At 67.2% G+C, this 224,091-nt stretch carries 214 protein-coding genes, 1 tRNA gene and 2 pseudogenes (2 of these 217 cut by a window edge); 106 read left to right on the top strand and 111 right to left on the bottom strand.

Features of this window, described 5'->3' with window-relative positions:
- Window positions 1-866 carry the 3' portion of a mannose-1-phosphate guanylyltransferase/mannose-6-phosphate isomerase gene (locus AC3WLC_RS04785; RefSeq protein WP_493683127.1) on the top strand. It extends 586 nt beyond the left edge of the window, so 866 of the gene's 1,452 nt are visible here — the last part of the coding sequence; its start codon lies beyond the left edge, outside the window; the stop codon is at window positions 864-866.
- Window positions 867-878: 12 nt separating this feature from the next.
- Here the strand turns inward: AC3WLC_RS04785 and AC3WLC_RS04780 are convergent, their stop codons facing one another.
- Window positions 879-2,069 carry a glycosyltransferase gene (locus AC3WLC_RS04780; protein WP_493682789.1) on the bottom strand — a complete coding sequence of 397 codons (1,191 nt, stop codon included), beginning with the start codon at window positions 2,067-2,069 and terminating at the stop codon, window positions 879-881.
- A gap of 134 nt (window positions 2,070-2,203) precedes the next feature.
- Here AC3WLC_RS04780 and AC3WLC_RS04775 point away from each other — a divergent pair, with 134 nt between their 5' ends.
- Both AC3WLC_RS04775 and AC3WLC_RS04770 read left to right on the top strand, forming a co-directional pair.
- Window positions 2,204-3,244 (top strand): glycosyltransferase family 2 protein, encoded by a 1,041-nt coding sequence (locus AC3WLC_RS04775; RefSeq protein WP_493682788.1) that lies wholly within the window; start codon window positions 2,204-2,206, stop codon window positions 3,242-3,244.
- Window positions 3,245-3,510: 266 nt separating this feature from the next.
- Window positions 3,511-4,091 (top strand): annotated as a pseudogene (locus AC3WLC_RS04770) (transposase); the annotation flags it as partial.
- 99 nt (window positions 4,092-4,190) lie between these two features.
- Here the strand turns inward: AC3WLC_RS04770 and AC3WLC_RS04765 are convergent.
- The 3 genes from AC3WLC_RS04765 to AC3WLC_RS04755 form a co-directional block, all read right to left on the bottom strand.
- Complete coding sequence (locus AC3WLC_RS04765) at window positions 4,191-4,457, bottom strand: hypothetical protein (protein WP_493682787.1); 267 nt, start codon at window positions 4,455-4,457, stop codon at window positions 4,191-4,193.
- 20 nt (window positions 4,458-4,477) lie between these two features.
- Entirely contained in the window at window positions 4,478-4,603 is a 126-nt protein-coding gene (locus AC3WLC_RS04760; protein WP_493682786.1) for a hypothetical protein, read from the bottom strand.
- 189 nt (window positions 4,604-4,792) lie between these two features.
- Window positions 4,793-5,017: a hypothetical protein gene (locus tag AC3WLC_RS04755; protein ID WP_493682785.1), complete on the bottom strand. Its 225-nt coding sequence runs from the start codon at window positions 5,015-5,017 to the stop codon at window positions 4,793-4,795.
- Window positions 5,018-5,862: 845 nt separating this feature from the next.
- Between AC3WLC_RS04755 and AC3WLC_RS04750 the strand changes: the two genes are divergently transcribed.
- From AC3WLC_RS04750 to AC3WLC_RS04725, 6 genes are all read left to right on the top strand, one after another.
- Complete coding sequence (locus tag AC3WLC_RS04750; protein ID WP_493682784.1) at window positions 5,863-6,819, top strand: class I mannose-6-phosphate isomerase; 957 nt, start codon at window positions 5,863-5,865, stop codon at window positions 6,817-6,819.
- The gene (locus tag AC3WLC_RS04745) at window positions 6,816-9,098 is read left to right on the top strand and encodes a glycosyltransferase family 4 protein (protein ID WP_493682783.1); all 2,283 of its coding nucleotides are present in this window, start codon (window positions 6,816-6,818) and stop codon (window positions 9,096-9,098) included. The genes AC3WLC_RS04750 and AC3WLC_RS04745 overlap by 4 nt, the downstream gene beginning before the upstream one ends.
- Window positions 9,099-9,135: 37 nt before the next feature.
- The gene (locus AC3WLC_RS04740; RefSeq protein WP_493682782.1) at window positions 9,136-10,506 is read left to right on the top strand and encodes a glycoside hydrolase family 130 protein; all 1,371 of its coding nucleotides are present in this window, start codon (window positions 9,136-9,138) and stop codon (window positions 10,504-10,506) included.
- Complete coding sequence (locus AC3WLC_RS04735) at window positions 10,493-10,732, top strand: hypothetical protein (protein WP_454025219.1); 240 nt, start codon at window positions 10,493-10,495, stop codon at window positions 10,730-10,732. Before AC3WLC_RS04740 ends, AC3WLC_RS04735 begins: the two co-directional genes overlap by 14 nt.
- Before the next feature lie 55 nt (window positions 10,733-10,787).
- The gene (locus AC3WLC_RS04730; RefSeq protein ID WP_493682781.1) at window positions 10,788-11,003 is read left to right on the top strand and encodes a hypothetical protein; all 216 of its coding nucleotides are present in this window, start codon (window positions 10,788-10,790) and stop codon (window positions 11,001-11,003) included.
- Window positions 11,004-11,110: 107 nt separating this feature from the next.
- On the top strand, window positions 11,111-11,371 hold the full coding sequence (locus AC3WLC_RS04725; protein WP_493682780.1) for a hypothetical protein: 261 nt from the start codon (window positions 11,111-11,113) through the stop codon (window positions 11,369-11,371).
- A 31-nt stretch (window positions 11,372-11,402) separates the two neighbouring features.
- Here the strand turns inward: AC3WLC_RS04725 and AC3WLC_RS04720 are convergent, their stop codons facing one another.
- The gene (locus AC3WLC_RS04720) at window positions 11,403-11,702 is read right to left on the bottom strand and encodes a hypothetical protein (RefSeq protein ID WP_493682779.1); all 300 of its coding nucleotides are present in this window, start codon (window positions 11,700-11,702) and stop codon (window positions 11,403-11,405) included.
- Between the two features lie 95 nt (window positions 11,703-11,797).
- On the opposite strand from AC3WLC_RS04720, the gene AC3WLC_RS04715 reads away from it, so the two are divergent.
- Together AC3WLC_RS04715 and AC3WLC_RS04710 are read left to right on the top strand one after the other, a co-directional pair.
- Window positions 11,798-13,405, top strand: coding sequence for an alpha-amylase family glycosyl hydrolase (locus AC3WLC_RS04715; protein WP_493682778.1), 1,608 nt, complete (start codon window positions 11,798-11,800; stop codon window positions 13,403-13,405).
- Window positions 13,406-13,425: 20 nt separating this feature from the next.
- Window positions 13,426-14,433: a glycosyltransferase family 4 protein gene (locus AC3WLC_RS04710; protein WP_493682777.1), complete on the top strand. Its 1,008-nt coding sequence runs from the start codon at window positions 13,426-13,428 to the stop codon at window positions 14,431-14,433.
- A gap of 697 nt (window positions 14,434-15,130) precedes the next feature.
- Here AC3WLC_RS04710 and AC3WLC_RS04705 read toward each other — a convergent pair.
- Both AC3WLC_RS04705 and AC3WLC_RS04700 read right to left on the bottom strand, forming a co-directional pair.
- Complete coding sequence (locus tag AC3WLC_RS04705; protein WP_493682776.1) at window positions 15,131-15,394, bottom strand: DUF1488 family protein; 264 nt, start codon at window positions 15,392-15,394, stop codon at window positions 15,131-15,133.
- Between the two features lie 132 nt (window positions 15,395-15,526).
- A complete protein-coding gene (locus tag AC3WLC_RS04700) occupies window positions 15,527-15,880 on the bottom strand; it encodes a hypothetical protein (RefSeq protein WP_493682775.1) in 354 nt (117 codons plus the stop codon).
- Window positions 15,881-16,125: 245 nt separating this feature from the next.
- Between AC3WLC_RS04700 and trhA the strand changes: the two genes are divergently transcribed.
- The 6 genes from trhA (at window position 16,126) to AC3WLC_RS04670 (ending at window position 20,411) form a co-directional block, all read left to right on the top strand.
- Window positions 16,126-16,851, top strand: coding sequence for a PAQR family membrane homeostasis protein TrhA (trhA, locus tag AC3WLC_RS04695; protein ID WP_493682774.1), 726 nt, complete (start codon window positions 16,126-16,128; stop codon window positions 16,849-16,851).
- Between the two features lie 226 nt (window positions 16,852-17,077).
- Entirely contained in the window at window positions 17,078-17,359 is a 282-nt protein-coding gene (locus tag AC3WLC_RS04690; RefSeq protein WP_493682773.1) for a hypothetical protein, read from the top strand.
- 106 nt (window positions 17,360-17,465) lie between these two features.
- A complete protein-coding gene (locus tag AC3WLC_RS04685) occupies window positions 17,466-18,137 on the top strand; it encodes a response regulator transcription factor (RefSeq protein ID WP_493682772.1) in 672 nt (223 codons plus the stop codon).
- Between the two features lie 142 nt (window positions 18,138-18,279).
- A complete protein-coding gene (locus tag AC3WLC_RS04680) occupies window positions 18,280-19,401 on the top strand; it encodes an extracellular catalytic domain type 1 short-chain-length polyhydroxyalkanoate depolymerase (protein WP_493682771.1) in 1,122 nt (373 codons plus the stop codon).
- Window positions 19,402-19,515: 114 nt separating this feature from the next.
- Window positions 19,516-19,809 (top strand): PepSY domain-containing protein, encoded by a 294-nt coding sequence (locus AC3WLC_RS04675; RefSeq protein WP_493682770.1) that lies wholly within the window; start codon window positions 19,516-19,518, stop codon window positions 19,807-19,809.
- Between the two features lie 35 nt (window positions 19,810-19,844).
- Window positions 19,845-20,411: a general stress protein gene (locus AC3WLC_RS04670; RefSeq protein ID WP_493682769.1), complete on the top strand. Its 567-nt coding sequence runs from the start codon at window positions 19,845-19,847 to the stop codon at window positions 20,409-20,411.
- A 354-nt stretch (window positions 20,412-20,765) separates the two neighbouring features.
- On the opposite strand, the pseudogene AC3WLC_RS04665 reads toward AC3WLC_RS04670, so the two are convergent.
- From AC3WLC_RS04665 to AC3WLC_RS04655, 3 genes and pseudogenes are all read right to left on the bottom strand, one after another.
- A pseudogene (locus tag AC3WLC_RS04665) lies at window positions 20,766-21,146 on the bottom strand (allantoinase PuuE); the annotation flags it as partial.
- A 24-nt stretch (window positions 21,147-21,170) separates the two neighbouring features.
- Complete coding sequence (gene uraH / locus AC3WLC_RS04660) at window positions 21,171-21,527, bottom strand: hydroxyisourate hydrolase (RefSeq protein WP_493682768.1); 357 nt, start codon at window positions 21,525-21,527, stop codon at window positions 21,171-21,173.
- Between the two features lie 527 nt (window positions 21,528-22,054).
- Window positions 22,055-22,999, bottom strand: a complete 945-nt coding sequence (locus AC3WLC_RS04655; RefSeq protein ID WP_493682767.1) for a LysR family transcriptional regulator — start codon at window positions 22,997-22,999, stop codon at window positions 22,055-22,057.
- 102 nt (window positions 23,000-23,101) lie between these two features.
- Here AC3WLC_RS04655 and AC3WLC_RS04650 point away from each other — a divergent pair, with 102 nt between their 5' ends.
- Window positions 23,102-24,331 (top strand): urate hydroxylase PuuD, encoded by a 1,230-nt coding sequence (locus tag AC3WLC_RS04650; RefSeq protein WP_493683126.1) that lies wholly within the window; start codon window positions 23,102-23,104, stop codon window positions 24,329-24,331.
- A gap of 337 nt (window positions 24,332-24,668) precedes the next feature.
- Entirely contained in the window at window positions 24,669-25,973 is a 1,305-nt protein-coding gene (locus tag AC3WLC_RS04645) for an NCS2 family permease (protein ID WP_493682766.1), read from the top strand.
- A gap of 172 nt (window positions 25,974-26,145) precedes the next feature.
- Here the strand turns inward: AC3WLC_RS04645 and AC3WLC_RS04640 are convergent, their stop codons facing one another.
- Entirely contained in the window at window positions 26,146-27,039 is an 894-nt protein-coding gene (locus AC3WLC_RS04640; RefSeq protein ID WP_493682765.1) for a LysR family transcriptional regulator, read from the bottom strand.
- 104 nt (window positions 27,040-27,143) lie between these two features.
- Here AC3WLC_RS04640 and xdhA point away from each other — a divergent pair, with 104 nt between their 5' ends.
- The 4 genes from xdhA to guaD are packed head-to-tail and all read left to right on the top strand — an operon-like array spanning window position 27,144 to window position 33,040.
- Complete coding sequence (gene xdhA, locus AC3WLC_RS04635; protein WP_493682764.1) at window positions 27,144-28,595, top strand: xanthine dehydrogenase small subunit; 1,452 nt, start codon at window positions 27,144-27,146, stop codon at window positions 28,593-28,595.
- Window positions 28,596-28,611: 16 nt separating this feature from the next.
- Window positions 28,612-30,942, top strand: coding sequence for a xanthine dehydrogenase molybdopterin binding subunit (xdhB, locus tag AC3WLC_RS04630; protein WP_493682763.1), 2,331 nt, complete (start codon window positions 28,612-28,614; stop codon window positions 30,940-30,942).
- The gene (gene xdhC, locus AC3WLC_RS04625; protein WP_493682762.1) at window positions 30,939-31,718 is read left to right on the top strand and encodes a xanthine dehydrogenase accessory protein XdhC; all 780 of its coding nucleotides are present in this window, start codon (window positions 30,939-30,941) and stop codon (window positions 31,716-31,718) included. Before xdhB ends, xdhC begins: the two co-directional genes overlap by 4 nt.
- Window positions 31,719-31,732: 14 nt before the next feature.
- Window positions 31,733-33,040: a guanine deaminase gene (guaD, locus tag AC3WLC_RS04620; RefSeq protein WP_493682761.1), complete on the top strand. Its 1,308-nt coding sequence runs from the start codon at window positions 31,733-31,735 to the stop codon at window positions 33,038-33,040.
- A gap of 549 nt (window positions 33,041-33,589) precedes the next feature.
- Here guaD and AC3WLC_RS04615 read toward each other — a convergent pair.
- The 4 genes from AC3WLC_RS04615 to AC3WLC_RS04600 all read right to left on the bottom strand — a co-directional run bounded on the left by AC3WLC_RS04615 (window position 33,590) and on the right by AC3WLC_RS04600 (window position 37,042).
- Window positions 33,590-34,282 carry a GntR family transcriptional regulator gene (locus tag AC3WLC_RS04615; protein ID WP_493682760.1) on the bottom strand — a complete coding sequence of 231 codons (693 nt, stop codon included), beginning with the start codon at window positions 34,280-34,282 and terminating at the stop codon, window positions 33,590-33,592.
- A 33-nt stretch (window positions 34,283-34,315) separates the two neighbouring features.
- The gene (locus AC3WLC_RS04610) at window positions 34,316-35,146 is read right to left on the bottom strand and encodes an ABC transporter permease (protein ID WP_493682759.1); all 831 of its coding nucleotides are present in this window, start codon (window positions 35,144-35,146) and stop codon (window positions 34,316-34,318) included.
- A gap of 8 nt (window positions 35,147-35,154) precedes the next feature.
- On the bottom strand, window positions 35,155-35,982 hold the full coding sequence (locus AC3WLC_RS04605) for an ABC transporter ATP-binding protein (RefSeq protein ID WP_493682758.1): 828 nt from the start codon (window positions 35,980-35,982) through the stop codon (window positions 35,155-35,157).
- A gap of 61 nt (window positions 35,983-36,043) precedes the next feature.
- Window positions 36,044-37,042, bottom strand: a complete 999-nt coding sequence (locus AC3WLC_RS04600; protein ID WP_493682757.1) for an ABC transporter substrate-binding protein — start codon at window positions 37,040-37,042, stop codon at window positions 36,044-36,046.
- 332 nt (window positions 37,043-37,374) lie between these two features.
- On the opposite strand from AC3WLC_RS04600, the gene AC3WLC_RS04595 reads away from it, so the two are divergent.
- From AC3WLC_RS04595 to AC3WLC_RS04565, 7 genes are all read left to right on the top strand, one after another.
- Entirely contained in the window at window positions 37,375-38,508 is a 1,134-nt protein-coding gene (locus AC3WLC_RS04595) for a pyridoxal phosphate-dependent aminotransferase (RefSeq protein ID WP_493682756.1), read from the top strand.
- A gap of 44 nt (window positions 38,509-38,552) precedes the next feature.
- A complete protein-coding gene (locus tag AC3WLC_RS04590) occupies window positions 38,553-39,335 on the top strand; it encodes an SDR family oxidoreductase (protein WP_493682755.1) in 783 nt (260 codons plus the stop codon).
- Between the two features lie 11 nt (window positions 39,336-39,346).
- The gene (locus AC3WLC_RS04585; RefSeq protein ID WP_493682754.1) at window positions 39,347-40,228 is read left to right on the top strand and encodes an alpha/beta fold hydrolase; all 882 of its coding nucleotides are present in this window, start codon (window positions 39,347-39,349) and stop codon (window positions 40,226-40,228) included.
- 2 nt (window positions 40,229-40,230) lie between these two features.
- Window positions 40,231-41,481, top strand: coding sequence for a M20 family metallo-hydrolase (locus AC3WLC_RS04580; protein WP_493682753.1), 1,251 nt, complete (start codon window positions 40,231-40,233; stop codon window positions 41,479-41,481).
- A gap of 639 nt (window positions 41,482-42,120) precedes the next feature.
- Complete coding sequence (locus tag AC3WLC_RS04575; protein WP_493682752.1) at window positions 42,121-42,315, top strand: hypothetical protein; 195 nt, start codon at window positions 42,121-42,123, stop codon at window positions 42,313-42,315.
- A gap of 42 nt (window positions 42,316-42,357) precedes the next feature.
- The gene (locus tag AC3WLC_RS04570) at window positions 42,358-42,708 is read left to right on the top strand and encodes a hypothetical protein (RefSeq protein ID WP_493682751.1); all 351 of its coding nucleotides are present in this window, start codon (window positions 42,358-42,360) and stop codon (window positions 42,706-42,708) included.
- Window positions 42,709-42,726: 18 nt separating this feature from the next.
- Entirely contained in the window at window positions 42,727-42,852 is a 126-nt protein-coding gene (locus AC3WLC_RS04565) for a hypothetical protein (RefSeq protein ID WP_493682750.1), read from the top strand.
- Window positions 42,853-42,905: 53 nt separating this feature from the next.
- Here AC3WLC_RS04565 and AC3WLC_RS04560 read toward each other — a convergent pair whose 3' ends face one another.
- Both AC3WLC_RS04560 and AC3WLC_RS04555 read right to left on the bottom strand, forming a co-directional pair.
- Window positions 42,906-43,250, bottom strand: coding sequence for a hypothetical protein (locus AC3WLC_RS04560; protein ID WP_493682749.1), 345 nt, complete (start codon window positions 43,248-43,250; stop codon window positions 42,906-42,908).
- 442 nt (window positions 43,251-43,692) lie between these two features.
- Window positions 43,693-44,604: a LysR family transcriptional regulator gene (locus AC3WLC_RS04555; RefSeq protein ID WP_493682748.1), complete on the bottom strand. Its 912-nt coding sequence runs from the start codon at window positions 44,602-44,604 to the stop codon at window positions 43,693-43,695.
- Between the two features lie 140 nt (window positions 44,605-44,744).
- Here AC3WLC_RS04555 and AC3WLC_RS04550 point away from each other — a divergent pair, with 140 nt between their 5' ends.
- The 3 genes from AC3WLC_RS04550 to AC3WLC_RS04540 all read left to right on the top strand — a co-directional run bounded on the left by AC3WLC_RS04550 (window position 44,745) and on the right by AC3WLC_RS04540 (window position 46,905).
- On the top strand, window positions 44,745-45,347 hold the full coding sequence (locus AC3WLC_RS04550) for an NADPH-dependent FMN reductase (protein ID WP_493682747.1): 603 nt from the start codon (window positions 44,745-44,747) through the stop codon (window positions 45,345-45,347).
- 85 nt (window positions 45,348-45,432) lie between these two features.
- Window positions 45,433-46,329, top strand: coding sequence for an NmrA/HSCARG family protein (locus AC3WLC_RS04545; RefSeq protein WP_493682746.1), 897 nt, complete (start codon window positions 45,433-45,435; stop codon window positions 46,327-46,329).
- 57 nt (window positions 46,330-46,386) lie between these two features.
- Window positions 46,387-46,905 carry a carboxymuconolactone decarboxylase family protein gene (locus AC3WLC_RS04540; protein WP_493682745.1) on the top strand — a complete coding sequence of 173 codons (519 nt, stop codon included), beginning with the start codon at window positions 46,387-46,389 and terminating at the stop codon, window positions 46,903-46,905.
- Window positions 46,906-47,028: 123 nt separating this feature from the next.
- Here AC3WLC_RS04540 and AC3WLC_RS04535 read toward each other — a convergent pair whose 3' ends face one another.
- Window positions 47,029-48,003 (bottom strand): LysR substrate-binding domain-containing protein, encoded by a 975-nt coding sequence (locus tag AC3WLC_RS04535; protein ID WP_493682744.1) that lies wholly within the window; start codon window positions 48,001-48,003, stop codon window positions 47,029-47,031.
- Between the two features lie 139 nt (window positions 48,004-48,142).
- Here AC3WLC_RS04535 and AC3WLC_RS04530 point away from each other — a divergent pair, with 139 nt between their 5' ends.
- The 8 genes from AC3WLC_RS04530 to AC3WLC_RS04495 are packed head-to-tail and all read left to right on the top strand — an operon-like array spanning window position 48,143 to window position 55,825.
- Window positions 48,143-49,645, top strand: coding sequence for a sugar ABC transporter ATP-binding protein (locus tag AC3WLC_RS04530; protein ID WP_493682743.1), 1,503 nt, complete (start codon window positions 48,143-48,145; stop codon window positions 49,643-49,645).
- Window positions 49,642-50,643 carry an ABC transporter permease gene (locus AC3WLC_RS04525; RefSeq protein ID WP_493682742.1) on the top strand — a complete coding sequence of 334 codons (1,002 nt, stop codon included), beginning with the start codon at window positions 49,642-49,644 and terminating at the stop codon, window positions 50,641-50,643. Before AC3WLC_RS04530 ends, AC3WLC_RS04525 begins: the two co-directional genes overlap by 4 nt.
- Window positions 50,640-51,605: an ABC transporter permease gene (locus AC3WLC_RS04520; RefSeq protein WP_493682741.1), complete on the top strand. Its 966-nt coding sequence runs from the start codon at window positions 50,640-50,642 to the stop codon at window positions 51,603-51,605. The genes AC3WLC_RS04525 and AC3WLC_RS04520 overlap by 4 nt, the downstream gene beginning before the upstream one ends.
- Entirely contained in the window at window positions 51,602-52,558 is a 957-nt protein-coding gene (locus tag AC3WLC_RS04515; RefSeq protein ID WP_493682740.1) for a substrate-binding domain-containing protein, read from the top strand. Before AC3WLC_RS04520 ends, AC3WLC_RS04515 begins: the two co-directional genes overlap by 4 nt.
- A 12-nt stretch (window positions 52,559-52,570) precedes the next feature.
- On the top strand, window positions 52,571-53,458 hold the full coding sequence (locus AC3WLC_RS04510; RefSeq protein WP_493682739.1) for a polysaccharide deacetylase family protein: 888 nt from the start codon (window positions 52,571-52,573) through the stop codon (window positions 53,456-53,458).
- 16 nt (window positions 53,459-53,474) lie between these two features.
- The gene (locus AC3WLC_RS04505; protein WP_493682738.1) at window positions 53,475-54,308 is read left to right on the top strand and encodes an aspartate dehydrogenase; all 834 of its coding nucleotides are present in this window, start codon (window positions 53,475-53,477) and stop codon (window positions 54,306-54,308) included.
- Window positions 54,309-54,332: 24 nt separating this feature from the next.
- A complete protein-coding gene (locus AC3WLC_RS04500) occupies window positions 54,333-55,118 on the top strand; it encodes an SDR family oxidoreductase (protein ID WP_493682737.1) in 786 nt (261 codons plus the stop codon).
- 14 nt (window positions 55,119-55,132) lie between these two features.
- Window positions 55,133-55,825 carry an RraA family protein gene (locus AC3WLC_RS04495; RefSeq protein WP_493682736.1) on the top strand — a complete coding sequence of 231 codons (693 nt, stop codon included), beginning with the start codon at window positions 55,133-55,135 and terminating at the stop codon, window positions 55,823-55,825.
- A 97-nt stretch (window positions 55,826-55,922) separates the two neighbouring features.
- Here AC3WLC_RS04495 and AC3WLC_RS04490 read toward each other — a convergent pair whose 3' ends face one another.
- From AC3WLC_RS04490 to AC3WLC_RS04465, 6 genes are all read right to left on the bottom strand, one after another.
- Window positions 55,923-56,942: a tagatose 1,6-diphosphate aldolase gene (locus tag AC3WLC_RS04490; protein ID WP_493682735.1), complete on the bottom strand. Its 1,020-nt coding sequence runs from the start codon at window positions 56,940-56,942 to the stop codon at window positions 55,923-55,925.
- Between the two features lie 151 nt (window positions 56,943-57,093).
- A complete protein-coding gene (locus tag AC3WLC_RS04485; RefSeq protein WP_493682734.1) occupies window positions 57,094-58,065 on the bottom strand; it encodes an alcohol dehydrogenase catalytic domain-containing protein in 972 nt (323 codons plus the stop codon).
- Window positions 58,062-58,877: a carbohydrate ABC transporter permease gene (locus AC3WLC_RS04480; protein WP_493682733.1), complete on the bottom strand. Its 816-nt coding sequence runs from the start codon at window positions 58,875-58,877 to the stop codon at window positions 58,062-58,064. The genes AC3WLC_RS04485 and AC3WLC_RS04480 overlap by 4 nt, the downstream gene beginning before the upstream one ends.
- Entirely contained in the window at window positions 58,871-59,737 is an 867-nt protein-coding gene (locus AC3WLC_RS04475) for a carbohydrate ABC transporter permease (protein WP_493682732.1), read from the bottom strand. The genes AC3WLC_RS04480 and AC3WLC_RS04475 overlap by 7 nt, the downstream gene beginning before the upstream one ends.
- Window positions 59,738-59,760: 23 nt before the next feature.
- Window positions 59,761-61,059: an ABC transporter substrate-binding protein gene (locus AC3WLC_RS04470; RefSeq protein WP_493682731.1), complete on the bottom strand. Its 1,299-nt coding sequence runs from the start codon at window positions 61,057-61,059 to the stop codon at window positions 59,761-59,763.
- An 88-nt stretch (window positions 61,060-61,147) separates the two neighbouring features.
- The gene (locus AC3WLC_RS04465; RefSeq protein ID WP_493682730.1) at window positions 61,148-61,861 is read right to left on the bottom strand and encodes an SDR family NAD(P)-dependent oxidoreductase; all 714 of its coding nucleotides are present in this window, start codon (window positions 61,859-61,861) and stop codon (window positions 61,148-61,150) included.
- A gap of 232 nt (window positions 61,862-62,093) precedes the next feature.
- On the opposite strand from AC3WLC_RS04465, the gene AC3WLC_RS04460 reads away from it, so the two are divergent.
- Window positions 62,094-62,861, top strand: a complete 768-nt coding sequence (locus tag AC3WLC_RS04460) for a DeoR/GlpR family DNA-binding transcription regulator (RefSeq protein ID WP_493682729.1) — start codon at window positions 62,094-62,096, stop codon at window positions 62,859-62,861.
- 236 nt (window positions 62,862-63,097) lie between these two features.
- Here AC3WLC_RS04460 and AC3WLC_RS04455 read toward each other — a convergent pair whose 3' ends face one another.
- The 12 genes from AC3WLC_RS04455 to AC3WLC_RS04400 all read right to left on the bottom strand — a co-directional run bounded on the left by AC3WLC_RS04455 (window position 63,098) and on the right by AC3WLC_RS04400 (window position 76,302).
- Entirely contained in the window at window positions 63,098-63,934 is an 837-nt protein-coding gene (locus AC3WLC_RS04455) for an MBL fold metallo-hydrolase (RefSeq protein ID WP_493682728.1), read from the bottom strand.
- A 120-nt stretch (window positions 63,935-64,054) separates the two neighbouring features.
- Entirely contained in the window at window positions 64,055-65,779 is a 1,725-nt protein-coding gene (locus AC3WLC_RS04450; RefSeq protein WP_493682727.1) for an ABC transporter permease, read from the bottom strand.
- A complete protein-coding gene (locus tag AC3WLC_RS04445) occupies window positions 65,776-66,900 on the bottom strand; it encodes an ABC transporter ATP-binding protein (protein ID WP_493682726.1) in 1,125 nt (374 codons plus the stop codon). The genes AC3WLC_RS04450 and AC3WLC_RS04445 overlap by 4 nt, the downstream gene beginning before the upstream one ends.
- 74 nt (window positions 66,901-66,974) lie before the next feature.
- A complete protein-coding gene (locus tag AC3WLC_RS04440) occupies window positions 66,975-68,039 on the bottom strand; it encodes an ABC transporter substrate-binding protein (protein ID WP_493682725.1) in 1,065 nt (354 codons plus the stop codon).
- Window positions 68,040-68,181: 142 nt separating this feature from the next.
- Entirely contained in the window at window positions 68,182-69,363 is a 1,182-nt protein-coding gene (locus tag AC3WLC_RS04435; protein WP_493682724.1) for an acetyl-CoA C-acyltransferase, read from the bottom strand.
- Window positions 69,363-70,196, bottom strand: a complete 834-nt coding sequence (locus tag AC3WLC_RS04430) for a CoA-transferase (protein ID WP_493682723.1) — start codon at window positions 70,194-70,196, stop codon at window positions 69,363-69,365. The genes AC3WLC_RS04435 and AC3WLC_RS04430 overlap by 1 nt, the downstream gene beginning before the upstream one ends.
- A 2-nt stretch (window positions 70,197-70,198) precedes the next feature.
- Window positions 70,199-70,996, bottom strand: a complete 798-nt coding sequence (locus tag AC3WLC_RS04425) for a CoA transferase subunit A (protein ID WP_493682722.1) — start codon at window positions 70,994-70,996, stop codon at window positions 70,199-70,201.
- Window positions 70,997-70,998: 2 nt separating this feature from the next.
- Window positions 70,999-72,465 (bottom strand): phenylacetate--CoA ligase family protein, encoded by a 1,467-nt coding sequence (locus AC3WLC_RS04420; protein WP_493682721.1) that lies wholly within the window; start codon window positions 72,463-72,465, stop codon window positions 70,999-71,001.
- Window positions 72,465-73,565, bottom strand: a complete 1,101-nt coding sequence (locus AC3WLC_RS04415; RefSeq protein WP_493682720.1) for an acyl-CoA dehydrogenase family protein — start codon at window positions 73,563-73,565, stop codon at window positions 72,465-72,467. Before AC3WLC_RS04415 ends, AC3WLC_RS04420 begins: the two co-directional genes overlap by 1 nt.
- On the bottom strand, window positions 73,562-74,782 hold the full coding sequence (locus AC3WLC_RS04410) for an acyl-CoA dehydrogenase family protein (protein ID WP_493682719.1): 1,221 nt from the start codon (window positions 74,780-74,782) through the stop codon (window positions 73,562-73,564). Before AC3WLC_RS04410 ends, AC3WLC_RS04415 begins: the two co-directional genes overlap by 4 nt.
- An 8-nt stretch (window positions 74,783-74,790) precedes the next feature.
- A complete protein-coding gene (locus AC3WLC_RS04405; protein WP_493682718.1) occupies window positions 74,791-75,582 on the bottom strand; it encodes an enoyl-CoA hydratase in 792 nt (263 codons plus the stop codon).
- A gap of 96 nt (window positions 75,583-75,678) precedes the next feature.
- A complete protein-coding gene (locus AC3WLC_RS04400) occupies window positions 75,679-76,302 on the bottom strand; it encodes a flavin reductase family protein (RefSeq protein ID WP_493682717.1) in 624 nt (207 codons plus the stop codon).
- Between the two features lie 117 nt (window positions 76,303-76,419).
- Between AC3WLC_RS04400 and AC3WLC_RS04395 the strand changes: the two genes are divergently transcribed.
- Window positions 76,420-78,132 carry an acetolactate synthase catalytic subunit gene (locus tag AC3WLC_RS04395; protein ID WP_493682716.1) on the top strand — a complete coding sequence of 571 codons (1,713 nt, stop codon included), beginning with the start codon at window positions 76,420-76,422 and terminating at the stop codon, window positions 78,130-78,132.
- A gap of 187 nt (window positions 78,133-78,319) precedes the next feature.
- The gene (locus tag AC3WLC_RS04390) at window positions 78,320-79,111 is read left to right on the top strand and encodes an IclR family transcriptional regulator (protein ID WP_493682715.1); all 792 of its coding nucleotides are present in this window, start codon (window positions 78,320-78,322) and stop codon (window positions 79,109-79,111) included.
- Window positions 79,112-79,269: 158 nt separating this feature from the next.
- Here the strand turns inward: AC3WLC_RS04390 and AC3WLC_RS04385 are convergent, their stop codons facing one another.
- From AC3WLC_RS04385 to AC3WLC_RS04360, 6 genes are all read right to left on the bottom strand, one after another.
- Window positions 79,270-80,061, bottom strand: coding sequence for an ABC transporter permease (locus AC3WLC_RS04385; RefSeq protein WP_493682714.1), 792 nt, complete (start codon window positions 80,059-80,061; stop codon window positions 79,270-79,272).
- On the bottom strand, window positions 80,058-80,912 hold the full coding sequence (locus AC3WLC_RS04380) for an ABC transporter permease (protein ID WP_493682713.1): 855 nt from the start codon (window positions 80,910-80,912) through the stop codon (window positions 80,058-80,060). The genes AC3WLC_RS04385 and AC3WLC_RS04380 overlap by 4 nt, the downstream gene beginning before the upstream one ends.
- Window positions 80,913-80,920: 8 nt before the next feature.
- Window positions 80,921-82,018 carry an ABC transporter ATP-binding protein gene (locus tag AC3WLC_RS04375; protein ID WP_493682712.1) on the bottom strand — a complete coding sequence of 366 codons (1,098 nt, stop codon included), beginning with the start codon at window positions 82,016-82,018 and terminating at the stop codon, window positions 80,921-80,923.
- A 122-nt stretch (window positions 82,019-82,140) separates the two neighbouring features.
- On the bottom strand, window positions 82,141-83,166 hold the full coding sequence (locus tag AC3WLC_RS04370) for an extracellular solute-binding protein (protein WP_493682711.1): 1,026 nt from the start codon (window positions 83,164-83,166) through the stop codon (window positions 82,141-82,143).
- Between the two features lie 124 nt (window positions 83,167-83,290).
- Window positions 83,291-84,982: a thiamine pyrophosphate-binding protein gene (locus AC3WLC_RS04365; protein ID WP_493682710.1), complete on the bottom strand. Its 1,692-nt coding sequence runs from the start codon at window positions 84,980-84,982 to the stop codon at window positions 83,291-83,293.
- Between the two features lie 52 nt (window positions 84,983-85,034).
- Window positions 85,035-86,531 carry an aldehyde dehydrogenase gene (locus tag AC3WLC_RS04360; RefSeq protein ID WP_493682709.1) on the bottom strand — a complete coding sequence of 499 codons (1,497 nt, stop codon included), beginning with the start codon at window positions 86,529-86,531 and terminating at the stop codon, window positions 85,035-85,037.
- A 238-nt stretch (window positions 86,532-86,769) separates the two neighbouring features.
- Between AC3WLC_RS04360 and hutC the strand changes: the two genes are divergently transcribed.
- Window positions 86,770-87,552, top strand: coding sequence for a histidine utilization transcriptional repressor HutC (gene hutC / locus AC3WLC_RS04355; RefSeq protein ID WP_493682708.1), 783 nt, complete (start codon window positions 86,770-86,772; stop codon window positions 87,550-87,552).
- A gap of 27 nt (window positions 87,553-87,579) precedes the next feature.
- On the opposite strand, the gene AC3WLC_RS04350 is transcribed toward hutC, so the two are convergent.
- The gene (locus tag AC3WLC_RS04350) at window positions 87,580-88,362 is read right to left on the bottom strand and encodes an IclR family transcriptional regulator (RefSeq protein ID WP_493682707.1); all 783 of its coding nucleotides are present in this window, start codon (window positions 88,360-88,362) and stop codon (window positions 87,580-87,582) included.
- Between the two features lie 247 nt (window positions 88,363-88,609).
- Here AC3WLC_RS04350 and AC3WLC_RS04345 point away from each other — a divergent pair, with 247 nt between their 5' ends.
- The 10 genes from AC3WLC_RS04345 to AC3WLC_RS04300 are packed head-to-tail and all read left to right on the top strand — an operon-like array spanning window position 88,610 to window position 97,261.
- Entirely contained in the window at window positions 88,610-89,611 is a 1,002-nt protein-coding gene (locus tag AC3WLC_RS04345; protein ID WP_493682706.1) for an ABC transporter substrate-binding protein, read from the top strand.
- Window positions 89,612-89,661: 50 nt separating this feature from the next.
- Window positions 89,662-90,420, top strand: a complete 759-nt coding sequence (locus AC3WLC_RS04340) for an ABC transporter ATP-binding protein (RefSeq protein WP_493682705.1) — start codon at window positions 89,662-89,664, stop codon at window positions 90,418-90,420.
- A gap of 2 nt (window positions 90,421-90,422) precedes the next feature.
- On the top strand, window positions 90,423-91,190 hold the full coding sequence (locus tag AC3WLC_RS04335; protein ID WP_493682704.1) for an ABC transporter permease: 768 nt from the start codon (window positions 90,423-90,425) through the stop codon (window positions 91,188-91,190).
- Between the two features lie 38 nt (window positions 91,191-91,228).
- Complete coding sequence (locus tag AC3WLC_RS04330; protein WP_152015762.1) at window positions 91,229-92,551, top strand: UbiD family decarboxylase; 1,323 nt, start codon at window positions 91,229-91,231, stop codon at window positions 92,549-92,551.
- A gap of 16 nt (window positions 92,552-92,567) precedes the next feature.
- The gene (locus AC3WLC_RS04325) at window positions 92,568-93,176 is read left to right on the top strand and encodes a UbiX family flavin prenyltransferase (protein ID WP_493682703.1); all 609 of its coding nucleotides are present in this window, start codon (window positions 92,568-92,570) and stop codon (window positions 93,174-93,176) included.
- 16 nt (window positions 93,177-93,192) lie between these two features.
- Window positions 93,193-93,936, top strand: coding sequence for an aspartate/glutamate racemase family protein (locus tag AC3WLC_RS04320; protein ID WP_493682702.1), 744 nt, complete (start codon window positions 93,193-93,195; stop codon window positions 93,934-93,936).
- Window positions 93,933-95,036 carry an NAD(P)/FAD-dependent oxidoreductase gene (locus tag AC3WLC_RS04315; protein WP_493682701.1) on the top strand — a complete coding sequence of 368 codons (1,104 nt, stop codon included), beginning with the start codon at window positions 93,933-93,935 and terminating at the stop codon, window positions 95,034-95,036. Before AC3WLC_RS04320 ends, AC3WLC_RS04315 begins: the two co-directional genes overlap by 4 nt.
- The gene (locus tag AC3WLC_RS04310) at window positions 95,020-95,316 is read left to right on the top strand and encodes a (2Fe-2S)-binding protein (RefSeq protein WP_493682700.1); all 297 of its coding nucleotides are present in this window, start codon (window positions 95,020-95,022) and stop codon (window positions 95,314-95,316) included. The genes AC3WLC_RS04315 and AC3WLC_RS04310 overlap by 17 nt, the downstream gene beginning before the upstream one ends.
- Window positions 95,313-96,719 carry an FAD/NAD(P)-dependent oxidoreductase gene (locus AC3WLC_RS04305; protein ID WP_493682699.1) on the top strand — a complete coding sequence of 469 codons (1,407 nt, stop codon included), beginning with the start codon at window positions 95,313-95,315 and terminating at the stop codon, window positions 96,717-96,719. Before AC3WLC_RS04310 ends, AC3WLC_RS04305 begins: the two co-directional genes overlap by 4 nt.
- On the top strand, window positions 96,716-97,261 hold the full coding sequence (locus tag AC3WLC_RS04300; RefSeq protein ID WP_493682698.1) for a TIGR02444 family protein: 546 nt from the start codon (window positions 96,716-96,718) through the stop codon (window positions 97,259-97,261). Before AC3WLC_RS04305 ends, AC3WLC_RS04300 begins: the two co-directional genes overlap by 4 nt.
- Window positions 97,262-97,290: 29 nt before the next feature.
- Here the strand turns inward: AC3WLC_RS04300 and AC3WLC_RS04295 are convergent, their stop codons facing one another.
- Entirely contained in the window at window positions 97,291-98,358 is a 1,068-nt protein-coding gene (locus AC3WLC_RS04295; protein WP_493682697.1) for a Gfo/Idh/MocA family protein, read from the bottom strand.
- Between the two features lie 156 nt (window positions 98,359-98,514).
- Here AC3WLC_RS04295 and AC3WLC_RS04290 point away from each other — a divergent pair, with 156 nt between their 5' ends.
- A complete protein-coding gene (locus AC3WLC_RS04290; RefSeq protein ID WP_493682696.1) occupies window positions 98,515-99,207 on the top strand; it encodes a TetR/AcrR family transcriptional regulator in 693 nt (230 codons plus the stop codon).
- Here the strand turns inward: AC3WLC_RS04290 and AC3WLC_RS04285 are convergent, their stop codons facing one another.
- The 9 genes from AC3WLC_RS04285 to AC3WLC_RS04245 all read right to left on the bottom strand — a co-directional run bounded on the left by AC3WLC_RS04285 (window position 99,208) and on the right by AC3WLC_RS04245 (window position 109,903).
- On the bottom strand, window positions 99,208-100,116 hold the full coding sequence (locus AC3WLC_RS04285; RefSeq protein WP_493682695.1) for a polyphosphate kinase 2 family protein: 909 nt from the start codon (window positions 100,114-100,116) through the stop codon (window positions 99,208-99,210).
- Between the two features lie 76 nt (window positions 100,117-100,192).
- Window positions 100,193-101,185, bottom strand: a complete 993-nt coding sequence (locus AC3WLC_RS04280) for a hypothetical protein (protein ID WP_493682694.1) — start codon at window positions 101,183-101,185, stop codon at window positions 100,193-100,195.
- Between the two features lie 5 nt (window positions 101,186-101,190).
- The gene (locus AC3WLC_RS04275; RefSeq protein ID WP_493682693.1) at window positions 101,191-102,306 is read right to left on the bottom strand and encodes a GNAT family N-acetyltransferase; all 1,116 of its coding nucleotides are present in this window, start codon (window positions 102,304-102,306) and stop codon (window positions 101,191-101,193) included.
- Complete coding sequence (locus AC3WLC_RS04270) at window positions 102,303-103,523, bottom strand: hypothetical protein (RefSeq protein WP_493682692.1); 1,221 nt, start codon at window positions 103,521-103,523, stop codon at window positions 102,303-102,305. The genes AC3WLC_RS04275 and AC3WLC_RS04270 overlap by 4 nt, the downstream gene beginning before the upstream one ends.
- A complete protein-coding gene (locus AC3WLC_RS04265) occupies window positions 103,520-104,401 on the bottom strand; it encodes a ThiF family adenylyltransferase (protein ID WP_493682691.1) in 882 nt (293 codons plus the stop codon). Before AC3WLC_RS04265 ends, AC3WLC_RS04270 begins: the two co-directional genes overlap by 4 nt.
- Window positions 104,398-105,360: a hypothetical protein gene (locus AC3WLC_RS04260; RefSeq protein ID WP_493682690.1), complete on the bottom strand. Its 963-nt coding sequence runs from the start codon at window positions 105,358-105,360 to the stop codon at window positions 104,398-104,400. Before AC3WLC_RS04260 ends, AC3WLC_RS04265 begins: the two co-directional genes overlap by 4 nt.
- 5 nt (window positions 105,361-105,365) lie before the next feature.
- Window positions 105,366-108,776, bottom strand: a complete 3,411-nt coding sequence (locus AC3WLC_RS04255; RefSeq protein ID WP_493682689.1) for an acyl-[ACP]--phospholipid O-acyltransferase — start codon at window positions 108,774-108,776, stop codon at window positions 105,366-105,368.
- 116 nt (window positions 108,777-108,892) lie between these two features.
- Window positions 108,893-109,171 (bottom strand): YiaA/YiaB family inner membrane protein, encoded by a 279-nt coding sequence (locus AC3WLC_RS04250; protein ID WP_152015746.1) that lies wholly within the window; start codon window positions 109,169-109,171, stop codon window positions 108,893-108,895.
- 39 nt (window positions 109,172-109,210) lie between these two features.
- A complete protein-coding gene (locus tag AC3WLC_RS04245) occupies window positions 109,211-109,903 on the bottom strand; it encodes a PspA/IM30 family protein (RefSeq protein ID WP_493682688.1) in 693 nt (230 codons plus the stop codon).
- Window positions 109,904-110,011: 108 nt separating this feature from the next.
- On the opposite strand from AC3WLC_RS04245, the gene AC3WLC_RS04240 reads away from it, so the two are divergent.
- Window positions 110,012-110,629 (top strand): TetR/AcrR family transcriptional regulator, encoded by a 618-nt coding sequence (locus tag AC3WLC_RS04240; RefSeq protein WP_493682687.1) that lies wholly within the window; start codon window positions 110,012-110,014, stop codon window positions 110,627-110,629.
- 59 nt (window positions 110,630-110,688) lie between these two features.
- Window positions 110,689-111,207 (top strand): ECF-type sigma factor, encoded by a 519-nt coding sequence (locus AC3WLC_RS04235; protein ID WP_493682686.1) that lies wholly within the window; start codon window positions 110,689-110,691, stop codon window positions 111,205-111,207.
- Here the strand turns inward: AC3WLC_RS04235 and AC3WLC_RS04230 are convergent.
- Genes AC3WLC_RS04230 through AC3WLC_RS04215 form a run of 4 tightly spaced genes read right to left on the bottom strand, consistent with a single transcriptional unit; the run spans window position 111,198 to window position 115,927 of the window.
- Entirely contained in the window at window positions 111,198-113,666 is a 2,469-nt protein-coding gene (locus AC3WLC_RS04230; RefSeq protein WP_493682685.1) for a serine/threonine-protein kinase, read from the bottom strand. The genes AC3WLC_RS04235 and AC3WLC_RS04230 overlap by 10 nt on opposite strands.
- Before the next feature lie 12 nt (window positions 113,667-113,678).
- Window positions 113,679-114,017 (bottom strand): hypothetical protein, encoded by a 339-nt coding sequence (locus tag AC3WLC_RS04225; protein ID WP_493682684.1) that lies wholly within the window; start codon window positions 114,015-114,017, stop codon window positions 113,679-113,681.
- A 9-nt stretch (window positions 114,018-114,026) separates the two neighbouring features.
- Window positions 114,027-114,596, bottom strand: a complete 570-nt coding sequence (locus AC3WLC_RS04220) for a LemA family protein (RefSeq protein WP_493682683.1) — start codon at window positions 114,594-114,596, stop codon at window positions 114,027-114,029.
- 14 nt (window positions 114,597-114,610) lie between these two features.
- Window positions 114,611-115,927 carry a DUF3137 domain-containing protein gene (locus AC3WLC_RS04215; RefSeq protein ID WP_493682682.1) on the bottom strand — a complete coding sequence of 439 codons (1,317 nt, stop codon included), beginning with the start codon at window positions 115,925-115,927 and terminating at the stop codon, window positions 114,611-114,613.
- 432 nt (window positions 115,928-116,359) lie between these two features.
- Here AC3WLC_RS04215 and AC3WLC_RS04210 point away from each other — a divergent pair, with 432 nt between their 5' ends.
- A complete protein-coding gene (locus AC3WLC_RS04210) occupies window positions 116,360-116,968 on the top strand; it encodes a helix-turn-helix transcriptional regulator (protein ID WP_493682681.1) in 609 nt (202 codons plus the stop codon).
- Between the two features lie 10 nt (window positions 116,969-116,978).
- Here the strand turns inward: AC3WLC_RS04210 and AC3WLC_RS04205 are convergent, their stop codons facing one another.
- The 3 genes from AC3WLC_RS04205 to AC3WLC_RS04195 are packed head-to-tail and all read right to left on the bottom strand — an operon-like array spanning window position 116,979 to window position 120,205.
- On the bottom strand, window positions 116,979-118,247 hold the full coding sequence (locus tag AC3WLC_RS04205; RefSeq protein ID WP_493682680.1) for an acetoin dehydrogenase dihydrolipoyllysine-residue acetyltransferase subunit: 1,269 nt from the start codon (window positions 118,245-118,247) through the stop codon (window positions 116,979-116,981).
- Window positions 118,248-118,259: 12 nt separating this feature from the next.
- Window positions 118,260-119,234, bottom strand: a complete 975-nt coding sequence (locus tag AC3WLC_RS04200) for an alpha-ketoacid dehydrogenase subunit beta (protein WP_493682679.1) — start codon at window positions 119,232-119,234, stop codon at window positions 118,260-118,262.
- Window positions 119,235-119,236: 2 nt separating this feature from the next.
- A complete protein-coding gene (locus tag AC3WLC_RS04195; protein ID WP_493682678.1) occupies window positions 119,237-120,205 on the bottom strand; it encodes a thiamine pyrophosphate-dependent dehydrogenase E1 component subunit alpha in 969 nt (322 codons plus the stop codon).
- A 268-nt stretch (window positions 120,206-120,473) separates the two neighbouring features.
- Here AC3WLC_RS04195 and AC3WLC_RS04190 point away from each other — a divergent pair, with 268 nt between their 5' ends.
- From AC3WLC_RS04190 to AC3WLC_RS04170, 5 genes are read left to right on the top strand one after another with little or no spacing between them, the layout of a single operon-like run.
- Window positions 120,474-120,797, top strand: a complete 324-nt coding sequence (locus AC3WLC_RS04190; protein WP_346358822.1) for an NIPSNAP family protein — start codon at window positions 120,474-120,476, stop codon at window positions 120,795-120,797.
- A 47-nt stretch (window positions 120,798-120,844) separates the two neighbouring features.
- Window positions 120,845-121,726: a hypothetical protein gene (locus AC3WLC_RS04185; RefSeq protein ID WP_493682677.1), complete on the top strand. Its 882-nt coding sequence runs from the start codon at window positions 120,845-120,847 to the stop codon at window positions 121,724-121,726.
- Window positions 121,723-122,553, top strand: coding sequence for an alpha/beta fold hydrolase (locus AC3WLC_RS04180; protein ID WP_493682676.1), 831 nt, complete (start codon window positions 121,723-121,725; stop codon window positions 122,551-122,553). The genes AC3WLC_RS04185 and AC3WLC_RS04180 overlap by 4 nt, the downstream gene beginning before the upstream one ends.
- Complete coding sequence (locus AC3WLC_RS04175) at window positions 122,550-123,491, top strand: 3-hydroxyacyl-CoA dehydrogenase family protein (protein ID WP_493682675.1); 942 nt, start codon at window positions 122,550-122,552, stop codon at window positions 123,489-123,491. Before AC3WLC_RS04180 ends, AC3WLC_RS04175 begins: the two co-directional genes overlap by 4 nt.
- Before the next feature lie 22 nt (window positions 123,492-123,513).
- Window positions 123,514-124,266 (top strand): SDR family oxidoreductase, encoded by a 753-nt coding sequence (locus tag AC3WLC_RS04170; protein WP_493682674.1) that lies wholly within the window; start codon window positions 123,514-123,516, stop codon window positions 124,264-124,266.
- A 5-nt stretch (window positions 124,267-124,271) separates the two neighbouring features.
- Here the strand turns inward: AC3WLC_RS04170 and AC3WLC_RS04165 are convergent, their stop codons facing one another.
- On the bottom strand, window positions 124,272-125,051 hold the full coding sequence (locus AC3WLC_RS04165) for a pyrroline-5-carboxylate reductase family protein (protein ID WP_493682673.1): 780 nt from the start codon (window positions 125,049-125,051) through the stop codon (window positions 124,272-124,274).
- A 132-nt stretch (window positions 125,052-125,183) separates the two neighbouring features.
- On the opposite strand from AC3WLC_RS04165, the gene AC3WLC_RS04160 reads away from it, so the two are divergent.
- From AC3WLC_RS04160 to AC3WLC_RS04110, 11 genes are all read left to right on the top strand, one after another.
- Window positions 125,184-125,948: a GntR family transcriptional regulator gene (locus tag AC3WLC_RS04160; protein ID WP_493682672.1), complete on the top strand. Its 765-nt coding sequence runs from the start codon at window positions 125,184-125,186 to the stop codon at window positions 125,946-125,948.
- A gap of 252 nt (window positions 125,949-126,200) precedes the next feature.
- A complete protein-coding gene (locus AC3WLC_RS04155; protein ID WP_493682671.1) occupies window positions 126,201-127,040 on the top strand; it encodes a VOC family protein in 840 nt (279 codons plus the stop codon).
- 49 nt (window positions 127,041-127,089) lie between these two features.
- A complete protein-coding gene (locus AC3WLC_RS04150; RefSeq protein ID WP_493682670.1) occupies window positions 127,090-128,694 on the top strand; it encodes an ABC transporter substrate-binding protein in 1,605 nt (534 codons plus the stop codon).
- 126 nt (window positions 128,695-128,820) lie between these two features.
- Window positions 128,821-129,798, top strand: a complete 978-nt coding sequence (locus AC3WLC_RS04145) for an ABC transporter permease (protein WP_493682669.1) — start codon at window positions 128,821-128,823, stop codon at window positions 129,796-129,798.
- Window positions 129,799-129,801: 3 nt separating this feature from the next.
- Window positions 129,802-130,632: an ABC transporter permease gene (locus AC3WLC_RS04140; protein ID WP_493682668.1), complete on the top strand. Its 831-nt coding sequence runs from the start codon at window positions 129,802-129,804 to the stop codon at window positions 130,630-130,632.
- Window positions 130,629-132,242 (top strand): ABC transporter ATP-binding protein, encoded by a 1,614-nt coding sequence (locus AC3WLC_RS04135; RefSeq protein ID WP_493682667.1) that lies wholly within the window; start codon window positions 130,629-130,631, stop codon window positions 132,240-132,242. The genes AC3WLC_RS04140 and AC3WLC_RS04135 overlap by 4 nt, the downstream gene beginning before the upstream one ends.
- A gap of 13 nt (window positions 132,243-132,255) precedes the next feature.
- Window positions 132,256-132,768, top strand: a complete 513-nt coding sequence (locus tag AC3WLC_RS04130; RefSeq protein WP_493682666.1) for a cupin domain-containing protein — start codon at window positions 132,256-132,258, stop codon at window positions 132,766-132,768.
- A 12-nt stretch (window positions 132,769-132,780) separates the two neighbouring features.
- On the top strand, window positions 132,781-133,575 hold the full coding sequence (locus AC3WLC_RS04125) for an aspartate dehydrogenase (protein WP_493682665.1): 795 nt from the start codon (window positions 132,781-132,783) through the stop codon (window positions 133,573-133,575).
- 12 nt (window positions 133,576-133,587) lie between these two features.
- Entirely contained in the window at window positions 133,588-135,378 is a 1,791-nt protein-coding gene (locus AC3WLC_RS04120) for a cobalamin-dependent protein (protein ID WP_493682664.1), read from the top strand.
- Between the two features lie 81 nt (window positions 135,379-135,459).
- Complete coding sequence (gene copM, locus AC3WLC_RS04115) at window positions 135,460-135,861, top strand: CopM family metallochaperone (protein ID WP_493682663.1); 402 nt, start codon at window positions 135,460-135,462, stop codon at window positions 135,859-135,861.
- A gap of 176 nt (window positions 135,862-136,037) precedes the next feature.
- Complete coding sequence (locus AC3WLC_RS04110; protein WP_493682662.1) at window positions 136,038-137,132, top strand: lysylphosphatidylglycerol synthase transmembrane domain-containing protein; 1,095 nt, start codon at window positions 136,038-136,040, stop codon at window positions 137,130-137,132.
- A 189-nt stretch (window positions 137,133-137,321) separates the two neighbouring features.
- On the opposite strand, the gene AC3WLC_RS04105 is transcribed toward AC3WLC_RS04110, so the two are convergent.
- Window positions 137,322-138,209 carry a DMT family transporter gene (locus AC3WLC_RS04105; protein WP_493682661.1) on the bottom strand — a complete coding sequence of 296 codons (888 nt, stop codon included), beginning with the start codon at window positions 138,207-138,209 and terminating at the stop codon, window positions 137,322-137,324.
- 140 nt (window positions 138,210-138,349) lie between these two features.
- Between AC3WLC_RS04105 and AC3WLC_RS04100 the strand changes: the two genes are divergently transcribed.
- Window positions 138,350-138,904: a helix-turn-helix domain-containing protein gene (locus tag AC3WLC_RS04100; RefSeq protein ID WP_493682660.1), complete on the top strand. Its 555-nt coding sequence runs from the start codon at window positions 138,350-138,352 to the stop codon at window positions 138,902-138,904.
- A 150-nt stretch (window positions 138,905-139,054) separates the two neighbouring features.
- Here the strand turns inward: AC3WLC_RS04100 and flhA are convergent, their stop codons facing one another.
- Window positions 139,055-141,178, bottom strand: a complete 2,124-nt coding sequence (gene flhA / locus AC3WLC_RS04095; protein WP_493682659.1) for a flagellar biosynthesis protein FlhA — start codon at window positions 141,176-141,178, stop codon at window positions 139,055-139,057.
- A gap of 245 nt (window positions 141,179-141,423) precedes the next feature.
- On the opposite strand from flhA, the gene AC3WLC_RS04090 reads away from it, so the two are divergent.
- From AC3WLC_RS04090 to AC3WLC_RS04080, 3 genes are all read left to right on the top strand, one after another.
- Complete coding sequence (locus AC3WLC_RS04090; RefSeq protein ID WP_493682658.1) at window positions 141,424-141,723, top strand: hypothetical protein; 300 nt, start codon at window positions 141,424-141,426, stop codon at window positions 141,721-141,723.
- An 83-nt stretch (window positions 141,724-141,806) separates the two neighbouring features.
- Entirely contained in the window at window positions 141,807-143,237 is a 1,431-nt protein-coding gene (locus tag AC3WLC_RS04085) for an MFS transporter (RefSeq protein ID WP_493682657.1), read from the top strand.
- A 183-nt stretch (window positions 143,238-143,420) separates the two neighbouring features.
- On the top strand, window positions 143,421-143,705 hold the full coding sequence (locus AC3WLC_RS04080; RefSeq protein ID WP_493682656.1) for a hypothetical protein: 285 nt from the start codon (window positions 143,421-143,423) through the stop codon (window positions 143,703-143,705).
- A gap of 65 nt (window positions 143,706-143,770) precedes the next feature.
- Here AC3WLC_RS04080 and flbD read toward each other — a convergent pair whose 3' ends face one another.
- The 8 genes from flbD to AC3WLC_RS04040 all read right to left on the bottom strand — a co-directional run bounded on the left by flbD (window position 143,771) and on the right by AC3WLC_RS04040 (window position 152,056).
- Window positions 143,771-145,135: a sigma-54-dependent transcriptional regulator FlbD gene (flbD, locus tag AC3WLC_RS04075; RefSeq protein WP_493682655.1), complete on the bottom strand. Its 1,365-nt coding sequence runs from the start codon at window positions 145,133-145,135 to the stop codon at window positions 143,771-143,773.
- Window positions 145,136-145,179: 44 nt separating this feature from the next.
- Window positions 145,180-145,536 carry a flagellar motor switch protein FliN gene (gene fliN / locus AC3WLC_RS04070; protein WP_493682654.1) on the bottom strand — a complete coding sequence of 119 codons (357 nt, stop codon included), beginning with the start codon at window positions 145,534-145,536 and terminating at the stop codon, window positions 145,180-145,182.
- A gap of 81 nt (window positions 145,537-145,617) precedes the next feature.
- Window positions 145,618-146,208: a FliH/SctL family protein gene (locus tag AC3WLC_RS04065; RefSeq protein WP_493682653.1), complete on the bottom strand. Its 591-nt coding sequence runs from the start codon at window positions 146,206-146,208 to the stop codon at window positions 145,618-145,620.
- A 22-nt stretch (window positions 146,209-146,230) separates the two neighbouring features.
- Window positions 146,231-147,307, bottom strand: coding sequence for a flagellar motor switch protein FliG (gene fliG / locus AC3WLC_RS04060; RefSeq protein ID WP_493682652.1), 1,077 nt, complete (start codon window positions 147,305-147,307; stop codon window positions 146,231-146,233).
- A gap of 14 nt (window positions 147,308-147,321) precedes the next feature.
- Complete coding sequence (fliF, locus tag AC3WLC_RS04055) at window positions 147,322-149,010, bottom strand: flagellar basal-body MS-ring/collar protein FliF (protein WP_493682651.1); 1,689 nt, start codon at window positions 149,008-149,010, stop codon at window positions 147,322-147,324.
- Between the two features lie 199 nt (window positions 149,011-149,209).
- Window positions 149,210-149,485 carry a CtrA inhibitor SciP gene (gene sciP, locus AC3WLC_RS04050; protein WP_057191455.1) on the bottom strand — a complete coding sequence of 92 codons (276 nt, stop codon included), beginning with the start codon at window positions 149,483-149,485 and terminating at the stop codon, window positions 149,210-149,212.
- Window positions 149,486-149,708: 223 nt separating this feature from the next.
- Window positions 149,709-150,386: a flagellar hook assembly protein FlgD gene (locus tag AC3WLC_RS04045; RefSeq protein WP_493682650.1), complete on the bottom strand. Its 678-nt coding sequence runs from the start codon at window positions 150,384-150,386 to the stop codon at window positions 149,709-149,711.
- A gap of 14 nt (window positions 150,387-150,400) precedes the next feature.
- The gene (locus AC3WLC_RS04040; RefSeq protein ID WP_493682649.1) at window positions 150,401-152,056 is read right to left on the bottom strand and encodes a flagellar hook-length control protein FliK; all 1,656 of its coding nucleotides are present in this window, start codon (window positions 152,054-152,056) and stop codon (window positions 150,401-150,403) included.
- Between the two features lie 249 nt (window positions 152,057-152,305).
- Here AC3WLC_RS04040 and mnmA point away from each other — a divergent pair, with 249 nt between their 5' ends.
- The 3 genes from mnmA to AC3WLC_RS04025 all read left to right on the top strand — a co-directional run bounded on the left by mnmA (window position 152,306) and on the right by AC3WLC_RS04025 (window position 154,283).
- A complete protein-coding gene (gene mnmA, locus AC3WLC_RS04035; RefSeq protein ID WP_493682648.1) occupies window positions 152,306-153,490 on the top strand; it encodes a tRNA 2-thiouridine(34) synthase MnmA in 1,185 nt (394 codons plus the stop codon).
- On the top strand, window positions 153,487-154,116 hold the full coding sequence (locus tag AC3WLC_RS04030) for a class I SAM-dependent methyltransferase (RefSeq protein ID WP_493682647.1): 630 nt from the start codon (window positions 153,487-153,489) through the stop codon (window positions 154,114-154,116). Before mnmA ends, AC3WLC_RS04030 begins: the two co-directional genes overlap by 4 nt.
- Window positions 154,117-154,206: 90 nt before the next feature.
- A tRNA-Met gene (locus tag AC3WLC_RS04025) sits at window positions 154,207-154,283 on the top strand.
- 97 nt (window positions 154,284-154,380) lie between these two features.
- Here the strand turns inward: AC3WLC_RS04025 and AC3WLC_RS04020 are convergent.
- Entirely contained in the window at window positions 154,381-154,617 is a 237-nt protein-coding gene (locus tag AC3WLC_RS04020; protein WP_493682646.1) for a hypothetical protein, read from the bottom strand.
- Window positions 154,618-154,826: 209 nt separating this feature from the next.
- Here AC3WLC_RS04020 and AC3WLC_RS04015 point away from each other — a divergent pair, with 209 nt between their 5' ends.
- On the top strand, window positions 154,827-155,714 hold the full coding sequence (locus AC3WLC_RS04015) for an SDR family oxidoreductase (protein ID WP_493682645.1): 888 nt from the start codon (window positions 154,827-154,829) through the stop codon (window positions 155,712-155,714).
- 7 nt (window positions 155,715-155,721) lie between these two features.
- Here AC3WLC_RS04015 and AC3WLC_RS04010 read toward each other — a convergent pair whose 3' ends face one another.
- From AC3WLC_RS04010 to AC3WLC_RS03980, 7 genes are all read right to left on the bottom strand, one after another.
- Window positions 155,722-156,708: a glucokinase gene (locus AC3WLC_RS04010; RefSeq protein WP_493682644.1), complete on the bottom strand. Its 987-nt coding sequence runs from the start codon at window positions 156,706-156,708 to the stop codon at window positions 155,722-155,724.
- Between the two features lie 63 nt (window positions 156,709-156,771).
- Entirely contained in the window at window positions 156,772-157,803 is a 1,032-nt protein-coding gene (locus AC3WLC_RS04005) for a Gfo/Idh/MocA family protein (RefSeq protein ID WP_493682643.1), read from the bottom strand.
- Window positions 157,800-158,864, bottom strand: coding sequence for a Gfo/Idh/MocA family protein (locus AC3WLC_RS04000; RefSeq protein WP_493682642.1), 1,065 nt, complete (start codon window positions 158,862-158,864; stop codon window positions 157,800-157,802). The genes AC3WLC_RS04005 and AC3WLC_RS04000 overlap by 4 nt, the downstream gene beginning before the upstream one ends.
- A 76-nt stretch (window positions 158,865-158,940) precedes the next feature.
- Window positions 158,941-159,990 (bottom strand): ABC transporter substrate-binding protein, encoded by a 1,050-nt coding sequence (locus tag AC3WLC_RS03995; RefSeq protein ID WP_493682641.1) that lies wholly within the window; start codon window positions 159,988-159,990, stop codon window positions 158,941-158,943.
- Between the two features lie 33 nt (window positions 159,991-160,023).
- Complete coding sequence (locus AC3WLC_RS03990) at window positions 160,024-160,797, bottom strand: ABC transporter permease (protein WP_493682640.1); 774 nt, start codon at window positions 160,795-160,797, stop codon at window positions 160,024-160,026.
- Entirely contained in the window at window positions 160,794-161,585 is a 792-nt protein-coding gene (locus AC3WLC_RS03985) for an ABC transporter permease (protein WP_493682639.1), read from the bottom strand. Before AC3WLC_RS03985 ends, AC3WLC_RS03990 begins: the two co-directional genes overlap by 4 nt.
- The gene (locus AC3WLC_RS03980; protein ID WP_493682638.1) at window positions 161,582-162,397 is read right to left on the bottom strand and encodes an ABC transporter ATP-binding protein; all 816 of its coding nucleotides are present in this window, start codon (window positions 162,395-162,397) and stop codon (window positions 161,582-161,584) included. Before AC3WLC_RS03980 ends, AC3WLC_RS03985 begins: the two co-directional genes overlap by 4 nt.
- 204 nt (window positions 162,398-162,601) lie before the next feature.
- On the opposite strand from AC3WLC_RS03980, the gene AC3WLC_RS03975 reads away from it, so the two are divergent.
- From AC3WLC_RS03975 to AC3WLC_RS03945, 7 genes are all read left to right on the top strand, one after another.
- Window positions 162,602-163,705 carry a GntR family transcriptional regulator gene (locus AC3WLC_RS03975; protein ID WP_493682637.1) on the top strand — a complete coding sequence of 368 codons (1,104 nt, stop codon included), beginning with the start codon at window positions 162,602-162,604 and terminating at the stop codon, window positions 163,703-163,705.
- An 86-nt stretch (window positions 163,706-163,791) separates the two neighbouring features.
- Entirely contained in the window at window positions 163,792-165,342 is a 1,551-nt protein-coding gene (locus AC3WLC_RS03970) for a CehA/McbA family metallohydrolase domain-containing protein (RefSeq protein WP_493682636.1), read from the top strand.
- A 72-nt stretch (window positions 165,343-165,414) separates the two neighbouring features.
- Window positions 165,415-166,773 (top strand): extracellular solute-binding protein, encoded by a 1,359-nt coding sequence (locus AC3WLC_RS03965; protein WP_493682635.1) that lies wholly within the window; start codon window positions 165,415-165,417, stop codon window positions 166,771-166,773.
- Between the two features lie 26 nt (window positions 166,774-166,799).
- A complete protein-coding gene (locus tag AC3WLC_RS03960; RefSeq protein WP_493682634.1) occupies window positions 166,800-167,729 on the top strand; it encodes a carbohydrate ABC transporter permease in 930 nt (309 codons plus the stop codon).
- Complete coding sequence (locus tag AC3WLC_RS03955; protein ID WP_493682633.1) at window positions 167,726-168,559, top strand: carbohydrate ABC transporter permease; 834 nt, start codon at window positions 167,726-167,728, stop codon at window positions 168,557-168,559. The genes AC3WLC_RS03960 and AC3WLC_RS03955 overlap by 4 nt, the downstream gene beginning before the upstream one ends.
- A gap of 33 nt (window positions 168,560-168,592) precedes the next feature.
- Window positions 168,593-170,119 carry a sulfatase gene (locus AC3WLC_RS03950; RefSeq protein WP_493682632.1) on the top strand — a complete coding sequence of 509 codons (1,527 nt, stop codon included), beginning with the start codon at window positions 168,593-168,595 and terminating at the stop codon, window positions 170,117-170,119.
- A gap of 2 nt (window positions 170,120-170,121) precedes the next feature.
- A complete protein-coding gene (locus tag AC3WLC_RS03945) occupies window positions 170,122-171,048 on the top strand; it encodes a DUF4432 family protein (RefSeq protein WP_493682631.1) in 927 nt (308 codons plus the stop codon).
- A 16-nt stretch (window positions 171,049-171,064) separates the two neighbouring features.
- Here the strand turns inward: AC3WLC_RS03945 and AC3WLC_RS03940 are convergent, their stop codons facing one another.
- The 3 genes from AC3WLC_RS03940 to AC3WLC_RS03930 all read right to left on the bottom strand — a co-directional run bounded on the left by AC3WLC_RS03940 (window position 171,065) and on the right by AC3WLC_RS03930 (window position 175,166).
- A complete protein-coding gene (locus tag AC3WLC_RS03940) occupies window positions 171,065-172,537 on the bottom strand; it encodes a protein adenylyltransferase SelO (protein WP_493682630.1) in 1,473 nt (490 codons plus the stop codon).
- 69 nt (window positions 172,538-172,606) lie between these two features.
- Window positions 172,607-174,163, bottom strand: coding sequence for a sulfatase-like hydrolase/transferase (locus AC3WLC_RS03935; RefSeq protein ID WP_493682629.1), 1,557 nt, complete (start codon window positions 174,161-174,163; stop codon window positions 172,607-172,609).
- A 10-nt stretch (window positions 174,164-174,173) separates the two neighbouring features.
- Window positions 174,174-175,166 carry a Bug family tripartite tricarboxylate transporter substrate binding protein gene (locus AC3WLC_RS03930; RefSeq protein ID WP_493682628.1) on the bottom strand — a complete coding sequence of 331 codons (993 nt, stop codon included), beginning with the start codon at window positions 175,164-175,166 and terminating at the stop codon, window positions 174,174-174,176.
- A 116-nt stretch (window positions 175,167-175,282) separates the two neighbouring features.
- Between AC3WLC_RS03930 and AC3WLC_RS03925 the strand changes: the two genes are divergently transcribed.
- Window positions 175,283-176,200 carry a LysR family transcriptional regulator gene (locus AC3WLC_RS03925; protein ID WP_493682627.1) on the top strand — a complete coding sequence of 306 codons (918 nt, stop codon included), beginning with the start codon at window positions 175,283-175,285 and terminating at the stop codon, window positions 176,198-176,200.
- Here the strand turns inward: AC3WLC_RS03925 and AC3WLC_RS03920 are convergent.
- From AC3WLC_RS03920 to AC3WLC_RS03880, 9 genes are all read right to left on the bottom strand, one after another.
- The gene (locus AC3WLC_RS03920) at window positions 176,197-177,933 is read right to left on the bottom strand and encodes a sigma-54 interaction domain-containing protein (protein WP_493682626.1); all 1,737 of its coding nucleotides are present in this window, start codon (window positions 177,931-177,933) and stop codon (window positions 176,197-176,199) included. The genes AC3WLC_RS03925 and AC3WLC_RS03920 overlap by 4 nt on opposite strands.
- Window positions 177,934-178,115: 182 nt before the next feature.
- Window positions 178,116-179,699 carry an ATP-binding cassette domain-containing protein gene (locus AC3WLC_RS03915; protein WP_493682625.1) on the bottom strand — a complete coding sequence of 528 codons (1,584 nt, stop codon included), beginning with the start codon at window positions 179,697-179,699 and terminating at the stop codon, window positions 178,116-178,118.
- A complete protein-coding gene (livM, locus tag AC3WLC_RS03910; protein ID WP_493682624.1) occupies window positions 179,696-180,976 on the bottom strand; it encodes a high-affinity branched-chain amino acid ABC transporter permease LivM in 1,281 nt (426 codons plus the stop codon). The genes AC3WLC_RS03915 and livM overlap by 4 nt, the downstream gene beginning before the upstream one ends.
- A 3-nt stretch (window positions 180,977-180,979) precedes the next feature.
- Entirely contained in the window at window positions 180,980-181,894 is a 915-nt protein-coding gene (locus AC3WLC_RS03905) for an ABC transporter permease subunit (RefSeq protein WP_493682623.1), read from the bottom strand.
- A gap of 80 nt (window positions 181,895-181,974) precedes the next feature.
- Entirely contained in the window at window positions 181,975-183,075 is a 1,101-nt protein-coding gene (locus AC3WLC_RS03900) for a branched-chain amino acid ABC transporter substrate-binding protein (RefSeq protein ID WP_493682622.1), read from the bottom strand.
- An 83-nt stretch (window positions 183,076-183,158) separates the two neighbouring features.
- Window positions 183,159-183,926 carry an enoyl-CoA hydratase/isomerase family protein gene (locus tag AC3WLC_RS03895; RefSeq protein ID WP_493682621.1) on the bottom strand — a complete coding sequence of 256 codons (768 nt, stop codon included), beginning with the start codon at window positions 183,924-183,926 and terminating at the stop codon, window positions 183,159-183,161.
- Window positions 183,927-183,929: 3 nt separating this feature from the next.
- Complete coding sequence (locus AC3WLC_RS03890; RefSeq protein WP_493682620.1) at window positions 183,930-185,240, bottom strand: phenylacetate--CoA ligase family protein; 1,311 nt, start codon at window positions 185,238-185,240, stop codon at window positions 183,930-183,932.
- Window positions 185,241-185,253: 13 nt separating this feature from the next.
- The gene (locus tag AC3WLC_RS03885; RefSeq protein WP_493682619.1) at window positions 185,254-185,688 is read right to left on the bottom strand and encodes a thioesterase family protein; all 435 of its coding nucleotides are present in this window, start codon (window positions 185,686-185,688) and stop codon (window positions 185,254-185,256) included.
- Window positions 185,689-185,894: 206 nt separating this feature from the next.
- Entirely contained in the window at window positions 185,895-186,866 is a 972-nt protein-coding gene (locus AC3WLC_RS03880; RefSeq protein WP_493682618.1) for a hydrogen peroxide-inducible genes activator, read from the bottom strand.
- 99 nt (window positions 186,867-186,965) lie between these two features.
- On the opposite strand from AC3WLC_RS03880, the gene katG reads away from it, so the two are divergent.
- The gene (gene katG, locus AC3WLC_RS03875; protein WP_493682617.1) at window positions 186,966-189,143 is read left to right on the top strand and encodes a catalase/peroxidase HPI; all 2,178 of its coding nucleotides are present in this window, start codon (window positions 186,966-186,968) and stop codon (window positions 189,141-189,143) included.
- Window positions 189,144-189,198: 55 nt separating this feature from the next.
- Here the strand turns inward: katG and AC3WLC_RS03870 are convergent, their stop codons facing one another.
- Both AC3WLC_RS03870 and AC3WLC_RS03865 read right to left on the bottom strand, forming a co-directional pair.
- Window positions 189,199-190,524 (bottom strand): sensor histidine kinase N-terminal domain-containing protein, encoded by a 1,326-nt coding sequence (locus AC3WLC_RS03870; RefSeq protein ID WP_493682616.1) that lies wholly within the window; start codon window positions 190,522-190,524, stop codon window positions 189,199-189,201.
- Window positions 190,521-191,183, bottom strand: a complete 663-nt coding sequence (locus AC3WLC_RS03865) for a response regulator (protein WP_493682615.1) — start codon at window positions 191,181-191,183, stop codon at window positions 190,521-190,523. The genes AC3WLC_RS03870 and AC3WLC_RS03865 overlap by 4 nt, the downstream gene beginning before the upstream one ends.
- Before the next feature lie 176 nt (window positions 191,184-191,359).
- Between AC3WLC_RS03865 and AC3WLC_RS03860 the strand changes: the two genes are divergently transcribed.
- The 3 genes from AC3WLC_RS03860 to AC3WLC_RS03850 all read left to right on the top strand — a co-directional run bounded on the left by AC3WLC_RS03860 (window position 191,360) and on the right by AC3WLC_RS03850 (window position 193,146).
- Window positions 191,360-191,980, top strand: coding sequence for a DsbA family protein (locus AC3WLC_RS03860; RefSeq protein ID WP_493682614.1), 621 nt, complete (start codon window positions 191,360-191,362; stop codon window positions 191,978-191,980).
- Between the two features lie 17 nt (window positions 191,981-191,997).
- Window positions 191,998-192,669 carry a L,D-transpeptidase gene (locus AC3WLC_RS03855; RefSeq protein ID WP_493682613.1) on the top strand — a complete coding sequence of 224 codons (672 nt, stop codon included), beginning with the start codon at window positions 191,998-192,000 and terminating at the stop codon, window positions 192,667-192,669.
- 231 nt (window positions 192,670-192,900) lie between these two features.
- Complete coding sequence (locus AC3WLC_RS03850) at window positions 192,901-193,146, top strand: hypothetical protein (protein WP_493682612.1); 246 nt, start codon at window positions 192,901-192,903, stop codon at window positions 193,144-193,146.
- Window positions 193,147-193,268: 122 nt separating this feature from the next.
- Here AC3WLC_RS03850 and ccoS read toward each other — a convergent pair whose 3' ends face one another.
- The 9 genes from ccoS to AC3WLC_RS03805 form a co-directional block, all read right to left on the bottom strand.
- The gene (gene ccoS, locus AC3WLC_RS03845) at window positions 193,269-193,448 is read right to left on the bottom strand and encodes a cbb3-type cytochrome oxidase assembly protein CcoS (protein ID WP_493682611.1); all 180 of its coding nucleotides are present in this window, start codon (window positions 193,446-193,448) and stop codon (window positions 193,269-193,271) included.
- Entirely contained in the window at window positions 193,445-195,634 is a 2,190-nt protein-coding gene (locus tag AC3WLC_RS03840; protein WP_493682610.1) for a heavy metal translocating P-type ATPase, read from the bottom strand. Before AC3WLC_RS03840 ends, ccoS begins: the two co-directional genes overlap by 4 nt.
- A 1-nt stretch (window position 195,635) precedes the next feature.
- On the bottom strand, window positions 195,636-196,181 hold the full coding sequence (locus AC3WLC_RS03835) for a FixH family protein (RefSeq protein WP_493682609.1): 546 nt from the start codon (window positions 196,179-196,181) through the stop codon (window positions 195,636-195,638).
- Window positions 196,178-197,632, bottom strand: coding sequence for a cytochrome c oxidase accessory protein CcoG (gene ccoG, locus AC3WLC_RS03830; protein ID WP_493682608.1), 1,455 nt, complete (start codon window positions 197,630-197,632; stop codon window positions 196,178-196,180). The genes AC3WLC_RS03835 and ccoG overlap by 4 nt, the downstream gene beginning before the upstream one ends.
- 1 nt (window position 197,633) lies before the next feature.
- The gene (ccoP, locus tag AC3WLC_RS03825) at window positions 197,634-198,518 is read right to left on the bottom strand and encodes a cytochrome-c oxidase, cbb3-type subunit III (protein WP_493682607.1); all 885 of its coding nucleotides are present in this window, start codon (window positions 198,516-198,518) and stop codon (window positions 197,634-197,636) included.
- 3 nt (window positions 198,519-198,521) lie between these two features.
- The gene (locus tag AC3WLC_RS03820) at window positions 198,522-198,677 is read right to left on the bottom strand and encodes a cbb3-type cytochrome c oxidase subunit 3 (RefSeq protein WP_091837401.1); all 156 of its coding nucleotides are present in this window, start codon (window positions 198,675-198,677) and stop codon (window positions 198,522-198,524) included.
- Between the two features lie 8 nt (window positions 198,678-198,685).
- Window positions 198,686-199,450 (bottom strand): cytochrome-c oxidase, cbb3-type subunit II, encoded by a 765-nt coding sequence (gene ccoO, locus AC3WLC_RS03815; RefSeq protein ID WP_493682605.1) that lies wholly within the window; start codon window positions 199,448-199,450, stop codon window positions 198,686-198,688.
- Between the two features lie 8 nt (window positions 199,451-199,458).
- The gene (gene ccoN, locus AC3WLC_RS03810) at window positions 199,459-201,072 is read right to left on the bottom strand and encodes a cytochrome-c oxidase, cbb3-type subunit I (RefSeq protein WP_493683125.1); all 1,614 of its coding nucleotides are present in this window, start codon (window positions 201,070-201,072) and stop codon (window positions 199,459-199,461) included.
- Window positions 201,073-201,263: 191 nt separating this feature from the next.
- The gene (locus AC3WLC_RS03805) at window positions 201,264-201,920 is read right to left on the bottom strand and encodes a helix-turn-helix domain-containing protein (protein WP_493682604.1); all 657 of its coding nucleotides are present in this window, start codon (window positions 201,918-201,920) and stop codon (window positions 201,264-201,266) included.
- Between the two features lie 220 nt (window positions 201,921-202,140).
- Here AC3WLC_RS03805 and AC3WLC_RS03800 point away from each other — a divergent pair, with 220 nt between their 5' ends.
- Window positions 202,141-202,605, top strand: a complete 465-nt coding sequence (locus tag AC3WLC_RS03800; protein WP_493682603.1) for a hypothetical protein — start codon at window positions 202,141-202,143, stop codon at window positions 202,603-202,605.
- Window positions 202,606-202,701: 96 nt separating this feature from the next.
- On the opposite strand, the gene AC3WLC_RS03795 is transcribed toward AC3WLC_RS03800, so the two are convergent.
- Entirely contained in the window at window positions 202,702-202,899 is a 198-nt protein-coding gene (locus AC3WLC_RS03795; RefSeq protein ID WP_493682602.1) for a hypothetical protein, read from the bottom strand.
- Window positions 202,900-203,262: 363 nt separating this feature from the next.
- Between AC3WLC_RS03795 and AC3WLC_RS03790 the strand changes: the two genes are divergently transcribed.
- Window positions 203,263-204,297: an LLM class flavin-dependent oxidoreductase gene (locus AC3WLC_RS03790; protein ID WP_493682601.1), complete on the top strand. Its 1,035-nt coding sequence runs from the start codon at window positions 203,263-203,265 to the stop codon at window positions 204,295-204,297.
- 18 nt (window positions 204,298-204,315) lie between these two features.
- Here the strand turns inward: AC3WLC_RS03790 and AC3WLC_RS03785 are convergent, their stop codons facing one another.
- Window positions 204,316-205,032 carry a ribonuclease activity regulator RraA gene (locus AC3WLC_RS03785; RefSeq protein WP_493682600.1) on the bottom strand — a complete coding sequence of 239 codons (717 nt, stop codon included), beginning with the start codon at window positions 205,030-205,032 and terminating at the stop codon, window positions 204,316-204,318.
- 144 nt (window positions 205,033-205,176) lie between these two features.
- Window positions 205,177-206,151, bottom strand: coding sequence for a Bug family tripartite tricarboxylate transporter substrate binding protein (locus AC3WLC_RS03780; protein WP_493682599.1), 975 nt, complete (start codon window positions 206,149-206,151; stop codon window positions 205,177-205,179).
- A 206-nt stretch (window positions 206,152-206,357) separates the two neighbouring features.
- On the opposite strand from AC3WLC_RS03780, the gene AC3WLC_RS03775 reads away from it, so the two are divergent.
- The 9 genes from AC3WLC_RS03775 (at window position 206,358) to AC3WLC_RS03735 (ending at window position 216,801) form a co-directional block, all read left to right on the top strand.
- On the top strand, window positions 206,358-207,062 hold the full coding sequence (locus AC3WLC_RS03775) for a GntR family transcriptional regulator (RefSeq protein ID WP_493682598.1): 705 nt from the start codon (window positions 206,358-206,360) through the stop codon (window positions 207,060-207,062).
- Window positions 207,055-207,969: a dihydrodipicolinate synthase family protein gene (locus AC3WLC_RS03770; protein ID WP_493682597.1), complete on the top strand. Its 915-nt coding sequence runs from the start codon at window positions 207,055-207,057 to the stop codon at window positions 207,967-207,969. The genes AC3WLC_RS03775 and AC3WLC_RS03770 overlap by 8 nt, the downstream gene beginning before the upstream one ends.
- Window positions 207,970-208,140: 171 nt before the next feature.
- On the top strand, window positions 208,141-209,871 hold the full coding sequence (araD, locus tag AC3WLC_RS03765) for an L-arabinonate dehydratase (protein WP_493682596.1): 1,731 nt from the start codon (window positions 208,141-208,143) through the stop codon (window positions 209,869-209,871).
- A 285-nt stretch (window positions 209,872-210,156) separates the two neighbouring features.
- Window positions 210,157-211,497: a nucleotide sugar dehydrogenase gene (locus AC3WLC_RS03760; protein WP_493682595.1), complete on the top strand. Its 1,341-nt coding sequence runs from the start codon at window positions 210,157-210,159 to the stop codon at window positions 211,495-211,497.
- Between the two features lie 60 nt (window positions 211,498-211,557).
- On the top strand, window positions 211,558-212,496 hold the full coding sequence (locus AC3WLC_RS03755) for a Gfo/Idh/MocA family oxidoreductase (protein ID WP_493682594.1): 939 nt from the start codon (window positions 211,558-211,560) through the stop codon (window positions 212,494-212,496).
- A gap of 6 nt (window positions 212,497-212,502) precedes the next feature.
- On the top strand, window positions 212,503-213,102 hold the full coding sequence (locus AC3WLC_RS03750; RefSeq protein ID WP_493682593.1) for an acyltransferase: 600 nt from the start codon (window positions 212,503-212,505) through the stop codon (window positions 213,100-213,102).
- A complete protein-coding gene (locus AC3WLC_RS03745; protein ID WP_493682592.1) occupies window positions 213,102-214,259 on the top strand; it encodes a DegT/DnrJ/EryC1/StrS family aminotransferase in 1,158 nt (385 codons plus the stop codon). Before AC3WLC_RS03750 ends, AC3WLC_RS03745 begins: the two co-directional genes overlap by 1 nt.
- Window positions 214,256-215,371 (top strand): glycosyltransferase, encoded by a 1,116-nt coding sequence (locus AC3WLC_RS03740; protein ID WP_493682591.1) that lies wholly within the window; start codon window positions 214,256-214,258, stop codon window positions 215,369-215,371. Before AC3WLC_RS03745 ends, AC3WLC_RS03740 begins: the two co-directional genes overlap by 4 nt.
- Window positions 215,372-215,517: 146 nt before the next feature.
- Window positions 215,518-216,801, top strand: a complete 1,284-nt coding sequence (locus tag AC3WLC_RS03735) for a glycosyltransferase (RefSeq protein ID WP_493682590.1) — start codon at window positions 215,518-215,520, stop codon at window positions 216,799-216,801.
- Here AC3WLC_RS03735 and asnB read toward each other — a convergent pair.
- The 6 genes from asnB to AC3WLC_RS03705 all read right to left on the bottom strand — a co-directional run.
- Window positions 216,788-218,686: an asparagine synthase (glutamine-hydrolyzing) gene (asnB, locus tag AC3WLC_RS03730; protein WP_493682589.1), complete on the bottom strand. Its 1,899-nt coding sequence runs from the start codon at window positions 218,684-218,686 to the stop codon at window positions 216,788-216,790. The genes AC3WLC_RS03735 and asnB overlap by 14 nt on opposite strands.
- Before the next feature lie 36 nt (window positions 218,687-218,722).
- On the bottom strand, window positions 218,723-219,772 hold the full coding sequence (gene wecB / locus AC3WLC_RS03725; protein ID WP_493682588.1) for a non-hydrolyzing UDP-N-acetylglucosamine 2-epimerase: 1,050 nt from the start codon (window positions 219,770-219,772) through the stop codon (window positions 218,723-218,725).
- Window positions 219,769-220,962, bottom strand: a complete 1,194-nt coding sequence (locus AC3WLC_RS03720; RefSeq protein ID WP_493682587.1) for a glycosyltransferase — start codon at window positions 220,960-220,962, stop codon at window positions 219,769-219,771. Before AC3WLC_RS03720 ends, wecB begins: the two co-directional genes overlap by 4 nt.
- Window positions 220,949-221,836, bottom strand: coding sequence for an NAD-dependent epimerase/dehydratase family protein (locus AC3WLC_RS03715; RefSeq protein WP_493682586.1), 888 nt, complete (start codon window positions 221,834-221,836; stop codon window positions 220,949-220,951). The genes AC3WLC_RS03720 and AC3WLC_RS03715 overlap by 14 nt, the downstream gene beginning before the upstream one ends.
- 13 nt (window positions 221,837-221,849) lie before the next feature.
- Window positions 221,850-222,974, bottom strand: coding sequence for a class I SAM-dependent methyltransferase (locus AC3WLC_RS03710; protein WP_493682585.1), 1,125 nt, complete (start codon window positions 222,972-222,974; stop codon window positions 221,850-221,852).
- 153 nt (window positions 222,975-223,127) lie between these two features.
- On the bottom strand, window positions 223,128-224,091 hold the 3' portion of the coding sequence (locus tag AC3WLC_RS03705; protein WP_493682584.1) for a glycosyltransferase family protein. 629 nt of this gene lie beyond the right edge of the window; 964 of the gene's 1,593 nt are visible here — the last part of the coding sequence; its start codon lies off the right edge, out of view — the gene reads right to left on this strand; the stop codon is at window positions 223,128-223,130.

The raw sequence follows: 224,091 nt of genomic DNA, 5'->3' as shown, positions 1-224,091 counted from the left end.
CGGCGCGCTATCTCGACGAGGGCTATCTCTGGAACAGCGGCATGTTCCTGTTCCGCGCCGACAGCTTCATGGCCGAACTCGCCAGGCACGAGCCGGCGATTGCGAATGCGGCGACGGCCGCCGTAGCGCACGCCAGGGAGGATATCGGCTTCCATCGCCTCGACGCCGAGCATTTCGCTGCCGCGCCGCGCAAATCGATCGACTATGCCGTGATGGAGCGCACAGAGCTCGCCAGCGTCGTTCCCTCCTCCTTCGGCTGGTCCGATGTCGGCAGCTGGTCCAGCGTGTGGGAGGCCTCGCCGCGGGACGAGGCCGGCAATGCCGGCGGAGCGAATGTCGAATTCGTCGACAGCAGCAACTGCTATGTCCAGAGCAGCGGCCCCCTCACCGTGCTGGTCGGCATGGAGGATGCCGTGGTCGTGGTCGAGAACGATGCGGTGATGGTGACCAGGCGCGATTGCGCCGAGCAGGTCAAAGGCGCCTTCGAGCGGCTCAAGGCTGGCGGACATCCGGCCGTGGTCAGTTCGCGCCGGGTCGACCGACCCTGGGGCTATTACCAGACGCTCGACCTCGCCGCGCGTTTCCAGGTCAAGCGCATCGTCGTCGATCCCGGCCAGAAGCTGTCCCTGCAGAGCCATTATCATCGTGCCGAGCACTGGGTCGTGGTCCGCGGCACCGCCGAGGTGACGCGCGACGCCGAGACCATCCTCGTGCACGAGAACGAGTCGATCTATCTGCCGATCGGCTGCGTCCATCGCATGGCAAATCCGGGCAAGATCCTGCTCGAGATCATCGAGGTCCAGTCTGGCTCCTATCTCGGCGAGGACGACATCGTCCGCTACGAGGACGTCTACCGCCGGGTGTGAGCGGCGGCGGGCTCAGGATGCTCCGGCTGGCGCGGCTCTGAGGCTGTCTCCTGCAAGATGCGGCCGTGCCTCGGCACGTCCGTCCGCGGCAAGCAGGGCCCGTGCATGGGCATGCACGACCTTGTCGAGGCTGAAACGATCGATGTAGTCGACGCGGTACTGCGCATGGCGGCGCTCCGACACGACATGGTCGTGATAATGCACCATCGCCGTGACGAAACCGGCCATGTCGCCCAGCGGAACGAGCCGGCCGAGCCGATCATCGGCAATGATGTCGCTCGGTCCGAATTCGCAATCGAAGGCGACCACCGGCAGGCCGAAGCGCAGCGCCTCGCAGATGGCAAGAGACCAGCCTTCCCAGCGTGCGCCCGACAGATAGACGTCGCTGTTCGACAGCGGAATGGCCGGGCTGTCAGGGTAGTTCTCGATCGTGACCCGGTCGGCAAGGCCGAGTTCGTTGATCAGGGTGCGGATCGCCGGCTCCTCCTCGCCGTAGCCGACGAGCGCAAGCTCGGCATCCTCGCGCTTCTCGCAGAAGGCGGCGAAGGCGCGCAGAAGGATGTCGTAGCCCTTCTGATAGGCGAAGCGACCGACCGTCACGAAGCGGATCGGACGGCCGATCGCGGGGGCCGGCAGAGGAACCGGAGTATCGAAGGAGCGTACGGGATTGGGCACCCAGACATGTTCGATCCTGCTCGGATAATCGCTTCGGAAGGCGTCGAGCTGGCGCGGCGACGTTCCGAAGACGCGCGCCAGCCGCGGCAGGACCAGAAACCGCATCGCCTCGAACAGCAGACTCGCCTTGAAGGAGCGCCGCTCGAGCCTGGGATTACCGTGAAGGTAGAGGATGAAGCGGCGCCGGATGCCGAGGCAGCAAAGCCAGAACACGGCAGTCGGCTCGACCTGCGGCGCCACGACGAGATCGAACCTCCCGCCGGCGATCGTCTTCCGGACCCGCCGCAGCAGGTCCAGCCGCCCGCCGGAGAAGCTGAGAATGACCTCGTACGGCCGAAGCTGGCCGACGATCTGCTCGAAGGGCGAGGTGTAGAGGACTGAAATGTCGAGATCGCCCTCGTACTCGGTCGCCAGCGCCGAGCAGATCGAGTCGGTGACGCGCTCGATGCCGGCGAACGACCGCGTCGGCGGCACGATGTAAAGGACCTTGGTCTTCTCGCCCGACATCGCGCGTTCGCTCGCCGTCATGACGGGCTGCCGGCTGGCGCCCTGCGGTATGGCTCTTGCAATGTCCGCGCCAAAAGGGCCGTTTCGTCGCCCGTGGCGAAGACCAGTCGCCATGGCGAGCGGCTCCCCGGCTTCAGGCTTCAGCGGAGCGGCGCATGACCGGCTCGACCACCAGGCTCGCGGTGATCATCAACTGCTACAACTATGCGGAATATGTCGAGCGTGCGATCCGCAGCGTGCTCACGCAAGGCCGCGACGACTGCGAGCTGATCGTCGTCGACGACGGCTCGACCGACGCCTCCTGGGACGTCATCAGCAGGACGGGCGTGACGGCCTACCGGATCGAGAACGGTGGCCAGCGCCGCGCCTGCGTCTTCGGGTTCGACCGGACGACGGCGCCCTTCGTGCTGTTCCTCGATGCCGACGACGAGCTTGCTCAGGGCGCGCTCGATGCGATCATCCCCCGTCTCGAGCCATCGATCGCCAAGCTGCAATTCTGCCTCAGCCGCGTCGACGGCGACGGCAACAAGCTGGGTTCGGCCGTTCCCGAGCCCGATCTGATCCGCGCGACGGGCGACCTCCGCGAACGTGTCCGCCGGACCGGCGTCTATGTCAGCCCGCCGACCTCCGGAAACGTGTTCAGGCGCGACCTCTGCGAGTTGCTGCGCGATGCCGACTATGACGACGCAGTCGATGGGATCATCCTCCTCGCCGCCCCCTTCTTCGGCGAGATCGTCTCCCTGCCGGAGGAGCTTGGGCTCTATCGCGTCCATGATCGCAACATCTCCGGTGTCGGGCGGGCAATCGATACCGGCAGGATCGAGCAGCACATGCTGCGCTTCCGAAACCTCATAGGCCATCTCAATCGGGTCATGCCGGCGGGTTGGACGCCGCCGCCGATCGACGCCGAACGAACCTTCTTCTACCTCGAGAAGAAGTCGGTCTTGTCATCGATTGACCGTCGGATGGATCGGTTTTGGCAGCTTCCCATGCTCATCAAGGCCATCAGTGGCGACTATTTCTCTGCAAGGCGGAAGCTCGCCCTGTCGCTGTTCCATATCCTGATCGCATTCCTGCCGATCGGGATGTCACGTCGACTCATCGAGGTCCGTTACCGTCCGGAGCAGCGGACGGTAGCAGCGCTGGCCAAGGCGGTGACCGGTGGCAGGGCCAGCGTCCGACCTCGATCGTTGTGATCTGCTCTCGATCAACACGCGTCGAGGAGAAGGTATTGGGGGTGCAACTCAGCAAAGCCCGTAACCAGCCTTTGATCAACCTTCCAGAAACCGGACATTTGTCGCATCCGTTGTGGGCCAGATCGGGTCGTTTGGACGTGCCACGATCAGGATGCCCGGAAGCGGACATCTTTCGCGTCGGCTCGTGACCTGAGCCCTTAAAACTGGATCGCTTTGAGCTAGAGTTTTCCGCGTCGTTTCCCTTGGGTTGGGAGGAGCGGAAGGCGATGAAAGATTCGAAGTTCTCGGACGCCCAGAAGGCGTTCGTCCTGAAGCAGGGCGCGGACGGGTTTCCGGTGGCGGAGATCTGCCGGCGGGTCGGAATCAGCCAGGCGACCTACTTCAACTGGAAGAAGAAGTACGAGGGGCTGCTGCCGGCCGAGATGCGCCGGTTGAAGCAACTCGAGGACGAGAATGCGAAGCTGCGCAAGCTCGTCGCCGATCTCGCGCTGGACCGTGAGATGCTGCAGGACGTCATCCGCCGAAAGCTCTGAGGCCTGGTCGCAAGCGCGAGCTCGTCGGCGTGATGTGTGGCGAATGGCAGGTGTCGATCCGGCGGGCCTGTGCGGCCCTGGAGTTCGACACGTCGAGCTACCACTACAAATCGTGCCGGCCCGACCAGGCCCCCTTGGCAGCCCGGATCAAGACAATCTGCGAGACCCGCGTTCGCTACGGCTATCGCCGTGTCGACGTGCTGCTGCGGCGCGAGGGCTGGCATGTCAACCAGAAGCGGATTCGAAGGATCTACAATGAGTTAGGCTTGCAACTGAGGAACAAGACGCCCAAGCGACGGGTCAAGCCGACACTGGCTTGAGGCCAGGAAGCGGACATTCGTCGTCAGGTCGCTCGCTGAACAGACAATCGTGCTGGCATGAGACGCAGTCGACCGCTTGCGGCCAGTTGCATCTCACATCGGCACCGTCGGCCCTCCCAACTCCGGCGAATGAGCGTGCAGGTGACGACGCTTCCGCCTTCGTCTCAGCCACAGACCGAATGCGAATGGCAGCAAGGCGCTGACGGCAAGCGGCGCTGCATGCGGAAGAAGGTCGATGCTGTAGAATTTCCCGATACCCCACACGGCCACTCCGAAAAGGCAGACGCTGATCAGGCCATAAGTCAGCGCCGAGCCGACGGGTTCGGGAGCATAGCCGGAGGCCGCGATTTCGGCCTCCATGCTTTGGTGATCAATGGGCTTCAATGCGATACGACGGCAAAAGCGAGCGACATGGCGGCGATGAGCCCGCCATAGGCCAGCCAGACCGGATATCGGCTCAAAAGCCAAGCCCAGTACAAATTCCAATGCGACATGACGTTGGTCATTGTGGGCTCCGAAATTCTGCTCTGGGAAATATGCACGGCCCTCATATTAGCGGCGGGGTTTCGAACTGGGCTCGCAAATCATGCCTGCCAAGCTCGCACGACAGCGCATTGCCTGGCTCCGTTCGCTAAGCCATTCCCGCAGTACGATCGTCAGCGGGCTGAGACACCGGCTATCGCCGAAGCCTGACCTCAGACGCGTTCAATCACACGCCCGGCAAATGTCAGATGGTCCGCGCCGATCGACGTGATCCTGATATGGCACCGTCCACCGTCGTCGGTCTCGAGCATCAGGTCGCCTTGAAGGTCGACGAGAGCCAATATGCTCGGGTCGCAGATGAGCTTGCCCGATCTCTCAGTCGACATGTCGCAGACCAATTCGGCACGCTGTCCGGTCTTCGTGATCAAACGAGCCATGGGTCGAATCCTTCTGCGCGAGGGCGGGCACACCGCACACGCTCGAAATGACAGTCTGCCAACTCCATCATGTCCGCATCTTCGAGCGTCGCGTGCCATTGATATGGGAAATCACTTCCGAAACCGGTAGAGGTAAAAAATAATAAACAGCCGCAGATCACATCTTTTAGATATTACTCCGCGAGATCAATGTTTTAAAGGAAACTACCGTCAATAAAATATCCAATTAGAAATACGTTTTACGATCGGTCTGAGAGAGAATTATTTTTGAGCCTTGTATCAGACGAAATTTATCCCATTTTCGAGCGTGACCGGTCGGTATTAAAATTACTGACCGTGAGCGATCGGGCTGCCGCCTAGCGCGCCTTCCCCGTTCGTCGGAAACCTCAGGATCATGTTGTTTTGGAAGGGGCCGCAGCGACCAATCGCACCGAGCAGGTCGCCGTCCACCTTTCGCGCCCATTTTGTTGCCCGGCCTCGAGACGCCGTTTCCGGCCAGGGAATACCCGATCGACTACGACGAGGGATCAATCGAGAGCATGTGCGGGCTGGCTTGGCGACGAGTTGGGGGGCTTCATCCATTTGCCGGCAATCTGAATGCCCGATTCCACACATCCGATGGTTCCGATTGAGTCGACCTACATCGCTACGGCCCTTTGAAAACGACCGGCAGCTGCCTTGATCACCAGGAGCTGAGAGCTCCGCGCCGGAGTTCAGGCGCCCACATAAAGACAAGGCCCGCAAAGAGCGGCCCCCTCGCCGACATCCATGCCTTGCCGGCCCCGCCGCAGCATCGTTCGGCAATCCCGTCGAACCATCGAAGCCCGGCGATTTTGGAGTTCGCCATGGCCCTCGAATTGGCTCGCTTGCAGGCCGTACCGAAACCCTGGGGATCACACGACCTCCTGCCGTGGAGCGGTATCGATCATCACGACGTCGCCATCGGCGAAATCTGGTTGCAGCGCCACGATTCGGCTCTTGAGCCCGCTTTGCTCCTCAAGCTGCTGTTCACGCGCGAAGCCCTGTCGATCCAGGTTCATCCGGATGACGACGCAGCCCACGCGATGGGGCTTGCCCGCGGCAAGACCGAAGCCTGGTATGTGCTCGCTGCCGAGCCCGGCGCCACGGTGGCGCTCGGCCTGCAGTCGTCGCTCTCGCAGTCGCAACTGCGAATTGCGATCGAGGACGGCTCGATCGCCGAGCGCATGTCCTGGCGAACCGCCGCGGCGGGAGATGTGATCTTCGTGCCGGCGGGGACGATACATGCGATCGGTCCAGGCCTCGTGCTTGCCGAGATCCAGCAGCGCAGCGATACGACGTTCCGCCTGTTCGATCACGGTCGCCAGCGCGAGCTCCATATCGAGCTCGGTGTTGCCGCCGCCTATGCAGCACCGGCCGCAAAGCAGGTGCCGGCGCGACGGCTGAGCGATGCCAGGACACTGCTTCTGGCGACCTCGTTCTTCACCCTCGAGCGCTTCGAGCTTGCGCCGGAAACCCTATGGGAATTGCGCGCGCAGGCCGAGACTTGGCTGCTGGTGATCGCCGGAGAGGGCCGGATCGGGCCGTGGCGGGCACAAATAGGCGAAGGCTGCTTCCTGCAGGCGCAGACCACGCATCTCGCCGCGGGGCGAACCGGCCTGACCTGTCTGGTCGCTTATGATGCCGCCTCGCCCAGCCATGACCTTCTTCGGCCGATCGCAGTCCGAAATGCGACCGCCCCGGCCCACAGCACGATTCACCGGCCTCTGCTGCTCGCCGCGAGGGCGAATGCGCAGAGTCCAACCACAGAGGCACGAGCATGACCGCACTCCACCGGATCGCCTTTATCGGCAACTCGCTGCCACGCCGCTGCGGCATCGCGACCTTCACCACGGATCTGCAGCAGGCGGTCGCCGCGTCGGACCTCGATCTGGCGACCTCGATCGTGGCGATGAACGATAGCGATGGTTACGACTATCCGGGCTCTGTCGGGTTCCAGATCAACGATGACCGAATAGAGGATTATGCGCGCGCTGCCGACTTCCTGAACGAGGGTCGGTTCGACGTTGTCTCGCTGCAGCACGAATTCGGCATCTTCGGCGGCGAAGCGGGGGCGCATGTCGCCGGATTGCTGCCACGGCTGACGATGCCGGTCGTCACCACGCTTCATACCGTCCTGTCGAAACCGAGTCCCGCGCAGCGCGGCGTCATGGAGCGGATCGTCGACGCCTCGTCCCGTGTCGTCGTCATGGCGGAGAAGGGGCGCGACATGCTGCGCACCATCTATCGGCTTCCCGCCGACAAGATCGAGGTGATCGCGCACGGCATCCCCGATTTCGCTTTCGTCGAGCCTGACGAGGCCAAGGCCAGGCTCGGCTTCGCCGGCCGCTCGGTGATCCTGACCTTCGGCCTGCTCTCGCCCAACAAGGGCATCGAGGTGATGATCGATGCGATGCCGTCGATCCTGAGACGCCGGCCCGATGCCGTCTATGTCGTCCTGGGAGCCACCCACCCCCATCTCGTCCGGGAGCAGGGCGAAACCTATCGTATCGGCTTGCAGAATCGCGTCCATGAACTCGGCATCGAGGATCACGTCGTCTTCCTCGATCAGTTCGTCGACCGCGAGACCCTGCTCGGCTTCATCGCGATGTGCGACGTCTACGTGACGCCCTATCTCAACGAGGCGCAGATGACCTCGGGCACTCTGGCCTACAGCTTCGGGCTTGGAAAAGCGGTTGTCTCGACGCCCTATTGGCATGCCCAGGAACTGCTCGCCGATGGCCGTGGCGTGCTGGTGCCGTTCAGCGACGTCGTCGCGACCGGCAACGAAATCGCAGGATTGCTGACCGACGCGGGCAGGCGACAGGCCATGCGCCGACGTGCCTATGCCAGCAGCCGCTCCATGACCTGGGAGCAGACCGCAAAGCGCTATCTCACCACATTCGAGACGGCGCGGCGTAGCCGTTTGCTGAACGTGATTGCCGGTACGGCGCAGGCAAGACGATCCCTTCAGCCCTCCGCGCCACCGGAGCTGCGGACGGACCATCTCCATTGTATGTGCGACGACACCGGCCTGTTCCAGCACGCCGTCCATTCCGTGCCGGACCGTGCGCATGGCTATTGCGTCGACGACAACGCCCGGGCGCTGCTGCTGTCCTGCCTTCTTGGCAGCGCCGGCGAGCAGCACCTGCCAGAGCCTCTGACGGCGCGGTTCGCTTCCTTCGTCCAGCATGCCTGGAATCCGCAGGCGCGGCGCTTCCGCAACTTCATGAGCTTCGATCGACGCTGGCTCGAGGAGGTCGGCTCGGAGGACAGCCACGGCCGGACGCTCTGGGCCCTGGGCGAATGCGCGCGCAGCGACACCAGCCCGTCACGGCGGCGCTGGGCCGCGGCGCTGTTCGCCGAAGCGCTGCCCGTGGTCGAGAGCTTCAGTTCGCCTCGGGCCTGGGGTTTCGCCCTGCTCGGCCTCGACGCCTACTGCGCCGTGGTCGCGGCGCCATCCTCCACCATCCAGCTGCGCTCCCTGCTGGCGGACCGTCTGCTCGCCCTGCTGTCGACGGTCGAGACGCCGGACTGGGTTTGGTTCGAGGAAGGTCTCTCCTATGACAATGCCCGGTTGCCACAGGCTTTGATCGCCACCGGGCTTTCGATGCAGGTTCCCGCCTATATCGAAGCCGGCCTGCGCTCGCTGCGCTGGCTGGTCGGGGTGCAGAGCACACCTGCCGGCCTGTTCCGGCCGGTGGGTTCGGAGAGCTTCGGCGACAGGCTCAGCCCACCGAAGGCGTTCGACCAGCAGCCCCTTGAGGCCACGGCGACCATATCGGCCTGCCTTGCCGCCTGGCGTGCCGATGGTGACGCGCAATGGCGGGCGGAAGCAGTACGCGCCTTCGCCTGGTTCATGGGCGAGAACGATCTGTCGACACCGCTGGTCGATCTCGAAACCGGCGCCTGCCGCGATGGTCTCCACCGCGATCGGCCGAATGAGAATCGCGGCGGTGAATCCGTGGTATCCTACCTTCTCAGCCTCGCCGAGATTCGCCAGCTCTCCCGCATGAGTGGGGACCGCCCGAAACTGGCGCCGCTTCGGGTCTTGCACGCCTGAGCCTCCGGCGATCCGCACAAACCGATTTGAGGGCGACGTGCCGCAAGCCACCTTCCTGAACCGGCAGGCCTTGCACCTGTACCCCGATCCCGCTCGGGTCGTGGTGCGTCGTTTCGGGCCCTCGCCCGATCCGCGCGACATGAACCCGACCGACAAGCTGCGGGCGAACCACATCGTCGCGCGCGTGATGGGGCTGAGCCAAGATGCGGCGGCAAGCCAGCTTGCTGAGGTGCTGGAGAACTTCAATGGCCGGCACCGGAACTTGCTGGAGCGCTTCGAGGCGCGCGCCGACGAGATGGAGGAGGTGTTCACCACGCATTGCGAGTTCAGCAGGACGCAACGCCAGTTGGTCGGATCCTATTTCCTGCACGAGTACTCGTTCGAGGCGGCAGCCCTCTTCAACCCGAGCATCGTCTCGCACCCCGACCAATCCGGCGCTCCGCCGGGCGGGCGCCGCTTCATCCTCAGCCTGCGCGCTGTCGGCGAGGGGCATATCTCGTCCCTGACCTTCCGCTCCGGCACGATCGCCGCCGACGGCAGCCTGAGCGTCGATCCGACCTCGCGCCTCGCGACGATCGCCACTTTCCGCAACCGGATGGTGCGCCTCGATGGCGACGACGTCGAGGTGGCGTTCTCTCCGGACAGCGACATCAGCGAGCGGGTGATCTTTCCGATCACGGCCTCGCAGTCGAACGGGATCGAGGATGCGCGCTTCGTCGCGTTCGACGAGGGTGGGCGCAGCGTGTTTCGCGCGACCTACACGGCTTATAACGGCAGGGGGATACGCTCCGAGCTGATCGAGACCACCGACTTCCTGTCGTTCCGGATGTCGCCCCTGCGAGGCAGCGCCGCCGTGAACAAGGGCATGGCGCTGTTCCCACGCAAGATCGACGGCCGCTACGCCATGATCGCGCGGCAGGACAACGAGAATCTCTATCTCGTCTATTCGGACGACCTGATGAACTGGGACGGCGGCGTCGCGATCCTGAAGCCGCAATACCCCTGGGAGTTCATCCAGATCGGCACCTGCGGCTCGCCGATCGAGCTCGACGAAGGCTGGCTCTTGTTCACCCATGGCGTCGGACCGGTGCGGCGCTATGCGATCGGCGCCGTCCTGCTCGACAAACAGGATCCGTCGAAGGTGCTGGCGCGTTCACGCGAGCCCCTGGTCCGGCCGGAGCCGTCCGAGCGAGAGGGCTATGTTCCCAACGTCGTCTACACCTGCGGTGCGATGCGCCACCGGGACCAGATCGTCCTGCCCTATGCGGTCTCCGATACCTACTGCAATTTCGCGACGATCAGGATCGAGGCGCTGCTGCAGGCCCTGAGCCCGGTCACCGCCGACGAAACGCTTGATCTGCGGCAGGGCGCTTTCCCTGAGAAAGAGCACGAACATGACCCAAGATAAGCCCACGACCCATCGCTCGATCGCGCCGGGAGACGTGGTCCGGCTGTCCTTCGGCTTCGCCGATCAGTCCGGTGCCGGTGACTACGAGATCGTGCGGATCATGCCGACGCGGGCGAGCGGCGAGCGCGAATACCGCGTTCGCGGCGCTGACGGCCATGAGCGGGCGATCGGCCATGACCAGATTGTTTCGGACGGCCCCCGATCGGCGCGCAGCCCCGTCGGGTGACGCTCGCTGCGAGGCCGGCCTCCCGCCCCAAACCCATCCACTTCGGAGAAGACACTTGGCTGAGAACTCGAAATCCCGCGTGACCGCAGATGCCGCATTCCTGAGAACGCAAACCCAATCAATGTCGCGCAATCGCGTGCTGTCCGAAACCGAGACCATCAATCAGGCGCGCGACGCCAACACGGCGCGCTTGAGAGAATTGCGGCTGCAGAAGGAGGCGGCTGACCGCGCCGCTGCAGCATCGGCGCCCAAGCGCAAACGGCCTGTCTGACGGACTTGATGAAGGTTTCCGGAGGCCTACCACTCCACCACTGTCCGGATTGGTTGCAGCCCGCCCCTCTAGCCCGCCGGATGCGGGTTCCGACGAACGGAGATCGCTTGGACATCGACGTGACGCGAAAGCCCGACGGAACGGCCTGGCTGCTGACTGACCTGCTCGGTCGAGCGATGGGATATGTCGAGGACCGCGCGGAGGGCGAATTCATGATCTACCCTGCCGGCCAGGCGCTCGAGACGATGCAGGCCATGCGGCGAGGCCCATTCGGGTCGCTCGATGCCGCGCTGGCCGAAATCGAGCGCTTTACCCGGGGAACCTGCCGGCGCGTCTCGGAAGACACGCGTCCCGGCGTCGATGACTGAGCAAAGGCGCCCGGCAATGCGAAGACGCGAGCTAGGCCGGGCCGGGCTTGGATCGCTTCGCGAGCCTCTTGATCGGGGTGTCGTCCGGCAACTCGATCAGCTTCGCCTTGCGCGACGCCTTGGCCTGATCGGAGATCGGCAGTTCCGACAACGCCTCATCGATATGCCGACCTGCCAACGAACGCGCTGCCCGCTGCTGCCGCTTCCTGACGACATTGCGCGGGGCATCCACCGGCAGCGACAGCTCCATGTCGTGGTCGCCGACCGGCGGGCTTCCTGTCTGGGGGGCCGGATCGGGACGGATCGATGGAGCCTTGCGGAGATTGGTCATGAAGAGCGAACTGTCGCCGCAAGGCTTTTGTTCCGGTTTGCCGCGACCTTACTCGGAAATGAGGCCGTCATGTCCCGGCCAAGCGCGGTGAGGCGATGATGCCCGCACCGTGGTGGCAGAGCGGCGTGATCTACCAGATCTATCCGCGCTCGTTCCAGGACAGCAACGGCGATGGGATCGGCGACCTCAAGGGTATCACGCGGCGGCTGGGCTATCTCGCCGAACTCGGCGTCGATGCGATCTGGATTTCGCCGATCTATCCCTCGCCGATGGCCGATTTCGGCTACGACGTCTCCGATTACTGCGACGTCGATCCTCGCTTCGGCACGCTCGCCGATTTCGACGACCTGCTCGCGCAGGCCCATGCGCATGGGCTCAAGCTCCTGCTCGATTTCGTGCCGAACCATACCTCCGACCAGCATCCCTGGTTCGCCGAAAGCCGCTCCTCGCGCGGCAGTCCGAAACGGGACTGGTATCTCTGGCGCGACCCTGCCCCAGGAGGCGGACCACCCAACAACTGGATCAGCGATTTCGGCGGATCGGCCTGGGAATGGGAAGAGGCCAGCGGCCAGTACTACTATCATGCCTTCCTGAAGCAGCAGCCGGACCTCAACTGGCGCAATCCGGCCGTGCAGGCGGCGATGCACGGCGTGCTGCGCTTCTGGCTCGACCGCGGCGTCGACGGCTTCCGCATCGACGTGCTCTGGCACCTGATCAAGGCGGCCGACTTCCCGGACAACCCGCCGAACCCGGCCTATCGGCTTGCGCTGGACGAGAAGGACCGATTGATCCAGCTGCATTCGACCGACCAGCCCGAGATCCATGGCATCGCGGCCGATATGCGTGCCCTTGCGGATGAATATGAGGCCGCAGGGAGAGGCGAGCGCCTGCTGGTCGGCGAGATCTATCTGCCGGTTGAGCGGCTGATGCGCTATTACGGCGAAGATCGGCCCGGCGTGCACCTGCCCTTCAACTTCCAGCTCATCGAGGCGCCCTGGCAGGCACGCTCGCTTGCCGCGCTCATCGCCGCTTACGAGGCGGCGCTACCGCCCGGTGCGTGGCCGAACTGGGTGCTCGGCAATCACGACCGCCCGCGCGTTGCGACCAGATTGGGGGAAAGCCAGGCTCGGGTCGCGGCGATGCTGCTGCTGACCCTGCGGGGCACGCCCACCCTCTACTATGGCGACGAGCTCGGCCTGAGCGATGTGCCGATCCCGGCCGATCAGGTCCAGGATCCGCGCGAGCTGCGCCAGCCCGGCAAGGGCCTGGGGCGCGATCCGGTCCGCACGCCGATGCCCTGGGACGGCAGTGCGCATGCCGGCTTCAGCACCGCTGCGCCATGGCTGCCGCTCAACGCCGACTGGCCGGCCCGGAACGTGGCGCGGCAACTGGCCGAGCCCGCCTCGATGCTGGCGCTGCATCGCGAGCTGCTCGCGGCCCGACGCGCCCATTCTGCATTGGCTATCGGCGATTTCGCGCTGCTGGATGCCGAGGGCGATATACTCGCCTATGAACGCCGACACGGTGTGGAGCGCCTGATCGTGGCGCTCAATCTCGGGGCGAGGCCGCAACGGCTGGCCTTGCCGAACTGGGCGCATGGTTGCCGCCCCCTCCTGTCCACGCTTGCGAATCTGACGCCCGTGCAGGACGGCGCTTTGCTCCTGCGGCCGAACGAGGGCGTGATCCTGACGCTCGCCGACTGACCAGAGGGAGGAGCGAACGGATGCGCATCGCCATGCTGGCGCCGATCTCCTGGCGCACACCGCCGCGCCACTACGGCCCCTGGGAGCTGGTGACGAGCCTGCTGACCGAAGCGCTGGTGGCGCGCGACGTCGACGTCACCCTGTTCGCCACGCGGGACAGTCACACGGCCGGCACCTTGGCCGGCATCTGCCCGGCGCCCTACTCCGAAGACCCGACGATCGACGCCAAGGTCTGGGAGCTGCTGCACGTCGCCCATGTCTTCGAGCGCGCCGGCGAATTCGATCTGATCCACAACCAGGCCGATTTCGTGCCACTCGCCTTCTCGCGCCTGGTCGACACGCCCGTGGTGACGACGATCCACGGCTTCTCTTCGGAGCGCATCCTGCCAGCCTTCAAGGCCTATGAGGACCGGGTCCACTATGTCGCGATCAGCACCGCCGACCGGCATCGCGATTTGCGCTACGCCGCGACGATCCATCACGGCATCCCGATCGAGGAATTCCCGTTCGATCCGGTCGGGAGCGAGGACCTGCTCTTCTTCGGCCGCATCCACCCCGACAAGGGCGCGGCCGAGGCGATCGCCGCCGCGCGCGCAGCCAGGCGCCGGCTGGTCATGGCCGGCATCATCCAGGACCGCGGCTACCACGACGCGCAGGTCGCGCCCGCGCTCGAAAGCGAGAGCGTGGTCTATCTCGGACCAGTCGGCGGCAGCGCCCGCACGCATGCGCTCGGCTCGGCCGAGGCGTTGCTGCACCTGATCAACTTCGAGGAGCCGTTCGGCTTGTCGGTCATCGAGGCGCTTGCCTGCGGCACACCCGTCATCGCCTCCCGCCGCGGCTCGATGCCGGAACTGATCGAGCACGGCGTGACCGGGTTCCTGGTCGATAGCATTGACGAGGCCGTGGCTGCGATCGCACGCCTATCCGAGATCGACCGCGCTGCCTGCCGGGCAGCCGTCGCGGCGCGCTTCACCGTCGAGCGAATGGCCGATCGCTATCTCAAGCTGTATCGGTCCATCCTCGGATGAACCACATGCGCTCCCGGCGGACGGAGGCGCGCGGGTCCCAAGGGATCGCCACGAAGAAACAACGTGCGCTTTCCTCAGCCCTGGCCTAGGCTGCAACCCTGCTTCGACAGGACTCGCCTGGGTTCGCCCCCAGGTAGCCGCGGCAGCTGCTAGCCGGCCGCACTGCACCGAGCCCTTGCTCGCCCCTCCTGAGTGACATCCGCGCCTGCAATTTCGCATGCGCATTTCAATGGGCGGCTGCCTGCGAGGCGCCCAGCTCCGGCCGGTACGCCCCGAGAGATCGCGCCCCGTGATCTCCGAACGAGGACGAGAACGGCATGTCTAAAGGCGAACGACGCGGGAACCGAGAGGCCAAGAAGCCGAAGCAGGACAAGCCAAAGCTTGCAGCTCCCGCCCCCAACAGTCTTGCCGCTGTGGTCGGGAAGGCCGCAGCGCCAAAGCGGAAACAGCGTTCAGCGCTGTTGGGCGACGGTCCCCTGGGACCGAGTTCATGCGAGCGTCAGCCAACCACAGGATAGTAATGATCCGTTTCAGGACGATCGAGCCGAAGCCGGCTGCGAACACCAACAAGCCGACAAACATCCTGACGGCACCGCTGGCCGAACCCGCGCCGGCTGCCGGAAAGATCACGCCGCGGCAGCCAGAAGCCCCCCGGAAGCCCCGGGAACGAGCCGTCGGCCGAGAAGCTCGAGCGGGATTAGAAGTCGTCGGCGGTCAAGCGATGATAGCTCTGGCGCTTGCGGGAATAGGCTGCCCCGGCAGCCTTCCGGATGGCAGCGAGATGCGCATCATACGCTCGCAGCATCGATGCTTCGCCCGAGCCCGCCGAAGCGTCGATGCTGCGCAACGCTGCGAGCTCGACCTCGAATGCGATCTCCAGGGCGGAATCGGAGCCCCAGAAGCACACGCAGCCCCGTGCGGTGTCATACCGTCGGATCGGATTGGGGAAGTGGAGGCTCATCGGATCATCCTCCCGGGTTGATCAGGTTCAGGCGTATCGTCGACACGCTCGGATATTTGTCGCGCGACGCTGAGAACACGTCGCGCGGCAAGGCGGAGACTGGGCGTAGTATCGCGCGAAGGGCGAGACATCTCAGGTTTTCGGAACACCCAGGGCTGCCGCACAGGCCTTGGCCACGTCTGAATCTGGCGAGGAACTGCCTGGCATTGTCGCCCACCCGCCTTTTGCGATGAAATCACCCTGTTGCCACGAGCTGATCTTCTTGAATTCGGCGAGCTGCTCGGTCGCATTGGCCTGCTGCTGGAACTTCGCCACGCAGATCGGCGAGAGAGCCGCCACAAGGGCCGTGCTCGAACGCGTCCTGGCTTCTCGTTCCGCCGTGCTCTGCGTCACCCAGCCGCCCCAGGTGAAACCGATGATCGCGAGAGCAATAGCTCCGCCGACGGCGCCCCAGGCGGCCGGCTTCAGTTCTGCTGGAATTTTCATGATGTCGGACTTTCCGAACCGGAAGAAAATCTTCCGTCAAACATCATATCACGTTTTGGGTGTGGCTGATTGTCTTTTAATATGAGCTTTTTTATTTCTCCGTCGACATCCGCAATTAAGAACGGGCGAGCCGTATTTCGGTTTATGCTTTGGCGCCAGATGCTCCCGAGAACTCACGAAAGGCCCGCCGGATATCGCTTGGCGGGCCCCTTCTTTGGCTATTGTCACATCCGTGGCAGGTGCGCTTGCTATTCACGCCGTTCCGTGACGGCTACAAGCGACATGGCGCGACCGCGAAAGGGCATGAGTTGAACCCACCGACACAAGGGCGCTTCCACTTCAATCGCGCCGAGCTTTGGGCCGATGGCCTGATCCATGTGCTCGGAATCGTACTGGGCATCGGCGCGGTCGCGTATCTGATTGCACGCGTCGTCGCAGCGGCCCCGGTACCCGCGGTGATCCCGGTTGCGATCTATGGCTCCGCGCTGATGGCGGTCCTGATCATCTCTGCCGTCTATAACATGTTGCCGGTTTCGCCGGTGAAGTGGCTCATGCGTCGCTTCGACCATTCGGCCATCTACGTTTTGATCGCGGGAACATATACGCCTTTCCTGGCGAGAATGGGCGAGAGCGTCGTGGCGCATGTCCTTCTCGCCGCCGTCTGGATCGCATCGGCCGTCGGGGTCGTGCTCAAGGTCGCGCTACCCGGCCGATACGATCGCCTTTCGATCGCTCTCTATCTTCTCATCGGCTGGAGCGGCGTCTTCGCCTGGGAGAGCATCGCGCAGCTTCCAAGCCTCGCCTTGTGGCTGATCGTGACCGGGGGGCTTCTCTACACGCTGGGCGTGGTCTTTCATGTCTGGCAGGCCCTTCCGTTCCAGAACGCTATCTGGCACGCCTTCGTGCTCGTCGCCTCCGGCTGCTTCTACGGGGCCGTCTTTCAGGCTTACGCGATCGCTCCATCGAGCTGACCGCGCTCGCGGCGTTCCAGGGAGAGGCGTCTGGCGGATTGGTGTTCACAGGCTTGGCATTGGGAGGCTCTCTGCCAAGAGAGCAGCCGGTTCCGGGGGAACCATATTGCTCCACGGCACCCGTGTGAGACTGTGGCCAGGAAAGCTCCGATTTTAGATTTGATCTCAATGCGATGTGCTACTGTTGGGCTCAGCTCCTCAGGCTGACAGCAGGCGGGAGATGGAAATGGCGCATCACTATGACGTCGGCGACCAGGTCAGCCTGGCTTTCGGCTTTCACGACCAGAATGCCGTCGGGCTCTATAAGGTCACGCGCCGCTTGCCCTCTCTGGTCGACGGCGAGCCGCAGTATCGCGTGAGGGGTCTCGACGACCGGGAACGGGTCATCGGTGAAGCGCAGATCAATGGTTCACCGAGACGACACAACGCAGATCGGTCCGCTCGGCCACGTCGTCAAGACAACCCGATAACCGAGATGTTCAATCGCTTGGGCATGGAAAAGAAATAGACACGCAAACTTCTTGAAGGCCGCGCTCTCATTCAGGCCAATGCAGAAGCTCCTCTTTCCATCACGCCGTTACTGATCCCGTCTGAATCCCCGGAAATGCTGCCCCATGGAAGGGCTCGCGATAATGCCGGCGCCATCTCCGCAGCGGATTGCGCTTTTCGGCGATCAGCCAATCATGCTTGCTGGCCTTAACGCACTTGTCGGCGCAGTTCCCGGCGCGACCATCATCGGCGTGCCATTGACGATGTTCGACGCCGTCGAATTCACTCGTTCGCAGAGCCCTGAAGTAGCGATCATCTGCATCGGTACGCTGACACCGGCTAGCCTCGCGTTCCTAGGGCGCATCTTGGGCATATCACCGCTCATTCTGATCTTGCTCGTGTGCGACGATTGCGATGCCAGATCAATCAGGGCGGCGTTCCGCCTGGGCATCGCAGGCTATCTGCTGAATGGCGCTTCGAGCGACCGTCTGCTGCAAGCGCTAGCAGCTGTTCGAGGTGGCGGGCTGTACTTGGATGGGGGCTTGGCAGTCTCACTGTCCATGGGAAGCGTGCCGAGTCGCCCAAGCGGCGCTGATGATGATCTGAGCGAGCGCGAAATGCAGGTTCTCCGGCTCGTCGTCTCGAGCAATTCGAACAAGAGCATCGCACACCAGACTGGCCTGAGCATCAGATCGGTCGAAACCTATCGCTTCCGCGCCTGCAGGAAACTGGGTTTGTCTTCACGTGGAGACATCATGCGCTATGGCTCCGATCGTGGGTGGACTCTTTTTGGTTGACGTCCCGATGTCCTTGGCTGCTGAGGGCTAGATGGCTGCCTTTTCGGGCAACTCATTTCATGGTGCATTGCAACATAATCCACGCGAGACAGTTGGGCTCTCGTCAGCGCCATCTCGGCATGACCCGCAAAGGACAGCCGCGATGCGCAGCCTCTCCGATACGATCGCCCGTCTGAAAGCAGCCAAGGGCAAGTTTCCGTTGGCTGGCGCGGCGGCTCAGCCGTCCCGACTGTCGCCGCTTGGCGATTTCGGTGCCAATCCGGGCGCGCTTCACGGCTACTGCTACGTGCCGCAACGGCTGCCGGCGGGTGCGCCGCTCGTCGTCGTGCTCCATGGCTGTACGCAGACGGCCGCCGGCTATGACAATGGCTCGGGCTGGTCTCAGCTCGCGGACCGACATGGCTTCGCCCTGCTTTACCCCGAGCAGCAGCGGGCCAACAATCCGAACCTCTGCTTCAACTGGTTCGTGCCCGAAGACATCAAGCGGGACTCCGGCGAGGCGCTTTCGATCGCACAGATGGTTCGCAGGATGATCGAGCATCACGGGCTCGATCGGGGGCGGGTCTTTGTCACCGGGCTTTCGGCAGGAGGCGCCATGACCTCGGTCATGCTCGCTACCTATCCCGAACTCTTTGCCGGCGGCGCGATCATTGCCGGGCTTCCCTATGGCTGCGCGGCATCGATCCCGGAAGCATTCGACCGTATGCGCGGGCATGGATTGCCCTCCGAACGCGAACTCGAAGCGCGTATCCGCAAAGCTTCCGCTCATCGGGGAGTGTGGCCGACCCTCTCGCTCTGGCATGGCAGTGCCGACCGGACGGTCGCTCACAGCAACATGGACGCCATCGTCGCACAGTGGCGTGGCCTGCACGGGCTGAAGACTGTGGAGCCAGATAAGAGCGCCGTCGGCCCTCATTCCCGGAGGATTTGGCGCGACGACACTGGCATCGCGAAGATCGAGGCTTTCAGCATTGCCGGCATGGGGCACGGCACGCCGCTCAGCGGCGCCGACGATATCGGCACCCCAGGGGCGTTCATGCTCGACGCCGGAATCTCGTCCACCCGCCATATCGCGCGGTTCTGGCAGTTGACCGAAGCGGGATCTGAGCTCGCCGTGTCGGCTCACGTCGAAGCGCCCCCCAAGGCCACGCCGGAACGCATCGGCCGAGAATCACCTACCGCCCCCTCGCGGATACGAGGATCGGCCTCCGGCGTCGGCAAGGTGATCGAGGATGCGCTGCGGGCGGCGGGGCTCATGCGCTAGCCGCGGGTAAACCCGACACTGCCTGCGCAACCTATTCTGGAGAATCCGGAACTTCGTGAGCGGCCATCCGTTGGGTTCTTATGAGCGGACTTACCCGCTCCAGGATCCCCGCATATGAAAAAGCTGCTCACGGTCGCGCTCGTCGCGGCGATGGTGCCGTTCGCCGGCATGGCCCAGACGCCGACGACTGCTCCGACCCCGACTTCGCCGGTTGACGCCAACGCTCCGCTGACCGGCGCCAACAGCTTCACCGAAGGACAAGCCAAGAGCCGCCTCGAAGCAAACGGGTACACCGAGGTGAGCGGGTTGAAGAAGGACGACAACGGCGTCTGGAAGGGCTCGGCGATGAATGCCGGCGCCAAGGTCAATGTCTCCGTCGACTATCGCGGCAACGTCGTTCGCAACTGAACGCTGCTGCCCCCTCCAGATATGTGGAAAATCAGATGACCAGCACGATCACCCGATCCTATGAAAATTACGAAACCGCCGCTGTCGTGGTCGAAAACCTCGAAGCGGCTGGAATATCGGATTCCGACATCAGCGTCGTCGGCAAGGACGACAGCACCAATGACAACAACGCTGCCGAAGGTGCTGGCATCGGAGCTGGCGTCGGCGGCGCGGCTGGCCTGCTGGCAGGTCTCGGCATGCTCGCCATCCCCGGAGTCGGCCCGGTCGTCGCCGCAGGCTGGCTTGCAGCTACGGCCGCTGGCGCGGTCGCGGGCGCGGCAGCTGGCGGACTGGTCGGCTCGTTCACCAGTGCGGGTCTCACCGAGGACGACGCGAACTACCACGCCGAGACAGTCCGTCGCGGCGGCACGGTGGTTTCGGTGAAAGCTCCCGACGAGCACACTGTAACGGTCGAAGCCATCATGGATGATGCTACGCCGATCGACCGCGACGCCCGGCTCGCCAGTTATCGCGCGGAAGGCTGGACGGAGTTCGACGCCAAGGCCCCGCCCCACAGCAGCTTGGCGCCGTCAACTAAGCGCCCGCAGTTCCCCGTCGACTAGGGGCGGTCGACGCTCTTGATCAACACCACTAGCGAGATGGCCTCCAAGATGGCTTTCGGGGGCCATCTCGACTCATTTCTATTACAAAATGGCACCATACACACTCTAGAATCATATGGTTAAATGTAAAATAATAGAACATTTTGCAATAAATTGATTTATATATTGCAACAACAAAGGATATAGTTCCAAGAAAGCGGCGGCGTACGGCACGAGACTGAAGGCGACGCTCATGACCACGCCACAGAAGGCCCGGTTACATCGCGGCTGCAGTCTCAGAACCCTGCAAGCGTTCGCGCGGCCTCACCGCGGTCGCTGCCTTGCAAGTTGAAGTCTCAGCTAGAATCCCGGTTATTCGATCCATTTAAGACCATGGCTGGCGATCTCCAGCCGGCCTCCGTCATGGCACCGAGTGCCTCGGAGTTTCTCGCCATGGCGCTCGCGACTCCGAGCACTGTGACGGGCGGGTTCCGCTCCGTGAACATTCGGTGCGGGCGCCAGAAGCCGGCGCGCGCCAATATTCGTAGGTCGATTCCATGTTGAGCTGGCGCAGGCCCGCTCAGAGCTGCACGCCGCCGATCTCCGGCAGGAACGCCTCCCAGGCGGCATCGTCGTGCAGAATGCAATTCTCGCCGCCTTCCTCGTGATCGATCACAAGCTGAACGGCGGCCCGCGCCTGGCCCCGCCAGTCCGCAGCGGGCGCTCTCGGCCGTAGCCGAGGAGATCGCGGAGATAGGCTCCATGGAGAGAAAGCGCTGGTCAGCTCCCGCGATAGGTGGAGTAGCTCCAGGGCGAGGCGACGAGCGGAACATGGTAGTGCCCCTCCGGATCTGCGATGCCGAAGCGGATCGGCACGACGTCGAGGAAGGCGGGATCGTCGAGCCCGACCCCGCGGGTCCGAAAATAGGCCCCGATGCCGAACTCGATCTCGTAACGCCCGACCCGGAAGGCCTCGCCGGCGAGAAGCGGCGCGTCCGTGCGGCCGTCCGCATTGGTGATCGCCTCGGCGACGCGGATGCGCGACCCGTCCGATTCCATCCTGTGCAGGATGATCGGGACACCAGGGGCCGGACGCCCGGACCAGATGTCGAGGACATGCGTCGAAAGCCGGGGCATGGAACATCTCACTCGCTGAGGTCGGCTCAAATCTGAAAACAATCATCGCGGACGCCGCATCCATGCGCCATGCCGCCATTTTCCCGGCCGGCGCGAAACTCTTTTCAAAGACGCTGCGTTACACGCGATGTCAGTAACGGACGCCTCTTCGGATGAGGCGCAGACGGGCTCATCATGCCCGCGGGTTCCGTGCTGAAGGGTTCACCCCCACGCGGAAAGCGATCGCGAGCGAACCACGCGTCGACGGCTCGGGGCGCGACGGGCCTAGAGGCTGTTAGTGACCATGGGAGGGATTTGATGAGGTCAAAACCGCAGAGATGGGAGGAGCATCGCGCCGCCGATACGTCCGTATCGGCAAGCGGTGCGACGCTGCAGATCTGCGGTTTTCACCTCACCCACAGGGCGCGGCGCTTTTGCGCAACTGCCGTGTCGTTCTTCGTAGCAAGCCGGAAGGCTTGCGTCCTCGAACTCCTTGCATTCGCACAAAATCGCCAGCGTCAAATCCCTCCCATGGCCACTAACAGCCTCTAGTTGCCAGCCTGTTTAGTTTCCGCCGCTGCGAGCGCCCGGGCGACATGGGCCCGCACGTCGAGCACCATGGCGTCCACGAAGGCCCGCACTCCGGGCGAGGCACGGCGGGTCGGATACAAGGCTCCGAGCGTGACGGGTGGCGGCGCGTTCTGCGAGAGAACCTCGACAAGGCGGCCGTCAGCCAGCGCCGCCGCGACCTCGAATTTCGGCTTTAGAATGATCCCCTCGCCGGCAAGCCCCCAATCAGTGAGGACGTCGCCGTCATCGGCGTCGAGCGGCCCCGAGACCCGAAGAGTGACCGGCTTGCCCTGAACCTGAAGGGTCCAGCGAAACTGCTGGGCCCCCGGATAGCGCAGCAGCAGGCAGCGATGCGAGAGGAGATCGCCCGGATGCTTCGGCGTCCCATATGCGGCGAGATAGGAAGGGGCGGCGCAGAGCACGCGATCGATATCCGCGATCTTGCGGACGGTAAGGCCCGAATCCTTCAGATCCGCCAGGCGCAAGGCCACGTCGATCGAATCGTGCACCAGGTCGAGCATGTGCTCCGACAGCCGCAATTGTATCTCCAGGCCCGGATGAGCGCGCCGGAAAACTGCGGCGAGCGGCCCGACCACGCGCCGGCCCAGACCGAGCGGTGCCGTGACCCGCAACGGACCGCGCAGTTCGTCCCCGGCTTGCGCCATGCTCATTCGGGCACACTCGACCGCCTCGACGATCTTGAGGCAATGCTCGTAGAACACCCGCCCTCGATCGGTGAGGCTCATGCGCCGGGTCGTCCGCGCGAACAGCGGCGCGCCCATCTCCGCTTCCAGCATCTGCATACGGTAGCTCACGACCTGCGCCGACATGCGCAGCGCCCGGCCCGCGGCTGAGAAGCTGCCCAATTCCGCTGCCCTGACGAAGATATGCAGGTTCTCGAGAGAGGGAATCGGGCTCTTCATCTTACGATCCTGTCGGAGGGTCCTTCGCAAGCCCTGGCGGACGACCGCCCCCAATCGGCCCGTTACGATAGCCATCACACCAATCAGAGGAAACAGGCCATGTTGGGCGCCTATCTCATGGAATGGGGCAGCCTGCTGCTGCGCTGGCTGCACGTCATCACCGCGATCGCGTGGATCGGGTCTTCGTTCTTCTTCATGCATCTCGATGCCAGCCTTCGCCGCGTACCGGAGATCGCCGCCGGCGGTGCCGCCTGGCAGGTGCATGGCGGTGGCTTCTACGAGATGAGGAAATTTCTCGTCGCACCTGCCCAGATGCCGGAAGAATTGACCTGGCACAAATGGCAATCGTACTGGACCTGGATCTCCGGATTCTTTCTTCTGGTCTGGGTCTATTACGGGCAGTCGGATCTCTATCTGATCGATCCGGCGGTGCGTGCGCTCGCGCCCTGGCAGGCCGTCATGTTCGGCGTCGGCGGGTTGGCGCTCGGCTGGCTGGTCTATGACGCTCTGTGCCGCTGGCTGGTCGGGAAGCAGGACATCCTTCTGGCAGCTCTCGTCTTCGTCTTCGTGGTTGCGATGAGCTGGGCCTTCTCGCAGATCTTCTCGGGCCGGGGCGCGCTCATCCATACCGGCGCCCTCATGGCCACGATGATGACCGGAAACGTGTTTCTCAACATCATCCCCAATCAGAAGAAGGTCGTGGCCGATCTGATCGCCGGCCGGACACCGGACCCGAGCTACGGCAAGCAGGCGAAGCAGCGCTCGACGCACAATAATTATTTCACGCTGCCTGTTCTGTTCTTCATGCTGTCGAACCACTACCCGTCAATGTACGCAAATTCGGCCGTCATTCCGCTCGTTGTGACATTGGTGATCGTTGCGGGCGCCGTGATCCGCCACTTCTACAACATGCGGCACGCCAGTCACGGCAACGCCCGCGGCCAACCCTGGTGGGCCTGGCTCGTCGCCATCCTGGCGCTCTGGTCCGCCTTCTGGGTCGCGATGTCCGCGTCTCCGGGCGGGCGCGAGCAACTCGGCCTGCCTCCGGCCGAGTCCACAAAGGGTGCGGCCCTTTCGATGCCCGCGCCGACAGAGGTGGCGAACGTGATCGCGGGTCGCTGCTCCATGTGTCACGCGGACGAGCCGTCCTGGCCCGGCATCCACATCGCGCCCAAGAACGTGCGGCTGAATACCCCGGAGGCGGTCGCCCGTGAGGCCGATGCAATTCGGGTCCAGGCGGTGATGAGCCACGCCATGCCGCCCTTCAACGCCACCGGCATGACGCCCGAGGAACGACGCTTGGTGGCCGCATGGCTCTCGTCTCGCCAGTGAGCGGATCATTGAGGACGCGAACGCGGCCCTCTCGTTCGTAAGGCCGCCGCGATGCGGCTCTTCGACATGACGGTCCTTCTGTCCACAGTGTCCCGCGATCGAGAGGCCATCCCCTGCCAAGCCTCTCGCGCTTGGCTGGCAGCGGGGTTTCAACATCGGGATGTCCACCGTGTTCCGGCAAGCCTGTCCGCACAAGGCCGGCACTCCGCCGGTTCGATTGTTCACCGATTCTGGAAAGAGTCTCAGGAAATCGCGAAGATGCCACCGCGCCTCTCGCGTCTATCGTCAAATATCGGGCGAAAGCCGGACGCAATAAGAAAATCAACGGGAGAAGACGATGCTCGAGCGCCTGTTCAGGTTGGGCGAACTGAAATCGAATGTTCGGACGGAAGTCGTTGCCGGGTGCACGACGTTCCTCACGATGGCCTATATCATCTTCGTCAATCCGAATATCCTGTCGACCACAGGCATGGACGCCCATGCCGTCTTCGTCGCAACTTGCCTGGCCGCGGCCATCGGCTCGGCGACCATGGCCCTGTGGGCGAACTGGCCCGTCGCCATGGCTCCCGGCATGGGGCTGAATGCCTTCTTTGCCTTCACGGTGGTCGGCAAGCTCGGCTATTCTTGGCAGCAGGCGCTCGGGGCGGTGCTGATCTCCGGCCTTATCTTCCTCGTGCTCTCGCTGACCGGCGTACGCCGCTGGCTGATCGCCGGCATACCCGCCTCGATGCGCAGCGCGATCGCGGCCGGTGTCGGACTGTTCCTCGCCATCATCGCGATGAAGGGCGCCGGCCTCGTGGTGGCGAGCCCGGCGACCTTCGTCACCTTGGGCGACCTCACCTCGACAGGCGCGCTGCTCAGCATTGGCGGATTTTTCGTCATCGCCGCGCTCGATGTGCTGAAGGTGCCGGGCGCCATCCTCATCGGCATCCTCGCCACCACGGCGGCGGCGATTCTCACGGGTTTCAGCCAGTTCGGCGGCATCGCCTCGGCGCCGCCGTCCATCGCACCGACCTTCCTCCAGCTCGACGTACTCGGCGCCCTCAAGAGCGGCCTGCTCCATGTCGTGCTGGTGATGGTGCTGGTCGAGGTGTTCGACGCCACGGGCACACTGATCGGTGTCGCCAAGCGCGCCGGACTGTTGACGCAGGGTGCGAACCACACCAATCACGGCCTCAGCCGCGCCTTGATGGCCGATTCCACCGCCATCGTCGCCGGATCGGTGCTCGGCACCTCCTCCACCACCGCCTATATCGAAAGCGCCTCAGGCGTGCAGGCGGGCGGGCGTACCGGCCTCACTGCGTTGACCGTCGCGGTGCTGTTCCTGTTCGCGACCTTCCTCGCACCGCTCGCCGGCTCCGTGCCCGTGCAGGCGACCGCGCCGGCGCTGCTCTACGTCGCCGCGCTCATGCTGCGCGAGCTCGCCGAGGTGCATTGGGACGACGCGACTGAAACCCTGCCGGCGGTGCTGACGGCGATCACCATGCCGTTCACCTATTCCATCGCCAACGGTCTGGCCGTCGGTTTCGTCAGCTACGCCGTGCTGAAGCTGCTGACCGGACGGGCGCGGGAGGTCCATGCGGCGACCTGGCTGGTGGCCGCCCTCTTCGTCATACGCTTCGTGCTCTATCCCGAAGGTTGATCGACAAGGATACGCGGAACGACGAGGCCCTGCCAATTCGCGGCAGGGCTTCGTTGCGTCCATGACTCTTAGAGCTTTTCCGGCGAACACGGGTTCGCCTCCAATGCTTTACCTCTTTGTTTTTACGCGCTTCCGGACGCAAAACCGCTACGCACTTTTGCTGGAATTGCTCTTAGAAGGCGCCCTTCAGCGAGCGCACGGCGAAATCGATGAAAAGCCGCACCTTGGGGTCCTGGAACTCGCGGTGGGGGGTGAGGCAGCCGAACTGCGCGCCGAGCGGCCTCGTCTGCGGCAGCACCTCGAGCAACCGCCCCGCTTCCAGATCCGCGCGCACCTCGTAGTGAGGCCGGTTGGCGATACCGGCACCGTCGAGCGCCCATTGCGTCAGCACGTCGCCGTCATCGGCGTCGAAGCGGCCGGAAACGGTCATCTTGCGCGGGCCGTCGGGGGTCTCCAGTGTCCAGAAATATTCCGGCGAGCGCGGGAAGCGTAGCAGCAGGCAATTGTGGTCCACGAGGTCGTCCGGCGAAGACGGCGTGCCGTGCCGCGCGACATAGGATGGCGACGCCACCAGCACGCGGCTGCAATCGGCGATCTTCCGCCAGTTCAGCGCCGAGTCTTCCAGCTGCCCGAGGAAGAAGGCGGCATCCACCCCCTCCTCCACGATGTTCACCACCCGATCGGAGAGGCGCAACCGGATCTGGATCTCCGGGTGCTCGTCGCAGAATCGCAGCACCAGGGGGGCGATCAAGCGGCGGCCGACCCCGAGCGGAGCCACGACCCGCAGCACGCCCTGCGGTGTCCCCGCATAGGAGGCAATGGTCGCCTCGGTCTCGTCGAGCGCGGCGATCACCTTGCAGGCATTGTCGTAAAGTGCCGCCCCGATCTCGGTTGGCGCCAGCTTTCGGGTGGTGCGGTTGAGCAGCCGCACGCCGAAGCGGGCCTCGAGATCCTTGATCCGGTTGGATGCCGCGGCCGGAGTGAGGCGCAGATCCCGTCCGCCCGCCGAAATCGAACCGCGCGCCACCACGCGCACGAACACACGCAAGTTTTCCAGATAGGACACGGCCGCCTCGATTTTCAACGAAACCGTTGAAACTGTTCCCGCTTCGAGGCGGGTTACGCCGCCCCCTTTTCCACATTCTAATCCCGAGAAACGGGAGAGACGCAATGGCCGGGGACATCCGCTTCCTGCTCAACGGCGACGAGGTCCGCCTCGCTTCGGCCGGGCCGGGAGACACGCTGCTCGATTTCCTGCGCCTCGATCGTCGTCTCACCGGCACGAAGGAAGGGTGCGCGGAAGGCGATTGCGGGGCCTGCACCGTCCTCATCGGCCGGCTGCTGAACGGCGTGCTGGTCTACGAGCCCATCAATGCCTGCATCCGCCTGATCGCCTCCTGTCACGCCTGCCATGTGGTCACGGTGGAACATCTAGCAGGCCGGAACGGCGAACTGCATCCCGTCCAGCAGGCCATGGTCGAGCATCACGGCAGCCAGTGCGGCTTCTGCACGCCGGGCTTCGTCATGGCGCTCTATGGATTGTGGATGGGCAATCCCGAGCCGGATGTCCTCGACATCGAGACGGCCCTGCAGGGCAATCTGTGCCGCTGCACCGGCTATGAGCCGATCGTCCGCGCCGCGCTCGCTGCGGCGCGCGCCGGCGGGCAGGCACAGGACTGGCTGAAGACCGAGCGCGCCGCGATCACGGCGCGGCTAGGCGCGCTTGCCAGCACGGGCGCGGACGTCAGCATGGGCACGGAACGCGCGATCGTGCCGGGTGATGTCGACGATCTCGCCGCGACGCTGGAGGCTCATCCGCAGGCGATCATCGTTGCCGGCGCCACCGATGTCGGGCTCTGGGTCAACAAGCATCTGCGCAGCATCAGCCCCGCCATCTTCATCGGGCACCTGATGAAGGAGATCACGGTCGATGCGGATGGCATCCGCATCGGTGCCGGTGTCAGCTATTCCGAGTTCCTGCCGGTGGCCCACCAGTACTTGCCGGAGGCCGAAGCCTATCTGCTGCGCATCGGCGGCTGGCAGGTGCGCAACGCGGGCACCATCGGCGGCAACATCGCCAATGGCTCGCCAATCGGAGAGATGCCGCCCCTGCTGATCGCGCTGCGTGCACAAATCGTGCTGCGCAAGGGGGCGGAGCGACGTACGCTCCCGCTGGAGGACTTCTTCATCGCCTATGGCAAGCAGGATCGGCAGCCAGGCGAATTCGTCGAGACCATCCTGATCCCGCACCGCGAAGGCGCGCGGGTCGCTGCCTACAAGGTCTCGAAGCGCGCCCATGCCGACATCTCGGCGGTATCGGCCGGCTTTGCGGTTCGCGAGAGTGAAGGCCGTATCGTGGACGCGCGGATTGCCTTTGGCGGCATGGCGGGAACGCCGCGGCGCGCTCCCGCCGCCGAAGCCGCGCTGATCGGCCGGCCCTTTGCGAGGGAAAGCTTCGAAGACGCCACGGCCGCGGTGCAGGACGATTTCGCGCCGTTGACCGACTGGCGCGGCAGTTCCGACTACCGCCGCATCGTGGCGGGCAACCTGTTCCGCCGGTTCTGGCTCGAGCAGTCGCAGACGGTCGAACCGGTCCGCATTGACCGCGCCCTCAGCGCCTGAGGCAAGGAGGCCCGGGATGAAGCACGACACCATCGCGCGCGAGACGGCTTGGGGCAGCGCACACCAAAGCGTGGCCCATGATTCCGCGATCAAGCATGTCAGCGGCCGAGCGGACTATACCGACGATATCGCCGAGCCGGCGGGCACGCTGCATGCGGCGCTCGGCCTGTCGAAGATCGCGCATGGCCTCATCCGCCGGATGGACCTCGACAAGGTCCGCGCGGCGCCCGGCGTCGTCATGGTGCTGACCGCCGCCGACCTGCATGGCCATAACGACGTCAGCCCTACCGGCAAGCATGACGACCCGATCCTCGCCGAAGGCGAGGTGCTGTTCCATGGCCAGCCGATCTTCGCCGTCATCGCCCGCACCCGGCTGCAGGCCCGCAAGGCGGCGGCGCTCGCCGAGATCGACTATGAGGCGCTGCCGCACCATCTCGATCCGCTCGCTGCGCGTGCCGCCGGGATGGACTACGTGACCGAGCCCCTGAAGCTGCGCCGCGGCACGCCCGAGGCCGCGATGGCAGCATCGCCTCGCCGCGCCGCCGGGCAGTTCTCGATCGGCGGGCAGGACCATTTCTATCTCGAAGGCCAGATCGCCCTCGCCATTCCCGGCGAGGACGACGAGATGACGCTGTTCGTCTCGACCCAGCACCCGAGCGAGGTTCAGCACATGGTCGCCCATGCGCTCGGCACCCACGCCAATGCGGTGGTGGTGAATGTGCGCCGCATGGGCGGAGGGTTCGGCGGCAAGGAAACCCAGATGAACCTCTTCGCCTGCATCGCCGCCATCGCGGCGCGCAGGCTGGGCTGCGCCGTCAAGCTGCGGCCCGACCGCGACGAGGACATGGTCGCCACCGGCAAGCGGCACGATTTCGTGGTCGACTACGAGGTCGGCTTCGACGCGGCCGGGCGGATCCTGGCGGTGACCGGCGACTGGCATGCCCGCTGCGGCTTCTCCGCCGACCTCTCGGGACCGGTGACCGACCGGGCCCTGTTCCACGCCGACAACGCCTATTTCTACCCCGATGTGGAGCTGCGTTCGCATCCCTGGCGCACCCATACGGTCAGCAACACCGCCTTTCGCGGCTTCGGCGGCCCCCAGGGCGTGATCGTGGCCGAGCGCATCATCGAGGAGATCGCCTACGCGACAGGGCAGGACACGCTCGCGGTGCGTAAGGCGAATCTCTACCGCAACGGCCAGCTCACGCCCTATCACCAGCCGGTCGAGGACCAGATCCTGCCGCGCCTGTTCGAAGAGCTGGAGGCGAGCGCCGACTATGCCCGCCGCCGGCAGGCCGTGCTCGACTTCAATGCAAAAGGCGGCGTCATTCGGCGCGGCATCGCGCTGACCCCGGTGAAGTTCGGCATCAGCTTCACCGCCACGCATTACAATCAGGCCGGCGCGCTGGTTCACGTCTATTCGGACGGCTCGGTCCATCTCAACCACGGCGGCTGCGAGATGGGCCAGGGCCTGCACACCAAGGTCGCGCAGGTGGTGGCCGAGGCGTTCCAGATCGATCTCGATCGCATCAAGATCACCAAGACCACGACCGAGAAGGTACCGAACACCTCGGCGACCGCCGCGTCTTCCGGCACCGACCTCAACGGCATGGCCGCGCTCGATGCCTGCGCGCAGATCACGGCCCGGCTCGTCCGATTCCTGTGCGAGAGCCGCGACGCGACCGCGGATGAAATCATCTTCGCCCGCAACCAGGTGCTCGTGCGCGGCGAAGCCATCTCCTTCGAGCAGGTGGTGCGCGAAGCCTATTTCGCGCGTGTGCAGCTCTCCGCCGCCGGCTTCTACGCGACGCCGAAGATCCACTGGAACCGGGCGGAGGGGCGCGGACGTCCCTTCTATTATTTCGCCTATGGCGCGGCCTGCGCCGAGGTCGCGGTCGATACCCTCACCGGCGAATACACGGTGGAACGGGTCGACGTGCTGCACGATGTCGGCCGTTCGCTGAACCCCGCCATCGACAAGGGGCAGGTCGAAGGGGCCTTCGTGCAGGGCGCGGGCTGGCTGACCAGCGAGGAACTCTGGTGGGACGAGGCGGGCCGGCTGCGCACGCATGCACCCTCGACCTACAAGATCCCGCTCGCCTCCGACCGGCCGAAAATCTTCAATGTCGCGCTCGCCGAATGGTCGGTGAACCGCGAGCGGACCATCAAGCGCTCCAAGGCGGTGGGCGAGCCGCCCTTCATGCTCGGCATTGCGGTGTTCGAGGCGCTCGGCATGGCGGCCGCCTCGGTGGCGGACTATCGCGAGGCCCCGCGCCTCGATGCGCCGGCGACCCCCGAGCGGGTACTCATGGCGGTCGAGCGGCTGAAGCGGGGGAGCGCATCATGATCCGGGTGCGCGTCGTGCGGACGCGCGGCTCGACCCCGCGCGAGGAAGGTGCCGAGATGCTCGTCGGCCCCGACACGGTGAGCGGGACCATCGGCGGCGGCCATCTCGAATATATGGCGATCGATCGCGCCCGGCAGATGCTGGCGCGCGGCGAGGCGAGCGCGCAGATGGATGTTCCCCTCGGCCCCGCCATCGGCCAGTGCTGCGGCGGCCGCGTCCAGCTCGGCCTCGACCGGGCGGCGCCTACCCCGCCGCCTCCCGGCTCTCCAGTGCTGATCTTCGGCGCCGGTCATGTCGGGCGGGCGCTGGCGTCCGCGCTGCATCGGCTCCCGCTGTCGCCGCGGCTCATCGACCAGAGGGCCGCCGAGCTTGCGCTTGCCGAGCCCGGCATTCCCGCCACCCTGGCGGCCTTGCCGGAGGCGGAGGTCCGACGCGCCCCGCCCGGTGCCGCCTATGTCATCCTGACCCATGACCACGCGCTCGACTTCCTGATCGCGGTCGAAGTCCTGAGGCGTCGGGACGCGGCCTATGTCGGCATGATCGGCAGCCGCACCAAGCGCGCGACCTTCCAGCGCTACGCCGCGCTGGAGGGCGTCGACACCCGGCCTCTCGTCTGCCCTGTGGGCGCCGGGTTTCCCCGCGACAAGCGGCCGGACGTGATCGCCGCCTTTGCCTGCGCCGAGATCCTGTCGGCCCTGTTGACGCACGGAGCGGGCGCCGATGCGTGCCCGGCAGCGCCGGCCGAGGTCAGCGCCACCATCTGCCTTTCCGATTGAACCTTGAGCGAGACATGACCAGGACCCTGCTGCGCGGCCGCATCCTCACCTTCCATGCCGATCCGGCGGAGACGGACGACAACCATCTCTATATCGAGAACGGCGCGATCCTGATCGCCGACGGCGTCATCGAGGCCGTCGGCGACCATGACGAGCTGCGTCGGCAGGGGCTTGCCGACGGCGCACGCGAGATCGACCACCGGCCGCATCTCATCCTGCCGGGCTTCATCGACCCGCACATCCATTTCCCGCAGGTGCAGGTGATCGCCAGTTGGGGCGCGCAGCTGCTCGACTGGCTGAACCGCTACACCTTCCCCGAGGAAGCGCGCTATGCGGACAACGACCACGCGACCCGCATGGCGTGCGCCTTTCTCGACCAACTCGTCGCGCATGGCACGACGACGGCCTGCGCGTTCTCCTCGGTCCACCGGGGCAGCACGGAGGCGTTGTTCGAGGCGGCGGATGCCCGCGGCATGGCCCTCATCGCCGGAAAGGTGATGATGGACCGCAACGCGCCCGAGGGCGTGCGGGACACCGCGCAGTCGGGCTATGACGATTCCAAGGCGCTGATCGCCCGCTGGCATGGCAATGGCCGGCTGCGCTTCGCCATCAGCCCGCGCTTTGCCATCACCTCAACGCCGGAGCAGATGGCCGCCGCCGGCGCCCTGGCCCGCGAATACCCGGCGATGCACATCCAGAGCCATCTCAGCGAGAACCTCGCCGAGATCGACTACACGCTCCAGCTCTATCCTGAGGCGCGCGACTATCTCGATGTCTACGAGCAGTACGGCCTGCTCGGCCGGCGGTCGCTCATGGGGCACTGCATCCATCTTCGCGAGCGCGAGATCGCGCGCATGGCCGAGACCGGGACGCGGGCGATCTTCTGCCCGACTTCGAACCTGTTTCTCGGCTCCGGCCTGTTCGACGCGGACAGCCTGCGTGCGGCCGGGATCGTCTCCGGGATCGCGACCGATGTCGGTGGCGGCACCAGCTACTCGCTGCTCCAGACACTGAACGAGGGCTACAAGGTCCTGCAGCTTCGCAGCCAGAAGCTGCAGCCGCTCGCGGCTTTCCACTGGGCAACGCGCGGCAACGCCGTGGCACTCGGGATGGAGGACCGGATCGGCTCCATCCGGCCAGGTGGGGATGCGGACCTCGTGGTGCTCGATTCTCGCGCCACGCCCGACATGGCACTGCGCGCCGAGCGGATCGAGACGTTGTCGGAAGAGCTGTTCCTGTTGCAGATCCTCGGCGACGATCGGGCAATCGCCGAGACCTATGTCGCCGGTCGGCCAATGAAGCAAATGGCCACGGCCAGCTGAACCGGGCCGGCGACAGCCAGCGGCGGCCCGGTAATCTCAATGTCGAATTCGGCCGCAAGTGCTTTGGCCCTTGCGAGATCGCGCGCGTGGCCGCGCTATCCAAACCGGCTACGCCGCCCGCGCAAACGCCAAGGCCAGTCGCCACGAACACTTGACCTGGGCCTCTCGGCGGGGGTCGGATCTGTACTGTCCGCGAGCGCCCAAAACTGAACGGCAGGCGAGTTCCATGGCCCTGCGGGGTAGAACCTGTCTCGCCGACAACGGCGTCCGCCACGATCTCGACCCGGATGGCGTGGAACGCATCGAGAATGAGAAAATGGTCACCAACAAGGAGGATACGCATGCCAAGGCGCGAACTGCCCCAGCCATGATGTAGCGACCATCATCCTCCTGGCTTCTGCCTGGTCACGCACGCCTGGCTGGCGAGTCGAAACTCGGCAGCGGAAGCGCTGCTCACAGAATGTCCGCTCTCCGGGAACAAGCCAAGTTCCGCTATTGGCGCAACTCAGCCGAATGTTTGGAGAGTTGCGGCGTGTTCGACGACGGACTTTATGAAATCTCCGTCAGCAGCCCGTGCTGCCCGGATGTGCGCAGGAAATGCAGCAAATCTGACAGTCCCTCGCCGAGCAAGGTCACGTGCGAGCGCATCATTTGCGCCGCTTGGGCGCCTTCGCCGCGCAAGATCGCCTCCATGACGCGCTCATGCTCGGGAATGGAGGAATGCATCCGCCCGGGCTGGTAGGTAATGGTGCGTCGATAGGGTGAGATCTTCAGCGTCAGCCGCCGCAGCTCATCTTGCAGAATGCGGTTGTGGCTGGCTGCAGCGATCAGCTCGTGGAAAACGAGATTGGCTGCATAGAATGCCTCCGCATCTTCAGCGGTTGCAGCTTCGGCACAAACGCGGTGCGCCGCTTGGAGACGTGCTCGCTGATCCGGCTGGATGCGGCGAGCAGCTTGGGACGACGCGAACGCTTCCAGCTCAGCGACGACCCCGAACGCATCCAGGAGATCGGCGAGCGACATTTGCGACACCTGGAGGCCTTGGCGACCACGCGAGACGACGAGGCCGCTGGCTGCCAGGCGCTGCAATGCCTCACGCACCGGTGTGCGCGACATGCCGAATTGCTCGGCGAGCTGGCGTTCGTCCAGCCTGTCTCCCGGCCGACGAATTCCCTTGAGGATTTCCTCCTCGAGGCGAGTGACCACTCCGGCCGAAAGCGATTCAGGCTCGTCTGGCGTCATCGATCTGTTCATTCGCGCCATGGCTTCGGCGCCTCACCTGCTGTCAGCCGAATAAAATCTGTTCGCGACCAGCTCCGCGAGCGCCACAAGCCCATAGAGGAGGAGACCGCAGATGCAAAGCACCACGATGGCCGCCATCGACACCTCCGTGTCGGCGCGCGCCGTCGCGAAGATGATGAGATAGCCGAGGCCTGCCTGTGCGGTGATGAACTCGCCGATGATCACACCGATGATCGCCAGCGTGATCGCGATCTTCATGCCGCTGAAGATGTGTGGCAGCGCGGTGGGAAACCGGACGCTGGTGAAGACCTGCCATTCCGTGGCGGTCAACGAGCGGCACAGTCGCAGAATGCCGCGGTCGACGCTGAGGAAGCCGGCAGTCGTCGCGATGACCATCGGGAAGAAGGCGATGAACACCGAAAAGGCGATGCGCGACTGCGAGCCGACGCCGAGCCAGATGATGAAGAGCGGGGCGAGCGCGATCTTCGGAATGAGCTGGAAGAAGATCAGGTTCGGGTAGAGCGCCTCGCGCGCCGTGTCGGAATAGGTGATGAGGACGGCGATCGCGACGCCGAGCAGGACCGCCAGCAGGAAGCCGGCGGCGGTTTCCAGCGTAGTCGGCACCGCATGCGTCAGCAGGATGTCGTAGCGGGCGACGATGTATTTCGCGATCGAGACCGGAGAGGGCAGGATGACCGAGGGAACCTGCCAGATCGTGACGTAAAGCTGCCAGGCCGCCAGCACCAGGAAGGCCAGGCCGAGCGGCAGGACGATGCTGCTCAGGCCGACGGCTCCCTGGAACCGGCCGGTGTCGGATGCCGGAAGGACAGCGCCGGTCTCGGTGCCGATGGTGACTTTTGCCATGCTGGGCCTCACTCGATGACGCTGACGGCAGCCGGACCCGAACCGGGTTTTCGCGCATCCGGTCCATGCCCGTGCGCGGCTTCGATGGTCAGGCGCAGCTCACGGCAGATGTGGGCGAATTCCTGCGTTTCCTCGATCTCGAAACGACGCGGCCGCGGGAACGGCATCTTCTTGTCCAGAATGATCGTCGAAGGCCGCCCGCCCATCACCACCACGCGATCGGACAGGAAGGCCGCTTCGCGGATCGAATGGGTCACGAAGATCACGGTCTTGCGGTAGGTCTCGAGGATCTCCGACAGCGCGACATTCATCTGGTCGCGGGTGATGGCGTCGAGCGCGCTGAAAGGCTCGTCCATCAGCAGGATTTCGGGATCGTGTATCAGCGCCCGGCAGATCGCGACGCGCTGACGCATGCCGCCCGAGAGCTCGCCCGGCTTCTTGTGCTCGAAGCCGGCGAGGCCCACCATCTTGAGCAGACTGTGGGCCCTGTCGCGATATTTCTCCATCGGCAGCTTCAGGATGCGGATCGGGAAGAGCACGTTTTCCAGCGTGCTCTTCCAGGGCAGCAGCGTCGCGTCCTGAAAGATGATGCCGATGTCGCGGCGCGGAGCAGTGACCGGCTTGCCAGCCAGCGTGATCGAGCCCGATGTCGGCCGCTCCAGCCCGGCGATCATCATCAGCAGGGTCGATTTTCCGCAGCCCGACGGGCCGAGCAGCGAAACGAACTCGCCTCTCGCGACATCGACGGACGCGGAGGCGACCGCATGGATCGGCGACTGCCGGGTGAAATAGGTCTTCTGGACATCCGTGGCCGATACGAGAGGAGTCTCAGCCACGGGAACATCCGCCTTGGGTGCCAAACTCAGCATCAGGTGGTCGCCTCGTGCGGTGCGCCGGTCAGGCGCCGACATATTTGCGGAACGGCGCGGCGCTCTTCTCCGCCACCGCCAGTTCCGCCGGCGAAAGCTTGACCTTGCCGACGAAGTCATTGGTGAACAGCGTGCCGACATCCGGCTTCGCCGCGCCTTCGCCCGCGGCATATTTGATCACGAGATCGGCCATCGTCGCGACCTTGGCCGGATCGGCCCAGCCGAACCCGTTCTGCCTCACCTCGGGCACGAGGTTGGTCAGGTTCGTGAGCCCAAGCCCGATGCGGGCATATTCCTTGCCGGTCGAGGAAATCGCCACCTCGCTATTGGCCTTCAGGAAGATGTCCACGGCCTCGTCGAAATTCGTCATCGTGAACTGGATGGCTTCCATCGCGCCCTGGACGAAGGCCTCGCACAGCGCCTTGTCCTGCTGCAGGCGGGCCGGCTGGGTCGTCAGGGACTGGCCGTAGAATTCGATGCCGGCCGCGGAAAACAGCATGAACCTGACATCGGTTCCGAGCGGCGCCAGGGACGGCACCGTGCTGGTGGCGAAGGCCGAGACCGCATCGACCTGCTTTTCGACCAGCGTGCGCTCGCGCACCTTGCCGTCGATCTGCAGGATCTGGAGCTTGGAGAGATCGATGCCGGCCTTCTCGGCATAAAGCGGCAGGAACGGATACTCGCCGGACGTCACGCTGGCACCCAGCTTCTTGCCTTCGAGATCCTTGGGCGTACGGATCGGCGAGCCCGAGAGGACGCCGACACCCATCAGCGCGTCATAGTTGATCTGGCCGATGCAGGTGATCGGCAGCTTCTTCGCCGCCTGCACGATGACGGTCGGCGTGGCGGCCATGCCGAAGTCGAAGGTGCCGGCGCTGACTGCCTGCGCTGCTGCGCCGGAGCCCGAACCGCGCGCGACCGAGACATCGAGCCCATGGCGTTTCCAGAAGCCTTTGTCGCGCGCGACATAGGCGAAGAGGTTCGGGCCTTCCGGAATCCAGGAGGTGGTGAAGGAAACCTTCTTCATCCCCTGAGAAAGGGCGGGCAAGGCGATGGACGTTGTTACCGCCGCCGCTGCGGCGCCTAGGCCCCTGAGGGTACTACGACGTGAAACAGGCATCCGACATCTCCCCTTCCGATTGTTGCGAGCCAGCTTCTCGCCAGCGTTGACGCAACCATCACCGTGATCTTCGTCGGGCGCAAGTGTCATTATGCAAAAAATTGAATCCTGCATACTTTTTTGTCGAGCATGCGCAATTTATGGCTGTTCGGCATACGAATTTTGTGCAACCACTCCCGACAAGGCGCCAAAATCCCTGTTTCATTATACCAAAAATGGCGCCACGACGCGGAGATGCCATGAAAACCTTCGAGGTTCGCAATGCCCATTTCGACCGGCTTGTGAATACGGCCGGCCTGCGCTGGATGGGCCAGAACACAAACCATGCGACGCCGCACCCCGCCGTGCTGGCAGCGATGGAGAAGTGCATCCATGACGAGGAGTTCCACATCTACGCCCCGCCGGCGGGGCTCGAGGCGCTTCGTCACGGCATCGTCGCCGATCTCGGCCTGGAGGGGCAGGCCGCGCTGGTCTCCGACGGCGCGGTCGCGTCGCTCTACCATGTCTGCCACAGCCTGCTCGGGCCGGGAGACGAGTTCATCACCACCGACCCGACCTGGAACTGGCCGATGGCCTTCGCGGGGGCAGTCGGCGCCAAGGTCACGCAGATTCCGATCTATGGCGAGGAATACGGTTATCGCCTGGCGCCGGAGCGGCTGAAGGCGGCGATCACCCCCAGGACCAAGGTCATCTACATCGTCGATCCGAACAATCCGCTCGGCTCAGCCTGCACTGCGGCCGAGATCGACGGCATCGTTGCGGCCGCGCGCGAGGCCGGGGCCTATCTGATCCACGACTGCACCTATCGCCATTTCGCCCATCAGCACACGCTGGCGGCGACGCGCTATCCCGAGCGGACGCTGACCATCTACAGTTTCTCGAAATGGCTGGGCCTGGCCGGCATGCGCGTCGGCGCGGTCGTCGCCCATCCCGACATCATCGAGACGCTCTCGGCCGCGCCGCCGAACAATCTGGGCTCGAACATCCTGTCCCAGCGGGCGGCGCTGGCCGGCCTCGGCATCAAGGCCGAGTGGTTTCCCGGCGTCCTGTCGCAGCAGCGTGCCAACCAGAAGCTGATCAAGGATGCCGCCGACAGGATTCCCGGCCTGTCGATGCCGGTCTTCCCGTCGAACGGCAACTTCGTCGTGCTCGAATGCGAGCGGGCCGGCGTGAAACCTGAAGCGCTCGTCGCCGCCTATCAGAAGCACGACATCATGATCCGCCAGGGCGCCTATCACACGCCCAGTTTCGGCGACCGCTTCGTCAAGATCAGCACCACGGTGCCGACCGCCTGGGTCGAGGAGTTCGTCGACCTGCTGCCGACCATGGTCGAGCAGGCGCGTGGCCAAAACGAAGACGTGAAACTGTTCTGAGCCCAGCTGCCAAGCCGTCGCGCTCAAAAAGGGAGAACTCGAAGATGGATCTCAAGCTCAAGGGCAAGCTGGTTCTGATCACCGGTGCATCCCAGGGCATCGGCGAGGGGCTGGCGCGTGCCTTCGCCGAGGAGGGCTGCAACCTCCATGTCGTGGCGCGGTCGGGCGACCGGCTGCAGGCCCTCAAGCGCGAGCTGGAGAGCGAGCACGGCATCTCGGTGGCGGCCCATGCTCTCGACCTGACCGGAGAGGGCGCCGTCGAGCGCCTGGTCGACTCCGTCGGGGACGTCGACATCCTCGTCAACAATGCCGGCGTCATCCCCAGCGGCACATTGTGGGACGTGGACGAGGCGAAATGGCGCGCCGGCTGGGAATTGAAGGTCTTCGGCTACATTAATCTCACCCGCGCACTCTATCCGCGCATGAAGGCGCGCGGCGGCGGCGTCATCATCAATAATATCGGCAATGGCGGCGAAGTCTTTGACCCCGCCTATGTCGCAGGCACGACCGGCAATGCCAGCCTGATGGCCTTCACGCGTGCGATCGGCGGCCACTCGCTCGACGACAACATCCGCGTCGTGGGCGTCAATCCGGGCCCGGTCGATACGGACCGCATCTACAACATGCTGAAGAAGCGGGCGACAGACTGGCTCGGCGATTCCGGCCGATACAAGGAGCTGCAGGAGCGCTATCCGCTGAAGCGCCCGGCCCATGTCCACGAGGTCACCGACCTGATCGTGTTCCTCGCCTCCTATCGCTCCGGCTACACGTCGGGGGCCATCTTCACCGTCGATGGCGGCATCGCCTCGCGCCGTTCCGTGATCTGAGGAGGCGCGACATGGCTTTTGCGACCACTCAGGACGGCGTGAAGCTCTTCTATGAGGAAGCCGGCACGGGCACGCCGATCATCTTCGTGCACGAGTTCGGCGGCAGCCACTGGAGCTGGGAGCCGCAGCTCAACTTCTTTGCGCGCCGACATCGCTGCATCACTTTCGCGGCGCGCGGCTATCCACCGTCCGACGTGCCGAAGAACGTGGACAGCTATTCGCAGGCGCGTGCCGCCGACGACATCGTCGATGTGCTGACCGCCGCAGGCGTGGAGAAGGCTCATGTCGTCGGCCTATCCATGGGTGGCTTCGCCTCGCTGCACGCGGCGTTGCGCCATCCCGGTCGCGTGCTGTCGGTCGTCGCGGCAGGAGCGGGCTACGGCGCCGAGAAGGCCCATGAGGACTACTTCAAGGGTATTTCCGAGCAGGTCGCCCGGAACTTTCAGGAGCGCGGCGCCAGGGACTTCGCGCCGACCTATGCCGAGGGCGCCTCGCGCGTGCAGTTCCAGGACAAGGATCCGCGCGGCTGGGCGCTCTTCGCCGAGCGCCTGGGGCAGCACCATTCGCTCGGCGCGGCGAACACCATGCGCGGCGTGCAGATGCGTCGGCCCTCGCTCTACGATCTGGAGGCCGAGTTTCGCGCCATGCAGGCGCCTCTGCTGGTCATGACCGGCGACGAGGACGACCATTGCATCCAGCCCGGCCTCTATCTCAAGCGGGTGGTGCCACGCTGCGGCCTCGCCGTTTTCCCGAAATCCGGTCACACGCTCAATCTTGAAGAGCCCGAGCTCTTCAACCGCCTGCTCGCCGAGTTCATCGCGCAGGTCGAGGCCGGCCGCTGGGGGCCACGCGATCCACGCGCCAATCCGGCGCAGATCATGCGGACCGACTGAGCATGACACAGCCTCTCTCCGATTTCGTCGATGGCGAGCGTCTCTGGGCGCGCCACATGGCGCTGGCGGCGTTTGGTGCGCGCGCTGATGGCGGCGTCGATCGTCCAGCGCTCTCGCCACAAGAAGCCCTGGCGCGAGCGCAGGTGATCACCTGGGGCCGTGCGATTGGCCTGGAAGCCTTCACCGACAAGGCTGCCAACCTGTTCCTCCGCCTGGAGGGCCGCGCGCCCTCGCTCGCCCCCGTCATGGCGGGGTCGCATATCGATTCCCAGCCGACCGGTGGCAAGTTCGACGGAGTCTTTGGCGTGCTCGCGGCGCTGGAGACGGCAGAGGCGATCGTGAGGAGCGGCGAGCGGCCGCTCCGCCCGATCGAGATCGTTGCCTGGACCAATGAGGAAGGTTCGCGCTTCGCACCGGGGATGACGGGTTCCGACCTGTTCACCGGCGCCAAGCCTCTGGAAGCGGTGCTGCCGATCGTCGACGCAGCCGGCATCAGCATCGGCGAGGCCGTCGCATCCATCCTCGCGGCCGACGACGACGTGCCACTGCGGTCGTTCGGCCTGCCGATCGCTGCTTATATCGAGCCGCATATCGAGCAGGCCTCCGTGCTCGAACGGGCAGGCATCCCGCTCGGCATCGTCACCGGGATCCAGGGCACTCGGCGCTATCGGGTGCGGGTGACCGGCGAGGCGGCCCATGCCGGCACCGCCTTGCGCATGGATCGGCGCGACGCGTTGATGGCTGCCGTCCGGATGATCCGCGCCGTGGACGAAGCCGCCATGGAGCCTGCCGACACCTTGCTGACGGTCGGCATGCTGCAGGTGACGCCGAACGCTCCGTCTGTCGTGCCGGCGGAAGCCTTCTTTTCAATTGATCTCCGTCACCCGGACAATGCCGTGGTCGACCGGGTCGATGCCGATATCCGCCGCATCGTCGAGGAGCTGAAGGGGGAGTGCAGCGTCGAGCTGAAGCAGATCCAGCACTCGCCCTCGTTGAGTTTCGCACCCGACATTCGCAGCGCGATTGCCAAAGCGGCCGCAGCACGCGGAATTCCCGCCATGGATGTCTTTTCGGCTGCCGGCCACGATGCGCGCCAGTTGCACTATGTCTGCCCCACCGGGATGATCTTCGTGCCGTGCCGGGGCGGGATCTCGCATCATCCCGATGAATGGGCCGAGCCGGAGCATCTCACTGCGGGCGCACAGGTCCTTGCGGACGTCGTCTGGGACCTCGCCAGCAGAAGCACGCTTTAGCCAGTTGAGCTTTAGATCGATCTCGTTAGGGGCGCGTCGCCGCAGAACGACTTCGCCAGGCATCACGGGGCTGCCGCCTTTGTAGCACCGCGCGCCGAACCTTCAGGCTCGCACCCGAACGGATCGCTGATCGGTTCGCATCGTCCCGGTTGACTCGACCATTTGCCCTGCATTTCCGCGGGCACCTCGGCACTGGCTGGGTGCTGGACGCCCAGCAGCCCGAGAAGGCCGAAGAGGACGAGCGGTCGCAATCGATGGCGATGTTGCATGGTCTTCTGCCTCTCCATATCGGCCAGGCCCAAAGGGCCCCTGCAACAACGACGAATGGGCTCGGCCGGATTCGACATCGGCACGCAAGAAAACACTCGTCGGCTAAGGATCGCGAGCCTCGGCTGCGCCACGGATGCCGACGACCGCAACAAGGAGCCGTTCTCGCCGCGCTGGCTTCTGCGAGACTGCCTTGGTCTTGGTCCCCGCTTCCATCTTAGGGAGCGTTCATGCGGGTCTATCGACTGGAGCTTCTGGCCGGTATGACAAAATTATGGAGATTCCTGCCATGTCTACGCGGCCAGTCGCGGCTCATTCCGAATGATCTCGGCAAAGCCTTGCCGCCACGAGGCAGCCGAGCCAGGCAGGGATATGGAACGGCGGTTTTGCGCCGCGTTCATGCCGGATCGCACGCCATGGCAGCGACAGGCTGCGGCTGCGTTTCTGAAAGAGGGCCTCCACGCGATCGCGGTGTGGTGGCTCGACCATCCCGGGCCGAACCGCGCGGAGATCGTGGAGATCGTCCTGGATACGGCATGGCTGGGATTGCGAGGGCAGGCGCGCTGAAGGACGCCCAAGGCGGCGCCGATCGATCGAAGGAGCTGTGCCATGAGGGATATCGCGCTTCAGAGCGCCGGCCTGCTGGCGATCCTTATTGCCATCCTGCACAGCGCGATCGCCGAGCTGCAGGTGTTTCCAAAGGCCCAGATCCCGTCGCCGCGCACCCGGCGCCTGCTCCGCATGGTCTGGCAGGCGAGCACGGTCGACTGGATTTGCATCGGCGCACTGCTGATCGCCGCGCCGGGCTTGGGATCCGAGAGCGCCCGCCATGGGATCATCGCGGCTGCGATCGTCGCCTACGGCTATGCCACGATCGGCAACGCCGTCGCCAGCCGCGGCCAGCATCCCGGCTGGTGCCTGATGGCGGCCGTCGTCGGGCTCTCCGTGGCAGGCTGGTAGCCGCCCAAGGAGGACGTGATGGACTTGTTCTTGCGCACGCTGAAGGCGGTCGTCATCGGGCCGATCGTCCTCGCCGCCCTGGTCTTCCTGCCGGCCAGCACACTGGCCTACTGGCAGGGCTGGCTCGTGCCCGGCATTTGGTGACTATACTCGCGGAGAACCCGGCCCGCCCAAAGATGTGGCGCTTCCGAACGCCATCATCGCCGCGGCAGCTCGACCCAGAGCGTCCTGGCAAAGCCCCTCTGATCGAGCTGCCGGGTGGTTGCCGTGACCTCGGCCCGCCCGGCCTGGCAGCGATAAGCATAGATCGTGTCGTGGCCGGTCGCGAAGGCCGGGACGCTTTCCGCCGCCGGATTGTCGCGACAGAAGCTGTCCGCGCCGGCATTCTCACGTTTCGCATTCATCTTCGTACAGGGCAGATTCGCGCCGACGAAGCAGACCATGACCTTGCCGTTCATGCAGCGATACTGCGCCTGCGTCTCCAGCGAGCCATCGTCCGTCGGCCCCTTGGCTTGTTTGAACAGCGTCTTGAAAGCCAGCACCGTCCGACCGCGAAGGGCAGGATCATAATCGCGAATCGTGTCGTCATTGCCGAGACGAGCGCAGGTTGCGGCAAGATCTTATCGCGGCTTCGGTCGCTCCTGCGCCACCAGACCATTGAGCGGCTGGGCAGCAATCGCGGAAGCGAGCGCCAAGGTCGTTGCGATTACAGATTCCCGTACCATCCAAGCCTCTTTGCCTGCCTCGATATCCTATCAACGAGTGGTGACGGCCTCCGTCAGAATTGACAAGAATTTTGCGACTTGGCTGGAATGGCTACCAGGCCCGCTCCGTCGCCGCGGCGCTGGCGCTGTTCTCGCTGGCGACGGCGTTCGCCTTCCAAGCCGACTTCGCCGACCAGAACTAGATGTCTGTCCCCGGGCCTGCCGAAGGCAAGACCGGGGGGCTCGCACAGCAATGACGGCGTGGCGCCGGCGCGACCTGCTATTCCGGCCCGTCCTCGCCGGGGATTTCGCTCCGCATCTTTCCGACGACAGAGTCGATGAAGGCCGAGACCGCCAGGGGCAGATGCGCCCGGCTGGGATAGACGACACTCATGCTGAGGTTGCGGCGCACATATTGCGGCAGCACCCGTACCAGTCGGCCGGCCGTGAAATCGGCCGTGCCCAGCATCGGCGCCAGGGCGATGCCGAGCCCGGCGATCGCGGCCTGTCGGATCGCCCGGGCGGTGTTGACCATCACGCGACCGGTGACCGTCACTTCCTCTTCGACGCCATCGGGCCCTTGCAGGCGCCAGGTCGCATGGTCTCGGGCCTGCGGCACGAACAGGCAGTCATGCCGGGTCAGCTCCTGCAAGGTCGCCGGCATCCCGCGCGCCGCGAGATAGGGCGGGCTGGCGACCAGCCCGATCGACCGGCTCTGGATCCTGCGCACGACATAATTCGGGCTAGGCGTCTGCGAGCCGCGGAAAGCGACATCGATGCCCTCCTCGATGAGATCGACCGTGGCGTCGCTCAGCACGAACTCGATGCGCACCTGCGGATGCGCCGCCAGGAATTCGGCGACCCATTCCATCTTGTAGAAGTCAAAAATGTCGGCCGGCATCGCCACGCGGATCAGCCCGCGGGGAACTCGTCCGCCGGCTATCAGATCCTCGCCCGCCTGTTGCAAGCCGTCCACGGCCGCGGCGCTGTTGCCGTAGAGCTCATAGCCGGCATCCGTCAGCTTCAGCTTCCGGGTCGAGCGCTGCAGCAGCCGGGCGCCGAGCTGCTCCTCCAGCTCCTGAAGACGCCGGCTCACCGTATTGGCGGGAATCCCCAGGCGCCGCCCGGCTTCGGCGAAGCTGCCGAAGCGGACGACCTGCACGAACAGGCCGATATCGTTCAGGTCGAGCATCGCCGGCATCCCTTCGAAAAACGGGGGAGATAAACTCGATATCCCCGCCTAATCAACCAAAGGCAAGGCGACCATCTTCAGGGGCAACCGGCGCTGCTCCCGGCAGCGACCATTCGATCAACCCCGGAAAGGTGCTTCAGATGTCCAGGAATCCGCATATCGGCATCGTCATCGGCTCGACGCGGCAGGGCCGCTTCAGCGAGCGGGCAGCCGCATGGTTTCACACGGTCGCGTCGCGGCGTGCCGATCTCAGCGTCGAGCTCGTCGACCTGCGCGATTACCCGCTCCCGTTCTTCGACGAGCCGGCATCGCCGGCCTGGATGCCGCCGAAGGACCCCGTCGCAGAGCGCTGGGCGGCGAAGCTGGCCGAGTTCGACGGGATCGTCTTCGTCACCCCCGAATACAATCACGGCTACAGCGCGGTGCTGAAGAACGCACTGGACTATGCCTTCCAGCAGTTCAACCGCAAGCCGGCTGCCTTCGTCGGCTATGGCGGTGTCGGCGCCGCCCGCGCCATCGAGCAGCTGCGCCAGGTTGTCGTCGAACTCCAGATGGCGCCGACGCCTAAATCCGTGAACATCGGCATGACCGAGTTCCTCGGCATCTGGCGGCAGGGCAAGGACTTCGCGGATTTCCCGCATCTCGAACAGGCGGCCGCCGCCCTGCTCGACGACCTGTCCTGGTGGAGCCGCACGCTGCAGCTCGGCCGCCAGGCCGCCTCCGCACAAGCGCCCGTCGGCTAACCGGCGAAGCCATTCGCAAGACGTGATCAAAAAAAAGACCGGCGGCCGGGTGGACCGGTTCCGGTCGCGTGAAGAGAAATCTGTCATGAACCAGAAGCTTGCCGTCGTCGTGACGGGAGCCACGGGCCAGCAAGGCGGCGCCGTGGTGAGGACCCTGCTCGAACGCGGTCACGCAGTTCGCGCCGTCACGCGCGATCTCGACTCCGCCAAGGCCGGGGCGCTCGCGAAGGCGGGAGCCACCTTGGTGCGCGCCTCGCTCGAGGACACCACCGCGCTGACCAAGGCGCTCGAGGGAGCGACCTCTCTCTTCGCGGTGACGACGCCATTCGAAAAGGGGCCGGAGGCCGAGGTGCAGCAGGGCATCTCTGCCGCGGATGCGGCCAAGGCCGCCGGCGTCCACCTCGTCTTCAACTCGGTCGGCTCCGCCAACCGGCAGACGGGCGTCCCGCATTTCGACAGCAAATACGAGGTCGAAAAGCACATCGCCAGGATCGGCGTGCGCGCCACGGTGCTGGCGCCGGTCTATTTCATGGAGAACCTCTATTTCGGCCGGGAGCAGCTCGCGAAGGGCGTCTACGCCACGGCGCTCCCGCCGACGCGGCGGCTCGCACAGATCGCCGTCGCGGATATCGGCGCCGTCGCTGTGCGCCTCCTGGAAGACCCGGGCCGCTTCGCCGGCAAGCGCTTCGATCTCGGGGGCGACGAGCTCACGGGCAATGATGTCGTTGCCATTCTCTCGCGCGTCACCGGCCGCCCGTTCTCTTATGTCCAGGTCCCGCTCGACATCATCCGGCAACGGATGGGTGAGGAGATGGTCAGGATGTACGAGTGGTTCGACCGCGTCGGCTACACCTTCGATCGCGCGGCGCTCCGCCGCGAATTCCCCGACATCGCCTTCCAGGATTTCGAAGCCTGGGCGAAGGCGCAGGACTGGAACGCGCTGCTTCGAGGCGTCGAGAGCCATTCCAGCCCAAGCGCGTAGCGATTCCGCGTCGGGAATTGCCCGACGCGTTCATTCCCCATCAACGAGGTGATCCCGATGAGCCGAATTCCGACCCACACGCTCGAAGACGCACCTGCCGCGTCGCAGCCTCTCCTGCGGAAGATCGTCCAGGCCACGCCCGGGGGGCGCCCCGCGAACCTGCATGCCCAGATGGCACATTCCCCGGCGGTCCTGACGGCCTATGCGTCGCTGCGTGCCGCGCTGACCGAGCACACCGCCTTCGACCCGAAGCTGGGCGCGGCCTTGACCCTCGCGGCTGCGGCCGGGGTCGGCAACGACTACATGATCCGCATCGCCAGCCGGCTCGCCCAGATGAACGGCTGGAGCGAGAACCAGGTCGCCACACTGACGACGGGCGAGGCCCGGACCGACGCGCTCATCGCCGTGGTCAGGGAGGCGGCCGCTCAGTCAGGCCGCGTCGCCGACCCCACCTGGCACGACGCCCGGCAAGCCGGCTGGAGCGACAGGGACCTGGCCGATGCGTTCGCCTATCTGGGAGCAACGGTATTCACCGCTTCCTTCCTCAACTACGCGCAAACCGAGCTCGATCTCTGAGGCCTCGGCCGGCCTGCGCCTGCGCGCCCGATTTGGTGTCGGGGAAGGCGATGCAGTTGTCGTCCGGCTCGATCCAGGCCTTGCGCATCGCCAGCACGTCAGGATGCGATATTGGCGGATGGGTCATGCCGGGACGAGCTTCGGCGAACTTCCGCGAACCTTGAAAGCCTCCTTCAAGGCCCAGTTCCTGAAGCCCTGCACGCGCGGATCGTCGAAGCGGCTTTCGTGGATCAGGAGATAGTATTCGCCGGCGCTGTCGAGTTCGCTGGCCAGGGGAACCACCAAGCCTCGCATGCCCTCCTCATGCGCCAGGATGATGTCCGGCACGAGCGCAATGCCGCGGCCTTGTCGCGCAGCATCCAGAGACATGAAGAAGTGCCCGAACTGCAGCGTCGGCTCGATCTCGATCGCCGCACGGACGCCATGGGCTTTCAGCCAATCCGGCCAGGCGTGGCGGCGCGTCGAGGTATGGATCAGCGGCCAGCGCGCCAGGTCGGCCGGAGTGGTGTCCGTCTCGCCGATGAAGCCCGGTGCGCAGACCGGCACCAACCGGTCCGGAAAAAGCTCGTCGGCATGGACCCCGTCCCAGCGCGTCAGCATCGACAACTCGATGCGCGGCTGGTTGCGCTCATAGTGCCGGCCGGGCAGCCGGCCGACGCGGATCGCGACATCCGCCTCATGCGCGAGCAGATCGGCCGGCTCGATCGAGGAGACGACCCGTAGCTCGATCTCCGGGTGCTGGCTGGTGAAGTGATGCAGCCGCGGCATCAGCCAGACCGAGGCGATCGTCGGTAACACCGACACCGTCAGCGTCGCTCTATCGCGGCGGCGGGTGAAACGGCCGGCGGCGCGCTCGAGCTCGTCGAGCATGCTCTCGACGCTCCGGAAGAACTGCTCGCCCTCGGCGGTGAGCTCGATCCTGCGGGTGAAGCGGCGAAACAGCTCCTGCCCGAGATGGAGTTCGAGCTCCTTGACCTGCCGACTGACGGCGCCCTGCGTCAGGTTCAGCTCCTCGGCCGCCTTAGTGAAGGACAGATGGCGCGCGGCGGCATCGAAGCCGCGCAGCGCATTCAATGGCGGCAGACGCCTCTTTCGCATGCATCCTCCATCTCATGCATGAGAATAGATCATGCATGAGTACCGAACAATTCGTTTGTGACGATTGGGCGTCGGCCGCATCGTCCCGTCAACACCGCTGCTGCCGCGAGGCCCGCTTCAGGTGAATGGGGAACTGCCGATGACGATCGAGCCAGCGATCGCGCTCGCCATGCGCGACATCGCCAAGCGCTATGGCGCGACCTGCGCGCTGCGCAGCGCCGACCTCACCTTGCATGCCGGCCGCGTCCATGCCTTGCTCGGCGAAAACGGTGCCGGCAAGTCGACCCTGGTCAAGATCATCGTCGGCGCGGTGAAGCCGGACAGCGGTAGAGTCTCCCTCGCGGGGAAGCCGGTCGCATTCCGCTCGGTGGCCGAGGCGATCGCTGCCGGGATCGTGCCGATCTACCAGCATCTCAGCCTGTTCCCCGAGCTTTCCGTCCTCGACAATCTCTCTGCCTTCCAACTCGCCGCCGGCCGGGCCGGCCTCAGCCGCAAGGCGCTGGTTCCGCGCGAGGAGGCCACGGCATGGCTCGCCCGGGTCGGGCTCGACCTCGATCTCGACCGTCCCGTCTCCTCGCTCTCGCTCGGGGAGCGCCAATTGCTCGAGATCGCCCGCGGCGTCGGCCGCAATTGCCGCATTCTCGTTCTCGACGAGCCGACCGCGGCGCTGAACGGCGCCGAGGCCGACCGGCTCTTCGCCGTGGTCCGCGATCTCTGCGCCGGCGGCACGGCCGTGCTCTTCATCTCGCACAAGTTCGACGAGATCGAACGCCTCGCCGACGAGGTCACCGTGTTGCGCGACGGCGCCACCGTGATCGACGCCGCCCCGATCGACCGGCATGACCGCGCCACGCTGGTCAAGGCGATGCTGGGCATGCAGGTCGAGCACGAACACCGTTCCGGCAGCGCCCGGACAGAGCCGGTCTTGACTGCAGCCAGTGTGCGCATGGCGGCTGGCCATAGCCTCGATCTCTCAGTGCGCGCCGGCGAGATCGTCGGCCTTGCCGGGCTGGTCGGCTCGGGGGCACTCGCCATCGCTGCGACCATGGCCGGCGCCGCTGCCGGCCATGGCGAGATCGCCGTCGGCGAGCAGCGCTTCGCCCTCGGTGATCGGCGCGAAGCCGTCCGTCTCGGTGTCGCCTATGTCCCGGCCGATCGCCATGCCGAGGGGCTGTTCCCTCCGGTCAGCGCGATCGGCAATGCCTCGGCGAGCGCCCTCTCGCGCTTCTCCACTCGCGGCCTCCTCGGCAAGACGCGCGAACGCGCCGCGATCGAACCGCTGCTCCGCCGCCTGCACCTGCATCCGGCCCGGCCGGAGGCCGAAGCTGCGAGCTTCAGCGGCGGCAACCAGCAGAAGCTCTTGATCGCGCGCTGCCTCGCCTTGCCGAATCTGCGCGCGCTGGTCCTGCTCGAGCCGACGCGCGGCGTCGATGTCGCCGCCCGCGCCATGATCCACCGCGCCGTCATCGAGATGGCTCGCAGCGGCGTCGCCGTCCTGGTCGCATCGAGCGATCTCGATGAGCTCACCGCGCTCTGCGACCGCTACCTCGTGGTCCGCGACGGGATGATCGCCGACGAACTGCCCGGCGATGCCTCGACCGAGACGATCATGGCCGCGCTCGCCGGAAAGGCCGCGGCATGAGCAGCTTTCCAATCGGCGACCGGAGCCCGTCCAGCATGCCTGCCAGCCTGCGCCCGCCCGCCATCCTCGTCGTGACGGCGCTGCTCTTCGGGCTGGCCGCCCTGGCGGTGCCGCGCTTCGGCACGCTCGGCAATATCGAGAACGTTCTGCGCATCGCTGCCATCCTCGGCATCGTCGCCTGCGGCCAGGCCATCGTCGTCATCCTCGCCGGCATCGAGTTCTCCTTCGGTGCTTCGGCTGCGCTGGCGAGCGTCGTCATCGTCATGGCGCTGCCCACAGCCGGTGTCCTAGGCGCCTTCCTCCTCGGCGGCCTGCTGATCCTGGGCGTCGGCATGGTCAACGGCCTGCTCGTCGCGCGTTTCGCCGTGCCGCCAGTGATCGCGACGCTCGGCATGCTGATGATCGCCTCCGGCCTTGCCGCCTGGCTCGCCGGCGGCCTGCCGATCGACGCGCCGCCCTCGGACGCCTTTTCCTTCCCGGCCCGCGGCCGTGTCCTCGGCATCCCAGTGCCGATCCTCTGCGCCGCCGCCGCCTTCGCCGCGCTGCATCTGCTGCTCGCGAAGACCCGACTCGGACGCAGCTGGTATCTGGTCGGCGCCAATGCGACGGCTGCCAGGCTTGCCGGCCTCTCCGTGCCGCGCCTCGTCTTCTCCGGCTACGCCGTGGCCGGCCTGTTCTGCGCGCTCGGCGCCGTCATCCTGACCAGCCGCGTCGCCTCGGGCCAGCCCATGCTCGCGCCGAACCTGCCCTTCGAGACCATCGCCGCCTGCGCCGTCGGCGGGCTGCCGCTCGGGGGAGGACGCGGCAATGTCCTGCAGGTCGCCTGCGGCGTGCTGATCGTCGCCATGCTCAACAACATCGTCGTGCTGCTGAACCTGCCGACTGCCTACCAGCTCATCCTGCTCGGCACGCTCGTCGTCGGCGCCGTACTGCTCCAGCGCGACTGGGCCTTCCTCGGCAACGCAGTCCGCGTGCTGACCAATGGGAGGCGCGGATGACCCCGGCCATCGCCCCTCGCTTGCTGGTCGCCCCCGGCGGCATCCTCGGCGCCAGCCTCGTCTTCGCCGCGATCGCGCCCGGTTTCCTCTCGCTCGGCAATGCCACGAGCATCGCCGGCCAGGCCTGGGTCCTTGTCCTGCTTGCGACGGGCCAGATGTTCGCCCTCGCTGCCCGCGGCTTCGACATCTCGGTTGGCGCGATCGCGGCGCTCGCCGGCACGCTCGCCGCCATGGCTGCCAACAGCTTCGGGCTGGCGGGCCTGTTGGTCGCCCCCCTCGTCGGCTTTGCCTGCGGCACGCTGAACGGCTGGCTGGTCGGGCGCCTTGCCCTGCAGCCGATCGTCGCGACGCTGGGCTCGCTTGTCGCGCTCAAGGGCGTTGCCCTGCTGGTCAGCGACGATGGCCAGGCCGTGCCGCTCACCGAAGCCGGCCATGCCACCAGCCTCGCCTTCGATCCCGTGCTCGGCCTGCCGCCGCTCGCCTGGCTCGCCCTCGCCTGCGTCCTCGGCGCCCAGTTCCTCCTGAGCCATGCGACGCTCGGCAAGCGTATCCTGATGCTCGGCGCCAACCCCGAAGCCGTCGGCCTGGTCGGCGCCGATGCCGGAGCGCTCCAGATTCGCGCCTACCAGCTCTGCGGCCTCTTCGCCGGGCTCGCCGGCGCGCTGATGACGGCCCGGGCCGGCGCCGGCCTGCCCACCGAAGGCGCCGGCATGGAATTGCAGGCGATCGCCGCCGCGATCATCGGCGGCACCGCCCTGTCGGGTGGCGTCGCCAACGCCATCGCGGTCGCTGCCGGCGCTTTCTTCGTCCAGGTCGTGCTGACCGGGCTCAATCTCACCGGGGTCTCGCCCTTCCTGGCGCAGGTCACCGTCGGCCTGGTCATCCTCGGCTCCGGCCTGATGGATACCGCCCTTCGCTCGCTTCTCACCCGCAACCGCCAGCCCAAGGACGTATCGCCATGACACCTCTGTCCCGCCGTAGCCTCCTGCTCGCCTCGATCGCTGCCGCCGCACTGGCGCAGCCGGCCGTCGCCCAGGAGAAGACGATCGGCATCGCCGTGCCCAACCTCGCCTCCTCCTTCTGGATCTCGGCCGTCTACGGCATGGAGAGCGAGGCGAAGGCGGGCGGCGCCAAGGTGCTGAAGCTCAATGCCGGCGGCGACGCCAACGCCTCGCAGCAGATCGCCCAGGTGCAGGACCTGATCCAACGCAAGGTCTCCGCGATCGTGATCGGCGCCACCAATGGCGATGCGGTGAAGCCGATCGTCGAGCGCGCGATCGAGGCCGGCATCCCGGTCGTCGGCATCTCCTCGCCGCCGAACACGCCCAAGCTCGCCTCGCTGGTCAGCGCCGACCATGCCGACATGGGCAAGCTCCAGGCCGAATGCCTGGCCAAGGCGGTCGGCGGCAAGGGCACGATCGCGATGATGGCGGGCCCCGCCGGCCAGGCCTGGTCGGACCTGCGCGCCAAAGGCTTCCGCGAGGCGCTGGCCAAGGCGGCGCCCGACGTCAAGATCGTCGCGGAATCGCGCCTCGCCGACAACCGCAACGCCGCGCTCGGCACCGCCGAGGACTGGACGCAGCGCTTCCCCGACCTCGCCGGCATCTATGCCGCGACCGACGACATGGCGGCTGGTGTCGTCTCGGCCTTCAAGTCGGCTAGCAAGCCGGTGAAGGTCTCGGCCTCGAATTTCAGCCCGACCGCCCAGCAGATGCTGAAGGACGGCGACATAGCCTGCACCTCGATCCAGCAGGTCGTCGCCCAGGGCAAGGCGGCGATGGCACAGGCGCTGAAGGCGGCCGCCAAGCAACCAGTCGAGGCCCGCGTCGTGCTGCCGGCCCTGCTGGTGACGCGCGAGAACGTCGCGACCGTCGATCTCTCCTCGGTCGTCGCCCCGGCCGACTATCGCCCCTGACGGATCCCGATCATGCTGCCTAGCCCCGGACGCTTCCCATACTCGCCCATCGTCGACCGGCCGGACTTCACCTGGCCGGGCGGCAAGCGGCTCGCCGTCTATGTCGCGCTCTGCGTCGAACACTTTTCCTATGGCTCGGGGCTCGGCCTGCCCTATTCACCCGGGCTCCAGCACCCCAACACCTACAACTGGGCCTGGCGCGAATACGGCAACCGCGTCGGCGGCTGGCGGCTGATCGAACTCTTCGACGAGTATCGCCTGCCGCTCTCGGTGCTGCTCAACACCGAATGCTACGAGCATTGCCCCGAGTTGGTCGCGGCCCATCGCCGCCGCGGCGACGAGATCGTCGCCCATGGTCGCACCAATTCCGAGCACCAGAACGGCATGGAGGTCGAGGCCGAGCGGCGGCTGATCGCCGAGGCGACGCAGGCGATCGCGAGCCATGAGGGCGCGCCGCCCGCCGGCTGGATGAGCCCGGGCGCCCATCCCAGCGCCAACACCGAGGACCTGCTCGCTGCGGCCGGCTACGGCTACACCATGGACTGGCCGATGGACGACCAGCCGGTCTGGCTGAAGACCAAGGGCGGCCCCCTCCTGGCGATGCCCTATCCGCACGAGGTCAATGACGTGCCGATGGTCGTGCTGCATGACGGCACGGCGCAAGCCTTCGCCGACATGGCGATCGACAATCTCGACGAGATGCTCGGCCAGTCCGAGCGGCAGGCGCTGGTCTACGGCATGACGATCCACACCTTCATCGTCGGCCAGCCCTTCCGCATCCGGCAGTTCCGCCGGGTGCTCGACCATCTCAACAAGCACCAGGACCGCATCTGGTTCACCACGGCCGGCGCCTGCGCGCGCCACTATGCCAGCCTGTTCCCGGCACCGTTTGCCGGCTGATCGCAAGGAAACGCCCATGACTTCCCCTTCCTCACCCGGCGCGCATCCGCGCCGGCGGGTCGCCATCGCCGGTCTCGGCGCCGTCGGCCTCAAGATCGCCAGCGTGCTCGACCAGGGCGTGCCCGGCTGCGAGCTCGTCGCCGTCTCCGCTAATGACCGCGACAAGGCCCGCGAGCGGCTTTCCCATCTCTCCCGCCCGGTCCCGGTCGTTGCGATCGAGGAGCTCGAAGCTCTCGCCGACATCGTCGTCGAATGCGCCCCGGCCGCCCTGCTCCCGGCCATCGCCGAACCCTTCCTGCGCGCCGGCAAGACGGTGATCGTGCTGAGCTCCGGCGCCATCCTCTCGCATGAAGGCCTCATCGAGATCGCCCGCCAGCACGGCGGCCAGATCGTCGTGCCGACCGGCGCCCTGCTCGGCCTCGACGCCGTCACCGCCGCAGCCGAAGGCGTGATCCGCTCGGTCCGGATGATCACGCGCAAGCCGGTGCGCGGCCTCGTCGGCGCGCCCTATCTGATCGAGAACAACATCGCGCTCGACGATGTCAGAGAGCCGACACGGGTGTTCAGCGGCACACCGCGCGAGGCCGCGATCGGCTTCCCGGCCAATCTCAACGTCGCCGTCGCGCTCTCGCTCGCCGGCATCGGGCCGGATCGGACGACGCTGGAGATCTGGGCCGACCCAGCCCTGACCCGCAACACCCACACGATCGAGGTCGACGCCGACTCGGCCAGCTTCTCGATGACGATCGAGAACGTGCCGAGCGACAACCCGAAGACCGGCCGCATCACCGCGCTCTCGGTCATCTCCTATCTGCGCAAGCTCGACGCTCCCTTGCGCATCGGCTCGTAAGCCAGGACTCATAAGGAACCCATCATGGATCTGGGATTTGCTGGACGCACGGCGCTCGTACTGGGTGCCGGCGGCGGGCTCGGCCGTGCCATCGCCAGGACGCTCGCTAGGGAAGGCGCCAAGGTCGCGCTCGCCGATATCGACGAGAAGGCCCTCGCAGCCACGGCAGCAGACCTTTCCGCCCTCGGTACGCCACATCTGGCGCGGCGCTGGGACATCGCTCGCCTCGACGAGGCCGACGGGCATCTAGCCGCGATCGGCGAGACGCTCGGCCCCGTCGACATCCTCGTCAACAACACCGGCGGCCCGCCGCCGAGCCTCGCCGCGGGTGTGCCATCCGAGACCTGGACGGCGCAGTTCCAGGCGATGGTGCTCTCCGTCATCGCGCTCACCGACAAGGTGCTGCCGGGAATGCGCCAGCGCGGCTTCGGCCGGATCGTCACCTCGACCTCCTCGGGCGTCGTCGCGCCGATCCCGAATCTTGCGATCTCCAACGCCTTGCGGCTGTCGCTGGTCGGCTGGTCGAAGACGCTGGCGCGCGAGGTCGCGGCGGCCGGCATCACCTGCAACATCATCCTGCCGGGGCGGATCGCCACTGACCGCATCCTCTTTCTCGACGAGCAGAAGGCCAGACGCGAAGGCCGCCCGCTCGCCGACATCGTCGCCGAGAGCACGGGCTCGATTCCGCTCGGCCGCTACGGCACGCCCGAGGAATACGCCGACGCCGTCGCCTTCCTCGCCAGCGCCCGCGCCGCCTACATCACCGGCTCGGTCATCCGGGTCGATGGCGGCTATCTCCAGAGCATCTGAAAGGATTTGAGATCATGACCGAACTGCCCCAGCGCGACGCCACCTGGCGCGAGGACATCCGCCGTCGCTTCCTCACCGTGGACACCTCCAATGTCGCCGACGTGCTCGACACGCTCGGCTTGCCGGACCAGGGGCTGGCGCCGCAATTTGCGCCCTATCCCGCGACGACCGGCCGTCTCGCCGGCTTCGCCTATACGATCCGCGGCCAGATGACGCCGTTCCCGCTCGGCGGCGACGCCGAGAAGATGAAGGCCTGCCAGGGCGTCTCGCCCGGAGAGGTCACGGTCTGGAGCGGCGACGGCGAAGGCATCTGCTATTTCGGCGAGCTGATCGCGATCGGCATGAAGGAGAAGGGCTGCGTCGGCGCGCTCGTCGACGGCGGCATCCGCGACATCCGCTGGATCGGCGAGCAGGCTTTTCCGGTCTATGCGCGCTATCGCACGCCGGTGCAGTCGATCGGCCGCTGGAAGGTCAATGCCAGCCAGGTGCCCGTGCTGATGCGCGGCGCGACCAGCCGCTATGTCGAGATCAAGCCCGGCGACTTCATCCTCGCCGACGAGGACGGCGCCATCGCCATCCCGGCCGAGCGGCTCGAGGATGTGCTGGTAGAGGCCGAGCGCCTGACCGCCGTCGAGGTCAAGATCCGGCACGAGCTCTCGCTCGGGCTCTCGCTCGCCGACGCCCTGGCGAAATACGGCCACGTCTGAGGCTCCGATGTCAGTGCGCCGGCACAAGAGTCCGGCGCCCTGACGGCCGTCGCCTCAGGCACTACCGCCGAACCACGACGCCCCCGATCGACAGCATTCAGGCCGCATAGCCTTTCGGGAAAGCGTCCTGCACATCCGGCTCAGGCATTTTGCCACCGAAGGCGGAGTGCCTGTACCAGGGCGTGCCCTTCCTCTCGGTCAGATCATTCAGGCGGTCGAGGATGACCAGGCTGCCCTCGGCGAGCCCTTTCTCCATCGCCTCATAATCGGGGAAATGCGCGAACGCGTCCTGCCAGACCGCGCGACCCGCAAGATAGCCCGAGGCGCCGGCCCGATAGGCGAAGTTCATCGAGCGCTCGAAATCCGCCGCCGAGGCGCCGGCCGAGAGCATGACCCAGGGCCGCGGCAGCATCCTGCCCATCCTGTCGTAGGCGGCCTGCAGCGAAGCGGCGCCCTTGCTCTCGGGATCGGGCACATCGTGCACCAGACCGGGCGGCTCGACCTTGAAGATGTCGATCTTGTATTTGGGATCGCAGAAGGGCTCGAGCGAGGCCAGCACCAGCTCCTCGCGCTTCGCCTCCAGCGCCTTCGGATCCTCCCCCGGAAGCGGATAGACAAGCAATTCGAGCAGCATCACCATGTCGTTCGCGGCGCATTCCTCGCCCGCCCTCTGCACGAAGGCCTGCTGATGCGCGATGATCTCGGGATCGGCGTCGGGGCGATACCAGGCCAGCACCTTGCAGGCGTCGCCGCCAACTGCGCGCGTCTTGGCGACCGACCAATCGGGTATCGGATGCGACTTGCGGCCCTTGCTGGTGTTCTCGGTGATCGAGTGCTCGTAGGAGATGATCAGCCCGGTATCGGTCGGCAGCTCGTTGATGCAGTTGGCATAGCCGTAGAGCGGATCGATCAGCAGCGCCGATGCCTTGGGAGAGAGGTGCTTGGTGATCAGGCGCTTGACCTCGACCACATCCTCACGCGGCGGCTCCTTGGTGCCGCGCTTCTCTGCAATCGGCACGAAGAGCGGCGTACGCTGGTCGATCGCGACCATCTTCCAGAAGCCGCCCTTGTCCGCGAGGCGGCGCGAACGCCAGAGCTTGCCGGGTGACATCTTCATCGTTGCATCTCCTGTGAATGCATCATGAGCCGATCGACCGAGGCCCGGTCAGGTATCTCGCTCCATCCCATCCCGCTGGTGGCTTTCATCGCGGCGGTCGCAGTGGCGAGGCACGTCGTTGTCGACGCAGACGATGCGCCTCATTGCCGCCTCATGCCGGCACCAGGGCCGGCTTCAGCTTCTCGCCGCGCGAGAAGGCCTGGAACAGATCGGACAGGCCGTCGAGGTCACAGGTGCCGTCGACGAGACGCTCGTATTTCGCCTTGCCGGCCCGGAGCAGTTCGAGATTCTCGGCATAGTCGCCGATCGGGAAATAGAAGGAGCGGATCAGGAAGAAGTCCTTGAGCCGGATGGTCCGGGTCTCGGTGATCGCCCAGGCGGCGCTCTCGCCGATCTGGCAGATCGCGCCGTTCGAGCCGACGGCCTCCAGTGCCACCTGCCGGGCGCCATCCTTGCCGGTCGCCTCGACGACGATCGGGTAGCGACCCTTCTGCGCCGCTTCCGGCGTCGTGCGGCGGGCGCCGAAGCTCTCGGCGACCTCGGCGCGGTAGTCGACCGGATCGATCACGTCGATCGGTCCGTAGCCCATCAGCTCCAGCGTGATGATCGCGCCGAGCCCGATCGGCCCGGCGCCGAGCACCAGCGCTCTGCCGGAGGGCACGACGCGACGCGCCATGCGGATGCCGTGGGCCGTGGTCCCGATGGTGTCGAGGAGCAGCGGGGCGAGCTTGTCGGGGATGTCGTCGGGAATGGTGAGCAGGCAGCGCTCCGGTGCCACGAGTCTTTGCGCATAGCCGCCGTCGCGCTGCCAGCCGATGAGCTTGCGGGTCTCATCGCCGCTGCACAGATGCGTGTTGCCCTCGCGGCAATCCTCGCAGGCGCCGCAGAAGACCGGGATGTAGGCGACGACGCGCTCGCCATGCCGTTCATGGCCCGGCTGCTCGATCACTCCCGCGATCTCATGGCCCGAAATGGTCGGCCAGCCGAGCTTCCAGGGCCGGAAATCGCTGCCGCAAAGCGCGCAGGCGGTGACGCGCACCGTGACTTCATCCGCGGCCGGCACCGGCTCGGGGAATTCCTCGATCGTGATCCGGCCTTCGCCGTGGAATTTCGCAGCTTTCATCCCTTGACGGCTCCTGCGGCGAGGCCACCGACCAGCCGCTTCTGAATGATCATGGTCAGGACGAGCGGCGGCAGCGCGATGACCACGGCCGCAGCCATGAGCGCGCCCCAGTTGGTCACCCCCTCGCCGATGAAGTTGAAGCTCGCGACGATCGCCGTCTTGGTCTCGATGCCCGAGAGGACGAGTGCGAAGAGGAAGTAGTTCCAGGAGAAGACGAAGGACAGGATGCTGGCGACGACGACCCCGCCCATAGTGACGGGCAGCACCACCATGCGCAGCACCTGATCCTGCCGGGCCCCATCCATCTCGGCGCTTTCGACGAGCTCGCGCGGCACGCTCTCGAAATAGGGCAGCAGCACCCAGATCACGATCGGCATGGTGATGACCGCATGGGTCAGGATCATCGCGGTATAGCCGCCGACGAGGCCGACCTGCCGGAACATCAGCAGCCAGGGCAGCAGGAACAGCGTACCCGGCGCCATGCGGGCGAACAGCGTCGCGGTCGCCGGCCATTGCCAGCGATGCCAGGCCATGGCGAAGGCGGCGGGAATACCGAGCGCGAGACCGAGCAGGGTCGAGCCGGTCGCGACGATGAAGCTGTTGAGCGTGTTCTTGAGGAAATCGTTGCGGGAGAACAGCTCGACGAAATTGTCGAGCGTCGGCGTGAAGAAGAGCTTCGGCGGGATGGCCGCGACCTCGATGCTCGGCTTGAAGGCCGACAGGAACGTCCAGGCGATCGGAACGCCGAGGATGACGAGCACGATGCCGAGCTGGATCGCGTCGAGCGTCCCGCGGAGTTTCGGGGTCACCATGCGACCGCCCTCCGAAGCCGGGCGAAGACGAGAACCGTGCCGAGCACGATGGTGGCGAGCGTGACCATCACGGCGCTCGCATAGCCGAGCTCGAAGAACTCGAAGCCGCGCCGATAGGCCAGGATGTTGAGCGTGGTGCTCGATATGCCGGGGCCGCCCTGGGTCGTCAGGTAGATGACGTCGAAGAAGCGCAGGATATCGACGCTGCGCAGCACGGCAGCGGTGATCAGGGTCGGGGCGAGCAGCGGCAGCGTGATGTAGCGCAGACGCTGCCAGCTGGTCGCGCCGTCGATCTCGGCAGCGTCGTAGACATCGGTCGGCAGGGCGAGGTAGCCGCCCATCACGATCAGGGCGACGAAGGGCGTCCACTGCCAGGTGTCGAGCCCGGCCACCGTCCACATCACGGTCGCGGGATCGGATAGCCACAGACCCGGCGGCAGGCCGATCTTCTCCAGCAGCCAGTTGGCGATGCCGAAGCTCGGATCGAGGATGACGATGGCCATCATGCCGACGACGACCGGGGGCAGCATGAAGGGCGAGATCAGGATCGGGCGCACGATGCCACGCGCCCATTGCGAGCGCGCCAGGAGCAGCCCGAGCCAGGAGCCGAGCACGAGCTGCGCCCCGAGCGAGACGACATAGAGGAAGAAGGTGAGGCGCAGCCCGTTCCAGAACTCGCCGTCCGCGAACATCTTCCGGAAATTGGCGAGGCCGGCGAACTTGGGATCCTGGCCGAGCTGCACATCGGCGAGCGCGAGCCAGACAGCGAAGCCGAAGGGATAGACGATCATGGCGGCCGCGAAGGCGAGAGCCGGAACCGCCATCCAGCGATAGCTCCGCCTGAGATTTACGGTCGCCATGGCCTGTCTCCCGTCCGGCGCGGCTACTGGAGCTTCGCCAGTTCGGCGTCGGCCGCCTTGGCGGCCTCGAGCGGGGTCGCCTTGCCCTGCACGATCTCCTGCATCGCGCCGCCGATGATGTCGCGCGCCTTCGGCACGTCGTCGGTCGGAGACTGGTAGACGCCGATGCCGGTCTTGCCGAGCTCGACCAGGGCCTCTGCCCAGGCCTTGCGGACCGGCTGCTCCTTCACCCACGCGTCGAAGTCGGCCCCGCGGAACACGCTGGCGCGGGGCGGCGCGACGCCGGCCGTGACGAGCTTGGCCTGGACATCGCGGCTCGTTGCCCATTGCGCGAACAGCCAGGCGGCCTGCTGCTTGCGGGAATTGGCCGAGACGGTGATGCCCCAGCCGATGGCGACCGGCTTGGAGACGCCGCTCTCCTTGCCGGGCGGCAGCACCTTGATGCCGAGATCCTCGGCCCGGCCCGGGAACTTCATGATGTTGGCGAACTCGTTGCTCGCCTCATGCGTCATCGCGGCCTTGCCCTGGCCGATGAGCTGCGTGACCTGCGTGAAAGTGTGGTTCAGCGCACCCGGCGGCGCGTAGTCGCGCATCAGGGTCGCGTACATCTCGAGGCCCTTGACGGAATTCGGTTGCGACAGGCCGGGCTTGCCGTCCGGGGTCGCGAAGGAACCACCTGCATTGAAGATGAAGCCCGCCATCGCATAGGGCGTCACGCTCCGGATGCCGCGCCCCGTCCAGGGCGTGATGCTGGCATCGCAAGCCTTGATCGCGGCGGCAGCCGGAATGATGTCCTCGAGGGCTTTCGGCTCGGCGATCTTGCACTTCTCGAAGACGTCCTTGCGCCAGTAGAAGAGCGGGCCTTCCTGGTTGATCGGGACGGCCACGACCTTGTCGCCGAAGGTCGAGGCGGTCCGGATCGAGGCGCCGAAATCCTCGTAGTCGTAGTCGGGCGCGGTCTTGGCCTTGTCCTTCATCATCGCGGCGAGGTCGGCGTACCAGCCTGCCCGGTTGAAGATCGCGCCCTCGCGGCTCGTCAGGGTCATGAAGACGTCGACATCGGGCGACTTGCCTTGCATCAGCGTCGTCAGGCGGGCGCGATACTGTTCTTCATTGAAGATCTCGATGCGCGCGTCGATCCCGGTCTTGGCCTGGAAGTCCTTCACCATCTCGCGCATGGCCTGCGACCAGGGATGGTTGTTGAACATCAGGTTGATGGTCTGGCCGGATTGGGACTTCCAGTCGAAGCCTTGTGCCGATGCCGGTGCTGTCGCGAGAGCCGTGGCGACGAACGCGCCGCCGATGAAGCCGAGCTTCCTCATGCGTCTTCTCCCCTTCAACTAGCCCCGTTTTTCGAGGCGGTTTCCGATGTCGTCTCGACGCTCCCGGCCCGAGGGCGTCGCAGTTTCGTCAGGAGGCTACGTATCCCCCGTCGACCGGGATGGTGACCCCGTTGATGAGCTTGGCGGCCGGCGAAGCCAGGAACACGGCCGTGCCGGCCAGCTCCTCCGGCGCCGACCAGCGCTTCGTCGGCAGGCGCAGCATCAGCTTGGCATTGAACTCGGGATCTTCCTGTCCCGGCCGGCTGATCTCGGTCTTGATCCAACCCGGTGCGATCGCGTTCACCCGGATGCGGTCCTCCGCATAGGCGACCGCCAGCGATTTCGTCAGGCCGACGATACCGGTCTTCGCCGAGGCGTAGGCCGGAATGTAGGGCGCCCCGAAATAGGAGAACATCGAAGCGATGTTGATGAGGCAGCCTTCGCTCGCCTTGAGGTGCGGCCGGAAGGCTTCGGCGAGGCGCATATTGCCGACGAGGTGGATGTCGACGATGTCGGCGAAGACCTCGGGCTTGAACTCCTCGTGCCGGATCAGGCGGCCGGCGCAATGGATCAGGACGTCCAGCCGGTCGATCGTCTTCGCCAGCGCCAGCACAGCCTCGCTGTCGCGGACATCGAGCTGGTGGAAGTCGAAGCCCTCATCCTTCGCCGGCGGCTTGACGTCCGTGAGGATGACCTTGGCACCACTCGCCTTGAAGGCATGCGCGAACGCCATGCCGATCCCACCGGTGCCACCGCTGATCAGGACGTGCTGGCCGGCGACCGAGAAGTCGGGAGCACTCATCGCTGGTCCTCGCGCGGACAGGCCGCCGCTCCAGCGGCGATGTGGACGAATAGCCTCGTCATCGGCTCCTCCCTGCGGCACGCAATTGCGGGTGCCGATGTTCGTTATTGAACTCATGAAGGCATGTATTGTTGTTTTCCGCAAGCGCGTATTCGATTTCGCGTATCGGGGCTTGCGCGGCGCCTTGAGTGTCGCTGCTATGTGCCTCGCGGCAGGAGAATCGTGACGAACCATGCAGGCTGACACCCGGCACCAGCGGATTCTCGACCTCTTGATGCGACGCGGCTATGCCGGCATCGACGAGCTCACCATCGCTTTCGGAGTGACGCCGCAGACGATCCGGCGCGATTTGCAGGAACTCGCCGACAAGGGCCTCCTGCGCCGCCGCCATGGCGGCGCGAGCGTCTCGTCCAGTACCGCCAACACCGATTATGCGCGCCGGCATGTCGAGAACGCGGAAGCGAAAGCGCGCATCGCATGGGCTGCGGCCGACCTCATCGCTCCGGATTCATCGCTCTTCCTGACCGCTGGAACCACCATGGAGGCCGCTGCCGAGGCCATTGCGAAATCCGCGAGCGGCAGCCTGCGGGTGGTCACCAACAGCACCACCGCGGCCCGCACGCTCGGCCGCAATGCCGCTGTTTCGGTTCTCGTCACGGGCGGCACCTGGATGACGAACAACGAGGCCCTGGCCGGCCCGGCGGCGGCCGACTTCGCCGACCGCTATCGCTGCGACGTGATGATGACGAGCTGCGGCGGCATCGATCCCGACGGCTGGCTGCTGGAATTCCGCGACGAGGAGGTGGTGACGGCCAAGGCGATGCTGGCCAATGCCCGCCGCCGTGTCCTTCTCGTCGATCACACCAAGTTCGCGCGGGTCGCCTCCTGCAAGCTCGCTCACCTCGAGGAGATGACCACGATCGTGACCGATCGGGCGCCCAGCCAGGAGATGACCCGTCTCATCACGCGGGCCAAGTGCGAGCTGATCGTCGCGCGTTGATGCGCGGCAACCTGCTGCATCTCATGCGAACAGGTCGGGTCAGACCGAAGGACTTAACGGCAGCGAGCTCGCAGGAAGGATGTCGGCCCTGTATTCTGCCGTGCCCTCGATCATCGCGCGTCCGATTGGACGCGATCACGATGATCTATCCTTTTGTTATCGCATCGGATTTTTCCGAAAAGTGGATTCCACTTTTCGGTCCGATGCTATAGGCAGCCGAAGGGCGGTGATCGAGCCTAGTCGGCGCCCACCTTTTCAACGGAAATCCAGCCCTTGCCCAGGGGCTCGACTCGCCCCTCTGCTTGCAGCTTGAGGAGATGGGCAGTGACGTTGCGTTCGGCCGCCTGGCGCAGCCAGGGGTGGGTCTGCGAGTAGAGCTTGTCGACCAGCTCGCGTGGAGTGACCGGGCCACAGCGCAAGGCTTCGGCGATCGCCTCCTCGCGCTTGATCCGGTAGTCGAGCAATTCCTGGATATAGGGCGCCGCATCCGACAGCGGCGGCCCATGCCCCGGCAGCAGCAGCCGGTCCTGCCGCGCCAACAGGCGCCGCAGGCTCCGGAAATAGGCGGCCATGTCGCCACCTGGGGGCGACACGACGCTGCTCGACCAGGTCATGACATGGTCGGCACTGAAGATGACGCCGTCAGCACGGGCGAAGCAGAGATGGTCGCTGGCGTGACCGGGCGTATGCAGGCAGACCATGCCGGCAACCATGTCGCCATCCCGCAGCGGCACGTCCGGCTGGAAAGCCGGATCGGCACTGCAGTGGAATGCAAAGGTTCTGGCCCCTGTCCGTGCTTTCAACGCCGCCACCGCGCCAAGATGATCCGAATGGCTATGGCTGAGCAGGATCGCTGCGACGCAGCCCTCGGTCGCATCGAGGATGGCCTGGACATGGCCCGCATCGTCCGGCCCGGGATCGAGGACGACCACGCCCTCTCCCGTCTCGATCAGATAGGTGTTGGTACCGTGATAGGTCATCAGGCCGGCATTGGGCGCAACGATACGCCTGATGCCTGGCGCGACATCGGTCGCCCGCCCGCGCTCCGGTTCCGGCTCGGTCAGATAGGGCAAGATCGCTTCCCCGGCTGCCCTCCGGGCAGCATCCTCTCCGCCGCGCGCCTCATCCCGCCGCCGCATTCCGCCCGGCGAGCTGACCGAAGATCAGTGCCATTTGCGCGGGAGCTCCGTTCATCAACGCTCCAATCGGCGCGAGACATAGAGCTGCGACGGAACCACCACGACCAGAAGCGCCGCCATCAGCAGGATCGCCAGGGCCGCCGCGCCCGGCAGGTCCGGGAACTGCCAGAGATTCCAGAGCGTCGAGGCCGCGACGAGATTGCCGGTCGACATCAGCATCAGCGGCACCGTCAGGTCGCGAGCGCTATGCGCGAAGACCCAGAGCCAGCCATTGAGGATCTGCGGCCAGACCAGCGGGAAGGTCACCTTGCGCAGCGAAGTCAGCCAGCTCGCGCCGCTGATCAGCGCCGCATCGCCCAGCTCCTTGTGGATCTGGATCAGGGCGCTGCTCATCGTGCGGACGCCGAAGGCGATGTAGATCGTCACATGCCCGAGCACGAGGATCCAGACCGTGCCGTAGAGCGGCGTGTCGAGATAGAGCAGCAGGATCGCCAGCACGAGCACGATCGGCGGGATCGCCATCGGCAGGAAGGACAGCGCGTCGAGGATCTTGCCGGCCCGGCTGTTCGAGCGGACCGTGAACCAGCCGATCAGGCAGGAGATCAGCATCACGATCGTCGCGCTCGACACGACGAGGATGATCGTGTTGAGCACCGCCCGCGAGATCATCGGGTTGGTCAGGATGCGACGATAGATGTCGAAGGACAGGCCGCCGAGCGCCGAGAGGCTGGGCGTGCTGTAGGAGGGCTGCAGGCTGACCCAGAGCAGGATCAGCAGGGGCAGCATCATCACCGCGCAGTAGCCGAAGGTGAAGCCGAGCGCAGCAAAGCGCCAGCCGCCGAGCCTGATCCGCTTCGGCCGGAAGGCCTTGCCGGTGACGACGCGGAAACGCTCGCCGAGCCGCGTCGCCCGCATATAGGCCCACATCAGGCCGCCGGCGACGACCAGCAGCAGCACGCCGAAGGCGGAGGCGAGCCCGTAATTCGGCAGGCCGTTATCGGGGGAGGAGAGCAGGTAGACGCGCGTCGACAGCACCGGCACATCGGCCGAAAGCCCGATGATCAGCGGCAGGTCGAAGGCCTGCACCACCGCCATGAACATGTAGATGCCGATCGAGAACAAGCCGGGCGTCAGCAACGGCAGCGTCACCCGCGTCAGCGTCGCCCAGGAGCCGCCGCCATGGACGCGCGCGGCCAATTCCAGATTGGGATCCATGTTGCGCAAGAGGCCGCTGATCATCACGAAGGCGGTCGGCACCACCGCGAAGGAGGTGACGATGATCAGCGACCAGAAGGAATAGATGGTCAGGATCGGCTGCAGGAAGCCGAAGAGCTCGCGGAACATCACGTTCAGCGCGCCATTGCCGGGATTCAGCAGCAGGATCCAGCCGAAGCCGACGACCAGTGCCGGCACCATCATCCAGGCGAACATCAGGATCCGTACCAGGATGCGGCCGGGCATGTCGGTGCGCTCGGTGCACCAGGCGATCGCGGTCGCGATGGCGACGCCGATCGCCATGCTCGACAGCGCGTAGACGGCGGTGTTCCAGACCAGGCTCAGCGTCCGCGGGCTCTGCAGCAGCTGGACGTAGTTCTTCACGGTGAAGTCGAGCGTCTCCAGCGGCATCGCCTCGGACGGCGCCAGCGACGCCCGGATCAGCAGCAGCACCGGGCCGAGGACGAGGACGGAGACGACCGCGAGCAAGAGGGCGAGCACGACCGTCTGCTGGTCGAGCCCCGTGCCCGGGCGGCGGCTGGCGGCGATCGAGCCGCCGCTCATCTCGGGCTCCCGGGAGCCGCCGGCTCGTCGGCCGGCACGATGACGCAGCGCTCGGGCGGCAGGTCGAGCACGAGCTCCTGCCCGACCGACAATGCGGTGTAGGGATCCAGCATCAGGGTCAGCTTGCGGCCACCCACCTCGACCTCGGTCTCGACGACGTCGCCGAGGAAGGTCATGGCGTCGACCCGCGCCTTGAAACGATTGGGGCCGAGCGTCTCGGTCGCCGATCTGACGAGGATCGCCTGCGGGCGAACCACGACCATGACCTGCGCGCCCGGCGCGAGGTCAGGACCGGCGACGCCCGAGATCGGCCCGATCGCCGTCTGGGCCCGCGCCGTCGCGCCGCCGGTATCGAGCACGCCGGGCAGGAGATTGCTGCGGCCCATGAAATCTGCGGTGAAGACGCTGTTGGGCCGCAGATAGATGTCGCGCGGTGCCCCCTGCTGGACGATCCTGCCCGCTTTCATCAGCACGATCTGATCGGACATGCCGATCGCCTCGACCTGGTCATGCGTGACGAAGAGCGTGGTGATGCCCAGCGATTTGACGAGATTGCGGATCTCGGTGCGCATCGTGTCGCGCAGCTTGGCATCGAGATTGCTGAGCGGCTCGTCGAGCAGGAGCAGGCGCGGTTCGTGCACCAGCGCGCGGGCGAGCGCGACACGCTGCTGCTGGCCGCCAGAGAGCAGCGGCGCAGGGCGGTCGGCGAGATGGGCGAGCTCGACCATCTCCAGCGCCTTCAATACGCGCGGCCTGACCTCATGGCTCGGCGCGCGCTTGACGCCGTAGACCAGCGGGAAAGCGACATTGTCGAACACGCTCATATGCGGCCAGATCGCATAGGACTGGAAAACCATGCCGAGCTCGCGCCGATTGGCCGGGATGAGCAGGTTCTCGCGCGATGAGAAGACCGCCCTGTCGCCCATCTGGATCACGCCGGAATCCGGGTTCTCCAGGCCGGCGATGCACTGCAGCGTGGTGGTCTTGCCGCAGCCGGAGGGCCCGAGCAGCGTGAAGAACGAGCCCTCCTCGACCTTGAAGGAGACACCCCTGAGGGCGAGCATGGCGTCCTGGCCATGCTGTCCCGGATAGGATTTCACGAGGTTCTCGATCAACAGCATCGGGGTTTCCGGCTTTCCGTCCGTAGGTCTTGCTCGGGAGGGGCCCTGCTCCCCTCCCCGTTCGGCGGTCGCGCTCAGCGGGTCATCAGATCGGCGATCGCGCTGCGCACCGAGAGCGCCTGCTTGGTGTCCTCGAGCGAGTTCTCGGTCAGGATCTTGGCGCCGGCCTTGACCCGCTCGGCGATCATCTCGGCGAGCGGCGATCCCTTGTCGCCGGCGCGCGGCAGCGGCTCCTGGGCGTTGGCGACGCTGATCCCCTCGGTCGTCAGCCAGGCCGCGAACAGGCGCGCGGCGTTGGGGTTCGGCGCGCTTTCAGGGACGTAGATGTAGAGGTTGTTCAGCGGGATGAAGTCGCTGAACAGCTTGAACTTCACGCCCTCGCTGCGGCCGGCGATGTGGAAGGCCGAGAGGCCGACCGGCGCCTGGCCGACCGAGATCGCCCGCGTCGCCGCCGCCGTGCCGCGCTCCAGTACCGGCTTGTTGTCGAGCGTGGCCTTGGCCATCTTCAGCGTCTCGTCCTTGCCGAGCGCGAAGGAATAATAGTCGAGCGGATTGAGCGAGAAGGCGTTGATCGCGACGCGCCCGCGCCATTCGCTCTTCAAGAGTTCGGCCCAGGTGTTGGGCACGTCCTCGTCCTTGATCAGCTTCGGATTCCAGCCGATGCCATAGGTCGCGTCGAGGATCGGCAGCGCCGCGCCGCGCAGGTCCTTCATCACCCGGTTGGCGACCTCCTCGATCTGCGGGAACTGCTTTCCGAACACCTGCGCCCAGGGATAGGGCTTGAGAAGCTGCCGTTCGAACAGCACCGAGGCTTCCTGCGCCCCGCCGGCGCCGACCACGTCGACCGAGCCGCTGGCACGGCCGCGCTCGGCGATCAGCTTGGTGCCGGTCTGGACCGGGTTCGCCGCGTTCCATTCCACGCTGATGTTGAGGCCGAAGCGCTCGTTGAAGGCCTTGGCGATCGCGGCATGGGCCTGCGGCGTGCCGGGGCTGCTGACCGCGACGAAGAGCCGGCCCTCCTTGCGGGCGCCTTCGAGAATCTGCTCATAGCTCGGTGTCTGCGCCTGAACTGCGCCGGCCGACAGGAATACGCTCGCCATAGCGGCGGCGGTCGTGAATAGGGAGCGAACGGTCGCCATGCTTTCCTCCTTCGCAGGGTGTGACCCGGCTGGCTTGCCTATAATTCCATTATATGGAATTTATTATCGTTAGCGTCGCTTTAACTGTAAGCGCCCTTGCCGTTGAAAGGCAAAGGCGCAGGCACAACATCCACGATGTGGATCAAAAGACCTCGATCAGGCCGGCTGCGCCCATGCCGCTGCCGACACACATCGTCGCGACCGCGCGCCTGGCGCCACGGCGGCGGCCCTCGAACAGGGCATGCCCCAGCATGCGCGCGCCCGACATCCCATAGGGATGGCCGACGGCGATCGCGCCGCCATCGACGTTGAGCCGGTCGGCCGGCAGGCCGAGCTTGTCGCGGCAGTAGAGCACTTGCACGGCGAAGGCCTCGTTGAGCTCCCAGAGGTCGATATCGCCGATCGAGAGCCCCGCCCGCGACAGCAGGCGCGGCACTGCGAAGACCGGGCCGACTCCCATCTCGTCAGGCTCGCAGCCGGCCACAGTGAAATGCGAGAGCGCGCCGAGCGGCGACAGGCCGAGCCTCTCGGCGAGCTTTTCCTCCATCACCACGCAGGCGGCGGCGCCATCCGAAAGCTGGCTGGCATTGCCGGCGGTGACGGTGCCGCCCTGGCGGATCGGCTCGAGCTTGGCCAGGCCGGCGGCGTTGGTGTCGGGGCGATTGCCCTCGTCGCGGCCAAGGCGCACAGCCTCCTCGCTCGCCACCCCCGTCGCCTTGTCGGTGTTGAGCTTGGTGCTGTCCATCGGCGCAATCTCGGCGTCGAAGCGGCCGGCCTCCTGAGCCGCGGCCGTTCGGCGCTGGCTTTCCAGGGCATAGGCATCCTGCTCGTCCCGGCCGATGCCATAGCGCTTCGCCACCACCTCGGCGGTGTCGAGCATCGGCATGTAGACATCGGGCCGGTTCGCCTTCAGCCATTCGTCGTGGAAGCGATAGGTGTTCTTGTGCTCGTTCTGCACCAGGCTGATGGTCTCGACGCCGCCCGCCACAACCGCCTGCGCGCCGTGGCTGACGACGCTGTCGACCGCCATGGCGATCGCCTGCAGGCCGGACGAGCAGAAGCGGTTGATGGTCGCGCCGGCCGTGGTGACCGGCAGCCCGGCCCGCAGCACCGCCTGGCGGGCGATGTTGTAGCCTGAGGCGCCCTCCTGCATGGCGCAGCCGAGGATCACGTCCTCGATCAGCGCCGGATCGACCTTGGCCCGTGCGACCGCCTCGGCGACGACGTGGCCGGCGAGGCTCGCCGCATGGGTGTTGTTGAAGGCGCCGCGATAGGCACGCCCCATCGGCGTACGTGCGAAGGAAGCGATGACAGCCCGGCGCATCACGCCCTCCCCTCAACCGGCGCGCCGGTTTCGCGCTGCCAGATGTCCATCAGCAGCTCGTCGCCACCCTCGCTGGACTCAAGCCGCCGGAGCCCGTTCGGGTCGATCACCTCGCGGATCAGCCGCAATTCCTCGGCAGTGGGCACCGGCGTCAGCGGGATCTCACCCTCGGCATGGACGACGAAGCCGGTCTTCTCCTGCACGCGCTCCAGCGTGATGCCGGGATGCAAGGAGACGACGCGCATCGAGCCGCCCGGCCCCTCGAAATCGAAGACGCCGAGATCGGTGACGACGAGGCCTGGCTTGGCGCGTCGCACCGGGCGCGCCTGACCGCCGCCATCCTCATTGCCACGGCCGCAGACGAAATCGACCTTGGCGACGATCGTGCGCGGATTGTGCCGGCGGATGTGGTAGCAGAGCGTCTCGCAGCCCCAGAGATCGTCGGGAACGCCGCGCGCACCGACGAGCTGCGCCTTCGGCTTGGCCCAGGGGCCGATCACCGAGATGTTGGAAGCGCCGTACTGGTCGAGCTGGACCGTGCCGATCCAGATCTGCAGCTTGCCGTGGGCGATGAGTTGGAACATCTCCTGCCAGCTCAGATTCATCCGGCCCGAGGCGGCCAGCGTCCACTCGTCGACCAGCGCCTTGGCGTGCACATCGCAATCGGCAGCGGCGCGCGAGCCCGTGGTCAGGAAGAGGTCCGGGACATGCAGCGCCTTGGCCAGGCGCGCCGAGAGATCCGACAGGATCGTCGCGCCGACACCGATGGCGTTGCCACGGAACTCCCTGGCCATACGGCTGATCAGGAGCTCTTCGAGCGTGTAGTCGGTCATCATCACTGCTCCCGAATCCATGCGGAAAACCATTCGGAATCGGTCGCGCGTTTCTGGTATTCCAGCACCGCCGGCAGGTCGAAGCGGTAGTCCGGGTAGAGCGCCGTCATGCCGGCGCCATGCGGCGCCTCGATCACGCCGTCGATCCAGAGCCGGGACAGGAAGGTGCCGCCGGCGGTCGCGGCATCGCCAGGCAGCTCGTTGACGATCCTCTCGGCCGTGACGAAGACGGTCTTCGCCGCCTGGACGAGGAGCGGGTCGGCATAGCCGTCGCCGATGATCACCGCATTGCCGTGGCGGTCGGCGATATTGGCATGGACGAAGGCGACGTCCGGCCGCAGCGCGGGCACCGCCAGCAATTCCTCGCCGCTGAACGGGCAGGCGATCTTGCGGAACGGCGCCGTCGGCGTCGTCAGGATGTCGGTGTCGAGCCCGAAGCGCGTCGGCAGGAAGGGCAGGTTCTTGGCGCCGGCCTCGAAGGCGGCGATGATCGTCGCCTCCGAGTATTCGACGACGCTGATGTTGCCGGACTCGCGCGCCTTGCGGAAATGCGGCGCGAGCCCGAAGGCATCGAAGCCGACGAAGGCGAACTGCAATTCACGGACCTTGCCGGCCCCGATCAGGAGGTCGACATCCGGGCCGCCGAGCATGGCGACGACCGTGAGATCGCCGACATCCGCCGCGGCCAGCGCCCGCGCCGCCGCCATCGGCTTGCGCTGGATACCGCCACCGCCGAACGCCACGGAGCTGCCGGGCGCGACCGCGGCCAGCGCTTTCGCGAGGGTGATCGTCTTCGTCATCGTCACTTTCCTGACTGGCGCAGATCGAGCAGGCGCCGGGATTTGCCCGTGCTGCCGACCTGGGTGAGCGGCAGCAGGCTCCCCGGCGGAACGATCTCCACCGCGACCCGCACGCTCAGATCGCGGTGCAGCGCAGCCTCCATCTCAGCCGCGAATACCGCATCGTCGATCTCGTCCGACTTCTTCTCGACCCGCACCGTCATCGACTCGCGGCGCGACAGCCCCTCGCCCGAATAGGCGACGACACAGAGGAACTCGCCGGTCGCGCGCGGATCGGCGGTGACGGCGCTCTGGCAGGCCATCGGATAGACATTGGTGCCGCGCAGCTTCACCATCTCGTCGCTGCGCCCGAGGAACATCGAGAGCTTGCGCGTGCACAGGCCGCAGGAGCACTCCGAGCGCTCATAGGCGACGAGCAGGTCGCGCAAATCGTAGCGGATGATCGGCGGCGTGCTGCGATGCAGGCTGGTCACGACGAGATTGCCGCGCTCGCCGGCCGGCAGCACCGCGCCGGTCTCGACATCGGCGGTCTCGAGATAGACCGTGTCCTCGCTGATATGCTTGCCGTCCTGCGCTTCGCATTCGAAGGCGATCTGGCCGATCTCGTGGGTACCGTAATTGTCGTAGACCGGGCAGCCCCAGGCTTCCTCGAGCTGGGCGCGCAGATGGCCGTCGACATCGGGACCAAGGAAGGAATGCAGCCGCTTCGTCTTGAGCGACCGCAGGTCGAAGCCTGTCTCGTTCGCCACCTGGACGAGGCGCGCCAGATACTCGGCGCGGCCATACCAGGCGGTCGTGCCGATCTTGAGCGCGTATTCGAGCTGGCGCTCGCTCGGCGTCACCACGCCCGAGCCGGTGGTGACCGGCATGGCGCCGAGCCAGTGCAGGCAGGCATAGAGCCCGCAATACCCGGCATTGGCCATCGCCAGCGTGTAGGTGATCTGCACGGCGTCGCCGGGGCGCGTCCCTTGCGCCCAGAGTGCGCGCGCCGTCTGGATCGCCTGCACTTCGAGCGCGACCGGATCGAACAGGGTCAGGCGCGGGAAGCCGGTGGTGCCGCCCGAGGTATGGACCTTGAAGGGCGTGCTCGCCAGGTCCTCGGCGGTCACCGGCTGGTGGCTGCCGAAGGGCGGCGCGGCCGCGATCGCCTCCTTGAGGTCGTCGCTGGTGAAGGTCGGCAGCTTCTCGATGTCGTCGAGGCCTCGGATATCGCCGGGCTCGAGTCCCGCCGCGCGCCAGCGCTTGTCATAGAACGGCGTGCGCCAGGCATCTTCCATGCGCGCCAGGAAGCGGGCGTTCTGCAGCGCATTCAGCTCCTGGTCGGACATCTTGCCGGTCGTCTGCGCGAAATGCGGCGGCGGCGGGTAGTCCCGCATCAGCCCATCCCAGTCGACGGCCTTCCAGTAATAGGGAACCGCCGGGGCGCTTTCCGCCTCCGCCTGCGCGGGTTTCACCTGGTTCAGCGACACTAGACTACCTCTTCTCTATCCGCGTCGGCTTTGCTGAGCCCGTCGCAATCCGTCGTCAGAAGGCTCTCGATGAAGCGGTCGCCGGCGCGCTTGCGCAGCGCCGCGGTGCCGCCGAAGCTGGCATGCAGCCGGCGCGCGCGCTTGAGATAGAAATGCGCGTCGGTCTCCCATGAGAACCCCATGCCGCCATGCAGCTGGATGCAGTCCGCCGTGATCTTCATCGCGGCGTCGGCGGCGATGACGCGGGCGATCTGCGCCGCGTCGAGATCGCCCGGCCGCTGCACCGCATCGCAGACCGCGAGCCGCGCATGCGAGAGCAGCGTGAAGCCGTCGGCGAGCCGATGCTTGATCGCCTGGAAGCGCCCGATCACCTCGCCGAACTGCTTGCGCTGCCTGACATGCGCCACGGCCCGTTCGAGCGCGGCCCTGGCGATGCCGACCAGCTCGACCGCCGTCAGGATATGGATCGGCAGCAGGAGCCGCTCGGCTTCGCCATGGCCACAGCGCGCCCGCGCTATCTCGGCATCCGGCGCCAATACGACGGATGCGATCGGCGTGGTCGGGTCCATCGGCTGAAGCGTCTGGCTCGTCGCCCCGGCCGTGCGATAGAGGACGAAACACTGACCCGCCTCCCCGGGCTCAAGGCGAAGGATATGGCTCGCGCCGGTCGCATGCTCGACCAATGGCAGGAGCGATCGTCCGTCGGAGAGGGGCTGGGCCTCGGCAGTCGCCAGCCCGAGCTGCACCGAGCCTTCCGCCAGCGCGCGCAGGAGCGTGTCGCCGACCGCGCCGAAATGCGGCGCGAGCGCGGGCAGGAACACTGCGGAAAGCGCATAGGGGCCGCAAAACAAATGCGCGCCCATCTCTTCGACGATATCCGCAGCCTCGGCGAGGCCGAGCCCGAGGCCGCCATGGCTGTCGGGCACCGCGATGCCGGTCCAGCCCATTTCGGCCGCGAGCCGCCAATGGCTCTCGACGAAGGCCGCGGAGGCATCGGCGCCCTGCGCCAGAGCCGCATTTGGAGCGGCCTCGGCGAGCGTGCGTGCCGCAGCGTCGCGCAGCATCTGGTCGGAATAGGCTGTTGAAACGCCCTGTGTCATCGGGGCAGCTCCAGGCCACGTTCGGCAATGATGTTGCGCTGGATTTCGGAGGTGCCGGCGAGGATGGTCTCGGCACGGGTCCAGAGGTAGTCGCGATGCCACAGGCCCTCGGCCGGTGCCGCCTTCTCCTGCGGTCCGTACTGGAAGGCCGGGCCCATGATGTCCATGGCGAGGTCGAAGAGGCGCTGATGCGTCTCGCTCCAGAGCAGCTTCACGGCCGAGCCCTCGACCCCCGGCGGCACACCCTCCTCCGCCTGCTTCAGCATGCGATCGGCATGCAGCCGCAGCGCGTGAGCATCGCAGAACAGGCGCGCGATCGCGTCGCGGATCAGCGGATCGTGGATCGCCGGCCGCCCGTCCCGCGGAGTCGTAGCGGCCAGCCGCACCAGATCCTCGAGCTCGGTCTGGAGCCGCACGATGCGCGGGATGAAATAGGTCCCGCGCTCGAAATTCGCGGCAGCCATGGCGATGCCCCAGCCAGCATTCTCCTCGCCGAGCCGACACGCGACCGGCACCTCGACCTCGTCGAGGAAGACCTCGCCATAGTCAGCCTCGCCGGTGATCTGGCGGATCGGCCGCACGCGGATGCCCGGCAGGCGCATGTCGACGAGGAAGACCGAGATGCCGCGCTGGCGCGGGCCTTCGCTCGAGGTCCGGGCGAGCAGGAAGCACCAGTCGCCGAGATGCGAGAAGCTCGTCCAGATCTTCTGGCCGTTGAGCACGTAGACGTCGCCGCGGCGCTCCGCCCGCGTCGCCAGCGAGGCGAGGTCGGAGCCGGAGTTCGGCTCCGAATAGCCCTGGCACCAGATCTCCTCATTGCCGAGGAGCTTCGGGATGAAGCGGTCCTTCTGCTCCTGCGAGCCGAAGGCGATCAGGGTCGGGCCGACGATGCCATGGCCGATCAGATTGACCGCAAGCGGCGCTTTGGCGCGGGCATATTCCTGATGATAGATCGCCTGCCGCGTCAGCGAGAGCGGCCGGCCGCCGACGGCTTCCGACCAGCCGAGGCCGGAGAGACCGGCCCGGCAGAGATGGTCCTCCCATTCGCGGCGGAAGGCGAGGCGCTGCATCTCGGCGGTGCCATAGCGGGCGCCCGCCAGCCGCGGCAGCTCCTGCGCGAACCAGGCCTTGATCCCTGCCCGGAACGCCTCGTCGGTCGGCGCGGCGAGAATGGGTGCCGGCGACAGGGCGACCGTCATGACGGAAAGGGTGTTCATTGCAGAGCTCACCGGCGCCCGCGCTCGATCGCGCTCGCCAGGCCGCTGCCACGCATCTGCGCGAACTCGTCCGAGACATGCGAAAGCTGGTGGCTGTCGAAATGCGCCGACAGCGCATTGCGGAAGCCCTGCATGTCCATGGTCCGGTTCAGCGAGCGCTTGATCAGCCGCAGCGCGAAGGGCGGCGCGGCAGCGACCCGCTCCGCCATGGCCTGCACCTCGCCTTCGAGATCGGCCCGGGCGACGACGCGGTTGACCATCCCGGCGGCCAGCGCCTCCTGGGCAGTGATGCGGGCGCCGGTGAACAGGAACTCCTTCGCCTTGCGCGTCCCCATCACCCAGGGATGGACCAGCACCTCGACGGCGGCCGCCCCCATGGTGTGGCAGACCGGATCGGCGAAGAAGGCGTCGTCAGCCGCGACAACGAGATCGCAGAGATTGGCGACCATGAAGCCACCGGCAATGCAGGCGCCCTGCACCTGCGCGATCGTCGGCTTCGGGCAATCCCAGATCCGCAGCGCATGGTCGAAATAGCGCAGCTGCTCATAGTCCCAGCGCTGCTCGACGGTGAAGCCCTGCCGCTTCGCCTGCGCCTCCTTGAGATCGTGCCCGGCCGAGAAGTGATCGCCCTGGCCGCCGATCACGATCACCCGGACCTCGGCATCGGCCGTGGCGGCAGCGAGAGCCGCATCCATCTCGTCCAGCAGGAGCTGGCTTTCGGCGTTCCGGGCACCCGGCCGCGCATGCAGGATGCGCGCGACCGCCCCCGACACGCTGTACTCGATCTCGCTGAACGCCATCTCGATATTCCAATATATGGATGCATATTGACAACACCGTCAGCATATCGCCCCAAATATGATGGTCAACAGACAATATGACAAAATTTATGTCCACTAAGTGGAATATAAATGCGAGCCGTCCCGACGCACGGGCGCCAGCGTGTAGACCTCGCCCAGGCCGGCATATTTCGGCCCGGCGATCCGGCAGAGAGGCCGCAGCCGCTCCGTCACCACCTTCCCGCCATCGAGAAGATCGTCGCGAACATGGAATCGCCGCACGCGCCCGACGATCAGTTGCGCACCATGATCACCGAAGGCGATGACCTGCTCGAGGCCGCATTCGAGCGCCGCGGGGACACAGACCAAGCGCGGCACCGCGACGTCGAGCGACGGCTCCAGCTCTAGGCCGAGCAGATCCGCCTCGCTGACATCGCATGGATGCTCGGCGGCACTGAGATGAACCGGCTGGACCAGCGTCTCGTCGGCGATGTTGACGACGAAGTCGCCGCGATCGGCGATGTTCCGCGCCGTATCCTTCAGCCCGTCGCCGCGACGCATGACACTGATCCCGATCAGCGGCGGCTCGGTCGAGAGATAGGTGAAGGCACTGAACGGGGCGAGGTTCACCACCCCCTCCGCCGACAGGCTCGTCACCCAGGCGATCGGGCGCGGAACGATCAATCCGGCCAGGAGCCTGTAGACCTCGTCGACCGATAGGCCGTCGACACTGCGATTCATTTAACTCCACCATATGAAATATCAATCCAGAATTTATCTTATATAGCATTGCTATGAGCCATAAAGCGCCACTATCGTTGCCAAACAGCATCCATATTATGGCACTCTAGATCGAACATGACCGAAAGCCAGCTGCCCACCGTCGCCGAAGTCATCGCCGCCGAGCTCGAAGCGTCCGGCATCGACCTGATCTTCGGTCAAGGCTCGCCATCCGCCCTCACCCTGGCGGCCGAGCGCCGCGGATTGCGACAGATCGGGTTCCGGACGGAGAATGCCGGAACGGCGATGGCTGACGGATTCGCCAGGGCCTCCGGCCGCCTCGGCTGCATCGCGACCCAGAACGGCGCCGCCGCATCGCTGGTCGCCGCGGGCTTAAGCGAATCCTTCAAGGCCTCCATTCCGGTGCTCGTCCTGGTCCAGGACGTCGAGCGCTCCCATGTCGACCGCAATGCCTTCCAGGAATTCGATCACGCGGCCCTCTTCGCCTCCTGCACGAAATGGTTCCGCCGGCTAGACGATGGCGCGCGAGCCCTCGAGATGCTGCGCAAGGCGATCCTGCTGGCGACGAGCGGCCGGCCGGGACCGGTGGCGCTCGCGATCCCCGCGGATGTGCTGGGCGAGCGGCTGCCGCAGCCCAGCGCGCCCCGCGCCATGCCCGCCGCCTTCCCCTCCCTTCGGCAGCAGCCCGAACCGGCCGCGATCGCCGAGGCCGCCCGCCTGCTCGCCGGCGCCAGGACGCCGATCATCGTCGCCGGCGGCGGCGTCCACACATCTGGCGCGCAGGCCGAGCTTGCCGGCCTGCAGCAGCGCTTTGCGTTCGGCGTCGCGACGACGATCATGGGCAAGGGGGCCGTGAACGAAGTCGATCCGCTCTCTCTCGGCGTGGTCGGCAGCGCGATGGGCCCCGGCAGCCCCTCGCGGGCGATGCGCTCGCTCATCCGCTCGGCCGATGTGGTGATGTTCGTCGGCAACCGCACCAACGACAACGGCACGGCCTCCTGGAGCCTGTTTCCGAGCGGCGCCGAATTCATCCATGTCGACGTCGCCGTGGACGAGGCGGTGCGCAATTACCCCGCCTTGCCGCTGATCGGCGACGCCCGCACCACATTGCACGCGCTCGGCCTGGCGATGGCCGAGCTTGCCGATGCCGAAAGCGGCGCGGCCCGCCGCCGCCCTCTGCTCGCAGACGCCATCGCGCAGGCACGCGCTTCAACCGCCGACGAGGTCGCAGCACTGACGCTGCGCTCCGGCGACCCATTGCGGCCGGAGCACCTGATGCATGTCCTGCAGGATCGGGCGCCCGCGGACACCGTCTTCGTCGCCGATGCCAGCTATTCCAGCCTCTGGGTCTCGCAATATCTGCAGGCACGCGAGCCGGCGCGTCGCTTCCTGTTTCCGCGCGGGCTCGCCGGAATCGGCTGGGGCTACCCGCTGGCGCTTGGCGCGCGCCTCGCCTTGCCCTCCACCCCCGTCGTCGCGGTGGTCGGCGATGGCGGCTTCTCGCATTGCTGGGCAGAGTTGGAATGCGCCGTCCGGCACGGCATCGACGTCAAGCTGATCGTGCTTAATAATGCGATCCTGGGCTTCCAGCGCCATGCCGAGATGCTGCGCTTCGGGCAGGCGACAGAAGTCTGCGCGATCACCCGGATCGACCATGCGATGATCGCCCGCGCGGTCGGCTGCGCCAGCGCGACCGTCTCCTCTGCAAGCGACCTGGCTGCCGGCCTCGATACGATGTTCGCCGAGAAGGGCCCCTTCCTTCTCGATGTCCACGTCGATCCGGACGCGTTTCCGCCGATCGCCGGCTTCGCCAGGCTACAGGCCTCTTGAATGGGCCGACCCGACGGAATGTCGCCGAGGATCTGCAGCCCTTCGGTCGACCTTCTCAAGGCTCGGGCGGAAGGCTATCTGCTCGACATGGGTCAACTCTGACCTATGGTCCGATGAAGAGACCGAATGAGATTGTTCGAGGCCTGGGCCTGCAATGGGCCGACGGGGAAACGGAGACCTTCAACACATGGCGCAGGATGGCGAGAGCACGGCGCGGGAGCCCGGCCAAGGCACCCAGGTCATCGACCGCGCCGTCTTCCTGCTGCGCTCAATCGCCCAAAGCGGCGGGTCGGCGCGCCTCACCGATCTGGCGCGCGCCGCCGACCTGGCGACCCCGACGGCCCGGCGCATCCTGAAGCGGCTCGTCGACCATGGCATGGCCGGGCAGGATCCCGAGACGCAGCGTTACCATTTGGGCATGCTCGCCTATGAGCTCGGGCTTGCGGCGAGCCACAGGGTCGATGTCGCAGCCCGGCTGAAGCCATTGATGCAACGGCTGGCCGAGCTCTCCGGAGACACCGCCTATCTGGTGATGCGGCAGGATTTCGAGGTCGTCTGCATCGACCGGGTCGAGGGCAACTACCCGATCAAGACACTGACCTTGAAGGTCGGCGACCGCTATCCGCTCGGCATCACCGCAGGCAGCCTTGCCCTGCTCGGCGCGCTGCCGACAGCCGAGGCCGATGCGATCGTCGAAGCCAATCGCAACGCCTACTCCGAGCGCGGCCACCTCACCGTCGAGCAATTGCGCGACGATCTCGAGAAGACGCGGCAGCGCGGATATGCCCTGCGGCGCGACGCGATCACCGATGGCAGCATCGGCATCGGTCTTGCCGTCCCCAACGGATCGCTTCCACCCTATGCCGCGATCAGCCTCGCCATGGTGCTGGAGCGCATGACCGACAGCCGGCGGGGGCAACTCCTGACGATGATGCGGAGTGAGCTGGATGCCATCGCAGGGAAGCGGGATCGCTCGTAATTTGCGTCGGCCACTGCAGCATTAATCGGCCGGCTCAACAGCGGCGGCTGTCTCGCGGTTGCAGTCGCGTCCGTTTCCGCCGCTTCGCCACCTCGACGGAAGCCATGCCGGTCGCTCCAATGCGAATGCACGGGCATGACACTTAAGCCGACTGGACATCAGCGCAGCACGCGGCGCAGGCCCGAGAGCCGGTCGATGACGACCATCACGACGATGGAGATCAGGATCAGCGAGCTGGCGAGCGCCGCCCCGACCGCGTCGTACTGGAACTTGATATAGGAGAAGAGCTCGACCGGCAGCGGCGTCCAGCCCGCAGGCGCCAGGAAGACCGAGATCGGGAAATCGTTCCAGGACAGGACGAAGCAGAGCACCAGGCTGGAAACCAGGCCGGTCCTGATCACCGGCAAAGTGATCGAGACCATCGTCCGCACCGGCCCCGCCCCGACATTGCGCGCGGCCTCCTCGAGCGAGAGATCGAAGTTCTGCATGCTCGCCGTCAGGATGCGGACGGCGAAGGGCAGGACGTGGATCGAATGCCCGATCACCAGCGCCGGAATGCCGGAGCCGAAGCCCAGGCGGGCGAAGAAGACATAGAGCGCGAGGCTGAAGATCGTCGTCGGGATCAGCAGCGGCGACATGATCAGGAGGTTGATCAGCGCCTTGCCGCGGAAATCGTAACGGACCATCGCCAGCACGACCATGAAGGCGAGCGTATTGGCGATCAGCGTCGCCGCGATGCCGAGCCAGAGGCTCACCCCCATCCCCCGCACGAAATTGTCGGAGGTCCAGGCCTGGCGGAACCATTCCAGCGTGAAGCCCGAGGGCGGCAGGATGAACTCCTGCGGGTTCACCGAAACCAGAAGGGTGATCAGGATCGGGAAGAACAGGAAGCCCATCGCCAGATAGGTGACGAGCCGCAGCGCCAGGGCGCCCAGGTCGAGCCGGATCATCGCTTCGCCTCCAGCCGGTTAAGGATCAGCTTGCCGAACAGGAAGGACATGCCGGTCAGGATCGTCGCATTGGCCAGGATCATGATCACCGACAGGCTCGATGCGAAGGGAAGGTCGTTGTTGAGCAGCGCCTCGCGGTAGATGACGAGGCCGATCATCTGCGTGTCGTTGGCGCCGACCATCAGCGGCACCGCGAAGGCCGAGAAGTTCAGGGTGAAGACGATCACCAGGCCGGCATAGAGGCCGGGCAGCGTCAGCGGGAAGGTGATGCTCCAGAAGGCGCGCCAGCGATTGGCGCCGACATTGCGGGCCGCCTCGACGAAGGAGGGATTGATGCGCTCGATCGAGTCCAGCAGCGAGAGCACGATATAGGGCATGCCGATATAGACCAGCAGGATGATCACGCCCTTGAGGTCCCACATATAGCGGACAGGCTCGCCATAGACGCCGATCGCGATCATCAGCGAGTTCAGGAGGCCGCCGCCGCGGAAGATGACGATCCAGCCATAGACCAGGGTGACGAGGCCGATCAGCAGCGGCGCCAGCACCATCGTCATCAGGATGCTCTTCTGCAGCCCGCGCGTCTGGGCGATGTAGAGCGCGACGGGGTAGCCGAGCAGCACCGAGATCGCGGTCGCGACGATGGCGATGCGGATCGAGAACCAGAGCGTGTTGATCAGGTACCAGGAACTGCCGAGGAAGCGGGCATAATTGTCCATGGTCAGGGCGGAGACCATGTAGGCGCCGTCGACGCCCTGGTTGAAGCTGGTCCGCGCCACCCAGAGCAGCGGCATGACCACGAAGATCAGCAGCGCCACCATCGCCGGAGCGAGCAGGAGCGGAGCCGCCATCCCCCTCCTCACGGCCGGCCTCCCTCGCTGCGGATCAGCCTGAAATCGCCGGGCTCGGCGCCGATGCGGACGCCATCGCCGATCGCGGCGACACCGCCGGCCTGGTGCGTCTCGACATAGACGCCCTCGCCGCCGTCGAGCTGGACGGTGTAGCGGATCGTCGGGCCGTAATATTCGACGAAGCTGATCCTGCCGGGAAAGACGTTGGGCCCGTCCTGGCCGGGCGGATAGATCCGGATGCGCTCGGGGCGCAGCAGCACGCGCACCTGCTCGCCAGCGGCGATCGAGGCCGGCGCCGACACGAGCAAGTCGAGATTGCCGCGGGTGCGCACGGTCAGAACCCCGCCGGACGCCGCGGTGACCGCCCCGTCGAAGAAGTTGGTGGTGCCGACGAAATCGGCGACGAACTCCGACTGCGGGTCGTCATAGACCTCGGCCGGGCGGGCGATGCGGGCGATCTTGCCGCGGTTCATGATCACCACCCTGTCGGACATCGACAGCGCCTCTTCCTGATCATGCGTGACGTAGAGCGTCGTCATCTTCAGGCGCGACTGCAATTGCTTCAGCTCGCGCCGCATCGCGACGCGCAAGGCGCGGTCGAGATTGCTGAGCGGCTCGTCCATCAGCAGGAGCTGCGGTTCGAGTGCCAGCGCCCGGGCCAGGGCGACGCGCTGCTGCTGACCGCCGGAGAGCTGACGCGGCAGGCGGTCCTCATAGCCGGACAGGCCGGTGACCCCGAGCGATTCCTCGATCTTGCGGGCGATGAAGGCCCGTTCGCGCTTGCGCAGCTTGAGGCCGAAGGCGACGTTCTCGGCGACCGTCATATGCGGCCACAAAGCGTAGTTCTGGAAGACGAAGCCGACCTCGCGCTTCTCCGGCGGCAGATGAGTGACATCCCGGCCGTTGACCCGGATGGTGCCGTCGCTCGCCATGATGAAGCCGGCGATCATCCGCAGGGTCGTGGTCTTGCCGCAGCCGCTGGGGCCGAGCAGCGACACGAACTCGCCATGGCCGACGTCGAAGGAGACGTCGTCGACCGCCATGACGTCACCATAGCGCCTGCAGACGGAAGCGACCTCGATGGCCTTGTCCTGTGATGCGTTCATGTCATCCGCTTTGCCGGATAAAGGCGTCGTCGAGACTTTGATCGGCGCGCCCGACGAGCGGGCGACGCCTTGCGAGGAGTGTGGCGCCGACCTGCTCGTCCGGTCGGCGCTTGCGAGCGCGCTCACTTGCTCGTCATCTGGTTGAGCTGGTTCTGCCACTTGGCCTTGTTGGCCGTGATCTTCTCCTGATCGGGCAGGAACAGCCGCTTGAACTGCTCGTTCTGGACCAGGAGGTCACGGAACTGGAAGTCGGCCGGGATCGGCGCGTTCTGCACGGTCGGGGCGTAGAGATTGCGCGTCGCGAAGGCGATCTGGACTTCCGGACTCAGGACGTAGTCGACGAAGGCCTGCGCCTTGGCCGGATCCTTGGCCGCCTTGGTGATGTTGATCGTGCTGATCAGCGGGAAGGTGCCCTCGGCCGGGCGGACGAACTTGACGTTCTTGGCGCCCTTCTCCAGCAGCTCCTTCATGCGCCCGGTCGCCAGCATGCCGAGCCAGGCGTCCTGCGTCTGGAACAGCGAGACCATCTGGCTTTCGACGTCGAGCGAACCGATCAGGTTGCCGCTCTTGATCAGCGCCGCCATCTTGTCGAGGCCAGGCTGGATATTGTCGATGCCGCCGCCGTTCCGCTCGGCCTGCTGCACGGTCAGGCTGAGCGTCGGGATGTGCTCGAAGCCGTAGATGACGACGTGGTTCTTGTAGTCCGGCTTCCAGAGCTCGTCCCAGCTCGTCGGGGCTGTCTTCACCTTGTCGGCGTTGTAGGCGAGCACGTAGTCGCCGACATTGACGAAGACCGTATAGGGCGAGTGGACCGCATTCGGGTACAGGTTCGCCATGTTCGCGATCTTGGCCTTGTCGAGGGCCAGCCACAGGCCCTCCTTCTCGCCGGCGATCGAGTTCAGCAGCGTGTTGGTGGCGACGTCGACCTGCCCGAGCCGCGCCTTGACGAGATGGTCGGGGCTGGCGCCGACAACCCACTCGATCTTGCAGTTATGGGCCTTCTCGAAGCCGGCGGCGACCGATTCATAGGTCTTCTGATAGCTGCCGCCCCAGGTGGTGACCCTGAGCTTGCACTCCTGGGCCAGCGCGGGAGAGGTCAGCGCGCCGAGCGTCCCGGCGAGCAGCAAAGCCGAAATCGTCCTGTTCATCTTGGAATCCCCGATTCTTGGTTGCAGTCAGATCCGCAGCGGCCCTCTTCTGTCGGAGGGCTCGAATGGCCGGCGCCATCTCAGTGGCGCCGGAAGAGCCTGCCGCCCGCAGCGGCAGGGGCAGTCAGTGCTTCGCCTTGCGGCGGTTCCTGAGGTCGGTCAGCGAGTAGCGCGAGTGGATCGCTTCCTGGTCGACGCACATCTCGATCAGAGCCGGCTTGCCGGACGCAAGGCAGCGCTCGAAGGCCGGCGCGAACTCCTCGGTCCGGGTGACGCGCTCGGCATGGGCGCCATAGGCCAGCGCCAGCGCGTGGAAGTCGGGATTGACCAGCTGGGTGCCGTTGACGCGGCCCTCGAGGCGGTTCTCCTCGTGGATGCGGATCGTGCCGTACATGTTGTTGTTGAACAGCACGATGATCACCGCCGCCCCGTATTGCACGGCGGTCGCCAGCTCCTCCGAGCTCATCTGGTAGCAACCGTCGCCGACGAAATCGACGACCACCCGCTCAGGGTAGAGCAGCTTGGCCGAGATCGCCGCCGGCAGGCTGTAGCCCATCGAGCCACTGATCGGGCCGAGCTGCGTATGCAGCCGGTAATGCGCGAAATAGCGCTGGCTCCAGGTCGCGTAGGCGCCGACGCCGTTGGTGACGATGGCGTCCTCGGGCAGGCGCTGGCGCAGCCATTTCATCAGCTGCGGCAGGTCGATCTCGCCCGGACAGGGCCGCGGCGTCGTCTCGATCTCGAAGGTCTTGCGCAGGGCGGCCGTCCACTCGCCGCGCGCGGCATGGTCGACCGGCGCATGGCCGGCGAGCCGGCGGGCGAAGGCGTCATTGTCGGCGAGCAAGGCGAGGTCGACCTGAAAGACCCGGTTGAGCTCGTCGAAACTGCGGGTGACGTGGACGAATTTCTGCCTGGGCACCGGGATGTCGAAGAGCGTGAACCCCTCCATGTAGCCGGCGCCGATCGTGTTCACGTCGCTGAGCGCGTCGTTGCACATGACGACGAAGTCGGCGTCCTTGACATGGGCCAGCAGCGCCGGGTTCGAGCCGATGCCGATCTCACCGACATAGCAGGGCAGGCGATGGTCGATGATGTCGCGCCGCCGGAAGGTGGTGACGACCGGGACGTTGTTGGCGAGCGCGAAGGCCTGGATGTCGTTGCGCGCGCCTTCCGTCCAGCCGGAGCCGCCGACGATCAATAGCGGACGCTGCGCCGCCGAGAGCATGGCGAAGACCTGCGCGACTGCCTCGTCCGAGGGCTCGCCGGCCGAGGCCGGCACGCTCGGCTTGCCCGGCGCGACCTCGCACTCCTCCTCGAACACATCCTCCGGCACCACCAGCACGACCGGCCCCATCCGCCCGGTCATCGCCGTCTGGTAGGCGCGCTGCACGAATTCCGGGATGCGCCTGGGGTCGTCGATCTGGGCGACCCATTTCGTCATCGGCGCGAACATGGTGCGGAAGTCGTAGGCCATGAAGGCTTCGCGCTCCATCAGCGCGCGCTTCACCTGCCCGACGATCAGGATCATCGGCGATGAATCCTGATAGGCGGTGTGGACGGCGTTGACCGCGTTGGTCGCGCCCGGGCTGCGGGTGACGAAGGCGATGCCGGGCCGGCCGGTCAGCTTGCCATAGGCCTCGGCCATCTGCGCCGCGCCGTTCTCATGCCGGCAGCTGATCGCGCGAATCTCGGGATAGCGCACGCCGAGCGCATCGAGCGCGCAGAGGAAGCTCTCGCCGGGAACGTGGTAGATGATCTCGGCGCCGTTGAGCTTGAGCTCGTCGGCGAGGATCTCGCTCCCTTTTCTCATCACCATGACGTCGGTTTCCGCTTGAGGCAGTGTCGAAGGGGCATGCTGCTGATCGCCCTCAGCCGATGACGAAGGGGTTGGCGATCTCATCCGCGGTCGAGAGCCAGACCGCCTTGGTCTGCAGGTATTCGCGGATGCCCTCGGCGCCGTTCTCGCGGCCGATGCCGCTCTTCTTGTAGCCACCAAACGGCGTCGTGTAGGAGATGTCGCGATAGGTGTTGACCCAGACGCTGCCGGCCTCCAGCCGATCCGACATGCGCATGGCGAGCTTCATGTCGCGGGTCCAGACGCCGGCAGCCAGGCCGAACTCGCTGTCGTTGGCGATCGCAACCGCCTCGTCGGCATCGTCGAAGACCAGGGTCGAGAGGATCGGCCCGAAGACCTCCTCGCGCGCGATCCGCATCTCGTTGTTGACGCCGGTGAAGATCGTCGGCTCGACGAAGAAGCCACGCGCGCACTCGTCGCCGTCCGGACGCTTGCCGCCGAGCAGCAGCTCGGCCCCGTCCTGGCGGGCGATGTCGACATAGCCGAGCACCTTCTCGAACTGCATCTTGTTGGCGATCGGGCCGACCTGGGTGCGGACATCACGGGGATCGCCGACGCGGGCCGTCCTGGTGAAGGCAGCGAGCTTCTCGACAAACTGGTCATGGACACGGCGCTGCACGAGTAGACGCGAGCCGGCGATGCAGGTCTGACCGGTCGCGCCGAAGATGCCGCCGACCACGCCGCGCACGGCATTGTCGAGATCGGCGTCATCGAAGACGATGTTGGGCGACTTGCCGCCGAGCTCCAGGCTGACCCGCTTCACATCCTTCGCCGCCAGCGAATAGAGATGCGCGCCGGTCGCGGTCGAGCCGGTGAAGCCGACATGGCGGGTCAGCGGATGGGTGACCAGCGGCTCGCCGACCTCCTTGCCGAAGCCGGTGACGACGTTGACGACGCCGGGCGGGAAGCCGGCGGCCTCGACCAGCTCCATCAGCTTTAGAGCGGTAGCCGAAGTGTGCTCGGCCGGCTTCAGCACCAGCGTGTTACCGGCGGCGAGCGCGGGAGCAGCCTTCAGCGAGAGCAGCAGCAGCGGCGCATTCCAGGGCACGATCGCCACGCAGACGCCGAGCGGCTCGGGCCGTGAATAGCTCAGAGCCGGCTTGTCGCAGGGGTGCACGACGCCTTCGATCTTATCGGCCAGGCCGGCATAGTAATAATACCACTTCGGGATGTAGCGGATCTGGTGCTGCATCTCGGCCAGCAGCCGGCCATTGTCGCGCACCTCGATCTCGGCGAGCGCGTCGGCATGCTCCTCGATCAGCGTGCCCAGGCGGTGGATGATCTTGCCGCGATCGGAGGGGTGCATCTTGCCCCACGGCCCCTCCTTGAAGGCGCGATGGGCGGCGCGCACGGCGCGGTCGGCATCCTCGGCGCCGCCGCGCGCGACCATCGCCCAGGGCTGCGCGGTGAAGGGATCGACCGTCTCGAAATACTCTCCGGAGGCCGGCTTCACCCACTGGCCGTCGATGTACATGTCCAGCGTGCGCAGCGCGGGCGAATGCGACGTCATCAGAATCTCTCCCGTCATAGCCGGGCGCAGTCGAGACCGAGGCGCTTCCTGGCTAGATTTTTTATCATATCATTTCAAAGTTGATATGATATCAATATGCGATACTGATCCGATCGATCTTTGGGTGTCAAGCACCTTCCTGTTGAAAAAATACGCAGGCCGCTCTTAAAGGCGGCAGAGAGCGATACCGTTTGAATGGCATTGTGATATCAAACCTCCCCAAGCAGAGGACCCTTGCATGACCGAGCTGACCCAGGTCACCCAGCCGCTCTACGGACAGATCAAGACCGCGATCGAAAGGCGGATCCGTGCCGCGGAATGGCCGGCGGACTTCCAGGTCCCGCGCGAGGAGGACCTCGCGGTCGAGTTCGGCGCCTCTGCGCTGACGGTGCGCCGCGCGCTCCGGGAGTTGCAGGCCGAGGGCATGCTGGTCCGCGTCCAGGGCCGCGGCACCTTCGTCGTCGGCCCGCGCATGCAATGCGCGATCTTCGAGCTCTCCGACGTCTCCGAGGAGATCTCGGCGAGCGGCGGCGTCCATACCAGCGAAGTGATGTCGCTTTGCGCGTTGGCGCCGGACAGCCCCTTCATCGGGCTGCTCGCCCTGCCGGCGGGCAGCACCGTCTTCCACTCGCGCCTGCTCCACAAGGAGGACGGCACGCCGGTTCAGATCGAGGACCGCTTCATCAACGCCGCCGAGGCACCCGCCTATCTCGACCAGGATTTCACCCGGCTCACGCCGCACGCCTATCTGTTGCGGATGACCGAGGTCACCTTCGTCGACAACACGATCCGCGCCATCCGGCCCGACGACGAAAGCCGCGAAGCCCTCCAGATCGACGCCAACCAGCCCTGCCTTTTGCTCGACCGCCGGACCTGGCGCGGCGACGTGCCGGTGACGCGCAGCCGCTTCCTCTATCCCGGAGATCGCTACCGCCTGCGCAGCGCCCATGAGGCGACATCGGCCCAGCCGGTCCTGTCGGCGCCGGGCGGCACCGGACAGTTCCCGAGACGGATCCGCTAGCGCTGAAGAGCTTCGAACCGCGGCGGCCTAACCCTGGCTCCGCGAAAGGCGGCGGGCAGTCTCGACGACCATGGCGATCAGCTCCTCCTGCCGCTCCTGCGTGAACCGGTAGCTCGGGACGGTCACCGTGATGCTGCCGACGACCTTGCCGCGCGCGTCATGGGTGACGGCCGAGATCGCGCTGATCTCGCCGTCGAGCTCGCCGAAATTGAGCGCATAGCCACGCTGGCGCGACGTCTCCAGCTCCTGCCGCAAGGCCGCGGGATCGGCGATCGTCCGTTCGTTGAAGCGCTCCAGCACCCCAGCGCAATAGGCCTCGATCGCTTCGGACGGCTCATGGGCGAGCAGGATCTTGCCGCAGGCCGTGCAATGGCCGGGATCGCGCCGGCCCGGCTCGGAGAAGATCCGGACGGCGCCGGGGCCGGGAACCTGCTCGATCGTCACGGCATCGCTGCCGTCCCACATGTTGAAGCTCGCGGTCTCGCCCGATCGCGCCGCCAGTTCCTCCAGAGCCGGCCGGACCAGGTCCTTGATGTGCAGCTCGGCCAGCACGGGCGCGGCGAGCAGGACAAGGCCGGGCCCGAGCTTGATCCGGGCCGAGGCCGCATCGCGCTCGACCAGCCGCGCCGCCACCAAGGTCGCGACCAGCCGCGAGATCGAGCTCTTGTGCAGCCCGATCCGCCGCGCGATCTCGTTGATCCCCAGCGGCTCCGGCGACCCGGACAGGCAGCGCAGGATGGCTATCGCATGCTCGACAGCACCGACCGTGGCGCCTCGCCCCTCGCTCGGTTGCGCAACGGGATTTTCCATCAGGGCACGCTCCCGCATCTTGCTTGACGAGGCCGGCAAAGGCTGACAAGCTCGTATTGTGCAACACTGTTGTGCATTGCGCAACATAATTTTTCCAAGAGATGCGCGGCACCGGGCTCGTTCGAGCCGGGCCGGGCCATTCGGGGATGAGCCGGTGGGCACGCCGGCAGGGGCGATCGCGGCGACGCGAATCCGGACGGCGAGCGGGCGAGGCCCGGCGGCCTTCCGGGAAAACGGGGAGGTTTTGATGCACAAGCTCGGAATTCTGACGGCATCCCTTGCCGCCATGCTCGGCTTCGGCAGCCTGAGCATCGAGGCGCGGGCTCAGGCCCAGGTACCGGCGCCGAAGAAGATCACCTTCCTCACCAACTACGTCTACAACGGCCGCCACGCCCCGTTCTTCGTCGGCCGCGACAAGGGCTTCTACAAGGAAGCCGGCTTCGACATCGACATCGCGCCGGCGACCGGCAGCGGCTTCGTCATCGCCGCCGTCGACGGCGGCAAGGCCGATTACGGCATGGCGGAGGTCGGGCCCGTCGTTCAGGCGATCGCCAAGGGCGCCAAGCTCAAGGCCTTCATGGTCTACACCGACGTCACCACCAGCGGCCTCGCCTCGCTGACGCCGTTCAAGACGCCGGACTCGATCATCGGCAAGCGGATCGCGGCGTCGCAGACCGACAGCGCCCGCGTCGTGCTGCCGATCATCTTCGACGAGAAGAAGCTCGACGCCTCCAAGCTGGACTGGCAGGCTGCCGACCCCGGCGTCTATTTCTCGCTGCTGCTCAGCAACCGGGCCGACCTGTTCACCGCCAGCTCCGACGGCGACATGCCGGCCCTGACCAAGGTCGCGACCGCCCAGGGCAAGACCGTCGAATTCTCAAGCTTCGTCGACTGGGGCTATGACGTGTTCGGCTATGTCCTCGTCGCCGGCACGCCGACCCTCGAGAAGAACCTCGACGAGGCCAAGCGCTTCGCCGCCGCGACGCGCAAGGCGGTCGAATACGCGATCAAGAACCCGGAAGAGACCGCCGACATCATGGTCAAGGCCAACCCGGCGATGAACCGCGACACCGTGCTGACGCAGTGGACCGGCGCGATCAAGTCGATGCAGACGCCCTACACCGCCGAGCACGGCTATGGCGCGGCCGAGGACAAGCGCATCCAGCGCACGATCGAGCTGGTCAAGAAGGCGCTGAAGCTCGACGCGGCGCTGACGCCCGACGACCTCTTCGCGATCAAGGGGAAGTAGGCCGCCCCGGCCGCCCTTCTCAGCCTGACGACCGCACTCCGGAAGCCTCCATGTCCACCTCCCTCGTCATCGACAACCTGTCGAAGACCTTCGGCTCGACCCTGGCGATCGACCAGGCCTCGTTCTCGGTCCCCGAGAACAGCTTCGTCTCGATCGTCGGGCCCAGCGGTTGCGGCAAGTCCACCTTGCTGCGCATCGCCGCCGGGCTGGTGCGCGCCAGCAGCGGCCGCATCAAGCTGCGCGGGCAGGAGGTCACCGGCCCGATCCGCGATGTCGGCATGGTCTTCCAGTCGCCGGTGCTGCTGCCCTGGCGCACCACCCTCGGCAACATCCTGTTCGTCGCCGAGATGGGCGGGCTGCGCGCTGCCGACTATGAGGGCCGCGCCCGCGAACTGATGGCGCTCGCCGGCCTCTCCGGCTTCGAGGAGAGCCGCCCCTTCGAACTGTCCGGCGGCATGCAGCAGCGCGCCGCGATCTGCCGGGCGATGCTGCTCAAGCCCTCGCTGATCCTGATGGACGAGCCCTTCGGCGCGCTCGACGTCATCACCCGCGAGCGCATGGGCTTCGCCTTGCAGACGCTGTGGGAGGAGAGCCGCAATACCGTTCTCTTCGTCACCCACAGCATCACCGAGGCCGTCCTGCTCTCCGACATCGTCGTGGTGATGTCGCCGCGGCCGGGACGGATCCACGACATCGTCGAGATCGACCTGCCGCGCTCGCGCACCACCGCGACCTTGCGCGATCCCCGCTTCGTCGCCTTCGCCGCCCGGGTGCGCGAGGGCATCGAAGCCGGCGAGACGGAGTACTGACGATGGCCGAGACCTCCGTCCTCGCGCGCCTGCGTCCGCTCCTGTTCCTGGCCGTCCTGCTGCTGGCCTGGGAGATCGGCGCGCCGCTGCTCGGCATTCCCGGCTATGTGCTGCCGCTGCCGTCCGCGATCGCCGCCCGCTTCGCCGAGACCGCCTCGCTTCAGCTGCACGGGCTGTTCATGACCGGCATGACGACGCTGGTCGGCCTCGCTCTGGCGCTGGTCTTCGGCGTCTTGCTCGCGCTGCTCGTCATCTATGTGCCGATGCTGCGCTCGATCGTCATGCCACTGCTCGCCGCCTTCAACTCGATCCCGAAGATCGCGGTGGCGCCGCTGTTCGTGATCTGGTTCGGCCTCGGCGTCGAATCCAAGATTATCCTCGCTTTCCTCCTCGCGCTGTTCCCGATCTTCGTGAATTCGCTGACCGGCCTCGGCGAGATCGAGGCCGATGTCATCGACCTCTCGACGCTGGCCGGCGGCACGCGCTGGCGCATCTTCACCAAGGTGCGCCTGATGAACGCCGTCCCCTACATCACCGACGCGCTCAAGGTCGCCTTCCCGCTGGCGCTGGTCGGCTCGATCGTCGGCGAGTTCATCGGCGGCAACAGCGGCATCGGCCATCTCATCCTGTTCGGCCAGTTCAACATGGACACCCCGCTCGTCTTCGCGGCGCTGGTCTCGATCACCGTCTTCACCACGCTCGGCATCGGGGCGGTCTCGCTGTTCGAGCGCATGGCCCTGACCTGGCGCCCCTCGCAACGCCGGCGCTGACGCGCCCGCCCCGACATCACATCCGCAAGGACACTCCGATGAGAAATTACATCGCTCGCCTGAAGGAGAGAGGCGATCTGCTGGTCGTCGACAGGGAGGTCGATCCCTTCCACGAGCTCGCCGCGGTGACCCATGCCGCGCAGAAGCGCTGGGGCAAGCCGATCCTGTTCAACAAGGTCAAGGGCACCCGCTTCCCGGTCGTCACCAATGTCTACGGCTCGCGCGAGCGGCTGGCCGAGATCATCGGCATCGACGCCGCCGATTTCTGCCGGCAATGGAGCAATCTCGCCAATCTCGGCAGCAGCGCCGGCGGCCCCGCCTTCGTGCAGTCGCAGGATGACGAGCTGATCGAGTGCAAGCTCTCCGAGCTGCCGCTGATCACCTACTCCGACCGCGACGCAGCGCCCTATTTTACCTCGGCGATGTTCATCGCCAAGGACCCCGAGACCGGCGTCGGCAACCTGTCCTATCACCGCTCGATGTTCGTCAGCGACGAGGAGCTGCGCTGCCGGCTGGCACCGCGCCACCACCTGACGATCTATCACGAGAAGGCCGAGAAGATGGGCAAGCCGCTCGAGGCGGCCATGCTGATCGGCGCGCCCTCGACCTCGTTCCTGACCGCCGCCGCCCCCCTGCCCTATGATGTCGACGAGCTCGAGGTCGCGGCCCGCCTCAAGGGCAGCCCGATCGCGATGCGCAAGTGCAAGCATATCGACCTCGAAGTGCCGGCCGATACCGAGATCGTCATCGAGGGTCGCTTCCTGCCGAACGAGCGCCGGCCCGAAGGGCCGTTCGGCGAGTTCATGGGCTATTACGTCCCCGAAGGTCCGAACGCGGTCTTCGAGGTGCTGGGCGTCACCGTCCGCAAGGACGCCGTCTTCCACTCGATCCTGTGCGGCTCGGCCGAGGAGGTGCTGACGCTGGAACTCTCGGTCTCGGCGAACATCTACCAGCGCCTCAGCGCCGCCTTGCCGGGCATCCTCGACGTCACCTGCCAGCCCTTCGTCAACCACGCCATCGTCAAGATGGACACGCAGTTCGAGGGCCATGCCCGCCAGGTCATGCTGGCGACGATCGGCGCCGAGCCGATCTGGGCCAAGATCATCACCGTCGTCGACCCCGACGTGAACATCTACGACATGGACGACGTGATGTGGGCGACGCTGACGCGCTGCCGGCCCGACAAGGACATGCTGATCATCCCGGAGACGCCGTCCTTCTATCGCGACGAGCAGAAGGACCATTGGGGCCGCCTGCTGATCGACGCGACCAAGCCCTTCCACCGCAAGCCGGAATTCGAGCGCAAGAAGATCCGCCTCGCCGACCAGATCGTCCTCTCCGACTGGTTCGACAACGCCTGAGGGCAGCGGTGTTCCCATGAGCGATCACGACACGCCCGCGCGCATCATCGTCGGCATAAGCGGCGCCTCCGGCGCAGTCTACGGCGTGCGGGCGCTCGAATTGCTGGCGACGGCAGGCGTCGAGACGCATCTCGTCGTCACACGCTCGGCCCATCTGACTTTGTCGCAGGAGCTCGGCATGAGCCCTGCGGCGCTGGCCGAGAAGGCGAGCGTCGTCCACAACATCCAGGATATCGGCGCGACGATCTCCAGCGGCTCGTTCCGCACGCTCGGCATGCTGATCGCCCCCTGCTCGGTGCGGACCATGTCGGAGATCGCGACCGGCGTGACTTCGACCCTGATCAGCCGGGCGGCCGACGTCGTGCTCAAGGAGCGGCGCAAGCTCGTGCTGATGGTCAGGGAGACCCCGCTGCATCTCGGCCATCTCAGGACGATGACCAGCCTCGCCGAGATGGGCGCGATCATCATGCCGCCGGTGCCGGCCTTCTACGCCCTGCCGGAGACGATCGCCGACATGGTCGACCACAGCGTCGGGCGCGCCCTCGACCTGTTCGGTGTCGATTCCGGCGCGGTCCGCCGTTGGGCCGGCATGGCGGCTGCCCGCAAGACCGCTTCCGAAGCCTGAGCGCAGGAGCCCGGTCATGACACCATCCGCGCATCAACCCAGACGCCGCCCGGTGCATGGCGCGATGATCGGCGTCATCGTGCTCGACACCGGCTTCGACCGCTTGCCCGGCGACGTCGCCAACACCGGGACCTGGGACTTTCCAGTGCAGTTCCGCGTCGTGCGCGGCGTGACGCCGAAGGACGTGATCGAGGGCGACCCGCAGCAGTCGCTCGGCCCATTCCGCGAGGCGATCGACGATCTCGTCGCGATCGGCGCCGCCGGCATCACCACGAGCTGCGGCTTCCTTGCCGCGGTCCATCCGGAGCTGCGCCGTCATTCGCCCGTGCCGATCGCGACCTCCAGCCTGATGCAGATCCCGCTCGCGCTCAGCCTGCTGCCCGAGGGCCAGACCGTCGGCGTGATCGTCTCCGACCGCAAGGCGCTGCAGGACCGGCATTTCCGCAATGTCGGCGCCCCGACCGGCCTGCCGCTCGGCGAGTTGCCGGAGAACGGCGTCATCCGCTCGCATATGCGCGAGAACCGCCCGCTCGCCGATCACGCCGCCCAGGAGCGCGAGGTGCTGGCGGTCGTCGAGCGCATGCTGGCCGAAACCCCGGCGATCGGCGCCATCGTCAGCGAATGCGCCAACCTGCCGCCGCACTCGGCGGCGATCCAGCGCACATTCGGCCTGCCGGTCTTCGACATCGTCACCTTGGTCGACTGGCTGCATGCCGCGATCCGACCGCGGGAGTACGGCATTCCGAGGTCGCGCAGATGACCTACGACCTCGTCGTGGTCGGCGGCGGGCTGATAGGCGCCGCGATCGCCTGGGGCGCGAGCCGGGCCGGCGCCAGCGTCGCGCTGCTCGACGAGGGCGATGTCGCCTACCGGGCCTCGCGCGGAAATTTCGGCCTGATCTGGCTGCAGGGCAAAGGCGTCGGCAAGCCGGCCTATATGCACTGGTCGCTGCGGGCCGGCCGCCTCTGGAAGGACCTTGCAGGGGAACTCCATGCCGCGACCGGCCTCGATACCGGCTGGCGCCCGACCGGCGGCCTGCACTTCTGCTTTTCGCAAGCCGAACTCGACAAACGCCGCGACGTCCTCGCCCGCAGCCAGGCGGATGGCGGCAAGATCACCATGCAGTTCCTCGACCGCGCGGCGCTGCGCGACCTCGTGCCCGGGATCGGCCCCGAGGTCGTGGGGGCCTCGTTCTCGCCGGAGGATTCGCATGTCAGCCCGCTCTATCTGCTGCGCGCCTTGCAGCAGGCCTTGCAGGACCGCGGCGGCAGCTATCGGCCGGGCACCGCCGTCGCCGAGATCCGCCCCGAAGCCGGCGGCTTTGCCGTGGCAACGCCGTCCGGGCCGGTCCATGGCCGCCGCATCGTCCTCGCCGCAGGGCTCGGCTCCGCCCGGCTCGCGCCGCAGCTCGGCCTGTCGATGCCCGTGGAGCCCGAGCGCGGCCAGATCGTGGTGACGGAGCGCGTGCGCCCCTGCTTCCCCTATGCCGCCAACTGCCTGCGCCAGACTGCCGAGGGCTCCTTCCTGTTCGGCAGCAGCCATGAGGAAGTCGGCTTCGACGACGCCACGCAGGTGGCGACCGCCGCCGATCTCTGCGCCACGGCCCTGCGCGTCCTGCCTGGCCTGGAGTCCGCGGGGGTGGTCCGTTTCTGGGGCTCGCTGCGAGTGATGACGCCTGACGGCCTGCCGATCTACGAGGAGTCCAGCCGCTATCCCGGCGCCTTCGCCGCGACCTGCCATAGCGGCGTGACGCTCGCCAGCGTGCATGCCTTCGACATCGGCCCGGCCGTCGCGGCCGGCGCCCTTCCCGCAGCGGTCGCCAGTTTCGGAAGCGGACGGTTCGATGTTCAGGCGCATTGAGCCCGGCGCTGCCGAAGACGGCCTGACGCTGACCTTCGAAGGGCGAGCGATAGCCTTCCGTCCCGGCGACAGCCTGGCAGCAGCTCTGCTCGCCGCCGGCATCGGCGCGCTGCGCCAGAGCCCCGTCGACGCCTCGCCGCGCGCACCCTATTGCATGATAGGCGTTTGCTTCGAGTGCCTGGTCGAGATCGACGGCCGGCAGAACCAGCAGGCCTGCCTGACACCGGCTGAGGACGGCATGGTCGTTCGCCGCCAGATCGGCGCGAGGCAATTGCCATGACGCCGGACTGGGATGCGATCGTGATCGGCGCCGGCCCCGCCGGCATGGCGGCAGCGGCGACCTTGGCCGAAGGTGGCGCCCGCACCCTGCTGCTCGACGAGCAGGCCGAGCCTGGCGGCCAGATCTACCGCGCGATCGAGCGCAACCGCGGCAATGCCAGGCTCTCGGCGATCCTCGGGCCCGACTATCTGCACGGCGCGGCGCTCACCGAGCGCCTGCGTGCCTCCGGCGCCCAGCTACGCTTCTCCAGCACCGTCTGGCGGGTCGAGCCTGGCGCCGCGGTCTGGTCGCGCACAAACGGTACTGTCGCGCTCGACCGGGCCAAGGCGCTAGTGATCGCCACGGGGGCAATGGAACGCCCGGTGCCGCTGGCGGGCTGGACCTTGCCGGGCGTGATGACGGTCGGCGCCCTGCAGATCCTGCTGAAGACCGGCGGTCTCGTGCCGAGCGGCAAGCTCGTCCTCGCCGGCACCGGCCCCCTCTTCTATCTCTTCGCGCGGCAATGCCTCGATGCCGGCGTCGAGTACCTGACCTTGCTCGACACCGCCCGGCCCCGGAACATTCCCGCCGCGCTGCCGCATCTACCGCGCGCTTTCACCGGTCAGGGCTGGCGCTATCTGGCCAAGGGCGCCGGCCTGCTCGCCGCGCTGATGCTCGGGCGGGCACAGCTCTTTCGCGGCGTCAGCGAGATCGCGATCGAGGGCGAGGAGCGCGCCACCGCGATCCGCTTCCGCACTGGGCGAACGCCGCACCGGCTCGACTGCGATCTGGTCGGCCTGCATGAGGGCGTGATCCCGCAGCAGCAGCTGCCGCGCGCCCTCGGCTGTGCCTTCGACTGGAACGACGCCCAGTCCTGCTTCCAGCCCCGCCGCGACGCATGGGGCGCCAGCACGCTGCCGGGCATTTCCATCGCCGGTGATGCCGGCGGCATCGTCGGAGCGCAGGCCAGCCACCATGAAGGCGATGCCGCCGCCCTCGCCATCCTGGCGGAGCTTGGCCGGATCACCACGGCCGAACGCGACGCCCGGCTGCGCAGCATCCGGAAGGCGCACAACGCCCATCTGACCGCTCGGCCCTTCCTCGACCGCCTGTACCGGCCGAGCCCCGACCTTGTCGCGCCGCCGGACCCGGTCACGATCTGCCGCTGCGAGGCGGTCTGCGCCGGCTCGCTGCGTCAGGCGGTGGCGCGCGGGGCGCTCGGCCCCAGCCAGGCCAAGGCCTTCCTGCGCGTCGGTATGGGGCCGTGCCAGGGACGGCTCTGCGGACCGAGCGTGACCGGCCTGATCGCGCGCGAGACAAACCGGAGCGAGGCCGAGACCGGCTATTATCGCGTCCGCGACCCGATCAAGCCCGTCACTGTCGGCGAACTGGCAAGAGCCTCGCAGCGTGGAGACTCAAGATGAGCAAGCTCGACCTCGACGGCCCGCTCTGGCGTTTCGCGCTGGAATTCTATGCGCTGCCCAGCGTTGCCGAAGCCTGCCTGAGCTTGCAGGACGAAGCCGGGCTCGATGTGATCCAGCTGCTGGTCGCGACCTATGCCGACCTCGTCCTGCGGCAGCCCCTCTCAGTGGCGGATGTCGCGGAGCTCAACCAGCAGACGACCGAATGGCGGACCGCGACGGTGCTGCCGTTGCGCGAGATCCGCCGTGTGCTCAAGGCGCCGCGAGACGGCTTTCCCGAGGAACGGCAGCTCCTGCGGGAGAAGGTTAAGGCGGCCGAGCTGCTGGCCGAGCAGATCCAGCTCGCCATGACCGGGCAATGGCTGGGCCAGCGCGAGCCGAGGCCCGGCCTGCCGATGCAGGAGGTGCTCGGCTTGCTCCTCAAGAACGAGGCAGGGCAGCAAGGAAGCGAACGGACGATCGGCATCGCGCTCTCTGCCCTGGCGACCGCGAGGGACACCATCGTCCGCAACCGCGGCACGACCGAGGGCGCTGGGGATCGCTGATCCCCCCGCGACAACGGTCGGCGAGCGCCTTACGAGCGCGGCAGCAGCGTCGCGTAGCGCTCGCGCAGGTCGATCCGCCGGCCGCTCGCAGCGGCCTCGGCCACGGCGAGCGTCGCGATCAGGGTGCGCGCCCCGTCCTCGACCGGCTGCAGCGAGGCGGCATCGCCCCGGACCAGATCACGGAAATGGTCGAGCTGGGCGATATAGGGATCGAGCGTCGGCGCATGGATCCGCTGTGCCTGGATCGGCAGGTTCCAGCTCGGCGCCTCGCCGGCCTGCGTCCATTGCACCAGATTGGGGAATTCGAGCGCGCCGCGGCTGCCCATGAAGCGATAGCTGCTCTCGCCGCTGAACGGGAATTCGGGGGATTCGCCGACGCCCTGCTCGGTCGTCCAGGGCGAGACGGCGCTGTCGCTGACGAAGAAGGTGCCAATCGCCCCGTTCTCGAACTCGATCAGCACGCCGGCCGTGTCCTCGACGGCAAAACCGCGCCGCCGGTTGGAGAGAACGGCGCCAACCGCGACGATCTCGCCGACCGAGAAGCGCAGGAAGTCGATTTCGTGGATCAGGTTGATCAGGACCGGCCCGCCGCCAGCCTGCGTCCGCCAGGGCGCCGCGCTGAAATAGGCCTCCGGCTTGTGTACCGCCCAGATCGCGGAGACGCCGACGAGATCGCCGATCCGGCCTTCGCCCAGCAGGGAGCGCAAGGTCGCGACCTGGCGATGATGGCGGCGATGATGGCCGACCAGTGAGCGGATGCCGGCGGCCTTGGTCGCCTCGATCAGCGCAGTCGCCGTCGCCAGCGTGTCAGTCACCGGCTTCTCGATCAGGATATGGATGCCGCGGCGGGCGCACTCGATGCCGTTCTCGGCATGGAGCTGATTGGGCGAGGCGATGATGACGGCGTCCGGCCGGGTCTCGTCGAGCATCGCCCGATAATCGGCAAAGACGCGCGCATCGGGGTTCTGGGCCGCGACCTGCTCGGCGTTGACATCGGCGATCCCCGCCAAATCGAAGTCGGGATGCGCGGCGATCTTGGCCAGGTGCTTGCGCCCGATCAGCCCCGCGCCGATCACGCCGATTGCGATGGTCTTCATGATCCCACGGCTCCCTATGACCGCCATCCATCTACCCACAATTAACTCGTGGGATAATTGCACTCCAATTAACCTGATGGATAATTACTGTCAAGCGCCTTAAGATGAGCTAAGTAAGCAAGGCTCCCCATCGGAACGGGCAATCGGGATCGCGGGATGACAGCTGTGACCACGCGCAAGCCGGCAAGCAGCGAACCGGCCAAGGTCCGACGCCGGGATCGCGAGAAGACCAAGGCCGAGATCCTGCAGATCGCCTTCGAGGAGTTCGCCGAGAACGGGCTGCTCGGCGCCAATGCCGACGCCATCGCCGCGCGGGCCGGGATCACCAAGCGGCTGATCTTCTACTATTTCAACTCGAAGGAAGAACTCTTCATTGCCGTGCTGGAGATGGCCTATGGCCGGATGCGCCAGGCCGAGGAGAGCCTGCATCTCGAGACGCTGGCGCCGGAGGCGGCGATCCGGCGGCTGGCCGAGTTCACCTTCGACTTCCACCAGGCCAACCCGGAATTCGTCCGCCTCGTCGCGATCGAGAACATCCATCGCGGCCGGCATGTCGCCCGTAGCGAACCGCTCCAGCAGATGACGCGGCCGATCATCGGCCAGATCGAGCGCGTGCTCGCCAAGGGCAAGGACCTCGGCGCGATCAGGCCGGAGATCGATGCCCACGCGCTCCACGCCACGCTCAACGCGCTCTCGATCTTCTCGGTGGCGAACCGCCACACCTTCGAGGCGCAATTCCGCTGGGACATGTCCTCGCCCGAGGCGAAGGCCCGCCAGCGGGCTGAGATCACCGACGTGCTCTGGCGCTATGTCCGCAGCGACGCCGCCTCTCCTACCCGCGATGGCTGACTAGTTTCCGCCTTTGCGCTTGCGCCCACCATCCTCGGCCAGCAGCTCCTTGCGCGCCTTCGCCATCACCTTGCGGGCCTCGTCGTCGACCACGGGGAACTGCGGATCGAGCTTTTCCAGCCGATCGACGATCGTCGCCGCGACGATCAGCCGAGTGAACCATTTGTTGTCGGCCGGCACGACATGCCAGGGCGCGTGCTTGGTCGCGGTCTCGGCGATCGCGTCCTGATAGGCGCCCTGATAGTCGTCCCAATGCTTGCGCTCGGCGAGGTCGCCCGGATCGAACTTCCAGTTCTTGTCGGCCTCGTCGATCCGCGACAGCAGGCGCCGGCGCTGCTCGTCCTTCGACAGGTTGAGGAAGAACTTCAGGACGACCGTACCGTTGCGGGCCAAATGCTTCTCGAAATCGCAGATGCTCTCGAAGCGATCCCGCCAGACATGCTTGCCGATCAGCTTGGGCGGCAGACCCTGCTTGCGCAGCAGCTCCTCATGGACGCGCACGACCAGCACCTCCTCGTAATAGGAGCGGTTGAAGATGCCGATCTCGCCGCGCTCCGGCAGCGCGCAGGTGGTGCGCCAGAGGAAGTCGTGGCGCAGCTCCAGCGAGCTCGGCGCCTTGAAGGAGGTGACCTCGCAGCCCTGCGGATTGACCCCGGACATGACGTGCTCGATCGTCCCGTCCTTGCCGGCGGTGTCGATCGCCTGCAGCACGATCAGCACCGACCAGCGCCGTTCGGCGAAGAGCCGCTCCTGCAGGTCGCGCAGGCGTTTGACGCCGGCCTGTAGCAGCTCGCTCGCCCCGTTCTTGTCGAGAGCGAGGCCACAGGTCTCGCCGGGGTCGAAGCGCTTCAGCTTGAAATCGTCGCCATCCGTGACCCTGAAGCGCTTGACCATCTCGTCCGGCAGCATGCCTGGCATCCTCTCGCAGAAAAACCTGTGTTCAATCTGTCGTGCCGTCGCCGATTGTCCAGCCTTGCGGCGGCGATCAGGCGATCAGCTCCGCCACCGGCAGCCTGGCTCGCTCTCCCGCAGGCGCGCCATCGGGCTGCCCGAGCCTGAAGACATTGACCAGGCGTCGGCCAGCGGGAATGTCATATCGTTCAACCAGTTGCCGGTTGCTCGCCGGCCAGTCGGCCAGCACCGAGACCGGACAAGCGGCGAGCCCCTGCGCCGTCATCGCCAGCCAGGCCCGGTAAAAGGCGCGCCCGGTCACGAGCGGGTCTTCGCCATCCGGCCGATGGAAGATCGTGACGGCGGAGTTCGCGAACTTGCCGCGCTCGCTCACCAGCGTCGCAGCAAGACCCAGCCGACGCAGCGGCGAAAACAGCGGACCGAGCACCAGCCTGGTCCCGAACGCGACCATGCCCGGCATCGCCATCGCCTCGGCGCTGAGCCCATCTCGCTGGTAAGCCGGATCAGATCGCGACAGCCGCATCCAGCGCAGCAACTCGGCGCGATGGGCGTCGTCGCAGAGGAAGTGGAAGCCGGCTTCGTCGGCGAGCCCTGCGATCGCGTCGACGCTATCCGCGCCGCGGACCAGTTGCATATCGCCGGCCATGGCGGAGACCATATAGAGCGCCGCCTCGCCCGCCCGATCGACCGATCGGAAGCCGCCGCGCCAGCTCGCCCGGGCCGAGACGAAACCCGCCAGCCCATCAAGTTCACCGCCCGTCGTTACGGTGATTCGCGCAACCGGCTGCAAGCCATCCGACGCCGTGACGTCGATCACCGGCTCGACTTCCGCGATCCTCAGCCCGCGCAGGCCGAGCGCGAGCGACAGCCCCTCGATCGCCGCGCCATGCGAGAGCCGGACATCGTGCCCCAGCGGATCGGCCGCCGGCAGGCGCCGCGAAATATCTTCCAGCACTTGCAGCGCATCACCGCCGATGAGCCGCCAGCGTGTCGGCTGGATATTGTGGACGCTGGGTGCCTGCCGGACCTCGGCAAGCAGCTCTTCGAGCAGAGGCCGGTCGAGCATCATCGTCAGCCCCGTAGGCTCTTAGCGAAGAGGTGCAGCCGGTGCAGCGGCTTTGCCCCCGCCTTTTCGGCTTGCCTCAGGCTTGGCCCGTTGACGTCGGCGATCCAGGTGCCGCCGAGCTCGTCATAGCCGGCGGCTTTCAGCGCGCTCGTCACCCTGTAGAGCATGGCGCCGTTGAGCCCGCGATTGTGGAAGGCACGGCTGACCGACTGGTAGACGATGACGGCGCGCCGGTTGGTCCAGCGATGCCAGAGGAAGCGCAAGGGGAAGCTCGGGCCGATCCGCCCGCCGGCTGCCTTCACCAGCGGGTTGAGATCGGGGATCGCGATGATCGCACCGACCGGCTCGTCCTTGTGGTGCACCACGGTCGAGATGCGCTTGTCGATCACCCACATCATGTCGCCGGCCTGGAAGCGGTATTCCTCAGCGGTCGGGGCTACGAACATCGGATTTGCGTCGAAGCCGTCATTCAGGATGAGGCGCGATTCCTCCAGCCTCTCAGCGAAATGCCGGCGATCGATCGGCATCCAGCGATAATCGGGATCGGCGAGGATCGCCTTTTGCTTGTCGCCGAGCAGCCCTGAAGGATCGACCTCGGCGAGCGCGATCCGGAAGGTCGTCATCGGGAAGGTCGGGGCATAGCCGTTCGCTTCGAGCAGCCGCGCGATATGCGGCGGGCTGAAGAGCATGTCGGTGAAGGGCGCGTTGTCGAAGCCGCCGGTGACGACGCCGGCCTGCTGCATCGCGGTCAGGTTGAAGTTGCCGACGAGCTCCGCCATGCCCCGCTCACGCGCCCAACTCTCGGCGGCACCGAGCAGGGCCGAAGCGATTTCGGCATCATCGGCGCAGTCGAAATAGCCGAACTGGGCCCGGGCCGTGCCATGGCGCGCATTCGAGGCGTCGTGGATCGCAGCGACGATGCGCCCCAGCGGCCGCCCGTCGCGCAACGCCGTGAACAGCTCGAAACGACCATGCCCGTCCTTGACCAGTGGATTGCGCGCGGGATCGAGCATCCGGTCGAAATCGGACCACATCGGCGGCACATAGGAGCTGCCAGCCGGATAGACCTCGGCCGTGACGGCGAAAGCGGCCTTGCGGTCGTTGCTGGTGATCTCGATCATGCCGGGACCTTGCTCGGTGCGCTCGCCAGGAGCCGGCGCACCAGCGCCAGCGCCGTCTCGGTCGCGGGATCGTCCGAGACCACCGGCACGGTGACCAGCAGCAGGTCGAGCGGCTCCTCGCCGAGCACGAGCAGATGGCTGGCGGAATGAGCCGCCATCAGGGCCGCCAGCCGTTCTGCCGCCGGACCGGTCGGTGGCCAGGGCCAGCTTCGCCCGGAGGCATGCAGCACGCCGATCTCGCGCAGCGCCGGCTTCAGGATGGCAGGATCGTAGTCGCCGAGCTCCGCCTCGCCGAGCCGGCGGGCATGGCTGAACAGCGGGTGGCCGGCGAGCTGGGCGATCAGCGCCTCCCGTGTCTCGGCACGCGAGCGGGCGAGCGAGCCGAGGACGCCGGGCGCCGCCGCATCGAAGGAGCTCGACAGCGCATCGACGCAAAGCGCGATCGCCAGCACACCGGCGAGCGTCACGGCGCAGAGCCTGACGCCATGGGCGAGGTCGGCGCCTGGCGTGACATGCGCGGCAGCCACGCCGAGCAGCAGCGCCGCGACGCTGCGCAAGCCAAGCAGGTAGAAGCCCTGCCGGCGCGTCGGCGCCGCTCCGCCGGTCACGAGCACGATCGAGACCAGCAGCAAGGCGCCGACGCCGCCGAGCCGGACCGGCATGCCGGGCATCAGCCCCCGGAAATCGCTGAGCGCAAAGGGCAGGATCAGGAAGGCGCAGAGCCCGAGTCGCCAGACGCTGGTGTTCTCCGCCGCCGTCAGCGAGGCCGGATCGCGCCGGAACAGCAGCACGCCACAGAAGGCGATCGTGATGAACTGGAAACCGGCCAGCGCCAGATCATAGGCCCAGGGATGATCGGCAAGGCCGATCAGGCTGCCGAGCACGAGCAGGCCGGAGCCGGCGAGCACGGCGATCTTGCCGGCGCGCGGCGCATGCCGGCGCAGCATGCCTTCGGTGACGATCAGAGCGCCCAGCGGGAACAGCGCGGCGCAGGACAGCGCCAGCCGCTCCAGCAGGACACTGCCGCTCCACCAGCTCAGGCCGCGCAGCAGGAAGAGCGCAGCGACGAGCCCCATAGCCAGCAGGAAACGCGTCGTCAGAGCCCCGCGCGGATCGCGCCGGCGCAAGGTCAGCATGGCGACGGCGAGCCCGAGCGCGCCGCAGATGTCGACGATGGAATCGGCGACCAAAGCAGGATTGGCGAAGCCGCCATTCATGGTCCGGCCACCATCTGCTTGAGTGCCCGCACGACGAAAGGCTTCAGCAGCGCCGCGACCGGCGCCGGCAAGGGCCGCTCAACCGCCGGCCGGTACGGGTTGAAGAACCAGCCGCGGCAATCGGTGCCGGTGCGCTTGCCGAGCGCCAGCGCGATCGCCTCATAGGCCATCATCATGCCGGTCGTGATCACCATCGGCGCAAACGACATGCGGCTGCGCCGGCCGGCCGCGACCTCGCCGGCGATGGCAAGGTCGACATGATGGCGCGAGCGCGAATGCAGCATGACATGGGTGACCTCGCACAGCATCGCCGCGCGCTTGTCGTCCTCGCTGAGCGTCCGCCAATCCTTGCCGAGCGTCGGGAAGCCGAGCCGCTCCTCCGGGCGCGGATCCTCCGGCCGGACCACGATCACCGAGGGGAGCGGGGCCATGTAGGCGTCGATCACGCTGCCCCCCGCCGCCTTGGCTATGCGGTAGAGATGCAGGCCGGCGGCGATGTCGTCCATGCCGTTGACGATGATTTTGCAGCGCCCGGCGATCTCCGGCAGGCGCTCCTCCCATTCGGCGCCGAGCACCTCGATCTCGATCTCCGGATTGATCGCGCGCGCGGCTTCCGCAGCGGCCTCGGCCTTGGGCCGGCCGACCGTGCCGGCATTGGCGAAGACCTGCCGGTTCAGGTTCGAGACCTCGAACACATCGATATCGGCGATGACGAAGCGACCGACCCCGACCCTGACCAGCGCCATGAAGGCAGCTCCGCCCATGCCGCCGACGCCGCAGACGAAGATCGTCGCCTGCCGCAGCCTTGCCTGCTCCGCCTCCGTGACGAAGCCGATATTGCGGGTGGTGAAGAGCTCGTAGCTGAATCCGGGAATCATGGCTTCGTCCTCGCGGCGCGTGGACGCAATGTGCCGAAACGCCTGCCATCGTCGAGCCAGTGCAGCAAGGGCAGCACCAGCCTTTGCAACAGGAGGAAGGCGGAAGCGCCGATCAGTCCCGGCAGCGAGGCGCGCGGAACCTGGCCGAGGAGGTAACGGCGCGCCGCCGCCAGATCCATGCGGCCGAGCTGGAGCACGTCATCGCCGCGCTCGTAGTCCAGCGTCCCCTGGCAGAACTCGTTGTAGCTGGGATCGCGATGCTGGGTCGCCTGTTCGAAGCTCTTCTTCAAATCGTCCGAGCCACCGGTATAGGCGTCGGTGATGACCGAGCGCGCCTCTTCGAAGCCGGCCTCCTCTCCCACGCCGAAGACATGCCGGTGCCCGCGCATGATCTGCCGGGCGAGCGAAAGATGCGCGAAGCTCTGGCGGCTGCCGGCATCGGGGGACGGATAGACGTCGGAGAAAGTCTCGCAGACCATGCCGACCACGCTCGGCACCTGCGTCACATTCGAGATCCAGCGCGGCCTCAGGCCCCCGCGCACGAACAGCACCAGCACGGTCAGGCCATAGAGCACCCAGGAGAGGCCGCGCCCGCGCACCTCGGGATCGACCATGACGAGGCCGAGATGCGTGACCTGCTCCGGCTCGCCGTTGAGCTGGAGCTGCATCTGCGCCAGAGCGTTGAAGGCGACCGGTCGCCCAGTCGCCGTCTCGCTGATCAGGGTGACGATGCTCTGGCTCAGGCGCTCGCGCTCGCCGGAGAAGACGCCATAGGTCAGCGCACCCTGCGCCAGCGTCCGCCCCGCCACCGTCCGCAACTGCTCGACCAGCGTCGCGAGCTCGGCATCATCAAGCACCACGCCCGGCCGCTCGATGATCCGCGTCGTCAGACCGGGCGCGGTCGCGAGCGTAAGGTCGAGCGTCGGCCGCCTGAGTGCCTTCAGCCAGAAGCCGAGCATCGCCTTCAGGCCACCACGGCAGCGACCGGAGCCTGGGCACGCTCCTTCACCAGCCTGGAGATGCCGGCGAAATCGAGCTTGCCGGAGCCGAGCACCGGCACGTCCGGCACCACCATCACCTCGGCCGGGATCATCAGGTCAGCCGCGCCCTTGCTTTTGGCGAAGGCCTGAAAGGCGGCGCGCGTCGCGTCCTTCTGCTGCGTCACCAGCACCAGCCGCTCGCCCTTGCGGGCATCGGGCAGGCTGGCGACGCCGGAGAGCACACCCGGCCAGCATTCGGCGGCGAGCGCCTCGACCGCGGCGAGCGAGACCATCTCGCCAGCGACCTTGGCGAAGCGCTTGGCCCGGCCCTTGATCGTGACGAAACCGTCCTTGTCGATCACGACGATGTCGCCGGTATCGTGCCAGCCCTCCGGCGGCGGCTCGAGCACGCCGGGATTCTCCGACTTGAGATAGCCCAGCATGATGTTCGGGCCGCTGACATGCAGCCGGCCGCCCTCCTCGACGCCCGGCATCGGCTCGAGCCTGGCTTCCATGCCGGGCATGATCCTGCCAACCGTGCCGAAGCGGTTGAACATCGGCGTGTTCAGCGCCAGCACCGGCGCGGTCTCGGTCACGCCGTAGCCTTCGAGGATGCGCAGGCCGAACTTCTCGGCATAGGTCCGCCGCGTCGTGTCCTTCACCGGCTCGGCGCCGGCGACGATGTAGCGCAGCGAACGCAGATCGTAGGGGTGCGCGGCGCGGGCATAGCCGGTGAGGAAGGTGTCGGTGCCGAACAGGATGGTGGCGTTGCAGCCATAGACCAGCTCCGGCACCATCCGGTAGTGCAACGGCGACGGGTAGAGATAGACCGGCACGCCCGAGACCAGCGGCAGGACGAGCCCCGCCGTCAGGCCGAAGGAATGGAACACCGGCAGCACGTTGAAGACCTTGTCGCGCCGGCCGAAGTCGATGCGGGCCGCGGCCTGCGCCGCATTGGCCAGCATGTTCCGGTGCGAGAGCACCACGCCCTTGGGCGCTCCCTCCGAGCCCGAGGTGAACAGGATCGCGGCGCGGTCCGAGCCCTTGGCCTCCTCGATCGGCGTGCCGTGGTGCCAGAGTGCCTTGAGCTTGTCCCCGGTCGTGACCGTAGCGCGCACGTCTTCCAGATAGACGATGCGGACATCGGCCTGCAGCGCCTCGATCAGCGGCCCCATCCGGCCCTTCTCGACGAAGGCGCGCGAGGTGACGATGGTCTTGACCTGTGCCGCCTTGCAGGCCGCGGCGATATTGGTGGCGCCGGCGGTGAAGTTGATCATCGCCGGCACGCGCGCTGCCGACATCAGGCCGAGCAGCGTCACCGCCGCGCCATTGGCGTTGGGCAGCATCACGCCGATCGCCTCGCCCTTGCCGGCCAGCGGCATCAGCTTGCGGCCGAGCACCTCGGCGCCGATCAGCAGGCGCTTATAGGTCAGGCTGCCGGTGATCGGGTCCTCGACCGCGACGCGGCCCTTGCCGTTGACCACCGCCGCTTCCGCCACCGCCGAAAAGACGCTGCGGTCGATGTCGGTGGTCTTGAAGATCAGATCGGACATGATCTGGTAGAGGGCGGCACCCGCCGCCTGACGCCGCGGCTTGCCCTTCAGCTCGTCGGGCACGCTCAGCGAGACCGGCTCCAGCACGGTGACACGCACCTTGGGGAACCAGCGCCGGCGCACCTGCTCGCGGGTCAGGCGCGAGAAGATCGTCGCCTCCAGCCCCTCGATCCGCACCGGCACGACCTGCGCGCCGGACTTCTCGGCGATCATGCCGACGCCGTCATAGACCTTCATCAGGCTGCCGGTGACGGTGAGGCGTCCTTCCGGGAAGATCACCAGGCTCTCGCCGTTCTTCACGGCGTTGATCAGCGAGCGCGTCGCCAGCGGCCGCGCCGGATCGAGCGGCATGGCGCGGGTCAGCTTCAGGAAGGGCTTCACCCACCAGCGCTGGGCGATGCCGTGGTCGATGGCGAAGACCGGCTCCTTGTCGAGGATCGAGAGCGCCAGCGCCGCATCGAGGAAGGAGACGTGGTTCAGCGCGATGATCGCGTTGTCGCCGGCCTTGGCGATGTTCTCGCGGCCGCTGACCTCGACCCGGTAGAAGGCGCGGAACAGGATCGAGAGGAAGTCGCTGAGCGGATTGGTCGGCAGCGTCCGCAGGATCCAGACGGACGCCGCGATGGTGAGGACGCCGATCAGCAGGAAGAGATGGCTGAGCGTCAGGCCCGCCGCCTGCAGCAGCGCGACCACGACGGCGCCGGCAACCATGAAGGCGGCCGAGAGCACGTTGACGGCGGCGACGATGCGGGCGCGCTTCTCGGCCGGGGCCCAGGCCTGCGCCGCCGCGAAGGACGGCACGACGAAGACGCCGCCGGCGATGGCGAGGCCGGCGAGGTCGATGCCGACGCGCCAGGCCGACGCACCTGCGAAGAAGGCGCTGATATCCTGCGCCGGCTGATGCGCGACGACGCCAGAGATGGCCCAGCCGAGATCGAGCGCGAACAGACCCATCACCACGCCGGCGACCGGCACCGGCAGCAGCACGATGCGCCCGCTCGACAGGAAGGAGCCGATGCCGGAGCCGACCGCGATCGCGATGGCGAAGATGCCGAGATAGGTGGAGACGACCATCTCGGTGCCGCCCATGCCGTTCTTCACCAGCGAGGGCAAGAGCGACATCACCACCGCGCCGATCAGCCAGAACAGCGAGACCATGACGCCGGTGCGCCACAGCCGGGCATCGCTCCAGAGATCCCTGAGCAGGTCGCGGGTCGAACGCAGAATATTGCGGTCGACAACGAGATCGGGCGCCGCCGGCCCGGTCTTCGGGATGAACAGGGTCGCGACCCAGCAGGCCAGCGCGAAGACCAGGATCAGCAGGCTGAGCTGCGCGGCATCGCCGCCTTCACGCGCGGTGAGGCCGCCGGCGATGGTGCCGAGCAGGATGGCGATGAAGGTCGCGCCCTCGATCAGCGCGTTGCCGGCCGGCAATTCCTCGCGCTTCAGATGGTCGGGCAGGATGCCGTACTTGATCGGGCCGAACAGCGCCGCGATCACGCCGAACAGGAAGAGCGCAACGAACAGCACCGGCACGGAATGCAGGGTGAAGCCGAGCACCGCGACCGCCGCAGCGCCGATCTCGGCGAGCTTCAGCCGCTGCGCCATCAGCGCCTTGTCGAAGCGGTCGGCCATCTGGCCGCCGACCCCCGAGAGCAGGAAGAAGGGTGCGATGAAGAGCCCGCCCGCCAGGGTCACCAGCGCTTCGCCATGCGAGCCGGCGAGCTTGTAGAGGATGATGAAGACCAGCGCGTTCTTGAGGAAATTGTCGTTGAAAGCTGAGAAGAACTGCGCCCAGAACAGCGGGGCGAAGCGCCGCTTCAGCATCAATGTGTCGAACATGGCGATCTCACGGGAAGGGACGGTGAGGTTGCACCGGCCGGGCTTTAGCAACTCTTGCCTGCGCCGGCCGATCTCGGTTTGCGGTTAAGCGGGACTTGCGGGCCGAGCAGCAAAACTCACAGAGCCGGCTTGCCGGCATCCATCAGCAGGCGCTCGGTGCGGGCATCCTCGATCCGGTTCACCAGCTTGGACGCCTCGTGCATGTCGCGGACCGTCTTGGTCATGGTGATGCAGGACTGGACGAGCATCACGCAGCCCATGGCGAGATAGCCCTTGGCCCACCAGTCGAGCGGCAGGAACAGGACGCCGGCGCCAACCATGGCCGCGGCGGCGAAGAACGAGGCGTAGGTGAAGCTGACCCAAGCGCCGCTATGGGGCTGTGCATTCTGGTTCATGGCTGTTCTCCCGTCGGGTGCCTTTGCAGATGAAAGAGGTCAATTCGCCTGGAGCTGGCGGCCGCGCAGCCGCTCCAGCACATCGTCGGCAGTGCTCCGCAGCCGCGGGCCGAAGCCCTTGGCCGCGAGCTTCTCGGTCACGGAAGCCGCGGCCGCGCCGTCGAGCTCGTCGAAGGCGGTCTCGGCGGCCTCGGCCTCGACCTGGCGCTCGCGCAGGCGCTTCAGCGTCTGCTCGGCTTCGGCCAGCGTCGATTCATAGGCAGGACCGGTCTCGATGCGGCCCTGCCGCATCTGGCGCACCGCTTCCGAGGCGCGGGCGAGGCGCCGGCCGCGATCGAGCTCGGCGATGCGGGCCTGAGCCTGGCCGACATGGCGGCGCAGGCGGACGATCTCGGCGGCGAACAGCGCCTGCGCGCCCGCCGCCGCATCGCGGTCGGCCTCCAAAGCGGCGATCGCCTCCGCGCCTTCGCGGGCCAGGACGTCGTCGCCGGCGGTGAGCGCGGCGGCGACCCGGTTCTCCAGATCGGCGATGCGGGCATGGCTCGCGGCGAGCCGCTCGCTCTCCTGCCGGTCCTGCGCGATCGCTACCGCGAGCGCCTTCTTGGCGCGCTCGAAGGCGCCCGCGGCATCGCGCATCTGCTGGTCGAGGATGAGGAGCGCGTTGCGATCGGCAAAGCGCTCCTCGGCAATGGCGGCGCTGCCGCGGACGAAGGTGAGAAACATCTTGAACATTGACGCTTCCTTGCTATGAACCTTGTTCACGAAACAAGGCATAGCCCAACCTTGAACGTCGTTCAAGAGATATTTTGAACATCGTTCACGAAATTTGAGATCGACGAAATGACCACGACGGCAGAGCGCCGCGAGCGGCAGCGAACCCAGCTGATCGATGCGGCCGAGAAGGCCATCGCCGAGAGGGGCCTGGCCGGCCTGAAGGCGCGCGAGCTGGCGCAGGAAATCGGCTGCGCGCTCGGCGCGATCTACAATCTCGTCGCGGATATGGACGAACTCGTCCTGCGCGTCGGCTCACGCACGCTGGCACGGCTCGATGCGGCCCTGAGCGCGGCCGAGAGCGAAGACGTGCCGGCCTCGGCGGACGTCGCCGCCGACAGGCTGGTCGCGGTCGCCCTCGCCTACTGCGCCTTCGCCCGCGACAATCTGCAGCTCTGGCGCGTCCTGTTCGAGCACCGCATGGCGGAAGGCGCGGTGGTGCCGGACTGGGCGGTGAGCGAGCAGATGACGCTGTTCCGTCATATCCTGGAGCCGCTCAGCGTGCTGCTCCCGGATCGGGCCGAGCCGGAACGCATGCTGATGAGCCGGACCTTGTTCTCCGCCGTCCACGGCGTCGTCGCGATCGGCCTGGAGGAGAAGCTGATCGCCGTGCCCCGGCGCGATCTCGACCGCCAGATCGAAGGCCTGGTCCGTCTGGTCTGCCGGGGGCTGGCCGTTTCCTCCTGACCGCGCCGATCGCCACCATCGCGTTGCGGCGCCCCGCCCGCATCGCTATCGTCGCGGCGATGACGGCCGCCGACCCCAGCCTCTCGCTCGATGCCTTGACCGATGCGCTCTATCAGGAGCTTCGCAAGATCGCGCATCGCGAACGCCTGCGCGCCGGCAAGCCGCTGACCTTGCAGACCACGGCTTTGGTCAGCGAGAGCTATCTCAAGCTGCGCCAGAGCGCCGGCTGGACCAGCGAAGCGCATTTCCTGGCGAGTGCCGCGACCGCCATGCGGCACGCCCTCGTTGACGCCGCGCGCGCCCGGCTCAGCCAGAAGCGCGGCGAAGGCCAGCGTCCCATCCCGCTCGACGATCGGCACGATCTTGCCGCCGCCGGCGACGACGAGGTGATCCGGATCAGCGAGGCGCTCGCCGCGCTCGAAGCAGTCGACCCGCGCCTCGTCAAGGTCGTCGAATGCCGCTTCTTCGCCGGCTATAGCGAAGAGGAAACCGGGCGCATCCTCGGCATCAGCGACCGCACCGTCAGGCGCGACTGGCTGCAGGCACGGGCCTGGCTCTATCGCGAGCTTCAGGGCTGACGCGGCGCCTTTTCGCGCAGGGCCTCCTCGATCAGCGTGCGCGTCGGGCCGAGCTCGGCAAGATGCGGCGCGCCGGCAGGGCCAGCCTCGCGCAGGATGGCTTCCGCCTGATCGAGCGCCTGCATCGCCGCAGCCGGATCGCCCTGTGCCAGCAGGATCTGCGAGCGCGCCCCGAGCCCGATCCCGACATAGGGGTGGCGCTCGCCGAAGGCGGCCTGCGCCGCCCGCAACGCCTGGTCGATCTCGCCTTGCGCCTCGGAGAGCCGGTTTTGCACCATCAGCCCAGTGGCCCGGCTCTGGCGCAGCATGATGGTGACGGCATTGCTCTCGCCGGCGAGCGGGGCGGCGATTCCGAGTGCTCCTTCGAGGATCGGCATCGCCTCGGCGAAGCGGCTGCCGGCCATGATCAGCCGGCCGAGATTGAGCTCGATCGCCGCCAGAGCCAGCGAAGGCCCGTAGTCGCGTCGCTGCCGCTCGACCGCCTGGCGCCACAGCGTCTCGGCGCCGGCCGCATCGCCCTGGCGCAGCGCCAGTGCGGCCCGCAGGTTGAGCACACCGATCGCGATCACCGAGCGGCCGCGTCCCGACGCCGCCAGCACGCGTTCGGCCTCGTCGAGCGCCTGCACCGCGACATCGATCTGCCCGGCCTCCAGCGCATGCAGCGCGAGATTGTGCTGCAGCGTCGCGATCTCGCCATTGTCGCGACCAAACAGGGCGGTGAGCTCGGCGATCGCCGTCCGCAGCCGCGCCATCGCCTCCGGGCGCTTGCCGGCCTCGCGCAGCAGCCCGGCCTCGACCCCGGCGAGTTCCGCCAGTTGCTTGGGATGGCGCGCCGGCTCGCTCCCGAAGAAGCCCTTCGCCTCGGACAGCGCGGCCTGCGCCTTGTCGCGCTCGCCGAGCTGGAAGCGGTAGCCGGCCAGTGCCAGCTGTGCTTCGGCCAGCCGGCCGGCGCTGCCGCGCACCTGCTCGGCATGGCGCTCCATCAGCCTGATCGCCGTGCGCGGATCGCCGATTTCGCCATAGAGCTCGGCCAGGGTCCGCAGCAGCAACGGCGCATGGGCATCGCCCTCGCGCTGCAATTGCGCCGCGGCAGCGTCGAGCACCTGTCGCGCCGAGGCGAAGCCGGGTCCGCCGCTCTGGGGCGCCGCGCGCAGCAGCAGCATGAAGCCATCGCGCAGTGCCGTCGCCCGCTCGTTCTCGGCGGCACCGGCGAGCCTGGCGATCTCGGTCCGGCGCATCTGCATGACGACGCCCGCCACACCGGCTCCGAGCGCCGCCAGCAACAGCCCAGCCGCGATCAATGGCGTCCGGTTGCGGCGCAGGAAACGGCGGATGCGGTAGACTCGCTCGCCGCGTCGCGCCGCGATCGGCTCCAGCCGGCGGAAATGCCGGAGATCCCCGGCGAGCTCGTCGACGCTTTGATAGCGCTCGCCGGCCTCGTAGCGCATCGCCTTCTGCACGATGACGTCGAGATCGCCGTGCAATTGCTCCGGCGGTACCGGGGCGCCCTCGCGCTCGGCCGCAGCCCGGCTCGGCAGCGGCGGCTGGTCCTGCATGACGCGCATCGCCCCTGCGAAGGCCGAATTCGCCAACTGCCAGGGTGGCCGCCCCACCAGCAATTCGAACAGGATCGCACCGAGCGCATAGACATCGGTCGCCGTCGTCGGGTTGCGCCCCTCGAACTGCTCAGGCGCGGCATAGTCGGGCGTGAATACCACCTGCGTCATCAGCGTCTGGCCAGGCGCTTCCAGCGCATGGGCGACGCCGAAATCGAGCAGCTTCACCTGGCCCTCCGGCGTCACCAGCACATTGGACGGCTTGAGGTCGCGATGGACGACGAGGTTGCGATGCGCATAGGCGACGGCTTCGCAGACCTGCTCGAACAGGTCGAGCCGCGCCTCAAGCGAAAGCCCGGCCTCGGCGCAATGCCGCGTGATCGCCGTGCCGGCGACGAACTCCATGGCGAGATAGGGCCGCCCGTCCGGCGCCTTGCCGCCGTCGACCAGGCGGGCGATGCCCGGATGCTCGAAGCCGGCGAGGACCTGGCGCTCATATTCGAAGCGGGCGAACTGCTCGGCCGCCTCCGGCCGCAGCAGCTTGAGCGCGACATTCTGCTCGAAGCCGCCCTGCCAACGCTCGGCCTGGTAGACCTCGCCCTGCCCGCCCCGGCCGATCAGCGCCACGATCGAGAAGGCGCCGACCCGCGCTCCGGTCGGCAGCGACTGATACGGCACCTCCGGCGCCGGCATGCCCGCGAGCAGGCCCGCATCGGCCTGCATGAAATCGCCGGCCCCGTCGGCAGCCTCGAGCAGGGCCTTGGTCTCGGCGATGACCTCCGCCGGCTGCCGGCTTGCCGCCAGGACGCGTTCGCGTTCCGCCGGCGAAGCCTCGGCGAGCGCGTCGAACAGGCTGCGGATCGCGGCCCATTGCTCCCGGTCGAGATCGACGCGCTGGTTCACGAGGCCGTCCGTTCAATCCTTGCGCGGGCGCACATAGCGCACGACCGGGCGCTCCTCGCCCTCGGTCATCACGTCGATCACCACCGCTTTGCGACGCCAGACGAAGACGCATTGGCCGAAGCCGGTGCCGGCGCAGACATACATTTCCGGCCGTCCGGCGCAGCGCTTGTCGCCGGCCATGCAGCTGTCGGCATCGGGCAGCGCGACCGGCCGCCACTCCTGTCGCAGCAGGGCCGCACGCGCCTTGCCGTAGTCCTGGCCGGTAAGCTTCGGCAGCGCCTCGGCCGCCCAGGCAGTGCTGGCGGCCAACAGGGCTACGAAGGCGACAGTGACGATCCCCGATATCCGCATCGCATCCCCCTAGAGATGATCGCTCGCCTTGACCGGCTGGCGCGCGGCCTCGTCCGCCTCGAAGAAGGGCGGCAAATCACGCACGCCCGCAAGCCCCGCCACCAGCGAGCCGGGAAAGATCTGCACCGCATTGCGCAGGTCGCCGACGGCATTGTTGTAGAAGCGACGGGCAGCAGCGATGTTCGCCTCGACCTCGTCATAGCTGCGCTGCGCCTCGACCATCGGCGCCGAGGAGGTCAGCTCCGGATAGTTCTCCGCCACAGCGAAGAGCCGGGTCAGGTCGGCGGAGATCGCCTCTTCCGTCCGGAACTTCTCGGCGATGCCGGCGAAGTCGCGCTCGCCGAGCTTCGGCATGGCCCGCGCCCGCAATGCCGTCAGCTCCTCCAGTAGGCCGCGCTCATGCGCCAGGAAGCGGCGGGCGATGGCGAGCACGCTCGGGATCAGGTCGTGGCGCTGCTGCAATTGCGCATCGATCGAGCCGAGCGCCTCGCCGACGGCGTTCCGGCGCCTGACGATCGCCGCGTACCAGAGATACAGCACGACGCCGAGGCCGAGCAGGAGGATCAGAAAGAAGGTCACCGCTTCAGGCCCTTTCAGGATGAGGGATCGCTCGGCGGCTCAGCCGGCCGTTCGGAGAAGGAGGTGCCGGAAGGCATGACGCCGCCCGGCCTGATCGCGACATGCATGGCGATCATCGCGTCGACCAGGCGGAACACCAGCGCGAGCTCGTCTTCGAGATGCTGCAATTGCGCGGCGGCATCGTGCGCCTGCAGGCTCGGCGGCTCGAACAGCAGCCGCGTGCCGGTCTGCGCCACGGCGAAGGTGATGCTGTCGCGCTCGACCAGGCAGGAGGGCGGGAAAAAGTCTCCGCCATCGGCCATCGACAGCAGCCGCTCCATCACCGCCGGCGTCAGCACAGCGCGGGCCTCGACCTGGTCGTTGCCGTAGACGTCGTAGATCGAGGCGAAGCGCGGGTCTTCCAGCCGGACCGGCATCAGCCCGGACGGGGCCGGGCGGCTCTTGTCGAGCACGATGGTCGTGCCGAGGAAAGGCGTGTCGACGGCGAGCGTGAGCAGCAGTCCCTGGAACACGGTCGTGTCGTTCTTGCCGCCCTCGCGTTCGAGCTCGATCTCGCTCAGGCGCAGTTCATAGCCGGCATAGCGGCCGGCGATGGCATCGTCGATCGCCGCCCGGTCGTGCCGCGGCAAGAGGCCCCTGGCGGCGAGATCGCCGACCGCCGGAACGGCGCCCTCGACATAGCGCAGCGCGCCATGGCGCCGCAGCAGCAGCGGCATCAATTCGCGCTTGAACGCCTTCGCATAGCGCCCCCCGGGTATGCTCAGCGCGATCAGCCAGGGCACGGCGATGGCGAAGCCGAGCAGGAACGGGACGAGCAGCCACTCGGCGAGCATGCCGGACTTGCTGCCGCCTCGGCCCGGCATGACGAGGACAATCATGGCCAGCGCCAGACCCATTGGCACATAGAGCATCACGCGGCGGCGGGTATCCCTGGCAGCCTCCAGCCGCAGCCCGTTCAGCCGCGCGATCTCGGCGGCGAAGCGTGCGCCTGTATCGGCCGACGCCGTCGCCACCGGCAGGTGGTAGTGCCGGTAGATGACATAGACCAGCGCGGCGAGGATGGCGCTCGGGATCAGCAGCGCCAGCGAGGTCTGGAGCAGGTTGTAGAAGAAGCCGAAGACCACCGCGACCATGACCAGCAGCGCCCCTGCGACCGGGCCGAGGAAGGCCGCCGACACCACGATCGCGACGACCAGGAGCGGCACGCCGAACAGCGCCATCATCAGGCAGCCGCCATAGCGGCCGACCTTGCGCTGCGCCTGCCGCATCTCGACGGCGGTGTAGCGCCGCGGCTCGGTCGTCCCTCTGGTCTGCGAGGCGGGGTCGGTCATGACGGGCTCAGCCGAGCGCGCCGCACGGAGGCGAGGCCGGGCCGCCGCGGAGATGCGGATGGATGGCGGTGGGCAGGCTTGGCATCGTCCTCGGCTCCCCCAATTCGGCAAGCTCCCCGGAGTTTCGGCGCGTCGATCACTGAAAACTCGTTCCGTCCCCCGGGAAAGGCCGCCCGCAGGCATCCGGCGTCCTTCGTATGAAGGAGGCCGGATGCCCGGCGCGTATCGCCGAATGGCGGCAATGACGGCGCGCGCCTGGAGAGGCCGGGATACGGCCTTGCCCCAGTGATTACCGGCATGACGAACCCGCCGCGTCCTTCAAATCGAGGAGCCGGGGCGACGCTGCTGGAAAATTTCGCGGCGCCGCATGTCCGGATCCACCGCGCGCTTCCGTTTCCGTCGCTGAGACCATCAGCACCGGAGCAGAATTCCATGTCGATCGCGCAGACCTACAGCAGCAGCAGCGCCTCCCGCCCCGTCTGCCGGATGCCGTCGCAGCAGCAGCGGCCGGCGCCGGCAGCGGATGCGATCTGCGTTTTCACCCTTGACGCCGAACTGCGCGTCGAGCGGATGAACGCGGCGGCGCTGACGCTGACGCGAGCGGGCGTGATCTCGGCCCTGCGCTTTGCGACCCGCGACCGCGAGCTGAACAGCCGCCTGCAGCGCTGGGCCCGACTCGCGACGCCGGAGGCGGAGCTGCGCCTGTCCTATCGCGACGGCCGCAGCAGCTTCGCGCTCGCCATCTCGCTGGCGGAGGATTGCAGCGATGCGGCCGAGCCCGCCCGCTTCGTCGTCGTGATGCAGGAGCAGGCCGGCGCGATCGACCGCAAGCTCGCCGATGTCGCCCGCGACCATGATTTCACCTGCGCCGAGACGCGCGTCGCCGAGCGTCTCCTCCTGGGCGAGAATACGATCCAGGCCGCACGCAAGCTCGGCGTCGCGCCGACGACGGTACGCACGCATCTGCAGCGCATCCTCGCCAAGACCGATACGCACCGGCAGAGCGAGTTCGCCTGCCTCGTCGCGCGCTACGGCCACTAAGCCTGGCGCATCAGCTCGCCTCGGCGCTCCGCACGTTCTGCAGGATCAGTTGCGCCACGAGAGCCGGCGCTTCGAGATAGGGCATGTGCCCGACGCCGCCGAGTCGGTGGCAGGCAACATGGCCCGGCAGGTCGTCCTGATGCCTTTGCGGGATGATGCGGTCGCCCCTGCCCCAGATCACCTTGAGCGGCCCGGCGAAGCGCGCGAGATCGTCCGTGATCCGGATCGTCTGCGTCCCGTCCGGAAACAGCCGCTGCGCGATCTCGGCCTGGGCCATGCCGACGCCGAAGCGCTCGCGCTCGCGCAGCACCGCCTGGGCATAACCGCGCGGCAGCCGGCCGGGATCGGCCGCGAGCCGTGCCAGCCAGGGCGACAGGCTCTCCGCCGCCCGCGCCGAAAGGAAGCCGGCGAGAAAGCTCCCGTCGATCTCAGGCCCAAGCCCCGCTGGCGCGATCAACGTCAACGAGCGCACCCGCACCGACTGGTTTGCCGCCAGCACCGCCGCAACGGCGCCGCCGAGCGAATGCCCGACGAGATCGCATTCGCGCGCGCCGCTGGCCTCGATCTGGCCGAGCACCGCCTCGGCGAGCGCCTCCAGTGACGGCGATGCCAGCGCGGGCTCCCGGCCATGGCCCGGCAGTTCCGGCGTCAGCACGGGGCGCCCATCGAGATGCGGGCGCACCATGTTCCAGGCCGCGGCATTGGCGCCGAAACCATGGAGCAGCACGAGCGGAACAGCCGCGCCGGCTTTCGCCATCGCAGGCGATGACACCGCCGCAATCGGAGCAACCGGCGATGCAGCGTCCGTCCGCTCGCGCAAGGCCCGCTCGATGTCGCGGCTCTTGATCCGCCCGCCCGGCCCGGTGCCGGCGATGCCCGAGGGATCGAGACCAGCCTGACGCGCCAATCGCCGGGCCAGCGGCGAGATGCTGACGCGCCGGCTGGCCGTCTCGGCCTTGGCGGGTGCGTTCGGAACGACGGTCTCAGGTGCCGCGGCAGTCGGCTGCGACGCAGCGATAGCCACCTCATCCGCGGCAAGGCTGTCGGCGATGCGCCCGAGCACGGCGCCGATGCCGACCTCCGCACCTTCCTGCGCGAGGATCGCGGCGAGGACGCCGTCGCGCCCGGCCTCGATCTCGGTCGCGGCCTTGGCGGTCTCGACCACGACGACGACATCGCCTGCCTTGACGAGGTCGCCGACCTTGGCCGACCAGGAGATGACGGTCGCGCTCTCCATGTATTCGCCGGCGCCGCCGGCGAGCGTGATCTGATGGCTCATGCCGCGCTCCCTTCAGGCCAGGGCCCGACGCGCCGCCGCCGCGATCTTGTTGGCATCTGGCAGGACGGTGCTTTCCAGCGGCTCGCTGTAGGGAATCGGGATGTCATGGGTCGCGACGCGCTCGACCGGCGCATCGAGCTCGTCGAAGCAGGTCTCCATGATCGTCGCACTGAGCTCGGCGGCATAGCCGCAGAAGCGCCAGCCCTCGTTGACCACCACGGCGTGATGCGTCTTGGCGATCGAGGCCTTGATCGTCTCGCGGTCGAGCGGACGAAGCGTGCGCAGGTCGACGACCTCCGCGGAGATGCCATCCTTGGCCAGCTCGTCGGCGGCCTTCAGCGCATCGACCACCATCTTCGAGGAGGCGATGATCGAGACGTCGCTGCCTGCCCGCGCGATGCGGGCCTTACCGATCTCGACGAGATGCTCGCCGTCCGGCACCTCGTCGCGCGTGTTGTAGAGCAGCTTGTGCTCAAGGAAGATCACCGGATGGTCGTCGCGGATTGCCGCCTTGAGCAGGCCCTTGGCATCCGCCGCCGTTGCGGGGGCAACCACCTTGAGGCCGGGGATATGGGCGACGAGCGCGTCGAGGCTCTTGGAGTGCTGAGCGCCGGCGCCGGCGCCGCCGCCACCTTGCGTGCGCAGCACGAAGGGCATCGTGACCTGGCCGTTCCAGATGTAGTTGTAGATCGAGGCCTGGTTCATCAGCGCATCGATGCTGAGCGGCAGGAAGTCGGCATACATGATCTCGAGCACCGGCCGGGTGCCGGCCATCGCCGCCGTCACCGCCATGGCGGTCAGCGTCTGCTCGGAGATCGGCGTGTCGCGCACGCGCTCCGGCCCGAACTCCGCCATCAGGTCCTTGGAGACCTTGAACACCCCGCCATAGACGGCGATGTCCTCGCCCATCAGCCAGACGGATGGGTCGCGCTGCATCTCCTCGCGCAGCGCCGAACGCAGCGCCTCGGCATAACGCATCATCGCCATGGTCAGGCTCCCGCTACGGTATAGGGCGCGCTCGGCGCATGCTCGGCGAAGGCCGGCAGCGGGTCGTTCAATGCCTGCTCGACCGCGGCATCGACCTCCGCACGCGCCGCCGCCATGACCGCGTCGAGCCGCTCGGCCGGAACGGCGTCGGCCAGCATGGCGCGGGCGAGCATAATCGGGTCGCGCTCGCGCCAGAGAGAGAGGTCCTCATCCGTCTGGTAGCCGCCGACATCGCTCGTCGAGAAGCCGACCATGCGATAGGTCTTGGCCTCGATCAGCGAGGGCCCCTCGCCGCGCCTTGCCCGCTCGACCGCGGCGCCGACGGCACGGTGGACGGCGATGATATCGTTGCCGTCCACGATCTCGCTCGGCATGCCGTAGCCGGCGGCACGGACCGAGAGGTTGGGCACCGAGGACTGCGTCGAATGATGCGCGGTCAGCCCGTACTGGTTGTGCTCGAGCACGAAGACGACGGGCAGCTTCCAGAGCGACGCGATGTTCATCGATTCATGGCAGATGCCGGTCTGGGCCGCACCGTCGCCGAAGATGCACATGGCGATGCGCTGGCCGCCATCGGCCCGGTTCTTCATCTGCAGCGAGACGGCAAAGCCCGTCGCCGCGGGAATGCCGCCGCCGACGATGGCGTTGCCGCCGAGCAGTCCCTTCTTCACATCGGCGATCAGCATATGCCCGGCCCGGCCGGCGCAGGCGCCGGTGGCGCGGCCGAGGATCTCGGAGACGATCGGGTGCAGGCCTACGCCCTTGCCGACATAATGCGCATGGCCGCGATGGGTACTGGTCAGGAGGTCCTCGTCGTCCAGCACCGCGGTCGCGCCGATGCCAACCGCTTCCTGGCCGTCGCAGCGATGGATCGGGCCGCGCGTCTTGCCGGCCTTGTGCAGCTCGCCGAGCCGCTCCTCGAGATGGCGCACCGCCACCATGCGACGCAGCATCTCAAGTTGCTCGTCCACCGTCGGTGAATTCCTCATCGCCGCCGCTGTCTCCCTCTGCCCGGCGCCTCCCTCGCCGGCCTTGGGCAGGCAGATGGAGGCGCTCACAGCTTTCGCTGCGAGGGACCCTAGCGCAGTCCGTGGCGTGACGCTATAAGTGTCTACACAAGATAATGCAGTCTTGCAGCGAAGCGACAGGACCGGCCGCACGACGGCGAACGCACGCTCCGGTCACGGAGTGTCACCGGAGGGACGGCCGGCTTTCCGCCGGAACCAGAGGAGAAGGACAATGATCTTCGACCACCGCGTCTACACGGCCCGGCCGAACCGCCTGAACGACTTCCTGAAGCTCTACGAGGATGTCGGCCTGCCGATGCAGCGTCAGTATCTCGGCGAGCCCTTCGGCTTCTTCCAGACCCATATCGGCGAGCTCAGCCGCGTCGTGCATCTCTGGCAGTATGACAGCCTCGCCGACCGCGAGGCACGCCGCGACGCGATGGAGGCCGATCCGGCCTGGCAGGCCTATCGCAAACAGGTCGTCGAGGCCGACCCGCTGCTCGACATGCGCAACCAGATCCTCAAGCCCGTCTCCTTCTTCAAGCCCAAGCCCTGAGACGGAAAGGCCTGAACCGAGACGATCCCGCGCCGGACATCCAGCCCATGAAACTCGACCTGATCGTCGGCGGCGAGCGCTGGCGGATCGCCTGCGACATTGCGCGGGCGCCCCGGACGCTGGCCACGCTCGCCGCGACCTTGCCCACCGCGCTCCAGCTACACACGCCGAAGATCGCCGGCCAGCACATCTACTGGCATGTGCCCTTCGTCGAGGATGCGGAGGGCGGCGTCGACGTCATGGAGGCGCAGCCCGGCGCCTTCCTGTACTGGCCGGCGCGGCAGTTCCTCGAACTGATCTTCGCGCCGCTCCAGGCCGAGACGGCAGAGGTCACCCTGCTCGGCCAGATCGAAGGCGGGCTGCCGAAGCTCCAGGCGCTTGGCCTGCGCCTGCGCGAGCAGCACGGGCGCAAGCTCTTCGCCGGCAATCTTGTGCCGGTCGAAGGCGTGCAGGCGCCGGAAGCGCGACCATCACAGGTTCCGGCCGAGCTCCTCGCCCTCCGGCACAAGCTCTGGAACGCCTCGCCCACCGATATCGAGGCCCTGCTGGCCTCGCGTGCGACCATGCACCCGGCCGGCCCGCTCTTCCTGGCGGAATCGGAGGCGCGCATCCTGCACGAATTGCTCTGGTGGGTGCGCGGCGGCCTCGCGACGGAAGAGGCGCGCATCTCCCGGCGTATCGCGGCAGTGGCCTGCAACAAGGCCGCGACGCGGCTGCGCGATTTCTGTCATCTCGGCGAGGGCGCAGCGACGATCTTCGCGCTGGAGGCCGCGTTCGGGCGCGACGACATCCCGCTCGCCGCGCTGGTCGACGAGGCCATCCTCTGCGCCGGCCGGCTGGCGGCCTGGCTCGACCTGCGCATTCCGTGGTCGGCGGTCAACACCGCCACCCGCTGCGCCCTCGACGAGGCCCAAGGGACGCTCCCATGAAGACCGGGCTCGCTCCCCTCGCCGATGGCGGAAGCCTCGCCTACACGCTTCGCGGCGACGGCCCGCCGCTCGTGCTGATCTCGGGCCTGGGCGGCCTCGCTTCGTTCTGGAACGCCTTCGCCGAGGTCTGTGCGCCCTATTTCCAGGTCGTCACCTACGACCATCGCGGTGTCGGCGGCTCTTCGGCTCTCGCGGGCCCGACCAGCATCGACGCGATGCGCGAGGACCTCACCGACCTGCTCGACCATCTCGGCATAGCCGCCGCCGCCAGTCTCGGCCATTCCACCGGTGGCGCCATCGCGCAAAACCTGGCGCTCGCGCAGCCGGAGCGCGTCACGCGGCTGGTGCTGTCGGCGACCTTCGCCCGCCCCTGCGCCTATATGCGCCGCCTTTTCGCCGGGCGGATCGAACTGCTCGACCGGCTCGGCATCGACGCCTATCGCCGCCATGCGGTGACGCTCCTCAACGCGCCCTACTGGCTCGACGCCAACGACGCGATCGTCGAGGTCGAACTGGCGGCCGCAGCGACCCGCCCGAAGCCGACGGACGCCGCGGTGGTGCGCGAGCGCATGCTCGCCGTGCTCGCCCACGATGTGCAAGGCCGGCTGGCGCAGATCGCCTGCCCGGTGCGGATCGTGGTTGCGGCCGACGACATCGTCACCCCCGCCTATCTCTCGCAGCGCCTCGCCGAGGGAATCCCGCAGGCGGACCTCGAAGTGCTGCCACGCGGCGGCCACTACGCCATGCGGGCCGAACCCGAACTCTATCGCGAAGCGGTGCTGGACTTTTTGCGCGGCGGGCCTTCCGCCGCCGGGACGAGGACATGATCATGGATGTGAACGCGATGCGCGGGCCGATCGGCGTGGTCGGGCTCGGCACCATCGGCCAGCGCTGGGCGGCGACCTTCGCCCATCACGGCTACGAGGTCTCCTGCTACGATCCCGATCCGGCGCGCTGGCAGGCCTTCCAGGCGCTGCATCCGGCGCTGATCGACGATCTCGAACGGCTGGCGCCCGCCCGCACCGCGCGCGGCCCGGTCCGCTTTTCGGCCGATCTCGGCAAGGCGCTCGCCGGCGTCGCCTTCGTCCAGGAGGCGGGGCCCGAACAGCTCGACCTGAAGCAGGAGCTGCTCGCGGCGATCGAACGAAACGTCGGCGACGACGTCATCATCGCCTCCTCCTCCTCGGCGTTGCTGGTCTCGGACATGCAGGCGAATTGCGCCCGGCCGCAACGCATCGTGCTCGCCCACCCCTTCAACCCGGTGCATCTGATGCCGCTGGTCGAGATCGTCGGCGGCCGCGATACTGCGCCCGAGGTGATCGAGCAGACCCGTGCCTTCTACGAGGCGCTCGGCAAGAAGCCGGCGGTGCTGCGCAAGGAGGTCACCGGGCATCTGGCGCTGCGCCTGATGGGCGCGATGTGGCGCGAGGCGATCGCGCTGGTCGAGAGCGGCGTCGCCAGCGCCGAGGATGTCGACCGCGCCTTCTGCTACGGCCCCGGCCCGAAATGGACGCTGCAGGGCTCGTTCATCTCGAACCATCTCAACGCCGAGGGCATCGAGGCCTTCCTGATCAAATACGGCAAGACCTACCAGGACATCTGGGACGATCTCGGCGATGCCAGGCTGGAGCCGGCGACGATCGCTCGCGTCTCGCAGGAGGTTCGCGAGGCCATTGGTGATCGCAGCGATGCCGAACTACGCGACCAGCGCGATGCCGGCCTGGTCGATCTGCTGCGCGTGATGACGCAGCGCGCCGCCCTCTGACGACAGCAACGGGAGCATAGCCATGTCCGCGCCCCTTCCCTATCGCACCGCCCTCGTCACCGGCGCCTCGCGCGGCATCGGCGCGGCGATCTGCGCCCGCCTGACCGGGCTCGGCCTCAGCGTCTACGGCGTCGCCCGCAGTCGCGAGGCGCTCGCCGGCGTCGTCGGCGAATACGGCGTCGTCCCCGTGGTCGCCGATGTGCGGGATACAGACGCGATCGTCGCCGGGCTCGCCGGCGCCGAGATCGACGTGCTCGTCAACAATGCCGGCATGGTCGCGACGGTGAAGCCGCTCTACGAGCAGAGCGCGGAGGAGATTGCCGAGACGATCGCAGTCAACCTGACCGCGCCGATGCTGCTGATGCGGGCGCTACTGTCAGGCATGGTCGCGCGCCGGCGCGGCCATGTCGTCAACATCACCACCACCGCAGCGCGCGGCGTGCTCGCCGGAACTTCCGCCTATGGCGGCGCCAAGGCGGGCCTTGCCCATGCCTGCCGCTCGCTGCGCTACGATCTCGCCGGCAGCAATGTCCGCATCACCGATCTCGCCCCGGGCCGGGTCGAGACCGAGATTTATCTGCGCGCCTTCGGCGGCGATCGCGATCGTCTCAACGAGACCATGTACGGCCATGTCCGCGCGCTGCAGCCGCAGGACATCGCCGAGACGATCGCCGCGGTGCTCGCTCTGCCGCAGCATGTCGACGTCACCGAGATCGAGATCTCGCCGACCGACCAGGCGGTCGGCGGCCACGTCTTCAAATCGGTGGAGGGCTGAGCCGTTCAGGTGCGGCGGGTGCTCACCGGCGCGCCTGTCAGCTTCTCCAGCACGGCATCGCTGGCGGCAATCCAGCTCGCCTCGACGTCGCCGGCTTCGAGCACCCTGAGGCCGCATTCGGTGATGCCGCCTGGCGTCGCCAGGCTCGTGAGCAGCGCTTCGACCGGCTCCGGCCGCTCGGCGATCATCCGGCCGGCGGCGACGAAGGTCTCGGCCGCCAGCTGCCGCGCCGTCTCGGGCGCCAGGCCATGGGCGAGCGACCAGTCGCGCCCAAGCCCGATCAGCACCTGCGCCCAGCCGTAGATCGCAGCGCTGACCGTCGCGGTCTCGAACCCGGCTTCGTCGGCGAGCGGGATGACCGCGCCGAGCCGCGCCAGCAGCGGCCGCAGCGCCAGCAGGTCCGGATAAACGGTGGTCGGGCTCGCGCCGATCGAGGCGGCGGTCAGCGGCATGATCCGCACCACCTCAGCCGGTGCGGCCGCAGCGCGCAGATCCGCCAGGGGCACGCCGGCGCAGGCCGAGACCAGGGTCTGCCCCGGCCGCCAGCCCAGCCCCATCACCGCGGCGACGGCATCGCCCGGCCGCGTCGCCAGCAACACGATGTCTGCCTCCGCGACAAGCGCGCCATTGTCGCCGGCGAGCGCGATACCGTGGCGCTCCGCCAACTCCGGACCATGCCCGCGTGGCGACAGGATCATCTCGCCCGCCGCCAATCCGCTGCGCAGGAGGCCGGTGATCATCTCTGCCGCGAGATGGCCAACGCCGAGGAAGCCAATTCGTGTCATGTTGCATCCATGAGTGCGCACACTGCTTGCAGCAATGGCGATCGGTGGTTGATTTTTGCGTGCGAGGCGCTTTCAAGCATGGAGCGTCGAGAGGCCGGGCGCGACCGCAGACCGGCCGGACAGAGAGGCTGAATGCCGAAGACCGCCAGGGCCACGACCGCGGAAAAGGCCGACAGGACCGCGCCGCGCCGCGCCGCCGACAGCGCCGAGCGCGCCTACAAGGCGATCCGGCAGCAGCTGGTCGAGTTCAAGATGCGCCCGGCCGAGCGAATCAACGAGGTCCATCTCGCCGAGATGCTCGACCTCTCGCGCACCCCGGTGCGTGAGGCGCTGAACCGGCTCGCCTCTGAAGGCTTCCTGGTGTTCACGCCCAATCGCGGCTTCTGCTTTCGCGGGCTCGACATCGACGACCTGCTCGACCTGTTCGAGATGCGCTCGATCATCGAGACCGGCGCCTTCGCGCTGGCCTGCGAACGCGCCGACGAAACCGGCATCGCCAAGCTCCAGGCGTTCTGGGCCGATGCGCATCCGCGCTACGACAGGCGCGACCCGGACGAGATCCTCGAACTGGACGAAGCCTTCCATGTCCATCTCGCCGAGCTCGCCAACAATCCCGAGATCGTCCACCAGCTGACCGGCATGAACGCGCGCATCCGTTTCGTGCGCCGGGCCCAGATCGAGAACGCGCCGCAGCACTGGAGCTTGGTCGACGACCATGCCCGCATCCTCCAGGCCCTGGTCGACCGTGACCGCGAGCGCGGCGTCGACATCCTGCGCCGGCATATCTCGCTGACCTTCGCCGAGGCCCGCGCCGCTCTCAAGGAAGCGCTCCTGAAGAGCTACCTGCCGGACGAGGATACACCGCCACGCCGCCGGGGACGCACCGCGCGGAAATAGCGCGAGACGTGCGACGCAGCCGCACGCCGTCGCGCGGCTATAGTTTGACATTGAATTCCAAGCGCTTTTTGCCGGCCCGCTCACCTCTCGGGCCAACGCAGCGCGTGCCACGACCGGCGCTTTCCTCAGCAAGAATCTGCGATTTGGGCAGGGGCTGCGCACGGTATGTCCAAAAGTGCCTGTACAACTGCATGCACTTATGACACGGTTCATGCCATCGGGGAAATCCCGCTGTGAATGGAACCTCTAGGGATGCGCGACCACGTCCTCGGGCTCGACCACATCGTCATCGCCGTGAGCGAGCTGTCGGCGTCGGCGCAGCGCTGGCAGGCGCTGGGCTTCACGGTCTCGCCGCGCGGCCTGCACAGCGACTATCTCGGCACCGGCAACCACACGATCATGTTCGAGGACGACTATGTCGAACTCCTCGGCGTGCTCGTCGCCACCGAGTTCAACGCCCCGACACGCAGCTTCCTGGTCGAAGGCGCCGGACTCGAGCGTCTCGCCATGCGCACCGACGACGCTGCTGCCGGCCTCGCCGGCCTGAAGCGCGACGGCTTCGATGGCAGCACCGGCCCCTTCGAATTCCGCCGCCCCGTCGAGCTCGATGGCGGGCAGATGGGCGAGGCGGGCTTCCGCATCTTCCAATGGCCGCTGGAGCCGGCGCCCGGAAATGTTCGCCTGTTCGCCTGCGAGCATCTCACCCGCGACACCGTCTGGCTGCCGAGCCTGACCACGCATCGCAACGGCGCCCGGGCGCTGAAGCGGATCGAGATCGTCGCCGCCGACCCGCGCGCCGAAGCGGAACTCTGCGGCAAGCTCCTCGACCTGCCGGTCAGCGCGACTGCCGGCGCCCATACCGTGGCCATGCGCCCGCGCGGCGCCGATCTCGTCTTCGTCGACAAGACGAGCTTCGCAGCACGCTGGGGCCGCGGGGCGGGCGACGCGCTGCCGCGCTGCGGCATCGTCCTGGCGATCGCGGACATCAAGGCGGCGGCGCCCTTTGCCGAATGGACCGACCCGAACGCCCTGCTCTGCGCAAGCGTCGACGGCGCGCTGATCGGCTGGGAGGCATCCGCCAGGCGGGAATGACCACTCGCCAACAAGAATTCACAAGCAAATCACGACAATGGAGGGGACCATGACCACGACACACCCGACACGGCGCCATCTGCTCGCCAGCGCCGGCGCGCTCGCAATGGCGGCCGCACTGCCGGCCACCAGCTTCGCCCAGGAGCCGCGCCGCGGCGGCACTATCACCGTGCACATGCCGCAGGAGCAGCGCATCCTGAACCCGGCTTTGCGGGCCTCGACCGGCGTCTACGTCATCGCCTCCAAGATCATGGAGCCCCTCGTCGACCTCAACGAGAAGGGCGAGCTCGAGCCGATGCTGGCGACGAGCTGGGAGGGCTCGGCCGACGGCAAGACCATCACGATCAAGCTACGCGAGGGCGTGAAGTGGCATGACGGCAAGCCCTTCACCTCGGCCGACGTGCAGTACACGGCGATGGAGCTGTGGAAGAAGCACCTGAACTACGGCACCGCGCTGCATTCAGCGCTGGAGGCGGTCGATACGCCGGACGCCCACACCGCGATCTTCCGCTACAGCCGCCCGATGCCCATGGACCTGTTCATGGGTGCGGCGCCGGACCTCGGCTACATCGCGCCGAAACACGTCTACGAGGGCACCAACATCCTCGACAACCCGGCCAATGTCGCCCCGATCGGGACCGGCCCGTTCAAATTCGCCCAGTATGAGCGCGGGCAATACGTCATCGCCGAGCGCAATCCGGACTACTGGCGCAAGGGCTTCCCCTATCTCGACAAGATCGTCTGGCGCTTCATCACCGACAAGGCCGCCGCGACCGCCGCGATCGAGGCCGGCCAGGTCCATATGAGCAACTACTCCTCGCTGCCGCTCGCCGATATCGACCGGCTCGGCAAGGATGCCCGCTTCGAGGTCTCCTCGCGCGGCAATGAGCGCCAGCCCTTCCAGAACACCATCGAGTTCAACTTGCGCCGCAAGGAACTCGCGGATGTGCGCGTGCGCCGCGCCATCATCCACGCGGTCGACACCGACTTCTTCATTGAGAACTTCCTGTACGGCAACGGCAAGCGCGCCCATGGGCCGATCCCGTCGGTCTCGACCAATTTCTACAAGGCCGGTGCGCCGGACTATGCCTTCGACGTCAAGAAGGCGAACGCGCTGCTCGACGAGGCCGGCTTCAAGCGCGGCGCCGGCGGGGTGCGCTTCTCGCTGAAGATGCTGAGCCCGCCCTTCGGCGAGGACATCCCGCTCTGGTCGACCTTCATCCAGCAGTCGCTGCAGCAGGTCGGCATCAAGGTCGAGCTCCAGCGTCCGGACGCTGCGACCTATCTGACCGCGGTCTATCGCGACTGGGATTACGACCTCTCGACCGGCTGGCACATCTACCGCGCCGATCCGGCGATCAGCACCATGGTCTGGTACCGCTCGGGCAGCCCGAAGGGCACCGCCTTCACCAACCAGTGGGGCTGGGTCGACCCGAAGGCCGACAAGATGATGGACGACGCCGCCTTCGAGATCGATCCGGCCAAGCGCAAGGCCGCCTATCCGGAGCTCGTCAACTTGCTCAACACCGAGGTGCCGCTCTGGATGGCGACGGAACGCCAGTTCATCTCGGTCACCAGCAAGAAGCTGAAGAACCACCACAACAATCCGCGCTGGCCGTCGAGCCACTGGGCGGATCTGTGGTTCGAGCCCTGATCCAAGCCGGAGCGGCTGCCCTTGTGGCGGCCGCTCCCCGCCTGACCACCGCCTTAGACTAAGGACCGCTTGGTGGTTTCGGATGCCGGCCATCCGGACACGCCCGGCGCTTGAAGACCACGGCTCATGCACATTCTGAAACTGGCCGGACGACGGCTGATGAGCAGCATCCCGACGCTGCTCATCCTGCTCGCCGGATTGTTCATCCTCCTGCAATTCGCTCCCGGCGACACCGTCGATGCGCTGATGGCGCAGATGGGCGGCGGCGACCCGGCGCAGGCGGCCGAGCTTCGCCGCTTCTACGGGCTCGAAGGCAGCGCGGCCGTGCGCCTGCTCGACTATCTCTGGCGGCTGGTCCGGCTCGATCTCGGCTTCTCCGCCATCTACAACAAGCCGGTCGCGACCGTGATCCTGGAGCGGCTGCCGGCGACACTGATGCTGATGCTCTCGGCGCTGAGCTTCGCCTTCTTCGCCGGCATGCTGCTCGGCATCGTCTCGGCGCAGCGCGTCAACGGCTGGGCCGACACGCTGATCTCGCTGCTCGGCCTCCTGTTCTACGCGACGCCGTCCTTCTGGCTCGGCCTGATGAGCATCGTGGTGTTCTCGATCTGGCTGGCCTGGCTGCCGCCGGGCGGGCTCTACGAGATCGGCTCGGGCGCGACCGGCATCTGGCTGGTGCTCGACATCGCCCGCCATCTGATCCAGCCGACGATCACCCTCGCTTTGATCTTCCTCGCCATCTACCTGCGCATCATGCGCGCCTCGATGCTGGAGGTCTCGACGCTCGACTTCGTCCGCACCGCCCGCGCCAAGGGGCTGACCCGCGGCGAGATCGTCCGCAAGCACGTGCTACGCAACGCGCTCCTCCCGATGGTGACGCTGATCGGCCTGCAGGCCGGCACCATGCTCGGCGGCTCGGTGGTGATCGAGAGCGTGTTCTCGCTGCCCGGCATCGGCCGCCTTGCCTATGAATCGGTGGTCCAGCGCGACCTCAACACCCTGCTCGGCATCGTCTTCGTCTCCGCCGTCATGGTCATCTGCGTGAACTTCATCGTCGACCTGATCTATGCGCGGCTCGACCCCCGCATCGGCGCGGGAGCCTGAGCCATGAAGGCGCTCAAGCATTTCCTGATGAGCCCGGCCGCCATGCTCGGCCTCGTCCTGCTCGTCGTCATCGTCGGCCTCGCCCTCTTCGCCGACGTGCTCTATCCGCGCGATCCGCTCGGCCTCGCCGGCCGGCCGCTGCAATGGCCCAACCCCGCCGGCCGCTTCCTGCTCGGCACCGACGCATCCGGGCGCGACATCGCCGCCCAGATCGCCCATGGCGCCCGCACCACCCTTTTGATGGGCATCGTCTCGACCCTGATCGCGATCGCGATCGGCATCGTCATCGGCGCGATCGCCGGCTTCTATGGCGGGCTGACCGACGACGTGTTGATGCGTCTGACCGAGGCCTTCCAGACCCTGCCGAACTTCATCCTGCTGCTGGTGCTGGTCGTAGTCGTCGGCTCGAACATGACCGCGGTGACGATCGCGATCGGCGTCGTCTCCTGGCCGGCGGTGGCGCGACTGACGCGGGCCGAGTTCCTGACCCTGCGTAATCGCGAATTCGTCCAGGCCTGCCGCACCCTCGGCCTGACCAATCGCTGGATCATATTCCGCGAGGTCCTGCCCAACGCGCTCGCCCCGATCATCGTCTATGGCAGCGTCGTGATGGCGACGGCGATCCTGCTGGAGAGCGCGCTTGCCTTCCTCGATCTCTCCGACCCGAACATCGCCTCCTGGGGCAACCTGATCGGCCAGGGCCGCAAAGTGCTGCGCAGCGAATGGTATGTCTCCGCCATCCCCGGCGTCGCCATCCTGCTGACGATCCTCTCCGTCTCGCTGGTCGGCCAGGGCCTGAACGACGCGCTCAATCCGAGGCTGCGCAACCGATGAGCGCTCCCACGATGACCCCGCTCGTCCGCATAGAGGACCTCTCCATCGCCCTGCCCAAGGGCGCCGACCGACCCTTCGCCGTGGAGAAGCTGTCGCTGACCCTGAACGCCGGCGAGATCGTCTGCGTCGTCGGCGAGAGCGGCTCCGGCAAGTCGATGACCGCCTCGGCGTTGATGGGGCTGCTGCCGCCCTCGCTGCCGGTCCGCAGCGGCAGGATCATGCTCGGCGAGCGCGACATCGTCCGCCTGTCCGAGGACGAGCTGCGCGCCATCCGCGGCCCTGAGATCGGCATGATCTTCCAGGAGCCGATGACGGCGCTGAATCCGCTGCGCACCGCCGGCGACCAGATCGCCGAGATGTTCCGCGCCCATACCGATCTGCCGAGGGCTGAGATCGAGGCGCGGGCGCTGAAGCTGCTCGACGAGGTCGGCATTCCCGAGCCGGCTTCGGCCTATCGCGCCTATCCGCATGAGCTTTCCGGCGGCCAGCGCCAGCGCGTGATGATCGCGATGGCGCTCGCCCTCGAACCGAAGATCCTGATCGCCGACGAGCCGACAACCGCGCTCGACGTCACCATCCAGGCGCAGATCCTCGAGCTGATCCGCGATATCCAGCGCCGCACCGGCATGGCGGTGCTGTTCATCACCCATGATTTCGGCGTCGTCGCCGAGATCGCCGACCGGGTCATGGTGATGCAGCACGGCAAGGTCGTCGAAAGCGGCAGCGCGCAAGCCGTGCTGCACGATCCGCAGCACCCCTACACCAAGGCGCTGATCGCGGCGGTGCCGAGCCTGACGCCGCCGCCGCCGCGCACTCTGCCCGATCAGGCCATCGCGACCGTGCGCGAGCTCTCGAAGACCTATCGCACCGGCGGCGGCTGGTTCGGCCGCAAGCAGCGCGTCACCTATGCGGTGAAGTCGGCGACGATATCCCTGCCGAGCCAGGCGACGCTCGGCATCGTCGGCGAGAGCGGCTCGGGCAAGTCGACGCTGGCGCGCTGCATCGTGCGCCTGCTCGACCCCGACAGCGGCGCGATCGAGCTCGGCGGCGTCGATTTCGGCGGCCTTGAGGGCGAGGCGCTGCGGCGCCAGCGTCATCTCGTCCAGATGGTCTTCCAGGACCCTTACGCCTCGCTCAACCCGCGCCGCAGCGTCGGCGATCTCGTCACCCAGGGCCTGATCGCCCGCGGCACGAAGCGTGCCGACGCGATGGCGCGCGCCAAGGAACTCTTCGCGCTCGTCGGCCTCGACCCGGCCGCGACCGACCGCCTGCCGCACGAATTCTCCGGCGGCCAGCGCCAGCGCATCGGCCTTGCCAGGGCTCTGGCGCTCGAACCCAAGGTGCTCGTCGCCGACGAGGCCGTCTCGGCGCTCGACGTCTCCGTCCAGGCGCAGGTGCTCAAGCTCCTGGTCGAGCTGCGCGACAAGCTTTCGCTCTCGATGATCTTCATCACCCATGACCTGCGCGTCGCGGCGCAGATCTGCGACCGGATCGCGATCATGCAGCGCGGCGAGGTCGTCGAGCACGGCATCACCGCCGACATCTTCGCCGCGCCGAAGCACCCCTACACCCAGAAGCTGCTTTCCGCCGTGCCGGGACGAGCGAACTGACGGAGCCTCACCCATGAGCGAGATCCACGAACCCGGCGAGACCTTCGTCGTCCAACCCGGCAACGCGACGAGCTACTGGCAGCCCGTGCCGGCCAACGGCCATATCGAGGTCGCGCTCGACCCGTCCAAGGTCAGGATGGACAACCCGCTCGCCTTCGGCACCCAAACCGTACCGCCCGGCGGCCATGTCCGCGAGCACAGCCATGACCGCCATGAGGAGGTCATCTACTTCCTCAAGGGCAAGGGCCGCGCCGTGCTCGACGGCAAGGACGTGCCGGCCGTGCCGGGCACCGCGATCTTCATCGGCAAGAGCCGCCGCCACATGTTCATCAACGACGGCACCGAGGATCTGCACTGGGTCTGGCTGATCGTGCCGAACGGCCTCGAAGACTTCTTCCGCCTGATCGGCCGCCCGCGTATGGCAGGCGAGCCGGCCCCGGAGAATTTCCCGCGACCGGAGAACGTGCTTGAGATCGAGCGTCAGACGGTCTTCGCGGCCCAGCCGAAGGACCAGCGTCAACCTTGAGGGAATTCGGTGATGGCGAGTGAACGACGGATCGGCCTGATCGGCTTCGGCACGATCGCCAGGGACATCCATGCCCGGCTCGGGAACGAGGGCTTTTCCTTCGCCTGCCTGCTGCGGCCGGACTCGCCGAGCCGCGCCAGCGTTCCGGAAGGCATTGCCCTCGTCGCCAGCATCGATGAACTCCTCGCCTGGGGCCCTGCCTTGGTCGTCGAAGTCGCCGGACAGGCTGCGGTCGCCCAGACCCTTCCCTCGGTTCTCGCCGCCGGCATCCCGGTACTGCCGGCCTCGACCGGGGCGCTCGCCGACGACGACCTCCTCGCCCGCCTCACCGAAGCCGCCGAGCAAGGCGGAACGCGGCTGATCGTGCCCTCCGGTGCGGTCGGCGGCCTCGATTATCTCGCCGCATTGCGCGAGACGGATGACGCCCGTGTCCGCTACATCTCGCGCAAGCCGCCGGCGGCCTGGGGCCCCGAACTCGCCTCCCTTGGCCTCACAGAGAAGGCCGCGCAGGCCGAGATCGCGCTCTATGAAGGCACGGCGCGCGAAGCGGCCAGGCTTTATCCGAAAAACCTCAATGTCGGGCTGACCATTGCGCTGGCGGTCGGGCACGAGCGCCTGTCCGTCCGCATCGTCTCCGACCCGAAGGCCGCCGGAAACACCCATGAGATCGAGACGGAGAGCGCGCTCGGCACCGCCCGGCTGAGCTTCGTCAACCTGCCTTCGCCCGCCAACCCCAAGACCTCGGCCCTGACCGCCGCCAGCCTCACCGCCGCAATCCGCCGGCAATTCGATCGCATCGCGGTCTAGGAGAGGACATCGATGACCGCGCCCGCGCTGCCCAGGCTCGCCGATCTCGTCCCGCCGAATTTGCGGCCGGGCGCCGAGCTCTTGGCCGAGGGCGCCGCCATGGCGCGCGACTGGCAGGTCGGCCGCAACCTCTTCCTCGGTACGGCCGGCGTCGCCTGCGAGGCCGACTACAAGCGGCGCATGGCGCGCGAAGGGCGCATCATGCAGCACGCCCATATCGGCTTCCGCAGCGTCGAGCGCACGCTGGAGGCGATCCGGACCGTGTACGGGAACTGCGCCAGGCTCGGCGTCGGCGTCGACCGCTTCGGCATCACGCTCGACTGGTCGATGGGCTATCCGCTTGCCGAACGCGACAAGCGCCCGCGCGGCACCGGCATCGTGCTCTCGGGGCCCGAGGACTTCTCCCGCATCACCGGCGCCGTTCCGGCCGCGGCGCATTTCGGCGACTTCATGCTCGGCCTGCCCGGCGCGGTCGAGAACACCCGCGCGGCGCTGGCGGCCGGCGTCACCACCGTCGGCAATCTCGGCCAGTATTTCACCTTCCGCCTGCCGGACTGGGACGACGACGTCGCCACGACTGAAGCGACCGTGACGGCGCTCGGACTGATCGCGGCCCAGCCGGTCGAGGTGCTCGTCCATTCCAATCTCGACGACGGCTTCGCCGGCCTGTTCTCCGACATGAGCTCGGCGCTCGGCATGGTGCTGATCGAGAAATACATCGTCGAGGAATTGATCGGCGCCCGCGCCTCGCATTGCTACGGGCACCATTTCACCGCGCCGCTGGTGCGGCTCGCCTTCCATCGCGCGCTGATGCAGGTGACCGACACCCCCGGCAGCATGATCTTCGGCAACACGGTCTCTTACAAATCGACGCCGGCCGGCAACTTCGCCAGCCTCGCCAGCTATCTCCAGGCCGATATCTGGTCGCTGCGCCGTCAGCACAGCGGCCACGCGATCAACCCCGTGCCGGTCACCGAGAACGAGCGCATTCCCGACACCGACGAGATCATCGACGCGCAGATCTTCGCCGGACGGCTGGTCGAGCACGCTTCCGGCAGCCTCGACCTGATCGATCTCGCACCCGTCGATGCGATGGCGGAGAGCCTCGTCGCGGGCGCACACAAATTCCGCTGCCGGGTCCTCGCCGGCCTCGCCGATCTCGGCATCGACATCGCCGACGCCGCCGCGATCATGTTGGCCCTGCGCCGCATCGGCCCACGAAGACTGGAAGCGGCCTACGGTTCCGGCGCGCCCGATCGCGCCGCCTGGGGCGGGCGCCGTGCTTTGGTCGAGGCCGAATGGGTCGAAGAACTCCGACACGAGACGGAAGGCTGGCTCGGCAAGGTCGCCGCGCCGGTGCGCGCCGGCATCGGACAGGCCGGCCTCAAGGTCTGCATCGCCAGCAGCGACGTCCACGAACACGGCAAGAGCCTGATCGAGCACCTGCTGACGCGGCTCGACGCCGAGCCGGTCGATGGCGGCACCTCGGCCGATCCCGACGATCTCGTCGCCATCGCCCTGGCCAATGGCTGCGACGTCATCGCGATCAGCACCTATAACGGCATCGCCCTGCGCTTCGCGACCGAGGTGCTGGCGGCACTGGAGCGCGCCGGCGCGAAGCTACCGGTCTGCATCGGCGGCCGCCTCAACCAGATCCCGGAGGATTCGAACTCCGGCCTGCCGGTCGACGTCACCGACGATCTCGCCAGGCTCGGCGTCATCCCTTGCCCGACGCCGGAAGGTCTGGTCGCCGAGCTGGACATGCTCGCGCGGGTGCGCTCGGCGCAGGCCGGGGCTGCCTGAGGCGAGCTACGCCGCGCTGATGACATGATCGGCGCTGAGGGTCCTGCCATGCCCGAACCGGCTTCCCGAAAGGACATCAGCATGACGACCACCCGCAGCCTCCTGGCGGGCGCCGCCCTTTTCGCCACGCTCGGTCTCGCCGGCCTCGCCCTGGCACAAGGCCATCAGGGCCATCAGGGCCATCAGGGCCATGGCAGCCATGGTGCGGCGACGCCTGCCGCCGCAGATACAGCCGCGACGAAAGCCTACAAGGCCGCCAACGACACGATGCACAAGGAGATGGGCATCGCCTTCAGCGGCGACGCTGATGTCGATTTCGCCCGCGGCATGATCCCGCATCACCAGGGCGCGGTCGATATGGCCAAGGTCGTGCTCGCTCATGGCAAGGACCCCGAACTGCGCAAGCTCGCCGAGGGCGTGATCACCGAGCAGGAGAAGGAGATCGCCTTCCTGCGCGACTGGCTGAAGAAGCAGGGCAAGTAATCTTCGCCACACCGCCCCGGATTCGCTCCGATCCGGGGCGGGCTTGACGCCTGCCGCTTGCCCTGCAGGGCCGGCTTTGGCAGAGAGACGGCGCGACTTGCGTCCACGCGCCCTGCATGCACAAGCCGTGATTCGTAGATGGGCTCTGCTCTCGCCTCCGGCTGCTCGCGGGTTCGATGAAAAAATACCTCGACTATCTCTGGCCGCTGATCGGCCTCGTCGCCGTCGTCTGGTCGGTCGACCTGCTCTGGGACAAGCTCAAGACCGAGGCCCTGACCAATGAGCGAGTTGCGGCTCAGCTCGAACAGGCCGGACTCTGGGACGCGTTCAAGATCGTCGCCACCGGCATCGGCCAGAAGATCGCGGTGATCCCGCCCGCCGCCTTCTTCCATGCCGGGCTCGCGACGCTCGTCGCCTATGCGGCGCTGGCCTGGTACGACCGGATCGCGCTTTTGCACCTGCATCGCGAGAAAGGCATCTCCTGGGCCTATATCTCGCTCTGTTCCTTCGTCACCTACGCGCTCTCGCACAATATCGGCGCCTCGGTCTTCTCCGGCGGCATGGTCCGATACCGCGCCTATCACGCTAAGGGCCTGAGCGCGGCCGAGATCGCGATCCTGGTCGCGCTCTGCTCCTTCACCTTCGCCTTCGGCACCATCCTGCTGATGGGGCTGGTGCTGGTCGGCGAGCCGCAGATCCTGCGCCCGCTGCACCGGCTCTCGACCTGGTTCGGCATCGGCGACAAGCAGGCGCGCCTGATCGGCTTCGGCTTGCTCGCCTTCTGCGTGCTCTACACGATCGGCTCCTGGCTGCGCTTCAAGCCGCTCAGGATCGGCTCGTTCGAGCTGGTCTATCCGCGCCTGCCGATCGTCGCCCGGCAATATCTCGCCGCGCCGCTGGAGCTGATGGGCGCCGCCGGCATCATCTATTTCGCCCTGCCGGAACAGGGCAATCCCGGCTTCTTCATCGTGCTCGGCGCCTTCCTGATCTCGTTCTCGGCCGGTTTGCTCAGCCAGGTGCCGGGCGGGGTCGGCGTGATGGAGGCCGTGTTCCTGGCTGTGATGCCGGGCGTGCCGGCCCCGGCCGTGCTCGCGGCACTGCTGGTCTGGCGGATGTTCTACCTGATCATTCCATTGGTGATCTCGCTGCCGATCGTGCTCGCCTTCGAGCGCGACCAGTTGCGCAAGGCGCTGGCACACGAGACACAGGTGAAGGCGCAGCAGGAAGCCGCGGCCAAGGCGGCCGCCCTGCACATCGACAAGCCGGAATAAGGCTCTAGCGCAGGTTCGTTTGCCGACGGAACCATGCCGACTTTCCGGGGCAGGTCGAAGGCCTGAGCCCGGAACCCAGAACCGATATCGTCTCCAAAGAAGCCGATCAGCCGCAGCGCATCGCGACAACCGGTGTCGGTTCTGGATTCCGGGCTCTTCGCTGCGCGAAGCCCCGGAAAGACGGCGCTCTCAGCGCTTCAGCGCGATCGCCGCGGCGCCGAACATCAGCAGGCTGCCGATCGCCTCGGTCGGCCCGAACGGTTCGCCGAGCGCGAAGACGCCGGCTCCGACCGCAACCGCCGGGCTGATGAAGGCATAGAGCCCGGCCCGGAAGGCGCCCCAGTCGCGCACGAGCCTGAGATAGATGGTGAAGCCGATCAGCGAGCCGCCGATCACCAGCACCGCCACCGCCGGCAGCACCGGCCACGAGACCAGCGCGGCGAAATGTGCCGGAGTGACGGTCTCCAACAATGCCGACATCAGGCAGAGCCCGAAGCCGCCGATCAGCGTCTGCCAGCCGGCCAGCGTCAGTGTCGGGATGCGGCCCATCACCGGCCGCGACCAGACCGCGCCGAAGCAGTAGAGCAGCGTGCCGGCCGCGACCGCCGCCAGCCCCCAGAGCTCGAGCGGCCCGCCCTTGGCCGCGGCGAGCCCGCCCAGCGCCCGCGTCGAGAACAGGAAGCCGAGGCCGACCGCTCCCAGCCCGATCGCCGCGAGCTTGCGCCCGCCGATCGCATGCCCCTCGATCAGCCGGCTGGCGATGATGGTGAAGATTGGGATGGTCGCGAAATTGACGATCGCCGCGAGCCCGGTCGGCGCCTGCGCCGTGCCCCAGAACAGCAGGGTGTAGTTGCCGGTATTCAGCAGCAGCGCCGTCATGATGACGCGCGGCCAGGCCTGCGCCGGCACCTTCAGCACGTCCCGGCCGGCCCAGGCCAGCATCAGCGACCCGGCGATGATGAAGCGCGACGCCGCAAGGAAAACCGGCGGCACATGCTGGGCGCCGACCTTGATCGGCAGCCAGGTCAGGCCCCAGACGAGGCACATCAGCGCGAAGAGGGCGGCATTGCGGGACATGGGGCAGCGCTTAGCGAGGGTGGCGGGAACAACCAATGCCGGCCGGGCATGCAGCCATGGCGTCGATGGAGGTGCATCCGCCCCGCCCACTGGCCAACGCCTGTGCCGCGCTCTATTATAAGAGAATCAAGGGTATGATGATGGACGATCTCGCGTCAAGATTGGCTGAGCGGCTGCGGGGCGAGCGCGAGGCGCGCGGCTGGAGCCTGAATGATCTCGCCGAGCGCTCCGGCGTCTCGCGCGCCATGATCAGCCGGATCGAGCGCGGCGAGGCGAGCCCGACCGCGGTGCTGCTCGGCCGGCTCTCCGGCGCCTTCGGCCTGACCCTGTCGAATCTGCTGGCGCGGATCGAGAATGCCGGCGAGCGCGTCCGCCGCGCCAAGGACCAGCCGCTCTGGCGCGATCCTGAGACCGGTTTCGTCCGCCGCGCCATCTCGCCGGCCGGCAATGGCGATCTCGAACTGGTCGCCGGCGAATTGCCGCCCGGCGCAGCGATCGCCTACCCCGCCAGCTCCTACGCCTTCATCCGCCAGCAGATCTGGATGCAGTCGGGCGTGCTCGACTTCGACGAGGGAGGCGTCGTCACGCGGCTCCAGGCCGGCGACTGCATGGAGCTCGGCCCGCCCAGCGATTGCCGCTTCAGCAATCCCGGCACCGAACCGGCGCGCTATCTCGTGGTGGTGAGCAGGCGCTGACGCCGGAACCGACGGCGGCATCAGACCGTCATTGCGAGGAGCGCCAGCGACGAAGCAATCCAGGGGCGGCAGGGCGCTGCGGCAAGCCCTCCTGGATTGCTTCACTACGCTCGCAATGACGGATCGCCCTGTGCCTATGCGGCATCCAGGCTACACGCTCCCCACCGTCCTGAGCTTCGCCCGCGGGTGGATCTCGCTCTGCGAGAGCACCGGCGTCTCCCTGCGGAAGCGCTCGATGATCTGGCGCACGAAGGGCCGCGCCATGCCGGAGGTGACCAGCGCCGGCATCTCGCCGAGCCGCGCCGCATCCTCGAATTTCTCGCGCACTTGATGGACGAAGTCCTGCAGCCGAGAGGGCTGCATGGCGAGGTGCCGGTCCTCGCCCTGGCCGACGATCGATTCGGCGAAGACGCTCTCCCAGGCCGGCGACAGCGTGATGATCGGCAATTGCCCGTGCTGGTTCGAGAACTGCGCGCAGATCTGGCGGGCGAGCCGGACGCGAACATGCTCGGCGATGTCGCGCGGGCTCCTGACGCTGCCGGCGACCTCGGCGATGCCCTCGACGATGGTGGCGAGATCGCGGATCGAGATGCGCTCGGACAGCAGAAGCTGCAGCACGCGCTGGATGCCGGTGGTCGAGATCTGCTGCGGCACGATCTCCTTGACGAGGTCGGCATGGTCCTTGGGCAATTCGCGCAGCAACTTCTGCACCTCGCCATGCGAGAGCAGCTCCGGCATGTGCGACTTCAGCACCTCGGTGAGATGGGTCGAGATCACCGTCGCCGCGTCGACCACGGTGTAGCCGCGCAATTGCGCCTCGTCCTGCAGGGCGGCGTCGATCCAGGTCGCCGGCAGGCCGAAAGTCGGCTCCAGCACGTTGTGGCCGGGCAGCGTCACGCTGCCGCCCATCGGGTCCATCGCCATGTACTGGCCGGGATAGACCATGCCGTGCCCGGCATCGATCTCCTTGATCTTGATGAAGTAGTGGTTGGCCTCAAGCTGGACGTTGTCGACGATGCGCACTGCCGGCATGACGAAGCCGAGCTCGGCGGCAAGCTGGCGTCGCAGCGCCCGGACCTGGTCGGTCAGGCGGTCGGCGCCGCCCGGCGCATTGACCAGCGGCAGCAGGCCGTAGCCGATCTCGATCTTGAGCTCGTCGAGCTTGAGCAGGTCGTTGAGCGTCTCTTCCTTCGGCGTGCCATCAGGCGCGAGCGGCGAGGCCGCTTGCGCTTGCACGGCAGCTTCAGACTCCCGCGCCTTGGCGAGCTTGCCGAAATGCCGCGCCAACCAGCCCGAGCCTGCGGCCAGGGCAAGGAAGGGCAGCATCGGGATTCCCGGCAGCAGCGCGATCAGCAGCATCACCGCCGCCGACATGCCGAGCGCCTTGGGATAGCCGGAGAGCTGCCGGCCGAGCGCCTTGTCGGCGGCGCCGCGCACGCCGGACTTGGAGACGAGCAGGCCCGCCGCGGTCGAGACGATCAGCGCCGGGATCTGGCTGACCAAGCCGTCGCCGACCGTGAGCAGGGTATAGCTGTGCGCCGCAGCGCCGAAGCTCATGCCCTGCTGCGCGACGCCGATGATGATGCCGCCGATCACGTTGATGAAGGTGATCAGCAGGCCGGCGATCGCGTCGCCACGCACGAATTTCGAGGCACCGTCCATCGAGCCGAAGAAGTTGGCCTCGTCCTCCAGCGCCTTGCGCCGGACCTTGGCGACCTCCTGGTCGATCAGCCCGGCCGAGAGGTCGGCGTCGATCGCCATCTGCTTGCCCGGCAAGGCGTCGAGGGCAAAGCGCGCCGCCACTTCGGCGATGCGGCCCGAACCCTTGGTGATGACGACGAAGTTGACGATGATCAGGATGGTGAAGACGATCACCCCGATCACGAAATTGCCGCTCATCACGAAGTTGCCGAAGGCCTCGATGACGTGGCCCGCGGCCGCAGTGCCTTCATGGCCATGGGCGAGGATGAGGCGTGTCGAGGCGAGGTTCAGCGCGAGGCGCAGCATCGTCACGATCAGCAGCACGGTCGGGAACGCCGAGAACTCCAGCGGCTCCTCGATGAACAGCGCCGTCATCAGGACAAGCACGGAGAGGATGATCGAGAGCGCGAGCAAGAGGTCGAGCAGGAACGCCGGCAGCGGGAAGATCAGCACCACGAGGATGCCCATCACGCCGATGGCGAGGAACAGGTCCGGCCGGTTGAGCAGCGCGCTCATCTGGTCGCGCGACGGCATCGCCATGCCGTTGCCGCTGCCCGCCGTCACATCGCTCATCGAAGAACCGCTCCCACGCGCCGCCCTTCCGCCGGGCAGCTGCCGCACCCGGCAATTCTTGCCGGGTGCATGGTGAACGAGTGGTTAAGACCTCTTAAAAAATCCCATCTGGAACCTTTCCCTGAACGGACTGTTATCGAATGGCCGCCTTCCGGCCGCATTCGGCCGTCCAACTTCAGGCGGGCCGACGATAGAGGCCGCCTGGCCGAAGCCTGCTGGAGGATATTTTGGATAGACGTTCATTCATGCTGAGCCTTTTCGGTGGTCTCGCCGCGGCAAGCGTCGCTGGCATGGGGATCGCGCAGGCCACGGCCGCCACGCCCATCGCCGCGCCGCTCCCGAACCCCGACGAGCTCGCTCCGGCCTTGAAGGCCGGTCTCGACGAGGCCGATGCCGATTTCAGCCAGACCGTGGTTCGCCGCACGACCGTCGTGCGCCGGCCCGCCTATCGTCGTCCGGTCGTGGTCCGCCGCACCGTGGTGGTGCGCCGGCCGAACCCCTATCGCCGCCCGGTCGTCGTGCGCCGGCGCGTGATCTACCGCTGAGAGCAATCCAATGGCAGGCGGCCCGTTGGCTGCCTGCCGCCTTTGAAGCGGCGCCAAGCCGATCTGTCGAAGGGACAAGCCTATTGAACGAGGGACGCGCAACCTCAGGCGAGATCGTCACGGATATCCCGGCCAGGCTCGATCGCCTGCCCTGGTCGCGCTTTCACACGCTCGTCGTCGTCGCGCTCGGCGTCACCTGGATCCTCGACGGGCTCGAGGTCACGCTGACGGGGTCCGTCTCCGGCGCGCTGAAGGAAAGCCCGGCGCTCAGGTTCAGCAACACCGATATCGGCCTCGCCGGCGCCGCCTACATCGCCGGGGCGGTCATCGGCGCGATTCTCTTCGGCTGGCTCACCGACCGGCTTGGCCGCAAGAAGCTCTTCACCATCACCGTCCTGGTCTATCTCTCCGCAACCGCCGCCACCGCTTTCTCCTGGAACCTGTGGAGCTTCCTGCTCTTCCGCTTCCTGACCGGCATGGGCATCGGCGGCGAATACACCGCGATCAACTCGACCATCCAGGAGCTCGTCCCGGCTCGCGTGCGCGGCTGGACCGACCTCGTCATCAACGGCTCCTTCTGGGTCGGCGCCGCGATCGGCGGCGTCGCCGCGATCGTCCTGCTCGATCCTGCCCTGGTGCCGCCGGACATGGGCTGGCGCCTCGCCTTCTTCATCGGCGCCGCGCTCGGGCTGATCGTCATGATCCTCAGGCAATGGATCCCGGAGAGCCCACGCTGGCTGATGAGCCATGGCCGCATCGCTGAGGCTGAAGCCGTCGTCGCCCATATCGAATCGTTCTACCCGCCGCAGCCGGCTGCCGCGCTGCCGACGTTGACCTTGCGCCCGCGCACCCACACGCCAATGAGCGAGGTCGTCCATACGCTCTTCGTCACGCATCGGCCGCGCACGCTGGTGGCGCTGGCGCTGATGTCGTCGCAGGCCTTCTTCTACAACGCGATCTTCTTCACCTACGCCCTGATCCTGACCGACTTCTACAGCGTCCCGTCCAATATGATCGGCTGGTTCATCCTGCCCTTCGCCGCCGGCAACTTCCTCGGCCCGGTCCTGATCGGCCGGCTTTTCGATACGCTCGGCCGGCGCCCGATGATCGCCGGGACCTATATTCTCTCCGGCCTGCTGCTCGCCGGCACGGGCTACCTCTTCGCCCGCGAGATGGTCAGCGCCAGCCAGCTCACCCTGTGCTGGAGCGTCGTCTTCTTCTTCGCATCCGCTGCGGCCAGTTCCGCGTATCTGACCGTGAGCGAGACCTATCCGCTGGAGATCAGAGCGCTGGCGATCGCGGTGTTCTATTCGATCGGCACCGGGCTCGGCGGCATCGCCGGCCCCTGGCTGTTCGGCGTGCTGATCGACAGCGGCTCGCGCATCAGCGTGTTCGGCGGCTACCTGTTCGGTGCTGCGCTGATGATCGCCGCCGGGCTGATCGCCTGGCGCTTCGCGGTGAAGGCGGAACGGCGCTCGCTCGAGGACATCAGCAAGCCGCTGGGGGCGCTCTGATGACGGGACAGGCCTCGAGGCGATTGCGCCTCAAACCCGCACAACCAGCTTACGGCCGGACTCCCGCGCCGTCGGCCCTTTGTGAACCATCGTCGCAGCGCGAACGTGACGAAAGGTCAGGAAGGGGAATAGAATGGCCTCGTGGGAACGCGGCGCCTGGATCGAACCAAATGGAGGCATGACATGGATCGACGTTCATTCGTGATGGCGCTGTTTGGCGGCCTCGCCGCTGCCAGCGTGGGCGGCATTGCCGCTTCGGAAGCTGCGCAGCCCAAGCTGGCGCCACTCCCGGCCAAGAAGCCTGAAGAGCTGCCCGAGGAGCTGAAGGAAGGCCTCGACAAGACCGACGCCGACTTCAGCCAGTACTATTATTATCGCCGCCCACGCTATGTGCGGCGCTACTACTACCGCCCGCGCTACTATTACCGCCCGCGGCGCTACTATTATCGCCGCCGCTACTACTACTGAGCGGCCATCGACGGGCCGGAGCTTGCGCTCCGGCCCGCTTGTTTTTCAGCGCCTGGCAGCAAGCGTCAGAGCGAATTCGTCCGTGCCTGCCCGGGCTCCGCGACGGGTACGCCGGCGGCGACATATTCGCTGAGCTTGTTGCGCAGCGTCCGGATCGAGATGCCGAGGATCTTGGCGGCATGGGTCCGGTTGCCCAGGCAATGGTCGAGCGTGTCGAGGATGAGGTCGCGCTCGACATCGGCCACGGTCCGCCCGACCAGGCCGCGCGTCACCGCCTCGGCGGTCTGCGCCGCCCGCGAGGCCACGTCGCGGCCGCTGGCCGGACCCAGCGTCTCGCCCTCCGGCGTCAGCATCGCCTCGGTGCCGATCTCGACACCCTGCGCCAGCAGTACGGCGCGATGCACGGTGTTCTCCAGCTCGCGGACATTGCCGCGCCAGCTGTTGCCGAGCAGGAGCTTGCGCGCTTCGGCCGCGATCGGCCGCAGCGGCATGCCGTTCAGTTCGGCGTATTTCTTGGCAAAGTGATCAGCCAGCGCCAGGATGTCGCCCGGCCGCTCGCGGAGCGCCGGCAGGCGCAGATGCACGACGTTGAGCCGGTAGAACAGGTCCTCGCGGAAGGATCCCTCGCGCACGGCATCGCCGAGATTACGGTTGGAGGTCGCGATCACGCGGATATCGACCTTGACCGCCTGCGTTCCGCCGACCCGGTCGATCGTCCGCTCCTGCAGCGCCCGCAGCAGCTTGGCCTGCAGGCGCACATCCATCTCCGAGATCTCGTCAAGCAGGAGCGTGCCGCCATTGGCCTCCTCGAACTTGCCGATGCGCCGGGCGATCGCGCCGGTGAAGGCGCCCTTCTCATGGCCGAACAATTCGGATTCGAGCAGGTTGTCGGGGATCGCCGCGCAGTTCACCGCGACGAAGGGCCTGTCCTTGCGCAGCGATTTCTGGTGCAGATGCTGCGCGATCATCTCCTTGCCGGTACCGCTCTCGCCGGTCACCAGCACCGGCGCATCCGAGCGCGCGATCTGGTTGGCGAGCTGGACGACGCGCTCCATCGCCGGATCACGCCAGATCAGGCTCGCCTTGTCGCCGGCGACGGCAGCGAGCACGGCCGCGATCAGCTCCGGATCGGGCGGCAGCGGCACATATTCGCGTGCTCCGGCCTGGATCGCGGCGACGGCGGCGCGAGCGTCGGTCGAGGTGCCGCAGGCAACCAGCGGGGTGCGGATGCGCTCGGCCTCGAGCGCCGCGACCAATTTGGCGATCGGCTGCTCGACATCGACCATCAGCAGGTCGCCGCCCTTGGCGCGCAGCACCGCCAGCGCCTGTTCGACGCTCTCGGCATGGGTGACGGCGGCGCCCTGCGACACCGCGATCTTGGCGGCGGTGATGAGCTGGCCCTTGAGGCTGCCGACGATGATGAGGCGCATGGCTCAGGCCTTCCTTGAAGAATGCAGTCGGTCCGGCCGGCTCATCACCGGTCGGTCTTGATGATTTCCGTCATGGTCACGCCGAGGCGTTCCTCGACCACCACGACCTCGCCGCGCGCCACCAGGCGCTCGTTGACGAAGATGTCGATGGCTTCACCGACGCGCCGGTCGAGCTCCAGCACCGTGCCGGGCGTGACGCGCAGGAGGTCACCGACCGCGATCCGCGACGAGCCGAGCACGGCGGAGACCGTGACCGGCACGTCGAAGACCTGTTCGAGGTCCTCCGCCGTCTTGACCGGAACCGGCCCGGAACGCGCGACCGAGTCGCCCGCGGCATTGTGGTCGAAGGAGAGGTCGGCCGGGTTGAGCGGCGGCAGGTTGAGGTCGTTTTCGCTTGCCATCTGTCTTACCCCGCTAAAGCATCGGACCGAAAAGTGGATTCCACTTTTCGGAAGAATCCGATGCGATAACAATGTGATAGATCACCACGACCGCGTCCCTTCGGACGCGTGATGATCTAGCGGGCCGAAGACGGCCCTGACTGCCTTGTCGATCGCTTCGTCGAGTTCTGCGCTTTCGATCGCGATGCCGCCATCGGCCCATTCGAGCCGGCCGTCGCCGAGCGCGATGTCCGGCTCGCCGAGCACGACGATGCGGCCGGCGAAGCCAGTCTCGCGGGCGAGCCCGGAGAGCTTGCCCTCGACGGTCTCGACCAGGCTCTCATGCACCCGGATCGCCAGATGCGGCGCGTGCCGGGCATGGGCGAGGCATTCACGCGCCGCCGCCAGCAGCTGCGCCAGCGGCTTGTCCGCCAGGGCGGCTCCCGCGAGGCTGCGCGCCGTCGCGACCGCAAGCTGCGCGGCCTGCGCCTCGATCTGCGCCAGCCGCTCGTCCTGTTGCGCCAGCAGCCGCTCGCTCTGGCGCACCAGTTGCGACAGCAGCGCGCCAAGCTGGTGATCGGCCTCGCGCCGCGCCTGGTCGAGGCCGCTATGGAAGCCTTCCGCCCGGGCGCTTTCGAGCGCCGCCTCGTCGACCGCCTTGCGGCTGTTGCCGCTGAAGTCGGTAGCGAACATGAACTTTTTCGCCGCTGCCATCTCAGTACACCAGCTCGTCTTCGGAATTGCCCTTCGAGATGATGATCTCGCCCTTCTCGGCGAGGTCCTTGGCCAGGGTCACCATCTTCATCTGCGCCTCGTCGACTTCCTTGAGACGCAAGGGCCCGAGGCCCTGCATGTCGTCCTGCAGGACCTTGGCGGCACGCTGCGACATCGCCCCGAGGAAGAAGGCACGCAACTCCTCGTTCGCGCCCTTGAGGGCCCGCGCCAGCGTATCCTTGTCGACCTGGCGCATCAGGGTCTGCAGGCCGGCGGAATCGAGCTTGCCCAGGTCCTCGAAGGTGAACATCAGGGCGCGGATGCGCTCGGCCGATTCCTGGTTGGTGGCGTCGAGCGCGGCGAGGAAGCGCATCTCGGTCTGCCGGTCGAAGCCATTGAAGATCTCGGCCATCATCTCGTGCGGATCGCGCCGGCGCGTCTGGGTCAGGGTCGAGACGAACTCGGTGCGCAGCGTGTTCTCGATATGGTCGAGCGCCTCCTTCTGCACCGATTCCATGCGCAGCATCCGGCTGACCACCTCGATCGAGAGCTCGTTCGGCAGGTTGCGCAGCACGCTGGCCGAATGGTCCGGCCGGATGCGCGAGAGGATGACGGCGATCGTCTGCGGGTATTCGTTCTTCAGGAAGTTCGCGAGCACGACGGCGTCGATATTGCCGAGCTTCTGCCACATGTTGCGGCCGGCCGGACCACGGATCTCCTCCATGATCAGCGCGACCTGGTCGCTCGGCAGGATCTTCTCGAGCAGCGAGATCGTGCGGTCGAAGGAGCCGGTGATCGCGCCGGCGCTGGAGAGCCGGCCGACGAAGTCGAGCATCAGCTTCTCGACCTGGTCGGAATCGACCGTGCCGAGCTCCGCCATCGCCCGGGTGATGATGCGGATCTCCTCGTCGTCGAACTCCTGCCAGATCACCCGTCCGTGCTCTTCGCCGAGGATGAGCAGGATGACGGCGGCGCGCTGCGGCCCGGTCATGGCCTCGAGCGTCGTCGGGCCACCCGAATAGCCGGACGCCTCGTCCGAATCGGGGCTGCGGGTTGCGATGGAGCGTGTCGCGGCCATGGTTCAGGCTCCCGTCACGCCGGTGCTTTCTCGTGGATCCAGCCGCGCAGCACCGCGACGGAATCCGCCGGGTTCTGAGCCACCATGGCGCCGATCTTCTCGACCGACTGCGCCTTGAGCTGGCCTTTGATCTGCGCGATCGCGAGCATCCGCTCCGACGGCGCCTCGACGTCGATCTGGCCGGACTCCCCGCCGGCTCCGCCGCCTGCGCCACCGGCAGCAGCCGAGAAGGTCGACGGATCGCCCGTCCCCTGATCGACGACGACCATGCCATTGCGCATGAAGCTCGGGATCGCCCGGACCTCGCGATCGGGCGCCAGCACCTGCTTGAGCAGCGGGCGCACCACCACCATCAGCACGATCAGGACGAGCAGCGCGATCACGGCCATCTCGGCGAAGCGGACGATGTCCTCCCTGGTGAAGGAGAGGAGCTGCTGCATCAGCGTCTGATCGGTCAGATCGGCCGGCGCCTGCGGCGCCTCGGCGAAGCGCAGGTTGACGACCTCGACCTGATCGCCGCGCTGGCGGTCGAAGCCGACCGCGGTGCGCACCAGCTGCGAGATGCGCTCGAGTTCCTCGGGCGGGCGCGGCTGGTAGCTGATCTCGTTGCCCTGCTTGCTGTAGATTCCGTCGATCAGCACAGCGACCGAGAGCTTGCGGACGCGCCCGCCCTCCTGCACCTCGGTGCGGGTCGTGCGCGAGATCTCGTAGTTGACGACCTCCTCGTTCTTCGAGCTGGTGTCGCGCTGCTGGCCCTGCTGCTGGCCCTGGTTCTGCTGCGCGCCCGGCAATTCGTTGCCGACGGTGACACCTTCGCGCTGCTCGTTCGAGGCGGAGGCTTCCGTGCGGTTCTGGCTGGAGCGGATGACCTTGCTCTCGGGATCGAAAGTCTCGGAGCGGCTCTCGATCCGGTTGGAATCGAGCACGGCCGACACCTGCACGCGGGCGCGGCCCGGGCCGACGATGCTGGCGACGATGTCGTCGACCTGCGCCTTGATCCGCCGCTCGATCGCGCCCTGGCGCTCGTCCAGCGCCACGCCGATCATGCCCTGCTCGCCCTGGGCGCCGTCGGCGAGGAGCCGGCCGCGCTCGTCGACGATCGAGACGCGCTCGGGCTTCAGGCCGTCGACTGCCGAGGAGACAAGATGCCGGATCGCCCGGACTTGGGCGTTGTCGAGATCGCCGGCGAGCTTGAGCGCGATCGAGGCGCGCGGCGGCTCGCGGTCGCGCTCGAACAAGCGCCGCTCGGGGATGACGAGATGGACCCGCGCTGCCTGGACGCGGCCGATCGAGCGGATGGTGCGTGACAATTCGCCTTCGAGCGCACGCAGATGGTTGATGTTCTGGACGAAGCTGGTCGAGGAGAAAGCGTCGCCCTTGTCGAAGATCTCGTAACCGACGCCGCCGCCGGAGGGGATGCCCTTGCCGGCGAGCTCGAGCCTGAGCTTCGGCACGTCGGCGCGCGGCGCCAGGATGGTCTGGCCGTCGCCGCGCAATTCGTATTTGATCCCGCGCGTGTCGAGGTCCTTGGTGATGGCACTGACATCCTGGCTCGACAGGTCGGCGAAGAGCACGCCCATCGCCGGCTGCGACATGCGCAGCATGACGAAGGCGAAGAAGCCGATCAGCGCCAGCGTCACCGCCAGCATCGCCGCCAGCCGCGCTGCGCCGAATCTCCGGAACTGTTCGACTAGCCCGTTCACGCCGTTCTTCCGTCGCCCGGTGCCTGCGAGACCAACGCACAGACGCACCACTAGGCAAGTTTTTCCCGGTGCATGGTTAGCGCCCGGTTAACGACGGTTAGGAAATGGCACAGTTCGATGAGGACAACGTGCCGCCGAAACGCGAAAGGCGCCGGCCAACGGGCCGGCGCCTCATAATTTCTCTAAATACCAGAAAGGCTTACTGGCGATAATGCTGGATACGGGTGGTGCGCAGGCCGGCAAGGCCATGCTGATCGATCGAGGACTGCCAGCTCAGGAACTCGTCGACCGTCAGCGTATAGCGCTGGCAGGCCTCCTCCAGGCTGAGCAGACCGCCACGCACGGCGGCGACGACCTCGGCCTTGCGCCGGATCACCCAGCGGCGCGTGTTCATCGGCGGCAGATCGGCGATCGTCAACGGGCTGCCATCGGGCCCGATGACATATTTGACGCGCGGTCGCAGCGGCTCGGTCATGGTACTCTCACACAACTCAACAGACCTACTGCCGAAGAGCCTAGCCCGGGCGGGCTTAAATTTTGCCTAAAGCGATCACGCAGGCTTTCGGCATGGCTCATGGCGGAGTTCGTCCGCGCGTTCCGTTCGACCGTATCCGGTCGAACGACCAGAATTCGCGGAACTCCATAAGTTGGCCCATGTTCCGGTCGCAAAAGTGGCCTCCACTTTTGCGGAACATGGGTCAGGACGTGCTCTTCACCGATTTGACCTTGTCGAGCGGGACCTTGATCGCGCCGATCAGCAGCGTCGGAACGGTGGTCGAGAAGTCGATGCCGTCGACCTTGCCGGTGATCTCGGTCTTGACCGTGATCGCCGCGCCGGAGACATCGGTGCCTTCGACCTTGATGCTGTATTCGCCGTCGGGCGCATTGGAGCCCGTCGAGGTCTTGCCGTCCCAGGTATAGGTCTGGTCGCCGGCCGTCAGCGTCTTCGTGCCGCTGAAGACCACGCTCCCCTTGGCGTCCTTGATCGTGACCGTGGCGGTGCCGCCCTTGGAGGCGTTGAGCTTCCACTCGGCCTTGCCCTGGCTGAGCTGGGTCGCGGCACCGTCGGCCGTGACAGTCTGGCCGACGAAGCCGATCGCGCTCGCGCCGGTCGTCGCCTTGCTGACGCCGAGCAGCGCGGTCAGCGTCTCATTCTGCTTGAGCTGCTGCTCGACGCCGGCGAATTGCACCAGTTGCTGGGTGAACTGGTTGGTGTCGAGCGGATCGAGCGGGTTCTGGTTCTTGAGCTGCGTCGTCAGCAGGGTCAGGAACTGGTCGAAATTATTGGCGATCGAGGTGCCGCTGCCGGTCGCCGTGTTGTTCTGCGCGGCTGCGATCTGCGAGTTGGACAGCTTGCCCGTATTGGAGACGGTCATGGCGCGCCCCTCCCTTAGATGCTGAGATCGACGCCGCCGAGGCGGCTGGCGTTGCGCGGCAAGGTCGTCACGTCAGTGACGAGCGCGCTGTCTTCCGAAGCCTCGACCCAGGCGCGGCGGCCGCGCGGCGCCTCATCGCCCTGCTGCTGGCGCCCGCCGGCTTGCTGGCCGGGGTCGCGCAGGCTGAGATCGATCCCGCCTTCCGAGGGCTTGAGGCCGGCCTGCTCGAAGGCGCGTTCCAGCGTGCGGGCGTCGCGCTGCAGCATATGCAGCGTCTCGACCCGGTCGACGGTGAGCTTGGCGCTGACATCACCCTTGTCGGAGATCTCCAGGCTGACGTCGATGCGCCCGAGCTCGGCCGGATCGAGCCTGATGTCGAAGCGCTTGTTGCCGGCGAGAGCTTTGGCGCCGATCTCGATCGGCACGACATGGAGCGGCGTCGGCCGCCCGGTGTCGCCCGAGGCCATCTTGTGGGCCGCCTCGGCCTGGGCCCTTGCCGTCGCCTGGGCGGCGGCGTCGAGCTCGGTCAATGGCGCCTGCGGCGTGGTCAGGCTCTGCGGCCCGGCCGCGAGGATCGCCTGCGGGCTCAAGGGCGCGCTCGCCTGCTGCGCGCCGCTGGCGGCGTCGGTCGAGGCAGCCTGCGTCGTCTGCCCGGTGGCGGCGGTCGCTGGGGTGGTGTCGGCAGGCTTGGCGTCGCCCGTCGCCTTCGCATCGCTGCTCGCGGCAGCCGTGGCGACCTTGCCCGCCTCGCTATCGTCCTTGGCCGAGGCTTGCGCATCGCCCGGCTTGGTCTCGGCCGTCTTGACCTCGCTCTGCTGCGCCTCGCCGGATTTGATCTCGCCGGACTTGGCATCCGTCTTGGTCTCGCTGCCCGCCGCCGGAAGCTGCGGCTTCAGCCCAGCCTTGATGTCGGCTGCGGCCGCTTCGCCGCCCGCGCTCGCCTGGCCGTCAGCCTTTGCCGGCAGTGCCGGCGGGATCGGCGCCGGGATGGCGGTACCGGTCACCTGCGCCGTCGCCTCGGTCGCGTTGGCTGCCGTGACGGCCTTTCCGTCCTCGGTGGCCGCGCCATCCGGCTTCGCCGGCTCGCTGCCCTGGAGGGCGGCTGCGGCAAGCGCGAGGAACTCCGCGCCGATCGCGGGCGGCGGCACGGGTTGCATCACCGCGCCCGCAGCGGCCTGCTCCTCCGGCGTGCCCTTGCCGATCACCGGCGCTCCGTCGAGGGCAGCGGCCAGCGCGGCCTTGCGCTCCTCGATCGTCTTGCCCCCGGTCGTCTTGCCTTCGGCCGGCTTGTCGCCGGCGGCCGTCCCGGTCTTCGTATCCTCGCTCGCCGCAGCGTCCTTCGTCGCGGCCTGGTCGCTTCCGGCATCCGCCTTCGTCTTCTCGGATGGTCCCTTGGCGTCGGCCGCCTTCCTGTCCCGGCGATCATCGTCGGGACGCGCCGACGACCTGGCATCGGCCGCGCTCGTCTTGCGGGCGCCGTCATCTGGCCTCGCCTGGTCGCGCGTGCCGACATCATCGCGGGCGACGCGATCGTCGTCGAGACGCGGACGATCCGCCGGCTCCGGTGGCAAGGTGAAGGCCTGCTCCGACCCATCCCGATCGGGGCTGCGGCGGCTCGGGAGCGGGATCTCAGGCAGCGCAGAGGAGCGCGAGACCGACGCGGCGGACATGGGGACTCTCCGGAACGAAACCGTGACGATGTGGCCACGGCTTCCCCAGCAAGAGGCACGCCAACCGGAAAACCGTTCTGTTTCAGCGAGTTGACGAAATAGCCCTCGCCTCTCACCCGGCAGGAATCGCGTTTTGGAGCCGCTCGGCTCGGCAGGAATTGCCGGCCGGATGCTGGCCCGCATCTGTCAAAACCGCTATAGAGCGCCCAAATCCTCGGGCTCCTGCGCCCGAACCCGCCCGGAACCTCGATGACCGCTCCGCTCAACTCGCTCGACATCGCCAAGCCGCCCGCGGCGACACGCGTCGTCGCGGCCATGTCGGGCGGCGTCGATTCCTCGGTGGTGGCGGCGCTGCTAAAGCGCCAGGGCTACGACGTCGTCGGCGTCACCCTGCAGCTCTACGACCATGGCGCCGCCGTGCACCGTGCCGGCGCCTGCTGCGCCGGCCAGGACATCCACGACGCTCGCCGCGTCGCCGAGGCGATCGGCATCCCGCACTATGTCCTCGACTATGAGAGCCGCTTCCGCGATGCGGTGATCGAGCGCTTCGCAGAGAGCTATCTCGCCGGCGAGACGCCGATCCCTTGCGTCGAGTGCAATCGCACCGTGAAGTTCCGCGACCTGCTCGGCCTCGCCCGCGAGCTCGGGGCGGATGCGCTCGCCACCGGCCATTACGTCGCCAGCCGCGACCTCGGCACCGGCCATCGCGGCCTGTTCCGCGCCGCCGACGAGAGCCGCGACCAGAGCTATTTCCTCTATGCGACGACGCAGGAGCAGCTCGACTTGCTGCGCTTCCCGCTCGGCGGCCTCGACAAGGCGCAGACTCGGGCGCTCGCCGCCGAGTTCGGCCTCGCCATCGCCGACAAGCCCGACAGCCAGGACATCTGCTTCGTGCCGAACGGCCGCTATGCCGAGGTGATCGAGCGGCTGAAGCCCGGCGCCGCCCGCCCCGGCGCCATCGTCCATCTCGACGGCCGCGTGCTCGGCGAGCACGAGGGCGTGCTGCGCTACACCGTCGGCCAGCGCAAAGGCCTCGGCATCAGCGCCGCCGAACCGCTCTATGTCGTCGCACTCGACGCCGAGAACGCCCGCGTCATCGTCGGTCCGCGCGAGGCGCTCAGCGTCAGCCGCGTCGACCTGCGCGACCTCAACTGGATCGGCGATGTCGCCCTCACCGATCTGCCGCCCGAGGGCATCGAAGTCGCCGTCCGCGTCCGCTCGACCAGGGCGCCGCGCGAAGCCCGCCTGCTCGCCGACGACAAGGGCGTCCATGTCCTATTGGCGCAGGGCGAGGAGGGCGTCTCGCCCGGCCAGGCCTGCGTGATCTACGACCATGCCGGCAGCGGAGCCCGTGTGCTCGGCGGCGGCGTCATCATGGCTAACCGGGCGCCTCGCCCGGCGCCGCAGCCCGAGCCCGCCTACGCCACCTCATGACGACGACGAACGGTCTCGACGCGCAGCGGCGCGTCTATGCGGTCTGGGCGAAATTCTACGACCGGATCTATCAGGGCCTGCTCGCCCGCGCCCAGCGCGAGGCGGTGGCGGCGGCCTGTGCCAGCGGCCGCGACATCCTCGAGATCGGCGTCGGTACCGGGCTGACGCTGCCCTATTTCGAGCGCGACAAGCAGGTCGTCGGCGCCGACCTCTCGCTCGACATGCTGCGCGTCGCCCGCGCCAAGGTGCTGAACCAGGGACTCGATCATGTCCGCGGACTGATGGTGATGGACGCCTGCCGGCTCGGTTTCGCCGACAACTCCTTCGACGCGGTCACCGCCCAGTTCGTCATCACCCTCGTGCCCGACCCGGAGCAGGCGCTCGCCGAGATGGACCGGGTGCTGCGCCCTGGCGGCGAGATCGTGATCTCCAGCCGCCTCGTCGACGATGGCGGCTTCGCCGCGCCGTTCTGGAAGGCGGTCGCGCCGCTGGCCAGGGCGATCGGCTGGAGCAGCGATTTCAAGGTCTCGCGCCTGACCGGCTGGGCCGCGGGCACCGGCCGCTACGAGACCGTCCATGTCGGCCAGGGCTATTTCAAGGTGGTCAGGCTGCGGAAGCTGAGCTGATCGGCGTGATCAAGGCTTGACGCCGGCGCCCCCCGCCCCCTATATCCGCGCCGTCGCGATTGGCCGCCGTTCACGGCGCGTCGCCATCGGGGCGGGGTAGCTCAGCTGGTTAGAGCAGCGGAATCATAATCCGCGTGTCGGGGGTTCGAGTCCCTCTCCCGCTACCATCACATCGCATGCTCGGTGCGGGCGTGCCTCTTCTCCAAGCACAAATTGAGTCGGCGGCCATCTTCGGGAAGGACGACGGCCTTTTCGTTTCGGCGCTCAAGCGGCTTCGATATGGCCGATCCCGTCGAGGATCATGTTGGTGCCGCGGCCGGCAACGCCCCATTGGCGACCGGCCACGCCCGCCACGGTGGTCAGGACGCCGGCAGTCGTCAGGGCGATGCCGAAGATCTTCTGGCCGAGGCCGGCGCCCGACACGCTGTCGAGCTCGGCATCGGTCAGGGCAATGGAGGTGTCGCGAGCGGTGTCGAAGGCGTTGCTGCTGATGTTGGTCATGATCGATTTCCTCTCAACGTCCGGCCGGTGGTGTCTTCGTCCGGCCTGATGAGAGGCATTTGAGCGGCCGGCGCTTACACACGCCTTACAGCCGGCACGCAGCCTGGCGGGGCCTTCTGCGTTTCAAGTCTTCACTCGGTAGCGCTTGATGTCTTCGCGCAGCCGGCCGATAGCCGATCCTCGTGGACCACCAACCTGCCGAAGAGCCGATGACCGAGGAACGACAGCGACATGCCAGGGTTCTCGTCAGCGGTGGGAGCGGCCGGCTCGCCCGGGCGCTCTCGCGCGTCGGTGGGGATCGCGTGCAGGCCCTGTCCCGCACCGAGCTCGACATCTCGGAACCCGCCGCCTTTCAGGCCGCGCTCGCCAGGTTGAAACCGGACGTCGTCATCAATGCGGCGGCTATCGCCAGTCTCGAGGCCTGCGAACGTTCGCCGGAGCGGGCCCAGGCCATCAACGCGCTGGCGCCCGGTCAGATGGCCCGCGCCTGCGCTCAGGCTGGAACGCCGTTCATTCAGATCTCCACGGATTATGTCTTCGGCGCCCCGACGCACCGCCCGTGGCGCGAAAGCGATCCGGTGTCGCCGGTCAACCTGTATGGCGAGCTCAAAGCCGAAGCCGAGCGACAGGTCCTCGCCGCCAGCGGGGAAGTCTGCATCGCCCGGGTGGCCTGGCTGTTCGGCGACGGCAAGGACTTCATCGCCCATCTCCTGCGTGGGCAGGACGAAAGCGTCAGGATCGCCCACGACCAGATCGGCTCGCCGACGCCGATCTTCCCGCTCGCCGACCGGCTGCTGGATCTGGCCGGGCGAATGGCGGCGAGGCAGCCCGTCCCTCGCCTGCTCCATCTCGCCGGCTCGCCGGCCGTATCGCGGGCCGAGTGGGTCGCCACCGCCTTCGACGCGCTTCGCCTTGCCGGACGGCGGACGCCCGAACTGATCCCTGTCCCGATGAGCGATCTCGGCTCCTCAATCGTCCGTCCCCATTACAGCGCGCTCGACACAAGCCTGGCGTCGGAGCTGTTCGGCGGCGAGCTCGATTGGCGCGCCGCGGCCATGCAGGCCGAAACCTTCGCCGACCGGCCGGTATCGAGCTAGCCGCGCCTCAGGCCGGGCAGGTGTACGACGCGTCCGCGATCCGCAGCCATTCAACGCAACCGATCAAGGCGACGCGGTCGTCGAGCAGGAGATGTGCGTCGAAATCCGCCATGAACGGGCCCATCCGGCCCTTGGCATGGAACGCATCGCGGAAGGTGTCGGTGCCGACGAGGAGCGGCGCGAGCGCCCGGCAGACACCGCCAGAGAGATAGATGCCGCCATGCGGCAGGAAGGTCAGGGCGAGGTCGCCGGCGACGCGACCGAGCAGCCGCAGGAAGAGATGGGCGGCGGCGACCGCCTGCTCGTCGCTTCCTTCCACCGCGGCCACGGCGATCTCGGCGCTCGTCTGCGCCCTGCACGGCCGGCCGTCGCGGCCACAGACAAAGGCATGGATCTCGCGCAGGCCATTGCCGGACAGCGCCCGTTCGACGGAGGCGCGGCCCCGGCCCGCCGCCAGCGCAGCCTGGAGCCCGCATTCCTCTTCGCCCTCGATCGCCAGCGTCGTGTGGCCGCATTCGGCGGCCGCAACATGGGGAGCCCCGCCGAACGCCGGCCAATGGCAGGCGGCAGCATTGAAGCCGGTTCCGGCGCCCAGGACCATGCGAGTGGCACGCAGTGGCGGAGGCACGGCTGATGCAAAGACCGGCCGCGCCTCCAAGCGCTCAGGCGCGATGAGCGAGTATCCCAGCGCCTCGAAATCGTTCAGGAAGCCGATGAAGGGGGCGCAGGTCAGCGCCTGCAGGCTGCTTCGGGCGATGGTCCAGTCGCGGTTCGTCAGTTGCGCCCCGTCCGGCGTCGGAACCGCCGCGAGCGCAATGCAGCAGGCATCGAAGCGCCGCTGGCCGAGCCGATCCAGATAGCTCTCGACCACCGCCTCATAGCTGTCGAAATCGTCATTGGCGAAGCTGTCCAGGCTCGAAGGGACGAGCTCGCCGTCCGCGACGAGGCCGAGCCGCGTATTGGTGCCGCCGATATCGGAGACCAGCGCGGTCATGCGGTCGCGCTCATCGCGCCACCGCCCATCTGGCTCGCCATGACATCCCTCGCGTCCTTCTGCTCAGGCCCTGACCGGCTCGGCACGGCCGGAGCGCACCGAGCGATAGGCCGCGTCGATCATCGCGAAGGCATGGCGGCCATCATCCAGGGTGACGGGCATGGGCCCGCCCTCCTTGAGGGCCTTCACGAACGCCCAGGCGACATGCTCGTGGAAGACGCCGGTCTTGAAATGCGGCACGGTCGGCGACGACGCCCAACGCCCACCACCCTCCTCACGGCGAAACACCCTGAGGAACTCGCTCTCACGCGTCGGACGCGAGGCGATGTCGACGCCGCCGAGCAGGATCGTGCCTTCCGTGCCGTAGATCTCGATCGAGGTGTCCGCGGCGGCGAAAGCCCAGCTCGTCGTGACCTCGGCGATCATCCCGTTCCCGTAGCGGAAGACCGCCGCGGCGGTGTCCTCGACCGGCAGGCCGAAGGTGTCGGACGAGGTCGTCGCGAAGGCGCTCTCCGGCATCCCGAACAGCCAGTGCAGGAAATCGGCGGCGTGGACGCCTTCGTCGAGCAGGGTGCCGCCGCCCGATTGCGCGGGATCGACGAACCAGCCCTTGCGGAAATTCGGGTCGAAGCCGTGGCTGTGTCCGTGCCGGATGCGCACCAGCGTGACGCGGCCGACGGAGCCCTCACGCAGCAGGTCGGCGATCTCGTGGTTCACCGGGTCGAAGCGCTTTGGAAAGCTCTGCATGAAGCGGATGCCAGTCTGCGCGACGACCGCGGCAATGGCATCGCATTGCTCCATGCTGGCGCCGAGCGGCTTCTCGCAGAGGACCGGCAGCCCCTTCTCCGCCGCGGCGCGGACTAGCGCCGGATGGTTCACGGTCTCCGAGCAGATCGCGACCGCATCGCTCTTGGCGAGCAGCGTGGCGAGATCGGCGACCGCCGCAATGCCGTGCTGCCTGGCGAAGGCCTCCAGGCGGGCAGGGTCGGCGTCGAAGGCTCCGGCGACAGCGACGCCCTCGCTCGCCAGGAAGGCCTTCGTCCAGAAATTGGCGTGGTAGTGAGCGACCCCCAGGATCGCGATCCGCAGGCTCATCTCGGCTCCGTTGGTGCTGTGGGCGCCGCGGGCAGGCGCTGCCCAGTTCGCGCCGCCTGATAGATCGCCTCGGCGACCTCGACCGAGCGCAGGCCCGCATCGGCAGTGCCGTCCGCCGGCGCGAGGCCGCGGACGACGTCGAGCCAGTGGCGGTGATGGGCTTGCCCGAGCGGCGCATCCGCAAGCGGCGGCGCGACCCAGCCTTTCTCGCCGGTCAGATCGGGCGCGAAGAGCGCGGCCGGCCCCCGCTCCGTGCGCAGGAAGACCGTGCCGGCGTCGGTGTAGAGTTCGAGCCGGAAACGGTCGCAGCCGGCGCGCTCGGTATAGCTCATCTCGTGGCTCGCGATCGCACCATCCGCGAGGCCATAGGTCGCAGCGACGGTGTCCTCCAGCTCGGTGCGGACGGTGCGGCCGTCGGCCAGCCTTCGTTCAGGCCGCGCGGTCCGTGCGCGTGCCTCGACATCGCCGATCTCGCCGAAGAGATGGCGGCAGAGGTCGATCCCGTGCACGCCGAGCTGCATCACCACGCCGCCCGAGACCTCGCCGGACCGGAAGAACCAGTCGGCCCAATCGGCTCCGGGGGTGGCGTTGCGCAGCCGCAGCGAATGAACCGCGCCAAGCCTGCCGCTCGCGAGCTCCTCGCGCAGCCAGAGCACTTCCGAAAAGTAGCGATGCATGAAGCTGACGCTCAGCGGCGCCGAGGCTTGCGCCGCGGCCGCCAGGATGGCGCGGCATTGCGCGCTGTCGAGCGCCATCGGCTTCTGCAGCAGCACGGCCTTGCCGGCTGCGAGCGCATCGATGGCGATGCGCTCATGGGTGTTGTCGGGCGAAGCGATGATGACGGCGTCGATCGCGGGATCGTCGAGCACCGTCCGGTAGTCGGTCTCGACGCGGGGAATGCCGAGCGCAGCGGCGCGCGTCTCGGCAACCTCGCGCCGCCGCCCGACCAGCGCCGCGATCTGCGCCCCACCCGCGGCCCGGAGACCGCCGACATGATAGTCGGCGATGAAGCCTGCGCCGATCAGCGCCACGCAGACCTTGTCCGACGGGGAGCGGCTCATGATGCCTCGCGTAAAGACGCCGATGCAGGAGAGGTGAGCGAGGCGGACTCCAGAAGAAGGCCGCCCCGTCCGCCGATCAGGGCTTCCATCGGCCCTCGATCGCGACCAGAGCCGGATCCACCGCCTTGAGCGGAGCCGTATAGGTATAGGTCAGCGCGTCCAGAGGCTGGCCGGGGATGCGGTTCGTCGCCTTCAGGAAGCCGACGATCGCCGCCATGTCGTCGACATAGGCCTGATCCACTTTCGAGTTGAAGCTGTAATCGGCGAGTAGCGCCTCGTTCATCTCGGCCGGCTGCTTCTGGACATCCGAGAAGATCTTGATCACCTCCGCCTTGTTGGCGGGGTCGGCGACATAGGCCTGCGCCTTGAGCAGCACCTTGACCAGGGCGTTCGCCGCATTCGGGTTCTTGCGCACCCAGTCCTGCGAGGCGACCCAGATCGTGCGGTTGTTGGAGACGGGCGCGGCTTCGCCCTTGTTCTTGGCGAAATAGCTGGTCGTGCCGCTATGGACGATCCTGGCGCCCTGCTCCTTGACGGCGCGGTACGGGAACGGCTCCCAGAACACCATGCCCTGGATCTCGTTGCTGGCCATCGCCGCCATCGCTTCCGGCGGGGCGAGGTTGACGGTCTTGATCTTGCTCGCGTCGAGCCCGTAGCGCTTGGCGACATTGTCGAGCAGCGCGCCGGAGGTCGAGCTCACCAAAAGGCCGAGCTTGACCTTGTAGAGGTCCTCCGGGTTCTCGACCCCGGCATCCTTGCGCACGACGATCTTCTCCAGGCCGTGGCTGACGGCGTTGGTGCCGAGGATGACCACGGGCACGCCGTTATGCGCTATCGAGACCGGGGGCAGGTTGCCGGGCGTCCAGAGCTGGACCTGGTCGGCGAGCAGGGCTTCGCCGGCAAGGTTGCCGGAGGCGAAGGTCTTGAACTCGACGGTCTTGAAGCCGGCCTCGGCGAACCAGCCCTTCTCCTTCGCGACGATATGGACGAGGAAGGGCAGGTCCGGGCCGATGCTGATCGAGAGCTTGTCGGTCTCGAGCTTCTGCGCCGCCGCCGGCAGCAGGCCGGCCAAAGTCAGCAGCCCGGCGAACGCTGCGTTGCGCAAATGCGTCGAAAATGCCTTCATTCCAACCTCCCCTTTGTTGTTGGATGCTTGCGTCTAACTGCCGTGCCAGCGGCCGACCCAATGCCGGATCGCCACGCCGATGGCCGCGTCGGTCAGGAGATTGAGGGCGCCGATCAGCAAGATGCCGACGATGATGACGCCGACCGAGCCGCCGGCATTGCGCTCGGCGATGATCATGTAGCCGAGGCCCCGGTCGGCCGCGATCAGCTCGGCGGCGACGAGCACGCCGAAGCTCAGGCCCCAGCCGATGCGCAAACCGGTTGCCAGATCGGGCGCGGCCGCGGGAATCGCGACGCGCAGGAGCAGCGGCACGCCCGAAAGGCCCATGGTCTGGCCGGCGCGCAGCAGCATCGGATCGACGCTGCGCATGCCCTGATAGGCGGCAGTGACGACCGGGAAGAAGGCGCCGAGGAAGATGATGAAGAACTTCGAGGGCTCGCCGAGGCCGAACCAGATGATCGCCAGCGGGATCCAGGCGAGCGGCGGGATCGGCCGCAGCAGCTCGACCAGCGGGCTTACGATCAGTCCGAAGCGGCGATACCAGCCGGCGAGGATGCCGACCACGACGCCCGCGAGCGCCCCGAGGGCAAAGCCGGAGAAGACCCGGGCGAGGCTCCAGGACAGGTTCTCGCCGAGCTGCTGCGCCGTCAGGCGCTCGGTGGCGGCGGCGATGGCGAGCGACGGGCTCGGGAACACCGCCGGGTCGATCAGACCCGTGCGCACCGAGGTTTCCCAGAGCACGATTACGGCGAGCGTGCCGATGACGCCGAGCGCAAGATCGTTGCTGCGAAGGGTGCCGGCGCTCATCGCCGCACCTGGTCGAGATTGCCGGCCCAGGGCATGAGGACGCGTTCGAGCCCGGCGAGCCCGCTGGAGATCAGGAAGCCGAGCAGGCCGATCACCAGCATGCCGACGATGGTGATCTCGCTGCGATAGAAGGTGCGGGCTTCCATGATCAGCGCGCCCAGGCCCTGGATCGTGCCGATCATCTCGGCGCCGACGATGACCATGAAGCCGACGCCGAGCGCCATGCGCGCGCCGGCGAAGATGCGCGGCAGCGCCGCCGGCAGCACGACCTCGCGATAGAGTTCCGGCCCCTGCATCCCGAAGGAGCGCGCCGCCCGCACCAGCACGGGGTCGACATAGCGGACGCCGGCGATGACGTTGGACAGCATCGTCCAGAAGCAGCCATAGCCGATCAGCACGACCTTGGTCAGCTCGCCCGCGCCGAACCAGACGATGACGAGCGGCAGCAGGCTCAGCGTCGCGACCGAGCGGCAGAACACGATGAGCGGAGCGCTGAGCTTGTCGAGCACCGGCAGGGCGCCGATCAGCAGGCCGAGCGGCACGGCGAGCAGGACGGCCGCGACATAGCCTTGCAGCACGCGCCAGATCGTCACGCCCGCATGGGTCCAGAGCGAGACGCCGGTCGGAAAGCCGGTCAGCGACAATTCGACGAAGCCGCGGGCGATCTTGCTCGGCGGCGGAAACTGATAGGCCTTGAGCTGGCCATAGCCGACGGCGAGCTCCCAGGCCGCGAGCAGCACGGCGATGACCGCGAGCGAGCTGGCGGCGCGGGCGAGCCGGGCGTTCATGACGACAGCTCGCTCCAGATCTCGTCGTAGAGCGCATTGAAGGCCGGCTCGGTGCGCGAACGCGGCCGCGGCATCGGCACCTCGAAGACCCGCTGGATCCGGCCGGGATTGGGTGCGAGCAGCACGATCCGGTCCGACAGCATCAGGGCTTCGTCGATCGAATGGGTGACGAAGACCACGGTCTTGCGCCGCGCCTGCCAGATGCGCAGCAGCTCCTGCTGCAACTCGATGCGGGTCAATTCGTCGAGGGCGCCGAAGGGCTCGTCCATCAGCAGGATCTGCGGATCGAGCGCGAGCGCGCGGGCGATCGACACGCGCTGCTGCATGCCGCCCGACATCTCGCGCGGGTATTTGTTCGCCGCCGCCTCCAGCCCGACGAGGCGCAGCAGTTCGAGACTGCGCTCGCGGCGCTCCTCGCGCGGCAGGCCGGCCTTGCGGAAGCCGAAGGAGACATTGCCGAGGGCGGTGAGCCAGGGGAACAGCGCGTGCTGCTGGAAGACGACGCCCTGGCCCTGCCCGGGGCCGGTCACCGGCCGCTCGCCGATCGCGATCCGGCCGAAGGTCGCGGCGTCGAGGCCGGCGATGATGTTGAGCAGCGTGGTCTTGCCGCAGCCGCTGCGGCCGATCAGGGAGACGAACTCGTTCTCGGCGATGTCGAGGTCGATGTTGTCGAGCACCGTGAGCTCGCCGCCCTGGCGCGCCGCGAAGGCCTTGTGCACCGCCTCGATCCGAATGAACGGCGCTCGCGTCCGACGGCCCGCCTGGGGCGTCGCGTCCGGCTCGCGCATCGAGACATTGCCGGCGCAGCTCATCGGCACTCCTCCCCGGCCTTTAAAGCCGGCCTTGAGGTCAGGCTAGTGCAAGAGGACAAATTGTAAAGTGCAATTTGTATTTCAGTGCATATAATGCCGCTAGCGAGTCGAAGCCGGTATCTCCGGTTGCAGCGCGCTGGTCGCGATTGTATGCGGCGAAGACGCTTCGGCGCCGTCGCATCGGGAGGCTGTCGAGAGGGACCCATGCGCAACGGCTCGGCGAATATTGTCCTGCGGACGCTCCACGAGATGATCGAGCGGCTCGATGATGGTGCGCGCCTGCCCACCGTGCGCGACCTGATGAAGAAGCATCAGGTCAGCCAGGCGACCGTCCAGGAAGCGCTTGATCATTTGAAGGGCGAAGGCCTGCTGGTATCGCAGGTCGGTCGCGGCACCTATGTCACCCGCGGCGGCGCGCCCCGAGCCGGCGAGAGCGGGCGCGAAACCGGGCTCGACAGCCTTCTCATCCTGTCGAACGCCAGCATGAACGAGCGCTGCGCTTTGGTGCAGAACTACATCGTCGAGGAGATGTCGCGGCAGGACGCCAAGGTGGTGCAGATCTCCTATCACCATACCGATCATCTGCTCGAAATCCTCAATTCCATCCCGGATTTCGACGCGGTGGTACTGCAGTCGCATTACGAGAGCATCCCGATCCGCCTGCTCCATCTGTTGCAGCAGAAGGCGAAGGCGCTCGTCGTCGACGGCCATACCGTCTCCGGCGTCGACATTGATCGCATCGGCACGGATTGGGAGGACGCGCTGGAGATGGCGCTGCGCCAGCTCGTCGATCTCGGGCACCGCTCCTTTGGCCTCATCTCGATCAACACCATGGCCCAGCCGATCCTGGCGGCGCGCCGTGCCTTCGGGCGCCATGCCGCGATCGAGAGGGGGCGCTTCAGCTTTCATCCGCCGATCGTGCTCGAACGGGTCCAGCATCCCAGCCACAGCGTGCTCGACGCCGTCGCCGACACGCTGGAGCCGCTCCTGTCCGACGATGGCCGACTGCCGTTCACGGCGCTGCTGACGCTCGGCATCTCCGATACGCTCGGCGTCACCCAGGGCCTGCAGCGACTCGGCATCGACTGGCCGAATGATCTGAGCGTGGTCGTGCTCGGCCACCGCGACGTCCCGAGCGAGCATCTCGGCGTCATGACCATCGCCGGCAGCTCGCAGCGCAAGGCGGCCGAGAAGCTGGTTGAGACGATAAGGCGGCGGATCGAGCAGCCGCAGCTGTCGCCGCAGATCGTCTACCTGCATTGCGACCAGGCCGTGCGGGGCAGCACGGCGCAGCCGAAGCGGTCCTGACGAGATCGCGCCAGAGGTACATTGCAATATATATTGGACCGCGCTAGCGTGCCCGCCAGAAAGACCAATAAGCGGGTGGGAACGGCATGCTTGGCGAGCGCCTTCCGGAAAGGCTGTCACCCCTGACCTCGAAGGCTGGGGTCAGGCCGTTTTACGGCGACCTGCACAATCACTGCGGCATTTCCTACGGGCATGGCAGCCTCGAACAGGCGCTGAAGCGGGCCCGCCGGCAGCTCGATTTCGTCTCGGTGACCGGCCATGCCTATTGGCCGGACATGCCGGTCGACGACGCCAGCGTCGCCCATATCGTCGATTTCCACGTCAAGGGCTTCGCCCGGCTGGACAGGCTCTGGCCCGGGCACTTCGCCACGCTCGCCGCTGCCGACGAGCCCGGCCGCTTCACCGTCTTTCCGGGCTACGAGATCCATTCCTTTGCCCATGGCGACTACACGATCGTCTATCGCGATCTGACGCCGCGCCCGATCCTGAAGGCCGACAGCCCGGCGGAGCTGAAGCCGATGCTGCGGGCCGAGGCCGGCGCGGGCGCCTTCGCCTTCCCGCACCATATCGGCTACCGGCTCGGTGCCCGCGGCATCAACTGGGCCTCGCTCGATCCGGAGCTGTCGCCGGTGCTGGAGATCGTCTCCATGCATGGCTGCTCCGAGACCTCGATCATGGACCGGCCGTTCCTTCATTCGATGGGGCCGAGCGATGGTCATTCGACCGTGCGGCATGGCCTCAATCTCGGGCACCGTTTCGGCTTCCTCGGGAACACCGACCATCATAGCGGCTATCCCGGCTCCTACGGGCATGGTCGCTCCATGGTCTATGCCGGCAGCAATGATCGCGGCGTGCTCTGGGACGCGATCATGCAGCGCCGCACCGGCGCGCTGACCGGCGACAATGCGCATCTGTTCTTCATGCTGGGCGGGGCGATGCCGGGCGGCGAGGTCTATGCCGGCGCGGATCCGAGCCTCAGCCTCGAAGCCGTCGCGCCCGGGCATATCGACTATATCGACGTCATCCGGAACGGCGCGCTGGTGCGGCGCGTGGTGCCGGAGATCGAGGCATCCCCGATCGATGGCGACAGCGCTGAGCTTGAGACCATCATCGTCCTCGAACTGGGCTGGGGCTCACGCGGCAAGCAGCACCATTGGTCGGGCTCGCTGCGGGTCGAGGGCGGCGAATTCCTCTCGGTCGAGCCGCGCCTGCGCGGCAACGAGGTCGTCTCTCCGCTCGAAGGCGATGCCGACGGGCAGGACGAGGACGAGGTTTCGCTCGACGGCGACCGGATCGGCTTCTCGATCACCGCATCGTCGAACCCGAACAACATGACGCCGGCGATGCAGGCGATCGCGGCGCGCGTGCGGCTGCGCGGCGATGCCCGCCTCGTGCTCGACGCCAATGGCCAGCGTTTCGAGGTCACCGCAGCTCGCCTGCTGGACGGCGCGCTGGCGGCCAATCTCGGCCCGATCGACAGCCCGGCCTTCAGGCTCTTCCCCCTGCCGCGTCCGCATCAGTGGCAATGGCAGGGCAAGATCGCGCTCGAACCACTGCGGTCCGGCGACTGGGTCTATGTTCGGATGCGCCAGGCCAACGGCCAGTGGGCCTGGGCCAGCCCGGTGTTCTGCCGGTGACGGCGCGGGCATGAGGAAACACCGTTAAGCTGACGGCAGAATGACGTGGAACGGTTTCGCAGGGAGGATGACATGAGCTTCGACTTTCGCTTGCCGCGACGCGATCTCCTGAAGGGGGTTGGGGCCGCCGGCCTCGGCGCCGCGCTCGGCACCGGCGGCATCCGGCCGCTCTACGCCAAGGGCCAGGCGCCGATCACCATCGTGGTGAACCAGTCGCCCTGGTTCGCCAGCTTCCGCCGCACGGTCGAGGCCTATGAGGCGGCGACCGGCAACAAGGTCGAACTCGACGTCAATCCCTTCGCGGGATCGCTTGAGAAGCAGCGCAACTCGGTCCGCGCCCAGCGCGGCCAGTACGACATCCTGATCATGAACTCCGGCTGGTTCACCGAGATGTATGCCGGTGGCTTCCTCGATGCGATCACCGACATCGACCCGGGCTTCAAGCTCGATCCCGAGATCTACACGCTCGGCGACACCATCTACTACAACGCCCAGAAGAAGACGGTGACGGCCGACGGCAAGCTTATGTCGCTGCCGGTCTCGCCGCTGATCCCGCTGCTCTATTACCGCGGCGACCTCTACAAGCAGGCCGGTCTGTCGGCGCCGAAGACTTTCGCCGAGCTCGAAGCGAATTCGGCCAAGTTCCACAAGCCGCCGGGCATGTACGGCATCGTCCAGCGCGGCGCGCGCGGTCCGCATACCGTCGCCTACGACTTCTACCCCTACCTCTACGGTTTCGGCGGCGGCATCTTCAAGGACCAGTCGGCCGGCGATTATTCGGTGACGCTGAACTCGCCCGAAGGGCGCGCGGCGCTCGACTACTACATCCGGCTGGCGCGCACCGTCGGCCACCCCAAGACGGCCGCCTCCGACCAGGCCGAGGTGATCCAGGCGATGGTGACCGGCCATGCCGCGCACATCATGATGGTGATCGCCGCCTGGTCGCAGATGGACGACCCCAACAAGTCGGCTGTGGTCGACAAGATCGAATTCGCACCGCCGCCCTCGCAGCCGGGATTGCCGACCGCTCCGGGCCTCGGACACTGGCTCGCCGGCATCTCGCGCAACGTGCCCGATGACCGCAAGCGCGCGGCGGTCGAGTTCCTGCGCTGGTTCCAGACCAAGGACGCCCAGATGGAGACGGCGAAGGCCGGCGGCATCCCGGTCCACGCCGCCGTCTACAAGGATCCGATCGCGGAGGAGCGCAAATACCGCTGGATGAAGCCGCTGGCGGAGGCGCTGCCGCACGCGGTCAACATCTACCAGTTCCCCGAGGCCAACGACGTCATCGCCGTGCTCGAGATCGGGCTCAACCGGGCCGTGGCCGGCGAGATCACCAGCGTCGATGCCCTCAACGGCATGTCCGCCGAGATCCACAAGATCATGGAGAAGTATTCCTACAAGACCGGCGGGCTCCAGCCGCTGAAATGACGTCCGGGCGGTAGGGAGAGCAGGGCATGGCGGGAGCCGCGGCAAAGGGCGGTGCGCAGGGCATCGCCGGGCAGATGGAGAGTGCCGACCAGCGTCTCTGGCGCTGGCTGACGCTCGCGCCGGCTTTGGTGATGCTGCTGGCGCTCAGCATCGTCCCGCTCGTTGGGCTCGTCCTCACCAGCTTCCAGAACATCGCCTGGGTCGAAGGCCGGGCAGTGCGCAGCTGGGCCGGGCTCGACCATTACCGGGCCCTGTTCAGCGATGCGCTGTTCGGTGCCGGCCTCTGGAACACCGGCCTGTTCGCGCTCGGAGCCGTGACCGGGCAGATGCTGCTCGGCTTCGCGCTCGCGCTGCTGGTCAGCAAGGTGAGTCGGGCGCGCGTGCTCTACCGGACGATCTTCATCCTGCCGATCCTGATCCCAGGCATCGTCATCGGCGCCATCTGGAAGCTGATGCTCAACTATGATTTCGGGCTGGCCAACCAGATCCTCGGCCTGGTCGGGCTCGGGCCGGTCGACTGGCTCGGCGATGGCCGGATTGCCCTGCTCTCGGTGATCATGGTCGACATCTGGCACTGGACGCCGTTCTGCTTCCTGCTCTTCCTGGCGGGGCTGGAATCGCTGCCACAGGACGTCTACGAGGCCACCAAGATCGACGGGGCGAATGCCTGGCAGGAGCTGCTCTACGTCACCCTGCCACTGATGGTGCCGACCATCGTCGTCACCTTCGCCTTCCGCCTCGTCCTCGCCTTCAAGGTCTTCGACGAGGTCTATCTCCTGACCAAGGGCGGGCCGGGCACGGCGACGGAGGTCATCAGCTTCACGCTCTACCAGCGCTTCTTCACCGAGGACAAAGCGGGCTACGGCTCGGCGATGTCGGTGACGGTGATCTTCCTGGTCTGCCTGCTGCTGGTGGTGGCGCTGTCGGCGCGCCGCCGCTCGGAGGGCCGGGCATGAACGGCGGGTCGCGCGCCTCCTCGGGCTGGCCGATCCACGCCGCCCTGCTCGTCAGCGCGGCGATCGTGCTGGTCCCGGTGATCTGGACGGTCGCCGCCGGCTTTCGCACCCAGATCTCGCTGCTGATGGGCGAGGTCGCCTTCTCGCCGGTCCTGTTCAATTTCCACGAGGTGCTGTTCTCCAAGACCTCGGAATTCCTGGTCAACTACCGCAACTCGATCATCGTCGGCGTGGCGAGCACCCTGCTCTGCGTCGGCGCGGCGACGCTGGCCGCGTTCTCGCTCAACCGCACGCGCTGGCGCCGCTGGGTCGTGCAGGTTTTCCTGGCTTGGACGCTGGTCTTCCACATGATCCCTCCGGTCGCGCTCGCCAGCGCCTGGTTCACCATGCTGCGCACCGTCGGCCTGGAGAACAGCTTCACCGGCCTGATCCTGGCGCATGCGACCCTCAATCTGCCGATGGCGATCTGGCTGATGAGCGTCTTCATCCGCGAGGTCCCGAAGGAACTGGAAGAGGCCGCGCTGATGGATGGCGCGACCACGCCCGTCCTGCTCTGGAACGTCGTGCTGCCGGTGATCGCGCCCGGCCTTGCCGCAACGTCCGTCCTGACCTTCGTCTTCTCCTGGAACGAGTTCGCGGTCTCGCTGGCGCTGACCATGAAGCAGACCGCGACCGTCCCGGTCGCGATCGCCAAATTCGCCCAGGAATTCGAGATCCAGTACACGCAGATGGCAGCCAGCGCCGGCCTTGCCATGCTGCCGGCCCTGATCGTGATGCTCTTCGCCCAACGCTACATCGTCAAAGGCCTGACCCAGGGCGCCGTGAAATAGCACCTGCCAGCGAAGCCGAGCCGGGAGACCATTGTGAAGGCCGTATTCGTCCTCTTCGATTCCCTGAACCGCCACATGCTCGGCTGCTATGGCGGCAAGCGCGTGCCGACGCCGAATTTCGACAGGCTGGCGCGCCGGTCGGTGAGCTTCGACCAGCATTATGTCGGCAGCCTGCCCTGCATGCCGGCGCGGCGCGACATGCTGACCGGGCGGCTCACCTTCCTGCACCGCAGCTGGGGGCCGCTCGAACCCTTCGACAACGCCTTCCCGGAGATCCTGCACAAGGAGACCGGGACCTACAGCCACCTGATCACCGATCATTTCCACTATTGGGAGGATGGCGGCGCGACCTATCACAACCGCTACGATTCCTACGAGTTCGTGCGCGGGCAGGAAGGCGATCGCTGGAAGGCGATGGTTCAGCCGCATTGGGAGCGGCTGCGCGAGAAATACCATGCGCGCCAGTTCAGCGACGCCCGCCGCAGCTATTTCGGCCAGAACATCATCAACCGCGAATTCATCAAGGCCGAGGAGGATTTCCCCTCGGTGCGCTGCTTCGCCGAGGGTTTCGACTTCCTCGAGCGCAACAAGGACGCCGACAACTGGCTGCTTCAGATCGAAACCTTCGACCCGCACGAGCCCTTCACCGCCCCTGCCCGCTTCAAGGAAGCCTTCGACACCGGCTGGAACGGCCCGATCCGCGACTGGCCGCGCTATGGCCGCGTCGATGAATTGCCGGCGGAATGCGAGGAGCTCCGCGCCAACTACTACGCCGTCGTGGCGATGTGCGACGACCTGCTCGGCAAGCTCCTCGACTGGTTCGACGCCAACGACATGTGGAAGGACACCGCCCTCGTCGTCACCACCGACCACGGCTTCCTGCTCGGCGAGCATGATTTCTGGGCCAAGAACCGGATGAACCTCTATGAGGAGGTCGCCCATATCCCGCTCTTCCTGCACGATCCCCGCCATCCCGAACGCGACGGCACGCGCTCGCAGGCGCTGACCCAGTCGATCGATCTCGCGCCGACATTCCTCGACCTGTTCGGCGCCACCCCGCCGGCCGAAAACGAGGGCATTTCGCTTTGCCGCATGGCGGATGGCACCGCGCTGCGCGACGGCCTGTTGTTCGGCTATTTCGGCGGCGCGGTGAACGTCGCCGACGGGCGCTACACCTATCACCGCTTCCCGGAGGACCTGTCGAAGCAGGAACTCTACCAGTACACGCTGATGCCGACGCACATCTTCTCGCCGTTCTCGCCGGAGGAGCTGGCGGGCGCGACGATCTCGCCGCCGCTCGGCTTCACCAAGGGCGCGAACCTGCTGAAAGTGCCGGTGATCGAGCGCTCGCCGATGTACAACAACTACGGCCCGGGCGGGCTGCTGGAATCCGAGACGCGCCTCTACGACCTCGCGACCGATCCAGGACAGGAAGCCCCCTTGAACGATCCTGCCACCGAGGCGCGGCTCACTGCGCTGATGCGACACCTGATGGTGGCCAATGGCGCGCCGCCGGAGGCTTTCACCCGCATCGACTTCGCCCCGGATGCGGCCGACTAACGATGCGCAAGCCGGCGACCTTCCCGCGCCATCTCGCTGCCGATCCCCGGCAGTTCGCCAGCGTGCGCCGCATCGTCCTCGCCGAAGGGCCTGAGGCCGGTATCGAGACCCTGGCCTTCTCGACCGGCGGCGGGCTCGATTTCTGGGTGACGGTCGGGCGGCTGATGGACATCGCGACCCTGTCCTGGCGCGGCGTCCAGCTCGGCTGGCAGAGCCCCGCCGGCTTGCGCCGGCCGGATACCGGTCCGGCCGGCCGGGAGCGGCGCTTCAGCACCGCCTTCGGCGGCTTCCTCAACACCTGCGGCTTCGACCATATCCGCCAGCCGGCGGATGGGCGTCCCCTGCACGGCTCGGCCCCGTTCACGCCGGCACGGCTGATCGCCTATGGCGAGGACTGGGAGGCTAGCGCGCCGATGCTGTTCTGCGAGGGCGAGGCGCTCTGCTGGGCCCATGGCGGCTTCGGCTATCGCCTGCGGCGGCGGATCGAGGCGCCGATCGGCGGCAGCTCGCTCAGCCTTCGCGACCAGGTGACGGTGATCGGCGCCGAGCCTGCCCCGGTCATGGCGCTCTACCATTTCAATCTCGGCTATCCGATGATCGAAGGCAGCACGGTCGAGCTCGACGGGGAGCGCCTGCTGGGGCCGCTGTCCGTGCCAGAGGACGCGATGGTGCGGGCTTCCTTGCATCCTGCGACCAGCGCGCAAGCGAGCTGCAGCATGCACGGCAAGGCGGCGACCATCGCCTTTCGCTGGAACACGGTCGAACTGCCCTGGCTGCAGCTCTGGCGCGATTTGCGGCCGGGTGCCGGCGTGATGTCGATCGAACCCTGCTCGCTCGGGCGCCACGACGACGGACGCAACGCCCCCTCCCCCCTACTCAAGCCGGGCAGCAGCCGCGTCTTCGCCATCGACATCGATGTGGCTGGCTGAGAAGGGGGCGGCGAGGTCAGGTCCCGCAGAACGTCGCCAGCACGCGCTCATGCGCAGCCGGCGGCCGGGCATGATCCTCACGGCCCGGCTGGTCCTCGAAGGGATTGGCGAGGACGCCCAGCAGAGTCTCGAACGGGCCGAGATCGTCGCGCTCGACGGCGGCCTCGATCACCGCTTCGACGAGGTGGTTTCGCGGGATGAACAGCGGGTTGGCGCGCAGCATCGCCTCCCGGCGTATTTCCGCCGACGCAGGCTCCCGCAACAGGCGCTGGCGCCAGCCGACCTCCCAGGCGTCGAACGCAGCCGGATCGGCGAAGAGGCTACGGCAGGCTTCCGCGCCGTCCGCTTGCCCGGCCGCCTCGCTCAGGCGCCGGAAGACCAGGGTGAAATCGGCCTCCCCGCGCTGCATCGCCTCAAGCAGCGACTTGATCAGCTCGACATCCTCCGCCTCCTCGCTGGCGAGGCCGAGCTTCCGGCGGAACCTTGCGATCAGGTTTGCCTGGAACTGCGGATCGAACCGGCCGAGCGCCTCCTGTGCGATCGACACGGCCTCGTCGGCGTCGTCGGCCAGCAACGGCAGCAGCGCCTCGGCGAAGCGTGCGAGGTTCCAGCGGGCGATCGGCGGTTGGTTGCCGTAGGCATAGCGCCCGCGCTCGTCGATCGAGCTGAACACGGTCGTCGGGTGATAGACGTCCATGAAGGCGCAAGGGCCGTAGTCGATGGTCTCGCCGGCGATCGACATATTGTCGGTGTTCATCACGCCGTGGATGAAGCCGATCGTCATCCATTGCGCGACGAGCGCGGCCTGCGCGGCGATCACGGCCTCGAACAACGCGAGATAGCGGCCATCGCCGCTGCAGTCCGGATAGTGCCGGGCGATCACATGGTCGGCGAGCAGGCGCAGCGCCTCGACATCGCCGCGGGCGGCGAAGAACTGGAAGGTGCCGATCCGGATATGGCTGGACGCGACGCGGGTCAGGACCGCGCCGGGCAGCAGCGTCTCGCGCCGGACGACCTCGCCGGTCAGGACCGCGGCAAGCGCGCGCGTCGTCGGGATGCCCAGGGCGGCCATCGCCTCGCTGACGATGTATTCGCGCAGCACCGGCCCGAGCGCCGCCCGGCCATCGCCACGACGCGAGAACGGCGTCGGGCCCGCGCCCTTGAGCTGGAGATCCCGCCGCCTGCCATGGCGATCGACAAGCTCGCCGAGCAGGATCGCCCGCCCGTCGCCGAGCTGGGGGCTGAAGCCGCCGAACTGGTGGCCGGCATAGGCGGTCGCGATCGGGACCGCACCCGCCGGCAGGCCATTGCCGGACAGCATCGCCACGCCTTCAGGGCCCTCCAGCCAGTCGGAATCCAGTCCGAGCTCCGCTGCGAGCGGCGCGTTCAATCGGATCAGCCGGGGCGCGGCGACGATGGTCGGCGCGACGGCGGCATAGAAGCGCGGTGGCAGCCGCGCATAGGAATTGTCGAAGGCGATCGGGTCCATCGCTCGAAGATAAGCGTACAGAGCCGCACCGCAACACGAGGCCGCAGCGGCGAGCGGCCCGGCCTGTGGTCAGCCCGAGCCAACCGCCTTGGCCGGATCGGTAAGCGGGATCGGCGGGTAGTGCAGGCCGCGCTGCCCCGACAGCCCGCGATTGGGCGCAGACGACAAGGCCGGCTCGGCCATCCCAACGAGTGCGCCGTCGCGCAGCCAAGCCTCGTCGCCGCCATAGAGCTGGCCGGCAAGGGCGCGGCTGAGCCGTTCCAGGGTCTCGGCATGAGCGGGGTCGGCGGCCAGATCGCGCTCTTCATGCGGATCGCGTTCGAGGTCGAAGAGCTGCAGGCGATTGCCGGCCGGATACCAGATCAGCTTGTAGCGGCCGTCATGGACCATGCGGGTCGCCTTGGCGCCGACGAGCGACTCTCCGTAGAGGATCTCGCGCCGGCGCTCGCCGACCATGGACAACCCCTCGCAACTTCCCGGCACCGGCACGCCGCAAAGGTCGAGCAGCGTCGGCATGATGTCCTGCAGGCCGACCAGGCGGCCATCGGTCGCGCCGACACCGACCCGGGAATCGCCGGTCGGGCCGGCCAGCAGCATCGGCACGGCGGCCGAGCCCTCATACATCAGTCGCTTCGCATAGAGGCCGTTGTCGCCGAGCATGTCGCCATGGTCGCCGCAGATCAGGATGACGGTGTCGTCGAGCAGCCCCTCCTCGCGCAGCGTCCCGATCAGGATGCGCAGTTGGTGATCGATATGAGTGCAGAGCGCGTAGACGGCACGGCGCGTATCGGCGAGCTGCGCCGGCGGCAATTGCTCCCAATAGTTCCAGGCGACGCGCACCGCATAGGGCAGCGTCTCCGGATCCCTCGCCCACTCGGCCATGCGCGGCGCATCGACCTCGCGCGCCCGGTAGCGCTCGAAATAGCTCGCCAGCGGCACCAGCGGCGGATGCGGATGGGTATAGGAGACGTGCCAGAAGCCGGGCCGCGTCGGGTCGCGTCGCTTGATCGTCCGCGCCGCCGCCCAGGTCGTCCAGTTGGTGACGTGCAGCTCCTCCGGCAGGTGCCAGCTGCGCCAGCCATATTCGTTGTTGCTCATGCCGTGCATGAACTGCTGGCCGGGATAGCCGCGATCGGCGAGGAAGAGCTCGTAATCATCGACGCCGCCGAGATGGCCGCGCCCCTCCTCCGCCAGCAGCGCCTCCTCGAAACCGATGCGGTTGCGCTGCGGATAGACATGGAGCTTGCCGACCGCCGCGGTCTGGTAGCCGGCGTCGCGGAAGCTCTGCGCCAGGGTCGGCAGCTGCGCCGGCATCGGCAGGGCCGGCTGGAATTCGCGGTCGCCATGGCCGCGCGGGCTGGTGCCGGTCATCATCGAGCGCCGCGCCGGGATGCAGATCGGGCACTCGGCATAGGCGTTGGTGTAGCGCGTGCCGACGCGGGCGATCTGGTCGAGCGTCGGGGTCTCCACCACCGGATGGCCGGCGATGCCGAGCAGCCGCGCCGGCCATTGGTCGACCGTCACGAACAGGACGTGGTTGCGCCGAGGCGCCTCCGCTGCGGCTTGCGGCGGCGGAACGGCCTCGCCGGCGAGTTCCTCGTAACGGTCGGTGGCTGCGTCCGGCATCGTCCTGCCCTCAATTCGCCTTGGCGCCGGAAATGCGGACGAGCTCCGCGATCTTGCCGGCCTCGGCCTTGATGAAATCGCCGAAGGCGGCCGGCGTGCCGCCGACCAGATCGATGTTCAGCGCCGCCATGCGCTCGCGCACCACCGGGTCGGCGACGACTTTGTTGAGCTCTGCATTGAGCCGCTCGACGATCGCCGCAGGCGTCTTCGCCGGCACGAAGAGCCCGTGCCAGGAGGCGAACTCGTAGCCCGGCGCACCCGCCTCGGCGATGGTCGGCACGTCCGGCAAGGCGGCCGAGCGCTTCGGCCCGGTGACGCCGAGCGCCCGCAGCGCGCCCTCGCGCGCCATCGGCACGGCGGTGCCGTCGATCATCGCCGTGACATGGCCGGCGACGAGGTCGTTGATCGCCGGTGCCGAGCCGCGATAGGGCACATGCGTGCCCAGCATCCCGGTCTTCGCCTTGAGCAGCTCGAAGGCGAGATGCTGCGGTGTGCCGAGGCCGGCCGAGGCATAGGTCAGCTTGTCGGGATTGGCCTTGCCGAAGACGACGAGCTCGGCGAGGTCCTTGGCCGGCCCCTTGGGATTGACCACCAGCAGCAGCGAGACCGAGGTCAGCCGGATCACCGGCGTGAAATCCTCCATCGGCCGGTAGGAGAGCTTGTCCTGCAGCGCCGGGTTGATGGCGTGGGTGGCGATGTCGCCGATCAGCAAGGTGTGGCCGTCGGGCTCGGCATGGGCGGCGTCGGCCGTGCCGATCGCGCCGGCCGCGCCGGGCTTGTTGTCGATCACCACCGGCTGGCCGAGCGCCTCGCTGAGCTTGGGACCGATCAGCCGGCCGAGCAGGTCGACATTGCCACCGGCCGGATAGGGCACGACGAGCCGGATCGGCTTGCTCGGCCAGGGCGCCTGTGCTGCCGCCGGCACGGCCCAAAGTCCGGCTGCCGCAAGCGCCGCGACCAGCATGCCGCGCCTCAAGCCGTCTGCACCATCCCGACCGGTCATCGCTCGATCCTCCCGCAAGGCAGGCATTGCTTCCGCCCGCTCGACGATGAAAATCTGCGACTGGAAAGCCATCGAGAAATTAATTTTGCTTATAAGTGATTTTCTCCGGAGGCCGCATGGACCAGAGACAGTTGTCCTCCTTCGTCACCCTGGCGGAGGAACTTCATTTCGTCCGGGCGGCGGGACGCCTCGGCGTGACCCAGCCGGCGCTCAGCCAGCAGATCGCCCGGCTGGAGGAAACGCTCGCGGTCAGGCTGTTCGAGCGGACCAAGCGCCGCGTCGCCCTGACCGATGCCGGCCGCGTCTTCCTTACCGACGCGCTCGCGATCCTGCGCCAGTTCGAGCTGGCGGCGATCGGTGCCCAGCGGGCGGCGAAAGGCCAGATCGGCCGCCTGACCATCGGCTTCGTCGAGGCTTCACCCTTCAATGTGCTGCCGCGGCTGGTCTCCCGGCTCAGCCGCGAATTGCCGGAGGTCTCCCTCGTCCTGCAGGAGATGGTCACCGAAGAGCAGGTCGAGGCGCTGCGCTCGGGCCGGATCGATGTCGGCCTGCTCAGGCCGATGTTCAACGAGCCCACCTTCGGCAGACTGCCATTGCTGCGGGAGCACTATCTCGTTGCCCTGCCGGCGGGCCATCCGCTGGCGCAGCAGGAAGCCGTCGCTTTGTCGGCGCTGCGCCACGAGCGCTTCATCGTCACGCCGGCGCGCAAGCGCCGCTATGTCGAGGGCCGTTTCCGCGCCGCCTTCAGGCGTGCGGGCTTCGAGCCCGAGGTCGCGCAGGAGGTCAACCAGCTCCACACCATCATCGGGCTGGTCGGCGGCGGCATCGGGGTTGCGCTGGTGCCGCATTCGGTTTCGCGGCTCGACCTCGAAGGCGTGGTCTACCGCCCGCTGCGGGACAAGGATGCCCCGGTGGCCGAGCTCGTCGCCGCCTGGTCGCTCGAGCGCGAGACGCCGGTCCTGCGCCGCTTCCTGGCAATCGCGCAGGCGACGGCCTCGGCTGCTCCCTCGCCGGATCATCCACCCCTGACCTAGCGCTGAACGAGCTGCGTCGACGTCGCGAGGCCGAACCGCTTCATCTTCGCGTAGAGCGTGGGCCTGGTGATGCCGAGCAGCTCGGCCGCCTTGGTCAGGTTGAGGCTGGTCTCGGCCAGGGCGGCCCGGATGGCGAGATGCTCGGCTTCCAGCAGCGACATCGCCCGGCCCGCGGGCTCCGTCGCGTGGCTCGGCTGAACCGCTGCCGGCCCGTCCGTCAACCAGTCGAGCGGCAGGTCCTCGACTTCGTCGGAATCCGTCATGTTGACCAGCCGCTCGATCAGGTTCTGCAGCTGGCGGACATTTCCGGGCCAGTCATGCGTCTCGAGCTGCCGCAGCGCGCGCGGGCCGAGCGAGAGCGCCGGCCGATGCATCACGGCACAGGATCGCCTGATCGATTCGTCGGCCAGCCGGGCGATGTCCTCGCGCCGCTCGCGCAAGGCCGGCAAGTCGATCCGCACCACATTGAGGCGGTAATAAAGGTCTTCGCGGAACGCCTGCTTCGCGACGAGCTCGCGCAGGTCGCGGTTGGCGGCGGCGATCACCCGGACATCGACCGGCAGGCTCGACGTCCCGCCAATCCGCGTGACCTGCCGCTCCTGGAGGACCCGCAGCAGCTTCGCCTGCACGTCCAGCGGCATCTCGGAGATCTCGTCCAGGAAGATCGTGCCGCCGGAGGCGAGCTCGAAGCGCCCGGGCCGCCCGGCCTTGTCCGCGCCGGTGAAGCTGCCCGGCGCATAGCCGAACATCTCGCTCTCGATCAGGTCGCGCGGCAGGGCGGCGCAATTGACCGCCACGAACGGGCCCGCCGCCCGCTGGCCGTCATTGTGGATCGACTGCGCGAAGATCTCCTTGCCGGTACCGCTCTCGCCGCGCAGCAGCACGGTGGCGCTTGAGCGCGCGGCGCGGCGCGCATTGTTGATCGCGTCCTTGATCGCGCGCGAATGGCCGATGATGTCGGAAAAGCGATAGCGCGCCCTGTCGCCGGCGAGGCGGTTGGACAGCCGCTTGACGCGGGCCATCTCGCGGAAGGTGTTGACGATGGAGACCACCGTCCCGTCCTCGCCGATGATCGGGACGGCGGTGTCCATCAGGTGCAGCGCGACGTTGCGGGTGCGGATATGCAGCTCCCGGTCGATATAGCCCTGCCGCGTCGCGAAGATCGGGGCGATGATCGGGTCGAAGTCGAGCAGCTCGTGGAACGGCCTGCCGACGCTGGTCGCCGGGTCGAGCTGCAGGATGCGGCCGCCGGGAGCGTTGAGATAGCGCAGGATGCCCGAGCGATCGAGGACGAGCAGCCCGTCCGAGATGTGGTCGATGATCGCTTCCTGCTCGCGCGCCACCTGCCACAGCGCCTTCGCCTGGTCGAGGAGATCGATCGTCCGTGCGACGAAGCCGCATCCCATCCTGCACAGGCCGTCCAGCAGCCGCGCCTCGGCCCCCTTCGAAGCCGAAACGACGAAGAACCATTGCTCGGACGACCGGATCGGCAGGCTGCTCGCGACGGCCGGCCGCTCGTCGGGCAGGTCGAGGGCCTGCGGCGCATCGCGCGACAAGTCCGGGATGGCGCCCAACCGGGCCGGGAAGGTGGCATGGCCGGCGCAGGCCGTCAGCTGGCCGGCCGCATCGTAGACGGCCGCCGCGAACGTCAGCTGCGGCTGCAGCGAGGCGAAGAGATCGCAGAGTTCGCCGAGATGGTCGTCCAGGCTCTCCGTCAGCGAACGATCTTGCATGGCCACCCATCGCCCCGGAACCGAACCCGTCGGGCCCAGGATAGCAGCAGCGCTGGAGTAATTCCGCAATTCTCCGTATCGCGGAATTACTCCAGGTCTCTGTTTTATCGCATTTTCTTCACGCGAACCGGCGTCCACTTCGCTCGAAAATGCGCCATGGCGCGGGCACATCGATCGAACGCCTACCCGACCTCCAGTCCCTCGAGATAGGTCTCGCGGACCTCCGGCATCGCCAGCAACTCGGCCGACGGCCCCTGGTGCACCACGCGGCCGGTCTGGAGCACATAGCCGCGATCGGCGATGGCGAGCGCCTGGCCGACATTCTGCTCGACCAGCAGCACCGCGATGCCCTCCACCGCATTGATCGCGCGCACGGCGCCGAAGATCTGCCGGATGATCAGCGGAGCCAGCCCGAGCGAGGGCTCGTCGAGCAGCAGCAGCTTGGGGCGCTGCATCAGCGCGCGGCCGATCGCCAGCATCTGCTGCTCCCCGCCCGACATCGTGCCGGCCCGCTGCGTCCTGCGCTCCTGCAGCCGCGGAAACAGCCTGAACACCTTGGCGAGATCGTCCTCGAAATGCCGGGGGTCGACGAGGGTGGCACCAATCTGCAGATTTTCCAGCACGGTCATCTGCGGCATGATCCGGCGACCTTCCGGGGCATGGGCGATGCCCAGCCGCGCCACCTCATGCGCCGGCAGGCCGCCGATCGGCCGGCCCTCGAACAGGACCTCGCCGGAGCGCGCCGCCGGGCGGCCGAACACCGTGTTCAGCAGCGTCGATTTTCCCGCGCCATTGGCGCCGAGCAGCGCGACGATCTCGCCCTGGCCGACGCGGATGTCGAGCCCGTGCAGCACCTCGACCTGGCCGTAGCCGGAGCGCAGCCCACGCAGCTCGAGCAGCGGAGCAGCCTGCCTGGAAGCCGGCTCCACCTTCCGGGGAGGACCTGATTCCGCCTCGGAAGGTGTGTCGCCGAGATAGGCCGCGACGACTCGGGGATCGCGCTTGACCTGGTCCGGCGTGCCCTCGGCGATCTTGCGGCCGTGATCGAGCACGATGACATGCTGCGACACGTTCATGACGACGCTCATGTCGTGCTCGATCAAGAGGATGCCGATGCCGCGCTCCTCTGTGAGCTGCCGCAGGGTCTCGCCCAGCGCCAGGGATTCGCGCGGGTTCAGGCCGGCGGCCGGCTCGTCCAGGCAGAGGAAGCGCGGATCGAGGCACATGGCGCGTGCGATCTCCAGGCGCCGCTGCAGGCCATAGGGCAAGGTCCCGGCTTCATCATTGGCGCGCTCGGCCAGCCCCATGCGGGCGAGCCAGGCCATGGCCTCATCGATCGCCTGCCGCTCGGCGACCCGGAAGGACGGCAGCCCGAACAGCCCCTTCAGCTGCAGCAGGCCAGCACCGCTCATCGCCCGGTGGCGCGCGACGAGCAGGTTCTCCAGCGCCGTCATGCCGGCGAACAGGCGGATGTTCTGGAAGGTCCGGGCGATACCGGCCTCATGGACGATCCTGTGCCCCGGCAAGGCATCGACCCGGACGCTGCCGGCGCCGTGCCGGAGGGTGATCTCACCCGCGCTCGGCTTGTAGAAGCCGGTGACGCAGTTGAAGGCCGTCGTCTTGCCGGCACCGTTGGGGCCGATGATCGCCGTGACCTCGCCGGCCCGCGCCGTCATGTCGAGGCCGTCGATGGCAACGATGCCACCGAAGCGCATCTTGAGCCCGCGAACCTCCAGGGCGGCCGCTTCCCGCTTGCGGTTGCTCATCGCGCCACCCTTGCGCCGATGTCGTAGCGCGCGAGATCGACGCGGACAGAGGGGCTGCGGCCGGAAATCAGCCCGCCCGGCTTCCAGACCATGATCAGGACCATGGCGAGCCCGAACAGCAGCATGCGGAACTCCGCGAAGTTCCGGCCGAGCTCGGGCAGCCCGACCAGGACGGCGGCGGCGATCACCACGCCGATCTGGCTGCCCATGCCGCCGAGCACGACGATGGCGAGGATCACCGCGCTTTCGGTGAAGGTGAAGCTTTCCGGGCTGATGAAGCCCTGCCTCGCCGCGAAGAAGCAGCCGGCGAAGCCGCCGAGCATCGCGCCGAGCGAGAACGCGGTCAGCTTGACGATCGTCGGGTTGAGGCCGACGGCCCGGCAGGCGATTTCGTCCTCGCGCAGGGCCTCCCAGGCGCGGCCGATGGGCAGGCGCCGCAGCCGTTCGGTGAAGGCCAGCGTCAGCAGCGCCAGGCACAGCACGATGTAATAGAGCCAGGCGATGCGATGCACCGGCGAGAACGGCACGCCGAAGAACTGCGAGACGGTCGTGACGCCATCGGGAGCGCTTGCCGCGAACGGCATGCCGAAGAAGGTCGGGCGCGGGATGGCGGCGATGCCGTTCGGGCCCCCGGTCACATCAGACCAGTTGATCAGCACGATGCGGATGATCTCGCCAAAGCCGAGGGTGACGATCGCCAGATAGTCGCCGCGCAGGCGCAGCACCGGGAAGCCGAGGAGGAGGCCGAGACAGGCGGCAACCAGGCCGCACAGCGGCAATGCGAGCCAGAAGCCGACCCCGAACTGCGTGGCGAGCAGGCCGAACGTATAGGCCCCGGCCGCATAGAAGGCGACATAGCCGAGATCGAGCAGGCCGGCGAGCCCGACGACGATGTTCAGCCCCCAGCCGAGCATGACGTAGATCAGGAAGGTCGTCGCCAGGTCGAGCTCGTAGCGGGTGGCGAAGGGCATCAGCGGGAAAGCGAAGGCGAGCGCGGCCGCCAGGGCGATCCAGCCCGGCGACGGGCGCAGCGCCGCCAGCGCCGGCCGGCCGGCGGAGGGACCTGCCCGGCTCCGCAGCGCCTCGATCGCGAAACGGCCGAGGAAGGCGGCGACCACCGGCAGCAGGATCCAGAGCGGCCGGGTGATCAGGGCGTTGTGGCCGGCCTCGTCGGATAGCCTGACGCCCGCCAGCGGCAGGGCCAGCACGCAGGTCGCCAGCGCGGCGAGACAGGCATGCCTGAATGCTAAGGCCGCATCGAAGGAAGCGCGCTCCATCGCTCAGACCTTCTGCAGATGCGGGCGGCCGAGCAGCCCGGTCGGCAGCACGGTCAGGACGAGGATGAGAACGGCGAACACTGCGACGTCCTTGTAGGCGCCGGAGACGTAGCCACCCCAATAGGCCTCCACCAGGCCGATCAGCAGTCCGCCGACCATCGCGCCGGGGATCGAGCCGATGCCGCCGAGGACGGCAGCGGTGAACGCCTTTACCCCGGCGAGGAAGCCGATGAAGAAGTCGATCGAGCCGTAATAGAGCGTGACCATCAGCCCCGCGGCGGCGGCGAGCGCCGCGCCGATGACGAAGGTCAGCGAGATCGTGCGGTCGACATCGATGCCGACCATGCCCGCCATCCCCATGTCCTGCTCGCAGGCCCGCTGCGAGCGGCCGAGGCGGGTGCGTTCGATCAGCACGGTGAGCAGCACCATCAGCGCCAGCGTCAGCGCGATGATCGCGATCTGGATGCCGGTGATCTGGACGGAGAAGCCCTGGCTCTCCATCAGCGTGAAGCTTCCCGGGACCACGGCTGGCAGCGTGCGGGTGCGCGCGCCCTGCAGGAGCTGCACATAGTTCTGCAGGAAGATCGACATGCCGATCGCGGAGATCAGCGGCGCCAGCCGGAAGGATTTGCGCAAGGGCCGATAGGCGATGCGCTCGACGGCCCAGCCATAGACGGCGGTGAAGATGATCGCGATCAGGAGCACGAGCACGATCGCCAGCGGAGCCCAGCTCACCCCGGCGAGCCCGAGCGCGGTGAAGGCGATCAGCGAGATGAAGGCGCCGATCATGTAGATCTCGCCATGGGCGAAATTGATCATGCCGACGATGCCGTAGACCATCGTATAGCCGAGCGCGACGAGGCCGTAGATCGCGCCGAGCGTCAGGCCGTTGATGGTTTGCTGGATGAAATACGCCATTGTGCTGTCCGGATTGCGCGCTGGGCGGCGCCGAAAGGGAGCCCCGCCCGGCGCTGCCGGACGGGGCGGGGCACGTCGGATCACTTCAACGGCGCGTATTTCCCGCCATTCCAGCTGTAGAGGATGAACGGCTCGCTGCTGGAATCGCCCTTCGCATCGAAGGCGATGGTGCCGAGCACGGTGTCGAAGCGGCCGGCATGCAACGCGGCGGAGACCTTGAGGCCATCCTTGCTCTTCGCCTGCGCCGCAGCCTGCGCGTAGGCCTGCACCGCGGCATAGGTGTAGAGCGTATAGCCCTCCGGCTCGTATCTGGCGTCGCGGAACGCCTTGACGATCGCCTGGGCCTTGGGGTTGTCGCGCGGATCGGGCGCGAAGGTCATCAGGAAGCCGTCCGTCGCCGCGCCGCCGATCGAGGCGAACTCGCTCGAGGCGATGCCGTCGCCGCCCATGAAGGTTGCTTTCAGCCCCTGCTCGCGTGCCTGGCGCAGGAGGAGGCCCGCCTCGGCGAAATAGCCGCCGAAATAGACGAAATCGACATTGGCCGCCTTCAGCTTCGAGACCAGCGCCGAGAAATCCTTCTCGCCTTGCGTCACGCTGTCATAGACGACCTCGGTGGTGCCGGCCTTGTTGAGGCCTGCCTTGATGCCGTCGGCGATGCCTTTCCCGTAGGTCGACTTGTCGTGGATGATGGCGACCCGCGAGCCGAGCTTGCGCTTGAGAATCTCGGCGGCCGCGACCTCGGCCTGCTGGTCGTCGCGCCCGGAGGTACGGAACACCGTCTTCAGCCCACGATCGGTCATCAGCGGATTCGTCGAGGCCGGGCTGATCATCGGCAGACCGGCTTCGGCATAGACGTCCGAGGCCGGGATCGAGGATGAGCTGCAGAAATGGCCGATGACCGCCGCGACCGCCTGGCCGGCGAGCTTGTTGGCCGCCGCCACCGCCTGCTTGGGATCGCAGGCGTCATCCTCGATACGTAGCACGATCTTTTCGCCATTGATGCCGCCCGCGGCGTTGATCGCGGCGGCGGCGGCTTCGGCGCCCTTGGTGATCTGCTGGAAGAACGAGGCGTATTGTCCCGAGACCGGGCCGACGACGCCCAGCGTCACGTCCGCCCGCGCCGCCGTGACGGCAGATGCGAGGATCGCGGTCGACAGGACCAGGAGGCTGCGGATGCTCATGTTATTCCCCTCTTCGTTTTTTGGATGAAACATCGAGCCGGCCGCACCGGGATTTTCCCTGGCGCGGCCGGATCGCAAGCGCCTCAGGCGCTTTTCTTGCGGTTGGCGAAGCCTGCGACGCGCAGCGCCCCGTCGGGCTGCCCGAAGGCTTCGATCGTCACCGTTTCCTCGAGGGCGACCGCCCGCCAGAGCGGCTCGCCCAGTTCCCCGTTCAGCAGCGTCTTGAGCTTCCCGACGGCGAAGCGTGATTTCGACGCGACCGTCCGCGCCATCTCCAGCGCCCGGGCGGTGAGCTGCTCGCGCGGGACCACGGCATTGACCAGCCCGAGCCGCTCCAGCCTCTGCGCGCTCTGGCGCTCCCCGAGCAGCATCAGCTCCATCGCGCGCTGGTAGCCAACAGCCTGCGGCAGCAGATGGGTGACGCCGCCGGTCACGAACTGGCCCCAGTCCATCTCCGGGAAGAAGGCGACGAGATCGTCGGCGGCCACCACCAGATCGCAGTTCAGCAGCCATTCGAAGCCACCGCCCACGGCATAGCCGTGCACCGCCCCGATGATCGGCTTGTCGCAGCCCAGCATCAGCTTCGTGATGCCCTGAATCGCGCCGATATGGGCGCGGATCGAGGCGTCGCTCTCGCTCTGCAGCTCGAATTCCTTGAGGTCGTCGCCGGAGCAGAAGGCCCGCCCCGCCCCCGTCAGGATCAGCACGGACGCCTCGGGATCGGCGATGGCCGCCTCAAGCGCCGCGGCGAAGGCGGCGAGCAGAGCCCCGCTGATCGCATTGAGGCGCTCGGGGCGGTTGAGCGTGACGGTGCCAATGGCGCCCTGGCGTTCGTAGAGAGCAAAGCTCATGGGTCAGGTCCTTTCGATCAGGGTGGTCTTGCCGTCGGTCCGGGGCAGGCTGTCGCAGGCGACGAGCCTGACCTCCGCCGAAGCGCCGGCATGGTCGCGGATGGCGCCCTCCAGCGCCTGCGCCGCATGCGGCCAGTCATGCGGCGCAAGCCCCGGCGCCGCCTCCGCCTTGACCACGATGCGGTCCCAGGGCCCCTTGCCCTCGAGCAGGATGCGGAACTGGCCCGAAGCGATGTCGGGCCGGCTGAACACGCCCTTCTGCACCGCGCTCGGAAAGACGTTGATGCCGCGGACGTTGAACATGTCGTCGGTGCGGCCGGTCACCCGGAAGCGCCAGGCCGTCCGGCCGCATTCGCACGGGCCCGTACCCGTCACCGTGACAACGTCGCGCGTGCGGAAGCGGACGAGCGGCTGGCATTCCTTGGCGAGATGCGTGCAGACGAGCTCGCCGCTCTCGCCCTCGCGGATCGGCAGGCTGTTGCCTTGGGGATCGACAAGCTCGGCGAAGATCGCATCGGCGCCGTGGAAATGCAGGTCGTTGCTACGCTCGCACTGGCTGGCGAAATTGCTCAGCACTTCCGACATGCCGTAATTGGCGTTGCGGACGCCGAAGCCCCAGGCCCGTTCCATGACACTGCGGAATTCGAGGTTGTCGAGCCCGGCCTCGCCGCCGAACAGGCCGATGCGCAGCTTCAGGTCGCGCGGCTCTCTACCCTCCGCCCGCAGCAGCTTCTCCAGCAGCGCGGGATAGGACGGCGTACAGGAGATCGCGGTCACCCCGAGATCCGCGATCGTGTCGAGGAGCAGCCTAGTGTTTCCGACGCCGAAGGGTACGACACACGCGCCAGCCGCCTCCAGGGTCATGTGGTCGGTGACCCCGCCGGTCCACATGCAGTAGTTCAGGCAATGGACGACCCGGTCGCCGGGCCGAAGCCCGGCCGAGAACTGAGCACGCCCGCCGACATGGGCGATCAGGTCGACATCGCGCCGGCTATTGGCGAGCTGCAGCGGGCGCCCGGTCGTTCCCGAGGTCCGGTGGATGCGCACGACCTGGTCTTCGCGGCAGGCGATATAGGAGCCGAACGGATAGGAGGCCTCCTGGCTCCGGCGCAGTTCGTCCTTCTCGGTGAAAGGCAGGGAACTCAGGGCATCGAGCCGCAGGCCCGGCCTGGCGCGTCCGGAGAATTTGTCCTGATAGAACCGCGAATGGGAGCGGACATAGTCCCATTGCCGGTCCCAGAGCCGGTCCTGATGCGCCCGGATCTCCGCGGCGGGCAGGGTCTCGAATTCGGGATGAAGCACCGCATCGGTCATGAGACGGGTATCCTCAGGCCTGGGCCGGTGTCGCGGAGGGCGGGAAATGGGAGGGCCGCCGGGAGGCTCGCGCCTCGATCGCCGCGACGTCGACGATGGCGCGGCTGTGCCGGCCCTTGCCGACGGCCCCACCGGCATCCTCGGACCAGACCTCGAACCAGAAGAGCTTGCCCTCCCGGCCGGTCAGGCGCGCATGGCTGCGCAGCTCATGGCCGACAGGCGTCGGGGCGAGATGGGAAATCTCCACCGCGACGCCGACGGAGACCTCGCCTTGGGCCAGATGAGGCGCGAGAATGGCCGCCGCGGCTCGCTCCATCTCCCGGATCAGCGAGGGCGTTCCGAGGACCTGCGGATAATGCTCGCCTGCACGGGAAGCGACGGCGCTCGCCGTCATCGCCATGTCGACTGTGGCGAAGAGCGTCGCCTCATCACCAGGGTTCGCTGACATCAAGACCTCCTTGCGATATCAAGGAGTCGATGCGCAGGAGTCGTGCCAACCGCTTAGTTCTTCCTAAGCGATTGTGATTTCATAATAAAATGTACGAAAGAATTTTACGTCAGCTCAAAACATATAATATTTTTACGTAAAGAAATTATACTATAGATTAGAAAAAAATCGCACTGCTGTCGTCTTCTTGAGGCCGGCAACCAAACTCAGGCGGGCCCGGCCCGCCCGATCGAGCCGGCATCGTCATCGGCCCCGGACCAGCCGTTGCCTCGCGGCCCGCGCAGCGCGCCGGCCGATTGCCGCACCACCTCCGCGATCTCCAGCAGCTGCCGCGCCAGCGGACTGGTCTTGCGCCAGACCATGCCGATGGTCCGGGAGGGCTCCGGCGCCTTGAAATGCGTGATTGCGACCGAGGCCGAGCGCGTCTCGACCGCAACCGCCATCTCCGGGATCAGCGTGACGCCCAGCCCGGCATCGACCATCTGCACCAGCGTCGACAGCGAGCTGGCGTCGAGCAGGTCGCGCGACTGCACGGTGCGCGGTTTGGTGCTGCAGAACGACAGGGCCTGCTCGCGGAAGCAATGTCCCTCCTCCAGCAGCAGCAACCGCATCTCGCGCAGCGCCTCGCGGTCGGGCGCCGGCTTGCCCTCCTCCGCGCGCGGCCGCACCAGCACGAAGCGCTCGGTGAACAGAGCGACCTCGGTCAGCGACGGCTCCGACACCGGCAGCGCGACGATCGCCATGTCCAGCCGCCCCTCATTCAGTTCCTGAACCAGCTTCGGCGTCAGCGTCTCGCGGACATTGAGGTCGAGCTCGCCATGCAGGCGCGTGAGATCGCCGATCAGGCCGGGCAGCAGATAGGGCGCCACCGTCGGGATCACGCCGATGCGCAGGCGCGTGACCTGCCCGTCCCGCGAGGCGTGCGCATACCCCTCCAGCTCGTCGAGCGAGCGCAGGACATCGCGCGCGCGCGCCGCGATCTCCTCGCCGAAGCGCGTCAACCGAACCTGGCGCCGGTCCCGTTCGAACAGCTCGGCGCCGAATTCCGCCTCCAAGGCCTTGATCTGCTGCGACAGGGCCGGCTGCGAGATCGCGCAGGCTTCGGCCGCACGGCCGAAATGGCCGTGCCGCGCCAGCGCCTCGAAATAGCGCAGCTGCTTGAAGGTCAGGTTCGTCATAATCTGAGCTTATCGTCGCGATCAGAAAATCGGAATTAAAATAATGAAACGGCCCTGCTAAGACCCATCCCGGAACCCAGCCGAGCTTCGGAGAGAGAGATGAACGCGAAGACTGAGGACAGCACGGGCAAGTGCCCCGTCGCCCATGGCGGCGGCGCCCGTCAGAACCGCGACTGGTGGCCGAGCCAGCTGCCTGTCGACCTCTTGAACCAGCACTCGGCCAAGTCCGATCCGCTCGATCCGGCCTTCAGCTACCGCGAGGCGTTCAAGAAGCTCGACTATGAGGCGCTGAAGAACGACCTGCGCAAGCTGATGACCGACTCGCAGGACTGGTGGCCTGCCGACTTCGGCAATTACGGCCCGCAATTCGTGCGCATGTCCTGGCATGCCGCCGGCACCTATCGCCTCGCCGACGGCCGCGGCGGCGGTGGTCGCGGCCAGCAGCGCTTCGCGCCGCTCAACAGCTGGCCGGACAATGTCAACATCGACAAGTCGCGCCGCCTGCTCTGGCCGATCAAGCAGAAATACGGCCAGGCCATCTCCTGGGCCGACCTGCTGATCCTGACCGGCAATGTCGCGCTGGAGACCATGGGCTTCCGCACCTTCGGCTTCGCTGGCGGCCGCGAGGACACCTGGGAACCCGATCACGACGTCAACTGGGGCGCCGAGACCGCTTGGCTGACCCATCGCCCCCTCGACAAGTTCGACGCGCCGCTGAGCGCCACCGAGATGGGCCTGATCTACGTCAATCCGGAAGGTCCAGGCGCCAATGGCGATCCGATCTCGGCGGCGCATTTCATCCGCGAGACCTTCGCCCGCATGGCGATGAACGACGAGGAGACGGTCGCGCTGATCGGCGGCGGCCACACCTTCGGCAAGACCCATGGCGCTGCGCCCGAGTCGCATAAGGGCCCGGATCCGGAAGGCGCCGAGCTCGAGGCGCAGGGCCTCGGCTGGGCCAGCAATTTCGGCACCGGCCACGGCGCCGACGCGGTCGGCAGCGGCATCGAGGTCACCTGGACGCAGACCCCGGCGCAGTGGAGCAACTTCTTCTTCGAGAACCTGTTCAAATACGAATGGGTGCAGACGCGCAGCCCCGGCGGCGCGATTCAGTGGGAGGCAAAGGACGCCGAGGCGGTCATCCCCGACGCCCACGACCCGTCGAAGAAGCACAAGCCGACCATGCTGACGACCGACCTGTCGCTGCGCCTGGACCCGGCCTATGAGAAGATCTCGCGCCGCTTCCTCGAGAACCCGCAGGCCTTCGCCGAGGCCTTCGCCCGCGCCTGGTTCAAGCTGACCCATCGCGATCTCGGCCCGCACTCGCGCTATCTCGGCCCGGAAGTGCCGAAGGAGGAGCTGATCTGGCAGGACGTGCTGCCGGCCGCCGACCATCCGCTGGTCAACGCCGCCGACGTCGCCGCGCTCAAGGAGAAGATCAAGGCCTCTGGCCTGTCCGTCTCCGAGCTGGTCGGCACCGCCTGGGCCTCGGCCGCGACCTTCCGCGGCGGCGACAAGCGCGGCGGCGCCAATGGCGCCCGCGTCCGCCTCGCACCCCAGAAGGACTGGGAGGTCAACCAGCCGGCCCAGCTCGCCAGGGTGATCGAGGTGCTCGACGGCATCCGCCGCCAGTTCAACAAGGAGGCCGACGGCGACCAGAAGGTCTCGCTGGCCGACCTGATCGTGCTGGCCGGCAATGTCGGCGTCGAGCAGGCGGCCAAGGCCGCCGGCCATAACGTCAGCGTGCCGTTCACTGCGGGCCGCACCGACGCGAAGCAGGAGCAGACTGACACCCACTCCTTCGATGTGATGGAGCCGGCGCTGGACGGCTTCCGCAACTACCAGAAGCCGGGCGCCAGGGTGCCGGCCGAGGTGGCGCTGATCGACCGGGCCCAGCTGCTGACGCTGACCGCGCCCGAGCTAACGGTGCTGATCGGCGGCCTGCGCGCCATCGACATCAATGCCGACGGCTCCAGGCACGGTGTGCTGACCAACCGGCCGGGCGCGCTGACGAACGACTTCTTCGTCAACCTGCTCGACATGGGCACGCAGTGGAAGGCGACTTCCGAGGCCAAGGACGTGTTCGAGGGCACCGATCGCAAGACCGGCGCCGCCAAGTGGACCGGCACCCGCGTCGATCTCGTCTTCGGCTCGAACTCGATCCTGCGCGCCCTCGCCGAGGTCTATGCCAGCACCGACGCCAAGGAGAAGTTCGTCAAGGACTTCGTCGCGGCCTGGACCAAGGTGATGAACCTCGACCGCTTCGACGTCGCCTGAGAATAGCGATGCGGGGCCGCCCGGTGGCGGCCGCGCCTTGATCAAGGCAGCACAATCATGGCGCTGGACGCGTGACCGTCGCCTTCAGCCCTGCGCCCAGGGGACGATTCTCCAATGCCAGCGCCGCGCCCAGGCGCGCGAGTGCGACCTCGACGATCGAAAGACCCAGGCCGGTTCCGACCGTCCTGCTGCTGCGCCCTCGATAGAAGCGCTGCGTCACCAGCGATATCTCCTCGTCCGGAATGCCCGGGCCATCATCCTCGACCGCGAACGCATTGTCCGCGACGCGCAGCCAGCGCACCTGCCCGCCTGGAAGGCTCTGTCCGCAGGCATTCTCATGCAGGTTACGCAGGGCCAGCCGCAGACTGTCAGGCTCCCCCAGCACGACGAAGTCATCGAGACGCGGGTCGATCTCGACGGTCTGCCCCGGCCATTTCCGCTCGCCATCGATCTCGCGCAGCAATGGACCGACGAGGATGCGCTGCCGGTCGGAGCCGGTAGCGTCCGCATCCAGCCTGGCCAGGACGAGCAATTGGCTGATCAGCCGGGCGGTCCGGTCCACGCCCTCGATGATCCTGTCGAGCGCCGAGAGGCGCATCGCGTCGCTATCGGCTGCCCGCGCGATCTGCGCCTGCGTGCGGATGCCGGCGAGCGGTGTTCGCAGCTCGTGCGCGGCGAAGGCGGTGATCTCGCGCTCATGCCGCCGGGCCAGGTCGAGACGCCGGAACAGCCCGTTCAATGCATCGGTGAGCGGGCGGATTTCCCTGACCGCATTGGCGCCGATAGGGCTCAGATCATCCGCCGGGCGGCTCTGCAGGTCACGGGCGATCTGACGGAGCGGGGCAAGCCCCCTGCCGACGCTGAGCCAGATCAGCCCGGCGAAGAGCGGCAGCATCAGCAAGGTCGGCGCCACCAGCCCGAGCACGAGATCCTGGACGAGCCGCTCGCGCAGGCCAAGGCGGTCACCAACCAGCACCCGCACCCCCTTGGCCGCATCCTCGATGGCATAGACACGCCACGCCTCGCCATTGATCACGCTGTCATGGAAGCCGCTGGCATGCGCAGAAAGCCGCTCGGCCGGGGCCGTCGTCGACGCCGCGACGAGACGCCCGCCCAGCGACCAGATCTGGCAGGAGAGCTGGCGCTCGTAGCCGGCCGCTTCCGCGGGATTCAACTGCGGAGTACCGGCGATTGCTGCCTGGGAAGAGCTATCGTCGTGCACCAGCGAGGCGACCATGCGCGCCGCTTCCTGCAGGCGCGTGTCGAGCACACGCTCGAGTTCGTTCTTGGTCCCGAGATAGATCCAGGCCGTCGCAGCAAGCCAGATCAGGCTCGTGGTGACCACCAGGATCGCAAATAGCCGACCGCGCAGCGAGCTCATGACGCGCTCTTGAGACGATAGCCGAGGCCGCGCACCGTCTCGATCAGCTCGCGCCCGAGCTTCTGCCTGAGATTATGGATATGGACCTCGATCGCATTGCTCTCGACGTCCTCCTGCCAGCCATAGAGCCGCTCCTCCAGTTGCGCGCGCGAGCGGATGACGCCCGGCCGCTCCGCCAGCGCGCGCAGAACGGCGAACTCCCGTCGCGTCACATCAATCGTCGTGCCGTCTCGCGCCACCGCGTGGCGCTCAGGATCGAGCACGAGGCCCCCAGTCGTGATCGCGGGCGCTGCCCGGCCTTCGCCACGTCGCCCGATCGCGCGCAGCCGCGCCGCAAGCTCGTCGAGGTCGAAGGGCTTGCCGAGATAGTCGTCGGCGCCGCGGTCGAGCCCGGCGATGCGGTCGCGGGTCTCGTCGAGCGCGGTCAGCAGCAGGATCGGGCAGCGCTCGCCCTGTGTCCGCAGGTCCCGGAGCAGATCGAGGCCCGATCCGTCCGGCAGCATGATGTCGAGCACCATCGCGTCGAAGGCGCCGGCCGCCAGCGCATGCCGCGCATCGGCGCAACTGCCGACCAGCTCGGCGTTCATGCCGTGCAGCTTCAGCCCGACGGCGAGACCGTCGGCGAGGAGCGGGTCGTCTTCGACGATGAGCACGCGCATGTGACCTCCACGGCCCAGCATCACCGCCGAGCTTAAGGCTGGCTTAAGCTGGGTAGCGCCGATGGCCCGCATCCGTCCACCGCCGGGGGCGCGACGATGCGACCGCCGCGAGCCGCGCCTGGCTCCCGGATCGGCAGGCGCAGCGCGGTCCCGGCAGCCGAGAAAGCCGCAGGCCCATGCACCACGACCGTCGCACCATCCTCCTCGGCCTTTCGCTTCTGGCTGCGGCCTTGCCGAAGGCCGTCCTGGCCGAGGAGAACAAGATCGACGTCGAGGCCATCCTGAACGACCCGGAAGCGCCCATCTCGGGCAATCGCAACGGCGACGTCACGATCGTCGCCTTCCTCGACTACAACTGCCCCTACTGCAAGACATCGGCTCCGGACCTTGCCCGCATCGTCAAGGAGGACGGCAAGATCCGGCTCGTCTACAAGGACTGGCCGGTCATCGCCGAGACCTCGGTCTATGCCGCGCAGCTCGCGCTCGCCGCGACCTATCAGGGCGCCTATGAGCGCGCGCACCACGCGCTGATGGCGACCAAGGGGCGGCTGAGCAAGGCGCAGATCTCGGCGGCGATCCAGGGCGCCGGCATCGACATGACGCGTCTCCAGACCGATCTCGACGCCAATGGCGGCAAGATCACCGCGCTGCTGCGCCGGAACATGGCCCAGGCCGACTCGCTCGGGCTGCAAGGCACGCCGACCTACCTGGTCGGCCCGTTCCGCACCTCGACGCTCGACTACAAGGGCTTCAAGCAGGTCGTCGCCGATGCCCGCGCCAAGCCGGCCTCCCAGTGAGGCCGGGCGCACGGATCATGGCCGACCAATTGCTCCCGACCCGCCGCATCGCAGGTCTGACGCTCGCTCTCCTGGCTGCCGGCTGCACGACGGTCGCGCAGCGCGCTGCGCCGCCGCCTACCCCTGTATCGCGGTTCAGCGCACTCGACCTCGCGCGCTATGGCGCCGTCGAGAGCGAACCTTTCCGCGTCCCCGCCGTCTCGCTGGAGGATCTGCGTCCGCGCAATCTGCGCCAACTCGTCGACTATCCGACCAGCCACGCGCCGGGCACGCTGGTCGTCGATCCGGGAAGCCGCTTCCTCTACCTCGTCCAGGAGGGCGGCAAGGCGTTGCGCTACGGTGTCGGCGTCGGGCGCGAGGGGCTCGAATTCACCGGCAGCGCAACCGTGCAGCGCAAGGCGCAATGGCCGCGCTGGACACCGACACCCGACATGATCAGGCGCGAACCGAAACGTTACGCCAGATGGGCAGGCGGCATGGCCGGCGGCGCGGACAACCCGCTCGGCGCCCGTGCGCTCTATCTGTTCAAGGATGGGCGCGACACGCTCTACCGCATTCACGGCACCAACGAGCCCGACACGATCGGGCAAGCCGTCTCCTCGGGCTGCATCCGGATGATGAACCAGGACGTGATCGACCTCTACAACCGCATCCCCAAAGGTGCGAAGGTCGTCGTGCTGCCTGCCTGACCGGGGGCTGTCGGCCGACGCTGCCGGCGGCCTGCCAGATGATTCTCGCCAATGTCATCGCGTGCTGCAGGATCGCCTCGTCGCTATGTGAGCGAAGAGGCGATAAAATAGCGAGTTTTCAATGATATATCGTGACCTATCGATCAGAATTGATGGATAGGTCAGAATTTCATAATCCATTCATTATTGAAGAAATAGATATCTGATTGGGCGATACGAAGGAGAAAGATCATGGACCGTCGTTCATTCGTGACCGCACTGTTTGGCGGCATCGCGGCAAGTGCTGTCGGTGCGAGCATTGCGAGTGCGCCAGCCAAGGCTGCTTCCCTGCCGGTCGATGACGCCGCCAGGCTCGATGCTGCTCCCGCCGAGTTCAGCCAGTACTGGCGCCGTCCGCGCCGTCGCCGGACGGTCTGCACGGTCCGGCGCAATCGCTTCGGCCGCCCTGTGCGTGTCTGCCGCACCGTCTATTATTGACGACATCGCCCCGGCCACCAGCGCCGGGGCTTTGCCCTCTGGCCAGCTGAATTCTGCCTGTCAGAGCTGGCCTTTCACCTACGAGAAGCTCCGCTTACGAGCGAAATCACTGCGGTGATAATCTACCCCCGCCTAGTTTCGCCACTTTGCGCCTCACCCTGCGCGTCATCGTCCTGCAGAACCCGCCAGGCCGCGCCGTCGAGATCGGCATATTGGCCGCTGCGCATGCACCAGAAGAAGGCACCGAGCCCGACAAGACCAAGGCCGAGCGCCAGCGGGAACAGGATCACGATGATGTTCATGCCTGCGCCTCTCCATTGCTCCGCGCGCGCAGCGCATTGAGCGTCACCACCAGCGAGGAGCCGGACATCGCGACGGCGGCGACCAGCGGCGTCGCCAGCCCGGCGACGGCGATCGGCACCGCGACTGCATTGTAGAGCACGGCGAACCAGAGGTTCTGCAGCATCAGCCCGCGCGCCTTGCGGGCGATTCCCAGCGCGTCAGCAACCGGCGCCAAGCTGTCGCCGAGGAAGACGATGTCGGCCGCGGCCTGCGCCAGATGGGTGGCGCTGACCGGCGAGAGCGAGACATGCGCCCCCGCCAGCGCCGGCGCGTCATTGAGCCCGTCACCGACCATCAGCACCTTGCGGCCACCAGCCGCCATCTTTTCGAGCAAAGCGAGCTTGTCGCCCGGCAGCAGGCCGGCATGCAGCTCGGTGACACCGAGCTCGGCGGCGATCGGCGCCACCGCCTCGAACCGGTCGCCGGAGAGGATCGCGACCTCTAGCCCGGCCTTGCGCAGCGCCGCGATCGTCTCGCAGGCCTGCGGCCGCAGCGCCTGCCCCAGCGCCAGCACCGTGCGGAAGGAGCCATGGCGATAGGCGATCAGCGAGGCGCCGGGATGCAGCGCCGCGACCATGGCCGCCTCGGCCTGCGCACCGCAGAAGGCGACGCTGCCGAGACGGCGCTCGTCGTTCCCATCGCCGACCGAGAGGCCCTGCCCGCGTTCCTCGTGGACATCGCCGGCGGGCGGCGGCGCAGCGAGCGCCCTTGCGAGGGCCTGCGCCAGCGGATGCCCGCTCGCCGCCGCGAGCGCGCCGATCTCGGCCCGCCGTTCCACCGGCAAGGCCTCGGGATTGAGAATGTCCGGCTCGGGCAGGGTCAGCGTACCGGTCTTGTCGAAGACGGCGATATCGGCCTCGGCCAGGCGCTCCAGCGCGTCGCCCTCCTTGAGCATGATCTTGCGCCTGAACAAGGCGGAGGCCGCGACGACCTGCACCGCGGGAATGGCGAGGCCGAGCGCGCAGGGACAGGTGATGATCAGCACGGTGACGGCGATCATCAGCGCCTCCGGCCAGGACAGGCCGAAGGCCAGCCAGCCGAGGAAGGTCGAGGCCGCCAGCGTGTGCACTACCGGGGCGTAGAGCCGCGCGGCACGGTCGGAGAGGCGGACATAGCGCGAGCGGTTGCCGACGGCCTGATCCATCAGCCGGTCGATCTCGTCGAGCAGCGTGCCCTGCCCGGCCGCCTCGACCCGCACGGTCAAGGCGCCGGTCAGGTTCAGCGTGCCGGCATGGACGCGTTCGCCCTGCCCGATCACGACTGGGGCGGTCTCACCGGTGACGAGACTCTGGTCGAGCTCCGAACGGCCGGTCTCGACGACGCCGTCGACGGAGACGCGCTCGCCCGGCCGCACCAGCACGAGATCATCAGGCACGATCGCGGCGATCGGCATTACCGTCGCGCTGCCGTCGGCGGCGAGCCTCGTCGCGGTCTCGGCCTTGAGCGCGGCGAGATTGCCGGCGAGGTCGCGGGTGCGCCGCCGCATCAACTGGTCGAGATAGCGCCCGATCAGCAGGAAGAAGAGCAGCATGACCACGCCGTCGAAATAGGCGTGGCGGCCATGGTTCCAGGTCTCGGCGACCGACATCACCAGTGCCAGCACGACACCGATGGTGATCGGCACGTCCATGTTGACCGCGCCGGCCTTCAACGCCCGAAGCGCGCTCTCGAAGAAGGGGCGGCCGGCATAGGCGGCGGTCGGCAGCGCGATCAGGGCCGAGAGCCAGTGGAAGAAGTCGCGCGTCGTCGGGTCGATGTCGCCGCTGTTGCCGGACCAGACCGCGACCGAGAGCAGCATGATGTTCATCGAGGCGAAGCCGGCGACGCCGAGCGCACGCAGCAGATAACGCTCCTCGGCAGCCGCCCCGTCCACCTGGCGCTCCGGCGCGAAGGGATAGGCCTTGAAGCCGAGCGCGGCGAGCTTTTCGACCACCGCCTCCGGCCGCAGCAGCGCCTCGCGCCACTCGACCGAGACGCGCTTCAGCGCGAGGTTGACGCGGGCGCCCAAAATGCCCGGCTCGCGGGCGAGCCCACCTTCGATCGCCTGCATGCAGCCGGCGCAGCGTATCCCGTCGACCGCCAGCTCCATGCTGGCGATGCCATCGTCGCGATGGCGCACGAAGACGGAGAGGTCCTGCGCCGCCATCTCAGCGCTCCGCCAAAGTGACGCGGCTGCGCGAGACGAAGACGACCTCATCGCCGCGCTTGGCCTGCAATTCGAGGATCCAGGAGCCGGCCTCGATCGTCCCGAAACGGGCCTCGTAGCGTCCCGGCCGGCTTTCGCTCAGCACGAGGTCATGGTCGCGGGCGGAGGTCGCGGGGTGGCGCAGGCGGGCACCGGTGGCGAGGCCGGCGAGCGGCCCGCCACTGCGATCGGCCAGGCTGACGGCGAGCGTCGCGCCCTCGCCTTGCCGGACCAGCGTCGTGGTCGCGCTCCAGCCGCGCGCATCGCGCTCGTGTTGGCGGGCGATCTCCTCGTTGAAGCGCTGGCTGTCCTCATAGGCGCTGCGGGTCTCGACACCCGGCATGGTCCGCAGCGCCATCGTCAGGATCGTCGCATTGACCGAGACGATCACGCCGAAGAACAGGATCAGCATGGCCGCGACCATGCCGCCGGTCAGCTCGAAAGGGCGGCGCGGGGCGATCGGCCTTGGCGTCTCATAGGGCATGAGGATGACTCCGCAGCAGCTCATCGATGGGTCTCCGGCGCCATGAAATGGTCGTCGGCGCGCACTGTCTCGCCGGCAAAGAGATCGGAGGCGGTGATGGTGATCGCCTGCGAGGGCGCAAGCGGCACGCCGGCCGGGACGGTGACGAGGACGCGTACCTCGCGCGTCGAATCGGGATCGACGGTGACGACGGGGCGCAGATCGGCACTCGGCGTGATCCCGACCGCCTCGATCCTGACGCCCGGCAGGCCAGAGACCGTTAGGGCAAAGGGCCGGTGCTCCGGCCGCTTGTTGAGCAGGCGCACTGTATAGGCGTTGCGGATCGAACCGTCGCTCAGCGTGACGAACAATGGGGCGCGCTCATGCAGCACGGAGATGCCGGCGGTGCTGCGGGTCGCGAGCTGCCAGAGCATGGCGCCACCGACGATGGCGATCAGCGCCGCATAGGCCAGCGTGCGCAGGCGCACCGGCCGGTAGATCGCGGCGAGCCCGGCGAGGCGGCGCTGGACATTGCCGTCGGTGTCATAGGCGATCAGCCGGGTCGGGCGGCCGATCTTGCTCATCACGGTGTCGCAGGCGTCGATGCACAGCCCGCACTGGATGCAGTCGACCTGCGCGCCGTCGCGGATGTCGATCCCGGTCGGGCAGACCGCGACGCATTGGAAGCAGTCGATGCAGTCGCCCGCCGGCGCGCCCTGCGCCTTCAGCTTCACCGCCTGCTTGACCGAGACGCGCGGCTCGCCGCGATCATAGCGATAGGTGACGTTGAGCGCCTCGTCGTCGGTCAGAGCCGCCTGGATGCGCGGCCAGGGACACATGTACTTGCAAACCTGCTCGCGCATGATGCCGGCGAGCGCATAGGTGGTGAAGGTCAGGATCGCGATCCAGACATAGGCCGAAAGCGGCGCGGTGAAGGTCGCAAGCTCGCGCACCAGCGTCGGCGCATCGGCGAAGTAGAGCACCCAGGCGCCGCCGGTCCACCAGGCGATGACCAGCCAGACCGCATGCTTGGCGGTCTTGCGCCAGAGCGTGTCGAAGCCCCAGGGCTCGGCATCGCGGCGCATGCGCTCGCGCCGGTCGCCCTCGAAGAAGCGCTCGACCGCGAGGAAAAGGTCGGTCCAGACCGTCTGCGGGCAGAGATAGCCGCACCAGACCCGGCCGGCGACCGCATTCATCAGGAAGAGGACGAAGGAGGCCAGGATCAGCAGGCCGGTGAAGTAGTAGACCTCCTGCGGCCAGATCTCGATGAAGAAGAAGTAGAAGCGGTTGTTGGCGATGTCGGCCAGCACCGCCTGGTTGGGGAGATAGGGGCCGCGATCCCAGCGCAGGAAGGGCAGCAGGTAGTAGATGCCCAGGCACAGGAAGAGGATGAGCCACTTGGCGCGCCGGAACGGACCCGACACGCTCTGCGGATAGACCTTCCGCGACGCCGCGAAGAGCGGGATGTCGTCCTGGTCGGTCTCGGTGCTGCTCACGCTACTGTCCTCCCCCCAGCGAGTGGACATAGACGGTCAGCGCCTTGATCGTGGTCTCGTCGAGCCGCCCGGCCCAGGCCGGCATCACGCCGTTGCGGCTGTTGCTGATGGTTTCGGTCAGCGAGGCCATGTCCATGCCGTAGAGGCTGATCGCGTCGGTGAGGTTGGGCGCGCCCAGCTCCTGGTTGCCCTTGGCCTGAGGGCCATGGCAGGCGGCGCAGTTGTCGGCGAAGACCTTACGGCCGAGCGCAAGATTCGCCTTCGGCTCGGTCGGCAGGCCGGCAAGCTCGCGGACATGGCTGGCGACGGCGAGGATCTCCTCGCGCTTCAGCACGCCATCGCGCCCGAAGGCCGGCATCTGGCTGACGCGGGTGTCGTTGTCGCCGGCGACGCGGATGCCGTGGCGGATGGTCTGCTGGATCGCCGGAAGCGAGCCGCCCCAGAGCCAGTCGTCGTCGTTGAGGTTGGGGTAGCCCTTGGCGCCGGCGCCGCCGACGCCATGGCACGCCGCGCAATTGTCGCCGAAGGCGGCCTTGCCCTGCGCCATCGCGATCTGGAACAGCGTCGGGTCGGCCTTGATCTGCGCCGGAGTGGCATCCGCCATGCCGGCGGCCTGCGCCGCGCGCTGCGCCTTGAGCTTGGCCATGTCCGCGCTGATGTCGGCGCGGCTGGCATAGCCGATCACGCCCCTGGTCGCGTCGGTCAAAAGCGGCCATGCCGGGTAGACGATCCAGTAGCCGATCGACCAGACGATCGTGGCGTAGAAGATGCCGAGCCACCAGCGCGGCAGCGGCGTGTTGAGCTCGCGGATGCCGTCCCATTCATGGCCGGTCGTGCTGTAGCCGGTGGCGGCATCGACATGCGGATCGTCGTGCTTCTGGTCCATCGGTCAGTCCTCGCGCAGCGGGTTGAGCGCGGCTTCTTCGAAGCGGGCGCGGTTCTTCGGCCAGAAGGCGTAGACGCAGACCCCGAGGAAGACGGCGACGAAGTAGAGGAGCCCGGCGGACTGGGCGAAGCCGGCGAGCCAGTGATAGGTCGTTTGCATGATCGGGCTCAGCGGATGTTGGCTTTGTCGTCGTAGAGCTTGAAGTCGACCATCGTGCCGAGCGCCTGCAGATAAGCGATCAGGGCGTCGGCCTCGGTGATGCGCTGCGGATTGCCGTCGAAATCGCGCGACTGCGCCTTGGGATAGCGCTTCTCGAGGTCGAGCTGGCCGGGATGGTCCGGCGTCGCCTGCGCCTTCAGGTCGGCCTCAGCCTGCGCGATCATCTCGTCGCTATAGGGCACGCCGCCGGCGCGGTTGGCGCGTAGCTCGTCGGCGATGTCCCCGAACTTCAGCTCGGTCTTCTCCAGGAAGGGATAGCCCGGCATGATCGACTGCGGCACGATCGCGCGCGGCTCGGCCAGATGCGCCCTCTGCCATTCGTCGGAATACTTGCCGCCGACGCGGGCGAGGTCCGGCCCGGTCCGCTTCGAGCCCCACTGGAAGGGCTTGTCGTACATGCTCTCGGCCGCGAGCGAATAGTGTCCGTAGCGCTCGACCTCGTCGCGCAACGGCCGGATCATCTGGCTGTGGCAGTTGTAACAGCCCTCGCGCACATAGATGCCGCGTCCGGCCAGCTCAAGCGGCGTATAGGGCCGCATGCCCTGCACCGTCTCGATCGTGTTCCGGAGATAGAACAGCGGCGCGATCTCGACGAGGCCGCCGATCGAGATCACCAGCAGCGTGCCGAGGGCGAGGATGATCGAGTTGGTCTCGAAGATCTTGTGCTTGGCCCAGAGCGAGCGGCGCGGCGGCTTGTGGTCTATGCTCGTCATGATGGTCCTCAAGCGGTGGCGAGCTGGCGCGGCGGCAGCGCATGGGCCTGCGGCGTGTCTGCAGCCTCCTCGCAGCGCACGGTCATCCAGAGATTGAAGGCCATGATCAGCGCGCCGATCAGGAAGAGCGCGCCACCGAGCGCCCGGATCACGTAGAACGGGTGCATCGCCGCGACGGTCTCGATGAAGGCGTATTCGAGGAAGCCGAGCGAGGTGTAGGCCCGCCACATCAGGCCCTGCAGGATCCCAGAGACCCACATCGCCGTGATGTAGAAGACGATGCCGAGGGTCGAGACCCAGAAGTGCCAGCTCACCAGCTTGAGCGAGTAGAGCCCCTTGCGGTTCCACAGCCAGGGCACCAGGCAATAGATCGCGCCGAAGGAGATGTAGGCGACCCAGCCGAGCGCGCCGGAATGGACGTGGCCGATGGTCCAGTCGGTATAGTGCGAGAGCCCGTTCACCGCCTTGATCGACATCAGCGGCCCCTCGAAGGTGGACATGCCGTAGAAGGCGAGCGAGACCACCATCATCCGCAGCACCGGGTCGGTGCGTAGCCGGTCCCAGGCGCCCGACAGGGTCATGATGCCGTTGATCATGCCGCCCCAGGAGGGCATCCACAGCATGATCGAGAAGGTCATGCCGAGCGTCTGCGCCCAGTCGGGCAGCGCGGTGTAGTGGAGATGGTGCGGGCCGGCCCAGATATAGATGAAGATCAGAGCCCAGAAATGGATGATCGAGAGCCGGTAGCTGTAGATCGGCCGCTCCGCGCGCTTGGGCACGAAGTAGTACATGATCGCGAGGAAGCCGGCGGTCAGGAAGAAGCCGACCGCGTTGTGGCCGTACCACCACTGGAACATCGCATCCTGCACGCCCGACCACAGCCCGTAGGACTTCGGCGACAGGATCGAGACCGGCACGGCGACGTTGTTGCCGACATGCAGGACCGCGATGGTCAGGATGAAGCCGAGATAGAACCAGTTCGCCACATAGATATGCGGCTCCCGACGCTTCTTCAGCGTGAACAGGAAGACCAGGAGATAGGCGACCCAGACCAGGGTCAGCCAGAGATCGGCATACCATTCCGGCTCAGCGTATTCCTTGCTCTGGGTGATCCCGAGCAGATAGCCGGTGCCGGCGATGACAATGAACAGGTTGTAGCCGAGCACGACGAACCAGGGCGAAAGGTCGCCGGCGAGGCGGGCCCGGCAGGTGCGCTGCACCACGTAGAACGAGGTGCCGATCAGCACGTTGCCGCCGAAGGCGAAGACAACCGCCGAGGTGTGCAGGGGCCGCATCCGGCCGAAATTGGTCCAGGGCAAGTCGAAGTTCAGCACCGGGAAGGCGAGCTGCAATGCGATGATCAGCCCGACGGTGAAGCCGGCGATGCCCCAGACCATCGCCGCCACGGTCGCGAACTTGACCGGCCCCATATTGTAGTTGGGCTTGCCGTCGATCTCCTGGGGCTCGACTGCGAGCGAGCCGTCGAAGCAGCGATTGCCGATCAGGATCAGGCCGACGACGGCAGCGGCTGCGCCGAGCAGGGCATGGAAGGCGTAACCGGGGTTCTCGGTCAGGGCACCGATCAGGATCAGCGGCAGCACGCTGGCGCCCGCGATCAGCATCCCGATCATCTCGCCGACCGTCATTGCCCGGACAGGGCTCGTCGTCGCCGTCACATCCGACTCCCGCTTCATCGCAGGCGCAGAGGTCGCGCCCTCGATGGGAGGCTTAACGGCCGGGGAAGCGGGGGGCTTTGATCCAGGTCAAGGGAAGGAAAGGGCGAGCTGCGGCAGGGCGGCGCAGCAATTTTCGCTCACGCCGCGACGGCGTGCATCCGCTCGGGGTTCATCACGCGCACGCCGCCGGGCACGATCAGGATCGTCTTCTCCTTGGCGAGGCGCGTGAAGGTGCGGCTCACCGTCTCGATCGTCAGGCCGAGGAAATCGGCGATGTCCTGCCGCGTCATCGGCAGCGGCACCGTCACCGAAGGCTTGCCGAGCCTGGCCCAGCGCTGCTGCATGCCGAGCAGGAAGCAGATCAGCTTCTCCTCGGCGGTGCGGCGGCCGAGCAGCATCATCTGCTCATGGGCGAGCGTCAGCTCATGCGTCGCGAACTCGTGCAGGCGCTTGAGCAGATGCGGCTTGGCGTCGACCAGCGCGGTATAGGCCCCACGCGAGAAGGCGCAGACCGCGACGTCGCCGATCGCGTCGGCCGAGAAGCCATAGGCGTCGCGCATGGCGAGCCCGAGGAAGTCGCCGGGCAGCGCGAAGCCGACGACCTGGCGGCGGCCATCCGACAGGAGCTTGTAGAGCCGCACGACGCCGGCGGTGACGTTGTAGACGCAATGCGCCTCGGAGCCTTGTGTGAACAGCGTGTCGCCGGAAGCGAAATGCGTCGGCATCGCCAGCTGTTCGAGCAGAGCGAGCTCGTCGTCGGTCAGGGAGGCACAGACGCTGACCAGGCGGACCATGCAGTTGCGGCATCCGCCTTCGCCGCGGGCTGCGGCGCTGCACGCCGAGGGCTGACAGTTCACGATCGCACCTTCCTGCTCATGCGCGGAGCTTACCGCATGGGCGAAAGCCAACAAAGCGCGCGTCCCGCCGCAGCTCCTCGGATTTGATCCAGATCAATGCGGCGACAGGCCCTGCGAAACGAGGTTGCTGCCTCGAAACAGGGGAGAGCCGCACGTGATGGGCGATGACATCTTCGAAGTCGCGCGCATCCTGCCCGGCAGCGCCGACACGGTCTACGGGCTCGTCGCCCTGCTGCATCCTGAGGTCACGCCGGATGGCTGGGCCGCCTTCCTGCGCGACAACTCGCAGGACGGAGCCCAGCCGCGCGGCGTCTTCAGCCTGCGCGACGCGCGCGGCATGCCGCATGCCCTGTTCGGCTTCCGCGTCGCGCGCACGATCACCGGCGGCACGACGCTGGAAATCTCCGAGATCGCGATGATGCGGCTGCCTGGAACCTGTCTCGTCGACGCCCTGCTGCGCTTCGCCAACCAGCTCGCGGCACAGCTCGACCTGCCGCGCATCGCGATCTCGCTGGAGCGCTCGGCCGCCTGGCCACAGGATCATGATGCGTTTCAGCGCTGCGGCTTCCAGGTCGATCGCGTCATGGTCCTCGGCCGCGCCCGGCTGGAACCGGCGGCGTGATTTGCAGGCGGCGCCTCTAAAGCCGCCACCGGTTCGTCGCCCACCAGGCTGCCGCTGCGAGGGCGACCATGCCGAGCGCGACAAGAAGTGCCTCGCCTATCGCGCCGGCTCCTTCCGTGCGTTCATGAAACTCGCGAACCATGCGCCGTCGATGCTCCCCCCAGAGCCCTCGCGCTGCTCCGCCGTCACTTGGCACAGCAGCTCGATTTCCTCGAAGGACAGGTCATAGAACGGCAGCAGCATCGGATTGCCGACGATCGAGCGATCGCTCTCGGCCACAGCCTCGCCGTCCATGAAGCTCTCCCCCTGTGCAATTGCGCTCGAATCCGCTTTCCGCGGAGCGCGCCGAGGCAACAGCAATCGCTTGTGTCCCGCCACACCCAAATGGGGGGTGAGGCGAAGATTATTGTTCCGCATGGTACCGATTTTGGCGAATTCGCATAGACCCCTCGGCGCTAAAGCATTGCGCGAAAAAGTGGGAACCGGTTTTTCGCAGAAGCAATGCTCTAAACCTCTAGAATCGATCACGGTTTTCGCATTTTGACGGTTCCGTCAAAATGCGACTTGATCTGGCGCATCTTGAACGGCGGCGATGCCAGCGCCAGATGGCGCGGGCGCCGGCTCCCCGGCCTATCGCGTCAATCCCGGATCTCGCTTATGCCCGTATCCCTCCAGCTCGGCCTCGACACCTTCGGCGACGTCACCGCCGGCCCGGACGGCACTTTGCTTTCGCATGCGCAGGTGATCCGCGACCTGGTCGACCAGGCCGTGCTCGCCGACGAGATCGGCATCGACTTCTTCGGCATCGGCGAGCATCACCGCGGCGATTTCGCGGTGTCCTCGCCCGAGACCGTGCTCGCCGGCATCGCAACGCGCACGAGCCGCATCCGCCTGGGATCGGCCGTCACCGTGCTGAGCTCGGACGACCCGATCCGCGTCTTCCAGCGCTTCTCGACGGTCGATGCGCTCTCGAACGGTCGCGCCGAGGTCATCCTCGGCCGCGGTTCCTTCACCGAATCCTTCCCGCTCTTCGGCTTTGATCTGCGCCAGTACGAAGTGCTGTTCGAGGAGAAGCTCGACCTCTTCGTCGAGCTTCTCCGCAAGAAGAGCGTGACCTGGGAAGGTTCCTTGCGCTCGCCGCTGCGCGACCAGCAGGTCTTCCCGCCGATCGAAAAAGGCGAGCTGACGACCTGGATCGGCGTCGGCGGCAGCCCGGAATCGGTGGTGCGGGCTGCGCGCTACGACCTGCCGCTGATGCTCGCCATCATCGGCGGCCCGGCCCAGCGCTTCGCCCCTTACGCCCAGCTCTACCGCGACGCGATGGGACGGCTCGGCCAGGCCGAGCGGCCGATCGGCGTGCATTCGCCGGGCTATGTCGCCGCGACCGATGCGCAGGCTGCCGAGGAATTCTTTCCCGCCTACAAGACGATGCGTGACCGCATCGGCGCCGAGCGCGGCTGGGGCCCGGTATCGCGCGAGGAGTTCGAGCGCGAGGTCTCGGGCGGCTCGCTCTATCTCGGCTCGCCCGAGACCGTCGCGCGCAAGATCGCCACGACGGTGAAGGCGCTCAGCCTCCAGCGCTTCCAGCTCAAGATCAGCGCCGGCCCCCTGTCGCAGGACAAGCTGCTGCGCTGCATCGAGCTCTATGGCCGGCAGGTCATTCCGATGGTGCGGGAGCTGCTGGCAGCCTGAGGCCGCCGGCAGGCTGCGTCACTTCCAGTCCGCCCGCCATCTGGCGAACTCGGCCTTGGTCTCGGCATTGGCCGGGTAGAGGCCGAAGATGCCATGCCCTTCCCGCACCTTCATCTCGACGAAGTCCTCATAGGCGGTCTGCTCATAAGCCTCGGCCGCGACCTCGTTGGCGAGATGAGAGGGGATCACGCAGACGCCTTCGCCGTCGCCGACGACGATGTCGCCGGGATAGACGGGCACATCGCCGCAGCCGATCGGCGCGTTGATGTCGAGCGCGTGGTGATGGATCAGGTTGGTCGGGGCACTCGGCCGGTTGTGATAGGCGGGGAAACCGAGCGTCGCGATGTCCGGGCTGTCGCGGAAACCGCCATCGGTCACCACGCCGGCCACGCCGCGCTGCATCAGGCGCGTCACCAGGATGCCGCCGGCGGACGCCGCGCGCGGGTCCTTGCGGCTGTCGATCACCATGACATGACCGGGCGGGCAGGTCTCGACCGCGACGCGCTGCGGATGCTGCGTGCCCTCGAACACGCTGAGATGGTCGAGGTCCTCTCGTGCCGGGATATAGCGCAGGGTGAAGGCCTCGCCGACCATGCGGGCTGACGGGTTCAGCGGGCGCACATCCTGGATGAACTGGTTGCGCAGGCCGCGCTTGAATAGCGCCGTGGTCAGGGTCGCGGTCGAGACGCGTTTCAGCTTCTCGCGGTTTTCGGGGGTGAGCGCAGTCGATGTCATGAGCCAATACTCGTTGAGAGAGCGGGAATCGTCATTGCGAGCGCAGCGAAGCAATCCAGGGGCGGCAGAGCTCTACGTCTTCCTGGATTGCCTCGTCGCTCCGCTCCTCGCAATGACGGAGGAGGAAGCGGGCAAGCGCCTAGCTTATTCGATCTTCACATTCGCCTTCTGTGCCACTTCGGCCCAGCGCTTGGTCTCGCTGGCGATATGGGCGGTGAACTCGGCCTGGCTGGAGCCGACCGGCTCGACGCCGAGCTTCTTCAGCTGCTCGATCACCGCCGGCTCGCGCATGATCGCCTGCGTCTCGGTCGAGAGCTTGGCGACGATCTCCGGCGGCACCTTCGACGGCGCGAAGAAACCGTGCCAGGAACTGGCATCATAGCCCGGGATGAACTCTGACAGCGCCGGCAGATCGGGCGCGACCGCCAGCCGCTTCGGCGTCGCCGTAGCCAGCGCGCGGATCTTGCCGGCTTCGACATGCGGCCAGGCGATGGTGATGTTGTCGAAGGTCAACTGGATCTGGCCGGAGAGCAGGTCCTGCGTCACCTGCCCGCTCGACCGGTACGGCACATGCACCATGTCGGTGCCGGTCGAGACCTTGAACAGCTCTGCAGCCATATGGGTCGAGGTTCCTGCGCCCGAGGAGCCGAAGGAGTACTTGCCCGGGTTCTTCTTCAGGAGTTCGACCAGCTCCGGCACGGTCTTGGCCGGCAGGTCGACATTGACCATCAGCAGGTTCGGCACGCTCGCCACTTGCGAGATCGGCGCGAAGTCCTTGATGTGGTCATAGGGCATCTTCGTATAGACGGCCGGGTTGATCGCATGGCTGGAGACCGTGCCCATGGTCAGCATGTAGCCGTCGGGCTCTGCCTTCGCGACCGCCGCCGCGCCGGTGTTGCCGCCGGCCCCGACCCGATTCTCGACGATGAACTTGCCGCCGAGGCGCGCACCCAGCCGATCCGCCAGGATGCGGCCGAGCAGGTCGGTCGTGCCGCCCGCTGCGAAGGGCACCACGATGGTGACGACCCTGCTCCCGGGATAGCCGCCCTGTGCCAAAGCCGGCGCGGCCAGCATGGCGCCGGCTCCGGCGAGCAGGCTGCGGCGTGTGATCGATGTCATCCAATCCTCCCTCGTCATTATCCATCCGGCCCTTGCCGTTCCGGCGTCTTGCGGCCGTCTTGCTCGACTCCATAGCACGCAATTCCAGATTTGAAATCTGAAATTTCAGACTTGATGTCGCTTGCGCTTTGTGGTGTCTGGTGAGGCAATGGCAACGGGTCAGCCCCGGCATCGAATCGTGCCGCTGCCTCGCCAGAGGATCTGGGATGTCAAACGCACTCGCCATCGAACCCGTCTCGCCGCATCTGCTGCGCTCCCTGCGCGAGCATGTGCACGAGCGCCTGCGCCGGGCGATCGTCGCGGGGAAGTTCCGCGAGGGCGAACGGCTGAACGAGCGCCAGCTCGCCGACATGCTGGGGGTCTCCACCACGCCGGTGAAGGACGCGATCCGCATGCTGGAGAGCGAGGGCCTGGTACGAACCGAGGCGCGCCGCGGTGTCTTCGTTGAGTTCTCGGCACGCCAGGCGCTGGAGATGGCGCTCGGCCGCGCCGCGCTCGAAAGCGTCATGACCCACATCGCCGCCAACCGGATCAGCGCCGGCGAAATCGCCGAGATGGCCCGCCTGATCGACGAGATGGCGCACGCGACCGAGCACGGCGATCTGGAAGACCTCGTCAACCTGAACGAGGCCTATCACGGCATGATCCACCGCATCTCGGGCTGCGGCTATCTGGAGCGCCGGCTCGACGGCCAGCGCATGTACGACCATGCCCAGCGCATCGCTTTGCTCGGTGAGCCCAGCGAGCGCGCCAGGGGCTTCGAGGAGCATCGCGGCATCTTCGAGGCATTGCGCGCGCATGAGCCGGCAAGGGCCGAGCAGCGCATGCGCAGCCATATCGTGCGCTCCGCCAAGAGCCATGTGCGCCAGGTCTTCGGCGCCGATGCGGAAGGATTGGATTACGATGAGTGACAGGGTTCGCAGCGGCCTGCGCGGCATCTCGGGCGTGCATGTCACCGCCTGGAAGGGCGATGGCGAGGCCGACTGGGCGCTGACCGGCAAGATCGTCGCGCGTATCGCCGCGGCGGGCATCCACAACATCGTCTCGGCCGGCAATACCGGTGAGTTCTATCCGATGACGACCGACGAGGTGGTGCGCAGCCATGCCGTGGCTGCGGAGGCCGCCGCCGGCAGGGCGCTGGTCACCGCCGGCATCGGCCGCTCGCTGCGCGAGGCCATCGCGACCGGCAAGCTCGCCGCTACGGCCGGCTGCGATGCGGTGATGGTGCATCACCCGCTCGACCCCTTCGCCGCGCCGCATTCGCAGGCCGACTACATCCTCGCCATCGCCGAGGCGCTGACGATCCCGCTCGTCGCCTATATCCGCTCCGACGCGATCGGCGTGAAGGATCTCGCCCGCGTCGCGACCCATCCCAATGTCGCCGGCGTCAAGTTCGCCTCGCCGAACATGATGCTGCTGGCCGAATGCGTCCGCGCCACGCAAGGCTCGAGCGCCAACTGGATCTGCGGCCTCGCCGAAGGCTGGGCCGCGCCCTTCCACGCACTCGGCGCCCGCGGCTTCACCTCGGGCCTAGTCAATGTCGCGCCCGAGCGCTCGCTGGCGATCTGGCAGGCGCTGGAGGTCAACGATTACGAGCTCGCCCGCCGCCTGGTCGACGAGATCGCCGGCTTCGAGACGCTGCGGACGAAGTACGGCAACGGCGCCAACGTCACCGTGGTCAAGGAGGCCCTCGGCCTGCTCGGCACCAATGTCGGCCCGGTGCGCCTGCCCGGCCTGCCGGAGCTGAACGAGAGCGAGCGCGTCGAACTGCGCAGGATCGTCGGAAACTGGGGCAGCCAGCGCGCGGCGGCGGAGTAGCCTCTGTCATTCCGGGGCATCGCGCAGCGATGAACCCGGAACCCACGACCGGGTGAGCCTCTCGTCTAGTGAAAGTCGTTTCACCCAGTCATGGGTTCCGGGTTCGACCCTGCGGGCCGCCCCGGAATGACAAGTCGTTGAGTTAACAAAGAACACACTGAGGAAACGCCGATGCCCCATCCCCGCAAGACGCCCGACACGCTGCGCTCGAAGCGCTGGTTCGGCGCCAGCGACCTGCGCTCCTTCGGGCACCGCTCGCGGGCGCTGCAGATGGGCCTCAACCATGACGAGTTCATGGGCAAGCCGGTGATCGGCATCCTCAACACCTGGTCCGAGATCAACCCCTGCCATACCCATCTGCGCGACCGCGCCGAAGCGGTGAAGCGCGCGGTCTGGGCCGCCGGCGGTTTCCCGGTCGAGATCCCGGTGATGTCGGCCTCGGAGCAGTACCAGAAGCCGACGACCATGCTCTATCGCAACTTCCTGGCGATGGAGGCGGAGGAGTCGATCCGCTCCCATCCCCTGGACGGCGCCGTGCTGCTCGGCGGCTGCGACAAGTCCACCCCGGCTTTGATCATGGGCGCCTGCAGCGCCGGCCTGCCCTTCATCTTCGTGCCGGCCGGGCCGATGCTGCGCGGCAACTGGGCCGGCAAGACGCTCGGCTCCGGCGCCGATGTCTGGAAGTACTGGGCCGAGAAGGAGGCCGGCAACATCTCCGATGCGCAATGGCGCGACATGGAGAGCGGCATCGCCCGCTCGCACGGCACCTGCATGGTGATGGGCACCGCCGCGACCATGATGAGCCATGCCGAGGTACTGGGCCTCACCTTGCCCGGCGCTTCCGCCATCCCCGCCGCCGACGCCGCCCATCCGCGCATGGCCGCCGCCTCCGGCAAGCGCATCGTCGAGATGGTCTGGGAAGACCTGACGCCCGACCGCATCCTGACCCGCGAGAGCTTCGAGAATGCGCTGACCGTCCACATGGCGGTCGCCGGCTCGACCAACGCCATCATCCATCTCGTCGCCATGGCCGGCCGCGCCGGCGTGCCGTTGACCCCCGACGATTTCGACGCCTTCTCGCGCAAGGTCCCGGTGATCGCGAACCTGCGCCCCTCGGGCGACTTCCTGATGGAGGATTTCTTCTATGCGGGTGGCTTACCCGCCCTGCTGAAGCAGCTCGAGAGCAAGCTCCACACCGGCGCCATGACGGTGACCGGCAAGCCGCTCTCCAAGACGATCGCGCTCGCGCAGGTCTATGACGACAACGTCATCCGCCCGCTCGACAAGCCGGTCTCGACCGCCAACGGCCTTGCCGTGCTCAAGGGCAACCTCGCCCCCGGCGGCTGCGTCATCAAGCCGTCCGCCGCCGAGGAGCGCCTGCTCAAGCATTCCGGCCCGGCCCTCGTCTTCGAGGACTATGATGCGATGATGAAGGCGGTGAACAACGAAAACCTCGACGTCACCGCCGACCATGTCATGGTGCTGAAGAATTGCGGCCCGGTCGGCGGCCCCGGCATGCCGGAATGGGGCATGCTGCCGATCCCTAAGAAGCTTCTGAAGCAGGGCGTGCGCGACATGCTCAGGCTCTCCGACGCCCGCATGTCCGGCACCAGCTACGGCGCCTGCGTCCTCCACATCGCGCCGGAGGCCTATATCAAGGGCCCGCTCGCGGCGGTCAGGACCGGCGACATCATCAGCGTCGACGTCGAGGCGCGCAGCATCTCGGTCAACCTGTCGGATGCCGAGATCGTCGAGCGCCTGAAGAGCTGGTCGCCGCCCGACCGCGACTACCCGCGCGGCTGGGGCAAGATGTCGGCCGCCCATATCCAGCAGGCCGACAAGGGCTGCGATTTCGACTACCTCGTCGGCACGGCCAAGGTGGCGGAACCGGAGATCCACTGAACGCCCGCCCGGCGGCCAGTTCACTGCGAAGCCATCGGAAACCCAGCCTGACCTAGCGGAATCTTCTCGATCCTGCGGTCGAGCGCGAGACTATTCGGCCGCATTTCGGCAGGACAACGAAGGTCTGACTCTGGTATCGGTCAGCGCTTTCGCGCGCCCGGCCGCCAGGCCGACTTCGCGGCGGATAATGGTGCGCGGATATTGACGCGGTATGGCAAGTCTGGAAGAAGCACGCCCAAGAAATAGGGCCGCTGGCCCTTCTTGCCGTCATTCCCGGAGTGCACTGTGACTTCGCCAGCCGCGCAGCGATTCATCGATCGCGTCAACGACCGCTCCATCGTCATCGGCATCGTCGGTCTCGGTTATGTCGGCATTCCGCTCGCTCTCGCGGCCCTGCGCCAGGGCATCAAGGTCATCGGCTTCGACATCGACCAGAAGCGCGTCGACGACCTCAACGCCGGCCGCAGCGCGATCAAGCACATCCCGATGGACCTGATCGTCGAGGGCGCCAAGTCCGCCAAGTTCGTCGCCACCACCGATTTCGACCGCATGGCCGAGCCCGACGCGCTGCTGATCGCCGTGCCGACGCCGCTGACCAAATATCGCGAGCCGGACCTGTCCTATGTCGTGAAGACCACCGAGGCGATCGGCAGGCGCCTGCGCAAGGACCAGCTCGTCGTGCTGGAATCGACCACCTATCCCGGCACCACCGACGAGGTCATGCGCCCGATCCTGGAGAAGGCGACCGGCCTGAAGAGCGCCGAGGAGTTCTTCCTCGCCTTCTCACCGGAGCGCGAGGATCCGGGCAATCCCGATTTCGGCACCTCGACCATTCCCAAGGTCGTCGGCGGCGACGGCGCCGATGCGCTCGCCATGTCGCTCGCGCTCTACGGCGCGCTCGTCGTCAAGGCGGTCCCGGTCTCCTCGACCGCGACGGCCGAGGCGGTCAAGCTAACCGAGAACATCTTCCGCGCCGTCAACATCGCCCTCGTGAACGAGCTCAAGGTCGTCTATGAGGCCATGGGCGTCGATGTCTGGGAGGTGATCGACGCCGCCAAGACCAAGCCTTTCGGCTTCATGCCGTTCTATCCGGGCCCCGGCCTCGGCGGCCACTGCATCCCGATCGACCCGTTCTACCTGACCTGGAAGGCGCGCGAATACGACGTCGCCACGCGCTTCATCGAGCTCGCCGGCGAGATCAACACGCGCATGCCTTATCGCGTGGTCAACAAGCTCGCCGAGCTGCTCGACTCCAAGGGCCACAAGAACCTGAGCGACGCGAAGATCCTCGTCCTCGGCATCGCCTACAAGAAGAACATCGACGACATGCGCGAGAGCCCCTCGCTCAAGCTGATCGAGCTGATCGAGAAGCGCGGCGCCCATGTCGAGTTCCACGATCCCTTCATCCCGGTGATCCCGCCGACGCGTGAGCATGCCGAATTGACCGGCCGCAAGAGCACCGGCGTCGACAAGGCCTCGCTCGCCGGCTTCGACGCCGTGCTGATCGCCACCGACCACGACGACGTCGACTATCACGCGATCGTCGCCGGCTCGAAGCTGGTGGTCGACACCCGCAATGCCTGCGCCCGCGCCGGCATCAAGGCGGACAACGTCTTCAAGGCCTGATAGAACGGCGCCGGCGGGGCCTGTCCGGCCGGCTCATACACCAGATCGAGACGGATAATCATGACGAGCTTCGCGCTGATCGGCGCCGCCGGTTACATCGCTCCCCGCCACATGACGGCGATCAAGGCCAATGGCGGCGACCTCAAGGTGGCCTACGATCCCAACGATTCCGTCGGCATCATCGACAGCCACTTCCCGCAGGCGCATTTCTTCACCGAGTTCGAGCGCTTCGACCGCCATGTGGACAAGCTGCGTCGCCGCGGCGAGCAGATCGACTATGTCAGCATCTGCTCCCCGAACTATCTGCATGACGCCCATATCCGCTTCGGCCTGCGCGCCGGCGCCAACGTCATCTGCGAGAAGCCGCTCGTCCTCAATCCCTGGAACATCGACGGCCTCGCCGAGATCGAGCAGCAGACCGGCCACAAGATCAACACGATCCTGCAGCTGCGCCTGCACCCGGCGATCCAGGCGCTGAAGGAGCGTATCGCCAAGTCGAACGAGCGCCATGTCGTCGACCTGACCTACATCACCTCGCGCGGCCGCTGGTACCACGCCTCCTGGAAGGGCGAGGACGCCAAGTCGGGCGGCGTCGCCACCAATATCGGCGTCCATTTCTTCGACATGCTCGCCTATGTCTTCGGCCCGCTGCAGTCGCAGACCGCGAGCCTGCGCCAGCCCGAGCGCGCCGGCGGCCTGCTCTCCTACGAGAAGGCCGATGTGCGCTGGTTCCTCTCGGTCGACGCCAACGACCTGCCGGACGCCGCCAAGGGCAAGAAGACAACCTATCGCTCGATCACCGTCGATGGCGAGGAGGTCGAGTTCTCGGAAGGGTTCACCGACCTGCACACCCGCAGCTACGAGGAGATCCTCGCCGGCCGTGGCTATGGTCTCGACGACGTCCGCTTCTGCGTCGAGGTGGTCTCGCAGTTCCGGACGCTCCCGATCGTCGCCAATGGCGAGCGCCACGCCTTCGTCGACAAGTATCTGAAGGACTGACAGGCGATGGCCGCGTCGCAGATGCGTGACGATCCGCGCTTTCCCGGCGTGGCCATTCATGAGAGCGCCTATGTCGACGACGGCGTGACCATCGGCGCCGGCAGCAAGATCTGGCACTTCGTCCACGTCCTCGGCCAGACGGCGATCGGCAAGGATTGCGTCCTCGGCCAGAACGTCATGGTCGGCCCGCGCGTCAGCATGGGCGACGGCTGTAAGGTCCAGAACAATGTCGCGCTCTATGACGGCGTCGTGCTCGAGGACGGCGTCTTCTGCGGCCCGTCCTGCGTCTTCACCAACGTCAACAACCCGCGCGCCTTCCTGAACCGCAAGTCGGAATTCCGGAAGACGCTGGTCAAGACCGGCGCCAGCATCGGCGCCAACGCCACCATCGTCTGCGGCCACACACTCGGCGCCTATTGCTTCATCGCCGCCGGCGCGGTGGTGGCCAAGAACGTGCCCGACTTCGCCCTGATGGCCGGCGTGCCGGCGCGTCGCATCGGCTGGATGAGCCATGACGGCGCCAAGCTCGGCCCCGACCTCACCTGCCCCGAAACCGGTCGGCGCTATCGCGAGACCGGGCCCGATACCCTGGAGGAGATCGTCTGATGAGCGAGCGTCCCGCGATCGAGTTCATCGACCTCAAGGCCCAGCGCCAGCGCATCGGCAAGGCGATGGACGAGGCCATCCTGAAGGTCGTCCACGACGGCAACTACATCCTCGGCGAGCAGGTCGGGCAGTTCGAGGCCGGTCTTGCCGCCTTCTGCGGTGCCAAGCACGCGATCGGCGTCGCCAACGGCACCGACGCACTGATCCTGGTGCTCGAAGCCCTCGGCATCGGCCCGGGCGACGCGGTGCTCTGCCCGAGCTTCACCTTCGCCGCCACGGCCGAGGTCGTGGCCTGGATGGGCGCGACGCCGGTCTTCGCCGAGATCGATGAAGCCACCTACAACCTCGACCCGAAGGCGATCGGCGCCGCGCTCGAGACCGCCCGCAAGCACGAGCTCAAGCCGCGCGCTTTGATCACGGTCGATCTCTTTGGCCAGGCCTGCGATTACGAGCCGATCGAAGCCTTCTGCAAGCAGAACGGCCTCGTCCTGATCTCGGATTCGGCTCAAGGCTACGGCGCCCGCTACAAGGGCCGCATCGCCGGCGCGATCGGCGACTTCGCCACCACGAGCTTCTTCCCGGCCAAGCCGCTCGGCTGCTATGGCGATGGCGGCGCGATCCTGACCGACAGCGACGAGCATGCCGAATTGCTGCGCTCGCTGCGCTTCCACGGCAAAGGCTCCTACAAATACGACAACGTCCGCGTCGGCGTGAATTCGCGGCTCGACACCATCCAGGCCGCGGTGCTGATCGAGAAGCTCAAGGTCTATGCCGAGGAGATCGAGCAGCGCCAGGTTGTGGCCGCCCGCTACACCGCGGCGCTGAAGGACCTGGTCACGACGCCCTACATCATGCCGGACAGCGTCTCGACCTGGGCCCAGTACACGATCCGCGTCGACGCCGACCGCCGCGACGCCTTCCAGGCGGCGCTGAAGGCCAAGGGCGTGCCGACCACGGTCTACTACCCCAAGCCGCTGCACCAGCAGACCGCCTACAAGCACTTCCCGGTCGCCGGCAACGGCCTGCCCATCTCCGAGCGCGTCGCGCAGGAGGTCGTGGCGCTGCCGATGCACCCCTATCTCGACGAAGCCACGCAGGACTACATCATCGCCGCCGTGCGCGAGGCCCTGGCAGCGCCGACGGCCGCGGTGGCATGAGCCGGCCGCTTCGGCTGGCTTATCTCTCGCTCGAGACGCCGCGGCCGGGACAGGCCTCACAGACCCATATCGACGAGATCATCGCCAGCCTGAGACAATCGGGCTGGCAGGTCGAGCTCTTCGCCACGACGCGTGGCGGGGCCAGCGCGCGCACCTCCTTCCTGCAGCGCCTGCTCGATTACGGCCGGGTCCAGCTCACCCTGGGACGCCGCTTGCGCGAGTTCGACGCCGTCTTCGTCCGCTCGCATTTCATGGCGCTGCCGCTCGCGCTCTGGGCGCGCTGGCGCAAGCTGCCGGTCGTTCAGGAGATCAACGGCAAGCCGGCCGATATCGGCGTGACCTATCCGGCGCTGAAGCCGTTCTCACCAGTTTTCGCCTGGCTCTACCGGGCGCAATACCGCATGGCCGCCCATCTGGTCGCTGTCACCGAAGGCCTGGCGCAATGGGCGCGCGCCTTCGCGGGCCATAGCCGCGTCGACGTCGTCTCGAACGGCGCCAACACCGAATTGTTCAGGCCGGACGGCCCGCGCGCCGATATCCCCGGCCGTTATATCATCTTCGTCGGGGGCCTCGTCGCCTGGCACGGAGTCGGTACCATGCTGGCGGCGCTGCAGGAGCCGGCCTGGCCGGCGGATGTGAAACTCGTCATCGTCGGAGACGGCATCGAGCGCGGCACGGTCGAAGCCGCGAAGGCCGACCCTAGGCTGCTCTGGCTCGGCCGGCAGCCCTATGACGCGGTCCCGGCCCTGCTGCGCGGTGCGCTCGCCGCGCTTTGCGTGATCGAGGACCAGGATGGTCGCTCGGCCTCGGGCGTCGCGCCGCTCAAGCTGTTCGAGGCGATGGCCTGCGGCATTCCGGTGATCGCCAGCGACCTGCCCTTCCAGGCCGAGATCGTCACGGCCAATGAGGCTGGCCTGATCGTTCCGGCGGCGGCGCCCGAGCAAGTGGCCGCCGCGGTCAGTCAGCTCGCCGAAAGTCCTGAGGCGGTACAGGCGATGGGCGCCAATGGTGTGAGCTATGTCGTGCGCGAGGCGAGCTGGCACCGGCGCGGCAGTGACATCGACCGGATCCTGAAAGCGGTGGTGAGCAATCGAAGCCAGGGGCATGCATGACTTGGTTCCGATAGGAACAAAGATCAACCACCCTTCCAGCTCCGATAGCCGAGAATCGGATGTTAGGTCGCTAATCTTCTAATGAAAACACCAGCAAATCACTTTACACCCATTGGAAGGCTGGGGCAGGACACGCCAGCGCGCAGATGCCTGCGCCAATTCAGAGGGTCGGGTCCCCGTACATGAACCGAGCGAGCAACAGTGCGGCCGGGGCTCGGCCCGGAACGGCAGTGCTGTCGTTCTCACGCATCGCGCGCGATCGTCGTGTTCTGCGTCAATGCGAGTTGCTCGCTCAGATGGGCGCGCGGCCGCTCGTCCTGGGGTACGGCGAAGCGCAGGACGAGATCCCCTACCCTTTCGAGCGTCTGCCGGTGCCGCAGCCGACGCCGCAGCATCGCGCCAGCACGGTCATCCGGCAACTGCCCGCCCACCTTGGTCTCTGGGCCGCCCGGCTTGGCTTCTGGGCCGCGGCGCGGCATCGCTGGGCGCTGGAGCGGCTGCTCGCCTCGGACGCTCGCGTCGTCATCGCCAATGACTGGCCGGCGCTCGTCGTCGCAACGCGCTGGAAGGCGAAGACCGGCGGCTACGTCCACTACGACACCCACGAGTTCGCCACGCTGGAATTCGACGAGCGCCAGGCCTGGCGCATCGTCTACAAGCCCTTCGTCCAGCATCTCGAACGCGCCGCCATCGCAACGGCCGACGCCGTCTCGACGGTCGGGCCGCGCCTCGCCGATGAACTGCAGCGCTATTATGGCCTGTCCGAGCGCCCGCTCGTCATCCGCAACATCCCCAACCGGATCGACCTGCCGCGGGAGGTCGCCACGCAATGGCCGCTGCGTCTGCTCTATCACGGGCAGGTCCTGCAGGATCGCGGGCTGGAGACGCTGATCGACAGCATCCCGCATTGGCGCACCCCGCATCGGCTCACGATCCGCGGCGATGGCGACCCATCCTATGTCGAGCGCCTGCGCCAGCGCGTCGTGCAGCTGGGTGCGACCGATACCGTCACCTTCGAGCCCGCCGTTCCGCCCGACCAGGTCATGCCGATCGCGGCTGAATCGGCCGATGTCGGCGTGCATTTCACGCCGCTCGAAACAAAGCAGCGGCATTTCAGCCTGCCGAACAAGCTGTTCGAGTATATCGGCTCGGGGCTTGCCGTCGCGGTTTCGCCGGGAGCGGATCTGCGCCAGATCGTCGAGGGCTATGGCGTCGGGGTGGTCAGCGCGGACGCAGCCCCGCAGGCCGTCGCCGCAGCGATCAACAGCCTCGATGCGACGCAGGTCGAGCGTTTCCGGGCAGCTGCCCGTCAGGCGGCGAGCGAACTATGCTGGGAGCACGAACGCGGCATCCTGCGCGCCAGTCTCCAGCTGATGCTGCAAGGTGGCACGCTCGACACCGAGAGGTTGAGCACCGTCAGCTCTGGCTGACCTGGAAACGCTCGGCCCAGAGTCCGAGCGAAACGATCCGCCAGAGCGTGAAATCGACCGGCGCGCGCCCGTCGAGCATGTCGGCGGCGAAGCGGCGCGTGCCTGCCGCGTCGAGAAGCCCCGGCAGAACCCGCAGCGTCCGCTCGACTCCGTCCTCGACCAGTCCCCGCAGCGGCCCGCGCAGCCAGACCGCCTCGGGCGTGGCGAAGCCGAGCTTGTCGCGGCGCTCGCTGACCTCGCGCGGCAGGATGTCAGCCATGGCGCGGCGCAGCACCCGCTTGGTGTCGGCGCCGACCAGCTTGTGCCGATTGCCCAGCGCGAGCGCGAAATCGGCCAGCGGCTGGTCGAGGAACGGCACCCGCGCCTCGATGCCGTGGGCCATGCTGTTGCGGTCTTCCCAGTGCAGCAGCATCGGCAGGTTGGAGGCGTGCGCCATGACCAGGCACAGCGAGGCGATGTCGCGGGGCGGCGCAAGGCCCAGCGATGCCGCAGCGGTCTCCAGCGCCGTCGGTTGCCTGTCCAGCTCCGCCAGCGCCTGCGATGACAGCCAGCCATGCTGGACCTGGCCGCGATGGGTGCGCCGCGCCAGACCCTTGACCCGATCCGGCGCCAGCGAAAAGGCAAGCCGCAGCAGCTGGCCGCCATAGCCCTGGCCATGCATCTCGCGCCGTGCCCCGATCGTCTGGGCCAGCGTCAGCAGGCGCGCCGACCGCGCCAGCTCGGCGAGATAGATCGGGAAGAAGCTGTGATAGCCGGCGAGCAGCTCATCGGCGCCCTGCCCGTCGAGCATCACCTTGACGCCTGCGGCGCGCGCCGCCTCGAAGACGCACCACTGCGCGAAGATCGAGGTCGAGCCGAACGGCTCGTCCTGGTGCCAGGTGATGTCCGAGGCGCGCTGGAACACGTCCTCGGCGCGCGGGAAGATGAAATGCGCCTGCGCGCCCGTCTTCGCCACGACCGTGTCCATGAACGGCTTCTCGTCCACGGCCTTCTCGGCATAGCAGGCGGAGACGGTATGCAGCCCCGGCGCGTCCGGCGGCAGCATCGCCGCCATCAGGCAGACGATCGAGGAGGAATCGAGCCCGCCCGACAGGCAGGAGCCGACGGGCACGTCGGCGCGCAGATGCAGCCTGACGGAGTCGGAGAGCAGGTCACGGAAACGCTCGGCCGCGGCGCGCTCGTCGATCTCGCCGAGGGTCGGCATCGCCACCCTGTGCCAGCGCGTGATCCTGGGCTCGCTCGCACCCGGGCCGCGCGCCGGCACCGTGCAGCATTCGCCGCCGCGCAGCTGCCGGATGCCCTGGAACAGCGTCTCGGCCGTATGGTCGGAGATGCCGCCCGAAAGGAAGTCGTGCGCCCGCGCGAGATTGACGCGGCGCACCCCGCCCGGCAGGTCGAGCAGCTGCTTGATCTCGGAGGCGAAGGCGACACCGCCCGGCAGTGCCGTCAGGTAGAGCGGCTTGATGCCGTAGCGGTCGCGCGCCGCGAACAGGACCTTGTCGCGATCGTCCCAGATCAGGAAGGCGAACATGCCGCGCAGCCGCGGCAGGCAATCGGCTCCCCACAGCATGTAGCAGCGCAGCAGGACCTCGGAATCCGACTCGCTGACGAAGACCTCGCCCCGCGCCCGCAATTCCTCGCGCAATTCGATGTAATTGTAGATCTCGCCGTTGAAGACGAGGTGATAGCGCCCCGACGCATCCGCCATCGGTTGCAGGCCGGCATCGGAGACGTCGATGATCGCCAGCCGGCGATGGCCGAGCGCGACCGGCCCGGCCGGGCTTTGATACTCCTGCCAACCGCGGCCGTCCGGGCCGCGATGCGCCACCATGTCGATGCGTTCCGGCGTGACCGGAAGCCCGACCGCTGCGAAGAGGCCGCACATCAGTTCGCTCCTGCGTTATCCGGTTGTCCGGCCCTGTCAGCCCCGATGCGCCCTGATCACATCGAGGACGGCCTCCGCGGCCTGCCCGGTTCCGTAATCGGTGATGTCGGAGCGCGGCTTCCAGTCCGGCGTCGTCCAGAGCCGGTTCCAGCCATGCTCGAGCGTCTCGGTCCATTCAGTCTCGTCGCGCAAGGTGACGCAGGGCCGGCGCGCGAAATAGGCTTCCTTCTGCAGGCCGCCCGAATCCGTCAGCACCACCTTCGCCCCGTCGAGCAGGCGGACCATGTCGATATAGCCGACCGGATCGATCGTCCGGATCGAGCCCAGCTGCGTGCCGCTGCGTGCGATCGCCTGCCTCGTGCGCGGATGCACCGGCAGGATGACGGGCAAGCCAGCAGCAGTCCTGGTGATCGCGTTCATCACCGCCTGCAGCCGCGCCGGATCGTCGGTGTTCTCGGCGCGATGCACCGTCGCCAGCGCAAAGCCGCCTTCGCCCAGTCCGAGATCGGCAAGGATGGTCGACATCGCGCGCGAGCGCTTCTGCGCATGCAGCATCGCATCGTACATGACGTCGCCGACATGGTGGACGCCGCGCGTGATGCCCTCGGCCTGAAGATTGCGCACCCCGGTCATCGTCGGGCTCAGCAGCAGCGCCGAGACATGGTCGGTCAGGACGCGGTTGACCTCCTCCGGCATGCGCCGGTTGAAGGAGCGCAGGCCCGCCTCGACATGCACGACCGGGATATGCAGCTTGGCCGCCGCCAGAGCGCCGGCCAGCGTCGAATTGGTGTCGCCATAGACCAGCACCCAGTCGGGCTTGCGCTCGATGAGGCTGTTCTCGATGCCGGCCAGCATCTGGCCGGTCATCGCGCCATGCGTGCCGCCATGGATCGCGAGGTTCACCTCCGGCTTGCCGATCTCCAGCTCGCGGAAGAACACGTCGGACATCATCTCGTCGAAGTGCTGGCCGGTGTGGACCATGACCTCGCTGAAATCGGCGCTGGCGCGGATGGCCCGGCTGACGGCCGCGGCCTTGATGAATTGCGGGCGCGCCCCGACGACGGTCAGGATCGTGGTTTTCGTCATTGGGATGCTCCGGACGCCGCGCGGCGGGCCCGGCCGAGGCGCACTTTCTCGTAGTCGGCAAGGGTCTGCGCGGCAAGCCGGAGCGGATCGTGCCAACGCTCCACATAGGCCCGGCTGCGCAGTCCGAGCGCGTGCAGCGCCGGCCGCGGCATCGCGATGACCTGCCGCATCGCGGCGGCGATGGTCGCCGGCTCCGCCCGCACGAATGGCAATTGCGCCCGCATCGCAGGATCGAGGAAGCCCAGATCGCCCTCGCGCAGATAGACGATCACCGGCTTGCCGAGCGCCATCACCTCGACGGCAAGGCCGCCATACCAGCCGGCCAGGAGCTGGTCGACCACCACGTCGCACTCGGCATAGCGCCCCATCGCTTCGCGATGGGGCAGTCCCTCGATCAGCGTGAAGCGGAAATCCAGCCCCTCGGCTCGCAACTGCTCGACCGCGGCAAGGACATGGGCCGTGCCCTTGGCGCCGCGATGGCTCGGCGCATGGGCGAAAACCAGGGGCTCGGTGGAATCCGCCGCTGGCGGGCGCGGTACGAGCGGCCGCGGATCGATATGCGAATAGGCGAGGAAGCTCGCGCCCTTCGGCAACACATGGAGCAGGTCGGGATTGAAGGCATAGTGCTTGGCGCCGCTGCGGGTGAAGGCGGCGATGCCGCGCCGTTTCCAGTCGTCGGAACCCGGCACGTAATAGCCGTCGCCGAGCTCACGGGCGATCGAGATCTCGAAAAGCTCCAGCGACCTGTCGTGCTGGCGGGCATCGTCGCCCTGCCAGCTCACCGCCAGCGTCTTGCCCATCGCCCGCAGCAGCGGCAGGTCCTTGAGCCAGATCAGCCGGGAATAGAGCCTGGCCGGCCAGCGCCAGGGCTGGCGCCAGCTGAGATCGCCGAAGCCCGGGAAGGCGTTCGGTACGAGGGTGCTCTGGCCGAAGCCGAAATGTACCACGTCGGCCCAGCGCATCGCCTGCCAGAGAATGCGATAGCGCGCCATCTCGCGGGCAAGCAGCCCGTCTCCGGGGCGGGTGAGGCAGGCATCGGCCGGACGACCGTGCCCGCTCTCCTCGATCACGATGCAGCGGGCATCCGCCCCGAGTTCGCGCTGGGCTGCCGCAATCGCGGCCGATTGCCCGACGACATTAAGCGGACAGTGCAGGATGCGCAGCGGCGAGCTGCGCTCAGGCGATGCCATGCAGGCGTTCCGCCGGGGCCGCCGCCCCCGCGATGGTCAGCGCGAGCCCTTCGCGGAAGGACCGGAAACGGGCGAGGTCGTAGCGCGCCGCCAGACGCGATAGATCGGGCACGACGCTCGGCGCGCCGATCGCCTTGCGCTCGATCACCGGCTTCCGGCCGAGCTCGGCGCCGATCGCCTCCGCGACATCGGCGATGGTCAGGCTTTCCGGGGAGGCGACGTTGAGCACCTCGGTCCAGCTCTCGGCCAGGGCGGTTTCGATCACCGCGCAGATGTCTTCGCCATAGGTGGGAGCAAAGCGCATGCCGCCGCCCTGCTCGGGCAGCGTCACCGGCACGCCGTCGCGGACCCGCCGGATCAAATCGGGCAGCAGCCGCTCGGTCTGGCCGGGGCCATAGGGCGCGAACAGGCGCAGCACATTGAGCGCGAAATGACCGGCGAAGGGCCGGGCCAGAACCTCGGCCGCATATTTGCTCGCCCCGAGATAGGAGCGCGGCGCCAGTGCCGCGTCCTCGCGCAGGTCGCCGCTGAAAGGTTCGTAGACGCTGCCGGTCGAGACGAGGCAGAAGCGGCCGATCCCCGCTTCCGCCGCCGCCTCCAGCAGCATCTGCGTGCCGGCGACGTTGACGCGGAACATCTCGGCCGCATCGCCCGGAAAGGCGCGATAGGCCCGCGACTGGGCGAGATGGACGACGCCGTCGAGCCCCGTCGGCAGCTTGGGAGGCGCGACGCCGAGATCGCAAGACAAGGTCTCGGCACCGGCGACCGTCCCGCCCGGTCGCGACAGCGCGACGACGCTGTGGCCCGCGGCGAGCAGCCGGGTCACCAGGATCCGGCCGAGGAAGCCCGAAGCGCCGCTGACGAGGATACGCATCGCGCCGCCGGTCTCAGTTCGGCTTCGTCACGAGGACGGAGAGGCCGTTGGGGTTGGCGTCGTTGAAGCGCCACTCCTTGGCGCCGAGATCGCGCAGCCAGCCCTCGACCTCGTCCTGGGTGTGCTGCCAGGCGTTGTGGGGGTGATACCAGTCGAAATTGACCATGTTGTTGGTCTCGTAGTCGAAGGCCTCGTTCCAGAAGCACTTGACGAAATTGTAGTAGAGCAGGCGCTGCACATCATGCGTACCGGCCGGGATGCCGAGCACCGGGATCGGCTTCTCCAGCGTGATCGTCGCCCCGACGCGCGAGAGTTCGCGGCCGAGCTCCGTCAGCCCTTCGCAAGCGGCGTAGCATTCCTCGGGCGAGAGCTTGGTGAAGTTCTCGCGGATATGCGCATCGCTGAACTGCCGGGTCGCGCCCATCTTCTTGTAGACGTAGAAGAAGAACTGGCCGCCCGGGGAGAGCTTGCGATAGAGCGCCTCGACCGCGGCGCGGGTGTCCGGCGTATGGTGCAGCACGCCGTCGGCGATGATGAAGTCGAAGCTGCCATCGGCGAAGGGCGCTTCCATCAGGTCGGCCTGGACCACGCTGCAGTTCGGCAGCTGGCGGGTGTTCCCGAAGGTCGTGAAGGCCGCCGCCGAGATGTCCAGCGCCACCACCTGCCCGGGGCAGTTCTCGGCCATGAACTTGGTGTTGAAGCCGGAGCCGGGGCCGCATTCCAGGATGCGCTTGCGGCTTGCGTAGAAGGCCTTCAGATCCTCGCGCGTCGCCAGCCCGAACTTCTTGCAATACCAGCCGAACAGGAAGTCCTCATGCTGGGGCTCGAGCCCATAGCTCTTGAAGCGCTTCCACTTGTCCGAGAAGGTCTCGTTCGTCTTGGCCTGCTCGGCAGCCGCGGCGCGCGCCGTCGTCGTCTGGTAGGGCAGGCCATGCTTCGCCGCGAACTCGCTGAGATCCTGCTGCAGCACGCCGGTCAGGAAGGACGGCACGCCGTCCATGATCGGGATCCAGCGACCGTCCTTGGCTCGCAGCACGCCTTCGATGACGTGGTCGCCATCCTGGCGAAAGACTTCGAGCGTAAGGTCTCCGGCCGGGTATCCGGCCGGCGCGAATTGGCTGACGATCGACGAGTGCAAAGCTGGAATCCTCTTTCGGAGTCGAATAGCAAGGCGTTGCCGGTGTCCTAGACGATGCCGCTACAAAGGGAAATGCCTTTGCAGAAGCATCGCGAGGCGAGCCGCAGTTGTGTCGCCCACGCGACACTGCGGCTGGACTTGCCGCGTCGGCGTTCAGGGTAGCGATTGCGCCTGCGTTGCGACGGCCGCAACCTGATGCGCAGCCACCGCCGTTCCTTCGATCAGGGCGCGGTAAGCCTGTGCCTGCAGCGCCATGATCCGCGGCGCCGCGTGAAACCGCTCGATCCAGCCGGCCCCGCGCGCGCCGATGCCGGCCTGATCGGACGCATCCGCCGCGACCTGCCGGAGTGCCGCCGCGACCTCCTCGACGGAACCGGCGACCAGCAAGGGCGGCGCCTCCCCGAAGAAGCGTATAGCGGCGGGGACGTCGAGCGCATTCAGCACGCGCCGGCCGAGCGCCAGGGCCTCGAAGGTGACGCCGCCGAAGGCCGGCAGGGCGAACTGGTCGACGACGGCATGGCTCGTCAGATAGTGCCGCCACAGCTCCGGCTTCTGCATCGGCTCGACCCAGCGCAGCCGGCTTGCGAGGCCGAGCTCGCTTGCGAGCGCCTCGCTGGCAGCGAGGTCACGCCCCCAGCGCACCGCGACGATCTCGAAATCGACGCCTTCCGCCGCGAGCAAAGCTGCAGCGTGGAGGAAGCGGTCGTTGCCCTTGGAGAGACTGGGGTCGCCATCGCGCCAATCCTGTCGCGCCGGCGTGAAGAAGCGCAGCTTCCCCCCGGGCGGCCGTAGCTGCGCATGTGCCCGCGCGAAATCCCGCAGCCTCTGATCGTCGAAGGCATGCGGCAACGGCACGACCCGGTCCATGTCGAGGCCGAGGCGTTCCGCGGCCGCAAGGCAGTCGAGATTGGTCACCAGGACCTGGTCGGCAAGCCCGAAGCAGAGCGCCGTCATCCGCCCCGTCGGGTCGTCCTCGAAGGGCAGGCTGCGCAGCGTCCCGTGCTCATAGGCGGCATAGCGCTGGCCGGCGAGCAGAGGCCACAAGCCATCGAGCGCATAGCCCTGGACCACGTCATAGCGCCGCAGCAGCGGCGCGAAATGCCGGAAGCGTTCCCAG

It is taken from the genome of Allobosea sp. GW821-FHT03A12 (assembly GCF_058986765.1).
The sequence above is the reverse complement of the archived record's forward strand: the minus strand, read 5'-3'. Positions and strand labels throughout refer to the sequence as shown.

Coding starts and splice junctions, on each gene's coding strand:
- AC3WLC_RS04780 (WP_493682789.1), bottom strand. CDS start 2,069: ATGACGGCGAGCGAACGCGCGATGTCGGGCGAGAAGACCAAGGTCCTT.
- AC3WLC_RS04775 (WP_493682788.1), top strand. CDS start 2,204: ATGACCGGCTCGACCACCAGGCTCGCGGTGATCATCAACTGCTACAAC.
- AC3WLC_RS04765 (WP_493682787.1), bottom strand. CDS start 4,457: ATGGAGGCCGAAATCGCGGCCTCCGGCTATGCTCCCGAACCCGTCGGC.
- AC3WLC_RS04760 (WP_493682786.1), bottom strand. CDS start 4,603: ATGACCAACGTCATGTCGCATTGGAATTTGTACTGGGCTTGGCTTTTG.
- AC3WLC_RS04755 (WP_493682785.1), bottom strand. CDS start 5,017: ATGGCTCGTTTGATCACGAAGACCGGACAGCGTGCCGAATTGGTCTGC.
- AC3WLC_RS04750 (WP_493682784.1), top strand. CDS start 5,863: ATGGCCCTCGAATTGGCTCGCTTGCAGGCCGTACCGAAACCCTGGGGA.
- AC3WLC_RS04745 (WP_493682783.1), top strand. CDS start 6,816: ATGACCGCACTCCACCGGATCGCCTTTATCGGCAACTCGCTGCCACGC.
- AC3WLC_RS04735 (WP_454025219.1), top strand. CDS start 10,493: ATGACCCAAGATAAGCCCACGACCCATCGCTCGATCGCGCCGGGAGAC.
- AC3WLC_RS04720 (WP_493682779.1), bottom strand. CDS start 11,702: ATGACCAATCTCCGCAAGGCTCCATCGATCCGTCCCGATCCGGCCCCC.
- AC3WLC_RS04715 (WP_493682778.1), top strand. CDS start 11,798: ATGATGCCCGCACCGTGGTGGCAGAGCGGCGTGATCTACCAGATCTAT.
- AC3WLC_RS04710 (WP_493682777.1), top strand. CDS start 13,426: ATGCGCATCGCCATGCTGGCGCCGATCTCCTGGCGCACACCGCCGCGC.
- AC3WLC_RS04705 (WP_493682776.1), bottom strand. CDS start 15,394: ATGAGCCTCCACTTCCCCAATCCGATCCGACGGTATGACACCGCACGG.
- AC3WLC_RS04700 (WP_493682775.1), bottom strand. CDS start 15,880: ATGAAAATTCCAGCAGAACTGAAGCCGGCCGCCTGGGGCGCCGTCGGC.
- AC3WLC_RS04690 (WP_493682773.1), top strand. CDS start 17,078: ATGGCGCATCACTATGACGTCGGCGACCAGGTCAGCCTGGCTTTCGGC.
- AC3WLC_RS04685 (WP_493682772.1), top strand. CDS start 17,466: ATGGAAGGGCTCGCGATAATGCCGGCGCCATCTCCGCAGCGGATTGCG.
- AC3WLC_RS04680 (WP_493682771.1), top strand. CDS start 18,280: ATGCGCAGCCTCTCCGATACGATCGCCCGTCTGAAAGCAGCCAAGGGC.
- AC3WLC_RS04675 (WP_493682770.1), top strand. CDS start 19,516: ATGAAAAAGCTGCTCACGGTCGCGCTCGTCGCGGCGATGGTGCCGTTC.
- AC3WLC_RS04670 (WP_493682769.1), top strand. CDS start 19,845: ATGACCAGCACGATCACCCGATCCTATGAAAATTACGAAACCGCCGCT.
- uraH (WP_493682768.1), bottom strand. CDS start 21,527: ATGCCCCGGCTTTCGACGCATGTCCTCGACATCTGGTCCGGGCGTCCG.
- AC3WLC_RS04655 (WP_493682767.1), bottom strand. CDS start 22,999: ATGAAGAGCCCGATTCCCTCTCTCGAGAACCTGCATATCTTCGTCAGG.
- AC3WLC_RS04645 (WP_493682766.1), top strand. CDS start 24,669: ATGCTCGAGCGCCTGTTCAGGTTGGGCGAACTGAAATCGAATGTTCGG.
- xdhA (WP_493682764.1), top strand. CDS start 27,144: ATGGCCGGGGACATCCGCTTCCTGCTCAACGGCGACGAGGTCCGCCTC.
- xdhB (WP_493682763.1), top strand. CDS start 28,612: ATGAAGCACGACACCATCGCGCGCGAGACGGCTTGGGGCAGCGCACAC.
- xdhC (WP_493682762.1), top strand. CDS start 30,939: ATGATCCGGGTGCGCGTCGTGCGGACGCGCGGCTCGACCCCGCGCGAG.
- guaD (WP_493682761.1), top strand. CDS start 31,733: ATGACCAGGACCCTGCTGCGCGGCCGCATCCTCACCTTCCATGCCGAT.
- AC3WLC_RS04615 (WP_493682760.1), bottom strand. CDS start 34,282: ATGACGCCAGACGAGCCTGAATCGCTTTCGGCCGGAGTGGTCACTCGC.
- AC3WLC_RS04610 (WP_493682759.1), bottom strand. CDS start 35,146: ATGGCAAAAGTCACCATCGGCACCGAGACCGGCGCTGTCCTTCCGGCA.
- AC3WLC_RS04600 (WP_493682757.1), bottom strand. CDS start 37,042: ATGAAGAAGGTTTCCTTCACCACCTCCTGGATTCCGGAAGGCCCGAAC.
- AC3WLC_RS04595 (WP_493682756.1), top strand. CDS start 37,375: ATGAAAACCTTCGAGGTTCGCAATGCCCATTTCGACCGGCTTGTGAAT.
- AC3WLC_RS04590 (WP_493682755.1), top strand. CDS start 38,553: ATGGATCTCAAGCTCAAGGGCAAGCTGGTTCTGATCACCGGTGCATCC.
- AC3WLC_RS04585 (WP_493682754.1), top strand. CDS start 39,347: ATGGCTTTTGCGACCACTCAGGACGGCGTGAAGCTCTTCTATGAGGAA.
- AC3WLC_RS04580 (WP_493682753.1), top strand. CDS start 40,231: ATGACACAGCCTCTCTCCGATTTCGTCGATGGCGAGCGTCTCTGGGCG.
- AC3WLC_RS04575 (WP_493682752.1), top strand. CDS start 42,121: ATGGAACGGCGGTTTTGCGCCGCGTTCATGCCGGATCGCACGCCATGG.
- AC3WLC_RS04570 (WP_493682751.1), top strand. CDS start 42,358: ATGAGGGATATCGCGCTTCAGAGCGCCGGCCTGCTGGCGATCCTTATT.
- AC3WLC_RS04565 (WP_493682750.1), top strand. CDS start 42,727: ATGGACTTGTTCTTGCGCACGCTGAAGGCGGTCGTCATCGGGCCGATC.
- AC3WLC_RS04555 (WP_493682748.1), bottom strand. CDS start 44,604: ATGCTCGACCTGAACGATATCGGCCTGTTCGTGCAGGTCGTCCGCTTC.
- AC3WLC_RS04550 (WP_493682747.1), top strand. CDS start 44,745: ATGTCCAGGAATCCGCATATCGGCATCGTCATCGGCTCGACGCGGCAG.
- AC3WLC_RS04545 (WP_493682746.1), top strand. CDS start 45,433: ATGAACCAGAAGCTTGCCGTCGTCGTGACGGGAGCCACGGGCCAGCAA.
- AC3WLC_RS04540 (WP_493682745.1), top strand. CDS start 46,387: ATGAGCCGAATTCCGACCCACACGCTCGAAGACGCACCTGCCGCGTCG.
- AC3WLC_RS04535 (WP_493682744.1), bottom strand. CDS start 48,003: ATGCGAAAGAGGCGTCTGCCGCCATTGAATGCGCTGCGCGGCTTCGAT.
- AC3WLC_RS04530 (WP_493682743.1), top strand. CDS start 48,143: ATGACGATCGAGCCAGCGATCGCGCTCGCCATGCGCGACATCGCCAAG.
- AC3WLC_RS04525 (WP_493682742.1), top strand. CDS start 49,642: ATGAGCAGCTTTCCAATCGGCGACCGGAGCCCGTCCAGCATGCCTGCC.
- AC3WLC_RS04520 (WP_493682741.1), top strand. CDS start 50,640: ATGACCCCGGCCATCGCCCCTCGCTTGCTGGTCGCCCCCGGCGGCATC.
- AC3WLC_RS04515 (WP_493682740.1), top strand. CDS start 51,602: ATGACACCTCTGTCCCGCCGTAGCCTCCTGCTCGCCTCGATCGCTGCC.
- AC3WLC_RS04510 (WP_493682739.1), top strand. CDS start 52,571: ATGCTGCCTAGCCCCGGACGCTTCCCATACTCGCCCATCGTCGACCGG.
- AC3WLC_RS04505 (WP_493682738.1), top strand. CDS start 53,475: ATGACTTCCCCTTCCTCACCCGGCGCGCATCCGCGCCGGCGGGTCGCC.
- AC3WLC_RS04500 (WP_493682737.1), top strand. CDS start 54,333: ATGGATCTGGGATTTGCTGGACGCACGGCGCTCGTACTGGGTGCCGGC.
- AC3WLC_RS04495 (WP_493682736.1), top strand. CDS start 55,133: ATGACCGAACTGCCCCAGCGCGACGCCACCTGGCGCGAGGACATCCGC.
- AC3WLC_RS04490 (WP_493682735.1), bottom strand. CDS start 56,942: ATGAAGATGTCACCCGGCAAGCTCTGGCGTTCGCGCCGCCTCGCGGAC.
- AC3WLC_RS04485 (WP_493682734.1), bottom strand. CDS start 58,065: ATGAAAGCTGCGAAATTCCACGGCGAAGGCCGGATCACGATCGAGGAA.
- AC3WLC_RS04480 (WP_493682733.1), bottom strand. CDS start 58,877: ATGGTGACCCCGAAACTCCGCGGGACGCTCGACGCGATCCAGCTCGGC.
- AC3WLC_RS04475 (WP_493682732.1), bottom strand. CDS start 59,737: ATGGCGACCGTAAATCTCAGGCGGAGCTATCGCTGGATGGCGGTTCCG.
- AC3WLC_RS04470 (WP_493682731.1), bottom strand. CDS start 61,059: ATGAGGAAGCTCGGCTTCATCGGCGGCGCGTTCGTCGCCACGGCTCTC.
- AC3WLC_RS04465 (WP_493682730.1), bottom strand. CDS start 61,861: ATGAGTGCTCCCGACTTCTCGGTCGCCGGCCAGCACGTCCTGATCAGC.
- AC3WLC_RS04460 (WP_493682729.1), top strand. CDS start 62,094: ATGCAGGCTGACACCCGGCACCAGCGGATTCTCGACCTCTTGATGCGA.
- AC3WLC_RS04450 (WP_493682727.1), bottom strand. CDS start 65,779: ATGAGCGGCGGCTCGATCGCCGCCAGCCGCCGCCCGGGCACGGGGCTC.
- AC3WLC_RS04445 (WP_493682726.1), bottom strand. CDS start 66,900: ATGCTGTTGATCGAGAACCTCGTGAAATCCTATCCGGGACAGCATGGC.
- AC3WLC_RS04440 (WP_493682725.1), bottom strand. CDS start 68,039: ATGGCGACCGTTCGCTCCCTATTCACGACCGCCGCCGCTATGGCGAGC.
- AC3WLC_RS04435 (WP_493682724.1), bottom strand. CDS start 69,363: ATGCGCCGGGCTGTCATCGCTTCCTTCGCACGTACGCCGATGGGGCGT.
- AC3WLC_RS04430 (WP_493682723.1), bottom strand. CDS start 70,196: ATGACCGACTACACGCTCGAAGAGCTCCTGATCAGCCGTATGGCCAGG.
- AC3WLC_RS04425 (WP_493682722.1), bottom strand. CDS start 70,996: ATGACGAAGACGATCACCCTCGCGAAAGCGCTGGCCGCGGTCGCGCCC.
- AC3WLC_RS04415 (WP_493682720.1), bottom strand. CDS start 73,565: ATGACACAGGGCGTTTCAACAGCCTATTCCGACCAGATGCTGCGCGAC.
- AC3WLC_RS04410 (WP_493682719.1), bottom strand. CDS start 74,782: ATGAACACCCTTTCCGTCATGACGGTCGCCCTGTCGCCGGCACCCATT.
- AC3WLC_RS04405 (WP_493682718.1), bottom strand. CDS start 75,582: ATGGCGTTCAGCGAGATCGAGTACAGCGTGTCGGGGGCGGTCGCGCGC.
- AC3WLC_RS04400 (WP_493682717.1), bottom strand. CDS start 76,302: ATGAATCGCAGTGTCGACGGCCTATCGGTCGACGAGGTCTACAGGCTC.
- AC3WLC_RS04395 (WP_493682716.1), top strand. CDS start 76,420: ATGACCGAAAGCCAGCTGCCCACCGTCGCCGAAGTCATCGCCGCCGAG.
- AC3WLC_RS04390 (WP_493682715.1), top strand. CDS start 78,320: ATGGCGCAGGATGGCGAGAGCACGGCGCGGGAGCCCGGCCAAGGCACC.
- AC3WLC_RS04385 (WP_493682714.1), bottom strand. CDS start 80,061: ATGATCCGGCTCGACCTGGGCGCCCTGGCGCTGCGGCTCGTCACCTAT.
- AC3WLC_RS04380 (WP_493682713.1), bottom strand. CDS start 80,912: ATGGCGGCTCCGCTCCTGCTCGCTCCGGCGATGGTGGCGCTGCTGATC.
- AC3WLC_RS04375 (WP_493682712.1), bottom strand. CDS start 82,018: ATGAACGCATCACAGGACAAGGCCATCGAGGTCGCTTCCGTCTGCAGG.
- AC3WLC_RS04370 (WP_493682711.1), bottom strand. CDS start 83,166: ATGAACAGGACGATTTCGGCTTTGCTGCTCGCCGGGACGCTCGGCGCG.
- AC3WLC_RS04365 (WP_493682710.1), bottom strand. CDS start 84,982: ATGGTGATGAGAAAAGGGAGCGAGATCCTCGCCGACGAGCTCAAGCTC.
- AC3WLC_RS04360 (WP_493682709.1), bottom strand. CDS start 86,531: ATGACGTCGCATTCGCCCGCGCTGCGCACGCTGGACATGTACATCGAC.
- hutC (WP_493682708.1), top strand. CDS start 86,770: ATGACCGAGCTGACCCAGGTCACCCAGCCGCTCTACGGACAGATCAAG.
- AC3WLC_RS04350 (WP_493682707.1), bottom strand. CDS start 88,362: ATGGAAAATCCCGTTGCGCAACCGAGCGAGGGGCGAGGCGCCACGGTC.
- AC3WLC_RS04345 (WP_493682706.1), top strand. CDS start 88,610: ATGCACAAGCTCGGAATTCTGACGGCATCCCTTGCCGCCATGCTCGGC.
- AC3WLC_RS04340 (WP_493682705.1), top strand. CDS start 89,662: ATGTCCACCTCCCTCGTCATCGACAACCTGTCGAAGACCTTCGGCTCG.
- AC3WLC_RS04335 (WP_493682704.1), top strand. CDS start 90,423: ATGGCCGAGACCTCCGTCCTCGCGCGCCTGCGTCCGCTCCTGTTCCTG.
- AC3WLC_RS04330 (WP_152015762.1), top strand. CDS start 91,229: ATGAGAAATTACATCGCTCGCCTGAAGGAGAGAGGCGATCTGCTGGTC.
- AC3WLC_RS04325 (WP_493682703.1), top strand. CDS start 92,568: ATGAGCGATCACGACACGCCCGCGCGCATCATCGTCGGCATAAGCGGC.
- AC3WLC_RS04320 (WP_493682702.1), top strand. CDS start 93,193: ATGACACCATCCGCGCATCAACCCAGACGCCGCCCGGTGCATGGCGCG.
- AC3WLC_RS04315 (WP_493682701.1), top strand. CDS start 93,933: ATGACCTACGACCTCGTCGTGGTCGGCGGCGGGCTGATAGGCGCCGCG.
- AC3WLC_RS04310 (WP_493682700.1), top strand. CDS start 95,020: ATGTTCAGGCGCATTGAGCCCGGCGCTGCCGAAGACGGCCTGACGCTG.
- AC3WLC_RS04305 (WP_493682699.1), top strand. CDS start 95,313: ATGACGCCGGACTGGGATGCGATCGTGATCGGCGCCGGCCCCGCCGGC.
- AC3WLC_RS04300 (WP_493682698.1), top strand. CDS start 96,716: ATGAGCAAGCTCGACCTCGACGGCCCGCTCTGGCGTTTCGCGCTGGAA.
- AC3WLC_RS04295 (WP_493682697.1), bottom strand. CDS start 98,358: ATGAAGACCATCGCAATCGGCGTGATCGGCGCGGGGCTGATCGGGCGC.
- AC3WLC_RS04290 (WP_493682696.1), top strand. CDS start 98,515: ATGACAGCTGTGACCACGCGCAAGCCGGCAAGCAGCGAACCGGCCAAG.
- AC3WLC_RS04285 (WP_493682695.1), bottom strand. CDS start 100,116: ATGCTGCCGGACGAGATGGTCAAGCGCTTCAGGGTCACGGATGGCGAC.
- AC3WLC_RS04280 (WP_493682694.1), bottom strand. CDS start 101,185: ATGCTCGACCGGCCTCTGCTCGAAGAGCTGCTTGCCGAGGTCCGGCAG.
- AC3WLC_RS04275 (WP_493682693.1), bottom strand. CDS start 102,306: ATGATCGAGATCACCAGCAACGACCGCAAGGCCGCTTTCGCCGTCACG.
- AC3WLC_RS04270 (WP_493682692.1), bottom strand. CDS start 103,523: ATGAATGGCGGCTTCGCCAATCCTGCTTTGGTCGCCGATTCCATCGTC.
- AC3WLC_RS04265 (WP_493682691.1), bottom strand. CDS start 104,401: ATGATTCCCGGATTCAGCTACGAGCTCTTCACCACCCGCAATATCGGC.
- AC3WLC_RS04260 (WP_493682690.1), bottom strand. CDS start 105,360: ATGCTCGGCTTCTGGCTGAAGGCACTCAGGCGGCCGACGCTCGACCTT.
- AC3WLC_RS04255 (WP_493682689.1), bottom strand. CDS start 108,776: ATGTTCGACACATTGATGCTGAAGCGGCGCTTCGCCCCGCTGTTCTGG.
- AC3WLC_RS04250 (WP_152015746.1), bottom strand. CDS start 109,171: ATGAACCAGAATGCACAGCCCCATAGCGGCGCTTGGGTCAGCTTCACC.
- AC3WLC_RS04245 (WP_493682688.1), bottom strand. CDS start 109,903: ATGTTCAAGATGTTTCTCACCTTCGTCCGCGGCAGCGCCGCCATTGCC.
- AC3WLC_RS04240 (WP_493682687.1), top strand. CDS start 110,012: ATGACCACGACGGCAGAGCGCCGCGAGCGGCAGCGAACCCAGCTGATC.
- AC3WLC_RS04235 (WP_493682686.1), top strand. CDS start 110,689: ATGACGGCCGCCGACCCCAGCCTCTCGCTCGATGCCTTGACCGATGCG.
- AC3WLC_RS04225 (WP_493682684.1), bottom strand. CDS start 114,017: ATGCGGATATCGGGGATCGTCACTGTCGCCTTCGTAGCCCTGTTGGCC.
- AC3WLC_RS04215 (WP_493682682.1), bottom strand. CDS start 115,927: ATGACCGACCCCGCCTCGCAGACCAGAGGGACGACCGAGCCGCGGCGC.
- AC3WLC_RS04210 (WP_493682681.1), top strand. CDS start 116,360: ATGTCGATCGCGCAGACCTACAGCAGCAGCAGCGCCTCCCGCCCCGTC.
- AC3WLC_RS04205 (WP_493682680.1), bottom strand. CDS start 118,247: ATGAGCCATCAGATCACGCTCGCCGGCGGCGCCGGCGAATACATGGAG.
- AC3WLC_RS04200 (WP_493682679.1), bottom strand. CDS start 119,234: ATGGCGATGATGCGTTATGCCGAGGCGCTGCGTTCGGCGCTGCGCGAG.
- AC3WLC_RS04190 (WP_346358822.1), top strand. CDS start 120,474: ATGATCTTCGACCACCGCGTCTACACGGCCCGGCCGAACCGCCTGAAC.
- AC3WLC_RS04185 (WP_493682677.1), top strand. CDS start 120,845: ATGAAACTCGACCTGATCGTCGGCGGCGAGCGCTGGCGGATCGCCTGC.
- AC3WLC_RS04180 (WP_493682676.1), top strand. CDS start 121,723: ATGAAGACCGGGCTCGCTCCCCTCGCCGATGGCGGAAGCCTCGCCTAC.
- AC3WLC_RS04175 (WP_493682675.1), top strand. CDS start 122,550: ATGATCATGGATGTGAACGCGATGCGCGGGCCGATCGGCGTGGTCGGG.
- AC3WLC_RS04170 (WP_493682674.1), top strand. CDS start 123,514: ATGTCCGCGCCCCTTCCCTATCGCACCGCCCTCGTCACCGGCGCCTCG.
- AC3WLC_RS04165 (WP_493682673.1), bottom strand. CDS start 125,051: ATGACACGAATTGGCTTCCTCGGCGTTGGCCATCTCGCGGCAGAGATG.
- AC3WLC_RS04160 (WP_493682672.1), top strand. CDS start 125,184: ATGCCGAAGACCGCCAGGGCCACGACCGCGGAAAAGGCCGACAGGACC.
- AC3WLC_RS04155 (WP_493682671.1), top strand. CDS start 126,201: ATGCGCGACCACGTCCTCGGGCTCGACCACATCGTCATCGCCGTGAGC.
- AC3WLC_RS04150 (WP_493682670.1), top strand. CDS start 127,090: ATGACCACGACACACCCGACACGGCGCCATCTGCTCGCCAGCGCCGGC.
- AC3WLC_RS04145 (WP_493682669.1), top strand. CDS start 128,821: ATGCACATTCTGAAACTGGCCGGACGACGGCTGATGAGCAGCATCCCG.
- AC3WLC_RS04140 (WP_493682668.1), top strand. CDS start 129,802: ATGAAGGCGCTCAAGCATTTCCTGATGAGCCCGGCCGCCATGCTCGGC.
- AC3WLC_RS04135 (WP_493682667.1), top strand. CDS start 130,629: ATGAGCGCTCCCACGATGACCCCGCTCGTCCGCATAGAGGACCTCTCC.
- AC3WLC_RS04130 (WP_493682666.1), top strand. CDS start 132,256: ATGAGCGAGATCCACGAACCCGGCGAGACCTTCGTCGTCCAACCCGGC.
- AC3WLC_RS04125 (WP_493682665.1), top strand. CDS start 132,781: ATGGCGAGTGAACGACGGATCGGCCTGATCGGCTTCGGCACGATCGCC.
- AC3WLC_RS04120 (WP_493682664.1), top strand. CDS start 133,588: ATGACCGCGCCCGCGCTGCCCAGGCTCGCCGATCTCGTCCCGCCGAAT.
- copM (WP_493682663.1), top strand. CDS start 135,460: ATGACGACCACCCGCAGCCTCCTGGCGGGCGCCGCCCTTTTCGCCACG.
- AC3WLC_RS04110 (WP_493682662.1), top strand. CDS start 136,038: ATGAAAAAATACCTCGACTATCTCTGGCCGCTGATCGGCCTCGTCGCC.
- AC3WLC_RS04105 (WP_493682661.1), bottom strand. CDS start 138,209: ATGTCCCGCAATGCCGCCCTCTTCGCGCTGATGTGCCTCGTCTGGGGC.
- AC3WLC_RS04100 (WP_493682660.1), top strand. CDS start 138,350: ATGGACGATCTCGCGTCAAGATTGGCTGAGCGGCTGCGGGGCGAGCGC.
- flhA (WP_493682659.1), bottom strand. CDS start 141,178: ATGAGCGATGTGACGGCGGGCAGCGGCAACGGCATGGCGATGCCGTCG.
- AC3WLC_RS04090 (WP_493682658.1), top strand. CDS start 141,424: ATGCTGAGCCTTTTCGGTGGTCTCGCCGCGGCAAGCGTCGCTGGCATG.
- AC3WLC_RS04080 (WP_493682656.1), top strand. CDS start 143,421: ATGGATCGACGTTCATTCGTGATGGCGCTGTTTGGCGGCCTCGCCGCT.
- flbD (WP_493682655.1), bottom strand. CDS start 145,135: ATGCGCCTCATCATCGTCGGCAGCCTCAAGGGCCAGCTCATCACCGCC.
- fliN (WP_493682654.1), bottom strand. CDS start 145,536: ATGGCAAGCGAAAACGACCTCAACCTGCCGCCGCTCAACCCGGCCGAC.
- AC3WLC_RS04065 (WP_493682653.1), bottom strand. CDS start 146,208: ATGTTCGCTACCGACTTCAGCGGCAACAGCCGCAAGGCGGTCGACGAG.
- fliG (WP_493682652.1), bottom strand. CDS start 147,307: ATGGCCGCGACACGCTCCATCGCAACCCGCAGCCCCGATTCGGACGAG.
- sciP (WP_057191455.1), bottom strand. CDS start 149,485: ATGACCGAGCCGCTGCGACCGCGCGTCAAATATGTCATCGGGCCCGAT.
- AC3WLC_RS04045 (WP_493682650.1), bottom strand. CDS start 150,386: ATGACCGTCTCCAATACGGGCAAGCTGTCCAACTCGCAGATCGCAGCC.
- AC3WLC_RS04040 (WP_493682649.1), bottom strand. CDS start 152,056: ATGTCCGCCGCGTCGGTCTCGCGCTCCTCTGCGCTGCCTGAGATCCCG.
- mnmA (WP_493682648.1), top strand. CDS start 152,306: ATGACCGCTCCGCTCAACTCGCTCGACATCGCCAAGCCGCCCGCGGCG.
- AC3WLC_RS04030 (WP_493682647.1), top strand. CDS start 153,487: ATGACGACGACGAACGGTCTCGACGCGCAGCGGCGCGTCTATGCGGTC.
- AC3WLC_RS04020 (WP_493682646.1), bottom strand. CDS start 154,617: ATGACCAACATCAGCAGCAACGCCTTCGACACCGCTCGCGACACCTCC.
- AC3WLC_RS04015 (WP_493682645.1), top strand. CDS start 154,827: ATGACCGAGGAACGACAGCGACATGCCAGGGTTCTCGTCAGCGGTGGG.
- AC3WLC_RS04010 (WP_493682644.1), bottom strand. CDS start 156,708: ATGACCGCGCTGGTCTCCGATATCGGCGGCACCAATACGCGGCTCGGC.
- AC3WLC_RS04005 (WP_493682643.1), bottom strand. CDS start 157,803: ATGAGCCTGCGGATCGCGATCCTGGGGGTCGCTCACTACCACGCCAAT.
- AC3WLC_RS04000 (WP_493682642.1), bottom strand. CDS start 158,864: ATGAGCCGCTCCCCGTCGGACAAGGTCTGCGTGGCGCTGATCGGCGCA.
- AC3WLC_RS03995 (WP_493682641.1), bottom strand. CDS start 159,990: ATGAAGGCATTTTCGACGCATTTGCGCAACGCAGCGTTCGCCGGGCTG.
- AC3WLC_RS03990 (WP_493682640.1), bottom strand. CDS start 160,797: ATGAGCGCCGGCACCCTTCGCAGCAACGATCTTGCGCTCGGCGTCATC.
- AC3WLC_RS03985 (WP_493682639.1), bottom strand. CDS start 161,585: ATGAACGCCCGGCTCGCCCGCGCCGCCAGCTCGCTCGCGGTCATCGCC.
- AC3WLC_RS03980 (WP_493682638.1), bottom strand. CDS start 162,397: ATGAGCTGCGCCGGCAATGTCTCGATGCGCGAGCCGGACGCGACGCCC.
- AC3WLC_RS03975 (WP_493682637.1), top strand. CDS start 162,602: ATGCGCAACGGCTCGGCGAATATTGTCCTGCGGACGCTCCACGAGATG.
- AC3WLC_RS03970 (WP_493682636.1), top strand. CDS start 163,792: ATGCTTGGCGAGCGCCTTCCGGAAAGGCTGTCACCCCTGACCTCGAAG.
- AC3WLC_RS03965 (WP_493682635.1), top strand. CDS start 165,415: ATGAGCTTCGACTTTCGCTTGCCGCGACGCGATCTCCTGAAGGGGGTT.
- AC3WLC_RS03960 (WP_493682634.1), top strand. CDS start 166,800: ATGGCGGGAGCCGCGGCAAAGGGCGGTGCGCAGGGCATCGCCGGGCAG.
- AC3WLC_RS03955 (WP_493682633.1), top strand. CDS start 167,726: ATGAACGGCGGGTCGCGCGCCTCCTCGGGCTGGCCGATCCACGCCGCC.
- AC3WLC_RS03945 (WP_493682631.1), top strand. CDS start 170,122: ATGCGCAAGCCGGCGACCTTCCCGCGCCATCTCGCTGCCGATCCCCGG.
- AC3WLC_RS03940 (WP_493682630.1), bottom strand. CDS start 172,537: ATGGACCCGATCGCCTTCGACAATTCCTATGCGCGGCTGCCACCGCGC.
- AC3WLC_RS03935 (WP_493682629.1), bottom strand. CDS start 174,163: ATGCCGGACGCAGCCACCGACCGTTACGAGGAACTCGCCGGCGAGGCC.
- AC3WLC_RS03930 (WP_493682628.1), bottom strand. CDS start 175,166: ATGACCGGTCGGGATGGTGCAGACGGCTTGAGGCGCGGCATGCTGGTC.
- AC3WLC_RS03925 (WP_493682627.1), top strand. CDS start 175,283: ATGGACCAGAGACAGTTGTCCTCCTTCGTCACCCTGGCGGAGGAACTT.
- AC3WLC_RS03920 (WP_493682626.1), bottom strand. CDS start 177,933: ATGCAAGATCGTTCGCTGACGGAGAGCCTGGACGACCATCTCGGCGAA.
- AC3WLC_RS03915 (WP_493682625.1), bottom strand. CDS start 179,699: ATGAGCAACCGCAAGCGGGAAGCGGCCGCCCTGGAGGTTCGCGGGCTC.
- livM (WP_493682624.1), bottom strand. CDS start 180,976: ATGGAGCGCGCTTCCTTCGATGCGGCCTTAGCATTCAGGCATGCCTGT.
- AC3WLC_RS03905 (WP_493682623.1), bottom strand. CDS start 181,894: ATGGCGTATTTCATCCAGCAAACCATCAACGGCCTGACGCTCGGCGCG.
- AC3WLC_RS03900 (WP_493682622.1), bottom strand. CDS start 183,075: ATGAGCATCCGCAGCCTCCTGGTCCTGTCGACCGCGATCCTCGCATCT.
- AC3WLC_RS03895 (WP_493682621.1), bottom strand. CDS start 183,926: ATGAGCTTTGCTCTCTACGAACGCCAGGGCGCCATTGGCACCGTCACG.
- AC3WLC_RS03890 (WP_493682620.1), bottom strand. CDS start 185,240: ATGACCGATGCGGTGCTTCATCCCGAATTCGAGACCCTGCCCGCCGCG.
- AC3WLC_RS03885 (WP_493682619.1), bottom strand. CDS start 185,688: ATGTCAGCGAACCCTGGTGATGAGGCGACGCTCTTCGCCACAGTCGAC.
- AC3WLC_RS03880 (WP_493682618.1), bottom strand. CDS start 186,866: ATGACGAACCTGACCTTCAAGCAGCTGCGCTATTTCGAGGCGCTGGCG.
- katG (WP_493682617.1), top strand. CDS start 186,966: ATGAACGCGAAGACTGAGGACAGCACGGGCAAGTGCCCCGTCGCCCAT.
- AC3WLC_RS03870 (WP_493682616.1), bottom strand. CDS start 190,524: ATGAGCTCGCTGCGCGGTCGGCTATTTGCGATCCTGGTGGTCACCACG.
- AC3WLC_RS03865 (WP_493682615.1), bottom strand. CDS start 191,183: ATGCGCGTGCTCATCGTCGAAGACGACCCGCTCCTCGCCGACGGTCTC.
- AC3WLC_RS03860 (WP_493682614.1), top strand. CDS start 191,360: ATGCACCACGACCGTCGCACCATCCTCCTCGGCCTTTCGCTTCTGGCT.
- AC3WLC_RS03855 (WP_493682613.1), top strand. CDS start 191,998: ATGGCCGACCAATTGCTCCCGACCCGCCGCATCGCAGGTCTGACGCTC.
- AC3WLC_RS03850 (WP_493682612.1), top strand. CDS start 192,901: ATGGACCGTCGTTCATTCGTGACCGCACTGTTTGGCGGCATCGCGGCA.
- ccoS (WP_493682611.1), bottom strand. CDS start 193,448: ATGAACATCATCGTGATCCTGTTCCCGCTGGCGCTCGGCCTTGGTCTT.
- AC3WLC_RS03840 (WP_493682610.1), bottom strand. CDS start 195,634: ATGGCGGCGCAGGACCTCTCCGTCTTCGTGCGCCATCGCGACGATGGC.
- AC3WLC_RS03835 (WP_493682609.1), bottom strand. CDS start 196,181: ATGAGCTGCTGCGGAGTCATCCTCATGCCCTATGAGACGCCAAGGCCG.
- ccoP (WP_493682607.1), bottom strand. CDS start 198,518: ATGGACCAGAAGCACGACGATCCGCATGTCGATGCCGCCACCGGCTAC.
- AC3WLC_RS03820 (WP_091837401.1), bottom strand. CDS start 198,677: ATGCAAACGACCTATCACTGGCTCGCCGGCTTCGCCCAGTCCGCCGGG.
- ccoO (WP_493682605.1), bottom strand. CDS start 199,450: ATGACGAGCATAGACCACAAGCCGCCGCGCCGCTCGCTCTGGGCCAAG.
- ccoN (WP_493683125.1), bottom strand. CDS start 201,072: ATGCTGATCGCGGGCGCCAGCGTGCTGCCGCTGATCCTGATCGGTGCC.
- AC3WLC_RS03805 (WP_493682604.1), bottom strand. CDS start 201,920: ATGGTCCGCCTGGTCAGCGTCTGTGCCTCCCTGACCGACGACGAGCTC.
- AC3WLC_RS03800 (WP_493682603.1), top strand. CDS start 202,141: ATGGGCGATGACATCTTCGAAGTCGCGCGCATCCTGCCCGGCAGCGCC.
- AC3WLC_RS03795 (WP_493682602.1), bottom strand. CDS start 202,899: ATGGACGGCGAGGCTGTGGCCGAGAGCGATCGCTCGATCGTCGGCAAT.
- AC3WLC_RS03790 (WP_493682601.1), top strand. CDS start 203,263: ATGCCCGTATCCCTCCAGCTCGGCCTCGACACCTTCGGCGACGTCACC.
- AC3WLC_RS03785 (WP_493682600.1), bottom strand. CDS start 205,032: ATGACATCGACTGCGCTCACCCCCGAAAACCGCGAGAAGCTGAAACGC.
- AC3WLC_RS03780 (WP_493682599.1), bottom strand. CDS start 206,151: ATGACATCGATCACACGCCGCAGCCTGCTCGCCGGAGCCGGCGCCATG.
- AC3WLC_RS03775 (WP_493682598.1), top strand. CDS start 206,358: ATGTCAAACGCACTCGCCATCGAACCCGTCTCGCCGCATCTGCTGCGC.
- AC3WLC_RS03770 (WP_493682597.1), top strand. CDS start 207,055: ATGAGTGACAGGGTTCGCAGCGGCCTGCGCGGCATCTCGGGCGTGCAT.
- araD (WP_493682596.1), top strand. CDS start 208,141: ATGCCCCATCCCCGCAAGACGCCCGACACGCTGCGCTCGAAGCGCTGG.
- AC3WLC_RS03755 (WP_493682594.1), top strand. CDS start 211,558: ATGACGAGCTTCGCGCTGATCGGCGCCGCCGGTTACATCGCTCCCCGC.
- AC3WLC_RS03750 (WP_493682593.1), top strand. CDS start 212,503: ATGGCCGCGTCGCAGATGCGTGACGATCCGCGCTTTCCCGGCGTGGCC.
- AC3WLC_RS03745 (WP_493682592.1), top strand. CDS start 213,102: ATGAGCGAGCGTCCCGCGATCGAGTTCATCGACCTCAAGGCCCAGCGC.
- AC3WLC_RS03740 (WP_493682591.1), top strand. CDS start 214,256: ATGAGCCGGCCGCTTCGGCTGGCTTATCTCTCGCTCGAGACGCCGCGG.
- AC3WLC_RS03735 (WP_493682590.1), top strand. CDS start 215,518: ATGCCTGCGCCAATTCAGAGGGTCGGGTCCCCGTACATGAACCGAGCG.
- asnB (WP_493682589.1), bottom strand. CDS start 218,686: ATGTGCGGCCTCTTCGCAGCGGTCGGGCTTCCGGTCACGCCGGAACGC.
- wecB (WP_493682588.1), bottom strand. CDS start 219,772: ATGACGAAAACCACGATCCTGACCGTCGTCGGGGCGCGCCCGCAATTC.
- AC3WLC_RS03720 (WP_493682587.1), bottom strand. CDS start 220,962: ATGGCATCGCCTGAGCGCAGCTCGCCGCTGCGCATCCTGCACTGTCCG.
- AC3WLC_RS03715 (WP_493682586.1), bottom strand. CDS start 221,836: ATGCGTATCCTCGTCAGCGGCGCTTCGGGCTTCCTCGGCCGGATCCTG.